Source organism: Paenibacillus sp. sgz302191 (assembly GCF_057749925.1).
This window is the reverse complement of the sequence record NZ_JBYLHY010000001.1, coordinates 57,554-288,239: the sequence shown is the minus strand read 5'-3', so window position 1 is coordinate 288,239 and position 230,686 is coordinate 57,554. Positions and strand designations below refer to the sequence as shown.

Sequence of the window (230,686 nt, the reverse complement as noted above, 5' to 3'; positions counted from 1 at the left end):
AGTTCCCCCGTAAGGCCGCACCCCTCCATGAAGCGCCAGACCGTTCAAAGCCGTGCCCATCGCAAATTCCCTGACGCCGAACCATACGTTGCGGCCTTCGTACCGGCCGGGCCCGAAAGAAGCTTCGCCCTTGAGCATCGTGTTGTTGGACGAAGCCAAATCCGCCGATCCGCCAATAAGGGCGGATACATGCCGGGCGGCGGCGTTCAGCGCCAGCCCTGACGCCTCTCTCGTCGCCATAGGCGGAGCCTCCGGCGCGAAAACAGGCAGCTCCCGATCCCAATCGGCCGGCAGCTCTCCCCGAATCGCCTGCCTCAATCGATCGGCCGGCTCGGGGTAAGACCGCTCATAGGCGGCGAGCTTCTCCGCCCATTCCTGCTCAAGCTCCGCCCCGCGGGCTTGGACGGAGCCAAAATGCTCCCTGACGTCCGTCGGAATCGCGAACGGCTCGTCTTCCCAACCGTAAAATTGCTTCGCCAGAGCAATTTCCTCCTTGCCCAGCGGCGATCCGTGCGCCGCCGACTTGCCTGCCTTATTGGGACTGCCGTAGCCGATCACAGTCCGCACTTCAATGAGCGTCGGGCGATCCGACTCCGCCTTGGCCCGGCGAATCGCTTCGCCGATTTGCCGGACATCGTTGCCGTCCTCGACGCGCAAGTACTGCCAACGGCAAGCTTCGAACCGGCCGGCGATATGTTCGCTGAACACGCTGCTCAAATCGCCGTCCAGACATATATCGTTGGAATCGTAGAGCACGATCAGCTTCCCCAGCTTCATATGGCCTGCCATGGAAATCGCCTCGGCGGCAACACCCTCCATCAAATCCCCGTCACCACAGAGCGCGTAGGTATGGTGGTTCACGATTTCAAAGCCTTCGCGGTTATAGACGGCGGCCAAATGCGCCTCGGCCATCGCCATGCCGACAGCCATGCCGATGCCTTGCCCAAGCGGGCCTGTCGTCGCCTCTACGCCGGGCGTATGCCCGAATTCGGGATGCCCGGGAGTCCTGCTCCCCCATTGGCGGAACCGCTTGAGCTCCTCGATCGGCAAATCGTACCCGGTCAGATGGAGCAAGCTGTACAGCAGCGCGGAACCGTGTCCGGCCGATAAAACAAAGCGGTCGCGATCAAACCAGCCCGGATTGCCGGGGTTATGCTTCATGTGCCGGGTCCACAGCTCATACGCCATTGGCGCCGCCCCCATGGGCAGGCCGGGATGGCCCGAATCAGCCGCCTCCACTTGGTCGATCGACAGAACGCGAACGGCTTGAACCGCTTTTTGCTCCAGGAAATCTTGCTGTCCCCTCATCATTTTAGAAACTCCTCTCAGTCAAAAATCGCGGGGCGGGATCGTCAATCGCCCATTTCCTGCAAAGCGTAATACGCCGCTCCGAGAACGCCCGCCGTCTGGATCGCCTGCACGTAGCTGATGTTCAAATTGTTAGCCGGATAAGGCTTGCGCGCATGAAGATAAATGTAGGATTCCAGTTCCCGCTTCGGAAAATTGTCCATATTGACGACTCCGCCGCCGATAATAATGAAGTCGGGGTCGAGAATGTTAATTTCCGTCGCAATCGGGATGGACAGAGCGTTCAAATACTGCTGAATCACATCCGAAGAAAGATGCATCCCGAACAAATCATGCAGCTCGCTGGCCGGGAAATGTTCCTTCTTGATCTCCTGCAGCCGGGCTCCCGATGCGTAAATTTCAATGCAGCCGGGATTTCCGCAAATGCACGTCTCCTCGCGGCCGAGGACGGGGATATGACCGAGCTCCGCTGCTGCGCCGTTTTTCCCGGCCAAAAATAGCCCGTTGACGTAAATCGAATTGCCGAATCCCGTACCGATGTAAAATCCCACGATAACGCCCGACTTGGGCAAGTTTTGCCGCACGATTTCATGCAGCAGCAAAAAATTCACGTCATTGTCGATAAAAACCCGAACCTGAAACTCGGCTGCGAGCGGGTCCACAATATTCGCCTGATTGAATCCCGGAAGGTTCGGGGACGAGAATATGATCTTTTTGTCCCTGCTGATAATACCTGGAAATCCGATGGAAATAGCCAGTAAATCGCCGTCGCACGACTTCAGGTATTCATGTATGATCCTTTTTAACTGCCCGATAGGATCCCCGGAATCCGTCAATACCGCCGTGCTTTGAATGGCAAATTGATGAAGCTCGCCGTCCCGCGTCACAGCCCCAAGCCGGATATGGGTCCCTCCGATGTCGATACCTAACACAAATGGTTTATGCTCGCCTGTCATCGCTGCTTCCTCACTTCCCGGACCCGCTCCCCACCTGCTCATGGAACTGCGACATCATGATATCCCAAGCCTTATTCAGATCGGAGTCCAGACTGAACAGCCCGGACGTGCCGACAATAAACACTTCCGTTCCGGCGCTCTCAATCGTTTTAAACGTTTTGACGTTGCAGGAACCGTCGATTTCGACCAGGTAGTTGTAGCCGAATTCCGCTTTCAATCGTTTGGCTTCCCTGATTTTGTCCAGCATTTCGGTAATGAACTTTTGCCCGGCAAAGCCCGGGTCGACGGACATAATTGTAATTTTATCTAAAAGATGGATGTACTCCTTGATGAAGCTAAGCGGCGTCGCCGGATTCAGAGCAACGCCTACTTTGCGGCCTGCGCTTTTGATTTGATCGATAATGCGAAAAGCGTCGTTGCTGATTACTTCCGCGTGCGGAGTAATGTAATCCGCTCCGGCATCGATAATCGTCTGAATAAAGTCGGCGGGCTTTTCCACCATCAAGTGAACATCTATCGGGATCGTCAAATCCGTGCGAAGCTGCTCGATGAAAAAGGGAGAAAGCGTAATATTTTTGACAAAATGGCCGTCCATAATATCGACATGCACCATGTCGGCCCGTTGGTTCAGCACGCTGACCTGATGTTTAATGTCCATCAAATTCATGCACATAAGAGAAGGCGAAAATTTGTAACTCATATCCAAAGCACTCCTATCCGATTGGTATTTATCTCTTTACTCCAAACAATTTGTCCAGCGCAACAGCCAAAATAATGAGCGAACCCATCACAATTTGCTGATAGTAGGTCGGTACGCTGAGAATGTTGAGCCCGTTGTTGATAACGCCGATGATGAGACCGCCCATCACGACGCCGATAATCTTGCCTTTCCCGCCGAAAAAGCTCGTTCCGCCGATAATTGCGGCTGCGATGGCAAAAGTTTCATACCCTGATCCGGACAAAGGCTCGGCAGCGCCCAGGCGGCCGGTCATGACAACCCCCGCAATCCCGGCGGCAATGCCGGATATCACAAAAACGACAAGCGTATGCAGCTTGATATTGATGCCCGAAAACCATGCGGCCTGGCTGTTCCCGCCCAAGGCGTAAATATTCCGGCCGAGCTTCGTTTTATCGGTCACGAACATGAAGAACAAAGCTACCGCAAGCGCGATGATGACGGGAATCGGGATCGGGCCCAGCCACCCGGCCACTCCGCTTTTGAACGTTTGCGGCAAGCCGAATACCGGCTTCGCGTCGGAAATGATCAGCGTAATCCCGCGATAGATCGACATCGTGCCCAGCGTGACAATAAAGGGATGCAGGCCCGTCTTATTGACCAAAAATCCGTTAAAACCGCCGAGCAGCGCGCCTACGACAATTCCGCCGAGCAAAATCGCAAGCGGTACGGGAACGCCGGCCACCAACAGCTTCGCCGTAATCATGCCCGTCAGCGCCATCACGGAACCGACGGACAAGTCGATCCCGGCGATGAGAATGGTGAAAAATTCGCCGCAGCCGACCAGAATGGTGATCGCGCTTTGCAGCACGACTTGCGTCAAGTTATTTGCCGTTAAAAAATATTGCGGAGACAAAATCCCCAGCATCAGCACAATCAGAATCAAAATGCCGAAGGTGCCGTACTTGCTCCAAAAGACATTAAATTTCTGCATGATCGTTTGCCCCTTGCCCTATGAAGTTGCGGCCAGCATGATGTTTTCTTCCGTAGCCTCTTCATTTGATAATGTCCCGTTAATGGAACCTTCCTTGAACACGATGATCCGGTCGCATACGGAGAGCAGTTCGGGCAGCTCCGAAGACACGACTAGAATGCCGATTCCCTGCTCCGCCAGGCTTCGCATAATTTTGTATATTTCTCCGCGGGCCCCTACGTCGATTCCTTTGGTCGGCTCGTCAAAAATAATCAATTTGGAATTCGCCGCCAGCCATTTGCCGATCAGCACCTTTTGCTGGTTGCCGCCGGATAATTCCGTAATGTTTTGTTCGACGGAGGCGCATTTGATATGGATCGACTCTTTGTACTCGGCGGCCACTTGTTTTTCCCATTTCTGGTTCACGAGCCCCCAAGTTCCCCCGAGCTTGGAATCTTTGAGCATCCGGGAAATCGAAACATTTTTCCAAATTTCAAAATTTTTCAGAAACCCGGTCTCTTTACGGTTTTCGGTCACATGCCCGATGCCGAGCTTGATCGCGTGAAACGGGTTTTTCACCTTCACTTCCCGGCCGAACAGCTCGATCCGCCCGGATTGGACAGGCTCGGCGCCGTAAAGAGCGTTCATCAGCTCCGTTCTTCCGGAACCGATCAGCCCGGCGAAGCCTAAAATTTCGCCTTTATACAGCTCGAAGCTGACATCTTTGACCTTCTTGTCTTTTCTCGTCAACCCTTCGACTTTGAGCAAAACTTCCGTCTTCCCCCGGTGCTCGCTGTCCTCCGGACGCAAATGCCGCTCATTGACCGCCCGGCCTACCATCATCGTCACGAGATCTTCCCGGGTCACGTCTTTGATGTTTCGCGTTCCGACGTATTTGCCGTCTTTCAAAACGCTGACGCGGTCGCCGATTTCGAGCAGTTCGTTCAGCTTGTGGGAAATATAAATGATGCCGACTCCGTAGCTTTTCAACTGGCGGATAATGCCGAACAGCTTCTTGGTCTCTTCCATCGTCAAAGAAGACGTCGGTTCGTCCATAATGATGACCTTCGCTCTTGCGGCGATCGATTTGACGATCTCGACCTGCTGCTTTTCAGAGATCGACAGCGCCTCGACCAGTTCCTTCGGAGAACGCTTCAGCCCGATCTTTTCCAGCATTTTTTCGGCCAGAGCCTCCATGTTGTAGTAATCGACGACCGGAATACCGAACTTTTTGATCATCGGCAGCTTGCCCAAAAAAATGTTCTCGGCGATGGACAGCTCGTTGACAAGGCTCAGCTCCTGATAAATAATGCTGATCCCTTGGTCGACCGATTCCTTGGGAGTTAATTTGCCGAACTCTTTGCCGCAAATGACGATGCTCCCCTCCGTAGGCTCATACACCCCGGATAAAATTTTCATCAGCGTCGACTTGCCCGCTCCGTTCTCACCCAGCAGCACGTGCACTTCGCCTGCGAGCAGTTGAAACGAAACATTTTGCAGCGCTTTGACCCCGGAAAAATGCTTCGAAATATGATTCATTTCCACCAGGCATTCCAAATGACTTCCTCCTTTGCTGAGAAGGTCCCTGAGAACGCCCCCGGCTGCAGCCCTTTTATCCTGCTTAAACACGGGGACGCCGCCGTTCACCTTGATTCGTTATAATGCGCTTTCATTGGCGTGCAGGGATCCCCGGTTCGTTACTTCTTAATCAAGTTGGAATCGACTGCGACAAACTCCGCTTCCATATCCTTGCTGCCTTTCGCTTTCTTTTCAATAACCCCGACGAGTTTTTGCACGCAGGTTACGCCGATCAAGGCAGGGTCTTGCGCAACGGTAGCGTACAGTTTGCCCGCTTTTACCGATTCGAGCGCCTCCGGATTGCCGTCCGTGCCTACTACGATGACCTGGCTATCTTTGCCCGCATTCGTCACAGCCTGGAGAGCGCCCAGCGCCATCGTGTCGTTCGCCGCATAAATCGCTTTCAAGTTCGGAAATCTTTGCAACATGTTCGTTGCTACGTCAAGCGCTTTCGTGCGGTCCCAGTCGGCCGGCTGGCTTGTCACCAAATTGATGCCCGGCGTGGATTTAAACAGCTTTTCAGCGCCGCTTTTTCTTGCTTCGCCGGAAATATTGCCTGCCTTGCCTTCCATAATCGCAACCTCGCCGCCTGCAGCGCCCAATTTGTCGACGATCGCCTTCGCTCCTTTTTCGCCAACTTTCACATTATCCGTCGTGGCAAAAGCGAACACATACCCTCCGGCGTTTTTCAGCTCTTTAACGTCCACCTGCTCGTCGATATTCACGACATAAATTCCTTTTTCGTTCGCCTGAACGATGCTCGGAATCAGGTTCACCGGCGAAAGCGGAGCAACGGCGATACCGGCATAGCCTTTGTTCATCGCGTCCTCGAAAATTTTCACCTGTCCTTGCAAATCGTCCTCCGAAGCGACGGCAAAAATGTCGACGTTAAGCCCTTTTTCTTTCGCTTCTTTTTCGATGCCCGCCTTCATCGTGGACCAGAACGGATTTGCAAGCGATTTCAAAATAACCGCAATTTTCGGTTTGTCTCCTTGCTTGGCACCGCTATCGGCGCTTGCTTGGGCCCCCTGCGGCTGTGTCTCTTGCTTGGAGCAGCCCGACAGTACTAGGGCAACAATCATGATGATGGCAAAAATAAAAGAACCCGCTTTTTTGTTCACCAGTAAAACCTCCCGTTTTTTGTTTGCAATGTATGTTGAGCAATCGATTACCCATTCTCCAAAAAAGAAGCACCTCCTCTCTTGGGTACCCGATTGAAAAACTATGAAAGCCCGGTGGAAGCTCTTCTCAATATTTCTACAGGGACTACAACGCTGGAAGAATGGCCCCGGTCGGCGCGCTGATTAATCATATCCAGCAAATTTTCCGCTGTTGCCGTTCCCAATCTTTGCGTATCCTGTTTCACCGTTGTGATCGACGGCGAGATGTACTGGGACACGCTGATGTTGTCAAAGCCGACCAGCTTGACATCACTTGGCACCTGAATCCCGTGCTCCTGCAGCGAAACCAAAGCCCCGACCGCCAGCCAATCCGTCGTCGCAAAAACGCCGTCAAATTCGTAGTTTTTGGCGATAAAACCGGACATCGCCTGCTTGGCGCAGTCCACATCCACCTTCGTCTTGATGACGTATTCCAGGCCCAGATTGCAGCCGTATTCGGAAAGCGCATGCAAATATCCGTTATACCGGTTGATCATCGTGGAAACGTCGCGTTCGTCTCTTAAAAACACAATTTTTCTGCAACCCTTTTCAAGCAGCTCTACGGTCGCCTGATAGCCGCCTCCGAAGTTGTCGGACTCGATCACGGCAATACTTTTGCCGCTGGCCTTATAATTCGGCTTCCGGTCGATGCAAACTACGGGAATCGGGCTTGTTACCAGCTCGACGGGAATTTCGGCGTTCCCCGACCAGTAGACGATTCCGTCTACACCTTTGGCTTCCAGGTCGGCAATGTACTTTTTCTCCGTTTCCGCGTCTTCGCTCGTGTTGCAAATAAACACCGAATAATCATGCGAGAGGCAGTACGCTTCGATCGCAAGCACGATGCTGGCAAAAAACTCATTCGTAATATCCGGGACGATTACCCCTATTGTCTTGGACTTGCTGGTTCTTAAACTTTTGGCAACGATATTGGGACGGTATTCGAACTTGCCGATAACGTCCATAACCCTTTTCCTGGTCTCTTCCGAAAATCTGCCGTTGTTGTTTAACACCCTAGAGACCGTTGCGCTGGACACGCCGGATAATCTTGCAATTTCCTTGATTGTAATATTACCCATAACCTATCTCCTTAATCCTCATGAACCGCACAATTGAGTAATCGATTCCACAATTGAGAGTATACCCGAAACGTTTATCGTTGTAAAGCAGTATTTCCCGGAACTCCCCCGGGCAGAACGCCAATAACCGGCGAACACTCCGCAGCAACCAAATTAGCAGCCAACTGTGCAGGAACCCCATCCGCGGCTCTAGAAGTCTGTCCGATGATCTACAGTAACTCCGACCGCCGGACTTCTGGACAAGCAAATTTTTCTGTCTAGTCGGGTGCGACGCTCAGAAAGCCTGCAAAAATACATCTTTTTTCGCCTTAGCATGCTTGCCTTGGGAAATTCCTGCAAATCCGCAGGCTTTTCGCTCAATCCAGGGCTTAACCCCCTTCATGGCGGATAATTCCTGCACTTTCGCAGGCTTTTCCCAAAAAAGGACCGTTTTCATCGAAAAAGCCTGCACTTTCGCAGGTTTTCCGGTCAGGAGTCTGCCCGATGATCCAAGTAGAAGGTGCACTGGTGATGCAGCGTGAGCAGCAAAAAGTAACTCCGACCGCCAGACTCCTGTGGTGGAGCGCGCTCCGGTCGAGGGAGCCTCATTGCGCGCCAAAGAAAAGAGCCCCTCCTCCCTTGCGGGCGGAACCGGGCTCTTCGCATTACTTGCCGCTCTTCACTTCTTCGAGCAAAGAGAGATCCACGAACGGGCTCAAGTCGAGCTCGTCTTTGCTCACACCCTTAATGTAACGGGCGTCGATCGACACTTTCGCCATTTCCTCCATCACTTTCACGTCCACATCCGTCGTCAGCTTCAGCCGGGAAAGCGAAGCTTTGATCAACGCTTTATCCATCCCTTTGCCGGAGTACTTTTTCAGCTCGTTGTTGATCAGATCGTACGACTGCTCAGGGTTGCTGCGCAGAAAATCGATCGCCTCCATGTTCGCCTTGATCGCGCCCTTCACCAGATCGCGCTGCTGCTGCAGGAATTTGTCGCTCGCCACCATGATGACGGTCGGATAATCGCCGTTGTGAGGCGGTATGCGGTCCCAGTCCACGATCACTTTGCCGAGCCCCGCCTTTTCCAGCTGCGTTCCCCATGGTTCGGGTACAAGAGTCGCGTCGATCTCCTTTTGGCGGAACGAAATCAGCGTATCCGAAGGGGAGCGCACGATCAGGTGCGCCATGCCCTTGTCTTTGCCGATGGGCACGCCTTCCTGGCCAAGCAGCATCCGCAGCGAGATTTCGTTCGTATTCCCTTTGGACGGAATGGCGACCGTTTTATCCGTTAAATCTTTAACGCTGTTAATTCCCGCACCGTTTCGCGCCACGAGCACGGCACCGCCATTGTTCGAGCCCGATACGACGCGGTAGTTCCGGCTTTTCAAAAAAAACGTCGTCGCCGGCCCCGGCCCGACAAAGCCGATATCGATATCTCCGGTCGCCATGGCGATGGAAAGGTCGGAGCCGTTATCGAAAGCGGAAACTTCGATCTCGACATCATCGCCCCAGGCTTGGCGGAAGTAGCCTTTTTCAAGCGCGATGTACGCGGCGGCGTGCGTCACATTTTTGAACACGCCAAGCCGCACTTTCTTGGCCTTCCCTGCGGAACCCTCGGACTCCCCGCAAGCCGTCAGCAAAGCGGAAACAAGCAGCAGCACCGACATGATCCATGCTATTTTTTTCATCTCGCCGCTCTCCCGTTATGACTTGGACCCGGCTAGGCCGTACCGTTCCAGCACCTTGTCTTCCAGCTTTTTGAAGCAAAAATGGTCGGATACCGTGCCAAGCACCGCGATCATGATGACGATGCACAGCATCAGCGAAGTATCGCCCAAATTGCGCCCGTCCTGCAAAAGCTGGCCGAGCCCGACGCCCTTGGCAATCAGCTCGCCGGCGACAAGCGCGCGCCACGCGAACGCCCAAGCCGTACGCAGTCCATTGATCATATGGGGCAGAGCCGCCGGAATCATGACTTGCACGAACATCCTGAAGCCGTTTCCCGTCCCCATCGTCTGCGCGGCGCGCAAATAGATCGGCGGAATGTTTTTGATGCCGGTGCGGCTGGACAAGGCCATGGTCCAGGTAGCGCCCAGCGTCGTGATGAAAATAACCGAGGTTTCGTTAAGACCGAACCAAATAATGGCAAAAGGCAGCCAAGCGATGCTCGGAATCGTTTGCAAAGCGACCACCACAAAACCGATCGTATCATCCAGCAGACGAAAACGCGCGAACAAAAAGCCGAGCGTTGCGCCAACCGTGGTGGCGATCACAAAAGAAATAAGCAGCCTGACCATGCTCGCTATAGTCGCTTGAAGCAGTTCGCCGTGCACAAAGCCGTCGTAAAAAGCTTGCAGCGTCTGCGTAACGGAAGGAAATTTCCAGCCCCACCCGAAAATTCTAAATCCCGCCTCCCACGCTATCAGAAGCAGTACCAGAAAAATCGTTCTTCTTGATGCTGTACTCATCGCCGGTTTCCTCCCTTACTACCTTTTCAAGCTCGTCCGCCAGCGCAGCCATGATCGAATTCTCCACATGATGCAGCACCGAATCCGCGCTGTCCCGCGGTCTTGCCGCCTTCACGGCGAACTCCTTCTTGATTTTACCTGGACGGGTGGACATGACAACGACGCGGTCCGACAAAATGACGGCCTCGCGAATGTTATGCGTAATGAAGAGAATCGTTTTGCGCGTACGCATCCAGATTTCTTCCAGTTCCTTATGCAAAATAAGCCGGGTCTGCTCGTCCAGAGCGGCAAAAGGCTCGTCCATCAGCAAAATTTCCGGGTCCATCGCCAGCGCCCGGGCAATCGCCGCCCGCTGCCGCATGCCACCCGACAGCTCATGCGGGTAGCGGTCCGCGAAGCGGCTGAGATGCACGGACTTGATCTGCTCCATCGCCAGCTCATGGCGCTCCTTTTTGCCGATTCCCCGCTGTTTGAGGCCGAAAGCCACATTGTCCAGCACCGTCAGCCACGGAAAAAGGCCGTGCTCCTGAAAGACGACGACGCGGTCCGCGCCGGGGCCCGTAACCTTTTTGCCGTTCACCTCGATCGTACCTTGCTTGTAAGGCTCCAGGCCTGCAACCAGGTTCAAAACCGTAGATTTGCCGCAGCCGGACGGCCCGAGCAAGGAAACGAACTCGCCCTTTCGTATCGTCAGGGACACATTGTCCAACGCCGTATAGCTGCCGCCGATGCGCTGCGTGAAAGTTTTGCTGACTTCCTTAATTTCAATCAAACCTGGCACCTCCATTCGGGTCGTCCCGTTATTGCAGCCAATGCCGCCATCCGCTCGCAAAAGCAGGAACCGGTTACGTCAAAAGCTTCAGGCCTGTCAAGGCGAGCCCGATAATAAAGCCGCAAATCGCTCCGTTGACGCGAATCCACTGCAGGTCCTTGCCGACCTTGTCCTCCATCATCTCGATCAGCGTGTCGTTGTCGAGCTTCTCCAGATTTTCTTTGACAAGCTGACCGATTTTGCTATGATTTTGCTCCAAATAGCCGGCGATTTGCTGCTGAATCCACTGCTCTCCCTTATCCATTCTGTCAGGATTGGCTCTCAAAGAAGCAAGCGCGCCGGACAGCATCGGCACCACATATTCGGCTGCAAAATCGGGACGCTCCACGAACGCCACCGCCTTCTCCTTAAGGCGCAGCAGCAGAGCGGACAGCTTTTCTTCCAGCGAGAACAGCTCGGGCAGACGCGTCTTGAGACGGTCCAACTCCGCGATCAGCTGCGGGTTGGAATCCAGCTTGTTCAGCTCCCGGCGGATGTAGTCGAGGAAAGCTTCCCGCCGCGGGTGGTTTTTCGCTCTCATTTGCTCGATGTAGGAAAGGATGAAGTTTTGAATAATCGCTCCGACCTTGTCCTCGCTCAGCATGCCAATAAAGGCATTTACCGCAAAAGCCATGAAGCCGTTGGACTGCAGCCCTTCAAGAGCCTTGATCGCCGCGGCGCCAAGCATATCGCGCGTTTCAAACTTGACCGCCCAGGCCTCCGCTTTGTCCAGCATAAAATCAAGCGTTTTCCCGTCATAGCCTCGTTCCGTCACGCCATCGACCAAAGACCGGATCAATCGGCCCGCATCGATATCCTGCAGCGTTTGGCGAAGCTCCTCCGCCAGCAAAGGCGCCAGCTTTTCCGTATCGACCGCCTGAACCGCCTGTTTGGCAAGAAGCGTCAGCGCGCCGTGAATCGCTTCGCTGTGCAACTGCTGCTCAGCTATCTCCAAACCGCGCTCCAAAAAACGAATCTGCTGCAGCCGCAGCCGGATCGTTTCTTTGGAGAGAAGTTCATTTTCCACCGTAGATACGAGCGCTTTCGTAATCTTCTCCCGGTTGCGGGGAAGCAGCGCCGTATGAGGGATGGGAATGCCCAGCGGATGCCGGAACAAAGCGCTGACCGCAAACCAGTCCGCCAACCCGCCGACGACGCCGGCTTCGAAACCGCCTTGCAGGAACGCAACCCATGCCGATGAAGAAAACGGCAGCGTAGCGACAAATCCGGCCCCCATCACACCCAAAGAAACTGTTGCCATATATTTCGCTTCTTTTTTCATTTAGCATCTCTTTCTGCTCAAGGTTGATTTTTTCATTTCACTTTATTTTATCACAAAATTCAACTTGCCGGATGGAACTTCCCGGCAATTCGCAGCAGGCCCGATGGAAAAGAAAAAAGAAGTCTTATTTATCGCCTTCCGGGTCGTTGAAATAGACGTATCGCGCAGCGGACCAAAGGCTGGAGCGCAGCAAAGCATTAGCGCAGCGGCGGAACGAGACGGCAGTGCGGGGGATTGGCTGCGGAAAACTTCCAAAAGCAAGCCCGCTGGGGCCGGGTCGCTCATTCGGTAACGCTGAGGGAGGAAAGCATGCTAGAGGCAGCTTGAGCCTTCACCAACGCTGAAGGCGGAAAGCTTGCCGGAGACGACTCGATCCTCTGGCAACTCTGAAAGCGGAAAGAACGCAGGAAACGACTCGATCCTTCGCCAACACTGAGGGAAGAAAGAACGCCGGAGACGACTCGATCCTTCACCAACGCTTGAGGCGGAAAGAACGCCGGAGACGACTCGATCCTTCACCAACGCTGGAGGCGGAAAGAACGCTGGGAACGGCTCGATCCTTCGCCAACACTGAGGGAAGAAAGAACGCCGGAGACGACTCGATCCTTCACCAACGCTGGAGGCGGAAAGAACGCTGGGAACGGCTCGATCCTTCGGTAACCATGGAGGCGGAAAGGATGCACATCCACTCTTCCCCAGCCCACACCTCTCCTGCGCGGGTCGCCGAGCTGAAGAAGGGGGGGACAAGACGGCTTTGGTAAGGAAAAACCTGCAAAAGTGCAGGTTTTCCCCTTAAAAACAGTCCATTTTGACGAAAAGCCTGCGATTGTGCAGGAATTTCCGATGAATTTGAATCTAGGCCCATGTTCGAGGCGAAAAGCCTGCACAATTGCAGGAATTTTTCGTGGTCAGGCATATCCATCGAGCAAAAACTGTACTTTTGCAGGTTTTCTTCGCGCAAACAGGCAAATGGTGCGACAGGCTCTGGCGTTTTTTTCGCACCGCGCGCAGCTCCCAGCGAGCGGTGTTGTGCTGCATGACAGCGGTCGTTCGACCACATTAGGTTTCCCCACAGCCTGACTTTCGCAGATTTTGCCGCGATGCCAATGACGGCCGTGGAGTTTTTTTGCCGGGCCGCTCCGTCTATCTTTGACGCGGAGACGGGGACACGGGCGCGCTCCCAGCCGGAACCGCGCGCCGGTCCGCTTATTTGTCGCCTTCCCACTCCGCGTAAAACTGCTCCAGGTACAGCTCCATGAAGCGGTGCCGCTCCTCCGCCATCCGGCGGGCGAAGTCCGTATTCATCAGCTCCTTCAGCTTCAGGAGCTTCTCATAAAAATGATTGACCGCAGTATCGTTGCCGCCGCGGTACTCCGCCTCCGTCATGTGCTCCCGCACCATGACGGAAGGATCGTGAATCGGGCGTCCCTTCCAGCCCGAATACGCGAACACGCGCGAGATGCCAATCGCGCCGATCGCATCCAGCCGGTCGGCATCCTGCACGACGCGGCCTTCCAGCGTGCGCATCGGCGGACGCGCGCCGCCCTTGAACGACATGGTGCCGATGATCTCCAGCACATGTTCGATCTCCGCCGCCGGCGTGCCGCTGGCGGCGAGCCACTCGCGCAGATCCCGTTCCGCCGCCGCGGGATCCGCGTTCAGCTTATCGTCGGCGACATCGTGGAGCAGCGCCGCCAGCTCGCAGACGAAGCCGTCGGCGCCCTCCTCGGCGGCGATCCTCCGCGCCGCTTGCACGACGCGGTAAATGTGCCACCAGTCGTGGCCGCTGCTGTCCTTTTCAAGCTTGGCCTTCACATACGTTTCGGCGGCCTGCAATATGCCGGTTTTATCCATCGCTGCCAACACTTCTCCTTTCACAAATGGCGCCGTCATTTCTTTTTGCGCCTTTTCCCCTCGATAACTTTCGCCTCGGCCGGCTTGACGGCTTCGGTATACTTTTGCACGATCTTTTTAAAGTTTTTGCCGTATTTGTCTTCCAGCTTGGCGCCCATATCCTTCATCAGCTCATGCATCACAATGTCGTGGAAAAAGTTGTTGAGCAGCAGCTCCACCATCGCCGGATGCTCCGTCAGCATCGCTTTCGCAGGCTCGCCGCCGCCTCTCGTGCCGATGACCGCGAGCTTGCGGTCGATCAGCAGCGTGAACTTGCGCCCGCCGCGTTCCTGCCATGTTTCCTCACGGCCGTGCGGAAACAGAACTATCCCGCCTGGAAGCTCCGCCTCCCCGACGCACGATACGAGCACGCGCACGCCCTGCTCCTGCGCGTGAACCAGCTCGTCCTTCAGCAGCTCCGCTTCTTCGGACCACAGGTCGAGAAGCGCCTCCTCCTTCGCTTTCCTCAGCTCGGTGCGGATGCGCTCCACGACCTTTGCGTCGCCCTCCAGGCTGAAGTACTCGGACCGCTGCGCATCCTGCTGCGGCATATGCGCCTTGACGAAGCGGATCGAAGCTTGCAGCTCCGCTTCGATTTTGTCGCCGATCTCCGCGATCGGCACGCTTTGGTAATGCGTCGGCTCGCCGTGGCTCGTCAGCACGACGCCTTTCTCCGCGAGCTTTTGCAGCGCGGAGTAGACGTTAGAGCGGGAAACGCCCAGCCGCTTGGCGATTTCGTAGCCCGTCTGCGTGCCTGATTCCGCCAGCACATGCAGGCATTTGGCTTCAAGCTCCGTGAAGCCGATATTTTTCAAATGCTGCAGGATCTCTTCCACAAGCCATTCCCCCTTTTAGCAGTCCGTCCGACGGAGCTGCTTTTGCGCATACCCAATGAATCATGACCGCATATACTGCCGCTTACGCTGCATCAACACTGTCAATTTGCATATATACCTTCTGCGTAGTACATCGGACAGACTTCTAGACAGTCCGTCCAACGGAGCTGCTTTGTGCATACCCAATGAATCATGACCGCATATACTGTCGCTCACGCTGCATCAACACTGTCATTTTGCATACATACCTTTTACGTAGTCCCCCAACATACTACTAGGTTGTGTACACTTCGGGCTCCATGCCCAAAACTCCGGTCTCGTAAGCCTGGTACGCATTTTGAATGCCATAGATCACATCTTGAATCCGGTAAAATCCGCCGCAAAAAGCCCGGGAATCTTTGAGTTCCTCCCACATGTTGTGATAGGCGACCGTATCTTCCGTCTCGCAAACGACAAAATCGCTGCACTTGCCGCTGAACGCGTCCGCATCGAAATATCGCACTTTCACCTGCGGAGCGTGACGCCCGATAATAGCATACAGTTCAGCCGCATACTCCCTGCGGGATTCGCGCGGCATCGCCAGCCAGGCGGGATCAACCTGCAGCAGAACGATAAAGCAGTGGTTCATGTGCATTCACCTCATTAGTAGTTTTGTTTAATACTACTATAATGTATTTGTCTAAATATTGCAACAAAGGTACCCTATTCTTACATCAAATTTATATTTCATTCGGGTGTTGACTCCAACCTTAGGTTAGGCTTTATCGTTGAAAATAGGAGGTGAACACAGTGTTCTACACCGTTAAAGAGGTTTGCGATCTTTCCGGCGTCACTATCAAAACGCTGTACCATTATCACAAAATCGGGCTTCTTGTGCCCAAGGGAACGACGGAAGCCGGCTATCGCTTATACGGGATGGAGGAGCTAGAAAGGCTCCAGCGCATTTTGTATTACCGCGAGCTTGATTTTTCGCTCGATACCGTCAAACAGCTGCTGGAAGAGAATGGCGGACACGAGTCGCTGCTGGTTGAGCAAAAGAAGCTGCTGACCGCCCGCAAACAGCGGCTGGAGAAGCTGATTCACACGTTGGAGCAAACGATAACAAAGCGGAAGAAGGGAGAACCTATGCATCCATCGGAGCTGTTTCAAGGTTTTCACAGCGAGGACGAATGGAAGGACGCGCTCAAGGAGCAGAACGATTATCTGAAAGAAACGTACGACTATGATCTGCTCGCGGCCGGGCCGATCGAGGCGGCGGAAATGAACGAGCACGCGAGGGGAGCCATCCGGTTCATGACCGGAATGGCGGATGCGCTGCGCTCGGGGCTCGCAATCGACAGCGCCGAAGTGCGGGCGCTGATCGGCGGCCACCTTGCGTTCCTGCGGACGCACGGGCACGAGATCGACGGCGCCGGTTATGCGGCGCAGGCGCGCTTTTTCCTCGCGGACGATTTTCACCGCGGGATGTTGGAGAGCCAGCAGGTTGGGCTGGCGTATTATTTGTGCCTCGCGGCCGAGAGCTACGCGCAGGCCGCATAACGGCAAAAAGCCGCCCGGGTCCCCACTAGCCCGGGCGGCTTTTTGCCGTTATATCCGCTTGCCTCAGGATGGAAACCGGTTCGTAGTACAGAACGTTTTGTAGTCCGGCATGCGCACCTTGTCGTTCTTGACCGCCGGCAGGTCAAACGGAGTGAACCCAACAATTTTTTAAACGCATATATTGACATTGATAATCATTATCAATTAATATGTATTTGATTTGCTTCCCCTGCCGCCGCCTTAGCGGTGGAGGGTTTACCAACCGAGCGATTTTATCGTCTGTACGAACCTGACCATTTTCAAAAAATCCAGTGGAGGGATACCGATGTCCAGTATCATTATCGTTTTTGCCAGTATGACAGGAAATACGGAAGAAATGGCCGATCTCATCGCCGACGGAATCAGGGAAGCGGGAGTCGAGCCTGTCGTCAAAAATGTCATGGACGCCAGCGGCAGCGACTTGACCGAATACGAAGGCATTCTGCTTGGCGCTTATACGTGGGGAGACGGCGACCTGCCTGACGAATTCGAAGATTTTTACGAGGAAATGGACGATCTCGATCTGTCGGGGCGCAAATCCGCCGTATTCGGCTCCGCCGATTCTTCTTACGCGCAGTTCGGCAAAGCCGTCGATACACTGGAAGAAAAGCTCGCCGATCTTGGTGCGGAAAAGGTGCTGGACGGCTTCAAAGTCGAGCTGAACCCCTCTGCCGATGAAAAACAACAGCTTAAAGAATTCGGCAAAAAATTCGCGGCTGCGGTCGCCGTCACCAGCTAAGTGGCGGCTGCTTCCCCCCCGGGGAAGTCATTGCGCATCCGCCACAATCCGCGCGATTCACGGTATGAAGTCGGAAACGGCCGTCCCGCTTGGATTCGGAACGGCCGTTTATCTCCTGGCTATAGAGGCCTTAGCTTCGTTCGTATGCACGATCCGCGAAGCGTGTAGAATCGCTTAGCAACGGCGACAGCAAAGGTATTTTTTTCGTCCGACCGCCTAAATAAACATCCAGCAGCCTCCGATTTACCCCTATGCTCCCCGTAGGATCGAGCTCCGATGCGGAAACAGGATTATATTGTTAATTTGCAGGGCATATTAACTGTAATTGAAATGAATTCGCGAGAGGAGTACATCCACATCTATGGAAACAAAAAAATCGGTCTTATACGCCAACATCATCCCGATGGCCGAGCTGGATACCGCAGAGAAACGGCTTCACCCGTTCCCTGTTTATAACCGCCTGCGCCAAACGACACCCGTGCGTTACGATGAAAGCCGCAACTGCTGGGATGTGTTTCGCTATGAGGACGTACATCGGATTTTAAAAGATCCTGCCGGCTTTTCCTCCCGCCGCTCGCTTACCGGAGCAGATAACGAATCCATCTTGACCCTTGATCCTCCGAAACATACGCAGATGAGAGCGCTGGTCAATAAAGCTTTTACTCCGAAGGTGATTTCCGAGCTGGAACCGCACATTGCGTCCATTACGAATGAATTGTTGAACGTCGTCTTGGACAAAGGCAGCATGGATACGGTACACGATCTTGCAGTTCCTCTTCCTGTTATCGTGATTGCCGAGCTTTTGGGCGTTCAGCCGCAGGATCGCGATTTGTTTAAAGAATGGTCCGATATTCTCGTGATGGGAGCCGATACAAATACGGAAGAGGCCCTCAATCGGGTAATGGCGACAAAAAAACGAGCCCTTGACGAGCTGCAAGCTTACTTTAGCCAAATTGTCGAGAAGCGGAGAACCGCGCCCAAGGAAGACCTGATTTCGCTGCTTCTTTCGGCCGAGATCGAAGGACGCAAGCTGAATGATAAAGAAATACTCGGATTTTCTATTCTCCTTTTGGCGGCCGGCAACGAAACGACTACAAATCTCATTGCCAATGCGGTCCGCTGTCTAACGGAAGAGCAGACCGTACAGCAGCAGTTGAGAGAGAATCCCGATCTCATTCCCGGTTTTATTGAGGAAGTGCTTCGTTATTATCCGCCTATTCAGGCTATCGGGAGGATTGCCGTTTCCGACACCGAGATTGGCGGCAAACAAATCAAAGCAGGCGATCAGGTAGTCTCCTGGGTTGCTTCGGCTAACCGTGACGAGAGCACGTTCAACGATCCCGACAAGTTGATTATAGACAGGAAGCCGAACGCCCATCTCTCCTTCGGTTTCGGCATTCATTTTTGCCTGGGTGCGCCTCTGGCCAGGTTGGAGGGCCACATCGCTTTACGAACCATGCTGGAACGAATGAAAGATATCCGCTTCGTGCCGGGTTCGCAGCTTGCAACCGTTCAAAGCCCGTTTGTCTACGGGGTGAAGCAATTTCCCATTACATTCCAACCGGTGAAAAGCTAGAGCGTTTCCACTTCCACGATCTCGATGAATTCCATGCTTTTCAGTTCCTCGTAGACTTCGGTGGCGTATTTTCTATCGATATATACGATGAAGTTCAGCTCCTGCTGCTCGCAGCTCAGCTCTTTGATGTGCACGCTTTTCATTTTGTAGCCGCTGGCAATGATCGATTTAATGATGTGCGTCAAATTTCCTTTGCTGGAGACAACGAGTCTGACACGCAAATCTTTCAAAAGCAGCGGCTTCGGGCCGACTCTCTTGATGAAAAAAGGAAGCGCGACGACGCTGATCATGATGAGCAGCAGCCCGGCAAAAGCTTCCCCGATAAATCCGGCCCCTACGGCGATGCCGAGTCCGCTCGTTCCCCATATCATTGCGGCTGTCGTAAGCCCGACGATTACGTCGTTATGCTTGCGGAGAATCGCGCCCGCTCCGAGGAAGCCGATTCCGCTCACCACTTGGGCCGCGAGCCGCATCGGATCCATCACATGCAGCCCTGCGACCGCGAATTTGTTGGCGGATTCGATCGAGACGATCGTCAGCAAACAGCTGCTCATGCAGATGACCAACGTCGTTTTCAGACCGAGAGGTTTATTGCGCACTTCCCGCTCCAAGCCTATAATCAAGCCGAATACGGCTGAAATGACCAATTTTAATACAATATGATAATCCACGTTCACCAACATATACGTTCCCCCTTATGCGCCGACCTTGAAGCTATAAATATATTTACAATATCTTAACAATTGATTTTTGTAAACCACTAAAATCGCCCGGGTCTCCTCGACGAAAATGATAGGCAGGCAAAAAAACAACCACTGCGAACATGGCGTTGCAATGTGCCGAAGAGGGCAAGGCGTATGTCGGGCAAGAACGGCTGCATCTAGGAGTATGGCTTGAGGCAGCTTGACGACTGACCGGGCCGATGGGAAAACCTGCGAAAGTGCAGGAATTTTCTTTGAAAATGGTTCATTTTGGCGAAAAGCCTGCAATTGTGCAGGAATTTTTGTCAAAAACGAGTGTTAGGCCCATCTGTCGGTGAAAAGCCTGCACAATTGCAGGAATTGCGCGAAGCAGGCGCGTTAAGGGGCAAAAACCTGCACTTTTGCAGGCTTTCTTCGAGCAAAGCCATACAGCTTACGCAACCGCCCCGGCGGGCGGGTTTTTTCACATAAAAAAAGAGCGTCCAAGACGGCGGCCGGCGCTCATCTCAGACACTCTATATCCGAAACCGGTATCCCGCTCCCCAGATCGTTTCAATATACTGCGGGTTCGACGGGTCCTGCTCCATCTTCTCTCTCAGCTTGCGGATGTGGACGGTGACCGTCGCGATATCCCCCATGGAATCCATCCCCCATATGTGATCGAAAAGCTGATCTTTGCTGAACACGCGGTTCGGATTCATCGCCAAATAGGCCAGCAAGTCGAATTCTTTCGTCGTAAAAATGACTTCTTTCTCATTGACGAAAACGCGGCGCGCGGTTTTATCGATCATCAGCCCGCGGATGCGGATTTCGTCGTTCCGGGACTCGCGGCGGCCCATCAGGCGTTCGTACCGGGCCAAATGGGCTTTGACCCGCGCTACGAGTTCCCCCGGGCTGAAGGGCTTGATAATATAATCGTCGGCGCCGATGCCGAGACCGCGAATTTTATCGATGTCTTCTTTTTTCGCGGATACCATAAGGATCGGAATGTCTTTTTCGGAGCGGATTTTGCGGCAAATTTCGAAGCCGTCCACTTTCGGCAGCATCAAGTCGAGAATGATCAGGTCGTAGTCCGTGCTCATCGCGCGCTGGAGCCCCTTGTCGCCGCTGTTCTCAATATCGGCTTCGTAGCCGTTGATCTCCAGATAATCCCGCTCCAATTCGGCAATGCTTTGCTCGTCTTCAATAATCAAGATGCGGCTCACTTCAATTCCCCCTCAGGCTTGCTTAACGGCAAAGCGATATATACCGTCGTTCCCCGGCCGACTGCGCTGGATGCCCATATCAGCCCGCCGTGCTCTTCCATAATTTGCTTGGCGATGGCGAGCCCCAGTCCGCTGCCTCCGGTAGACGAATTGCGCGACGGGTCAGCCCGGTAAAACCGGTCAAAAATATGCGGCAGCGCTTCCTCCGGAATGCCTTGACCGTTGTCTTCTATATGAATGACGGCTTGACCGTCAATTTCTTTCACGCCGATCCAAATTCTGCTATCCGCTTCTGCACTGTACTTGACCGCATTTTCGATAATGTTCAAAAGCACGCGCTTGAGTTTCTCGCGGTCCGCCGTCACATGGCACGGCCTGTCGGGAAGCTCCATCAGTTCAAAACGGATGCCCTTCTTCTCCATATCCATTTGCAGCTCCTGCGCGCAGTCCAGCACATATTGGCCCAGATCGACGCGTTCGAACTGAAACGGCACTTTACCCAAATCGAGTTTGGAAAACAAAAACAATTCGTCGATGAGCCGGTCCATATCCGTCGCCTTGTTATAGATCGTTCTGACATACCGGTCCAGCTTATCCGGCGAATTGGTGACGCCGTCCATAATGCCCTCGACGTAACCTTTGATCGCGGTGACCGGCGTTTTCAAATCGTGCGAAATATTCGAAATCAGCTCTTTGCGGTTTTCTTCGTATTGCAGCTGCAAATCGACGGAGTGCTTCAGCCTGCGCCGCATTTCTTCAAAAGCGATGCTGAGCTGGCCGATCTCATCGTCGGAATGAGGGACGACCTCGAAATCGAGGTTGCCTTCTTTAATTTGCACGGCAGCCTGCTTCAGCGACCGCAAAGGACGAATGATGCTCCGCGAGACCAAATAGGTCAATACGCCGTTCGTGAGAACCAATATGCCAATAAAGGCGAAAATGAACGAGTTGGAAAACTGGTGCAAATATTTTTGAAAATTGCTGCCGTCCAGAAAAACGAAAACAGACCCTTTGCTCCGGTCGGAAAAGGTAAAGTCCTGCTGCCGAGTTATCCACAGCGAGCCTTGACTTCGATGAAATTTGCCGGTGGAAGTATCGCCATAATCGGGAAGCATCGCCGGGTCTAAGGCATCCGCCTGTTTCAAATAAGGAGAAGCGTACGCAATTTCGTTATTTTTGCGGACGATCAGGCCCATGTTGATTTTGTGCAGCCGGTCTTCCAGTTCTTTGACAAACTGCGGGTTCAGAAACAGATCCGGCTGGCCTGCCGATTTTGTTTTAATGTCGGCGAATATTTCGGCCTCCTGATCGATGACGCGCTTGATCGGATTGCCCTGGCTGTAATCTACATCAAATAACGACTTTATATTGCCCAATGTCGCAATGCCGATCAAAATTACGGCTAGCCCGGAGAGTACAAGCGGCACAAGAAGCATGGCTATATAGGAAAGCACCAGCCGTAAGCGGATGGACATGCGAATCAGAGCTCCTTTTTATCAAAAAAATAATACCCTGCTGTAAAAAACAATATACTACATGCAGCCAAAAACATAAACACGCTCCATATTTTCCCTCCGGCGAGCGATGCCCCGATCCACAGCATATGCCAATCCGTGTAAGCTGTCGGCGAGTATGCAGCGATTTGCGGGAGGAAAAACGCCGCCACCTTGAAGGCGAGATACACCAGGATGCTGACCGTCAATACGCCGCTGCTGCTGGTGAAGAACTGCGCCAGGAATACCGCCGCCAGACTGAGCGCGAACAAGGGCGCGAATGCGACCGTATAGGCGATAAACCAATCAAGCAGCGCAGCCGGGCCGCCAAAATGTTGAAAAAACAACGATGCGCCGATCGACGCCAGCAGCGCCGCGGCCAAATACAAAGCGATGTAAATGCCCAAGGCGATCTGCTTGGAGGCAAACACCTTGAGCCTCGAAATCGGCCGGGTCAGCGTGATTTTCATCGTCCGGTCCCCCATCTCGCCGGAAAACGAATCGGCCGCACCCATGAATACGAAGAGCGGGAGGAAAATCCCGGTGAACAAACCGAGCATAAGGATCGGAAAATCCTGCGATGCGATTGCGCCGATGCCGATCCCGTTCTGAAAACGGGATAGAAGCAAGCCCGCCGTTACCGGCAGAAGCAAAATGACGGCCAGGAAAAAGAGCGTCTTCTTTTTCGAGGCTATTTTGATCGTCTCGTTGTAGATGCCCGCCGTTAAACTATGCATGAAGGGCCACCTTCCTGACTTCTTTGATTTCGTGCAAATACGACGCTTCCAGCGATTCGTGCTCTTCAAGCAGCTCCTCGACAAGAGCCTCCCGGATCAGCCTGCCCTGGTGAATAATCCCGATGCGGCTGCACATCAGCTCCATTTCATGAATGAGATGGCTGGAGATGAGGAACGTAATGCGCTCCTCGCGCGCCAGCCGCATAATGGTTTCCCGGATCTCCACCATGCCTTCGATATCCAGCCCGTTCGTCGGCTCATCCAGAATCATCAGCTCCGGGCCGGACAGCATTGCAGCCGCCAGGCCAAGGCGCTGTTTCATGCCGAGCGAATACCCGCCGACCTTTTCATGCTGAAAAGGCGTCAAACCGACGATCTCCAGCACTTCGTCGACCCGGTTTTTGCCGGTCTGCGGATAGAAGCGAGCCGCGAGCTCCAAATTTTTTCTGCCGCTCATATACGAGTAAGCCTCAGCGGTTTCGATGAGCACCCCCACCTTCTCCATCGCCTGCTCATATTGAGTGGAGACATCGTAACCGAACAGCTTGACCTTGCCCCGGTCCGCCCTGCACAGTCCTGCCATGATTTTCATCACGGTCGTTTTGCCGGCCCCGTTGGGCCCGAAAAAGCCGTAAATGTCGCCTTGGCGGACCGTCATCGTCACCTCGTGGATGCCGCGCGAATTGCTGTATGTTTTTGTGAGACTATCGATCTCGACTATCGGTTTCATGTCATCTGCCTGCCTTTCCGTCCGAGCGGCGGGAAAAGCCCCGAATGGACGCTCTCCCCGCTCCCGCTTCATCATTACTGTTCTTGATCAAAATGCCCTTCGCCGAGTTTCACGGTTTCCACTTGCTTGCCTGTGAGATCCACTTTGTCCGGAGTCGTGGCGTTCAGGTTGGACAGGCTCATACCCACGTTCAGCACAACATCGTGACTCGCTCCCTTGCCGTCTTTGCCGGAAATGCGGATCTGCGCCGTCTGGTTCGTGATGTGATTGTCCGCATCTACCGTCGCGTTGACTTCCACTTCATCCATCTTGATATCCTGCGTCAGCTGCGGCAAGCTGTTTTTCAGACTGGCCACATCGATGCCCAGCGTTTCCGCCGCTTTAGGCATAGGCTTGTTGGCGTTGTCCGCGGTGCTGTGCTTGATCAGCAGCGAGCCTACCGTGTTGACAACCGGAGGAATTTGACTGCCGGACAGCTTGAAGTGAATATCTTTGGCGTTACCGGCTGCGTCGTTCATCGTTACGTAGTTTTTGAGATTTCCGACGAGCGCATCCACCACGTTCTCCGCCTCTTGGATCATTTCCGGATTGGCTTCGTGCTTCGAATCCGCGAATTTGCCGTGTTTGCCGGCGAAGTTCGAATGGTCCAGCACTTTATACACATCGGATTCTCCGGTTTTTACAATTTGCTTGCCGTCCTGGTTGTATACCTGAATCGTCTGCTCGTCCGCACCGCCTTTCACCGTGATTTGGGCGCTTCCGGCCTGTCCGGCCCGGTCCTGCTTGATCGTGGAGCTGACATTTAACAAAGATTCGCCGTTATCCTGCAGCGTGACTTGAACCTGTCTGGTCACATTCGTTACAGCCGCCGTACTTTTCACGGCCGATTTGAAAGTCTCGTAGCCGGGCGCGTCCCCCACCCCTGCATATACCGAAGTGACCAGCATCATACTCCCTACCGCCACGCCTAAACCGATCATCGCCAACTTTTTCATATCTACCTGTTTCCTCCTCCTATATGCTGCCGGCTTCGGCCGGCCCGCTGGGAGTCTGCCCGACGGAATTACTTTTGCATATACACCTTCTACGTGGTTCATCGAACAGACTCCTAGTTCGAAGCGCCTTCGCTTCTATATATCCATCATATCTCCCAAGACTTAACTGCCGATAAAACAGTTCTAAAGCTGCCCTAAAACAATTCTTAATTTTTTCTAAAGTGCCGAAAAAAGGCGGGCAATTCTTATAGGTGTTTGGGCTGGAGCGCCAAGCCCCAGTTCCCGCTTGGGCAGCAGCAGCCGGCGAACGACTAAAAGAGCAGAGTCGCCACGACAAGCATAACTTCGTGCGTTCCATCGGCCGGAAACCCAAAATAGGCCCCCTTCACAACGAGGGGGCCTCGGGTTTCGCCACGGCCGTCCGCAGGGCGCGGGGCGCGGATGCGGGGCGCGGGGCGCGAGGCGCAACTGCAGGGCGCGGGGCGCGGATGCGGGGCGCGGGGCGCGAGGCGCAACTGCAGGGCGCGGGGCGCGGATGCGGGGCGCGACGGCGGGGCGCGGGGCGCGATGGCGGGGTGCGGGGCGCGGATGCGGGGCGCAACCGCGGGGCGCGGTTCGTAGCTGCATGACGGGCGGTCATGAGCCAGCTTGCGAGCCAGAACCGAAGAAAACCTGCAAAAGTGCAGTTTTTTCCCGCGGAAATGGTTCATTTTAGCGAAAAGCCTGCGAAAGTGCAGGCTTTTTCGATGAAAATGAACCCGAGCTCCTTTGCGCGGCGAAAAGCCTGCACTTTTGCAGGAATTCTCGTGATCAGCGCATACCGGGCGCAAATTCATGTATTTTTGCAGGTTTTCTTCGCACCGCAAGGCGGATTCTGGCTGTCGGCCATGGCGTGCGTTTTTTTCAATCGCACTGCGCGCAGCTCCCATCGCGCGGTATTGCGCTGCATGCTGGCAGTCGGTCGACCACAGCCTAATAGGCCCCCTTCACAACGAGGGGGCCTACGTTTGCGCCATGCCGGCCCTTTAGCCTGCCGGCACTGCAATCATCCACTGCGCGGGCACAGCCGCTATTTGATCTGCAAATTGACCAGCAGCGCTTTGTGGTCCGATAGTTCGGGCTGCGGAGACGTGGTATAAGAGAGGATCTTCACGTTCGGATTGTACAGGAAATGGTCGATCCGCCACAGGTAATGGCCGCCAACTTCCCATGTGGTCGGGAACAGGCTTCCCGAATATTTTGCGGCATCGTTCAGCTCGCTGCGGAGCGCATCTAGGCTGCCCATGAGCAGCGTCGTATTGAAGTCGCCCGTGACGAACAGCGGCTTGTCTCCTACTTCATCGATGAAGGCTTGCGCTTCTTCGAGTCCAATGGTTCGGCTCTGATGGCGTCGCTCGGCATAGTCCCAGAACGCCTTGGTCATTATGGGGTTGCCCAGATCGACGTGCGGCTCCAGATGCATGCCAACGACATTCAGCTCCTTGCCGCCGACATCCAGCGTCAGCAGCAGCGCCTGCTTGGTGGCAGAGAGCGTATGCCGCTTCACGTGGTACTTGCTGATGACGGCGAACTGATCCTCCGTCACTACCTCATAACCCGGGAAGGCGGCCTCAATCTCGGCCCGCTTGTCGATCAAATACGGCTTCCAATCCGGCGTATTGTACAGATATTCCTCCAAAATATACAGATCCCGCCTGCTCTCCTTCAGGAAGGTGTACATTTGGGAGGGCTCCTCGCCCTGATTCCAGAACTCCGTATTCCAGTCCATCACCTTCACACTGTCCCCATCGCCGCTTGCCGAAGCCCTGGAGAAGTGAAGCGCATCGAAGTTGATGTCCGCCCGCGGAATGACCACAATAAGCAGCAGCAGCGAGCAGATCAGCAGGAATGCCTTGCGTCTCGCCCGAATGAGCAGCAGGGCGCTCAGCATCGGCAGGAACAGGACGAAAAAAGGCGGGACGCTGCTGACGACATTCCACCAAGCCGCACGTCCGGCAATGAATTGCATACAGATGAATACGACCAAAACAAGTACAACTGCAGCGACCTCTCTCCAATTGCGCTTAGAAAAAATATTTCGCATATTTGATCGCTCCTTGGTTCCAAAGCGAATTATTCCCAAGCCCCGTCGAACGATCCGTCGTCTTGCGCTGATGCTCCAGATACCAGCGGTAATTGCGGACGAGGGAGTCCTGATTCGAATATTTCGGACGGTAGCCAAGCTGATTGATCGCCTTATCGAGCGAGACATAATGATTGCGGTTCAGCTTCATATATAGACGCTTGTAGAACGGCGACAGCTTCAGCTTCTCCAGCACATACAGCGCCGCGGTCATCGGCAGAGCAGGAAAGCAGATGATCCGCTTGCCGAAACCAGCTTCATCCATAACCGCCTGATAATCCTCGCGGATCGAAGCGAACTCTTTGGCCCCGATATTGAACAGATCGTTGACCTTGTCCACGTCATTGATCATCGCCATGTAGATCGCCTGGCACAGATCCTCAACATCGAGCAGCTGATAGCGGTTCGTCCCTTTGCCCAACATCGGGAAATGCCGGCCTTCGCTCGCCCACTCGTACAGAATGGCGAAGGTGCCCAGCCGATGCAGGCCAAGGAACGAGCGAGGTCGCAGAATCGTGACGCATTTGCCCTGCTCACGCCATTTCTCGCATAGCCCTTCGGCAATGATTTTCCCCTTATTATACGGGTCGTACGGCCGCACCTCATCATTCTCGGTCGTCGGCGCCTTCTCCGGAACGCCATAGACCGAGGTCGACGAAATGTAGACGAAGCGCTGCGCCCTGCCGGTTTGGAACGCCCCATCCAGAAGTGTGCGCGTGCCGTTCACGATAATGTCGAGAATCTGCTCCTCCGTGAACGTCGGTGAAGCCGATGCGCAGTGAAGGACGATGTCGATATCCTTCATCACCTCTTCCACCTGCTGCCTGTCCCGGATGTCGCAGCGGACGGTCTTGAACTTCATGACATGCTCGGGCGGATGGACCAGATCCATCAGAACCAGCTCATAATCATCCTTGGCATAAGTCTGCAGGTACTCGACCATGTTTTTGCCGAGCACGCCGTTATTGCCGGTAATCAGCACATTTTTCTTCATCGATGGTCACTCCCCGTATTTATATTTAAGACGAAACTCTTTGCTGCCGAAATATTCAAAAAAACCGCGTACGAAGCCCCAGAAGCAGACGGCCGTAATTCCCCAATGCACACCGATAAAATAGAGCGTGAACAGCAGCCCCTTCTCCTTGAGCACAAACACATACTGTCCGAAATCCGTCAAAATGAAGATCGCAAGACTTGCGATCAGCATGTAGAAGAAATAAGGATGGACGACGGATAAGGGCAGCAGCAGCGTGCTGAGTCCGACGAACAACATACCGAGCCCGCGAAGCGGGGTTTCGAATCCTTTGGTAAATTTCTTGCGGTGGAAGTAAAAAGGAATCCGCTGCCGGGCACGCTCATGCATTTTTCTCGCCAGCCGTTTGAACCGGTGCTCTTCATCGTGATAGCCCATGACCGCGCTGGTCAGGAGAAGCTTGTATTTCTCATTGATCCGATGGCCAAATTCGATATCCTCGGAATTGTTCAGCTTTTCGTCGAAGCCGCCGAGCTCGATAAATACCGATTTCTTGACCGCGCCGAGAGAGAAGAAGCCGGCCGTCACATACCCTTCCGAGCTGATCCGCCAATAATAGTTCTGAAGTGTCCGGTATTCCTCGAACAAGCTGTCGTTGAACAGAGCTTCCTTCGCATAGATGCCGCAAACCGAGCCAAGCGAAGGGTCAAGTTCGAAGGCGCGGACCGTATGCTCGATCGCATCGGGGAACAGGGCCACGTCGCTGTCGAGGAAGAACACAATCTCGCCCTTCGCGTGGGCAACGCCGGTATTGCGGGCTGCGGAGACGCCGTTGTTCTTCGTTTGAATGATGGTGCACGGATACTGCCGCGCGATCTCAACGGAATTGTCCGTACTGCCGTCGTCGACCAGGATAACCTCGATCGGCTCGTAGGTTTGATGCATCAGCGAATCCAGACATTTGGGCAACGTTTTCGAGTAGTTATAGTTCGGAATAATGATAGAAACCAAAAGATCGCGGTTCATGCCATGGCTCATACCATTCACCCCTTCCATTGTTCTGCAGCCGGCTTCTCCTGCATAATCTGCCGGTTTATACTGAGGCCGAACAGCTTGTGCTTAATGTAGAAGACCGACAGTACCCAGTACGTCAGGCTGAATTTATATTTGTTCATCATGTACTTGAGATTTTTCATCGACTGCATCGTCCGCTCCGCCACGTTGAAGCTGCTGTCATGGAGCAGATGATAGCTTCTGATGCTGCTGTCCTTGTTGAACGCCAGCCGGAGCCTGGAGAGACGGATGCCCAGATCCAGATCCTCATGCCCCCAGCCCTTGAAGTTGTCATCGAACATACCTACCTTAATCAGATGCTCCCTGCGGACCGATACATTGCCGGTATAGAACGACAGCCAGTTGAGCCTGCTGGTCGGCTTGATCGGCAGCGGCTTATGAAGCTCCTGATCGACCAGTTTCGCCTGCAAAATCGCCAGCCGCTCCTCCTGATTGCCATACTGGAACAGTTCCTCGATTTCCTTTTCCGTAAACAGCACATCCTGTCGCTCGCCAAGCAGAATGCACGGCTTCCGCTGCCCTTCGATATGCTTCTTCACGAAGTCCGCCCCCGGTACCCGGTCGTCGTCGAGGAACACAACGATCTCGCCTTTTGCCTTCTCGATCCCCAGATTGCGGGCAGCCGACCGGCCGACATTTTTCCCGCAGACGACCATGACCGGCTTATAGGCGAATTTCAGCTCCCTGAACGCCGCCACCATCGCCGGGTCGCAGCCGTCGAACACAACAATCACTTCCGCATCCCGGTCAATCTGACCCTCCAGCCCCTGCAGCGTTAACCGGAGCCGGGACAGCTTGTCCTTGGTCGGTATGACAATACTGATCTTCATACGCCCTCATCCTCCATCATCCGGGAGTGCCTTTTAGGCCTGCATCTGCTGTATGGAAGCCGTCTGTCTCGCCTGCTTGAGATACTTGAACCGAATCAGCAGGACGAACGTTCCGAGCAGTACGCATTGGGTGATAAGGTTCGCGACCATCGTTCCCCAAATCCCGTTATATTTCGTCAATACCAAATACACCGCAATCAATAAGGGCAGCGGAATGCCAAGTGCCGTCAGACACATCATGGCCCCCTTCTTCCCCTCCATGGAGAATACCGAATGGAAAATCCAGTAGATGAAATGAAACCCTGTACTCACGGATACCAATCCGACATACGTCCAGTTCAGCGGATACCCTTTGCCGTAAAAGAACAGCAGCACGACACACAGCAGCATGTTGCCGATGATCGCAACCGGAAGCAGCAGTGGGATGAACCTGACGATCAGGCTGTACACCCTGCCCTTGTCCAACTGAGCTACCGTCGGCAGAAAGACGACCGCGAACACCTCATGGAACAGAAGATTGAAGAAGTTCTTCACATTGACCTGATAGACCGAATACATGCCCACGTCATAGCTGGAGCAAAAATAATTGACAATGAACAAGTCGCTGGCAAACAGAATGTTCGAGAACAGCAGACTGATCATGGTCACGCCGCCATACCGGTACAGCTTCCCCGCCATCTCCTTGGAGAAGGTGAATTTGCTGCCCCGCAGCCCAATCAATGCGATGAGTGTGAACAGCACGAAGCTGACGATCAAAGCGATAATGAAATACGGGTACGTATCCAGCCGGGTATAGCAGGCCAGCACGATGATGAAGAACACGCATGTGCCGATTAATTTGGCCACACTGAGCAGGAAGAACTTCTGCTTCGCCCTCAGCACCGATTCGGACACCATCGAGAAATTAAGCGCCACTGCGAACACAATGCTGAGCGTCCACTCCGTCGCCGATATATGCCCGAACACATTCATCGCCTGGGTCACACTGAGATACAACGCCGTCCATAGAATGACCAGTATCGTATTGCAGACCACAATCGTCCCTATGATCTGCTGCTCCTGCAGCTTGTCCTGCTCGGAGGGCTGGTCGGAATGGGCCGGGTAGTACTTGATGGTCGAAAGATGAATGCCGAATACCATTGGAATGATGAGGAAATACGCGATATTTTGCACCAGAGTGATATCCCCGAGGGCAACGACACCCAGATGCCGGGCAGCCAAAATGAGGCCGGCAATATTCAGAACAGCCGCTACCATGCGGAAAATAAACACGGTGCCCAAATTGCTGAAAAAGCTTGCGATCGCCCGATTGCTCAACAATCCGGAGGCGAGCCTGCCTGCGCGTTCCCGGGACAATGCCTTCATACTCATATTCATCTACCCTATTTCCACTTGGATTGGTTGTACTGCCGCCGCTTGCGGCTACACGATCACATTGCTCTGCAGAGATACGTATACGACAAGCCACAGCAGCAGGATCAAGCGCATCGGCTTGTCCCTGAGCAGCACAAGCTCCGGACTTTCCCCGTATTCGGTTTTATTAGTCAGGTACTGATATCTTAGAATGCCGTACAGAACAAGGGGGATGGTGACAATCAAATACTTGGATTGTGTCTCGTTGATGATGAAGTAGGAGTAGGTGAGAATGGAGCAAGCGGTAAGCATCGGGATAATTTCATTGAGCAAGCCGATCGAGTATTCGCTTAAGCTTTTGCGTGTGTGCGTGGAGTGGTCTGCCAGCGTCAAAATTTCTTTGCGCCGTTTATTGAAGCCGAGGAACAAGGTGAGGAAGGCGATGCTGAGCAGGAACCAGATGGATACTTTGCCGCTCGTAACGAGACATCCGGCCAATGCCCGCAGGACGAAACCGATTGAGATAATGATGACGTCGATCAGTACATACCGCTTGAGCTTGAAGGAGTAGAATAGGTTGAGGATAAAATAACTGAGAATGACTGCCCCGAAATAGATGTTCAACAGAAAGGACAGCAGCAGCGTGCATGGCCCCAGAATAAACAGGATCACAAGCGCTTGATGAATCTTGATATGTCCTGCCGGCAGCGGCCTCATCTTCTTGACGGGATGAAGCCGGTCAGCCTCAATATCGACAATATCGTTGATGATATAGACGCAGCTTGAGATGCCGCAGAACAGCAGTAAGGCCAGTATGGTGTTCTCGACCATGCCGATAGTCATCTGGTGGAACGAAATCAGAACGCCGGCGAAAATAAAGCCGTTCTTCGTCCACTGCTTGTACCGCAGCAGCTTCATGATGTGCCCGAACAACGGCATTCGGTGCTTAACGTTTACCCAGATCTTGGGAATCGTTGCAATGGTTTCATCGCTATCCATATAGGGTTACACCCCTTTTCTATTAAATTTCATTGTGTTATATCGCAGCAGCCGTATTCAATCGATGGAGCTGCTCAGGGCTGAGAACAACCTCAAGCGCATCCAGATTCTCCTGAAGCTGCTCTACAGTGCTCGCTGCAATAACCGGAACAACCGGCGGCTTGCTTTGGAGCATCCATGCCAGAATGACCTGGTTTTTCGTAGCCCCCGTCTCTTCGGCAATCTCCCTCAATACCCGAATACGCGCCTCGGCGTCCGCTCCGGTGTACTGATGGGGAAGCTCGCGGTCCGAACGGGTGTATGATCCGTTAAGCAGCGGGGAATACGACAACAGCGTCACATCGTCATGCGATGAGCAGTACTGCAGCATTTCGTCGGATACACTGATCTGCACGTCGAAATCCGCTCCCGGCTTCGGACGCAGGTACGTATACCGCTGCTGGATGCAACTATACGGTGTCCAGCCATTGGCATGCGCAATCGCTTTGGCACGTTCCAGCCGGTAGGTATAGTGGTTGCTGCAGCCCAGCGTCCGGACCTTGCCTGCCTTGACCAGCCGGTCGAACGCTTCAATCGTCTCCTCAAGCGGCGTGCTCATATCGTCGATATGCGCATAATACAGATCAATGTAGTCAGTTTGCAAACGGGTCAGACTTTCGTCGACAGCCTTCATAATCGCAGCAGCGGACAGTCCTTCCTTGGCATCGAAGCCGCCTCCCTTGAAGGTCGGGTTCGCGCCGACTTTCGTCGCGAGGAAGATTCGGTCGCGGTTGCCGCGCTCCTTCATCCACTCCCCAAGCAGGGTTTCACTCTGGCCGCCTACGCCCGCTTCGCTCCAGAATGCGTAGTTGTTGGACGTATCCAGAAAGCTGCCTCCTGCATCCAAATAGCGATCCAGCAATCCGTACGATACCTCTGTGTTGTTGCGTGTGCCGAAATTCAAGCAGCCCAAACAGATTTGGCTTACATTGGAGCCGCTTTTGCCCAGTTGTACCTTTCTCATCAATAACCCTCCCTTTATTGGCGCAGAGCAGTTGTCCTTGCTCTCTCGCCTTCTTTCCTTGCAGTTCCTGTCTGGCCCGCATCTGTGAGTATAACCTCATTCGAGGCCGTTACCGGTACCGGTACTCACCTCCCTCATAAAATAAAAAATAGAGATGCATTTGCAATAGAATCGTTTGCATTGCCGTTGCAGTACTGTATGAAATTTTGTCAACATTTAAGTTGCAAACGATTCTCACTTGTAGTGTGACGCTAGGATGTTCCATTTTTCAACACTTTTGGCGGATTTCATTGATCTGATGCCCTGGGCACATGACCAAGTAATAAACGGGAATGTTCCGCGAACGGATACTATCGAGCATACAATGGAAATAATTGTATTTTTCATGTAGGATAACACAGATTGAATGCTTCCGCTTGTGTCCAAGGAAGCAATTACGGCTGCGCTCCCGGGCGAAACGACTGACCTAAGTCTTGGGACACGCATCTCTGTTTGTAGCTATTTGTCGAAAAAAAACGTTGTTAGAAAAACCTCTACTCTATCAAGGTCTTTCGAAGATGAGCGACAGCGTTTACATGCTCTTCATCTCCGATCCGCATTGCGGGCCGCTTTTCAACAAATCGCGCCGCCGGAGCCTTGGCTTTTCTGCTGCGAGTTGAGCATCATGACTGCATATAGGCTGCTAACGCTGCATAGCACCCGTCATTTCGCATACACATACCTTCTACTTAGGTTCACCGGACAGACTTCTAGCGGCATACCTGTCAACGCTCCGGAAAACCTGCAAAAGTGCATCTTTTTGCGCCTTAGTACGCTTGCTGCGAGGAATTCCTGCAAATGTGCAGGCTTTTCATCGAACATGCGGGCTCGGGGCCGCTTTTACCGAGAATTCCTGCACTTTCGCAGGCTTTTCGCCAAAACGAGCCGCTTTCGCGGAGAAAGCCTGCACTTTCGCAGGTTTTGCAGACGAGGGCCGCTCCCACCACGCAGCTTCGCAAAAACGGCACAGCGAACAAGCTGTGGGCGGAAGCGTCCCTTTTCAGCGGTGGGATACTCTGCGCAGTGTAATTTTTATCAAAAAAAGGCCCGATGAGCAATCTCATCAGGCCCTGCCCGGCTTGGACCGGCAGACCAAACCAAACCGAAACCGTTGTCGCTCCCCCGTCATGATCCCGCCCGGAATTAGAACGTGCGCAGGATGATAACCAACAGGATGAAAAGCACGAGAATAACAGCCGTGTTCGTGTGGAATCCGAAATGTGACATGGTTATTCCTCCCTTCCGCGCATGGAACTTTACCGTTCCCGCTTGATACATATCGTATGAGGCACAGGGCGGATGGGTATGGACTGCCGTCTATATTTCCGAAAGAAAAGGGGTAAGCGCCCCTCTGTAAAACAGATCCAGATGATGCTGCGCCCGGGTGCAAGCCGTGTAGAACAGCTTGCGCTCCTTCGGCTCCGCGTAGACATCGGCCCCGGCGTCGTAGAGGATCACCGCGTCGAACTCGAGCCCTTTGGCGAGGTACGCGGGCACGACCATGACGCCAGCCTCGTAGTGCTGCGTCTGCTTGCTGATCCGCTGCAGCTCCGGCAGCAGCGGGAGCAATAGCCCGTGAGCGCGGACGGCCTCGCTCTCGGTCTTGCAAATGACCGCGACGGACCCGGCTCCGCCGCCCAAGCGCTTGCGGACAGCCGCCGCCACCTTGCGGCTGAGGTCGGCTTCGTCCGCCGCGCGTTCGACCCGCGGCGGCTCGCCGCTCCGGCTGAACGGCTCGACGGGCTCGCCGTGCGGCAAAATCCGGCTGGCGAAATCGGTGATTTCGCGGGTTGAGCGATAGCTTTTGACCAGCCGGACGGTTTCCGTCTCCTGCTCTTTCATCAGCTCGCTGATGGAGGCGAACTCCCCGCCCTGATCCGCGTGCGTAAAGATGCCCTGGTTCCAGTCCCCCAGCAGGGTAAAGCGCGCGCGGGGGAACAGTTTTTTCAAATACGCGTAATGAAAAGGCGAGTAATCCTGCGCCTCGTCAACAACGACGTAGCGGATCGTGTTGACCGTCTGCTGGCCTTCGATCAAGCCTTTCAGGTACACGAGCGGCGTGGCGTCTTCGTACAAAATCCGCTCCTGCCCGAGCCGGGCGGCGGCGAATGCGCGAATCGTCTCCCAGGCCGCAGGGACCGCTTGCCCGGCGGCCCCAGTCAACTGCGCGTGGAGCGCAGCATTTTCGTACAACTCGCGGTACATGCCGAGCACATCGATGTACGCCAGACTGCGGGCCCGCTCCTTGAGCGGCTCGATCGCCCGGTGCGCCTTGGCGCGGCTCATTCGCTTCATTTCCTGCTCGGTGCCCAGGTAAGTCGGCTCTTTGGTCATTTTGCGGTAAAACCGCTTTTCCGCGTCGGCCTGAATGCCGTTCAGTCTCTCCACAATCCACTCCGTGAGGTGCTCCATCCGGTCGCCGAGCGACTGATTCGAAGCTTTGCCGTAAAAGCGGCTGCCAAGCTCCTCTGCGGAGAGCAAAACTTTGCGGCCGACCGCGAAGTCGCGGAAGCGGATGCCGGCGGTTTTCAACTTTTCGCCGTACGCTTCGATAACTCCGAGAAAAGCCGCCGACGTTTTGTAGCGAATGCTTTCCAGCCGGGCCGCATAGTCCGGGTCCCGCTCGCTCCCGGTCAGCAAATATTCAAGCTGGTCGTACGGGTCTTCAGCCGACAGGCCTATCCCTTCAAGCTTGTGCGTCAAATAGTCCTGAAAAGTCGTCTGCTGCATGTTCGTTTCGCCGAGCTCCGGCAGGACGTTGGACACGTAATCGCTGAACAGCGAGTTCGGAGAAAACAAAATCATATTATCGGCGCTGAGCGTCGTCCGGTATTTGTACAGCAAGTACGCGATGCGCTGCAGCGCGACGGACGTCTTGCCGCTGCCCGCGGCGCCCTGCACGACGAGCACTTTGTGCCGGTCGTCGCGGATGATCCGGTTCTGCTCGCGCTGGATCGTCGTGACGATGCTGTGCATCTTCTCGTCGGCGCTGCGGCTGAGCATCTGCTTCAGCATGTCGTCGCCGATGCTGATCCCGGTGTCGAACAGATCCTGCAGTTCGCCGCCTTTGATGATGTACTGCCGCTTCAGCAGCAGTTCGCCGCTTACGTCCATCTCCGGCGTCCGATAACCGGCCGGCCCCGGCGGAAAATCGTAAAACAGACCGGATATCGGGGCGCGCCAGTCATAAATCAAAATCTCATCGGTTTGCGGATCGACGAAGGAGGCTAGCCCGATATAAATTCGTTCCGGGCGGCTCCCCCCTTCCTCTGCAAAGTCGATGCGGCAAAAATAAGGCGCGTCCACTACGCGCGTCAGCTTGCGGAGTGCGTCTGCCGCCAGCCTGTAGCTGCGCTCCTGGCGAGATAGCGCAATGCTTTGCTGCGTAATGCTGGCCGCCGTTTCAATAACATCGTCGTCGTTATCGGCGTTCACCGAAATATCGTCCCAGAAGTTGCGGCGGATCGCCGATACGTCCGACTGGCGGGTATCCACGGTTTGGGCAAGCTCTGCGATGCGCGTTACCATCCGTTCCCGGACTCCGGCCAGCCGGCTTGCTTCCTGCTGCCGCTCCTGTTTGTCTATAGCCATGCGATAATGTTCCTTTCCTCAAAGCTTGATCGTTTTATGAAGATATGCTTACTTTACTTATACACCCCATGGATCAATTCTTCAAATTCGGGCTCTTCCATATGCACGTCGTCGATCTCGCCCCACTCGCTGACCGTGTTCAGCACCTCCATCGCTTTCAGCTCCCGGCGGTTGCAGGCCAGCGTAAGCGTGCGGTCTCCCTGCACCTCGATGCGGAACGGAAGCTCGCGGCCGGCCGGAACCCTATAGCCGCCGCGAAACGTAATCTTTATCATCGTCGGCAGGCCGATCCTCTCCCGCAGCTCGCCGATCGAGCCGTCGTAGCCGATCTGGCCGTGGTTGATGACGATAACCCGCTTACAAAGCTGCTCGATATCGTCCATATCGTGCGTCGTGAGCAGGATCGTTTTGCCGAAATCACGGTTCAGCGCCTCCAAAAAGCCGCGTATGCTGCGCTTGGCCACGACATCAAGGCCGATAGTAGGCTCATCCAGAAACAAAATATCCGGATCGTGCAGCATCGCCGCGGCCAAATCGGCCCGCATCCGCTGACCGAGCGAGAGCTTGCGCACGGGCGTGTGCAGGAACTCGCCAAGCCCGAGCAGTTCCTCCAGCTCTCCGAGCCTGCGGCGGGCGTCCGCTTCCTCGACCCGGTACATCGCCGTCAATATTTCGTAGGAATCTTTGACAGGCAAATCCCACCACAGCTGGCTGCGCTGCCCGAAAACGACGCCCAGGCGGCGGACGACGCGCCTTCGGTGCTTTTGCGGGCTCAGCCCGTGAATCAGCACCTCCCCCGATGTCGGGTGAAGGATGCCGGAGAGCATTTTGATCGTCGTCGATTTGCCCGCTCCGTTCGGGCCGATGTACCCGACGAATTCCCCGGATTCCACGGTAAAGCTCACGTCGCGCACCGCTTCTTTTTCCCGGTACTTTCTAGAGAACAAGCTCCGCAGCCCGGCAAATTTTCCTTCTTGGACGAGCGGGGTTTTGAATGTTTTGCGCAGATTCGTTACGGTAATCAAAGAGATCGCTCCTTTTATCGTTTCCTCACCGCACAGCGTTACCCGCGAACGGCTTCCGGTCCGCTGCGTCAGCTTCCGGTGCTTTGGTAGCGGGACATGCCTATTTTCCACACTCGTAGCGCTATCAGCAGCGCAGCGCATGCTGCGGCCGCCGTGACGGCGATAAGCCACATCCCGCCCTGCTGCCGCAAAATATACAGTGAAGGGATGTAGTTGACAAAACCGACCGGAATGAGTACGAGCAGCATGCCTTGCAGCCATTTCGGATATAAAGCGAGCGGATAGCGCGAGGCGGTCTGGGCCGCGTCCTCCGTCATGTTTTGCAGCGCTTCGATGCGCGTCAGCCAAAAACCGGCCGCCGCCGTGGCAAGCCCGATGGCGAATAATAGAACCGCGCCGGTCAGAATGATCAGCGCAGTGAGCGGAACGGAGGCCCAGCCGATCTGCCCGGAGGCCATCAGCGCCCGCATGGATATCGCGAGCAGCAGCAGCCCTTGCCCCGTTTCGGCAAGCAAAAGCTTTACGTTCTGCGTCATGAGCGCAAGCAGCACCGGAACGGGCCGGGTCAAAAGCGCGTCAAGATCTCCGCTGACGAGATATTTTTCCAGATGGTGCACGTCCGAGGCAAAAGAGCGGTAAATCGCTTTGGACATCATCATTACGCCGTACAAGTAGCACACTTCATAGAGGCTCCAGCCTTTGACATTGCCGAACCGCATCATGACCAGCGCGACCATCAAAAATTCGGAAATATGTACCATGGAAGCCATGAGCATTGAAAAAATAAAGTTGAATTTGTACTGCATCTGCCCTCGAAAGCTGGAGCGGACGAGCAGCAAATATAGCTTCAAAGCGTTCATCCTCCCTGCACCTCCAGCTTTTTGCGGGCCCAGCGGGTAAGCGCCAGACAGGCACAAGTAAACCCGATGCACCATAAGAGGGCGCCGAGTGCGTCAGTTCCTTGCTCAAGCTGCATATAGATTCGGGTCGGAACGTAGATCAAATAGGGATAGGGCGACAGCGAGCTGACCGTGCGCAGCCATGCCGGAAGCCACTCCAAAGGGATAAAAAAACCGGATAACAACATGCTCAGCGCATAATTGACCCAGTACAGCCAGCGGGATTCGGTTGTCCAGAGAGCGGCGACGCCGATCAAGTAATTGATGCAAATGGAGATGTAAGCTGCAAAAACGAGTGCTGCCGCGGTCCAAACATAGACGGAGCCGCGATCCGGAAGCTTCAGGGAGAAGATGAAGAAGTAGAGGATGTAGATCGGTAAAAATTTGTACAAAAACTGGTAGACTATCTGTCCCCATTCCCGGCTCATTGCCTGATAAAACAAATGAACGGGGCGCATGAGATCGAGCGCAATTTGACCGGTTCGCACCGATTGTTCGAGGCCGAGCCCATTGGTAAGAAACAGGGTGAGCCATAGTATGGACTGGTTAAAAGCGATGTAACCGACCATTCCTTGCCGGCCGTAAGCGCCGAGCGATGCATCTTGGCCCAGTCCGGTCCAGATGCTCACGTAAATGAAGCCGAAAGCCATGCTGACCAAATTGTGCAGCAAGTGCGAGCCGCGATACTGCAAATTTCTCGCGTACGCCTTGCGTGCCAGCACCGTGAAGAGCATGTAACACCTCCTGGTAACAATTGGTATTCATTGCAGCCGCCGCGTAGAGAGAGCGTTTTCTATATTATCAAAATTACCCTGGAAATGGCAAGCAAAAAAACATCCCCTCACTTTAATGTGACGAGGATGTTTCTCTTGATTACTGCGATTTACCTGCGGCCGCCGGAGTATGTGCGGCTTCCTCCGCCAAAACCGTTTCTTTGTCAGGATCGGTACTGTAGCTCGGGATTGCGGCTTTGGTCAAATAATCATGGTCGATATAATCGGCTAAATATTGCTTGCCGAACAGCAAATCGTACTGCATGTTCCGATAATCGTCAATCATCTGTTTGGCCGAATCGGGAGCTTTCGCATGCAGCTGCTGGTTGCTGTCGACAACCAGATTGCTCAGCATGCCCGGGATTTGCGCGGAAAGCTGGGCATCCATCGAGAAGTTGGCCGGTTTTTCCATATTCAGCCGGTCGAGTACGTGGGCGCCCAGGAAAGAGTTGCTGAGCACCGGAATTTGTTCTTTCGGCATATCGAAATTCGACCACATGACCATTGGGACGCTGTGCATTTTTTTCAACTCTTCCAGCGACCACTGCGAATCGTTGCCTGACTGGATGAAGCCGGACTCGTGATACACTTGATAGTCGTAGCCCAGCATCGGAAGGTGGTCGCCATAGAACACAATCAAAGTCGGTTTATCCGATTTCTGAAAATGGTCGATCAAAAGCTGCAAGCTCTGATCGGCATCGTGGGCGCCGTGCGCGTACGTTTCCAGAATCGATTTGGCCGAATCGGACAAAGGTCCCTGCACCTTGATCGGATTGTCTCCGTAGCGGTTCTCGTCGTAAGGACCGTGATTTTGCATCGTTACCGCATAAATGAACATCGGCCGGTCCGACTTATCGACTTCCTGCATGATGGAGCGGGATACTTCGTCATCGGAGATGTAATAGCCTTTAACCTCGGGATTGACAAAGTTCTCGCTGCTTTTGAAGCCTTCGAAGCCAAATTGCTTATAGACGTTGTTGCGGTCCCAGAACCAGCCTTCGTAGGAATGGATGGCCAGGCTTTTGTAGCCTTTGCCTTCGAAGTAGCTGGCCAGGCTCGGCACCGGTTTCGTGACGTATTGCTGGTACGGAATGGAGCCGCCCGGCAAAAAGCTCATGGAATTCCCCGTAAGCACCTCGAACTCCACGTTGCTCGTGCCGCCGCCGAATTGCGGGGACAGCAAAAAGCCGGAGGACGATTCCTTTTGCAGACGGTGGATGGTCGGAACGGGATCTTCGCTGAAATTGACGTTCGTCAGCAGCGTCGGGTCCCAAAACGCTTCATTCATGACAAAAATGACGTTCGGCTGTTTGCCGTTAATGAGCCCGTCACCGGTCGAAGACTTCAGCGAGGCGTTCTGAATATGGCCGGCTACAGTCGCCATGGCTTCGCTGCTGTAGGTCGGCGGCTTTTGCACGATCGAGTTTTTGACATTCATCGTAAAAGCGAGCGCCAGCCCGTTATCGGTATAGTTTTCGCTCTGGTTCCAGGTGATCTCATTGACGCCTGCGCGATCGAGAATGTTCCCGGCCAGCGTTGTTTTCACGCCGAACGCGTATAAAGCATAGAGGGAAAACAGACCTAAGGCGATACGCCCGAAGATGGGCAGCGACAAACGCGGTACGATAAAGCGCAGCAGCAAAATGACGACGAACAGCAGCGCGACGGATACGATCCGGATCAAAGCGGCTTTGCCTGTCACAAGTGAGGCGATGCTCATGCTTTCTTTATTCAGCAGGATGTCCCACGGAAAAAAGGGCTCGCCGATCAATCTTGTTTTCATATAACTGATTAACGATACGGTACCCAGCAGCAGCGTGCTTATTCCCATGGATACGATCAGCGAACCGAGAATGGCATAAATCAAACTGTACACGCAAAATGCCAAAAACACATTCAGCGCAAAATACACTTTATTGGCCATGACCCAATCCAGCGTTTGATGGATCGAACCGCGCACCAAATACTCGATTCCCAGTATGGACAACAACGGCGCAACTATCAGCATACAAATAATAAGGCTGTAAGCGCTAATACGGTTTTGCTTCAGCGTCGTGTATACGAAGTTTTGGGGCCGAAAGGTCAAGCGCATTTTCATCACTCTCCTTCAGCCCCCTATTGTAAATGATATTTATGAAGAAATTGTGAAGGCTTTGTGAAAGTTACTTCATCGCTGCCAGCCAGGCCGCGAGCGCTTTTACATCTTCATCCGTCATGCTTACCTGAAAAGGAGGCATACCGCCCCCGCCCTTTTGGATGCGGAGAATCAAATCTTCTTCATCCAGTCTGTCTCCGATCTTTTGCAAGCTTGGCCCCTTGGCGCCCTGCAGATTGCCGCCGTGACAGGACATGCAGTAATTTTTGTACAAAGTCGGTGCATCCGCCTTGACGGACTCCGCCGCGGGGGCCTGTCCCCCTTGCTGGCCGCAGGCGGAAAGAAATACCGTCAGCCCGATCAAGCAAATCGGCAAAAATTTCATAAGCGATAACTCCCTGTCTTTTTTCCACCATGATACCAAACCACGCGGTGTAAAATAAAGGGATCGCCCGGCAAGAGCTGCCTAAGCCCCGCACAAGTTTATGGTGCATCGAAATTCCAATTTTTATACTTGGCGATTGAGAGAGCAGAATTGTTGAGAGTCTTTCGAAGATGAGCGGGGGCGCTCGGAGGTTGGCGGCTTGGGTGGCCGACCGCCGTCATGCAGCTCGCACCGCGCACTGGGAGCCGCGCGCGGTATGAGGCTCCGCCGCTCATAGGCAGGGCTGGAGAAACCCGCACGGTGGGGGCCGGTAGAACAATGCTGCCTAGCTTTGCGCAGAGGAAGCCTGCAAGAAAGACACCCGCACGTCGGGGCCGATAACCTATGCTGCCTGGCTTTGCGCGAAGAAGCTTACGAGAAAGACACCTGCACGTCAGGGTCTATAGCACAATGTTGCCTGGTTTTGTGCGGAGAAAGTTTGCAAAAAGAATCCCGCACGCCGGGGCCGATAGCACAATGCTGCCTGGCTTTGCGCAGAGGAAGCCTGCAAGAAAGACACCCGCACGTCGGGGCCGATAGCCTATGCTGCCTGGCTTTGCGTGAAGAAAGCATGCGAGAAAGACTCCCGCACGCCGGGGCCTCAGTAGCACAACGCTGCCTAGCTTTGCGCGGAAAAAGCCTGCAAAAAGAATCCCGCGCGACGGGGCCGATAGCACAATGCTGCCTGGCTTTGTGCGGAGAAAGTTTGCGAGAAAGACACCCGCACGCCGGGGCCTCGGTAGCACAACGCTGCCTAGCTTTGTGCGGAGAAAGCCTGCAAAAAGAATCCCGCACGTCAGGGCCGATAGCCTATGCTGCCTGGTTTTGTGCGGAGAAAGTTTGCGAGAAAGACACCCGCACGTCGGGGCCTCAGTAGCACAACGCTGCCTAGCTTTGCGCGGAAAAAGCCTGCAAAAAGAATCCCGCGCGACGGGGACGATAGCACAATGCTGCCTGGCTTTGCACGGAAAAAGCCTGCAAAAAGAATCCCGCGCGACGGGACCGATAGCACAATGCTGCCTGGCTTTGCACGGAAAAAGCCTGCAAAAAGAATCCCGCGCGACGGGACCGATAGCACAATGCTGCCTGGCTTTGCACGGAAAAAGCCTGCAAAAAGAATCCCGCACGTCAGGGCCGATAGCCTATGCTGCCTGGCTTTGCACGGAAAAAGCCTGCAAAAAGAATCCCGCGCGACGGGACCGATAGCACAATGCTGCCTGGCTTTGCACGGAAAAAGCCTGCAAAAGTGCAGTTTTTTGCTTGTCGATACGCCGAGAGCGAAAAATTCCTGCAATTGTGCAGGCTTTTCACCCGCGCATGGGCTCAAGGCTCATTTTCGGCGAAAATTCCTGTACTTTCGCAGGCTTTTCGCCAAAACGGGCCATTTCCTCAGAAAATTCCTGCACTTTTGCAGGTTTTCCACTGGCCCGGTGCCCGCCAAGCCGCCTCACGCCTATCCGCTATGCAACCGTTCCATCCACGCTGCGCCTCGACCGGCGGCGCGCTTTGCGGCGCCACACGGCGTAGGTCCAGACCCCACGCCCGGCATAAAAGCCGGTGCATTTTCGCCGGATTTCGGCGCCCCCCCATCCGCATGGTTACCTGGCTTTGCGTGAAGAAAGCCTGCAAAAGCGCAGTTTTTTGTTTGTCGATACACCGGGAGCGAAAAATTCCTGCAATTGTGCAGGCTTTTCTTCCGCGCATGGGCTCAAGGTTCATTTTCGGCGAAAATTCCTGTACTTTCGCAGGCTTTTCGCCAAAACGGGCCATTTCCACGGAAAATTCCTGCACTTTTGCAGGTTTTCCACTGGCCCGGTGGCCGCCAAGCCGCCTCATGCGGCTCCGCTGTGCAGCCGTTCCATCCACGCTGCGCCTCAACCGGCGCTTTGCGGCGCCACACGGCGCAGGGCAAGACCCCATGCCCGGCATAAAAGCCGGTGCATTTTCGCCGGATTTCGGCGCTCCCCCATCCGCATGGTTACCTGGCTTTGCGCGAAGAAGCTTGCGAGAAAGACACCCGCACGTCAGGCCTATAGCACAATGCTGCCTGGTTTTGCGTGAAGAAAGCCTGCAAAAGTGCAGTTTTTTGCTTGCCGATACACCGGGAGCGAAAAATCCCTGCAATTGTGCAGGCTTTTCACCCGCGCATGGGCTCAAGGCTCATTTTCGGCGAAAATTCCTGTACTTTCGCAGGCTTTTCGCCGAAACGGGCCATTTCCACGGAAAATTCCTGCACTTTTGCAGGTTTTCCACTGGCCCGGTGCCCGCCAAGCCGCCTCACGCCTCTCCGCTGTGCTGCCGTTCCATCCACGCTGCGCCTCGACCGGCGGCTCGCTTTGCGGCGCCACACGGCGCAGGGCAAGACCCCAGCACGCCCGGCATAAAAGCCGGTGCATTTTCGCCGGATTTCGGCGCGCCCCCCCATCCGCACGAATGCCCGGCGGACTCCCTCCCCGGCTCCCGCCAAAGCAAAACAGCCCTCATCCTCGTCAGAGGATAAGGGCTGCCTAAAACCGACCGCCTGTTACGCCAATTTCAGGCGGATGACGTTCCAGGACGCTTTGGCCAGCGTCGCCTGCACTTGGCCGCCGCCCGCGACGGCGGCGTCGCCTCCGCCATGCGGCTTCACGCGGTCCGGCGCGTCTTGGGTATTGGCCGCTTTAATGTCGTCGTGCTCAAGCACGATATGCTCGATCACTTGGCTGGAGCCAAAGCTGCGCAAATCCAGCTCCAGCGGCAGCGCCTCCTGCAGATGGCGGTTGACTGCGAATACCGTCACTTCGGAGCGCTCTTCGTTATGCACCGCAACCGCCTCCAGGTACGGCACATCGGTATAGTCCTTCGCGTCGTACTTCGGCGATTGAATCAATGGAACGAGCGCCGTTCCGCGGCCGAATACGCTCGCATGCATGTACGGGTAGTAAATGGTCTGCTTCCACGCCGGCCCGCCGTTAGCCGTCATAATCGGCGCAATGACGTTGACCAGTTGGGCCATGCAGGCCATTTTCACACGGTCCGCGCGTTTGAGCATGCTGATCAGCATGCAGCCTACGAGCAGGGCGTCTTCGTGGTTGTAAACATCTTCAAGCTGCGGCGGCGCGATGCTCCAGGGCTCGATTTTGCGGTCCGCATCATGGGAATGATACCAGACGTTCCACTCGTCGAAGGAAAGGTTGATTTTCTTTTTGCCGCGCTTTTTCGCCTGCACATAATCGCATGTGGCGATGACCGTATGAATAAATTTATCCATGCCGAGCGATTGGGCGAGGAAGTTCGCCGTATCGTTGTCGTGGTTGCCGTAATACTGGTGCAGGGAAATGTAGTCGACATGATCGTAAGTATGGTCCAGAACGGTCGATTCCCATTCCGGGAAAGTCGGCATCTTCAGCGAAGAGCTGCCACAGGCGACGAGCTCGATCGTCGGATCGACCCACTTCATCACCTTGGCCGTTTCATTCGCGATGCGGCCGTATTCTACAGCTGTCTTACTCCCGATTTGCCAAGGTCCGTCCATTTCGTTGCCCAGACACCACGTTTTGATGTTATGCGGGTCTTTGTAGCCGTGCTCGATGCGCAGATCGCTCCAGTAGCTTCCCGACTTATGGTTCGAGTATTCCATGATCTCCCGCGCTTGATCCGGTCCGCGAGTGCCCAGATTGACGGCCATCATCGCCTGCGTGTTCGCTTTGCGGCACCAATCCATAAACTCGTTCAAGCCGAACAGGTTCGGCTCAACGGTCCGCCAGGCCAACTCCAGGCGCTTTTTGCGCTGTGCGACCGGTCCCACGCCGTCCTCCCAGTTGTAGCCGGAGACAAAGTTGCCGCCCGGATAACGGACAATCGGCACGTCCAGGCCTTTCACCAATTCCAGTACGTCCGCGCGAAAACCCTGCTCATCCGCCTGCGGGTGCCCCGGCTCGTAAATGCCGCCATAGACAGCCCGGCCCAAATGTTCGATAAACGATCCATAAATGCGCGAATCGACTTCCCCGATCGTAAAATCTTTGTCTACAATCATTTTCGCTTTCTGGGACATCAAGAACACCTCTTCATTTAGTTAATAAAAACATAAATTGATTAATAAAAATATGATATAAATGTATTAAACAACAATTTGTTATCGTTTTCAAGCTTTTTCTTTATACGGCAAACCGAACTAAACAAACAATAAAAAAGCGGCCTAAGTCTTCAATAAGACTTAAGAACCGCTCTTTTTACAGCTGAGGCCAATTGAACGCATCAAGGACCATCGGGGCATGAGCCCCCTAATATTTGCCGTCAGCTGGAACTATTGGCGTAACGCAAGCCTTCCATCAAAATCAAAAGCGTTAGCGCTTGACCGTAAGTCATGGGAGAAATCGGAATGTCCTTGTAAAATTGGGCGTCATTGCCGACCGGCGTGCCGTAGGAAACCTCCTGAACTACCCCGTTCGCGTCGATTCGATCCAGCACAGCCTGCAGCGCCTTAAGTCCGGCCGGCAAATCATCCTGCTGCAAATAGCCTTTGCGGACAGCCTTCAAAATCCCGTAGCCGAAAGCGGCCGTGCACGACGTTTCCACATAGGACGACGGATCGTCCAGAACCGTATGCCACATGCCGCCCTTTTCCTGAAGCGCGCCCAAAGCTTGAACCTGACTGCGCAGCGTGTCGAGCAAATACTGCTTGATTCCGTCCTCCAGCTCCGCCATGTCCAGGAAATCTACGATGCCGCAAGTATACCAACCGTTGCCGCGCCCCCAGCGCACAGCCCCGTAATTGTGCCTTCCATTGAAGTCCCAGCCGTGAAAAAACAGTCCGGAATGGCGGTCGTACAAATATTTGATGTGGACGAGGAGCTGTTTTTTCGCTTCTTCGACATATTCCGGGCGCTTAAAATATACGCCGGCCTTCGTTAGGAAAAGCACGGTCATGAACAAGGTATCGATGAGAATTTGCCCATCGTTCGGGTCCCCGCTGATCATATGCTGGAACGCGCCGTCCCCGGTCCTGATCAATCCGTTATCGCGGTCCATAATCCAGCCGCTCCACTCTTCGCATACCCGGATATATTCGTCTTTGCCCGTAATCTCGCATAAAGCAATAAGCGTTAAAAGCGGCGAGCAAGTGTTCACGTTTTTCTCGGGCAAGCCTTCGCGCAGGCGGGCGTCGAACCACTCCTGCAAAAACTGAAGAGTGTCCGCATCCTTCGTCTCTTCGTAATATTGATACATGCCGTAAAGGCCGACGCCTTGAGGCCATTCCCACAGATGAATATCAATAAGCCCGATGGGATATATCTCGTCCATTCCTTCGTTTTTCATGAATTTCATCGCATTGGAGACGCGTTGTATCGCGCTGATCATCATGTCTTGATTCAATTGCATGAAGCCACCCTTCCTTTTCGCACCAATCGGCCTTGTACTCCGCAGTCCTTGATTTGCACGGCCTCACCGTTCACAACCAGTGGCTCCCGCCAACCGAAACAGGCTTCACCGTAAACGGCATCGTCCCAGCGAATTTGCAGCAGCTCTATCGACGCTTCTACTGGCGTCTTGATCATGCTGTCGACGAACTGCTCGAAAGATCCGAATTCCCCGCGATCCGCCGCCCTTACCAGCCAAATATTGCGCCGCCCTTTGGAAATGAGCTCGCGTCCCCGGTTCGTGCCCTCCTGCGTAAGCTCAAGACCGCCTGTTGCATACACGGCGCAATAGGCGCCATCGGTCTCGCCGAAAAACCAGGAGCCTCGGCGCTCTGTGCGGGCAAACGCATAAGTCGGGAAGTAGGCATGCGTATAATCCGCGTCGTGCTCCTCGCCGATATCGAACAGCAGAATTCCCAGTCCCTTGTACTGCCCGACTTTCGGCAAGTAGCCGTTCCCTGCCCAGAAGCATGGCCGGCCTGAGCCGTGAGGATAGATCTCTCCGGGATGGTTCACCCAAACCTGAACCACTGGGGAAAATGCCAGATTCAGCACGTGTTCCTGATATCCTTTCAAGCCGGGACGAAAATCGGAAATGCTCGACATCGCGAACGAGTTTGTCCGATAGTGGCTGAGCTTGGCGTAGCCGTCTTTACCTTGTTCGAGCTGAAACTCCAGCTCCTCCTCCGGCTTCAGCAAAGTCAGACCGGCAAATTCCTGCGGCGGCGTATAATCCGACAAGTACACCGACACATTAAAGGTCGTGCTGTTCACATTGCCTATGCCGTAGCCGACCCAAATGAGCGAGGTCGTACCGGCGGCATGGTTGCCGAACAGCTCCTTCTCGTAGCTGCGGCCGAACGTCGAGGTCAAATAACCTTGGTGGGCTTCGGCAGCCATGTAGTAATATAGGAGATCCATCGCCTGCTTGGCCTTCTCCCGCAGTACCGGCAGCTCGGCCAGATCATAGAGCTGAATCAGTCCGAGGAAATCGATTGGAATGTAGGCGTTAGAATTCCACTCGGCTAACCCTTCGTCGAAGAAGCGCTCGAACCAGCCCTGCAGCTGCTGTTCCGCTTTCTTCTGCCTTTGACGGCCCGTCTCGCCACTGCTGGCAAACTTGTCGTCAGGGAACAGCTGGCCTGCCAACAGCTGGCAGCTGTGGAACAGCAGCGCGTGGTTTTCGCTGAAAAACCACATGACATCGTCGCCCGGCTCATCGATCCAGTACCGGAAGCCGAGAATCGTTTCCTTAATCTGCGACCAGAAACGGTCGTCGAACAACCCGCTTTCGCGGTAGTCCCGCCAAAACCGGAACAAGGCGATTAAATAAAAGTCGGCGCAATCCCGCCTCTCCTGAATGCCGACGAGTCCTTGAAGAATCATCTCCCGGGATTGTTCGGGAGCGCCGCCGGTTTTCAGCTTGGCAATGGCGGAATGGATGTTGGGGATACCAAGCTCGGCCACACACGCCAGCGCCGCCCGTTTGCGTTCTTCCACAGTCATGTCCTGGCTAAGCAGGGGCTGGAACCGGTTGTTGTGCAGCTCGATGCCGAACAGCTTGCGTACCGCAGCTTTGCCGACATGAGCGACCAGTTCAAAGTACTTGTAGTCGATTCCGAAATCGTCCGTATGGCCGAGAACCAGATTCCGCTCCCCGGGCTCCAGATCCCGCTGCATCGAATGCCGGCCGTCAAAGAAGCTGACGTAATTCACGTCAAAAGTAAACTTTTGGCTGAACGGCTGTTCGAAAACAATCCGAATCTCCTCATCCGTAACGTTGTCTTTCGGGAAATAAGCCCGGCCTAACGCATCCTCGATGCCCTGCACAGCCTCCGCCGTTTCCGAATCCGCAAGCGGGATTCGAAGCTCAAGCGAAGCGTCTCCCGTATATTCCAGCGTAAAATGGTACAGCGTATCCCGCTCCGCCAGATCCTCATGGCAGACGAAAAACGTGTTCTCCCCGGCTTCAAGCTCCACTTCCACCTGCGTCTTTTGTTCGATATTTCTTGTGAAAGGCGTGAAATCGCAGACCAGACGTCCGTTCACCCATAACGCAACTCCGCCGCACGTTTTCAAGTTGAACACGGCTTTATGCGCAGAGGGACTGACAACTACCGTATAGCCATATCTCAGCATATGGGTCGGCACGTAATAAAAGCCGGACTCTTCTACACGCGAGTTCCCCCACGGGAAATAAACGCTCCACTGCGCTTCCGAATTCCAAAGGGCAAAATGTTCTCCCAGCGCAGGCGGGGCGGCGAACGGAAGCTTCGGCTCGGACGCCCGTCTCTCGTTTACAAATTCCTTGCGGCAAGGATTTTCATGGATGGAAAAGCCTTTAATCAGCCAATCGTTGATATCCCCTTCCATCGTCATCGGTTCGAACCGCACGTTGCGGGTTAAAATGCCGGTGATCAGCCAGCGGTTGATAACGCGGTGCTGCAGCTGCAGCGGGGCATAAGCCAAATAGTTACTGCCGGTTGTCATTTATGAAATCATCCTTTCATGCCAGATGTGGCGATGCCTTGTACAAATTGCCGCTGGAAAATCAGGAAAACCGCAAGCACGGGAATCATCGTGATCGTGGACATGGCCAGCAAGCTTCCCCAGTCGACGTTGTATTCTCCGATAAAGTTCGATATGGCGAGTTGGATCGTATATTTGGCAGGATCGCTAATCACGATGAGAGGCCACAAGAAGTCATCCCAACGCCACATGAACGAGAATATCGCCAGAACCGCAATAATCGGCTTGGCCATCGGCAGTATGATGCGCCAAAATATTTTCCATTCCCCCGCGCCGTCAATGCGCGCAGCCTCCAGCAGTTCATCCGGGACGGACAGCAAGTACTGGCGAACGAGGAATACCCCGGTGGGCGTAGCGGCGGGCGGAATGATGATGCCGAGCAGATTGTTGTACAGCCCCAGAAAAGAAATGACTTTAAAGATCGGAATCATGATAACCTCAAGCGGTATCATTAACGTGGAAATAAATCCGACCAGTAGGATCGTATCGCCTTTAAAGCGATATTTGGCCAGCGCGAATCCCGCCATCGTATTGATCAACAGCAGCAGCAGCGTAGACGCAATTGTCACAATCGTGCTGTTGAGAAAATACGTTCCGAAATGCCCTTTATCGAAAGCGCTGACAAAGTGCTCCAACGAAAAAGTCGGAGGAATTAAAGCCGGCGGCCAGCTGTACAAATCGGTTTTCGTTTTGAAGGAAGACAACACGGTCCAAAGGACGGGAAATATCCAAAACAAAGCTAATGCGATTAAAATCGCATAAGTTCCAATGCCGGCTTTTCTCACTAGTTGACCCCTCCTTTGGAAAGACGGAATTGCAGCGCCGAGAAAATCCCGATAATGGCAAAAAGAACGACCGACATGGCGCTCGCCATCCCCAGCTCCTGCTTCGTAAAACCGATTTCATAAATGTACTGCACGATAAATGTCGTTGACTTGCCGGGGCCCCCGCCCGTAAGAGCATACATGAGCGGATACGACTTGAAGGCGTCGATGAGCGAGATCATCAACACAAGTACGCTCGTCGGCTTGAGCAGCGGCAAAGTAATATTCCGGAATACTCTCCATCTGGAAGCTCCGTCCAGGTTGGCGGCCTCATACATATCCACGGGAATCGCTTGAAGTCCGGCAATAAAAATAACCATGAAAAACCCGACCCTGGACCATAATGTGGCGATGATGACCGACAAATTCGCATACAGCGGAGAAGTCAGCCACGATACCGGGTCGAATCCCATTGCAGTCAGCAGGTAATTCAAAATCCCGAACGAATCTCCAAAAATCCATTTCCACGTCAAACCGACAATAATAAACGAAATCATCGTCGGCCAATAAATGCTTGCGCGAAAAAATCCCATCATCTTTACTTTGCGAATAAGAAGCACGGCAATCCCAAGGGCTGCGACATAGATTCCGGGAACGACAATCGCCGCATAAAGCCCGGTGCGGCCAAGCGCCGCCCAAAATTCGCTGTCGGCAAGAACCTCCGCATAATTTTCAAAGCCCAAAAATTTCATTTCATTTAATCCGTCATACTTATGAAAGGAATAAATAAAGCCTACGATAGCCGGAATCACAATAAACGTTAAGAAAATAACGAAATTGGGCAAAATGAAAAAATACGGGGCAAGCAGCCTTTTCAACTTTTCCTTTTTCCACGAGGAGCGCGGATTGTTCCTTTGCTTGGTCAATGCCGGAGACACCCTATCCTCTCCTTTCCCTAATCGGCTTGATGTTGAATTAGTCTTGGTGCGTCTTGCGGTACGTCTGCGGGGATACGCCCGCATACTGCTTGAACATACGGCTGAAATGGATGGGATTGTTGAAACCGAGAAACTCCGACATAATCCCGACCGGTTCATCCGATAATCGCAGCCGCTTCTTGGCCTCGTCAATCCGCTTGCGCGTGATGTAGTTGTTGATGGAGATCCCCGTCACTTCTTTAAAACAGTGGCACATATAATACTTGTTCAGATGCATCGCTCCGGCTAGGTCTTCCAAAGTGACAGTCTTTTTGTAATTCTGGTTAAGATACATTAAAATCCGCCGTACATTCGTCTCTTTCTGCGATTGCGCCGGGGCCGTGAGGAGCGAGTATACGTCTTTCGATTTGCGGTAAATTTTGAGCAAAAGCTGCACCATCAGGCTCTGCATCATAAATTGATGCCCGATCGCTTCCTTCTCCCTCTCGCTCAAAATCATCGAAAAGAGGCCGTCCACTTCTTCCACGCCGCGTTCGTCCCACCGGATCAGCAAGCCGTTCGGGTGAGCGAACAAATTCAAAAGCTTCGCCTGCAAATCGTCCCCGGCCAATTCCTGAATGTAGTCCGCCGTAAAATTAATATAGCTCCTGATATACGGAGTATCCTTCGAAGGATTCGGACGATGGAGCACGTCGCCGCTAATTAGCAGCATATCGCCGGGCTGAAGCTGATAAACCTCGTTCCCGATAATGAAATGGGCGTTGCCTTGAAGGAAAAAATAAATTTCATAGCCGTCATGCGTATGAAGCGGCCAACTGTTCTGCCACTCCGTGACATGGTGGCGAATGTATATACGCTCCTGCTTCAATGCCTTATTGGTGGGAAAATGGGCGTGATGTGCCATGGATTGCTGCCACCTCCGGTCCAATGATTTTGTTGTGAATCAGCATTTCCCCCTAAAAGGGAGGAGCTACCCCCAGGTAGCCCCACTGTATGAACATATGGCTGCTGCTTTATTTTCCCTGCTCGCTAATGGCTTTGTCGATCAGTTTAGCGGTTTTGTCCAGCGCGTCTTTGGCCGTTGTTTTGCCGGAAATCGTGTCAACGATGTTATTTTTCAAATCGGTGCTGAATTTGGGCACAATCTCTTGTCTGGACCAGTCGTTAGCCGCAAGCGGAGTCGTATTGGCCAATTCGTTCGCGAACACTTCGAACATTTCCTTGCCGAAAGAGTAGTCCAGCTTGGCGCTGTCCTTGCGCGGGCTCATAAAGAGCGAATCTTTGGTGTACTTCGAATTGACTTCCTTGGATGACAAATATTTGATAAACTCGGCGGCCTCTTTCTCTACTCCCGATCCTTTGAATGCCATGACGTATTTGCCGCCCGGAACGGAAGAACGGATTTTTTGCTTAGGCATGTAAGTGACGCCCCACTCAAAGTTGTTAATGTCTTTATAGTTGCTGAGCATCCAGTTGCCTGCCATATGAACGGCTACCGTACCCGAGCGGAACAGGTTGTTCGGATTTTCCGAACCTAACCAGACGGATTGCGGAATGATGCCGTCTTTATGAAGCTTGGCGAAGTATTCCAGCGCTTGCACGCCTTCCGGGCTGTTGATAGCCGCTTTTTTGCCGTCCGCGCTGATCATATTGCCGCCGAACTGATACAGCAGGGTAGACCATCTGTGGGGCGAAAAGTCCCAGACAAGGCCGTACTTGGCTCCGCCTTTATCCATGACCTGCTTAACGGCTGCGGCGAACTCGTCCCATGTCCATACCTGATCCGGGGAGGAAGGCACCTTCACGCCGGCTTTTTGGAACAACGTTTTGTTGTAAATCATGCCGTTGGCCGTAACATCCATCGGAGCGGCAATAATTTTATTGTCCACCACATAATAAGGTTTGATGGAATCGATAAACTGTGAAGTAAAGCTGTCCCCGCTGCCGACGTATGGAGTCAAATCCAGCGCCTGATTGGCGAAAGCGCCGGTATCGGTCATGCGGGCTAATGCGGGCGGTTTGCCGCCGGAGATCATCGTTTTCAGCTTCGTCTGCAAATCTTTAAAGGCAACCTCAACCAGATTGATCTTCACATGAGGATTTTGCTTCTGATAATCGGCGACAATTCCTTTCATCACATCGCCTTCGATTCCGTCGGTAAACCACAGATAATCGAGGGTAACGTCCTTTGCCGCGGCGGCGTCTTGACCGCCCGATTTCGGGCTTCCTCCGGAACATGCGGCCAAGCTGAAAATAAATACTGCTGCAAGCAGAAGCAGCATAATCGATTTTAAAGTTCTCTTCATTTTGACACTCCCTTTTCTGATTGTCAGCGCTTTCATGATTATCATACCATAGAAAACGATTTGCTTAATATCGATTATTGCTTGCTATTTAACGGATATTGCTGTTTGCGCGGCCGTTACAAAGCTGCAAGCAGTACAGCCACGATCTCCAATCGGACTGCACCGGGCGGATGCTGTAACTGCTTGCCATGAGACGGCCTAATGCAGTCCCTATTGCACTTTTCTGTTCGATTTTTCGCATACAAAAGCCATTTTTTCCGCTGTAGGCACGATTCTGTTCGATTTTTCATACTTATTTTTCGATTTTACGAAATCAGTACAATTTCTGTATGAAATTTCGTGCTGATTTCCACGATGCGCAAGTGGTAGCGGTTGCCAGACCGGTTTTCATCCTGTCATTAAGCTTTCCTGTACCCCACGTATACCAAAAAAAGACCGCCACAACAAACGTGGCGGTCGAACCGGTGCGAGTTTATTTTTTCAGTTGGAGCGCTCTTAAAATGAATGCCGCCGCTTCGGCGCGCGTCGTGTTCGTTTTGGGCTTCACGGTGCCGTCTTCGTAACCGTTCAGGAGACCCTTGTCAACCGCTGTTCCCAGAGCGGCGCGAGCCCAATCCGAAACTTCGCCGCTGTCGGAAAATGTCAAGCCGGTGTCCGCGGATTGAATTTTCGCCGCGCGAATGACGATTGCCGCCATCTGCTCGCGGGTGATCAGATCGTCGGGACCGAACGATTGCTCGCTATACCCTGAGACCACTCCGAGCGCTGCGGCTGTACCGATCGCATTTTTTGCCCAATGGCTAGCCGTATCGGCAAAGCTGCTGCCGCCCTGCGATTTAAGCTGGAGCGCTTGAACGATGATCGTCACGAACTCCGCTCTTGTGATGCTGCCGTTCGGTTTAAACGTATTGTCCGGGTATCCGCTAATGGCGCCGAGCTTCACCAGCTCCCGCACGCTTGCTTCTGCCCAGTGACCTTTCAAATCGCCGAGATTCGCCTCGTTTGCCGGAGGTTTGACGGTCTCTGTTTTTGCAGATGCCTGTACAGCGAATTTGGCAAAATGCCGCACCGTTCCCGACACCGCTGCTCCGGTTTGGTCCACCTTGGAATCGTCCAGTTTTTCCCATTTTCCGGACTGTTCGTTCAACCCGTACAAGGCCAACGTGAACTTATTCAGGTCTGCTTTTGTCCGGTCATAAGGCAGTGTAATTACGACGGCTTGCTGAAGTCGCCGTCCTTGTCTTTTTTAATCTCATACACGTCGCTGACCAATGTCAACGCCTTGTCTGCGGGCAATTTGGAAGTGTCGGCGATTTTATCGACGTTAACTTGAATATTGCTGCTTACCGCTCCTGACGGCACTTCGATTTTGACGCCGTTCAGCGTCAATGTTCCTCCGTCCGCCGCTTGAATCGTTCCCGAGCTCGCTGGAGCGCTGCTGCCGCTGCCACCGCCGGAGCTGCTGCTGCCGCTGCCGCCTCCCGATGATGCTCTGGTCACAACAACGGAATAAGTTGCCGTCGTTTTTCCGTCTTGGGCGGTTACATGAACCGTTATCGTGTTAGACCCGACCGTCAACGCCTTGACGCCCAAATCAGCCGCCGAAATTACAGCCGCCGGGTCAGCCGCCACAGCGGTAACCGTCGTGCTCGTCACGTCCGCAGCCACGGAAGCCGTATACGTGAAAGTCCCGCCGGAAAATGCCGGACTCAACGTCACGCCGCTCAACGAAAGCCCGCTGAGTGCAGCAACGTCGATCATTTTGCCCGAAGCCATGTCGTCTTTGACCAGATTGTAGTCTGCCACGGCCTGGTGAGCGTAATCTTCGCCCGCATTGAGAATGAGCTTGGAGAGCGTATCCCACTGTCCTGCAATGCCCGCCGCAAATTCATCGTCAAAACTGTTCGTCAACCCGCCGATAGCCGAGTCCCGGTCGGACCGCGCATGCGCATAAGCGTATGCTTTGGCCGAATCGATCACGTATTGGCTGAAATCATTCGCGTTCGCAAAAGTTTTTTTCGTATAGTCGCCTTTGTACGGAGAAATTTCCCGAACCAGGTACTGCTTGTCCACGCCCGCCAGCACGCCCAGGTGAGCATCCGTATCTATCGACATCGCCTTGTAGGCTTGCATCGACAAGCTCGCCGGCTGGCGCTGTTCCTTCACATCCAGCACAATATCGTCATCGCCGCTGGAAGAAGGCCCCTCAATCAGCACGTTATACCGCATAACGCCAATGCTGCCCAGACCTTGATTAATGCGGCGAACGATAAGTTTGGAAGAATTGGAATCGGACTTAATCGTAAAATAGCTGTCAAACTGTTCATCCGTCAGAGAAGGAAAAGCGCTGCGCAAACTTTGCTTATAGCTGCCCCAGCCCACTTCAATCACGGCTTTTTCCGCATCCGTCGCCGTCTGATATTTCGATGTATCCGAGAGGATGTCATCGCGCCATTTATTGGCCTGTTTCTTCCGGGCTGCCAAATAACCGCTGGTGCCAACGATTTTATTCATAACAGCCGCCGTATAGGTTTGAAGCCGATCAGACGTAAGCTTGGTTGTCGTTTCCGTATCGTTGCCGCTTACTTGCGGCAAAGTATCTTTGTATGTGTTAAGGAACGATTGGGCGACAGGTCGGATCTCTTCGTCGGTCATCGTTCTGATTCCGGTGCTGTCGGCATCATATTTAATGACGTACAGACTGGTTACAAAACGTACCAAATCATTGTAAAAAGTATCGACGTGCGCGCTGTCCACATCATTCAGGTCAAAAACAGCGGTACCCGTCTTATCGTTAAAAATGCCGACATTCTGTATGTGCGCATCGCCTTGGCTGTACGTTTTCACATTGGCAAATTGGGTAAGACCCGCAGGCACCGGCAGGGCCGCCTTGCCGAAATCCTGCAGGAACACGGCGTTCGTACCTCTAAAAAACGTGAACGGATCGTGCCCGAGCGCCTTGCTGCTGTATTTGTATATTTTCGTAACCGGGTCCTGAAAAAAGCTGTTGTCGGCTACGATTTGCTGCTCGACATAAGCTTTGCGGCTTTCGCTAATATCGACTGCCGTCCGGTAACGCTGCAGCGCTATGCCTGCGATCGCATCCGAATCAATAGCTCCGGCTTCCTGAACAGCGTTCCCTTTGATGACAACGGACAGCTTGGCATCTTCCAAAACGGAAACGGCATGCGGATTGGCAACGGTGAACACGATGCGGTTTTGAGCGGTGTCCGCCGCAGCGCTAACGGTCAGCCCGCTCGGGAGCCCGGTCACGGTGAAGTCCGTATTTTCAGCCAAAGGAACTGTCCCGGTGTTGGTCCGAATATGAGCCGTGTCCTGCAATTGGATGGCAAACGAAGCTTGTCCGATCGCCATCGCGCTCGTCATAACCACTTTGTCCGCCCCTGTAACGGGAGTTCCCGCCGGTTTTGGAACGGAAGAAACGTATACGAGCTTGATCCCGCCAATAGCCAAGGAATCGGGATAAGCGTCCGGTTGGGCCAGGGCGGAGCCTTTGACGGTGACTTGCAGATTGGCATCTGCCGTGATGGCCGTGCCAGCGGTCCCGTTCACCTTGAAGGTGATGGAGTTATCCGCGGTCGAACCTGCCGCTGTTGTCGTAAAGCTTCCGGAAGGAAGTCCGGCAATCGTGAAATCCGTGCCTTCCGTCAGCGCTCCGCTGCGGACAGCGCCGATGGTCAGCGAAATTTTGAACTGGTTTTTGGCCGGATTGATCGTCATATTGTCGTCATTCATATAGACGGCGTTGGAGACGGCAGCCGAACCTTTAATCCGCGGTTCCCGCACACTGCTGTTGCGAGGTGAAAAATTGCCGTTGTCCAGCTGCTGGAAATCGCCGGTATTGGTTCCTACGGCCAGATCGTTATTATCGGAGTCCGAGCCGTTGCCAAAACCGGTGCTCGCCGATCCCGCAGGCGCGACAACAGTCCCGGTTTCCGGATTGGCCCCTTTGCGGACGATCGCTTTCTTATAGGAGCCGTCCAACGCATAGGCGGCCCCTTCATAAGCTTTTGGCGTTTTGGACGATGTGCCGTAGCCTACAAAATCCACCGTGCTCGCCCCGCTCGGATTCGCCGTCGTGATCGGCGCCGTGCTGCCCTGCACCAGAGCGACCACGCCGCCGTCCTTGCTCATGTGAGGGAAGGCGCTGCCTGCTACAGTATCGGCAAAAGCGTCGTCAATCGGCGCAGATCCTGCCCCGAAAACGAAATTGCCGTGATTGCCTTTGATCAAATAATATCCGTGTGCCTTGATGCCTGCAGGCTTGCCCGCATCTGCACCGAGCGCCACCACATTCCAGCTGTTTCCAGCCGTATAGTTATAAGGAACATATTGAATAGACCACCCTGCGAGCGATACATCGCTATCTGTCGGGTTATAAAGCTCTATGTAATCGTTCGTATACGTGGAGTCGCCTTTCGTCGGATTGTCCGTGCCCCCCGCATAAATCTGGCTGATCACCACATGATTCGCATTTTGCGCCACACCTGCAGCCATAGCTTGTCCGATCCCCAAACCCGTCCCCTTGCCGGGATCCAAATAACCGAGACTGCCGCCGCAAGCCAGTGCAGCCGTCATCGTCCATACTAACGCTTTTTTAATTCTCCTCTTACTGAACACGCCGCATTCCCCCCATGTTTGTAAATTATTCAAATACCATTACTCTAATGTTGAATTGTTATCTGAGTGTTCGGCATATGTAAGATGCATATTAAATTAAAATAATGGGACGAAAAAAGGAGGGACGCTTCGTTGAACTTGCCTCCGATCGGAGAGCGGTATATCAGTCGGGGAAGAAGCGCTTCATTGCGGGGAAAACGAGGGCTGAGGGAAACGAACGCGCCTCCGGGGAGCGCTGACGGCACCACACGCAAGGAAGCTGCGGGCGGTGCTGCGCTGCAAGACAACAGTGCTTGCAGCTCCCTACACGCGGTGCTGTGCTGCATGACGGCAGCGCTTGCAGCTCCCTACACGCGGTGTTGCGCTGCATGACGGCAGCGCTTGCAGCTCCCTACACGCGGTGCTGCGCTGCAAGACAGCGGTCGGCCGACCACATATGCTGCGACGTTTGGGACACCGCCGAAAAGCTCCGCAACAGCACAATCTTCGCGCCCCCAGACGCCTCCGACGCCTGTAAAATCTGCGATTGTGCGGGAATTTCCGAGCATGGCAGGGCTGAGGAACCGGAGGGACCCAGCCGCTCTTCCCCAGCTCGTCCCCCTCGTCTCTCCTGCACGGTTTGCGGTGCTGAGACTGGGGGTAAGACGGCTGGCAAGGAAAAAACCTGCGAAAGTGCAGGCTTTTTCTGTAAAAGTAGTTCATTTTGGCGAAAAGCCTGCGATTGTGCAGGAATTTTCGCTGAAAATGCATCTGAGTCCATGTTCGCGGCGAAAAGCCTGCACTTTTGCAGGAATATTTCGTGGCCGGCGCATCCATCGAGAAAAAACTGCACTTTTGCAGGTTTTTTTCGTGCAACCAGGTTTGTGCGGCCAGTTCTGGCGTGTAGAGGTTTCCGGACAGCCTGGGATTTGTCGCGGCGAGCGAGCGTTCGAAGGATCAAAAAGCTGCTCTACCCTGAAAATAACTAGCGATGCATTATTTTCATCTTTATGGGTGCTGCCTAGCGGCATGGCTCATTGCCAAGCAGCCCCGCCAGTTCCGGCGAGCGAGTCTTCCGACGGGCTTCATCCCCGCCGCTCCCTACCGGGCCTGTGCCCGCCACCGGCCCGCCAGCCTTGCGCCCACGCCGCGCCGAGGGCTCCGCCACCCGCTCCCTACCGGGCCTGCGCCCGCCACCGGCCCGCCAGCCTTGCACCCACGCCGCGCCGAGGGCTCCGCCACCCGCTCCCTACCGGGCCTGCGCCCGCCACCGGCCCGCCAGCCTTGCACCCACGCCGCGCCGAGGGCTCCGCCACCCGCTCCCCGCCGGGCCTGCGCCCGCCACCGGCCCGCCAGCCGCACCCGCCACCGCCGCTAGCCTTGCGCTGCTGCGCCGGCCGCCTGCGCCTGGACGGCGGCGTGCTGCCGCTCCGCCTGGCGCAAATATTTTTGCCTGCGCCACCTTCGCAAAACGAGAGCGCCGCGCAAATACTCGTCGCAGATCATCGCCGCATAAATGCCCGCCAGGCCCCAGCCCAAGCTGATGCCCAGCAGGTAGGAAAGGCCTGCTGCGACGAGCCACATGGAGCCCAGCGATACGAACATGCTGTACCGGGTGTCGCCTACCGCATTCAGGGCGCTGCCCATGCCCATATTCAGCATTTTGCCCGGCTGCAAAATCAGATTCAGCGCGATGCAGGAAAGACCGAGAGCCAAAATTTCGGGATCGGCCGTAAAAAGACCGAGAAACGGCTTTCCGACGATCAGCAAGATCACCGAGTTGAAGCTCACGAGCGCCAGCCCGATCCAGAGTCCCCGATATGAGCTTCGATAAGCCTCGCGGGTTCTCCCCGCGCCGTACAGGTGCGCAATCTGAATCTGCATCGCCAGCGCAATCGCGTATCCGAGCATCGAGCAGGTGGATTCCAACGTATTCATATAGGTTCTGGCGGCAAGCTCTTTTGCCCCCATCATCGCCAGGAACGTATACATCGCCAATTGTGTGAATACGTAAGAGGACATGTTCACGCCGAGCGGCCAGCCGATCCGCAGCACTTCGCCGAACAGCTTGCGGTGAAAAAGCAGCCAGTCCCTGAGCTGGATTCTGCGTTCAAACGCCGGGACGAACATAAACAGGAGCAGGAAAGTCGCCAACAGACGGCTAACAAGTGTAGAAATAGCAACCCCGGTTAAACCCAACTGCGGGAATCCGTAAGCTCCGAATATGAAGCCGTAATTGAAAAAGACGTGAATCACGTTCATGCCCAGCGCCGTAATCATCGGCCCCTTGGTGTTGCCCGTGTTCCTGATGACCGTGCTGAGCGAAGCCATCAACGCCGTCAAAACCATTCCGCCGCCGACGATCGAAATATATGTGTCCGCCATGGGAAGCAGCCGTTCCTCCAATTGGAACAGCTTCGCCAAAGGGCGTGCTTCGAGGTACAGCACAACGCTCAGCACAAGGCCGATCGCCGCGCTGACCATCACGGCCATGATCGCGACCGTCCGCGCGTCTTCGTTTTTGCGCGCTCCCAGCTTTTGGGCGATGACGATTCCCGCTCCGCTGGCAACGGTCATAAATAACGTCGTCAAAGCTTGAAACAGCTGGTTCGCCAGACCGACCACCGCGACCGCATCGTCGGAAATCCGGCTGACCATCAACGTATCCACCGTTCCAAGCAGCAGTTGCAGCATCAATTCGATAAAAATGGGCCAGGCGAGAACCCACAGTGTAAATTTGTTTTTCTCTACAGTCACGCATCTCCACCACCGTTATATAGTCTGCTCAAATTATAGTTCTTCCGCTGTGAGCCATGTTCCATTTTCGCAACTCAAATTATCAATATTCCAACCTCAAAAGAAGACCGCCGCCTGCGTACAAAGCTGCGTTCCGGCTTATTTTGTCATAACCTCCTACAATTCCTAATACATTTATCACTGGGGTTGAAGCCTGATGCAGTCGGTCGGCCATCAACCTATTTTGTGCGATGAATACTACAGACAAGTTAAAGGAGCTGAGCATGTTGGAATTTCCAAACCCGATCGAGCAACCGAACCCCGTCATTAGCGTGAAAGAGTGGATGCTGACCATCCTGCTGCTGGCCATTCCGGTCGTTAACATCATCATGCTGTTCGTATGGGCGTTTAGCAGCGGAACGAATCAGACGAAAGCCAATTATGCAAAAGCCAGCCTGATCTGGTTGGCGATTGGCATCGTGCTGTACATCATTTTCGGAGTCATCATATTCGGCGCGACGATTTCCTCCTTGAAATGACATAACACAAAGAGTTACCCCCGGGCGCTTCATCCCGCTCAAGGGTAACTCTTTTTCTCTGCCATACGGCCGCCTGGCTTGTGTCCAGCAGTTCCAGGCCCTCGGCCAGGCTATCATCCGAAAAAATGTATAAGTGAATATTCATGAATTAAACTTCTTGGTAATGAACGGTGTTCAATTATTCCACAACCTATTCGGCAAAATGAGCGAATTGAACATCGAACTAATCATCAGATAATTCTTTATTGACCATCCTAGAAATATATGGTAAATTCCTTTTGTATTATGGTTTAAATTTGAAATGATAGTAATTAATGCAAAGGGGATTTTTCTATGCTGGAGGATGCAAAAGGTGACCTTGACTCCTGTTTGGATGACGCTGAAACTCCATCTATCTTATTTGACCTGGCCGAAACGTTATTTAAACAAGGCAGAAGAAAAGAGTCTATTCATTATTATAAATATTTCTGCGATCATGAACAGATTCGATTGTCAGAAAAAGTGAGCATTGCCCAATATCGAATCTTTCTTGCGTCCCTGGGAAATGGTTCTGAAGAAGATTGGAAAGCAATTCAACGATTCAGTCCTTTCATAAAAAATTTGCCTGACAATATCCAGCTAGATGCCCTTCTGAAGATATCGCAAACGTGCTACTATTTGCAAAAATGGAATGAGGTTGGCCAATATGCAGATGAATTAAGAACATGCGCGATGTATGTCTACAGCATGTCAACAGGAATGAGCGGATCAAGAATATCATTGGAAACAGAAAGACCTTTGGTCGTTTATTACGGGCAAGGGTTTTTATTAAAAGGGCTGTCTCTAAGTTTAACCGGGAAATATGAAGAAGCTAAAAAGTATGTACAATCATACGCCGATTTAAGCTGGTTCGAAATTTTAGATGATGAAGGAAGAAAAGAAGTCGAAAAGTTTAGTGTTTTTGCGAAAGGAAACACTTATTCGATCGATTTACTTCTTGGCAAAGACGTATGCAACGAATATGCAGAGTTCATTGCCTCAAATTCTTCTTCCATATTGATCACAGGCATGAGAACAATTGCTGAAGCAGCTAACTTACACCATTATGATATTGACCACATTTTGGATAAATTTTCGAAAGAGATTGACCAATATAAAGACTCCGAAAATCCTGTTTGGAAAAGCCACTACATACAATTTAACTATCAAAAAGCTATTTATTTTTGTAGAAAAGGTTATGTCAGCGTAGGAATAGACTTAATTCTTCTTTGTCTCTCTTATGCTGTTTCTCATAACAATGATGTTGATTTTAAAAATTGTGCCTCATTGTTTTGGATGCACAGACACCATGCATCCAAAGAGCAGGAAGAAAAATTCTCACAAATCATGGGAGGGATTCACAATGAAGAAGTTGCTGTTGATTCTAGTAGCAGTGATAGGAATAACTAATACTGTATCCGCTCACGCGGACAAACCGAATAACAAAGAAATTTCAAAGAACCCTCCAATATATCAGCCTCTTGTGCATGACGGTTCCGGTGGCTAAAAGGATTACTGATTGACAGAGGACGATTTAATCATAGCCAATCAAATCCACTCTTATAGTAGTGCGGATTTGATTGGCTATTTTTTATCAGCTTCTTTTTTTTGCTTCTTCTTTTCTTTTAATCTCGTATAGAGTGACAACCTAAAAAAGAATTGCATGATTAGCCGCGGCTAATTACAATCCTTCTTCCATTTGGTAAAATATTGCTTGAGAGGGTCAACCCCAATCACAACGAGGTTCTGACGGTTTTTTTTTCCTACTTGATGTTGAACGATTAAAGATACTTATCAATGCAGAAGACTCTTCTTTCGACAAGGGTAGTTCAGCCATGGAGATACCTTCGTTTCTGTTCACCTCAACTCTTTTCAACATATGTACGACTCGGTGCAAATTGGGGTTTAACTGGATTGTAAGCATAGATATCACCCCCTCCCAGGACAATTGTACTACACAAATATAATAACAAAAAATAAAGCATGGAGGATGATTAAGATGAAAAAAAAGTATTTTTTATGGCTGGGTGTGTCGATTTTTGTCGTCTTGCAAATTTGGTTCTCATTCATTATGTTCCATTACCCTTATACCGGGGTTTATCTTGGGCTAACACCTCAAGAGCAATGGGTAATAAAAGAGTTGGCTCCAGAAGGTGCAGGTGCAAAGCTGAATCTTCAAGTTGGGGATGTAATCAAGCAAGTAGATGGAAAGATTCCCAACGATGTTCCTTTCGTTTATAAATGGCGAACGATTGAACAAGCTCATACGTTATTGATACTCAGGGACGGGCGTGAGTACATAATCGAAATAAACACCAATAGCGATACTTCTTACAATATTGTCCAGGTCGCCGAGGAATCAGTGTGCCTCTTTATGGCGGTTTTGGTTTTTGTAAAAATACGACAATCTCCGTCGGCTAGGTTACTTTCAGCTGTTTTTCTAACCATGGCGATCATTTACATGAGTCAAGGCGCATCTATTCGAGGAGATGCTATTGGAAAATTTACTATCACCAACTTTATGATCTTGTTACCGATAGTGTTCTATCATTTTTTAGTAGTATTTTTCAAAGAAAAAGGCGATATAGAATTACCGAGGCGGACTTTGAAATATATGTATTCAATTGCTGCTATATTTTTCGGTGTAAGATGCTTGTACTTCTACCCCCCAATGGCCTATGCGATTCATCGCTATCATGATTCCGCTACCTTGAGCATGTTCATAGTTGGGTTTTTATTCAATATGTATTTATTAACAGTACTTTATGTTAAACTCCGGAAACAACCGTCCTATATGTCCAGCATTATCAAGAGTGTATGGCTTTCATGGATGGTCTCATTTTTACCGATCATCTGTCTCTCTTTTCTCCCTAAAATACTTATTGGATATCGAATTCTAAATGCAGTGTACACAAGCTGGATCATATTATTTTTCCCAATCTCTTTTGTATACTTGATTGCTTCCAACCAGTTATATGATATTGGCCGTATAATCCGGCGGATTTTGTTCGCTGGTTTGTTGGCTATCGTTCCGGTCAGCTTGTTTACGGGAGCATATGCTTTCTTATTTAGCCAAGTTGTGGATGAAAAGCAAATTCTGTTCGTTTTCATCGGTTCGCTGATTCTTGTTACATCGGTACTCTACGCGGCGGAATATTGGACAACACGGTTTGAACCGTTTTTGTTCCCAAGAAAATACGTTTTGCAAACAGCTTTGAAGAAGATTTCCAAAAACCTTGGCACCATTTCCAGTTTCCGCGAATTGAAAGATAGCATACTTGTCGATATCGTGGATACGCTTCAGGTGATGGGGGGAGCCATTGTGTTCCGGTATAAGGACGATACTGAAATCATTAGCGAGGGTGATATAAATACTGCGGAGATTCGGCTGCTTGTCAACTCGTCATCCCCGCTCGATCATCCGCTCTATACTTGCATTGAGATGAATGATCATGAAGAGTATACGAGTTATTTGGTAATGACACGCAAAAAGGCGAATACGCTGCTTGGAAAGGAAGAAATCCAATGGCTGCGCTTGATTACCTCCTATTTGGAGGTTAGCTTGGAGAATGTCCACTTGGTCCGCAAGCTGACCGCGAGGCTGCAGCAATTGGCTTCCCAACTTCCACAGGAGGAAACGGCGCAAGACATTCAATGGTTTCGTAAGATCATGTTCGAATTGCAGGAGGAGGAGCGGATTCGGATTGCTGCCGATCTTCATGATACGACGATGCAGGACCTTTTCTTTCTGAAAAGAAAGTTAACCATCCTGTCGGAAAAGTATACTACGCCCGAAGAAGATCGGGAACAGCTCGACAATATGATTAATTTCGTGGAATTGATCAATGCCAGTTTGCGCCAAAGCTGTTTTGAGTTAAATCCCCATTTGCTTAAAGAGATTGGTTTGATTCAAACGCTGACGATGTACATGAAGAAGGAAGCTTTTACCGCTCCTTTTCAACTTGAATTCATTGCTGAGCAGGCTGCTGCCATTGAAGCCAAAGATTTGCCGACGAAACGACATATTTTTCGAATTGCTCAGGAGCTGCTCAACAATGCGAAAAAGCATTCCCAGGCTTCCAAAGTCACTTTTCTGATAACGGAAGCGCACAATAGCTTTTATTTGATCTATGAGGATGACGGCGTGGGGTTTGAAGACAACAAAGTGCGTCGGAAGGAGATCGATTCATCGGGACTGGGAATCGAACAAATGAGGAGCAGAATCTTACATGCGGGCGGACAATTGGAGGTCACCACGCAAAAAGGGTTCGGAACGAAATTCGTCATTACGATACCAAATGAGGAGGCTATTTCTGCGTGAATCAAAGATCAAGCAGCATCGGCGATTTCCTCCTTGACCTGACATAACACAAAGAGTTACCCCCGGGCGCTTCATCCCGCTCAAGGGTAACTCTTTTCTCTGCCATACGGCCGCCTGGCTTGCCTAACTCATTCTTTCCCTTACTTTCCGCAGAGCGTTCAGCTTTAGCTGCCCGGCTTTGTCCAGCAGTTCCAGGCCCTCGGCGCGGTAAACCTGCGCAAGCCCGGTTTGCATGCTGCCCAGATTGATTTCTACCGTAATCCAGGCGGATTGAATGGCCGCTTCCAGCATAATGAGGGCAATGCCGAGGTCGGATATGACATTTTTGTTAGCCAGATGAATGATTTCGTCCAAAGCAACCATCATGTCATAGCTCCGACTCAAAAGAGCGAGCGGCACGGCGGCGGCCTGAGCGGCGGCATCCTGCACGGCAAGCGAGCGTGCTTCCTTCTCGGCGCCGGTCCCTTTGGGCAGCGCGAGTGCCGCCATGAATCCGTGAAATGCGTCCATGTCTTGTTCCAGCAGCGTTTCGAACTCGGCTATCGCCGATTTCATCCGCTCCACGGCCGCCGTCATCGATTCCCGGACCGCTTCATATTTGGGTCCTGCCGTAAGATTGGCTACCATGGACCCCATGGAAGCGCCCAAAGCCGCGGACAGCGCCGCAACGCTGCCTCCGCCCGGCACAGGCGAGCTTGAGCCCGCTTCCTCCAGAAATTGGCGAATCTTCCGGTCAAAAACTTTCATTTGCATCCCCCCGCCCGATGGACTGCAGTTCCATTGCTTTTAATAAATTTTCGAACAAAATGACGGTCGTCAGCGTGCCTACTCCGCCCGGAACCGGTGTCGCGGCTTTCACCGCTTCCCAAATGCCGGGGCTGGCGTCGCCTGCAATTCCAACCTCCGTTTCATTGATTCCCGCATCGATGACGACCAATTCGTCATGCACCATGCCCGGGGTCACCAGGCCTGCTTTGCCTGCGGCCGTAATCAAAATGTCGGCTTGAGCGATATGGCCGGATAAATTCGCGGTATAGGAATGACAGACGGTTACGGTGGCATTTTCGCGCAGCAGCTGCTGCATCAGCGGCCGCCCTACCGTTTCTCCCCGCCCGATCAGAACGACATGCGCCCCCTGAAGCCGGTATCCGTAATGTTTCAAAATGCGGATGCACGACTGGGGCGTCGCCGGGTACAACCCGCTTTCTCCCGTCATGCACGCCAATTTGTTCGCCGAAGATATGCCGTCGACATCTTTGGCCGGAGCGATAGCATCGGACAGCTTTTGCACGCGGATGTGCCCGGGAACGGGGAGCTCGAGCATGATTCCGTGCACGGCCGGGTCCCCGTTTAACCGCTCGATCTCCTCAAGAAGGCGCTGTTCGCTCACTTGCGCCTCAAATTCCATCAAATGAAAGGCAACCCCGAGTTTGGCAGCCAGCTTTTCCTTTGCTTTGGCGTAGTACGCGGAAGCCGGATCGCCCTGCACCAAAATGGCGGCTATCGCCGGTTGAACGCCCCGCTCCTTCCATTTGCCGACTTCGGCGGCGATAGAGTGCGAGATTTGATCGGCTAACGGCTTCGATTTAAGCAGCAAACCCATTTACGTTCGTTCCCCTCTCCATAATCGGATGAAAATGCAAAAAAAGTACTTGGTCGCATGCTTGCTTACCAAATACTTTGCCCAGGCGTACGGCTATAAGCCATGTGCTCCCTCGTGGTTGCCCACGTTACGCCAGTCACACATAACGATTACTGCTGCGTACAGTTTATCACATAGATTCGCGTTCCGCATAGACGGCCGGGCGAGAATGTTTCACGCCCGCCTTGCAGCGCCCTCTCCGCTCTCCGTCGGGTCCCAGCCGTCATGGCCGGCCAGAACGGTTTTGGCATCAAGCCGCAGCGCTTCCGCTTCCGTTAAAACCCTCGCCCAGCCGGCGCGGACGGCGGCATCGCGCGCACCGGGGCCCGTGCTGCCGTACTCCGTATAGCGGGCCGTGCTTTCATTGCCGGGATTGTCCCAATTGTCCCAACCCGCCGAATAGATGTGCGGCCCCATCCAGGTGTTGATAAACGCGGTATGCGCCCACGCTCTCCATGGCCTGCCGAGATAGACCGACTCCTCCTCCTGCGCTCCGGTCAGACGGCAGTTCAAAAAGACGTAGCCGAACTCCGCGCCCCGTGGCGTCGAAGCGGCCGTGATATAGCCTCCGCGCAAACTGCGGATTTCACACGATTCGAAGCATGCCGCAGCCGATCCGAAAATAAAGTCGACATGCCCTTCGATATAGCAACCGGCAAAATAATGCCGCCCCCGGCTCGTATACAAAGTGTCCTGATTGCCGAGCAGCCTGACGCTGCGGTAAACCTGACGGTCGCCGGAAGCGTACAAAGCAACGGCCTGCGCGATTTCCGGGCCATAGCCCGCGATGTTTTGCACCGTCAAATTTTCCATGCGAAAATCGTCGGCCTCCACCTTCAAAACGGCGGTGCGGAACGTTCCTATTTCTTTGCCGTCCGGCCCCGTCATCCTGGCGTAATCGCCGTAAGCGATAATCGTCCCTTCGCGGCTCTCGCCGATCAGTGCGATGTCCGGCTTATTGTCGGGAATGAGCAATTTTTCGCGATAAGTTCCATTTTTGACATAGATCGTAACAGGCTCCAGAGGAAGCACGCGGACGGCGTCTATCGCCTCCTGAATGCCGGTGAAGTCCCCGCTGCCGTCTTGCGAAACCGTGATATGTCTCATAAAAAAGGTTTGTCTCCTCTCCGCTCAGGAAAGCTGCGCCTTCAGCCAGTCGAATGATGTTCTTCCGGAAATTTCATGCTTGCCCGGGAATATGTCGGCAGCGAGCCGGTCCTCCGCTCCAAGACTGCGGTAAATCCGGGTCAGCCGCACGATGGCTTCTTCCGTCGTTCCAACCGGAAATACCCGGTCCTGATCCCCGGACTCGATAAACAAAGGCCTCGGAGCGATCAACCCGAGCAATTCCGGCTGCTCGGCAATCCGCAGGATGCCGGGAATATAGTTGTCGATGCAGTGCGGCCGATCCAAAATGCTCCCCAGGTACGTATTCGCATATCCGCAAATGACGGCGGCGCGGATGCGCTCATCCAAAGCAGCGGTCAAAGATGCGACCAGGCCGCCGCCGGAAAAACCGATGACCCCGATCCGCTCCGGATCGACTTCCCCGCGCGCGGCCAAATAGTCAAGCGCGCGCGTCGCTTCGTATGTGCGGAATCCGGCGATGGTCATCCCGCACATGAGCAGCTGCAGCGCAATCGGCAGGCAGCTGGAATCTTTGGCCGACGGATCGGCCTCCACGCCGGCCTGCAATCTCCGGTCCCCGAAGCCGATGATTTCGGGGACGAGCACGAACAGCCCCCGGCGGGCCAGCCGGACGGCGAATTTGTTGTGAATCCCGGGATCGTCAGCGAAGCTGCCGTCGGGATTCATGCCGAGCGCGGCCCGATGGCCCGGGCCGTGTCCGTGGCAGGCAAGCACCGCCGGCAGCTTGCCGCCCCCGCCTGACGGATACAGCGCATACGCCGGTATCCGCAGCCCTTCGTACGTCGAGTAAGCGAGCTTCTCGACGGTAAGTCCTTCATGCTCGAACGTGTCGAGCAATTCGGGCTCCAGCGCCGGCCTGCGCTCGGGCCAGGCCCCCAGCGCATCGGCGAGCCGGCGCCTGAGCTCCTCGCGCCCGGCCCCGTCGGGCATAGTCCCGGCGGCGCGGTCCAGGCTGTTTTCCACCGTTTGGGCATAAAGCTTTGCCAAAAAATCGTCAGGGCTCCACATTCCGCAGCCATCTCCTTTATCCAAGGCCGGATTCGGCCTTCCGCTTTTCGATTTCGCGCCTTCCGCTTTCAAAATATGCTAAAATTTGCATATACGCTTCCTGCAAAGAGAGGGACTTCCATGAGCAGCCGGACCGAACCGAAATACCATATCGGCGATTCATCCTTTGCCATTCAGCAGCTGCAGCGCAAAGGCTATTTCGCCATGCCCCGCCCTCATGCTCATCCGTTTTACGAATTATATTACTTGTTGGACGGCCAGCGCGTCTATTTTATAAACGGCAAAGTATACACCGTGCAAAAAGGGGACTTGATCGTTGTCGTGCCGAACGACCTTCACGCTACGTCAAGCTCAAGCGTCGAAAAATTCGAGAGGGTGCTGATCGAATTCGCGCCCGATTTCATAGCTCCGACCGAACCTCCGCTGCTCGAACTGCCGCCTTTTTGCGAGTCCGCTTTAATCCGCTTGCCGCTCAAAGAGCAGCAGGCCGTCGAGCGCTTGCTCCAGCAAATGTTGACCGAATGCAGGGAGCGGCCGGCGCTTTACGTTTCCTGTGTGCGGCAGCTGCTGACCGAGCTGCTGATCCGGATTCACCGCTCCTGCGGGTCGGGCAGCGAGCCTCCGGGCGGCGGCCATCCGATGCACCAGAAGGTGACGGAGATCGCCTCCTACATCAATACCCATTACAAAGAGCCGATTACCCTGGAGCTTGCCGCAAAACAATTTTATATTAGCCCCGCCTATTTAAGCCGCATTTTTCTGAAACTGACGGGCTTCCATTTTAGCGAATACGTCCGGGTTGTGCGCATCCGCGAAGCGCAAAAGCTGCTGCAGACGACCCGGAGCAAAGTCCAGACGATTGCGGAGCAGGTCGGGTTTGAGCACATTTCCCATTTTAACAAAACGTTCAAATCCATTGCGGGCATGCCGCCCCTGCGCTACCGCGAGCTTGCGGGGAAATAACGGCCATCCCCGGTGAATGTCCCTATTATAGAGCATGCAATTGCCAGATTTCTTGCATGCTCTTGTCTATTTTGGCTAAAATTGAATATACTTGTCCTTCGTGTTTGTTTCGGCTGAGCGTGAGCATTTTAACTGTCTGTGATTGCGATCACATACCTTTTTCCGCAGACCTGTTAATCTGTGTATGAAAACCGGACAATGAAACGGAGGGATTCATCTATGTTTTGTTACCAATGCGAGCAAACCCCGACAGGCGGCTGCAAAGTAGTCGGCGTCTGCGGAAAAGATGAAAATATCGCCAGCCTGCAGGACACGATGATTTTTGCGTTAAAAGGTATCGCCGCTTATGCCACGCACGCACGCCAATTGGGCTACAGCGACCCCGAGGTAGACCGCATCACACATGAAGCGCTCTACATGACTTTGACCAACTCCAATTTCAACCTCCAGGAGCATATCGACATGGCGATGAAAGTCGGTTCCGCGGCCGTAAGGATCATGGACGTTCTGGATCGCGCGCATACGACGCATTTTGGAATTCCCCAGCCCGTCACGGTGTCCCAGAACAAAATCGAGGGCCATGCGATCGTCGTAACCGGGCACAACCTTTACGCGCTGGAGGAACTGCTCAAACAGACCGAGGGCAAAGGAATCAACATCTACACACATTCCGAAATGCTCCCGGCCCACGGCTACCCGAAATTGAAGCAATACGCGCATCTGAAAGGAAATATCGGCAAAGCGTGGTATGACCAGCGGCGGCTTTTCGAAAAATTCCCGGGAGCCATCCTGGCGACGACCAACTGCGTCATGCCTATTAAAGGCACGTATGCCGACCGCTTTTTCTCCTACGATATCGCCGGTCTGGAAGGTGTCACCAAAATCATCGGCGATGATTTCACCCCTCTGATCGACAAAGCTTTGTCGCTGCCCGCCGTCAGCATTGATTCCGAGCAGCAGCTTACGACCGGATACCATCACGAAACGGTGATCGGGCTCGCTCCCGAAATCATTCAAGCCGTCAAAGCAGGCAAAATAAAACGTTTCTTCGTCATCGCCGGCTGCGATGCGCCCGGCCCTGGCGGCGAGTATTACCGCGAGCTCGCTACATCGCTTCCTAACGATACCGTCATTCTCACGACGTCCTGCGGCAAATTCCGCTTCAACGACGTGGAATACGGAACTGTCGCCGATACCGGCATCCCGCGGTACATCGACCTTGGGCAGTGCAACAATTCCGGCTCCACCGTCAAAATCGCGCTCGCTTTGGCCGACGCTTTCGGCTGCAGTGTCAACGATTTGCCGGTCAGCATCGTCCTCTCCTGGTTCGAGCAAAAAGCCGTCGCCATCCTGCTCGGCTTGTTCAGCCTCGGCATTCAAGATATTCGCATCGGTCCCAAACCGCCGGAATTCATTACCCCGGGCGTTCTGGACGTACTGGTGCAAACTTTCGGACTTAAACTGATCGGGAATGCTCAAGAGGACATGGCAACGATGCTTGCACTTGCTTAAGCTCCTCCGCCATGGCTTTGCGTACGCATCGGACGATCTCGTCGATGTCCTGCGGCGTCGCTTGATCGATAACAGGGTAAAGAGCCGGGTCCACCGGCGCATAACAGAATCGGGCTACCCAAGCGGGTAGCCTTTTCACATGCGTTCGTTTTTCCCACATCAAGCTTTTTGATGCCTATTTGATTAACCGTTGATTGCGTTGATAAATAGTGGTATATATTTACAGAGCCCATTTATAAATAACGAAAATGTTGGCCAATCAGGATCGTCTGCCACAGCATACATCGTTACATCGGTTTACGCTGTAATGTGAATCATTTTCCAAGAGGAGTGGGACCGAGTGAATAGAATTATTGTGCTGCTTTGTATATTGGCTTCCGTTTCATTGTTATTTGCGGTTGGCGGCAAAAGTTTAACGAATTACGCACCGACGATAGGATGGTTGTTAGCGATTTTATTATTCACAACCGCTATTATGTTCATTTTTATTCGAAGAAACAAAAAGAATAGTAACTAGAATGCCTCCTCGTTCATCAATAATGAGGCTTTAGCTAATTATGCCATGCTTGCACTCGCTTAAGCTCCTCCGCCATGGCTTCGCGTACGCATCGGACGATCTCGTCGATGTCCTGCTTCGTCGCTTGATCGATATGGATGCCCATAATAACCGTTACGGCCTGATTGAGCTGTGAGGCTGCCAGCCTTGCGAGCTCTGCCGCTAGCGGTTTTTCTCTATGTCCCGGCAGTGTGACGGCTTCTTCGCAGATCCGATGCCCGTCGGGATACGCGACCGCCACAGCCCCGATATGAGCCTGGCCGCCGCCGATCAGAAATACTTTGTCTTTTCCCAGTGAATACGTATGAATATGGATGTTATAGGGTACGGGTTCACTTTTCATGCCGCCCAAACGCCTCCATTCCTGATTTTCCATTGCGAAACCGCTTCATTATACGAAAATGCCCGGCCAACTGCATGTGATGAAGATCACGATGCAGTTTTTGCCGTGTCCAAAAGTGCTGAAAGTGATCTATCTCATATCCGGCGATTTCGGCCTATGATACATTATGGGAAAAATGAGTCAGGAGTGGCGGCCATGAAAATCAAACATATAGCGGTAATCGGCGGGGGCATTACGGGGCTGACCGCAGCCTACGAGCTGCACAAACAGTTCGAATCTTCGGGGCAGCCGGTTCAAATCACGCTCCTGGAAAAAAGCGACAGGCTCGGCGGCGTCATTCAAACGCTGCATCGGGACGGCTTTATTATCGAACAAGGCCCGGATGCCTTTTTGTCCCGCAAGACTGCCGTGCTGCATTTGTCCGATGAACTCGGCTTGACCGGCGACTTGACCGGACTGGCCCCGACCGCTTCCAAAAGCTTTATCTGCCTGAAAGGAAAGCTTCACCCCGTGCCTGCAGGCTTGTCCATGGGCATCCCCACGCGAGTGAAGCCGTTCATAGGTACCCGTTTGCTTTCTTTTCCCGGCAAAGTCCGGGCGTCATTGGATTTTCTTTTGCCCAGAAAAAGCACCCCCGGTGACGAATCCATCGGGAGCTTGATTGAACGAAGGCTGGGCGCGGAGGTCGCCGACCGATTGGTCGGACCTATTTTGGGCGGCATCTATGCGGGAGATTTGCACATGCTGAGCACCGCCGCAACTTTTCCGCAGCTGCTTCATATGGAAAAAGAACACCGCAGCCTCATTCTCGGCATGCTTTCCTCCCGCAGCAAAAAGCCGTCACCGGCTCCGGACGCTGCCGTTAGCCAGCTGCCTCCCCATCTTCGCAGCAGCATGTTCCTGACCTACAAAAGCGGACTACGCACGCTGGTCGACCGGCTGGCGGCCGTCCTGACGAAAAGCGGAACCTTCATCAGCATGAACAGTCCCGTTCAGAGCATCTTGCGCCAGCAGGAAAACTATAAAATTGTATTTTCCGGCCATTCGGCGCTGAAAGTCGACGGCATCGTCCTGGCTGCGCCGGCCGAACAAGCGGCCAAACTCATTCAAGGCGCGCCGCAGCCGCTGACGGAACGGTTGGGGCAAATCCCCAGCACGTCCGTTGCCAACATCGTTATGGCTTTCGATCAAGCTGCGCTCGATCGGTCTCTGCAGGGATCGGGGTTTGTCGTTCCCAGGCAAGAGGGGCTGCTCATCACGGCCTGCACCTGGACTTCGTCGAAATGGACCCACACCGCCCCGCCTGGAAAAGTGCTGATCCGGGCTTATACAGGCCATTGGGGGGATCAGTCTCATGAGGAATTGGACGACTCCGAGCTGGAAAAACGAGTGAAGAAAGAATTAGGCGCCATCCTCGGACTGGCGGCAGCGCCCCTGTTCACGGAAATTACAAGACATCCCGGGGCCATGTCCCAATATTCGGTAGGCCATATGGATCGGCTCCAACATATCGAGCGGCAGCTTCAGGAGCAATTTCCGCATCTGGTCGTGGCCGGGAGATCGTATCGCGGCGTCGGAATTCCGGACTGCATTGCGCAGGGCCGGCAAGCGGCCGAACGATTGTTTCAACAACTGCTCACAAATTCTTAAAATGTGCGGCTTTATACTATGATTTTTGTTACAGTGGGCGGTCCGTCCGCTTTGCTACAATGAAGCCACATATGAAGGAGGTAGGATGTTTATGGCTAAAATTCAAGTTTGGAATCCTGAAGACCCGCAATTTTGGAAAAGCGAAGGCAAGCGGCACGCTACCCGAAATTTGTGGATTTCCGTTCCTTCTCTCATGCTGGCCTTTATCGTATGGCAGATCTGGTCTGTTGTCGCTGTCCGGTTGAACGACATCGGATTTCATTTTACACAGGACCAACTGTTCACGCTGGCTGCTATTCCCGGACTGGTAGGCGCAACTTTACGCTTTGTGTACACCTTTGCGGTCGGAACGTTTGGCGGACGCAACTGGACCGTGCTGTCCACGGGCATTCTCGCTATCCCTGCCGTTGGCATCGGAATGGCCGTGCAAAACCCGGACACGCCTTATTCGGTCATGCTCCTTTTGGCAGCGCTTTGCGGCCTGGGCGGCGGAAATTTTTCCTCGTCTTTGTCCAACATCAGCTTCTTTTATCCTAAAAAGGAAAAAGGCACAGCCCTCGGCATCAATGGTGGTCTCGGCAATATGGGCGTATCCGTCGTGCAGTTCGTGACGCCTCTGATTATTACAACCGGAACTTTCGCATTGGTCGGCGGAGAAGGCCAGTTGCTTAAGAACGGGCAGCATGTCTGGCTGCAAAATGCCGCCTTTATTTGGGTCGTGCCTATTCTGATCATGACCGTCATCGCATTTTTCGGCATGAACAATTTGCCCGGAACCAAGCAATCGGTATCCGAACAATTCGTCATCGTCAAGCGCAAGCACACCTGGATTATGACCTGGCTCTACGTGGCCACCTTCGGCTCATTTATCGGATATTCCGCTGCGTTTCCGCTGCTGCTGAAAGCCCAGTTCCCCGAGCATGTGTCGCTGGCATTCCTTGGAGCTTTCGTCGCAGCGGCAGCCCGGCCTGTAGGCGGATGGCTGGCGGATAAGCTCGGCGGTTCCAACGTTACGGCTGTTGTGCTCGTATTGATGGGGATCGGAGCGATCGGAGTTATTTACTATATTGATGCGCATCAGTTCGGCGGATTTTTGGCATCATTCCTCCTCCTGTTCCTGGCGGCGGGCACCGGTTCCGGATCTACGTTCCAAATGATTCCTTTCATCTTCCCGCCAAAAGAAGCCGCTCCCGTATTAGGTTTCACGGCAGCTTTCGCGGCATATGGCTCTTTCTTTATACCGAAGCTTTTCGGATGGGCTACGAATACGACAGGCAGCCCAGTTGCAGCGTTCTATTTTTTCATCGCGTTCTACATCATTTCGATTATTTTGAACTGGCATTTCTATCAAAGCAAAAAAGCCGAAGTCACCTCGTTCGTCATATCCAAAACGAAAAAGGCGTGAGACGGCTGCTTGCGGGAGCGGCTCGCAGGAGCAAGAAACTCGCGAACAGACTTCGGATGCGAATGCACATTTTTGCACGCTTTATCTTTTATTGCCAACAGTTCCTCCACAGCGGCCCTGCCTGCCGCAAAACAACGAAAAGAGCTTCGGAATCGCGCGAATGGCGCCGTTCCGAAGCTCTTTCTTTTACGATAAGCTAACGATTCCGGGACAGGGCTTATGAAAGTCGTTTGCACTTTTTTGCATAATAATCAAGTCAATTTGAGTCCAATAAATCAAAAAAATCCAATTGTTTGAAATAAAATGAAATGGTATCATCCGAAACGATAGCGCTTACATTTCGTTATCAATCCTATAGCAAAGCAGGTGATTATCCGAAAGACCGATTACCAACCCGTCATGCAGGAGGTGCTGCCGCTCCCCCATCCTTTAGACGGAAGACAGGAGTCTCGCCCTTGTCACCGTAAATGTTGCAAGAGAAGGACATGATGAATTATTCTCAGTGTTAAGAATAGGAGTTGAAAAGATGAAGCTGATGGCCAACATGATGAAACCTTTTGTAATGTTTGCAGCATTATTCTGTTTAACGCTTTCTTTCATTCAAATGCCCGTCGCACATATGGCCGGCGGAGTGACTTTGACTGCTGATACAACCGCAATGACTGCCACGATATCCAATGAATATTTGACCGTCAAGTTTAACAACACGGGCAAGGGATACTCACTTGTCTATGGCAGCCAGGAGCTGATTGGGACAGCTAAAGGCTTTTATTGGGACAATACCAATAACAGCGGAACAAATAGCGGTCTCAGCCCGACCCAACTCAAAATCGTAAGCAATACCGGCACCATGGCGGACATCGCCTATATCGGCGGCGCCGGCGAGCTGCACTATGTCGTCCGCAGCGGCGTTAGCGGCATTTATTCCTATTTTGTTGCCGCGAATGTCGGAACGGTCCAAGAAATGCGGACGGTTTATCGCGTTGACGGATCGATCTTCCGCAACGGTTATAACGCTGAAAGGCAAGGGGCACTCCCCGCTGTCTCCGATATTCAAAACGGAACGCTCGTTCAGAACGAAACCTGGAAGCTGCCAAACGGCTCGTACTACTCCAAGTACGATTGGGCAAGCTATATGGCACAAGATCATATACACGGTGTATATGGAACAGCTTCGAATGGAAACAACTACGGTGTCTGGATGATCCCTGTAAGCCATGAAGCCGACAACGGCGGACCGCTGAATCAGGAACTGATGGTTCACGTCGAGAGCTCGACGGGCGACGGCACCGTGCTTAATATGATGCAAGGAACTCATTTAGGGAAAACTTCCACAACGATCCCTTCAGGAAAAATGTATGGACCGTGGTTGGTATATGTCAATAATGGCGATATCAGCGACGCAAAAACAAGAGCCGCTGCCGAGGAAGCGTCCTGGCCTTACTCTTGGCTGTCAAACCAAAATTACCCTTTAAATCGTTCCACAGTTACCGGCACGTTGAAGGTTGCCGATGGGCGTTCGGCCGCAGGTTCGACGATTGTTCTTGCTCAGCCCGGCGGTGAATTTCTGTACCAGGGCACGAACTATATGTATTGGGCTCAAACGGATTCCTCCGGCAAGTTCAACATTCCAAACGTGCGGCCAGGCACCTATTCGCTGTATGCCTATCAGACCGGCGGCAGTATGACGGATCAGCTCCAGAAGGATAATATTGCAATTAGCGGCACTGCCGCCAACTTGGGTACTATTACCTGGACGCCGCCTAATTATCCGAATAAGCTTTGGCAGATCGGAACTGCCGACCGGAAATCAGGGGAATTCAACTTAGGCAATTTCCCAAGGCAGTTCGGTATCTACAATAACGTGCCGGCCAACCTGACCTATACGATTGGCACAAGCTCGCCTTCAACCAACTGGTATTACGCACAGACGCAGGCGGGACAATGGAATGTCAATTTTAATCTGGCTAAAACGTACAGCGGAAATGCCCATCTCACCGTTGCCATGGCTGCGATCTCCCGCTTTCCGATCGTAGAAGTGGATGTAAACGGAGTAGCCGTAACAACGCTGGATTACTCGGGATTGAACGATCAAACCATCTACCGGGATGCATTGCAAAGCGGAAGATACAAAATGGTTCAAATCGATTTTCCTGCATCACAGCTTGCGGCAGGCTCCAATACAATCACCTTCAAAATGACAAGCGTCACCAGCGGCGGCGGCATTATGTACGATACGATCAAATTGGAGACAGATTGAATCGCATCAGGAACTGAAAAAAGGGACATCCTCCCTGGATGAGAAATGGTTGATCACGACAACCATTTCCAACAAAGGGGATGTCCCTCTTTCGTGGCATAGCCACAAACTGAGTCACGTACTCATCTGACCGTGAGGCTTGTATTCACGTGTTTTTGAATCGTTCTATCAGGCGACCGCACGCTCCCGGCGATAAATCCAAACAGCCAGCGGAAATAAAACGATGTTGACCGCCGCGTAGACAAGCACGGAACGATAGTGCTCGAAAAAGTAAGCATTTACGGCTTTTTGCGTGCAAAGGATGTTCAGAAACAGGATGATACACAGCAAGACGATCCCGCGATAGCTACGTTTCATAGCGTTTTACCCCCGTCGCATAAATGGCGCCCTGCTCCTGCTTCAGCAGGATTTCCGGCAGCGGTCTTCGCGGAGGCCCGGCCACCGGCGAGCCCGTTCGAACGTCAAACAGCCCGTGATGGCAAGGGCATACCATCTCTTCCTTCTCCTTGCTCCAGAAGACGGGGCATTTCAGATGGGTGCATGCGTTTTGATACGCTTTGTACTCATTCTCGCCGAGGCGGATCAGCAGCGCGGAATCGTGCTCGCTCGGATAGGCGAATTCGACGGCATCCCCGATTTTCAGCGCGTGAATATCGGCAATTTTTTGCTGCGGATGGCTTTTCTTTTGCATTCCCGCAAGCTCCTTCGCCGCCAGCGCCCCCCAAGGCAGCGTGGATATCGCGAACACGCCGGCTGCGCCGGCCAGTGTTTTCATGAAGTTCCGGCGATCGAGCTTTCTTTCGTTGTCCTTGCTGATATTGTGCGTATAGTTATCCTCATTCAAAGGAAAATGATCATTATCACGTTTGCCGTTCTGTTCCATACGGGCTCACCCCAGTACAAGTTAGTTAAAACAGCTTGGCCTTACCTTGCAAAATGCCCGGAAGACTGATCTTCACATTCGTCTCCCCTTCAAGGGGATCGAACGGCTGATGGCTTGCCGTCCAATTGCCCAGCCTGTGCTGCTCTTTTTTCGCCGCGATCTCCTCTGCGGTAAGCCATTGCAGCGTTTGGGTCGGACAAACCGAGGCGCACATCGGCGGTATTCCCTCTTTGGTCCGATCGTAGCAAAGGTCGCATTTATACATCAGGTTCTGCGCTTCATCGAACTTGGGAATCCCGTACGGGCAGGCAATCGTGCAGTTTTGACAGCCGATGCATTTCTCCACCAATGCCGACAGGACGGCCCCCTCTTGCGTGATCTGAATGGCCTGGGCCGGACAGCTTCGGGCACAGGCCGGATTTACACAGTGCAGGCACATTAACGGGATCGTTTGACGGCTGACAAACGGGTCTACCTCGTAGACGTAGTTGCGGTTTCTTTCATCGTGTCCACCGCACTGCGTACAGGCGGCAAGGCAGCTCCGGCAGCCGATGCAGTTATCCATTTCAATGTAAAGATGCTGTTTCATCGATGCTCACCCTCTCGGTCTGCTTGGCAATCTGTGCGGCGCAAGCTTTAAACTCCGGCATTTTCGACATCGGGTCAAGCGCCGGAATCGTCAGCAAATTAATCGACTGCTCGTGGCCGAAATGATACGGAACGAACACGGTATCCTTGCGGATCGCCTCGATGACTTTCACCTTGTAAAAGGCTTCGCCGCGGCGAGTGTATAAGCGGACCACTTCATCGTGGACGATTCCGTACCGCTCGGCCGTCTCCGGATGCACCTCCACGAAGGGCTCCGGGCACATGGCCCGCAGGAACGGAATGCGCCGGGTCTGGTTGCCCGACAGGTAGTGGTACACAACCCGGCCTGTCGTAAGCCGCAGCGGGTACTGCTCGCACGGCTCCTCCGCCGGCGGCCTGTACGGGAGCGCGCACAGCTTGGCTTTGCCGTCGGGATGATAAAACTGATGGTCCAAAAACATATGCGGCGTGCCCGGGTCGTCTTCATCGCGGCAAGGCCAGAAGACGCCGTCGTTTTCGTTGATTTTTTCCCAGGTGGCGCCGTAATAATCGGCATACCCGCCTTTGGAGGCGAGGCGGAATTCGTCATTGACGTCTCTGGCCGTTTTCAGATGGCGGAAATATTGCCCTCTGCCCAGCCGTTCCGCAAGCTCGACCTGGATCAGCCAATCCGGCTTGGACTCGCCTACGGGCTCCTGGGCTTTATTTATTTTGATGATACGCCCTTCCAGGTTCGTGACCGTCCCCTCGTCCTCCGACCAGGTTACGGACGGCAGCACGACATCGGCGAATTCGGCGGATTCCGATAAATACATGTCCGCGCAAACCATAAAATCGAGCCCCTTCAGCGCCTCGCGCACATAATTCAAGTTCGGCGCCGAGACGGCGGGATTGGAGCAGAGCAGGTACAACCCCCGAATCGTTTTGTTTTGCATAAGCTCAAACATTTCGTAAGCCGATACGCCTGGCTGCGGCATCTCTTCCGGCTTGATTCCCCAGACGCTGCAAACCTCTGCCACATGCTTCGGGTTTGTAATTTTGCGGTAGCCCGGCAGCGCATCGGCTTTTTGGCCGTGCTCCCTTCCGCCCTGGCCGTTGCCTTGTCCCGTAAAGGTCGCTACGCCCGATTTGGGCCGGCCGATTTTGCCTGTGATCAGACACATGTTCGTGTAGGCCGAGACATTGTCGGTGCCCTTATGCTGCTGTTCGATGCCGCGAGCGAACATGACGACGGCGTTGGGCGCCCTGCCGTATATGTCGGCGGCGCGGATCAACTTGTCGGGAGCGACTCCCGTGATCTCGCTCGTATATTCAGGCGTGAACGGTTCGACAACCGCCTGCAGCTCTTCAAATCCGTTCGTATGCTTGCTGACGAATTCAGTGTCTACATGGCCATTCCGTATAAGCAGATGGATCATGCAATTGGCGAGCGCCAGATCCGTCCCCGGGCGCAAATCCAGATGAACGTCCGCGCGCCGGGCGATCGGCGTTTCCCGGGGGTCCGCTACGATCAAATAGCCGCCGCGGTTCTGCACTTCCCAGACGCGGAACATCGACGTCGGGTGGCATTCCGCCGTATTGCTTCCCGCAATGAACAAGCAATCCGTTTCATGCAGATCGGTCCACGGCAGCGTCGATCCCCGGTCCACGCCAAAGCTGCGCAAGAAACCCGCCGCTGCGCTCGACATGCAAAAGCGCCCGTTATAGTCGATATAGCGCGTCTGAAGCCCAACCCGGGCAAACTTGCCGGTCAAGTAGCATTTCTCATTCGTCATCGATACGCCGCTGAATACGGAAAGCGAATCTTTGCCGTACTGGTCCTGCATTTCCCGGAATCGCCTTGCGATCAGATCGTAAGCCTCGTCCCAGCTCGCTTCGCGGAAGCCTTCTTTCGTTCCCTTTAAAGAAGCGTCATCGCGGATCAGCGGAAGCAGCAGCCGGTCATCATGATTCGTCTGCTGGTAGGCGGTCACGCCTTTGGGACACATTTTGCCAAGCGTTACCGGCCAATCGTAGCGGGGCTCGACGCCGATAATTTTGTTTGTGGACGTATTGACTCTCAAGTTCATGCCGCACTGCATCCCGCAGTAGGAGCAATGGGTTGCCACCAGCTTTTCGTTCGGATGCGTTTTATTGGCGATTTGTTTAAAAAACTTATCCTTTGGCATTCTGATTCGCCTCCTTAAACTTGATCCGATGGGTCGGAATGCCGGCAAACCGGGACATCCGGTATTTGCGGCGGCAGGGCAGGCAAAGCTCGGCCAGGTGATAGCCTTCCTCCGTCTTGAATTCGATGCCGCTTGTCTGCAGCACGGCGATCACGTCGCCGGATTGCTCCTCGGACACAAAGCCGGTCCCGCAAACCCGGCAGCTTTTCATCGCCTGCCCGGCGTAATGCTCCCGGTAATTTCGGGCGAAGACGCTCATCGGACGGAACGGAATATGCGCCAGCTTGCCGAACGGAATATAAATGAGCGTGACGATGACCGACCATTGATGCACCAAAGATACGACCGGCTGCCCGTACCCGTGCAAAAACATATTGCAGAAAGTGAGCGTCAGCCCTGTCAAACTGACGAACAGCAGCATGTACAGCGGGAGAAAATCATAGACAAAAGATTGCTCTGCGACAGCCTGCATGTTTTTCAATCTGCGGTATAAAGCCATGCAGCCTCCGCCGATGACCATGAAAGCCGTAATATTCAACGCATTATAAAAAAGGTATCCGATAATTCCGTCCGCCTTAATGCGCATAATATCGATGCCGAAACCAACGACGGTGTACGTCCCGTTCTCTCCCATCGTGAAGTACATCCAGCCGAACACCAGGGGAAACGTGACGAAAGCCGAAATGATGCAGCCCCAACCCAAAAGAATGTGCTGCGTCCAGCGGTACCAGCCGCGATTCCAGACAAACCGGTACGTGGCCAGATGGTCCACCGCCGTCGCCGGCGTGCTTTTGCGGAACAACAGTTTGATTCCTTTCTTTAAAATCACCTTCGTAGGCGGCCGCTCCCCCCATGACAGAAACCGGTAAAAGAAACCGCAGACGAATACGACCGTCCCGACCATATAACCGTACAAGGCCAAGTCAATATGGGTAAAAAATCTCGAACCGAACCACATGAGGACGATTAGTCCACATACAACGAAAAAAACGTATTTGGCAAATTTGGACGCGAACGCTCGATCCATGTCTTATCATGCTCCTTCGCTGTAAACTCCTAATTCATTAAAACACATTCTTTCTGCCGACACTGTGAGGGATATCACTTCGCGCCAAAAAACCTCCGATTCCGTTATACAAACGGTTCCGGAGGCTATCGGCCGCCTGATATTCCAATAATCCTATCTAGCTTATACCGATATAAACCGTATTCCCCTTGAGCTGAACGGGATACGTCTTGACTTGTCCCGTGTCGGGCAGCTGCACTTCTCCGGTGAGGAGACTGATCTTGCAATCGCGCAAGGGACAGTAGACGTACTGCCCGCTTACGATGCCTTCGGCCAGCGGACCGCCTTTCTTATGGGCGGTTTTGTTTTCAAGCGCATGCAAAGTGCCGGCGGAGACGTGAAACACTGCGATTTCAACATCCCCTATCCGCACAACCTTGCCGAGGTGCAGGGGGAACTCCTCCAGTTCCCCGACCGGATGATAGACGGCAGCCTCTATATCAGATGTGGCTTTCATATCGGTTCCTCCCTTATTTCGCCAAAATTTGTTCGTACAGCTGGTGCCTGAGCTCTTCCCTGTCGATAACTTCCTTCCACGGATCTTGCAGCCCGGCCAGCGCCAGTTCGATGCGGTCCACAAGCTTCCGGCGGTTTTCCTTGTTCTCGACAATTTCCCGGACAACCGTATCCAGGCCGATCCGTTCGATCCAATCGGACGTGCGCTCCCCGTAATTTCCCGTTTCCCGGTAATATTGAATGAAAGCTCCCGCAAGCTCAATCAGCTCTTCGTCCCTCTTCACCTTGCAGAGCAGGTCCGCGCCCCTTAATTTCACGCCGCCGTTGCCGCCGACATAAATCTCCCAACCGCCGTCATTCCCGATAATGCCGAAATCTTTAATTTCCGGCTCGGCACAATTGCGGGGACAGCCGTTGACGGCCATTTTGAATTTGGCCGGCATCCACAGCCGCTCGAATTTTTTCTCCAGCAAAATCCCCATGCCGAGGGAATCCTGGGTGCCAAAGCGGCAAAACGTCGAGCCTACGCATGTTTTTACGGTTCGAATCGACTTGGCGTAAGCGTACCCGGACGGCATATCCAGCTCTCCCCATATGAGCGGGAGATCCTCTTTCTTCACGCCCAGCAGATCGAGGCGTTGGCCGCCGGTCACCTTGACCATTTTCACGGCATATTTGTCCGCGACTTCAGCTATTTTGCGCAGCTGATCCGGCGTCGTGACGCCCCCGTACATTCTGGGGACAACGGAGTAGGTGCCGTCTTTTTGGATATTGGCATGCAGCCTTTCGTTCACGAATCGCGAATCCCGCTCGTCCTCGAAAGCTTCGGGCCATACCATGCCGATGTAATAGTTGATCGCAGGGCGGCATTTCGGGCATCCTTCCGGATTGCTCCAGTCCAGTACGCTCATCACTTCTCTGACGTGGGTCAGCCCTTTATCCCTGATCGCCGCGACAACCTCGTCACGGGTATGGGTCGTGCAAGGACATATCGTTTCCTTGGCAGTGCTGCCTTCATAGCCATCCCCCAGCGTCAGAGCGAGGATGTTTTCCACCATCGGCTTGCAGCCCCCGCAGGACCGGCTGGCTCCGGTGCACGCCTTGATTTCCTCCACCGTGCTTAGTCCTTGCTCCACGATAGCCTGCACGATCATGCCTTTGGTAACCCCGTTGCACCCGCATACGATCTCGTCCGCAGGCATCGCGGCTGCAAAAGCGAGCGGGTCCGCGCTGGCAGCAGCCGAAGTGCCCAGCAAAAGCGCATGAATGTCCTGCGTCATAGGCTCCTGGTCTTTTACCCATTTCAACAGCTGAGCGGACAGGCTGACATCGCCGAACAATACGCCGCCAACGATCCGGTTGTCCCGAAGCAGCACTTTCTTATACGTTTTCTTCCAATGATCCTGCGAACGAATGATGTCCAGTCCGGGACCGTCTTGAAATTCCCCCGCGGAAAATACGTCCACTCCGGAAATTTTCAGCTTGGTCGATACGGTCGATCCGTTGTAAGGCTCTACCGGTACCCCGCACAAATGTTTAGCCAGGACAGCGCCCTGCTCAAACAACGGCGCCACCAGACCGTAGCAGATGCCGCGATGCTCATTGCATTCGCCGACAGCGTACACATCCGCGACATTTGTCCGCATGTAATCGTCGACCACAATGCCCCGTCCGACCTGGATGCCGCCATTACGGGCCAGCACCGTATTGGGCACGATTCCCGCGGCCATGACCAAGAATTCGGCTTCCAGTATCGAGCCGTCGTCGAACATAAGCCCTTCTATGCGGGCGTCGCCCAAAATCTCCGCGGTCTTTTTCTTCATCATAAAATGAAGCCCTTGCTCTTCGAGCTCCGCTTTGAGCATAGCCGCCGCCGCGGCATCCAGCTGTCTCTCCATCAAATCCTCGAACAAATGAACGACCGTCACGTGCATGCCCAGTTTAAGCAGCCCTTTGGCCGCTTCGAGACCGAGCAGACCGCCGCCGATGACCGCCGCCTTTTTGAACATTTGCGCCGCTTCCATCATCCTGTTGCAATCCTGGACGTCGCGGAAACCGACAATCCCTTGCTTTTCAATGCCAGGCAGCGGGAGCATCACCGGATTCGATCCGGTGGCCAGGATGAGCTTGTCGTAGGGCTTAATATGCCCGTCGCTCGTATAGAGATATTTGGCCGACGTATTGATTCCCGTCACCTCAACTCCCGTGTACAGTTGAATATGGTTTTGTTCATACCACTCGTAATCGTTAAGAATCATGTCGTCGAATGTTTTGCTTCCCTCCAGCAGGTAAGAAAGCTGTATCCGGTTATAGTTGGGGTGCGGTTCCTTGCCAATGACCGTGATGTCATACATGTCCGGCGCTAATTTGACGATTTGCTCAATCGTGTTAATGCCTGCCATCCCGTTTCCTACAAGCACCAGTTTCAGCCGATTTGTTACACCGTCCATCGTATCTGCCTCCTCGCGATTTACTCCCTTTCTGTTCAAAACATAGCCGTTTCTATGGACCAATCATAGAACACCGGACGGCCGGAGCGATGTGAAATTTATCACATACATCGGAGAAACAACAAAAAGCCCTGACAAATCAAGGCTTTGATTGTCCGGGCTTCTCAAATTTTGGAGAGCGACCGATAACGCGGGTGCTCTGAAAGAACCGACTGAAACAATTGCGTCACGCCGGGGTGCGGCGACTGCAAGAACTGCGCTTTATCCTCGCTGTGTTCAACAAGCGCCCCTTTATCCATAACGGCAATGGCATCGGAAATGAAGAACGCGGCTTTAACGTCATGCGTGATAAATAGATAAGAAAGGCCGAACGTCGACTTTAAATCGCTCAAAAGTGCCAGTATGCGCGATTGAGTCACCTTATCCAAGCTGCTTATCGCTTCGTCAAATACGATCAGCTTCGGTTTTAAGGCAATCGCTCTGGCAATATTGATTCTCTGCAGTTGGCCTCCGCTAAATTGATGAGGGCGTTTCTGCATATCGTTCGGGCTTAGCCCGACTCTTTCGAGCAATTCTCCAATGGTTCGTTTGTACTCCTTTGGCGATAAGGCTTCATAATTATCAAGCGGTTCGCCGATAATTTGTTCCGCAGTCATCCGCGGATTTACGGAAGAATAGCAGTCTTGAAACACTGCTTGAAGATCACGGCGAAGCCGTCTGCGGGTAGCTGCGTCCGTGTTATAGAGATCGATTCCTTGAAACAGAACCTGCCCCTTCTGCGGCTTTTCCAGCCCCAGAATCACTTTGCCCAGCGTACTTTTCCCCGCCCCGCTCGTTCCAAGAAGCCCCAGACAATTCCCTTCTTCGATTGCAAGGGAGATGCCGGAAAGAACCGGCGCCTGCCGCTTGCTCCACCGGAACAGCTTGGATTCGGCATAAGTATGAGTAATGTCCTTCACTTGCAGCAAACTCACTTCGTCACCCCTTCCCTTGCAAATGATCTTAAGTCCCCGCTTCCGCATTCATGACAAGACAAACTCCTTGTTATTCTCGTTGATTGGCAGCGTCAGTCTGGCATCAAGCAGCAGTTTCGTATAATCATTCTTCGGGTGATCGAACAGTTCGAACACGTCCGCCTTTTCTACGATCCGTCCTTGCCGCATAACGGCTACCTCGTCGGCCATTTCCGATATAACCCCCAGATCGTGGGAGATCAAAAGAATGGCCGTGCCGTATTCCGCGCGGATGCGATCCAATTGGCGCAGCACCTGCATTTGATTGACTGTATCCAGCGCAGTAGTCGGCTCGTCGGCTATAAGCACGGATGGCCGCAAGCACATCGCGACGGCAATCATAACACGCTGCAGCATGCCTCCGCTCAATTGAAAGGGATACCGCCTCATAAGCAGGGCAGGGTCCGGCAAATTCACGTCCTGCAAGGAGGAGACAGCCAGATCGAACGCTTGCTTTTTGCTGAAATCGGTGTGGGTGCGGATCGTTTGCACAAATTGGTCGCCGATCGTAAACACGGGTGAAAAGGCGTTCATCGGATTCTGCATAATAAGAGCAATCTCGCTCCCGCGGATACGCCGCATCTCTTCCTCTTTGAGCCCGTTCAACTCACGGCCGTTTAATTGAATACTGCCTTCCACAATCGTTGTTTTCCGGTCCAGCAGCTGCAAAACAGACAAACTGGTAAGCGATTTGCCGCTTCCGCTTTCTCCGACAAGCCCGAGGACGCGGCCCGGCCGCAGCTCGAATTCAATGTTGCGGACAAGGGGAAGCGTCCCTTGCGCCGTCGCAATTTTTACATGCAGGCCGCTTACCTGCAATACATGGTCCGATGCTTTCAATGATCTCATTCCTTTTCAAAACGTCGCTTGACACCAAACCGATCCGACAGAGCTTCGCCCAACAAATTGAACGAAACGACGACAAGCAGAATCATGATCCCCGGGTACAGCATTAATTCCGGATTGCTGCGTATAAACGATTTTCCTTCATGAATCATCGCTCCCCACTCCGGTGCAGGCGGCTGAATACCAAGCCCCAGGAAGGAGAGTGCCGAAATATCCATGATCGCCCACCCCATTTCGAGCGTTCCCACAACGACAATAGGGGGAAGTATGTTGGGGATAATGTGCCGTCTTATAATTTTCCATTGCGAGGACCCGCTTATTTGGGCCGCAGTGATGAAATTCCGCTCCTTCAAGCTGAGCACCATGCCCCGGAACATTCGCGCGTAATACACCCACTGCACCAGCATCATCGCCAAAACGACCTGCGGAAGCCCGGGCCCGAAAATTCCGACCAGCCCCAGAATGAGCACGAGATTCGGAAACGCCATCACCCCTTCGCAGAACCGCATCAGCACATAATCGACCAAACCGCCTTTATAGCCGGCGATCGCTCCGATGAACAGGCCGATTCCCAGCGATGCGATAAAGATCAATGACGCAAAGCCCAGCGAGATGCGGGCGCCGTATAGAAGGCGAGACAGAATGCAGCGGCCCAATTGGTCAGTGCCCAAGGGATAGTCAAGCGAAGGCGGCTTGAGCTTGAGCGCCAAATTGACCTGAACCGGATCATGCGGAGAGATCCATGGAGCCAGAATGGTAACAATAGCGAGAACAAGCAAGAGACCCAGGCATACCAGAGCGGTCTTCTGATTTCTAAGGCCGTTGCGTATACTTGCAATCATAGGCCGGTTCTCCCTTTCTGTGAAATTCGCGGGTCCATCATCATCTGCAGAATGTCCACAATCAGGTTGCATACGATGAACAGACAAGCGCTAAGCAGCACGTAGCATTGAATGACCGGTATATCCCTGTTTAAAATCGAGTCGACAAAATAACGGCCGAAGCCGGGCCAGGAAAAAACGACCTCTACAATAATAGTGCCGGAAAGCAGTTTGCCTATGTTCATGCCCAGACCCGTTATCATCGGCGAAATCGCGATTTTCAGCGCGTATTTGCCCATGATGATTTTTTCTTTGATGCCTCTGGTTCTGGCGTATAACACGTACGGCTCCTGCATCTGCTCCAGCATGCTGCTGCGCAGCAGCCGGGTATAAATAGCAACCAGTCCCAAAGCCAGCGTTAACGAAGGCAGAATCAGGTGCGCCCATGTCCCTTTTCCCTGCACAGGCAGCAAATCCAGCTTGACGGATAAGAAAAAAACCAATAAGTACCCGAGCCAAAACTGCGGGATGGAGGCGCCGAAGAAAGCAAGCAGCCGGCTGAAATGGTCGATCACACTGTTCTTGTAAACGGCCGATAAAAAGCCGATTGGCACGCTGATGAGCACGGCCAGACAAATGCTGCTGAAAGCAAGCTGGAGCGTAGCGGGCATCCGGTGCGCGACCTCCTGCCAAACCGGCTCCTTCGTAACATAAGATGTGCCGAAATCAAGTCGGCACATCTTCATAAGGGAATCCGCATATTGAACAAGCAGCGGCCGGTCCAGACCGAAATCATGTCTGACCTGGGCCAGCAGCTCTTCCGTCGGGTGAATGTGGGCTACAGTGAGATAAACTTCAGCCGGATCGACGGGTGAAAGATGGATCAGCACAAAAGAAAGAAGCGTGGCAAAGAGAAAAATGGGAATGACACCAAGGAGCCGCTTCCCGATATAGCTTCGCAAATCATAACCTCCCTGCCGTTTATTTGTTCGCGATGTCGAGCCCGAGGAACGGATTGTCATCCCGATTGGCCGGGAAAGCGAAGCCCTTCACGTCTTTTTGATAAACAGCCGTTTGCTTGAGATAAGAGATCGGCAGAAATGATGCCTGCTCCTGCAGCGTCTTCAAAATAGAACTGTACAGCTGTTGGCGCTTGCTCTCATCGGTCGAGAGGAAAGCTTCGCTAATTTGCTGATCCAGCTCTTTTTTCATCGGCAAGCTCGAGAGCGACTCCGAGATGCCGAAGCCATTTGTAGCTGCGATATTAATGAAAGAGTGAGGATCATACGGCGCGCCGTAGTTACTCCAGAAGTACAGATCAAAATCCGCCGCCCGCAGGCGCTTTATTTGTTCAGTGAGCTCCAGGCTCTTAATGTTCAGCTTGACTCCGATGGCTCCCCATTCGGCTTGCAGCGTTTCCGCCATCGGCTTTTGGATCTGATCCGATTTTTCATACAGCAATTCCAGCTCAAGCGGTTTTCCGTCTTTCTCGCGGACGGTTTTCCCGGAAGGCAGCTTCCAGCCCGCTTCATCCAGATAAGCTTTCGCTTTCTCCACATCGTATTCGAACGGCTTAACGTCGATATTGGTATACGGCAAGTTTTTGGCTAAAATATTGTCCGCCTTCTCCTCCAAGCCGGCCGTAATCCCGTCCACCATCGCCTGCTTGTTAAAGCCGTGCTGCAGAGCAAGACGCACGCGCAAATCCGAAAGTATATCCTTGCTTGTATTCATAACCAGCTCTCTTGTTGCGATAGGTTCGGAAATACTTGTGTCATACTTGCCGGAAGCTTTAAGCTGCTTGAATGCATCCAGGCTGATAGCGCCCTCTCCGTAGATCAGGTCGAGCTCTTTTTTCTCAAAAGCAAGCACGCGGGTTTCTCCGTCAGGAATAACCTTGATGACCAATTTATTGATTTTCGGCTTGTCTCCCCAGTAATTCGGATTGGGGATAAATTCCGCATATTCGTCTTTTTTATAGTCCGACAGCATCCATGGTCCGGTGCCGACCGGCTTTTTCACACCCTTGGAAGTATCCCCGTCGTCCGGAAAACCGGCTTCACCGAGAAAACGCACCGGGCGAACGACCGACAGCTCCTGAATGGTCGGATAGTAGGGCTGCTTCAGCGTCATTTTGAATGTGAATTCATCTGCCGCCTCGGTCTTGTCGAGTACGTTCATAAAACCGAGCCAGTTATGATTTTTAATGTTTTTCACGATCGCATCGAAATTTTTCTTGACAATAGCGGCATTAAACGGTGTTCCGTCTGAAAACTTGACATTTTTGCGAAGCTTGAAGGTATATTCTTTCCCATCCTTCGATATATCCCACGATTCCGCCAGTTGAGGCTCTAGTTTGCCTCCTTCTTTGTAGCTGACCAGCGGCTCGTAAATCATCGATTGCGCGATTAATTGCGAAGGATTGTACACATGGGGATTCATCGTGCCTATATCTCTTGGCCATGATACCGATATCGTTTTGTCGGCCCGGACCTCTCCCGCTTCGGAGTTCGGCGCGGAATTCTGTTTGGAGCAGCCAAGAAGCGCAGTTGTTAATATAAGCATCATAAGAAGTAGAGTCCTGCTCTTAGAAGCAAACATATGAAAAAATGGTTCCCCTCTCGATGTAAATTGGTGATAATGATTATCACTATCGATAGTATGTTACAGGAAAAATTTTCTCGTGTCAAGATGGTTTACTTTAGCGGGATCATCTATAATGCAAAAAAAGGGCTGTTTGTTAGAAGCTGCAGACAAACGGCTCGATAGCCGTTAAGGGGAAGGAAGACAATAATCAATGGGGACACTGCGTCCGTTATCGGCAGGTTTTGTTCGAATCTACATACTTGCTTGTCTTTTCTTTACGGCCAATGCCGTTCTTACCGTCATTCTCCCGCTTAAAAGCGAAAAGGAGGGGATCGGACAGGCGGAAATCGGCGTTATGATGGGCGCATACATGCTTTTCTGCCTGTTCCTTCGCCCATGGGCCGGCCAGACCGTTGCCAGATTCGGATCGCTGCGGACCATGCGCGTACTTCTGATTGTACATGCCTGCGGACTTGTACTGTTTACGGTTTTCGGCGTGGAAAGCTATCTTCCGCTTCGGGCGCTGCAAGGAGCCGTTACGGCTTTCTTTTCAATGGCGATGCAAATGGGCATCGTTGAAGCGCTTTCGGACCGGGACCGGGCTCAGGGGGTATCGCTCTATGCTTTGTCCACCATGCTGCCCCAGTTATTCGGTCCGATAGCAGCTTTATACTTATGGGAACACGATCAGATGTCCATGATAAGCATCGCCCTGGTTGCGATCGGCCTTCTGACGTGGCTTTGCGGCGCGTTCATCCCCCTTCCCGCCTCACCGGCGAAAGGTGCTGCGCTAACTTTTACGGATATGGTGAAGTCGGCTTCCCAACTGTGGAGCAATCGTGCTCTGCTCGTTTGCTCCGTCGTCATGCTCGCCGGTTCCATCACCTATGGCGCAACTATGACTTTTTTGCCGCTCTATATGCAAACCATCGGAACAGGCGACGCCGGAGTTTATTTAATGATTCAAGCCGCCGTAGTAGTCGCTTGCCGGTTCGCCCTTCGCAAAAAAATTCCGTCCGACGGCCGCTGGAATACCGGGCTGATAGCCGGGTTGCTGTTATCCGCCGCAGCGGGTTCACAAATACTGGCTATTCTTCAAACAGCAAGCCCTCTCTTATACATATCGGCCATTTGCAACGGTATTGCCGTTGCCTTGATTTATCCGACGCTGTTGACTTATCTCACTTTCGTACTGCCGGCGCAGTCCCGCCATGTATTGATCGGTCTTTTCATTTCATCATACGATCTTGGCTTTTCGCTGGGGGGACTCATGATGGGGCCGCTCGTAGAACGGTTCTCCTATTCCCAAATGTATACTTGCTGTGCCTGGCTAAGTGTTGTCGCTCTTCTAATCGTTATCGGCAACAGGAATAGGATGATCGGACCGAACCACAGCAAACCGGGACTGGCCGAAACAGATCGACAATAAATAGTTTCCCAAATGATTGGGGCCATACCGATCGGCCCCTCTTTTAGCTGTTTTTCACCAAAGCGTCAATGATCATTTTGAAAATAATCAGGTCGTTTTTATAGTCTTCCGGCGTCGTTTTTGGCGTTAAATTTTGTGTGATGACATCGTAAAAATAGTTAAGCTCTAACGTATACGGATCGGTGTAAGTCGGGCGAATGACGGATTCCTTGTACGCTTCGCCTTCCGTTTCGCGCACATGCAGCGTCGTCGGCAGATGGCGGATGTACGGCGTATCGTATTGGACTCTCACCGTTTTGTTGCCCCCATACACTTCCACATGCGCATCGAAGCGGCCCTGCTGGTCGACCCCGGTTTCAAAAGTGACGGAAAATTGATCGTAGTCGAAAATAACGCTCAGAAACATGCTGCCGTTGTTCGTCAGCTTCGCTCCTGAGACGCCTTTCGGCATGCCGATCGCTTCCCGCATGGCCGACAGATCATGGCTGGACAAGCCGCACAGAAAGCGGTAGAACCCGAAGTAAGGGGATTCCGGCTCCAGTCCGGTAGCTTCCTTGACGAGCTGCAGCGCCCTCGCTTTTTTATCGTCCGCCGCTCCCTGCGGAAAATCATCGAATGCGGCGACATGGTGCGCCTGCTTGACGAAATAGCTGTTCGGCCCGATAATGTCGCGAACCCGTGCGTACTGGATTTTGTCCAGGCCGCCGATTTCTTTGACAGCCTCTACGAAAGACGCCGCATAGCGTCTCATATAGCCTACGAGAATTTTCACGTTGTTTCTCTGTTGAGCGGCGATGATCGCGTCGGCCTCCGTTTCGGTGAGGCACATCGGCTTTTCGATCAGCACATGCTTCTTATGATCGGCCGCAGCAATGGCGCATTCGGCATGGTATTCATCGCTGTTTAATACGAACACGACATCAAGATCTTCTTGTTTGACAAGCTCTGAGGAGTCCGTGTACAAGCTTTGCACTCTATATTTTTCGCCGGCATATTTAGCGAGCTTGGGGGAAATATCGCAAAGCGCGGCAATGCGGAACTTCTGCGGCAGCGCCTCCAGCACGGGAAGATGAACCGTCTGCGCAACCTCCCCAAGCCCGATAATCCCAACATTTAAAATTTTTTGTTCCATGTCCGTTTCTCTCCTTTTTATTTTTGTATGTTCTGAAGGGGCCGTTAGCCTTTGACCGAGCCTGCGGCCGAACCGTAAGCCATATATTTCTGCACGAAAAATAAGAAAATGAGCACCGGCAGCGCCGACAGCGTAGCGGATGCGGTCAGACCGCCCCAATCCGTCGAATTTTGCTGCATGAACGTCTGCAGCCCAAGCGGCACGGTCATGAGGCTTTCTTTTTTAATAAACACGCTCGCAATCAAGTAATCGTTCCAGGTGAACAGCAGGGAGAAAATCGACACCGCCGCAATGCCCGCTCCCGAAATCGGCGCGACAATCCGGGTGAAGGTGCTTAACCGGCTGCAGCCGTCAATCCAGGCGGCCTCCTCGATTTCTTTCGGAATCGTGTCGAAGAAGCCTTTGAACATCAACGTCGAGAACGGGAGCTGCGCCGCTGTATTGATGATCACGAGCGCCGTCAGCGTATTGATCAGATGCAACGACCGGAAAGTTAGAAACAGCGGCAGCAGCACCAAAATGATCGGAAACATCTGCAGCAGCAGAAGCACCGTGGAAAAACCGCCCGACAGCTTCGTTTGGAATCTGGAAATCGCATACCCGGCCAAGGAACCGACGACAATCGTGAACAGCAGCGAGATGCCGGATACGGTCACACTGTTGCCGAATTGGCTCCAAAATTGGGATTTCTCATTGACGAAAATATAGTTTTCCATCGTAAAATGCTGGGGAAACAACTGCTGCGAAGCCATAATCTCCGTGTTGGACTTGAACGAATTCAACATCATGACAAGGATCGGGAGATTGACCAGCAGAGCGGCAACAAGCAGGAACAGGAACACGATGCTGCGAACCACTTTATTCACGCGGACGTCAACCCCCTTTATTGGCCTTTCTTTTCTACGCGCATCAGCAGCCATGCAAGACCCATCAAGACGATCAAACTGAAAATGGCCAAGCTGGAGCCGATGCCTAACGAATCTTTAACGAACGCATATTTGTAGCTGATAATCATTAAATTTTGCGTTGCGTTCAGCGGCCCGCCTCCGGTCAACAGCCACAGCACATCGAAGTCGTTAAAGCTCCAAATGCTCATCAGAATCCAGCAGACAAACGTTACGGTTTTGAGCTGGGGCAGCGTAATGTTGAAAAACATGCGCCATTTGCCTGCGCCATCGATGCTTGCGGCTTCGTACAGATCTTTGTTGATCGTCTGCAAAGTGGCGAGCAGCGAAACCATCATGAAAGGGAAGCTGCGCCAAATTTTCACGATAATGACGGAGAAAATCGCCCACTTTTCGGTGCTTAAGAACAGAATCGGCTCAAATCCGAGCGATTTCAGAAATAGATTGACGATCCCGGTCTGGTCCCCGATCATCCAGCGCCAGCCGACCATCGATACGACGGAGGACAGCACCCACGGAACGATCAATGCGACCCGGAAAACGCCTCTCCCCGGTATGTCCATATTCAGCAGCAGCGCCAAGACGAGTCCAACAACATAACTTCCGAGCACGCAAAATACGGTAAAATAGGCGCTAAACACGAAAGCCTGCCAAAACTCGCTCATCTGCAAAATTTTGATGTAGTTGTCAAACCCGATGAACGTACCCGCTTTCAGCAGCGAGCCGTTCTTGAAGCTGTACATAATTCCGGATAGAAACGGGTAAATGTTAACTAGCAAAATAAATAAAATCGCCGGGAACAAGAATCGAACTTGCAGCCATCTTACTCCTTGTTCATTGTTCATGAAACCGCCCCTTATTTCATGATTTCCCGCAGCTTCTGATCCGCTTCTTTGAGCGAATCCCGCACCGGTTTGCCGGTTAAAATCTTTTGAACCAACTGCGTCATCGAGCCGTCGCCTTCAATTTGATTCAACTCCGGGAAGCCGCTGGGGTAGAGATTGCCCGTTGTTTTCACGATCGGCAGGTAGCTGTTGGCGATGACCTTCAGGATCGGGTCGTTCTGGAAGTACGGATCTTGGGCAAAAGATTTGCGCGCCGGCAATCCTGCGAATCCTTCGGTGAACAGCGCTTTATTGTTGTCCGACCACCATTTCAGGAACTCCTTGGCTTCGTTCGGATGCTTGCTTTGCTTGTAGATCATGATGTTGTTGACCCAGCCCAGCGCCTGCTTATCGCCGTGAGGGCCGGCAATAGGCTCGAGAACGCCGATTTTGTCGGCTATTTCCGGCACCGAACCTTTTAAATTCAGGGAATTATAAGTAAATGCGGTCGTTCCGTTAGCAAAATCTTTTGTGATGTTGTCTTTGTTAAATCCGGTGGATGCAGGATTGATGACGCCGTCTTTGACCAAATCGGCCAAATATTGAACCGCTTCGACGTTGCGGTCGCTCAGCAGATTGACTTTTTTGTCCGCCGTGAACAAGCCGCCGCCATTATTCAAAATCACATTAATCAACGTATGAATACCAAGGGTATCGTTGCCGGCGACATCCATGCCGTATTTGCCGTCGCCCGTCAGCTTCTTCAGGTCGGCTCTTAATTCATCCCAGTTTTTCGGCTGAGCGGTGATGCCCGCTTTTTCAAACAGATCTTTGCGGTAAAAAGGCACCCGCACGTCGATCATCCAGGGAAGCGCTACATAGTGGCCGTTATATTTAAGCGCTTCCACGCTGCCCGAAGTAAAATCATCCAGCTTGCCGGATTTTTTCAAATCTTCGATCACGTCGTCGATCGGGAGAATTTGATCGGTATCGGAAAATTGGAAAGCTTGATAGCCCGCTCCCGTGCTGATATCCGGCGGAGACCCCGATGCAATCGCATTGGCAAACGTCTGGTACCAGCTCGCGTTCCAGGGAATCGACTGATAACTGACTTTCATATTCGGATGCTCGGTATTGAATTGTTCGACCAGCTTCTTGGCCGTATCCACATACTTCGCCGGTCCCCAACCCATATCCCAGAACGTGATTTCTACCGGCTTGGAAGAGCCGCCGGATTGCTGCGCCGTCGCGCCCGGACTCGCTGTCGAAGTTCCTTTATTACCGCCGCAAGCGGCAAGCGATACACTTAGTGCGGCTATCATTGCAATGTTCAAGCTTTGTTTCATCATGCATGTTCACCCCTTCTGATTTTTAAACACACCGATTCCATTCCGCTATCCCTAACATAAAGCGCCTGAGCGATACTCGCCTCACCTCCCCAATTATTAAAACCCATAATCAACCTCTTTCTTCAAACCTAAATTGTAAACGTTTAGATTTTTAGTGCCATCTTGCCCTTTAAATCCGAAGCTTTTAGTTCTCCTTTCACGATAATAACAGCCCTAATTGTGCTGCCTCCAGCTGAAAGTAACCGTTTTCATTTCATTGTTTAGAAAAAATTTAATCTTTAAAAATAACAAAATCATTAATATGATTAAAAATAAACTGCAAAAACCAAATTACAAACACTTAAAATCCAAAATTTAATGTAAACGTTTAGATTTTATAAAGAGAGAATACCCCGAGTTCTCTCTCTTTGTCAAGATGGAATTTTTGAACCGCAGCTTTGACGGACGATCACCTGCATAGGAAATGTGACTTTCCTTGTTGAAAAGTTTTTTTCCGGGCCTTCTATTTGTTCCAGCAGCATCTGCACAGCGGCATCCACCATCTCGTCGACAGGCTGTTTGACGGTAGTTAATGTCGGCCGGTACAAACTTGCCATACTAATATCGTCAAACCCGACGACTGCAACATGCCGGGGGACTTCCAGGCCGAATTCCTCCATAGCTTTAATTGCCCCGATCGCAATCAAATCGTTTCCGCAAAATAGCGCGGTAAAATCTTTTTTGCTTTCCAGCAGTTGTTTGGCGCATTGATATCCGTACTGGCTAAAATGATGAATGAGGCTCCCTCTGCCTCCCAGAATAATGCTTTCATCCACCGCAATGCGGCTCAGCATTAACGCATTTCGGCAGCCGAGTTCCCGATCGATGCCGTTTGACTCAGCGCCGATATATGCAATTTTAGTATGGCCCAGCCCAATGAGATGCTCAATGGCGTCCATCGCTCCTTTTAGATGGTCGCCGCATACAGCGGTCACGCCGGGCAAAAAAGAATCAAACGAAACTAAAGGAATCCCCTGATCCGTGAATTGCTTCAACAAATGATGCTCTTCGCGCAAATGAAAAAAACCGCCGACAATCAAGCCGTCCACCCGACGCTCAAGAAACGTCCCGAGCATCTGCCCAATAGCATGTTGTCCGCTAAAACTTGTGCCGATAATGAGGGTATACCCCTTTTTCAGCAGTTCTCCTTGAATCAATTCGGCCAAATTGGCCCAATATTCATTGGAAAGCAGCGGTATGATCATACCGACTGTTTTTGTTTTTTTATTGATCATCGTCCTGGCTGCTTGATCGGGCGTGAAGTTCAACTTTTCAACGGCGCGTTGAATCTTTTCTCTCGTTTCCTTTTTGACCTTATCCTTCCCGTTAATGACCCGGGAAACCGTTGCAATCGAGACATTTGCTTCTCTGGCCACATCTTTGATCGTAATTGTCATTTACCTTACACTCCAGTGAAAACGTTTAAATTCAATTTTACATGAAACATTCTTGATGTCAATTCCATTTATGAGACCCGGTGACCGAACCGGCATTCAAAGCGAATAACGATTTTCAAACATCGTATAACGTTATATAAGCTTCGGCTTGAAAGCATATCATTCACTGTTATAATATGGTAAAAACATGATCACAAGCGGTCATGACATTCAAGCGAAGGAGGCTCTAACTGCGCCAATCTTTCATCACTTATCACTAAAGGAGGAATGATTTGATGAAAAGCTTTAGCCCATCCATTGTTATTCATGATGTCTCAAAGCTGCGCACTCCTGAGCAATTGTGGGATCCATACCCCTGGTATCAGGAAATGCTGATGTCCCATCCCGTTTACTTTGACGAGAAGCAGAACGTTTGGAACGTGTTTCGCTATGATGATGTGAACAGAGTCTTGTCAGACTGGTCTGTTTTTTCCAACCGAAGAGACCGCAGCACCAGCCCGATCCCCCCTATCGATACGCGCGTAAATATTAACTCAACCGACCCTCCCGTTCATCGCGATATTCGCGGATTAGTCTCCAAAGCGTTCACGCCGAAGAGCCTGCAGGATTGGAAACCGCGAATCGCAGCGATCGTAAAGGAGTTGATTCAAAACTTCGAGACCAAAGATCAGGTCGATATTGTTAACGAATTCGCCATTCCCCTTCCGGTTACGGTCATCGCAGACCTGCTGGGGGTTCCTTATCAAGACCGGCACTATATCAAAGAATGGTCCGATATTCTCTTTATCCCTAACTCGGAAGAAGAAAAAATGGATCAGCAGAAACAAAAATACGAAGCGATGCAGGCCTTCCACGCGTACTTACACCCTATCGTTCAGGAAAAGCGCAAGCATCCCGCCAATGATATCATCTCCGATTTAACCCTTGCCGAATATGAGGGAGACAGACTTTCGGACGAGGAGATTGTCGTCTTCAGCCTCGGGCTGCTGGCTGCCGGCAACGAAACGACAACCAATCTTATCGCCAACTGCTTCTACAGCTTTTTGTACGATCGGCCAGGGACTTATCGGGAGCTGCGGGAAACCCCCTCCCTTATTCCGAATGCCATAGAGGAAGCGCTGCGTTACCGCTTTCCTATAACTATCGACCGCCAGGTCGTCGCGGATACGGATGTGCTGGGCGTGCCTATGAAAGCCGGGGATATCGTGCTGATCTGGATAGGCGCCGCGAATGTCGATCCCTTGCGCTTCCCCGATCCGTTGACATTTGATATCCACCGGCCGGATAGCAGCAAGCATTTGGCCTTTGGCAAAGGACCGCATTTTTGCCTGGGAGCGCCACTGGCGCGTATGGAAGCTGAGATCGCCTTGACCTTATTTGCGCAAAGTTTCGCCGACATCGGCAAAACGGGCGAGTTTGATGCGCAGCGCGATTTGGTAAAAGGAACGCAGAATCTGGGAAAGCTCATGATCCGGATCGAGCGAGATCCAGCCTTGTAGGCAAACAGCCGGCAGCTCCCAAAAAAGCAATCAGGGGTGCCCCTTACCTGGGCACCCCTGGTTCGCTTATGAATTATAACGTCAATCCGCCATCGACGACTACGATCGAGCCGGTCATATAACTGGAACTGTCGGAAGCCATGAAAGCGACAACCTCTGCCAGTTCCTCCGGTTTGGCGTAACGCCCGATTCTCATGTTCGGGAATTCCTCCGGCACATATCCGCTTTCTTGAAGCTGTGCCGGCACCGAATCCGTCAAAGTTGTCGCAACTCCGCCCGGACAGATTGCATTTACCCGTATTCCTTTCCGCACGTATTCGATGGCGGCGGCTTTGGTTAAGCCGGCCACTCCGTGCTTGCTTGCCGTGTAGGAGGCAAGACTATGCTCCGCGCGTATGGCTGTCGTCGAAGCCGTGTTGATAATATTGCCGTACCCTTGTTGATCCATGACCTGAAGAGCGTACTTCATGCCAAGGAAAACCCCTTTCAGGTTGACATCCAGCACCCGGCTGAATTCCTCTTCGGAGATATCCTGGAACCGGCCGAATTTCTGCAGCATACCGGCATTGTTGAACAGAACGTCGATTTTGCCATACGTATCTACGGTTGTTCGCACATAGTTCTGGACGTCCGAACTTTTGGATACATCCGCCTGTACGAAGATGCCTTCTCCACCCATGCGTTTGACGAGCTCAAGCGTTTCCAGTCCGGTGTTCTCATTATAATCGACGAGAACTACCTTGGCGCCGCCTGCGGCAAGCTTCAAGCTGCTCGCCCGTCCGATCCCGCTCCCGGCTCCGGTCACAATGATAACCTTGCCTTCAAGGTTGGGAGCGGCAGACAGGGCCGGCACTTCGGTTTTCGGCGCCGCTTCGGAAGACGGGCGGTCAAAGGAGAGCTTCGACAAGTCGTCTTTCAGCGCTTGCAGCACTTCTGCCGGAATGTTGACTTGAGGCAATGCCGCCAGTTGATCGAGAGTGAAGGAAGAAGCCATTTGAAAGGCAGGCTCCTTGACAAACTCAGGCAAATGTCTGGTTAATACCGCTACCGCTTCCTCATGATTCAGCAGTTCTCCGATTTTGATGTTCGCGTTGTACGTCATAATACTCTACCTCCTGTATGATGATCTTGCTGTTATCGTTAAAGTTAGAACAAGACAGGAATCTCCTTAAGGCCTCGTATAATCATTCCGGGACGCCATTCCAGTTCATCGCCGGCCGTCTTCAAACGCAGTCCGGGCATCCGGCGAAGCAGCGTGCCGATGGCGATTTCGCCTTCCAACCGGGCCAGAGGAGCGCCGAGGCAGTAATGAATCCCTTTGCCGAAGGCGATATGGTTGTTCGCCTCCCGGGTAATGTCGAAGGTATCCGGCTCCGGGAACTGCTCGGCGTCGCGGTCGGCCGATGCGAAAGAAATAAACAGCATCTCGCCCTTGCGAATATGTTTGCCTCTGAGCTCCACGTCCTCCGTCGCCCATCGGATGTTGCTGACCTCGGCGGGCCCGTTGAAGCGTAAAATTTCTTCGATCGCCGAATGAATAAGCTCAGGCTTGCTTTGCAGCTTCTCCTTCTGTTCCGGATGCTCCAATAAAGCAAGCACGCCGTTCCCGATCAAGTTCACCGTCGTCTCATGACCGGCAATAATAAGCACGAATACGAGCGCATACATCTCATGCTCGGACAGAACATCCCCATCGTCCTCGACGCGAATCAGATCGCTGATCAAATCATTTTGCAGATGGCCGCGTCTTTTGGCAATCAAGTCCTGCAAGTACTCGACGAATGCGAGCATCACGGCATCGCTTTCCTCTTCGAATCGGGAATTGTTAACCCCTTCCATAATCACGTTCGACCAGTCGCGAAATTTATCCTGGTCTTCGATCGGCACGCCCAGCATTTCGCAGATGACAATAATAGGCAGCGGGAATGCGAAATCTTCGATCAGATTCATTTCCCTCTTGGCCTGCACCTTATCGAGAAGCTCATTGCCGATCTCCTCGATACGCCCTCTGAGCCGTTCGATCATCTGCGGCGTAAACGCCTTCTGAATCAGACGCCGCAAGCGGCGATGATCGGAAGGATTCACGCTTATCAGGTTGCGGGAAATAATCTCCTTGTGCGGCGGAACAGCCGCTCCGCCGTTTTCGGCCGCCATATATGGAGAATTCGTCACGAAACGCGCATCATTCAACACTTCCACGGCGTCATCGTATCGGGTGACAATCCATGCGTGATGTCCGTTCGGCATGAGAAAGCGGTACACCGGATCTTGAGCGCGAACTTCGCTGTAGGCAGGATACGGATTGCGAATAAATGGTTCATTCAGAAAATCAATTTTCGACATCAGAGTTTCCCTCCTCTATCCGATCTGTATTAACCGTTTTTTACCGCTCCATTAAATTGTTCCAAAAGCAGGCCTAGCGTTTCCTCCGTCATCGCTCCGCCGGACCAAGGAAGCAGCCCGCGCAGCGGCATGTAACGCATCACCGCCATCATCATATCCGAGGAAACGGCGTCGGAAGGCTCTGTCGATTGAGAGAACATCCCTTGCATCTGTTCCAAGACGGGGCGCGTCTTCGGATTCTCCATAAGTTCGCCCATTGTTGTGTTGCGATGGAACGCCGGCACGAGCTCAATCGTGGACTGTACGTTCAAGGTTGACCTAAGCACGATATCGCGGGAAGAGCTGCCGATCAAGACTTCATATTGGCCCGATTCAACATGCCAATCGTCCAGTTCGGTGTTGTAATAGGCAAAACTTCGCTTATCCAGCGTGAACGAAACCTGTTTCTCTTCACCCGGCTCCAGCGCAACCTTGGCGAAGCCTTTCAGCTCCTTCTCCGGACGGATCACGCTTGAAGCTCCGCAGCGGACGTACAGCTGAACGATTTCTTGACCCGGCCGTCTGCCCGTATTTTTCACATTCACGCTTACGTGAACGGTTTCCTGGTCGGTGATATCACTCTTGTCCAGCAAAAGGCCGGAATAAGCGAACGTAGTGTAACTTAGTCCGTAGCCGAATGGAAAGAGCGGTTCGATATCCTTTGCTTCGTAATACCGGTACCCGACGAATATCCCCTCGCGGTATTCCACCCGGTCGCCTTCGCCGGGGAAATACGGGTGCGACGGATTCTGCTTCAAGCTCCGGGGGAACGTCTCCGCCAGCTTGCCGCTCGGATTGGCGTCACCGAACAATAAATCGGCCACGGCTCCCCCGACCGCCTGGCCGCCCAAATACGCCTCCAGCACAGCTTTGACCCTGCCGAGCCAAGGCATGACAACCGGCGCGCCGTTGCTCAGCACCACGACGGTATTCGGTTGGACCGACGCGATTTGTTCGATCAGGCGCACCTGGTTCGGCGGCAAATCGAGGTGCGTCCGGTCATAGCCTTCCGATTCGTAGCGGTCGGGCAGACCGACGACCAGGACGGCTGTGTCACAATCTGCAGCCAACCTTTTGGCCTCCTCCAGTATGGCGTCGACGGTATCATCGATGTCCGGATCGTAGCCTTGCGCATAGCGGATTTCCGCCCCATTGCCGGCCGATTTCCCGATTTCATCGTAAATGTTATCCAGCTTCGTCGGCTTAATATGGGAGCTGCCGCCGCCCTGATAACGAACCTGCTCCGCCATACCGCCGATAACCGCGATCTTGCCGGCTTTCGACAGAGGAAGCAGGCTGCCGTCATTCTTCAGAAGCACAATCGTCTCCCTGGCGGTTTCGCGCGCCAGCCGGTGATGAGCCTCTTGGTCGTAGACGGCATCGGTTTTCTTATTGTCTGCGGCTTTGAAAATAACATTCAACAGCCGCGCCACCGCTCTATCGAGCGCCTCCACGGACAATTGCCCGCTCTTCACCGCCGCCACGATCTTCTCTTGACCGACGCCGTTGCTGCTCGGCATCTCCAGCTCCATGCCGGCCGCTACACTGTCCGCCGCCTCATTCACGCCGCCCCAGTCGGAAACGACGAACCCTTCATGCCCCCATTCTTCTTTCAGAATGTTCGTGAGCAGTCTCTCGTTCTCGGAGCAGTACGTCCCGTTCAGGCGGTTGTATGAAGACATGACTGTCCAAGGCTGTGCTTTTTTGACGGCAATTTCGAAGCCGGTTAGGTAAATTTCGCGCAGCGTGCGCTCATCCACTACGGCATCGACAGTCATCCGCCGATGCTCCTGGTTATTCACGGCAAAATGCTTAAGCGATGTCCCCACACCCTGGCTTTGCACGCCCGCGATATGAGCGGCGGCCAGTTCTCCCGTCAGAAACGGGTCTTCCGAGAAATATTCGAAGTTCCGGCCGCACAGCGGCGAACGTTTGATGTTCGCGCCCGGACCGAGCAAAATAGCGACGTCCTCCGCCTGGCCTTCTTTGCCCAGCGCTTCGCCGACGCGGCCGATCAGCTCGCGGTTCCATGAGCTTGCAAGTCCCGCCGCCGTCGGAAAGCAGGTCGACGGGACGCTCTCGTGCAAGCCCAGATGATCCTCTTGCCCGTTTTGCTTGCGCAGGCCGTGCGGTCCGTCCACCATCATGACGGACGGAATCCCGAGGCGGTCAATCGCCTTCGTCTTCCAGAAAGATGCGCCCGAGCAGAGGCCCGCTTTCTCCTCCAGCGTCATGGCGGCTATCAATTCATGAATGTTTCTTTCCATTTGGCACTCTCCTCAGCTAACAATCTGATCGACCGGTATCGCCCGGAGTTCCCGATTCAACCGGTCTATACCCTCTTCCGACAGCAGCCCGCCGCCGAATTCGATGATGGTTCGCAGCGGCACGCCCATTGCATCCTGCAATTGCGGACTTTCCGCAAGGATAGGCAGCGCGGTCTGTATGACTTGTCTGCAAGCCGGATTGTTCCATAATGCCCCCAGACGGACGTCCACATTGTATTCATGGACTGTCTCGTTCCACAACACCTCTTGATCCGCCGCAAAGCCGCCGAATACGTTCTCGATCCAAGCCGTGCACAGACCGAACCATCGGGCCGCGTCGGCATCGGCCATGGACCGCAGACCGCCTGAGGTGACCGGCTTCGCAAGGGATAGGCCATGCACGCCATTGCGAAAAATATGCAGCTCGAACGGCACCTTCGCGCGATCCAGCGCCGCCGCGAAAGCGATCGCATTGCTAACGGGCACGAGCGTATCCGCGAACGTATGAAAAATAAACGCCGGCGGCGTGGAAGCATCGACGGCTTCGTCCACGCCCGGCACAGGCGCTGGGAAGATGGCGCCCATCGACGCCAAGATGCAAGGATAACCGAGTATCATGGCATTAGGCCTTACTCTTCCCATAGTGCCTAAAGCGGCGGCCAAATGCCCTCCTGCCGAGAAGCCGCACACCGCAACCTTGTCCGGGTCGATTCCCCACTCCCCGCTGTGTTCCCGAATCAGCGTGAGCGCTTCTTCCGCATCATGGAGCGGTTTCGGGAACGCTGCGTTCTGATTGACAGAGTATCTCAGCACGAACGCCTGATATCCTTCCGCCAGGAACGCCATCGCGACCGGCTCTGCTTCTCTGTCCGAACATCCCCGATACCCGCCGCCGGGAAAAATAAGAATGGCCGGCCGGATGCGGGTGTTCGGCATCTCATGCGACTGATCCAGGAGATAGGCCGTTAACGTAACATTTTCATTGGCAAGCTGCCGGGTAAAAGTCCTCATCATGTTTTCCCCTCGCAAACGTAATAGGCTTTATCAGACTGGCACCGCCATCAGCCGTTCGTCCAACTGGTCCAGCACACCGGCTTCCATCGGATAATAGGCGGACAGATCCCTAAGCGATGCGTCCCCGACCGAAACGCTAAGCGTATCGGGATTGAGCGACTCCATGCCGGGGGGAAGAATGCTTTGAATAACCGCTTTGGCACCTTCATGACGAAGCAGCTCGACCAGCGGTGTCTTGGTGTTAAACTGCCTGATATAACTCTTAGTCGGCGTATAGTGAATGATATAGCTGCCGCTGGACAGTTCCAGCAGCGTGTCTTCGCCTTGCTGAACGCCGGTGATCCCGCTCTCGCTTACGAGCTGGCCGTTTACCTTGAAAGCCTTCACATCCGCATAGGGCAACCGGACGGAAGCCGACGCGTTGAACGGAATGACGAAATGGAACGTAAGCTGCCCTTCATCGCTGAATGCCCACTCGCTTTTATAGGTTCCGGCCGACGAATCCACTTGCGCCTTGGCCCATTTGAGGCGGAAATCCGGCTGCGGCGCCAGTTCTACGCGGCGGAAGCCCGGCGCCTCTTCGAGCGGATTGATTCCCGCAACCGTTCGGTACATCCATTCTGCAATCGCCCCGTACGCATAGTGGTTGAGCGAGTTCATGCCCGTGCTGCTCATGCTGCCGTCCGGCATAATCGAATTCCAGCGCTCCCATATGGTCGTCGCCCCCATCTTGACAGCATAGAGCCAGCTCGGATAATCATCGTTGAGCAGCAGCGTATAGGCAAGATCGCTGCATCCGTTATCCGAAAGCACCCGATTCAAGTAAGGGGTGCCGACGAAGCCGGTCTTCAGATGGTTGCGGTCGATCTTCAGCCGCTTGCGAAGTCCCTCTACCGCTCTTTCCTTGTAAGCATCCGGCACCAAATCCATGAACAAAGCCACCGCGTAGGCAGTTTGCGTATCGATCGCAATCCGGCCGTTCTTCGAGAAAAATTCATCCTCGATTGCGGCCTTCACCTCGTCCGATATTCGTCCGTAATAGGCGGCCAAATCTTCCTTCCCGAGCACCCTCGCGGCCTTCGCCAGCAGCTGTGCAGAATACCGGTAATACGCCGATGCGATAAAATCCGTGTCCGTTCCGCCCATCGGGGAATCGGGGTTGCTGCCGTCAAGCGCCAGCCAGTCGCCGAAGTGGAAGCCGACCGTCCACAGCCGCCGTCCGCCCGATTCCTCATCCGTACGGATGATAAAATCGACCCAGCTCTTCATACTCTCGAACTGCTGCTCCAAGATAGCTTTATCGCCGTAATGGAGATACACGTTCCATGGAATAATCGTCGCCGCATCCGCCCAGGCGCTGGAGCCGCCGCCCTGCACATTGGCGGCGGGAACGACCATCGGCACCATACCGCCGCGCTCTTCCTGTTCCTTGCCCATGTCATATCCGTACTTGCCGAAGAATGCGTACGAATCCATGTTAAAGCAAGCGGCGCCGGAGAATACCTGCGCATCGCCCGTCCAGCCCATGCGTTCGTCCCGCTGCGGGCAGTCTGTCGGAACATCGAGGAAGTTGCCCTTCTGTCCCCACACGGCATTGAGGAACAGCCGGTTTACGAGCGGGTTGCTCGTCTCGAAACTGCCGGTTTCCTCAAGGTCGGAGTAGAGGACGCAGCCGGTGAAATCATCCGGGTTCAGCTCGCCCGGCCAGCCTTCGACCTTCACATACCGGAAGCCGTAGAACGTGAAATACGGACGCACGATCGCCTCCGAACCGTCAGCTGTATAACGATATTCCGCCTTCGCCGTACGCAGGTTGTCCCGATAGAAGCTGCCGTCCTGAAGCACTTCGCCATGATACAGCGAAATGACGGTTCCCTTGGGAGCATTCGTCCGGAATCGCATCCAACCGACCATGTTCTGCCCCATATCGAGCACCGTCTCGCCCGCCGGCGTATGAATAACCTCTACCGGCTTGCGCTCCTCCTTTACCACGACAGGCAAGCTGAGCCGCGCTTTCAGCCGGTCATAGCCGAGTTCGCCTTCGCGAACCGCGAACGTCCCGGGCGTCTCAAAGGTCGCGTCGTACACTTCTCCGTCATACAGATTACCGTCCATAATCTTACTTCTGGAAGCTGTCCAGTCCGTGTCGGACGCAATAACGGCCGTCGTGCCGTCGGCGTACGTTACGGCAATTTCACACAAGAGAGCGAACTCCTTGCCGTATATCTCGGCCGTATGTCCTTCGAAGCCGAACCGCCCTTTATACAGCCCGTTGCCGAGACTGACTTCAACCCGGTTCTCCCCTTGCCCGAGCAGCTCTGTCACATCGTAGGTCTGGTACTGCAGCCACTTCTGATACGCGTTAAAATGCGGCGCAAAGTACTCGTCGCCGGCTTTCACGCCATTGACTTCCAGCTCATACAATCCCAAACCGCAAACATAAGCGCGTGCCGACGCGATCGGCCTGTCCAACTCGAACGTCCTCTTCAGGACCGGGTGAAAGTCCTTGTCCATGTCAGGAACGATCCATTTGCCGGCCCACGGCTCGTCCAGCTTTGCGGTCTCGAACCAGGCGGGCTCGCTCACCGCATGGTCGCCGTTGTCCGCCCACACCTCCATGCGCCAATAGTAGCGGGTTCGCGGCTTCAGCTCGATCGGAAGCTCGAAGGCGAGGCTATCGATATCTTCCCTCCTGCCGCTGTCGTAAACAACGCCGGTAAATGTATCATCCAAGGCGACCTCGTAACGGGCGGCGGTCTGTTTTTTCGCGTCCGTCTCCGTCACGACGTAGGATAACCTCGGCTTATCCAGCGCGAATCCCAACGGATTGACGATACGGTTTGTTTTTAAACGAATGATCCTCACAGTCATCTCCCTCTCATGCAGTCACGTTTTTCCCCTCTAAAGATAACAGAGCCTCAGTCCGAAAAACTATGTGGAATCGCGCCATTTTTCAGAAGGCTCCCATGCGGTTGTAAAGCAGCCGGAACGCTGCCGGCGTCGTACCGTAATGCTCACGGAACAAGCGGTAAAAATAATTCATATCGCATATGCCGACCTTCTCCGCTATCGCCTGAACGCTCCAATTCGTATATTGAAGCATCCCACAGCTGTGGCGCATGCGAATTTCTTGCAGCATCTGCACATAGGAACGTCCGGTAAGAGACTTAAACAAACGTTGAAAATGCCGGGTGCTCATGAACACGAACCGGCTGATTTCCGATATAGGAAGCGGGTTCACAAACCGGAAGCCCATATGTTGAACCGCCTGGTGAATCGGCGCTTCATCGTTTTCGACGTATTGTACATCTGTCTTCTCAGGTTTGGATTGAAGCAGCATCACCAGTTGCTTCCATAAAGATAAGAGTCCCGCGGGGGCTTCAGTCGGTTTCTGCTGTTCGACTAATATACGGTCCAGAAGCCGCCTGAATTCGCCGTCATGTTCGCGGTATACCCGCGGGTGCTTTTGGGATTCCGCCGCTTCCAGCATGTCCGAGCGGAACAAGCAATTGATGATCCTGAGCGGCTGTTCGCCCGTCAGCTCCTGCGGCTGGAATACGTGCGAGACGTATGCCGGGATTAGAAACAAATCGCCTTCGGACACGCGCAGGATGCTTTCTCCGATATAATGCAGTCCCTCTCCCTCTTGTACATAAGCGATTTCGATGCAATCATGCTGATGCCTCATCAAATAAGGGGACTCTTCGGTCAATGCCGCATGGATCGGCACATCATCCTTGAAGAAATAATTTCCGGGAAATACCGGGTAATCCCAATCCATTCCGGCACCGGCCTCCTTTCAATCGGCAAGTCATAAGCGCGGACTCTGCTAAACGATGATATCCTTGCGGCGTTCCAGGTCGTCCAAAATACGCGTGTATTGTTTTTCCAGAGAATAAAAGAACATCAGTATGGCAATACCCGCATAAATAGCCAGCGGAATATAAATATTAAATATGATGATCATATGCTTGGCCGACTCCGCCTGAACCGCCGCTCCTTCCTGGTAATGACCCCAGGCCAGCAGCCAGCCGACTAAGGCTGTCCCTAATGCGGTGCCGATTTTGCCGAAGAAGCCGCTCACGCTGTTCGTTAGTCCTACGATGCGCTGTCCGTGTTTCCACTCCCCGTATTCGATCGTATCGGCCATGAGCGGCGAGAGCACAATCATAAGCGGAATCATCCCGAATGTCTGAATCAGCGAACCGATGAGGCCGAGCGTTATACTCGCCGGATCGATAATGCGCAAAAGCAAACCAAAGATCCCTATTATAAGCCCAAGGATCGCCATATTTCGTCTGCCGATTCGCTTGATGGCCGGTCCGGAGAGCAAGAAAACGACAATGACCGGAATAAGACCGATGCCGCCCATGATGCTGACCAGGTTGACATCGTTCCAAACATATTTGGCATAATACATCCCTGCCGTGCCGGCCATTGCAAACAAGATGCTGGATAACATGCCGGCAACAGCAATGATCACCCAGAATTTGTTCGTGAACAACAACCTGATGCCTGCCCATAAGGACAACGATTTCTTGACTTCGCCCAGTTCCTTCAGTTGTTCCGTATTGTACTTTTCCTTTGTCGCACGGAAAGCGATATAAATGCCGATGGAGGCAGCCGCTCCGAATATCGCAGCCAGCAGCGTCCAATCCTGCCTTGCGCCTCCCATCGCGTTTACGATCGGAATGAATCCGATAGCCACTATCATCCCCGCCAAATATCCGAATCCCGAGCGATAGATGCCCATTAGAGAGCGGTCCGCCGGGCTTCTTGTGGTTAATACCATCAGGCTCCCATAAGGAATGGAAATCGGCGTAAATACGCCAATGAAAAACAGGAGATTGGTTGCAACGGCAAAAGCAACCTTCACTCCGGGAGCCACGTCAGGCACCGAGAACAGAAGCAGAATCGATACGAACAACGGAACGATCATCCACAGCAGCCAGGGGCGCGCCTGTCCATGTCTGGACCGGGTTCGATCCACGAGAACACCCATTCCGATATCGGCCAAGGCGTCCGCCGCTTTGGTGAACAGCATGATCGTCCCGACCAGCCCTGCGGAAACCCCGACGACATCCGTATAGTAATAGGTGATCATCCCTAGCAAGCCGGTTGCGATATTAAGCGAGAATTGCCCCAATGCATCTCCCGCCAAAGCCTTATTTGATAGCTCTCTCTCCATAATTCCAGCCCTCCATAGTAGCCATCTCAGTTGTACAATCCTTAGTGTACAAAACTCCGATGCTGCGTTATATAACTCGATCTAAAGGTCGAATAATGGAATCTTAACTTCCTATTCCTTAACGGCTCCAATGACGATCCCCGCAGTAAAGAACCGCTGCAGCACCGGATAAATGACAAGAATGGGGAGCGCTCCGATCACAATTTGTGCGGACATGAGCGCTTGGAAATTGGTCTGCGCCAGTTCCTTGGCATTGCTGGAATTCACATCAGGCATGGCGATGATAGACTTCAGATACGTAGCCAGCGGCACATGGTTGGATTTCATATAAATGCTGCCGTCCAGCCAGGCGTTCCAGTCGTTCACGATCATGAACAATCCGACTGTTGCCAATACGGGAAGCGATAAAGGCAAGAAAAGCTTACTGAATACGATCCAATGATTGGCCCCGTCCATGAACGCCGCTTCTTCCAGCTCTTTGGGCAAGGCTTTAAAAAAGTTCATGATGAGAATCAGGTTGAAAATGTTGACGGCTCCCGGGAGCACCAGAGCCCAGATGGAGTTGTAGAGCCCGATCTTCGTCACTACCAGATAAGTCGGAATCAAGCCGCCGTTAAACAGCATCGCTGCGACAAAGAAGCCGACAAAAAAGCGATACCCTCCGATTCCGTCGCGGCCTCCGCCCTTGGACATCACATAAGCGGCCGAGCAAGTAACGCTCAAGCCGATCACAAAACTGAAGATTACCCGCTCCACTGAGACGATTAAGGATTGGTACAACTCCGGGTTGCCCAACGCCTTCTTGTAGGAAAACAAAGTGGGCCCGATGGGCCAGAAAGTTACATCATGTGCGGCAACCGCCGGCGCGGAACTGAAGGAAACGGAAACGACATGCACCATCGGGATGAGACAAAGTAAGGCAAGCACACTTAAACATACATAGTTGACGCCTAGAAACATGCGGTAGCCTTTGCTTATTGCCTGCAAGGCGGACCCTCCTCGCTCTTAAAAAATTTTGTAGCCCGCAAATTTCCCGGCCAGCCTGTACGAAGTTACAATCAGCGCCAATCCGACTACGGATTTGAACAGACCCATCGCTGTTGAAATACTAAAGTTCCCGCTGATCAGACCCATTCGGTATACGAACGTATCTATGATATCGCCGGTTTGGTAAACGAGCGGATTGTACAAATTGAAGATTTGATCAAAGCCGGCATTCAAGACTTGGCTGAGCGACAACGTAACGACCACGACGAGCGTCGGTACGAGCGATGGGATCGTAACGTACAGCGTCTGCTTCCACCGTCCCGCGCCATCGATTTCCGCCGCCTCGTATAACGCAGGATTAATGCCCGCAAGCGCTGCTAAAAACAGAATCGAACCGTATCCGAATTCCTTCCAAATTTCAGTAACTACCATCGTCGCCCGAAAATATTGGTTATCGCCGAGGAAGAAAATCGGCTTGATTCCGAATACATGCTGGAGAAATTGATTCACTATACCGCCGTTCGGGGCCAAAATCTCCATAAACACGCCGCCCAAAACAACCCACGATAAAAAGTGCGGAAGAAAAACGACCGTCTGAATCGTATTTCTCATGAATTTATGACGAGCCTCATTCAACAAAAGCGCGAAGGAGAATGTTGCAATTGTACCGAAGACGATTTTCAGTACGGCAATAATGAAAGTGTTCCAAATGACCTGCGTGCTGTCCGGGTAGGTAAACAAGAACTTGAAATTGTCCATCCCGACCCACCTGGAATGCAGTATCCCCGAATAAGGCTTATAGTCCTGAAAGGCCATGACGATCCCGCCCATCGGAACGTAAACAAAAATCAGCGTCAAGATGACGGCCGGCAGCAGCATCAGATATAATTGCCATCTGTCCCTTCGCCTTGTCCCCTTTTGTATGACTTCCATATCTTTCACTCCTGCCTGCTTAATGAGGAAGGACAGGCATGAGCCTGTCCCGCCCTTGAACTAACCGAATTGTATCCGTTTTACTCAGGGAGCTTTGAGCCGATGCCTTCCGGTAAACTCGTTGAGGATATCGGAATCAGGGCGTCCAGTAAGCCCTTGTGCCAATCATTGGCCTCACGGTTATATACACTGAACCCGGCTTCAAACGCCCAGCAGGCCCAAGAAATGTCCAGCCGCTCGGCTTCTTGGCGAACAAACGCCGCCCATCTTGCCCGAGATTCCATATCTGCCAGCGCTATAGCGCCAAACTCTCCCATCCAAAGCGGACGATTATTCTGTTTGCTCCAGGCCGCCGCCTCTTCCAATTCTTTCGCGATTTGATGCGGGCCCGCCGGGTTTGCGGCCGACGGTTCGCTATTGTACGATTCGAAGAATTGTACGGCAAAGTCGTATGCCTTCACAGCTTCCGACAAGACTACGGGAGATTCAGGAGGGCCCGGCCAGCTGACCCCCAGTGTCTGGAATGCGCCGTTCACTTCCGGCGGCATCCAGGTAGCCCCTTGATGCGTGAAAAATGCAGGATTGTAATAATGAAATGTAGCGATCAGATTTTGTTCGCCCGCCGGTAATTGCAGCTTTTGGAGGCCGGAAATCATATTCCAGTCGACACCGCCGACGATCAGGGTGTGCACGGGGTCAATCTTTCTGATTTCTGTAATTGCCTCGGCAAGAAGCTGGTTCCACTTCTCTGCGGTGACGGATCCGAACGGTTCGTTCAGCAATTCAAAATAAAGCGAGCTTGGCCGATCCTTATATCGCTCAGCGATCTGTTTCCATAAGGCGATGAAGCGGTCATGATGTCCGTCAGCGTCTTGCATGATTTCATCATAGTGATGAATGTTAATGACGGTATTTAGACCATAAGAAAGAGCGGAGTCGACGACTTCGTCCACCCGTCCGAAAAACGAAGAACTGACCGGGAAAGGGGCTGCGGTTTCGGCTTTGTTCGACCATTTGACCGGAATCCTGACGGAATCGAAACCGGCTTCTTTGATCATTTTGAAATACCTGTCTTCGATCCGGCTCCCGCTCACCCCCTCTTGGGGCGCATCAAGCGCATCGCCCAGATTGATGCCGCGTCCAAGTTTTCTATTTTGCTCAAAGGCATGCAGAACTGTCATAGCAAATTCCCCCATTTTATTTTACCGAATTGAACCAATCGTTAACTTCTTTCGTGACCTGGTCGCCGCCGGAAGCTTTCCACTGTTTGACAAAGTTATCGAATTCATCGACCGGAGCTTTTCCGTAAATAATTTGCGTGAACGTATCAAGCTCCAATTTCCTCAAGAATTCCCCTCGGGTGCTTTGCGTGGATGTCGTCGGACCGGTAAACAGATCGGGCATATCCGAACCTTTTTGATCGATGGCAATCAATTTTGCTTTCCCTTGTCTGGCTGTAAGCGGATTAGGATCGGCGGCGTCTTTCTTGGCATCTCCGTCAACTTTAGACAGCGGATACGGCAGCCAGCTTAAGAGCGTATATTTTTCAGTATTAAAAGCTTTATCATCGACGTTATTCACTTGTTGACCGTCTTGAATCTCGTAATCATAGTGCTCTTGGAATCCTTTCAACGCGAGCGGATCGCCCGATGCGACGGCATCCCATAATGTATTCATATAGTGGAAGAATGCCTCTAACGCCTCCTGGGAAATATCTTTGTTGATTACAACGCCGCCAAGGAAAGGCTCGTTTACCACATTCCCTTTTTTACCGTCAGGTCCGGGCGGGAGAGCATACGGTTCATAATCGGCTTTCGGATCCTTCGCGTATGCCATGGAACCCGGATATGACGGGAACCAGTATTGCCCGGCTACAATTCCCACCTTGCCGGAGGCGACGTCCTCCACGACTTTATTCCAATCGTGAAGTCCGATATCTTCGGCGATATACCCTTTGTCCTTCCATTCCTTGAGCTTGGCAAGAGCGGGCTTGATACCGGGCTGAACGGAGCCGAACGCAAGCTTCCCGTCGGCATCTTTGTTCCATTGACCCGGGATGCTGCCGTAAGCTCCGAACAGCCAGGAAATATCCCCGACCGCATAACCGATCATTTGATCCTTCATGCCAAAATCAAGCGGTATCGTATCTTTTTTCCCATTGCCGTCCGGATCCCGATTCGCAAAAGCGTCCATAATCGTCTCCAGATCGGCCAGCGATTTCGGGGCCTGCAGACCAAGCTTGTCCATCCAATCCTTGCGGATCCAAAGAACCGGCTCGGATGACAGCGTCGGTTGGAGCCTTGGGATCGCCATCTTCTGCTTCCCGCGCCCGAACGGCAGCCATGCGTCCGGCTGTTCCCCCGCTCCGGCTTTCCACGCTTTCCCGGCGTATTTGTCAAAGACGCTATCGATCGGCATGACTTTGCCCGAATCAATAAACATATTTAGGGTATCTTTATTTGTAGTGTAAATAATATCCGGGAGCTTATCTCCGGAAGAGAGCATCAATTTCAGCTTTGTATCGTAAGAACCATCAGCCTGCGGGGCAGACCAAAGCGTTTTCATATCCACCCCGAGCGCTTCCTTCGCCCATTTGGTGTGGACGTTGTTTTCATAAGTCTCTCCGCTTTTGAACCTTGCCGTCGGATCGGTACCTCTTACTGTGGTAATCGTGACCGGCGGATCAATCTTTCCGTTCACAATATGAAGTTTGGAGCCGGACGCGCTCGCCGGTGCAGAAGCGGACGGCGACGGTTCGGAAGACTGGGAGCTGCAGGCCGTAATCGATCCCAGGCTGACGAGAACCGCAAGTGAAGATGCCGCGAATCTAAATGTTTTCGCCATTCATGTAACCCCTCTCATGCTCTTTACTTTTTCACCTTATTATAGAATGGCGCTATACGCCCCGATATATCTCTAAACAAACCTGTGATAACGCATTCCAAACATACGTGCAATATGCGGCATTTCCAAGTTGTAATTGCCACCAGCCAAGACTACAATGGGGCTATCCCGACCGAAAGGAGCAAGCGGATGCTCAACAACTATAAAACATTCATGATGATCAATGTGCTGCTCTTATGTTCCACTTTATGTATTCTGGGTATGTATACCTATTCCATAAATACAAGTCTACAGGTCGTCCAATCCGATATCCAAAGCAGCAATTTGAGCCAGGTTCAATTTGCCGTAAATAACCTTGACCGCAGTGTAGAGCAATTGGATATGCTTGCGGTTTCCATTGATCAAGACAAACTTGTCGCTTTGCTGCCGTCGCTGGATATCATGGATTCCTACGGTCGGGTTCAGCTTATCAGGGATCTGTCGTCCAAACTTAGCTATCAAAGCCTATCGCTCGGCTGGACCAACAAAATCGCCATCTGGTCTCCCATCATTCATAGCTGGATCGGCACATCGTTAACCGCTTTGAAGACGCCCCCTGCCGGAACTGACCGGAAGTGGAATCTGGACCCTGCCTCCTACATTTTTGTCAAAGAAATGGCTGGAAAGGGCTTCACTATACAAGTTACGTTCCCGACAGACAATTTGACGAAAATTTTGGATGGCGCCAAGCATGTGGGCAAAAACGATCCCTTTTTCTATCAAGCGGGAATGCCGCTGCTGTTGAATTCAACCTCCGACGGCACTAGATCCGAGCAATTGATGCAGGCTCTATCCGAACGCCTTAAAGCCGATTCCGGCACGGAAATCGTCGTTCTGAACGACAACAAATATCTCGTGAATTATATGAAATCGCAAAATCTCGGCATGTATATGATCGATTACACGCCGCTTGATGTGGCCCTGAAGCCTATAATCACAACCAAAAACCGGTTCTATCTCGCATGCGCCGTCCTCTTCGTCGCCGGCATCGCAATAGCATTTTCCTTATACCGAAAAGTTCAAATCCCGATTCTTGAATTGCTGAAAGGAGTACGCCTTCTCAAAAACGGCGAATTCTCCGCAAGAATCCGGCGCCGCAGCAATAACGAATTCGACAGTCTATACGCCAACTTCAATGAAATGGCTGCGCAAATAGAAGAGCTGATCGAAAAGGTATACAAAGAGAAAATCGTATCCAGGGAAGCATTGCTGAAGCAGCTGCAAGCCCAAATCAATCCTCATTTCTTATATAATTGCCTGTTTTTCATCAACAACTCGGTTCGCCTCGGCAACGAAGAAGCTGTTACGGCGATGACCCAGAATTTGGCCGAATATTTCCGTTATACGACCCGGCTGGAAGAACCCATGACAACGGTTCAAAAAGAAATGTCCGTCGTTGACAAATATCTCGCTATCCAAAAGCTGCGGATGGACAGGCTTCGCTACGAAATCCGCATTCCTGACTCCATGAACCGGTTGACGATTCCGAAACTGTTGATTCAGCCGTTAGTCGAGAATGCGGTCATCCACGGGATCGAGAAGAAACAGTCGGCCGGCAGGATCATCATCACCGGTGCCGAGACCCACACGGATTACAGGATCAACGTGGAAGACGACGGACAGGGTATGACGGAGGAACAGATAAGAACCATCAAGCTGAAAATGAAACAACCGCTTGACGATGCGATGGGATGTGCGCTGTGGAATATTCAGCAGCGTTTGAGCATTCATTTTCATACATGTTCGGGCATGGAGTTTAGCCAAAGCCCGCTCGGGGGATTGTGCGTCACTTTATTTTGGAGCAAATCTGAGACGAAAGAGGGATAGCAGATGTATCAGTTATTAATCGTGGATGATGAAAGAACCGTTGTAGACAGCCTGGCTCTGACCATTCCTTGGTCCGATTACGGCATTGAGACCGTACACCAAGCCTATTCCGCTGCGGAGGCGCTGAAAATTGCAGGAGAGCATGTGATTGACGTTCTGATTACCGACATACGGATGCCGGAAATGGACGGACTCGAATTGCTGGCGAACATAAACCAGTTGTCCCGCAAGATCAAATGTATTATTTTATCGGGGTACGACGATTTTCAATATGCCCAAACAGCGATGCAGCAGAACGCATTCAATTATTTGCTAAAGCCTGTCGTCATCGAAGAACTGGTAGCCTCCGTCCAAAAAGCATTAGAGGCCCTTCAGGCGGAATGGCAAGAAGTCAGCTCCTACCAGCGTATTCAATATACCCTTCAGTCCAACTTGCCCTTGCTCAAGGATCAACTGCTCGGCGACCTGCTCAAGAAGAAGCCGATGCCTGCTTCCGTATTTCAGGAACGTCTTTTTCTTTTAGGGTTATCCTTCCATCACGGCGACCCTTTTATTCTCATGCTTGTACGTTTGGAAGAGGACTTCTCGGGGTATGATCTTCACTCGCTTTCCCTGCTTGAGTATGCCGTAACAAACATTGCCGAAGAAGTATTTCAGGACGTATTTGAATTATGGCACTGCATTTCCGAGCAGGGATATCTGGTCTTTCTCGTTAAAGCCAAGAAACGGGCGGAAGCGATGAAGCTCGCGGATTCTTTCGCGGTCAAACTGCAAAGTCATGTCCAGACCTTCCTGAAGGGGAATATTTCCATTTGTCTCAGTCCCGTTCATTCGTTCCCCGATAGTATCGCTGAACTGTATCAGCGCTCCGTGGCATGGATTAACCGTCATGTAGGAACGAATAAAAGTTATTTCATTACGCTCCCCGATGAAGATACGAACGGTCAATCGGAGTCTTCGCCGATCAACTTGTTCGAGCCCCCGCTTCTTCCTCAGTTGCTCGAATCCGGCAGTTGGGACGAAGCCCTGATGAAATTGGAACGTACCCTTCATCTGTCCGATCATGAGTTCGAATTCACCTATGATCAGTTGTACAGCATCTTCCTGTACCTGTCTTCTTCTCTTGCGATCGGTATTCTCAAGAACGGCGGCGAGCTGAAGGAGCAGCTCAGCGATGATTTCGAATGGTTTCTGAGGAAAACCAATTTCCTGTCCAAGCAGCGTTTGTATGATTGGGCAGCCCGAGTGATCGGCATACTAAAAGACAGCTCAAGCACCCATATGGAAAGCGCTCAGAATCTCATCACGGCCAAAGTACGCGCTTATATTCAAGAGCATCTTTCCGAAGGTGTTTCCCTGCAGTTGGTTGCCGATCACATCGGTCTCCACCCTGTGTACCTGTCCAAAGTGTATAAAACCGTTACCGGAGAAACGATCGGCGATTATTTATACGCTCTGCGCATGGAAAAAGCAGCCTATTTGCTCAAAAGCACTGATCTCAAAATTTCCGACATCAGCTCCAAGCTGGGCTTCCTGGCTCCGCCTCATTTCATCAAGATCTTTAAAAAGCATTATGGATGCACGCCGCAAGAATATCGATTCGATTCGTGAAACTAAAGCATCCGCCTCCTGGCGGATGCTTTTCTTCACATATTCCCAAGCCGCCAAGCTTCGCCTGCACCTATTCGCCGATCATTGTATTCCCATCTTCGTTCAAATCATTGAAATACACGACCACCTGATCCAGCAGATAGGTCAACCGGTAGCTCTGCTCTTCCCCCAGAAAATCAACTAACCCTCTTATTTGGTCTGCAAAAGCAATTTCAACATGATCGGCTTCATCATCTCCTTGTTCCCACTTTATTTTCCTGGTCAATTGTATCGTTCGAATAAGCTCCGTGATAAGCGACTGTTTCATACTATCCATACTTACCCTCGCTTCTTTAAATTGAAGTTAGTCCGCCATGCCGATTCTTATTTAAAAGTTTTCAGCAACCGTTTGGCGCTTCCGCTCTCCGTGTCGAGCGCCAAAGCAATGAATCCGGTTTGCCAAAATTTTTGCTGCATAGAAGTACATCTGCGACCTGTTCGATTGGAGCGCTGATGGTTTGCCTCGCAATCACATCCGTTTTAACCGCCCTTGGCGCCAATTGCACGGTTGCCGCCCCGGTTCCTCCCGAAACTGAGCAGCCAACGGCCATGACCGAAGCGGCGGCGAGTAAAACGATAATAGCTAACGATCGGTTTCTGAATATCATCTTCGGGTCTCCTTATACGCAATCTTAAATTTCCAAAGCATTAGACTCGTTGCGCGGTTTCCGCCGGAATCTTTTGCTCAAACGTTCTTTCGCATTCTAAAGCATTTCGTACACAATCGGAACAACAACAAGCGTCAAGACCGTCGAGGTAATGAGACCTCCTATAACGACTACCCCGAGTCCTTTGCCGATCAAAAGACCTTCGCCGGACATTCCCAATGCAAGGGGAAGCAAAGCCGCAATCGTTGCTCCGGCTGTCATAATAATCGGACGCAAGCGTACTTTCCCTGCTTCAATTAAGGCATGGCGGACAGATTTTCCTTCTTCTCTCAACTGCTGCGCACGGTCTACCAAAACGATGGCATTCGTAACGACAATACCGATAAGCATAAGGAAGCCGATCATTGAAGTTGCATTTAAAGCTTCTTTTGTTAAAAACAATCCAAGCAATCCTCCGATTACGGCGAGCGGCAGCGAGAAAAGGATGGCAAACGGCGCGCTTGCGTTGCCGAAGGCCAGAACCATAATCAAGTAGACAATGAGTATCGCAGCGGCCATGGCTACAAATAATTGAGAGAAGCTGTCGTTGATATCGTCCGTCACCCCTCCGGCTTTCGTAGTGACGCCATCAGGCAGCTCGATGCTTTTAAGCGCGGCGGCGACCTTGGCGCTAACGCCGCTTTTATCGTTCCCGATGATCTTGGCGGTTACCTTGACAAGCTGCTGCTGGTCTTCGCGCGTAAGCGAAGCTGCGCTCTTGATTTCATTGATTTTGGCAACCTCTTTCAATAAAACTGACGAACCGTTTGAACTTGCTAAAGGGATATTTCCAAGCTTCTCAAGCGTATCTTTAGCCGATTTATTCATGGAAATCGTTGTCGTGTAAGTGACGTTGTCGAATTTCATATCCCCCAATTCCTCTTTTTGAACCCAGACACGCGCCGTATCCCGAACCGAAGAAGGGGTTAATCCGAAAGCCCTGGCTTTTTTCTGATCAACGGTAATTTCAATTCCGGTCTTGGCGTCGCTGAGATTATCTTCAATTTCAGTGAGTTCAGGGAATGTATTTAACTTGGCTTTCACAAGGGCTGCCGCTTTCTCCAATTGACTTTGGTCATCTCCTTTCAAGGAGTACGCAAAATCGGTGGATAATGCCGCCATGTCTTCGCCGATTGACTTTGGCTCTACCGTTGACCCGGGGGGCAGCTCGGAGAGAATAAATGTTTTCGCTTGTTCTTTCACTGTCCTCACATCGACATTGCCGTTAACTTCAACGATGATTTGCGATGCATAGGGAGCCCGTTCTTTATCGTCGCCTGCATAACCTGCCAAAGCCTCCACGAATTTAAAAACAGGTTCACCCTTGGAATCCTTTTCGTTCAAAAAGATGGTTTCAATTTCTTTCGTCTTGGCGTCCGTCGATTCGAAGGAAGTCTCATAAGGCAGCTTTAGTTGAAAAGACATCGTTTGCGAATTTTTGGGACTGGGCAATAGCGAAACGGATAACGTAGGAAGCGTAACCGCTATAGTGACGACCAAGAGCAGGGCGGATACAAGCAATGTTTTTATGCGGTTGTTTAAACTCCATGACAATACCCGCTCATACATCGATGTCAATTTGGTCGGCTCGGAATCGTCATGATGTTTTTTCCCTTGTTTGCCGCGCAAGACCAATAGTTTAGCGAGCATAGGAATGACGGTCAAAGCTACAAGTAATGAGGCTAACAACGCACATGATATCGTTATAGCAAACGGTTTGATAAACTCTCCTATGAACCCGGATACCAGAGCCAGGGGAGCAAACACACCGGCTGTCGCCAAAGTTGACGAAGTGATCGCCGACGAAACTTGACTTGTAGCTAGCGCAATGACCGATTCTTTCCGTTCCTGCGCTTTCTCCAGGGAAGCGTAAATGTTCTCGATGACGACAATGGAATCGTCGACTACGCGCCCGATCGCCATAAATATGCCGCCGAGCGACATCGCGTTAAGCGTAATCCCCAATTTGTACATGAGCATGAGCGTAATGAGAATGGAGAGCGGCAGCGATACAAGCACAATAAGTGTCATTCGAACATTGCGTAAAAAGATCATAATCATCAGCGCAGCGAGCAGTGCGCCAACGACGCCTTCGCGTACCAGGCCGGTAATCGAATGCTTAATTTCTTCCGAGCTGTCAAACGTGTTTTTAAACGTAATGTTCGGCAGTGCGGTTTGCCATTCATGAATCTTTTTTTCGAGAGCGTTTGAAAATTCTACCGCATTGGCGCTGCCGGCCTTGTATAAAACCAACCCGATCGCAGGCTTGCCATCGAGTCTGCCGTTAAATTTGGATTCCGATATCGCCTTTACCTTCGCTACTTGATTGAGATTAACAATGTCCCCTTTGGAGGTTGTCATTTCAACATGCTCCAAATCGTAAAGGCTCTGAATATTCCCTGTTACATGGGCCATCTTATCGTTGCCGTTAATCTCGACGCTGCCGATCGGACTTTGGGCCGTAGCCGCTTTAATCGCATTGCTTACTTGCGATGGATTAAGGCCATATACACTGAGAGCATCCGCATCCAGCTCGATATCGAGCGACGTATCGCGGGCGCCGATAACATCCATGTGATCAATGCCGCTGATCCCTTCAAGTCCGGGTTTAATCGTGTCTTTGAAATGTTTGTCCAGCTCCGTCTGGCTCATGGCGTTGTCCGCATATGCGACCAAATAGTTGGACGGCGACGATGCCGCGCCAAAAGTAGAGGCTTTGGGCGTACCTGCTGTTTGCGGCAGCGAAACTTCAGCGAGCAGATCCTGGACATCCACCTTTTTCTTGTCCATGTCTACACCCTGTTTGAACTTAAGAATAATCGTGGAATAATTGTCGTTCGATGTCGAGGACATGGAATCCAGATCTTCCAAATTGGCCAGCTTCTTTTCGATCGGATCCGTAATTTCATCCATAACATCTTTAGGCGATCCTGTGTAGGTCGTAGTAACAGCCAAAACAGGAAATGAAACATTCGGCATGTTCTCCACCTGCAGCTTTGACGTTGAATAAAATCCGACTGCAAAAAGCATAATCATAATGATGAATAACGCTGAGACGTTTTTCATGGAAAAATGGGTTAATCGATTCATTCTGCACACCCTTCTCGATGTTTCTTTATCTTTTTGTTCTGTATGTACAATTTTAGTATGCCGGACAAATAAAAAAATCGTACATAAGGGCATGTACCTCATGTACGATAGGGCAATACATATATACGACTTTATATGCTGCATAGTTCAGAGATGGAGAATCCCCCGCTCTACCGATACGGCCACCGCTTCCGATCTGGAATCCACGCCAAGCTTGTTGTAAATATTCGTCAGATGCGCCTTTACCGTCCTTTCCGAGATTCCCATATCGAAAGCTATTTCTTTACTTCGAAAACCGCGTGCGATCGCCTGTAAAATCATCAGCTCTTTTTCGGTCATGACCGGTTTCTCCTGCCGGTTCTCCGGAACGGGGACATGTTCTTTATAGGAGAACACTCTTGCCGTTATTTCAGGCTGGAGCAGCGTCTCCCCTCTTATGGCCGATTCAATTGTCCGAAACAAATGCTCGCGGCCCGTATCTTTTAATAGATACCCCTTCGCTCCCAATGCCAAACCTTTAATCATCAAATCATCTTCATTATAAGTTGTAAGAATAATGACAGGCGTTTCAATCCGCCTCTCTTTCATGAGCTTCATGGTTTCCATCCCGCTCATAACAGGCATATTCAAGTCCATCAAAATGACATCAGGCTTAAGCTCTTCTAGCAAAGTCAAAGCAACCTTTCCATTCTCCGCTTCGCCAATGACTTGAAATTTATCGTTGGTTTCAAGAATAAGCTTCAGACCTTCTCTGACAACTAAATGATCGTCTACAATCAACACTTTATGACTCATACCGAATCTCCTTTGAATAAAGGCGCCTCAATGTCAATACTCGTTCCTTCCTGAGCGCCGCTTTGAATATGGACCTTTCCCCCAATTAAACGTACCCGCTCATAAATGCCGAGCAAACCGTAATGGCCTGATTGTTTGCCGATCATATTCGTATGAAAACCCTTCCCGTCATCCTTAATCCGAATGTGCAGATTATCCGCGTCTTCCCTTACAGTTAATGAAACATGCTCGGCCTGAGCATGACGGGCCACATTTGTCAAACATTCGCTAATGATGTGCAGCCCATGTTCCATTAATAATCCGGATAACGGAGTTCTAATCCCCATATCAAAAGAAACTTGAATGCCTGTAGCATTCGTAAAACGCAAGGTTTCACCGCGGACCGCATCGGCAAAATCGATCCCTGACGCCGATTTCGCTCTTAGATCGTCAATGGCATGCCGCGCAGCTGACAGCGTTTTTCTCGCTCCAACCATGGACTGCAGAACAATTTCTTGCGCCCTGTTCGTATTTCCATTTGATAAATGGGCATCCACTGCTTCCAACTGCATAATAAGCCCGGCAAGCCCTTGCGCCAACGTATCGTGCAAATCGCGCGCCATCCGTTGGCGTTCGTTCACCAGCGTCAACTCCTCCACTTGGCGATGGGCCTGTTCCAGTTCGCTAAGAAACATTTGCGTGCGAATCCTGGCATGTATTTGCTTGAAAAAAAGCATCGCATAAGCGACAACCGCAATGGTAAATAAGATCAATAACGGCACAAATAGCAGTAATTCTTTTGTAACGTTTAAAAGCACAAAGGCCATATCGTGCAAGCCGAACAGAAAGAGTGAAACGAATCCCACTTTTAAATAATGATAATACACGCCGACGCTTTGCCCGATCAGAATTGGAAATAAGCCGGTTAGAGCAGCAGAAAAGCCGTTGGGCATCACAAACGCGCTGACAAAGATCAGCAGCCCCTGCGCGATAAAATAAATCCATGGCCTGAAGGCTACAATGGAACTTGAGAACCAATGCAAGACAATATGAATGAAAATGATGACAGTAAAAAGAAGAAGTTTGAGCGGAATAAATGCTGCAGTCGTTTGCAATATGACGGTTGTAATATAAACTAAAGCTACCCATATGACGATTGGAACCCTGGAAACCAGCAACCCGTTACTCTCATCTTGATGATTGAAACTGCTTGGTATATAACGAGTATATCTATCGCGATCCATTATGCACCCCTTTCTGCATATTATTATAACAAGAAATTGGCCGTTTCAATTGTACTTTCGTGCATACCCGTTCGTACATCATAAGCCGCTTATGTCGCTTTTGCCTTTTCTCTTTTCGCTTTTCTTACGAACCAGATCACTAAAGCGGATGCAATCAGAACAACTAGTCCAATTACTAAATATCGATGTATCGTTTCGGTAACGATGCGCCAATGCTCGCCTAAATACGTACCTAAAGTGATAAATGTAACGGCCCAGAGCGCGGCTCCAGGCGCTGCATAAAGACTAAAGCTTCGATACGACCATTTGCTGATTCCAGCGCTGTACGCCGTTAAATGACGGACTCCTGGAATGAAGTACCCGATGGTGAGGGCAAACTTTCCAAAACGCTTGAACCAGTGCTGTGTTTTATCTAACTTCTCTTTTGTGATATGAATTTTACGCCCATATTTCTCCAAAAGCGGATACCCGAATTTATATCCAATCAAATAGCTGACGGACATGCCGGTAAAGCTGCCTAGTACCGAAGCAATCAATGTCGGAACATAATGAAGCTTGCCTTTCGAAATTAAAAATCCCGAAAACGTCATTAAAATCTCGTCCGGCACCGGCAAGCCAATAATACCAAGCACCAAGGCACCGAAAATGCCTATATAGCCATAGTGGGCAATGAACCATAAAAGCTTATGCTGAAACATGGAAGTGTTTCTCCTTCTTAGGTTGTGGCTTTTCTTTTTAGTTTTTCCAAAACCCGCAATGTCATAACCCCGAATATATAGCTCGATACCGGGCGTGTTGATACTTCTCAGTATTTTCATTATGATGGAACTAAAAAATTCGCTAATGGGAGGATTTCAATGAGCAAACGTTATCGGATTACAAGAGAATTTAAGGAAAATGGAACTCCGGAGCAAGGCATCTCTTTGGAAGAGTGCAAACGGTATTTTTCGTCCAAACCCGACTTTGCCTATACTTCGGTATTTACGGTGACAGGGTCTACCACCATGTCTATTGAGGGGGATTTTTTCATGTGGAACTGCGGCGAAAGCAAGATCCCTTTCCGGCATTATCAGGGGGATATTTATGTGTCCGGCGGAAATGAAGCGGTCATCCCCAAAATGATGGAGATTGCAGGTGAATTGGACGCGGATGTGCTGGAAGGATAATCCGGCGGAAACGATAGCATGAGGCCATCCCCGCGATTGGGGATGGCCTCAAAAAAGCTTATACGAGGCCTGCCGGTATGCCTCAAATATGCGATCTATTTCCTCAACATGTCCATAAGATGGCCCCCTCACACTAATCGAAATATCTTATTATGTTATCTCGCGTGATCCCGCGGCACTCTCACGTTTTGATATTTAACAGCTACTACCTCTACACTTTCGTAATTTTATGTTACCCATTCTCCCTGTTTCATTAGCTTCACCCATCCGCCCGAGGGCAATTCGGCACTCACGTCCATCTCCGAAGAGCCAAACATAAAATCAACGTGAACGATACTCTGATTTATGCCGCGCTCCGATAATTGCTCCTTTGTCATTTTCTCCCCGCCCTTTAGATTAAAAGGATAGGCGGAACCAAATGCGATGTGACAAGATGAGTTTTCATCGTAAAGTGTGTTGAAAAAGTTAATTCCTTCCTTAGCTAGCAGCGTACTATTGGGTACAAGCGCGACCTCTCCCAAATATTGCGAACCCTCATCCGTTTGAAAGAGATATTGAAGGGTATCCTCTCCATAATTGGCGCGAAAATCGCATACTTTACCTTGCTTAAACGTTATCTCGAAATCCTTGATAAGTTTGCCGCCATGATACAGCGTTTTCGTGCCCCGCACTTTACCATTCACTCCTGTACGTAAAGGCGCTGTGAAGCATTCCTCCGTCGGAACGTTAGGCATAAAGTAATTCCCCTTCTCTGTCGTACTTCCTCCACCGATCCACATATGATCCATCGGCAGTTCAATTGTAAGATCAGTCCCGGGTGAGGTAAAATGCAACTGGCGGTATTTTGCATTATTCAATTGCAGTAATTTCCCCTGGATCTCCTTAATCCGCGCATTCCAAGCCCCTATGGGATCAATTTGATCCGCACGGGTAACTCGGAAGACGATTTCCCATAGCTTCGACAAGCCTAACTCCTCAGGTAAAGCGGGAAATACCTGCTTCGCCCATTCTTGGGTCGGCAAAGCAACCACAACCCAACTTACTTTATTGGTCATGCGATAGTGCCGATATTCCTGAAGAGCGCGACCGCTCGTGCGTTGAAATAAAGCGACGCGCTCAGTAGGTACGTTCTTCATCATTCCGGGTTGTGGCGCTTGAACCGTGATAAAGGCCGCCCCCTGTCTTGCCCTATCCGTATAACCTTGTGATTTCCAAATTGGATAGTCTTCCAATGATGCAGTAGAGGAACGCAACAATTTGGTACGGTGGACCACGCTATCGCTCCACTCAACATCGACCGATTCGGCACCGAAATCATATGCGCATTCAACCAGGAGACGGACAAATTCAGCCGCCACTATTGGCGCATCTATTACTACCTTTTGGCCATATTGAACATTTATCCCTAGACGTATAACGATTTCCGCATACGATTTTAATTTATTGTAAAAAGCAGACATATACACCCAACCTTCTATGAGATAAACCTCTATCGAGGCCTTTCGAAGATGAGCGACCGCGTTTAGAGGTAGGTTTATTCGCCAATAAGAAGGCTGTTCTTCACGCTTTAGTGCTGTAAAGAACTTAAACATTCTTATGTGGTAAAAAATTGTTTAACTCAATGATTTTTGATTTAAATGTTTAATACATCCGACCTGAAGCTCCCTTTCACGTTTCTCCTTATTTTCGTCTCAAGCTTATGATCTTTTAACTTCCCGGCAATAAAATCCGCATCTTCTTTGTTGCCTGAATACACCGTCACCCCACCGGTTCGATCGACCTCCAGGACAGTGACGATCGCCTTCTCGGGAGGCAATTCCGGAAAAACCTCACAGAGACAAGATGTAACGTAATCGATACCATTGCAGTCATCGTCTACTAGCATCACATTAAACTCACCATTGCTTGGTACAGCTATTTCCGCCCAACGCTTTGTTGAAATCGTTTTCCATACACTCAAGACTACTCGTTCGAATTCACTTTCGCCTAACTTTGTCATACGCCCCCAGAGACCAGGTAGGATTTCTTGTTTGGGAGGATCGAAGATTAGGATGTCCGAGGCCAGCTCCAAGCTTACGTTTGGTTTTTGCGCGATGAACGTTAGTTGAAATTTAAGTTCTTCCAGATCCGCGGGGGTATGGATGCAATTTGCAAAGGCACCAAGCGAAAACTTTTTTCTGATAATATCTTTAATCTTCTTGGTTTTTTGGATTGCATCAGCACCAATAAGGATTCTCATGGTTAGCAGCTTCTCGGCCAGGTACTTATGCAATAACTGCATTGTTATTGGATAATTTGCATAGTTAGGCCAAAGCATATCTAAATCGCCTCTCGTGAACTTGACATCGAATTTTCGAATTGCTTCTAGTTCAGCATCTTTAATTTGCAGCTCCAATTCTTCAAGTAATAGAGGGTTGTCTAATCCGTCAGGCTTAATCAAAATAAATGACACGCTATCAAGAAGGGGAATTCTATCGGATTGGTCCCCATTATTCTCGTTCACTGCCATTATCTTCACCCCACATAATTATGGTTATTTGTAAAAAGTTATCACGCCGGACAAGACACCTTTATGTATGGATCCCCGCGAGATGGATGAACGGGCGCAACGAAGTTTCGGTTAATTCCTTTTTATCGGGGAATTCTACCAATCGCGACGCTTCGAGTCGAATCGCTCGCCCCTTGGCCACTTCAACACACGGCTCCCCGTCCAGGCCTAGCTGTCTCCAAACTTGGCTTGAGATGGTTGGAATAATGGGGGCTCCTAATAGCGGTAAGCCAAGAAGCCATTCGCGTCGGTCCATGCTTCCGTCTTGCATCCAGTTATCCAGAATCACAGTTGCTGCTTTTAAATCAAATTTGCCGGGAAAAAGTGATTCGGATTGCTCGGCCACTGCATTCGCAATCCGGTCGCTATACATAAATGATTCAGAATGACGGACAGTTTCAAGCGCAGCATCGAGACGGTGAACGCACCACTGTCGGAATAACATTACCGAATCGATAAAATCGGTAATTTTAATATCGGCCGCGCCAGTATCGAGCGAAGTATGCGACAAAAAATATCGAATTTCATCGGAAGAAATCTCCGTTTCAGGATCAAGAATTTCCTTAATCCAAATACCGTGGCGTTTACTCGTCGAACATTTCTCCCCTTCAAGAAAGAGCATTCCATTTACAAGCGTATAATCGAAAGGTTTATACAAACCTTCTGTTCCTTGGGAAATCACGTGCGGGGCGATAAGGCCCGGAGTAGAGTTATCGTTACCGAAAACGCCGATCGTAGTCACGTTGCTATTGGACATGAACGGGTTTACCTCCGTTCCTTCGAGCAATTTGTAAACTTCCCCGCAGTATACACTGTATAAATAATACGGATTGGACAGAACGAAACCTTCGGGAACTAAATTGCTGCGAATTCCCCATGTTCCGGGGCCGGTTAGTCTGATACGCCCCTTCCTGAGGGAAAGATAACGTTCGGCGGCTTGCATCCAAATCGGTCGAACGCCGGAACGCTTCAGCGATTCAATGATATTTGTTTGCTCATTTGGCGTTACGAACCAACTTTCTATCGTTCTCCATTCCAATGTACTATTGTCTAACCTAGATCTTGGTTGAACGATCTCTTCAGGTTGGAAGTGTGCGCCACAGTACACGCATGAACTTCCTCCACAAGGCTTGTTGCAATAAGGACAACTCCCTGCAATCCATGTCCCGATGATCGCGTCTCCCGTTTCTGCCGAGTATGGCACTCGTTCGCTTACGAGAGTGGCATTGCCCGTGTTCTGCAATGTAAGAAGCGTCTTCTCGTGCGTGTCCAAATAGCCGGCAAAGTGCGACTCCGCGCGAGGATCGATCCAAGTATCTAACCGAATATTCAAGAGCTTAAGATCTTGCTGAATTCCTTTATGATATAGATCACAAACCGTATCCGGATCTTTCCCGTCTCGAAGGGTTTCAGCCAGCACCCAATTTTCGAAAACGTCGCTTCCGGTAATGACCCGCACGCTATACCCTTGCAATCGAAGTGAACGAGCAAGGGTATCCGCACGTAAATACGTTCCCGCTCCATGACCAATATGCAGCCGCCCGTTTGGGGTCGGCTGCATGGGGACAATTAATACGTTACGATTCACTTATTTCCCCTCCTGTCTTTCACATAATTTAACTCTAGCAAGTTTGTATATGAAAGGACTCACTTATTTTCTTTATGACCAGATCAAGATCTTGCTGAACGGATATCTGAGCAAACACTAATCCGCATATGGCAGAAGAATCTATTAAACCGGTTACCACATCACCCGGTTTTACTTTCATGTCGACCTCGATTAATCCGGGTACGGATGCAAAGTCTTCCGGCGTACTGATTGATGCTATAGTCCCCAATTGGGTCGGCAGCAGCAGTTCGGCAATTTGCTTTCCGGCATATCGAAGATCGTTTGACTCCCACGTGTACTTCTCGCCGAGAGAAGCAGCGATATGTGCCGCCCATGAGTCAAATCCGCTATGGAGCTGAAGCATTCTACGAATTCCGGCGCCGCCGGGACGACATGCAATTTCCCCGGCAAATACCCCATCTGCCGCTTTGAGTACTTCAAAATGTGTCACTCCGTCCGTCAACCCCACCGCAGCAACTGCACGTGCATGCATGTCTTGGAGAAAAGAAAACATCGGATCACTGCTCTCAATCGTGTAGGAACCGTGAATTTCGGAAGCGTAATCAAGAACCGGTCGAACATAACGCGATATTTGGACGTATACTACGCAGCCATCCTCAACATATCCATCGCAATGATACTCTTCCTCAAGCTGCAAAAAACGTTCAACGATTACAGGAAACCTCTTAGCTGAAGTCGATGAGGGAGCATGTAGCCGATTGAGATACTCTTGTCCGGATGAAGATAACAGCTCTTCTTCTGTTGCAAAAACGAACGTCTGATCGGCTCCTCCCCCGATTACCGGTTTAACTATAATCGGCCAACCAATCTTCTTGCCGGCTTCGGCCACACCACTAGGAGTGCTTGCAAGGAAGTAATCCGCCGTAGGCAATCCGGCCGCAGCAAATCGGCGCTTCATTGTATATTTGTTCGTACAGTTGAGAACCGTTTCAAATGATGGTCCTGCCAACCCAAGATAAGTTCGCATATATGCTCCGGCGGGCGCTGCACGTTCAGAAAGAGAAACTACGGCAGAATATTGAGAACACTCCCTCTGCTTCATGAGAGCTTCCATGGTTCCGGAGGGGTTGTTTAGATCCTCTACAACAACAACATCAATACCCGAAGGGTACATATCAACAAAGCGCCCTTCCGTCACGAATGTCACTTGTAGGTCCGGTCGAGCAAGAAGTACCTCCGATTGGACTTTATTACTGGTGTTAGTAACCAAAATCGATTTCATTGGACATCACCTCATAATTTTCTTAGTTGCTCGTTCTGACTCCATCAACAATCTCAAGTACCGATAATAAAGATGTAATTCGATCACCGTCCCATTGATTCCCGTCGTTCCTGTCCAGCAATATTGGATGCATCCCTGCCCGAGCAGCTCCTTCAAGCTCTTTATCGTGCCCATCGCCTATATACAAGCAATGGGCATTTTCTACTCCGAGCCGGTTGGCTGCATACGAGAAAATTTTAACATCAGGCTTCATAATCCCGATTTCAGCGGACAATACCACTTGATGAAGTAACGGGGCCAACTTCGAATCGGCTAATAATTCTTTGACATCACTGCTGCAGTTGGACACAACAGCCGTTTTTACGCCCTGCGAACGCAATGTGCTTAGAACCGTGAACGCGTCGACATCCGGTGTTTGAAACGATAAACCGTGGACTTGTTTTCGTACGCGAATGGCCTCCATGATCTTATCTTTACTCCACTTTGCCCCCATTTGTTCATTGAGCCAATGAAGATACTCGAGCAGATCCCCCGTCTCGCGCCGATTTCGGGTTTCCTCCCAATTTTTGCTGAATACATCGGGAGCGATGCCAAGAACTCGCGAAGTCTCTAAGAAAGCATAGGTTTTAATTGGTTCGGGGAGCGGAATTAAGGTTTTCCATAAGTCAAACACAACGGCATGAATACGTCTGTTTTGCATATTAGCCCCCTAATCGTCAATTCTTAACCGGAGCTTGAATCGTGGATTTCTCCAATCCGAATTATCGACAACCACATCAGCATTTTCGTAAGGACGATATTTATTTATATAGCAACGTTGAGCCGGAAAGTATTTACTGTCATACTTCCGAAGAACTTCCTCTCCCTGTACCGGTACATCCCGTAACCGTGCCCTCTTCATTACGACATCCTCAGGGATGTCCAGGTATACAAAAAAATCAATATACGATCTGGTTTCCGGACGGAAGAGGAATACCCCTTCCAAGAGTACGATGGTATCAGGGGACACCGAGTACTTACATTGCAACGTCCATGTATCCGTGGGGAGATCCAAATGGATTAAAGTCGTTTCCAACCTTCCTAACCTACGGATTGGATCTAACACTTCTTGAGCCAAACGTTTAAAGTCAATACTGTTTCTAAAATATTGTTCCGGTTCCGATAAAGTGGGGTTGTAACGAACGGACTTTTCATTATGGAAATTGTCTACGTGTACAACTTGTACTTTATGTCCCTTCCCCAATACCTCCGCCAGTTCTTTCACTAGTTGAGTTTTCCCAGCTGTATCAACGCCCGTAATTCCAACAATCAATGGTTTCCCAGGCATCCGATTCTTACGAATGATATCACTCAGCTCTCCAAGGAATCTCCTTCGGCTGTCGGTAATCACCCAAGACTCCCCCCGTCATGAATGGCTAGCTCTAAACGATTGGCCAATCGACTGTACAATCCGTTGCCGTATGCGGCATTGTCGCGACGGTTGCGGGGCGTGGGTTCAACTCTCAACACAGATAGGTTGCCAAACTTCCTTTGTCCAATTACGGCTGCCCCCTCTTCATCGGCTTCCAGCCGTTTGACTGAATCCGTAGAACGTACCAATTCGTTTGAAACATAAATATCAGGTGCCGTACCATGATAACCAAGCGCTTGAACAATGATCCCAGCTCCGTCCAGTACGTCGGATGCATCGCTTAATTTATTAATTTGCTGGATTCTTGCCCCCGGAATATTGTCGTTCCACAAATCGCAATACAGTTCCTTCGACCCGTGACGTAATCCGGAGTCCCTGAAGACGATTCCGGTAACTGGACATACATCACTGGACGAATTAAAAAGGTATTCGCGCCCTGACACCTGTTCTTTGATCGCTTCTTCCACGGATTGGTACATAAGTCGAGCTAAACTCCGTTGCAGGACAACAATCGGAGGGCGGCGATACTCCTTGTGCTCATTTTCCAGCTTCATGGCGAGATCTAGTAACACCCGTGTCGCAGACATTGCGCTGTGAGAACTTCCCGCAATAACAATCGGTTCGTCGCGCAGACGCAGCAGTACCTTACTTAGGTTCTCTTGATATGCAGCGCTAATCACTATGCTTGAGGACCAAACTTTATGACGCCACGTTTCTAGTTCTGCATGGGGCCGCTCCATTCTACCCGTCGCCAATAGCACATGCGAGGCTTCAAGTATTTCCCCACTGTCTGTGTGTAATCTTACGGGGCCATCGAGCTGATCCATTTCGATTTTTTTCACAAGCGTCCCTAGTCGAACAGCGGGTGAACCTCCTAAGCTATCGTTAATCACTCGTCCGATCTCATGAAGTGCAGCAGCCAACACATCCGTATTGACGGGTTTCGTAGCTTGAGCAACAGACCTGACTTGTAAATTATCGGAGAGTACTTTAAAGGGTCCCCGGTAACTTAATTCTTTAAAAAGGCTTGCGCCAATTGAAGAAGTTGTAACCATATAATTACCGAATGCACCTGGTCCAAGGGAGCGCTCCTTCTCTACTATAGAAATACGGTAATTCAATAATTCTGGGGCGGATGCGAGAAATGTCGATGTCCGAAATCCCCCTCCAACGATGGCTAGATCGAAATTTGGAATTGTCGAATTCATATTCTTCTCCTTTTCGGCTACTAAGTGCCCAGAACCTCGTATAAGCAGCTTTCAAACCGATCGCACAACTCTTCCGCTTCTTGCATGGTAATTGTTAACGGCGGGCGAATTTTCAATACGTTTCCGAAACCATACCTAGACGTTCTCATGATTAATCCATGATGAAAAGCTTTTTTCTTAAGGTAATTTGTAAGCTTCTCATCAGGAATGCCATCGTCGCCGACGATTTCGATCCCGATCATGAGCCCGACACCACGAACATCGCCAATAGCGGAATATCTCTCTTTTAACCTCATGAGGCGTCCCATAATATATTCACCGGTCTTGGTGACGTTCCGGAGGAACTCGGCATTATCGATAATTTCTAAAGTTTTTAGCGCAGCAGTCGCCGATATCAAGTTTGAACCATAAGTGAAGGAATGATGGTGTCCTTCCATTGTAGAGTACTCTGGTTTCGAGATAATCGCGGCTACCTGAAAGCCTGTCCCGCCAAGACCTTTCGCTACAGTAATAATATCCGGGACTACACCATAGTATTGGGCTGCAAACATATACCCCGTTCTCCCGATTCCCGTTTGAATCTCGTCAAAGATTAAAGTAATTCCTCTTTCATCGCACAGCTTGCGCAACGCTGGGAAATATTCCGGCGGCGGTGTAATATTGTCTCCATTCCCTAAAATCGGTTCAACGATGATGGAAGATACCTGCCCTGAACTCGCATAATCAATAAAGTCATTAATTCTCTCAACGCACAACATTCCACAAGTTTCCGGTCTTTGGTTATAAAAGCAACGATAACAATAGGCCGGCGGAACATGTACGATACCGGGTTGACCCAGCCTAAAAGGCTCTTTCCGGAATGAGTTCCCAGATGCATACATGGTATAAATGGTTTGCCCTACATGAGAGCGAAACAAGGAGATCACATCTGTTTTTCCAGAATAGTGTTGAGCCATCTTGATCGCGCCCTCATTGGCGGTGGACCCTCCCGACACCTTTAAATGTACCTTCGTCAATCCCTCCGGACTAACATCGATTAATTTTTTTACTAACTCACCGACAGGTTTCGTCATGTAACTGGATGTCACATGAATCAACTTATCAGCCTGATTCTTTACCGCTTCAATGACTTCAGGGTGGCTGTACCCGAGGCTTAAGTTAAATGTCGCGGACGCGCAGTCGATATACGATTTACCGTTATTGTCCGTTAAATAAATTCCACGACCTTCCACCATAATTACATCATCGGTTGGAGTAAAGAAATACTCGTTTAACTCCAACAAACCATTCTCTGCCGCTTCTCCGTTAGATTCCAACAGTTCCATTGTATGGGTATCCATTATTGGTTTCCTCCCTTTGCATGAATTGGATATGGTGCCGCTCGCTCACAAAGCACACCTCCTTCCGCTAATGAGAGCAAGATTCGATTTTATAATTAGTTTTCTTTGGCTGCTGCAGCATAGAGGAATTTTACCGCCTCCTCAATGTCCGGTTCTTTCAGTTGCATATCCTTAATTTCGTAACTGCTCGAGATAATCGAGATCGCCTGGGCAACCGACAATTCATTTTTACTGAACAAGAAACTTTTCCTTAATCCCTCATCTTGGAGCAGCTTTAGTCTATCGTCGTTCAACTTATTGCGTTGATCGTCCAGGTCGACCGTAAGCACATGGCCCGGGTTAAAATTATTCTTGAATCCGGTGACAGTCCCGTCGAATATGACTTCGCCTTTATTGATCGTAATGATTCGGTTGCATACTTCTTCGATATCCTTCATATCGTGTGTGGTTAGAATAACCGTCGTTTTCTTTGTTTTGTTGATTTGCCTAATAAAGGTTCTAATTTTAGCCTTAACAGCTACATCCAAACCGATCGTAGGTTCATCTAAATAAAGTACTTTGGGTTCGTGCAATAAGGCCACCGCTAGCTCGGCACGCATTCTTTGACCAAGACTCAATTGTCGCACCGGCGTTCTTAAGAATTCTTCCATCTCCAGTAAATCCACATAATACGCAATATTGTTCCGGAACACTTTCGGATTGATTTTGTATATTTTCGCAAACAGATCGAATGTTTCTTCCATTGGGAGATTCCAGTATAATTGCGATCGTTGGCCAAAAACGACCCCGATGTTCATTGCGTTTTCCTTCCGGTTCTGGTGCGGCTCCTTGCCATTGACTTTGACCAAACCCGAAGTAGGAACGAGAATTCCAGCAAGCATTTTAATCGTAGTCGATTTTCCCGCACCGTTTGCTCCGATATATCCAACCAGCTCGCCCTCTTGGATATTAAAGCTAATATTGTTTACAGCCTTCTTCACTTCATAATTCCTGGATATGATAGATCTTATGGATGAAACAAACCCCTTATCACGTTTGAATACTCTGAATTCCCTTGTCACATTGCTGACTTCTATCATGATTTTCCCCCTAAGAACCTGTACTTTTATAATGATTGACCCCAATAAACCAAAATTTATAAGCCAGCACGAAACATACAATCCCTACTATAGGTGATAAATATTGGATGTATGGATTAAAAAAAAGATAATCGCCTTTAGAAATAAAGTATTGCGCCGGATAAAAATTAATAAATGCGTAAGGCAGGATAAAGGTTAGAATCACCTGAACTGTCTTGTTGTAAATGGTGATAGGATAGCGAATAAAATTCTTTAATTGAAAGAAAAGAACTTCTCGCAAACCTTGCGTCTCGACAATCCAAAACGATGGCACCGAAGTTACAATTAACCCGGCTCCTTGAATCAAAGCACCGCTCAAAATAACAACGGTTAAGAAGAGTAAATCTCCTCCCGTTAATGTACGCTCCATATTATTGAAACAGATGATGATCACACCGACGGAGAGTATAAAGTGACTAACATATGCACTATTGAACTCCCGACACACCAGATATACGAAACTATTCAGCGGCTTTGTTAACACTTCATCGAACGAACCGTTTTTTACCATATTGCTTAACTGGGTTGTAGGATTGAAGAAGAAAAAACCGGCTAGCGAGTATGAACATAAATTTAAGGAAAACAATAACAAAACTTCGTATGCCCCCCAACCATTGATGGATTGGAATTTGTCGACCAAGATCCAAATGATCAGAAATTCCGCCCCATATGATGCAAATTGGGCAAGTCCCCCCATAATAAATGCCTTTCGGTATTCGGCTACCCCCATTACCCTTAATTTAATGTATTCAAGATATAAATGGGCATAATGCATATGTCATCCCCCGTGAATTACCAATTTTTTTTGCACCTTGAACCACACATATTTCTCGATGAGAGTAGTGACCGCTATCACCCCCAATTGCATAAGAAGAATGGTAAACGTTTGATGTATCCCGTACTTCCCTAAAAAAATCGATATTGGTTCAAAAAAAATGAACCGAAATGGCAGCACCTGGCAAATGTTGAATAACCACTCCGGATAAAACCACAACGGCACAATCGATCCTGAGAACAACTCGAACAAAGCGCCTATAAAAAATGGAATGTACCAAGAAGTTTCAAGCCAAAAAGCAAACAGGCCAAAGATGTAATGAATATGAAATGCTATAACTATCCCTAACATGAGGCTGACTAGGAACAATATCGTATTCTCGATAATCCCGGATAGAGAAATATCAAAAAATAACCACGTAACCACTATAGCCGGTACTGTAACGAAAACTGTCTGGAAAACATTCGTCCCCAAATCCTCAGAGAATAAGTATCTCTTGAAGTTAACAGGTTTCATTAAATCCAGTATTATGCTACCGTTCTCGACTCTCTCCGCTATTTTCTTCCCTGCGCCCGATCTCGTTAATGTTACAACGATTGCTGCAATAATGATGTAACTAACCATTTCACCAAAGTTTATATTGTTTATATTTTCCTTATCGTCATACAATGCAGTCCATACGTTAATTTGAATTACCATTAGCAAAATGCTTGCGAAAATTGTGATGTAAAAATTAAAACGAAAAGCATACCGTTCTTGAAAAGCCTTCTTGAAAAATTCAATATACAGTGCCATCTCAATACCTCACTCTATAAATTTCAAAACCGAGTTTTAACTTTCCCCAATCCAGTTAAAACCCAAATGACAGCGGTATCATAAATAATCATTATTCACTCTTGAAGTATTACCATCATTTGGAAACGCTTTAATTGTATTAAAAATGGTTATCAATTAAAACCCACAATACTATAGAATTATCCCTAAAAATTATATATTCTTACTTAAATGAAATCGCATTTAAATCCATGTAAATCAAATATTGACATTTCATTCAGGGTAATTGTATTGTAAAACGTAATAAATCCATTTAAATAAGGAGTCAACAACTAAGCACTTTTACGAATTTCATAAATAGATAGGAGGAGAATTAACATGTTAGAATTTGGGCGTAAGTTCCTTGCAAAGAAAGAACATGTCTTACTTTTGGACATCATTTGTAATGTTCGGAACGAGGCTTTTTTTAAAAAAGCGGATCCTTTCAGCGGAATTGATTGGGCGCTTCTTTTACAAGAATCTAAGGACCAGAAGGTATTCCCGCTAGTTTACAATCTTGTGTGCCAAGTAGCTCCTGAAGAGTGGCAGGTAGAATACAGTAAACATCAAGAGGAGATAGACATTTATCTTAAAGAGTTATCTTTGATCACGCAAGTGGCTAAAGCAGAGAACTTAACAATAGTGCTCCAGAAAGGGTTTGCAGTATCGAAGTTGGTTTATAATGATCTATACGCTAGGCAGGTTGGAGATTTAGATTTCATTATTCGTGAAACCGATGTTGAAAAAGCAGACGCACTCTTAAGAAATTTAGGTTATCTGCCTGCATGCGGACTGAAAAATTACTGGGAAATAGTTGACGATAACGACTACCGCTATTTACCTTTTCCTTTATTAAAGGACGATAACCATCACGAATTTTACGGTTATTTTAAGAACATCTCTTCAGGTAATCTGACGAAAACACTTGAAGTTGAATTAGGAAGGTATCTCCACAAAACCGTGCGTTCCCCTCATATCATGAGTTTTATTGAAAGCTCTCGAAACATAGTTCTTGATAATTTTGAGTGTGCAACCTTTGATCTGGAACATACTTTTCTTGGCCTTTGTGAAAATCTCTACGACGATGCCGAAGAGTGGTATTCCGATAAACCGTCTTTAAAAAATTGCGTCGACGTGTTCTTGTTTATAGAGAAGTATCCTCAACTCGACTGGGAACATGTTAAACAATCGGCAATCCATTACGACATGTTTGTTGAAGTTCAAACTATATTAAAATACCTGTCTGCCATCTTTGAAAGCAAAACACTTGCTCAGGTTGCCGGCTTATTTTCGGATGAATTTGCCTCCGCCAAGAGATATAGAATTGATTGGCTAACCGACTTCAAAACGAGACTTTTCCTCGATTACAATTCACGAGTGAAAGAACTTGTTTCTATAACGCGGAGCCGCTGTTTCAGCACTAAGAACATAAACTTTACCGATCCGTATCGAGTAAAATACGGACAATTTGGTTCGCCATCGCCTGTACCCAACAATAAGAACTATGATTTAAGCTACAATATTGCACACGCTTCAGATCAGTTAATTTTTAAAATCCGTATCGGAGAAGATTTGTATTCTCAACTCGACAATCATGAAGTTGCATTATTCTTAGTAGATAATGATGCTAACAACAATGAGCAATTAGTTAAATATTATGTTGCATTTAAAAGCATTGACGGGATCTTAGCCGTCCAGGAAGACAGCGGGATGTCCATCAGGGTATTTCATAAAACGAACGAAGTCGAAGTAGCTTTTCCGTTCCACATGTTGCCAACTGAGGTTTGCAGTAACGGGACACGTATGGTTGGCTACGGCATTGCTATTAAACATGAGATTCTCGATTCTGTATATCATTGGGTCACATTAAATCCGTACGAAAAAGAGTTTTGGAATCATCCTCCGATCCTCGAAATCGTTTAAAAGGCATATATCCATGGTACCGCGCTAAACCATACGTGGACAGCGAAAAACCTGGACAAATCAAGACTTTGATTTATCCAGGCTGCTTCATTTAGTCAGTCGCGATTTTGATAAACGGCCTCGGCATTTCTGCGCGAGCACGGCCCTTGGTTTTTATACGACATATTGAACTGCCTCGCCGCTTTCCCCAGTGAATTCAATAATTGTCCTATAGGTCTTCAGATCGATCGAAAGCCGGCAATTTTGATTATCCTTTTCCCAGGCAAGCCGAATTTCGTTTATCGCCGAGGGTAAAACGGTGAATTGTCCATTGAAAGCAGCATATTCGTTTCTAAATCTAATGAGTTTAATCAGTCTTTGAACTACATCTTTTTGAAGAGACTGCTCGATTTCCTCCAGGCTGAAGTTATGGCGGTTGATTTCCCTGCCTTCACCGGTTCTTTTTACACTCTCCAAATCGTTTTCTCCCGCCAGCAGGCCGACATAGTAGACTTGGGGGATTCCCGGCACGAAAAATTGAATGGCTCTTGCCGCTAAATAGGCGTCGTCGTTACAACCGAGCACAGAATAATAAGAGCATCTGATTTGATGGACATCGAAGCCGTCCGCGGCCTTATGTTTTTCCGATACGATGAGACTAAGATTCGAGCCTCTTTCCACGCACAGTTCAACCAATTTTCTAGCTTCTTTCGTATCGATCAAATCGTCCAGGTCAGGCTTAACAGGTATACCATCATGACAATCCAGCATAGTAAACTGCTTCTCAGGCCGAGTCTTCAGATAGCTGTAAAGATGCACATTTGATTTATTGATCAAAGCATCAAGCACGGTGTACGGCAGTATAAAATCGTAAATCCAGCAGCCATGTTCTGCAAGCTTGTACTGAATGGAATAATGTGCGTGAACCTCAGGCAGCAATTCGATTTCCATCGATTTCGCAACATCCATAATCCAATCCAGGAATTCGTAGATGTCCGGCTCGACAAAAAAACAGCTTGTTCCCAGTTTCTTTATGATGTATCCGACTGCATCCAAACGTACGATCTTGACATTCTGCTGCTTGAAATTATTAAAAATATCGCTCAGCAATTGCTTTACTTGATCCGAACGGATATCCAGATCAATCTGTTCGGATGGATCCTGCTTGCCGAACGTCGTCCATACCTTCTCTTCCTCGCCGGATTCTTCAATAGTAAAAGTCGAATAAGGAACCGGTCTGCGCAGAAACAGGCCGGCAATGTCTTCTTGAACCGGCTTGCCGTCCGCCCATATTTTATCCAAAGTTAGAAAGAAGTCGGCATATGCCGATTGACGACCCTTTTTGAGGAAATCCCGGAAATATTCGGACTGCCTCGAAATATGGTTGACCATCACATCGACCAATATATCAAAGTGTTCTCCAATAGCTCTAATATCATCCCATGTGCCGAAGCTCGGTTCAATTTCCAGATAGGTAAGCGGGGCAAATCCTCTGTCTCCGGAAGATGGGAAAGGAGGCAAAATATGAACGCCCCCCTTAAATACATCGGAAAAATGTTGAAAGAGCACCTGTTTCAGCGCATTTAGATCGCCCCCCAAAGAATCGGGATACGTGATTAGCTGCACTTGGTTTTTTACTGGCATACAATAGTCCCCTATAATCCGTATTTTTCTTTGATAACCTCGAGATGCGGTAAATCCACGATGGCTCCGGTATACTCCAATTTATAGGCACTGACGGCAAATCCCAGGAAAAGAGCTTGTTTCAACGGATAACCTTTGACGAGCGCCGCATAAAATCCTGACCAGAATGCATCGCCAGCTCCCGTAGTATCCACAACCTGAGTAGCCAAAGAGTCGAATGCAATCGTCTCTTTTCCGTTAGAAACGATGGCGCCTTCCTTCCCTAATGTCAAAATAACCAGCTTAGCACCCAGCTCTAAGAAATGTTCGAGATAACGCTCAGGAGACGCTTTCCCAAACAATCTCTCTGCATCATCCTCCGAAGGCTTGACAATATCAACTTTACCGATCATTGATTTTACATAGTCGATTCCATTCTCGCCCTTTTGCCATATCATCGGATGATAGTTAGGGTCGAAACCGATCAAAATACCGTGCTTTCTTACCGTATCCATCACGCTTTCGATCGTATAACGGGACGGCACTCTCGATAAGGGCCAACAGGAGAAGTGGACGATTTTGGAGTTGATCACGATATCCTCCAGCCCTGATGTATAAGCTAATTGATAATCCGCACCTCGATAAAATATCGGAATCGGCGTAGATACACTCTTAGTTAAGACGACCATACTCGTTGAATCATCGACCCGCTGGATCAGATCCGTATCGATATCCGCTTGCTGCAGCTGTTTAACGAGAAACCTGCCCAATCCGTCATCTCCGACTGCAGAAGCTACAAGCGGGCGGATTCCCAATTTTTTCACATTCAATGCTATATTGGAAGGAGAGCCTCCAAACAACTTGCGGTACGTGTCACATTCATCGCTATCGTCATATTCCGTTGTCATCATATCGATAAGAAGCTCGCCAACAGTCAAAATATCATGCTTTTTATCTCTTAACGGTATGCTATCCCCGAATTCAAACACATCTGTCATCCCCTGTACTTTATTCCATCGCCCATAAAAAAGCTTTTTCGATATATTCATTCCAAAAATCCCAGGTATGCCCCCCAGGACTTTCGATATACGTGTTCTCAACCTGTGCCAAAACTAAAAAATCTCGAAATTGCCGATTGACGTCCAACAAAAAATCTTCGGAACCGCAAGCCATATAGATCTCCGGAACCGCCGCTCCTTTCCCCTTCAAGCTTAGGACCAAGGCTTCCGGATCTTTATCGCTCCCTTGAAGCTGATCCAAGTCACCGAATACCCTCGTAAAATATTTATAATCCGCCACACCGTCGGTATAATCGCTGCCCACGCCGGCAATCTTGTAAGTAATGAGGGCTGAAGACAAGGCGATGATCCGGCTAAAATGCTCGGCATATTTGAAGCCGTTTCGAATGGCTCCATAACCCCCCATCGATAAACCACCGATGAAGGTATCTTCTCTTCGATGGGATATCGGGAACATTTCGCGGGTGTAAGCAACCAGTTCATTTCCGACGTATTCCCCGTACAATGCTCCTTTGTCGACATCATCCACATAAAAATGGTTTTCCCCGGCCGGCATAAAAACCGCGATACGGTGCTCGTCGGATAACTCCCGTATTCTTGTGAAGCTGATCCAATCCGTATAGCTGCCTGTGTATCCGTTCAATAGATACAAGGTTCTCATCGGTTTCTTTTCCGATTTGGCTTGCCCGGGGAATTCGATCATGTCCAACGGGATCAGTGCATTGAACGTGACTTCTCTCCGTAAAGCTTTGGAATAATAATTCACTTGCAGCATTGCCATCGTTCTATTCTCCTTTTTTGAAATTACAAGTACACGAACGGCTCCTTCGCATCGACGAACGAAACCGGTATGCCGTTCACCAAAGGCTTCAGCCATTCGGCCATATATTTCATGCCCCATTCCTCGCTGCGTTCATGGCCTACGACGATCATCGCTTTGTTCAGTCCGAGCATACGGGCATCATTGACATAAGCGCAAAGTGTCCATTCCACGATTTCGCCGCATACGATCACATCCAGGTTCTTATCGCGCATTAGTTCCATCGGCATTTGTTCCCGGCCCAGACCTAAGCTGCCTCCGCCTACCAAAATTCCCGCCCTGGAACACCTCATCCCGGGATCGCCTACGATTTGTATGACATTCATGCCCAATTTTTCTTTAAAGAAGCCGGCCAGTTCCGCCAAAGTGACCTCTTCGAACCGGTATGCATGGGGTGAATCCTTGTCCAACAAATGGTCTTCCCAGCCGATCTCCTTGAGAAGCCCGTCGTAAATTCGGTCTGTCTTTGCCATGTGCATGTAATCATGGTACCGCCAGACAGCAATCCGGTGATCCTCCAATAATGCTCGTTTGGCCTGATAGACAGGATCGTCCTGCAGCCAGACCGTTTCGTCAATTCCGGTATAGAAGGTAGGTTCGTGTGTGATAATCATATTGGCTCCGCAAGCAATCGCCTGATGAATCACATCGACAGTTGCCATAAACGTCGTTACAATACCCGTTACTTCCATATCGGGACTGCCGCTAACCAATCTATCGCCCGTGTTCTCCAGCCTGAAGGTGCCGCAAGAATCCGTCAAAACCGCTTCGATGACTTGCCCAACATTCATTTCATGACCTTCTTTCAATGGTGAAGTGTTATCCTTTTACAGCGCCGACAACGACGCCCTTCGTCAAATATTTTTGCAGGAATGGCAGTATGACCAAGATCGGCAAAATTCCGATAATGCCCATGGCCATCCGTACCGCCGTGGTCGGAAGATCGGCTGCGCCGGCCCCCAGCATGCTGCTTGCCTGGCTGGATTTTAAGAATTGGATGTTATTCATCAGACGGATCAACAAATTTTGAATCCCGTAATATTGCGGTTTGGTAACAAAGTAAAGCGCATTAATCCAATCGTTCCAGTAGGCAAGTCCCGTAAACAACCCGACCGTTGCCATAACCGGAACCGAAAGCGGCAGCATAATGCTGTAGAACGTTCTTATTTCGCTGGCTCCGTCGATTTGGGCCGATTCGATAAGCGCGGCAGGCACATTATGCTTATAGAAATTTCTTACCAGCAGAACGTTAAATCCGTTCATCAGCAAATTCGGTATAATCAGTGCGGCTAACGTATCTTTGATCGAAAAAACTTTAGTCCACATCATATAAGAAGGTACGATACCGCCATTAAACAGCAAGGTGAAAAATACGATAAATGCAAGGGCATTATGATATTTGAAGTCCTTCCTTGACATCGGGTACGCAAGCATTGCCGTGATCGCGAGGCTGACGACGGTTCCGATGACAGTCACACAAATGGAAACCCCATACGCCCTCACAAAGGTCGACATATTGCCGAATAAATATACGTACGCTTCCATGCTCATTTTAGCCGGAAAATAGCTGTATCCGTCTCTAATCAGCGTCTTTTCGTCGGTAAACGATGCCACCAGCATCAAGATAAAAGGCAGAAAAGCGCATACGGTGATCAAGGTCATGGCTGCTGCGGAGAATATGGCAAATGCCCGTTCTCCTCTGGATTGCAAGCTCGTCATTATACATTTCCTCCTAGAAAAGCGCGTTGTCGGAATTTATTCTCCTCACAATGGCATTTGCCAGGATAACAAGAATAAAGCCTACGAGTGACTGATATAGACCGGCCGCCGCCGACATGCCGATATCGTTAACCTGCATGAGAGCCCGATATACATAGGTATCGATGGTTTGCGTCGTACTGTACAAGGCTCCCGCATTCAACGGCACTTGATAAAAGAGTCCGAAATCGGAATTGAATATGCGGCCGACCGACATTAATCCAAGTATGATTATGGTTGGCGTCAGCAATGGAAGAGTGATCATGCTTATTTGCTTGAGTTTGCCTGCGCCGTCAATCTTGGCCGCTTCATAAATGCTTCTATCGATTCCCGCGATAAAACCGAAGTAGACGATAGAACCGTATCCCGCCGTTTTCCATAGCTGGATGATAACCAGGATGTAAGGCCAGTATTTAGGCTCCGAATACCAGTTTACGGCCGATATGCCGAGCGGCTGCAGTATCGAATGGTTCATAAACCCGCTATCGGCGTTCAAGTAAGCAAATACAAGAAAAGATACGATTACCATAGATACCAGGTTAGGAAGAACTAGGCCTGATTGAAAAAACTTTGAGTAAACCTTGTTTAACAGCTCCGACATCAGAATTGCGATAAATATGGAAGCGATCGTACCCAGAATAATAAACGCAACATTGTAAAGAAGTGTGTTCCTGGTCATCATCCACGCATCGGAGGTCCGGAATAAAAACTCGAAGTTTTTGAGCCCTACCCAATCGCTTCCGAATATTCCTTTTGTAAAATCCATTTCCTTAAAGGCGATAAATACCCCGAACATCGGAATGTAATTGTTGATCAGCAAGTATAACAAACCGGGAGCCGCAATCAGCAGCAGCGGCACAGTATTGCTGGCTTTCTTCCTGTTTTTCTTTACCGGCTTTTCCATATTACTTCACCTTTTGCTCAGCAAGCCATTTGTCCAATTGCTCCTGCTTCTTCTGAACGATGGTTTGCGCTCCGGCATCATTAAGTGCTTTCACAAACTTGGGCAGGGTCGTTTCCGGATCCAATGCCCCGCAAATCAATCCGGGAATGTATTGGTTGACCACATTATTTACCGCGCTCAGCTCGGTTTTTACGGAAGACGGATCGAAGATGAATCCGAAGTACGGCGACCTCTTCGTTTCTTTGTTCTCTTTAAGTTTAAGATCGATATCCTTCCAATCCGTACCTTCAAGTTGATATTGGAGCGATTCGGAGCCGAGAATGCCGGAGGATAGTTGGGCGGTATAAGGTACGGTTGCCGCATCTTTTCCATCCGGATATTTCACATGATGATCGTCCACTTTTACATAATCCCGGCCTTCGATTCCATAAAGCATCGTATTTAACAGGTCCTCATCCGTAAAAGTCAAGTTCAAGAGCTTCATGGCAGCCTCAGGCACTTTCGTCGTGCTTGACATCATCCACACAACAAAGTCAACAGCTTGCGTATCGAAATAAAAAGGAGCAATTCGTTTCATGGCGACATTCTTGCCGGTCTGCGCGCTTAATGCTTTACCGGCTTCCATGCCGCTATAACCGCCCAGAGTGGAGAAGCCGCGTCCTGACGAAACTAAATCGGCATAATTGGTCGAGGTCGTAGCCGCATCTTTTTGCAAATAACCTTTATTGTACCAATCCCTCATCATGGCAACGCCGGTTTTAAACGCATCCGTTTCATAAAGATTGACCACTTTGCCGCTATTTCCGACAACGACGCCAACCCCGGACTCATCGGTTAGAAGATCGATATCATTCATTCCTCTTAACAGTCTGACCAGATTGGTATCGCTTGGATTTACATTAATGGGAGCAAAAGGAACGACATCGGGATGCTTTTTCATAACAGCGTCGAATATTTTCGGCAAATCGCCTACTGACTTGATATCGTCCGCTGTAAAACCGGTCTCTTTCAGCAGATCGGCGTTATATACAAAGTTCAGCGGGACCGACATCCCTTTATTGGCCGGAATTCCATACATATGCCCGTTCATCGTTGTCGCTTTCAGCAATCCTTCGCCGAAGTCTTTGTCCAGAATTGCCTTTGTTTCCTGGCCGTATTTATTGATTAAATCGTCCAGAGGGTAGAGCTGCTTTTTGGCGGCATACGTAGGGAATTGGCCCGGGCTGGTGAATAAATCCAACTGCTCTCCGCTTTGAAGCGCCAAATTTACTTTTTGTGCGTAGTCTGCCGGTCCGTACACTTTAAAGTCTACTTGCACATGAATCTTCTTGGTTGTAATTTTGTTGATCGCGTCGTTAATACTGCTCATATCGTCGGGAATTTTATTAAATGACGGCAGGGCTATAACAACCTTGTCAACCTTGCCGCTGCTCCCATCCGCCGGCGTGCCGGTGGATTCGGAGGATTGGCCGGTTCCGCCGGAGCATGCAGTCAACACGGTACCGAGAAGCGCTACAGACATCGCTGATGCTAAGATACTTTTTGTCTTTATCATATTTTGCAGCCTCCAGAAGTAATTTGTGAATACGATTACAGTTTAATCCTTATCCGTAGGTTTATCTTTCAAAAATCAGCGCTGTTTTTGCGAAAATCAGTGGTTTCACAAAAAGAAGAAGACCCTTTCGGCCTTCTTTGCATTACGGTTTATACTTGGTTCTAAAAGCATTCGGAGTTTCGCCGGTTATTTTTTTGAAAACCGTGGAGAAATAAGAGATACTGTCAAAACCAATTTCGACGGCAATCGTTCCGATGCTCTCGCCGCCTTGAATAAGCCGTTCTTTTGCAACAAGGATACGATACTCATTCAGGTATTCTTTGATCGATAATCCTGTCTCGGCTTTAAAAATTTTCGCGAGATAATCGGGCGACAAAAAGACGCTTGCCGCGACATCCTCGCGATTCAGCTCCTGATGATAATGATTGTGTATAAAAGCTTTCGCCTTCTCCACAACACTTTCGGACTGTTTCACTTCTCTTATATAATCGATTGTTTTATTCGTTGCGAATGCAGCCCATTTCATCATGTCCATGACACTATGTTCGGATTTCTGCAGCAATATTCCGGAGACGTTATCGGAAAACAGCTTATGCGCAAGTATTTTATTTTTATACAATAGTGAGTATACAAGCTGCATAAAATCCTGTTTGATGGAATGCAGGATGCCGGCATCAAGCTTATTACCCTCCGCCAACATTTCGAGATCTTTTTTTAGCTTGTTGACGATTTGTACCTTTTCGCCTTCGATAAATAATTGCTCAAATACGTTCACATCCAGCGTATAAGACTCATTCGTTTCATAGTCGAAGCGGTCTTCCTGGTAATGGACATCGCCTTTATAAATGATGTTATTTCTGTCCAAGACCTCCAATGCGGCTCTCGTTGCATGCAAGAAGTCAATCGATACTTTCTTGCTGATATAACAGGTCGCTGTGCAATGAAAATATTCCCGGCAATATCGGATTTGCCTGCGGCATCTCGCAGCAATCTCTTCCGGCGCACTGCTTCCGCTAATGATTGTCGCCATATAGTAACGGTCCTCTTGCTGATAATTGATCACTTGGCTAACATGCAAATTGTCCAGCATCGTTTCCGAGGTCAGATTGGCGAACGCATAGATGAAGGTGCTTTCATCCCAGCTTTCCTCAATATCCGATTTGCCGATGCTCGTCAGCACCAGAAAGTAACCGTATTCCAATTCCGGAGACAGGTCTCTCTTCCGAATTTCACCTTGAATCAAATCCAAGCGGGGGGAAATTTGGGCAAAAACAACATCCCTCCAAAAGCTTTGCTCGACAATTGATTTATTTTTTAGCCAACTGGCACCGAATTGGCTGTATTCTTGCAGCCGATTCTTCGCCCTCAGCGTGTTTACAGTTTTGGCGAGAGCCGATTCGACCTTGTTTTTGTCAAAAGGCTTGATTAAGTAAGCATCCGTATTGTAGGCAATTGCCGTCGATGCGAATTCAAAACTTTCATGACAAGTGAAGAAAATAAAGGCACAGTCATGACGGCTCTCCCTTACCCATTTAATCATGTCAAGTCCCGAACCCTTTGGCATTTCGATATCGCAAATAATGATATCCGGTTTATTGGCTTCAATGAGAACTTTGGCATCCGTAATATTATGCGCAGCAAATATGGCAGCAATTCCAAATGAACTCCAATCAATAAAGTCGCGCATGACCTCTACGGTCGGAATATCATCATCAATCAAAAGACACTTCAATGTTTTCCCTCCTGGACCTGAACCGCGGATGCCTGAGAAGGAAGCCATATTTCCACCCTCGCTCCCGACGGTTCGTTATTGGAAAGTTTTAATAATCCATCCCTTTTATACAGCAAACGCAGCGTTCTTTTAATATTGGAAATGCCGATTCTCTGCCCCGTATCATTGTCGCTCGTACCGGCGGCATTCACTTCATCTATGATCTCCACAGGAAACCCTTCCCCGTTATCTTCTATCGTAATTTTAATAAAATCCTCTTGGTGATAAGAATATGTTTCCACTTTAATAAATATCGACAAAATATCCCCGTAAACTAACGCATGCTTAAACGTATTCTCAATAAAGGTTTGTATAAGAAATTGCGGCAGCACACGCTGCTCCAAGTTTGGTTCGATATCGATCATGTGAAAGATGTGATTGGGAACCTTGATCTCTTGCATGCGAATGTAATTGGTCACGTGATCGATTTCTTCCCTTATGGTTACGTTCACCAAGCCTCCTTTGAACATATATCTTAAATAGTCCGACAAATAGTCGATCAGCCTGCGAATTTCTTCGCTTTTATTTTGATACGTAAGGCTGGAAACGGTCGTGATGACATTCAAGAAAAAATGGGGTTTTATTTGCATTTGAAGATACTTGAGCTCGGCTTTGTTCCGTTCCAGCTTCTCTTCATATGAATGGATCTTTAACTGCTTTATTTCTTGGATCATCGATGTGAACGAATGAAACAATTTGGCGAACTCGACGGACGTTTGATGCAGCGGCAGCCGGTAATCCCAGTTCCCCTTTTCCAGTTCCTTCGTTGCTTTGACAAGTTCAAGAACGGGCTTAATAATCTCGCGCGAAAGTGAAAATAATACAGCGGGAACAATAACTAAGGCAACAACCCCAAGAGAAACAATCACCCATTGGATAAAATCCAAACCGGACAATACGCTCTTGCGTTCTATCATATTCGAAAGCTTTCCGATCTCCGGCACATCCTCTGAAATGACGAAATATTTGCCGTCAAGCTTGTACGAAGTTTCACGGACATCCGGCAGCGAGCTCACATGAGAAAGGAATGGATCGGATAAGGCAAGCATGCTTCCGTTTTTATCGGTTAATACATAATGGTTTTGGGAATCTGAAGTCTTTCTCACGACATTCATGAGAGAGTCGGCTTTTACCGCCGCGCCGATCATAATGCCCGATACCTTGAAGCTGATGATTTCATAACTGATTCCGTTCAGCTGAACCGGGGACCACTCTCTCCCGATCGCCGTATTTCCCGCGAAGGTTTCACTTTTTAAGTAATCGGATACAGTTTGATTTTCATTGGAAAGTATGCTTTTACCGAACTGCACCAAAAAGAGGCGCTCACTAGGCTCCAAAATAAATAAAGCATCGATGCTTTCGTTATTTGACACTTTCGAGACCAATATATTTTTTAATCGCAAGGCGTCGAAGTATTTGCCGCTCTCATCTTTTTTCGAGTAGAGCATGACGTCGTCTATATGATTTTCGAACACTTCGTTTACATCTTTGGAAACGCTGTCCAAGCGATTTTGGATATTGTTCATGTGAATCCCCATCGTATATTTGGAGCTGTTCACTATATTCGTTTCCACTACATTGAAGGAATATATGTTGCTGATGATCAGAACCGCTACAAGTATCGCCAATATCAACGTAATTTGGAGTGAAAATTTGTAAACTAACGAAATCGGCTTTGTCCTCTTAAACATGGCAACCTTCCTTTTTAAAAGAACATTTTCAATTCTACAAATAAGTGAAGAGAGGCTTAAGCCTCCCTCCGCCAATAAAACTTAACGTTTAAAAGCTCTTGCCAGAGCATTCACATATCCGTGCCGGGCGCGTTGACTGATTTCCGCCTCCGGAACGACGTGCTCAAAGGCATGATAACACCCTGGATAAAGCTGAAATTCCACGTCGACGCCGGCTTGGGCAAGCCGCGTGACATACTCGATCGTCTCGTCGCGAAACGAATCAAGCTGGCCTACGCAAGTATACGCCGGAGGAAGACCGGCCAGGTTCGTCGCGCGGCTCGGCGCCGCATACGGGGAAATATCGCCATCGGCATGCTCGCCAAGATACATCTTCCAAGCCACCTGATTGTTAGCTCTGTTCCAAACAGCAGGATCTGTAATCTCGTAGCTGGAAGGCGTTATATTCCGATCGTCGATCATCGGGTATAACGGCATTTGGAAACAGATCGAAGGTCCTCCTTCATCACGGGCCAGCAGGGCCAATGCAGCGGTCAGCCCTCCGCCCGCGCTTCCTCCGCCAATCGCAATCCGCGACAAATCGATATTGAGCTCAGCCGCGGCGTTCGTCATCCACGTCAAAGCAGCGTAGCAGTCTTCAATCGCTGCCGGAAACGGGTGTTCGGGAGCAAGCCGATAATCAGGGGAAACGACAACACAGTTGGCGGTTGTTGCGAAGCATTCGCAGAGACTTTGTTCACCGTTAGGGTGGCCTAGCACATATCCTCCGCCATGAATCCATAGTAAAGCGGGCAGCTTCGTCCCATCTCTCTGGACGGGTTCGAAAATTTTGATCAGCATCTCTTGCCCGGCTGCGCCGGAAATCATACGGTCGGCGATTCGAACAAATTCGGACTTCAATGATTGCGGCAATGGGCTTTGCCTTACCTCCGCCAAATCATCGGGAAGCTGAAAATGAGGGAGTGACGTTAAAGACTGCCTGATTTCCGGCAGCACTTTGCTTTTGAAATCCATTCTTGCAAACCTCCATGATTTCTCTATTCCATAAAACTTACGTAGTGCTTCGTTCAATTAATGTGACGGGTAAAGAATTTACCATCGGCACCTTCTCGCCTTCGATTTGTTTGACAATCAAGTCGATCGTCAATTCGCTCATCTCTTGAATAGGCTGCCTGATGGTTGTAAGGCGCGGCGCCAATAAAGAAGCGACCCTCACGTCGTCATATCCGATAATTTTCATCTCTTTCGGAATTCTTTTATCTAATCGGCGACATGCTTGAATAACTATGGATGCGATCATATCGCTGCTGGCGAAGACCCCGTCTATTTCCGAATGCTCCTGCAGAAAACGGACAATTCGCTCCTCGCTTGGCCTATTGTCCAAGTCGTGTCCTTCCAAATTCAAAGCAAAGTGTTCGATCCCGGTATTCTGCAGTTCGTCGATAAATCCTTGATATCTCCCTCCGGCAAGTAAATCATTATGATGCTGGCCGCCAATTCCGCCTTGCATATAAGCCAGCTTTCGGCAGCCTTTGCCGATGAGCAGCCGCGATGCAAGCTTTCCGCCCAGCAAATTATCGGAGGTCACAACAGGAATATTGTCGTCGACAACCCGATCGAAAGCTACGATAGGAAGGTTCAGATTACGATAATGTTCGACATCCAAAACCATGCTGCCCATAACAATTGCATCCACTTGATTTTTTTTCAGCATGTCGATATACTTGCGTTCTTTCGACACATCGCGATTCGAATTGCACAGAATCATTTTATACCCGCGTTGGTCGGCATAAGATTCAAGGTAATGAGCCAATTCACCAAAAAAAGGATGAGCAACCGTAGGAATAATGAGGCCAATCATATTCGACTTTTTTCTGAACAAAGAACGAGCCATTTCATTCGGATGATAATTCAGCTCCTTCATCGCCTCATGTACTTTATCCAACGTCGCCTGACTGATATATCCCCGGTTATTAAGCACACGGGAAACCGTAGTCACGGAAACCCCCGCTTTTTCCGCTACATCATCGATTTTGGGCATAGCTTGTGACCACCTGACTTTTTTAAGACCATTATACGCTTAATCTACAATTATTTCAGCCGCTGCAAGTCAGCGTCCCCTGTACTGCGGCCTTTATTTCAAGGCTCCTTCCGTAATCCCTTTGATGATTTGATTTTGCACAAAAAGATATAAAACCAGCACGGGAATAATCGTCATCATTAATCCCGCCATCAAAGGCGCGTAATCAACCGAATAAGAAGAGAAGAAAGTAAACGTAGACAGAGGCAATGTCCTTTGATCCGGCGATAGCAAAACCAGGCTGGGCAGCAAATAATCATTCCAGATCCAGAGCACATCCAGGACAATGAGCGTCACGAAAACCGGCTTCAACAAAGGCAGCACAATCTGGAAAAAAGTTCGCAGCCTCGAGCTCCCCTCGATAAAAGCCGATTCTTCCAATTCGTAAGGAATCCCTTTGATAAACCCATGAAAGGTAAATACGCCGAAGGGAACCCCGAACCCCAAATACAAAAACAGCAGCGTTGCCTTCATATTTAGCAGATCCAGCTTTCCGTACAGCATGACCAGAGGAATCATGATCACCTGGAACGGAAGCGCCATGGAGCCGAGCATAATGAAAAATAGGACGGCATTCAGTTTCCACTTATAACGAACAAACAAATATCCGGTCATGGACGAGAAAATAACAATAATGAAAACAGCAACGATCGTAATGAACAGCGAGTTAGAGAGCCCTTGCATGAATTTCATGTTGTTAAATGCATGGGTGTAGTTCTCAAAATGAATACTGCCGGGAATCGATAACGGATCTTCGATAAACTGCTGCGTTTTTTTGAAAGAGTTCATGACGACCAGCAAAAAGGGAATTAAAAATACAAATAAACACACATACAGAATGACGGATTTGATCATTGTTGCGGACTGTCGAACAGCCATTACGATTCGACCTCCAATTTCTTGAGCAGGTAAGATTGAGTAAGCGCAACCAGGGCTACGACGGCAAACAAGACAACCGCTTCCGCCTGTCCGATTCCGTATTGATTGGACAAGAAAGCTTTTTGCACGATATGATAAGAGGCTAATTCGGTCGAATTAAACGGCCCGCCTTTCGTTAAGGCAAGGTTGATATCGTAAGTTAAAAATGAGCGGGAGATGGAAATAAAAATACATATGACGATAGCCGGGATCGAAAGCGGCAATATGATTCTGCGAAGTCTTGAGTAACCGTTCGCCCCATCTATGCTGGCAGCTTCCAACACATCGTTGGGCACGCCCGAGAATCCGGCAATATAAATGATCATGAGATAACCGATTAATTGCCAAGCCGTTGCGATGACGAGCGCCCAAAATGCGGTATCCGTATCCGTTAACCACGACGATTTAAACAATGCCCATCCGTACTTATTCCCTATATATGGCATGATCTGCGAGAATAGAGTCTGCCATAAATATCCCAGTACGATTCCGCCAATTAAGTTCGGAGTGAAAAAGCCCGTTCGAAGCCATTGTTCTCCTTTCACCCCGCTGGTCAACATCAATGCTATAAAGAAAGCTGCCACATTGGAGATGAGTACCGTAAGCAATACATATTTAATGGTAAACCACAATTGGGCGAGAAAAACTTTATCATGAACAACTTTTGAGTAATTAGACAAGCCAACGAATGAAATGTTAGCCGTTCGAACATCCCAATTCGTAAACGTCAGGTATACTCCAACCAGGAACGGGATCAAGACAACTGCAGCAAATGCCAATACGGCGGGGGCCCCGAACAGCATAAAAGTCCCCGCATTCCTAATATAAATTTTGCTTCTCATATCGCCGCACCCTTTACTTCCCTGCATTGGACTTCCAATAATCCTGAACCTCTGATGCGAGACCTTTTCGGTCTATCTTTCCTGCCAAATATTTTTGCATGGAAGCCCCGGTTTTGGACCACCAGTCTTGCGGCAAATAATTGATGACTCCGATATTAAGCACTTTCCCTTGATCGACGTATTTGGCTACTGCATCGGAAATTACGTTTGTGCTTTTCACCTTTACATCCTTATAAGGCATGGATAAGCCCATTTTGGCCACAATCGCACTTTGTCCCTGCTCACTTGTAAGCATCCATTCGATAAATGCTTTGGCCGCTGCCTGCTGCTCCGGAGTGGATCCGGATTTATCAATGGCGAACAGCTTCGGTTCCGTATATGCGACCTGAGTGTTGCCGTAGTCGGCCGGATTGTTGCTAACCGGTACCGGAAGGATGCCGAATTCTTTATCCCTTCCTTCAAGAGTGCCAATTACAGCCCAAGTCCAATCTCCCATAAAATAAAATGCCGCGTTGCCTTTGGCGAAATCTGTGCTGTCTTTACTGTAATCTGCGACAAGCGGGTCATTTTTTCTGGCATTGTATTTCTTTAATAAGTCGAATGTGTCCATCAGGCCGGTGAATTGCTGATTGTCCGCCAAATTGGCTTTGCCATTTTTCAAATCTTCTACAAACTTGCGATTCTCCTCCACTTTCGGCGATTGCAAAGAATAGGCCAGTCCCAAATAATGCGCGCCTAAGGACCAATCCGCCCCGTGAATCATCACAGGCGCTTTGCCGGCAGCTTCAATTTTCCTGAACAGCGCCTCCAGATCGTTACGGGTTTTGATGGATGCCGGATCGAAGGCCCCCCCGATTGATTCCTCAACTACCCGTTTGTTATACAATAAGCCATAGCCTTGAGCTGTCCATGGAATGCCCAAGAATTTGCCGTCCAGCAAAGCGCCGTCAACCGCCCCGGGCTTCGTCAGTTTCTCATATTTCGCTTTCTCCGTCTCTAGATCCATGAACTTGTCCTTATACTGGAGAATCGTTCCCGGGTCAAGATTGGCTATTGTGGCCGGATTGCCGGATGCCAGCAGGGATTGGAATTTCTCCAACTGCGCGCCTCCAATTGGCGTTGGAATCAATTCAACGGTTACATTAGGGTTCTGCTCGTGATAAATTTTAAAAAGGTCCTCGAACACGTTGTTTACTTCTGCTGAAGTATTAAAAAAAGTAAGCTTGACGCCTTTTGCCTGTTGACCGGCTCCCGGCGAGGAGCTTGAGGCATTGTTCTGGGAACATGCCGCTAATGTGGAAAGCAACAAGATCGAACCCATTCCCGCAGCAACACTCTTCATAATTTTCAAATCCGTTTCCCCCTCAAGTGTAATTGAATGCGCTATCATTTTTATGATAATCGGTTGACATATCGTGTGTCAACCGGTTGTCACAAACTTTTCCGATCTATGTATCTTGGGGAGATAATGACCATTTTTTATTTGAATCTAATTACAAAAATCAAAAATGTTGGTATAAATATAAATAAACCCTACGCTCATTTTAGCCGCAGGGCTTATTTTTATAACATTTTTATCCTAGAAGACTTGTTGAGCTGCTTGAAGATTGAAGGGATCGTTCTTACTGTGACGGAGTAAATTTGATCCAATCATAGACTGCTTTTGCCCTATTTCCGTTGTAGTGACCTGCCCATTCGTCAACCCCATTCGTATTCCAGAGGTTTGTCATGATCTTGCCCGGATGGGATGGAATATTGTTCGTCGCAGTTGCTTTAAGGACGCCGTCCACATACCACTTAATATAGCCTGGTTGCCAGTCGAAAGCGTATGTGTGGAAACCTTGGGAGGCATCGAATCCCAAGTCTGCCAAGATCTCATGATGACCGACACCATTCGTATAATAGTTAAACTGCACTTTATTGGTTTTATTCCCCAAAAATTCAATATCAATCTCATCCCACGGCGCATTGAAAGACGGTCCGGTATAAGTGAAGAAAGAAGAAATCACACCGGAGACTGCAGCCGGTTTCATCGAAACTTCATACAGACCATAGCCATAATAGCTATTCGACTTGTACTCCCCGCATGCATATGGAGGATTTGCCCCCTGAACATCATTTGTGATCGATAGTTCCATCTTACCAGCGGAAAAATTCACATTGCCTGCCCGCCAATTGCAATTGAAAACAGAATCTCCATTTTTGTATCCGTTCGACTTCGTCCAAATAGACTGGTTATAACCGTCAAGAGGTTCCCATAAGACTTGACCGGCATCAGCCTTTACAGCCGGAATGAGGATTAAAACCGGAACAACTGAAAGTGCAAATCGGGTTAGAAACTTTTTCCACATACAAAAAAACACCACCTTAATTTAGATTTAATATGAATCGGGAACACTAAGAGCTTCATTCCCCCTTCTAGTAGTAAGACACTCCAATAAAAGCGCTTACATTCAACTTTATTGTTACTATAGCATGAATGAAATTGCCCCGAAATAACATTAAACCAATATTCATACCAATATATTAACCTATATATGCAAAACATTTCCTTATTGAATTAATTATTCCAAAATGCAAAAATAAGGAGACCGCTGCGTAAGCGGCCCTTCTTATTCCATTTATTTTGCTCTTTGACCGCGATACCAATCGTTAACTTCTTGAGAAATCTTATCTCCCCCGTAAGCGAACCACTTGTTTACAAATAAATCAAAGTCGCTTTCAGGAGCATCGTTGAACAGGATTTCTTGGAAAGTCCGCTGTTCAAGCTTTTGAAGAAGTTCCCATTTTGTTTTCATAGTTGGAGTAGGCGGCCCTGTAAACGCTTCTTTCTTGGAAGCTTCTGCCGGAGAGAACAATACGGGCGCGATTTCCTTTGGAATGGCATCCATGACTTTGGACGGAATACGCGCTCCATCAAAGGTCAACGTATAGGATGCCACTCTAACGGCTCCTCCCGGGATTAATGCGTGCTCCATTGCCGAAGGGACTCCATCAACTATCGTCCAATCGTAGTCCTGCGCAAGCCCATGTGCAAATTCGCCTGTTGAAGTGGCATAATAATCAAACAAGTAGTTTTGGTACTTGAAGAAAATTTCGGGATCTTTCATCTTTTTATTAATAAGCACGGCCCCGTTAACGGGCAGCGTCCCTCTTCTCCCAACAAAACCTTTCGGACCGCTGGGAATGGGTATCGCTTTAATCACAGCTTTGGAGTCGTTCTTCAGCAGATCGGATAACGGCCATCCCGACATCCAATAAGGACCTGCGATAATGCCCGCCTTGCCGGCAATGAATAAATCCGCCGCTTTCGTCTCGTTGTACCATTCGCTTTCTTTTGAAACATAACCTTGTTGGATCCATCTTTTCAACAACTGCAATGCATCCTTGGCGCCGGGCTGGACTGATCCATACTTTAGATTACCGTCTTCCGCCCGATTCCATTGCTTGGGTATTGTCCCAAATGCGCCGAAAATCCAGCTGGAATCAGCCATCCACGTGCTGGGGCCGTTTCTTAATCCAATCGATAGGCCGAATGTATCATCCTTTCCGTTTCCGTCGGGGTCCTTATACGTGAACGCTCCCATCACACTTTCAAGCTCTTCTATCGTTCCAGGAACCGGCAGGTGCAGCTTATCTAACCAATCCTGACGAATCCAGAATACCGGATCTGTCGTATACCGATAGTCAAGGATTGGAATCGCATATTTTTTCCCATCGCGCATAAAGAAATCCCATACCGAAGGGTCCTCCTGCATGGCGCTTTTCCAGACAGGTGAGGCGTATTTGTCGAATAAATCACCGGTTTCCATGAATTGTCCCGAGTCGATTAATTCTTGTATCACATCCCGATCCCTTGTGGCAACAATATCCGGCATATTGCCTTTAGCCAGCTCTATTCGCAGTTTGTTGGCGTAAGCCCCGTTGGAATCGGGAATCGTCCAGAGATACCGGATTCGGATACCCAAACGTTCTTCAGCCCATTTGGTATGTACATTTTTCTCCAAATTCTCGCCATTTTTAAATTTCATGTCGGGGTTTATCGAGCCAACCGTGTACATGGTTACCGGGGGGACATATTTTCCCAGTATCGCGTCGTAATGTGCCGTCTCTTGCGTAAGAGAGGAACCGGCGTGTTCTTTATGGTTTGTTTCCATGCATCCGGAGCAAATGATCAGCACCATTACCATCAGTATTTTTCCCCATATCTTTCCCATCAGGAGGCCTGCCTTTCCGAACAGCTTCGTACTAAATGTATCTTATCACAAATTTTAAAGTCAACTATGGTATAATTTCACTAAGAAAAACAATTGGGAAGTAAAGGATGGGTCCGTTGCGAGTGCGCGCTAATCTTTTCGTCAAAATAACTGGATTCCTATTCGCGATCATATCGGTAACATTATTGCTATATGGATTATCCTACCAAAAGGATGTTGACGTCATCACCGAACAAATCAAAACTTCGGATTTGAATCATTTAGACTTTTTCACCAAACAAATGGACAATAACATCAATCAGTTAGCCGGTTTGGTTTATACCTTGCAACGCGATCCGACCATTCGCGAATATGAACATATCCAAGATCTCAATCATCTTATTGACCCTAACAAAACCACGCTGACAGTTCTGGAAAAGTTGGCTCTGCAAACCAGTTCAAGCACGTGGGAGAATCAGATTACAATTTACAATATACAAAAACGCGAGGCCCTGTCTTCAGATGCTTCGGCTGTTTTCGAAGAGTCTCTGCTTAAGAAGCCACTGCTCAAAGGCTGGAATTATGAGATGAAAAATGCGGATGGCGGATTTCACTTGCTGCTCGCGGATCCTGTCGACTTTGCAGAAACGCCGGAATTGTCGAATATGATCATTGAAGTCCGTTTTCCAGTATCCAATTTGCAAAAAATGATCGGGGAATATCAGTATTTCGGCGATACTTTCCTGTACCATCCAAAATTCGGGCTTATACGAAATCAGAATTTGGACACAAAGCTGGCAACCGGGATTATTGACAATCTGCAGAACATTTATGCTGAGCAGCAGTTTTCAACCATCGTCTATCTGGAAGGCAAGCAATATCTGGTCAGTATGATTCGTTCATCGTCGTTAGGATGGCATATGGTTCATTATTCGCCGCTTGAACAAATTTTACATCCAATTAGAACCAGCAGGCTTTCATTTATTACCGCTTCTTTCGTATTGCTTGCCCTCAGCACTTTGTTCTCTCTAAACTTGTTCCGTCAGGTACAGCGCCCAATTGGCATTCTGCTCAGAGCGGTAAACAAGATGAAGGAAGGTTATTGGTCCACGCGAATCCGGACGAAAGCAAATAACGAATTCTCCATGTTGAATCAAGGGTTTAACGAAATGGCCCAGAAGGTTCAGGAACTGATCGAACGTGTCTATCTCGAACAACTACGGGCCAAGGATGCTTATCTGAAGCAATTGCAAGCACAAATTAATCCGCATTTTCTCTATAACTGCCTTTTTTTCATGAAAAGCAAGGCAAGAGTAGGCGATACGGACTCCGTTGAAGCGATGGCGCTTAACCTTGGCGAGTATTATCGCTACATAACGCGAATGGATCATTCATTGACAACGATCGGACAAGAAATGAAGCTGGTGGAAAGCTATTTATCGATTCAAAATCTGCGCAAACAACGTATCGATTATTCCATAAGCATCACGGACGTTTTGCTTGCGGAGCCCATTCCCAAATTGTTAATCCAGCCCATCGTTGAGAACAGCATTATCCATGGGATCGAAAAGAAATTGGGTGGCGGCCGGATCATCATCTATGGAGAAACGAAAGATGACACACTGATCATTTCAGTCGAAGACAATGGAGCGGGAATGGATCCCCGCCAAATGGATGAGCTCTACGCCGTACTAGACACGCCAATCCGCGAGGATGGCGGATGCGGGCTTTGGAACGTTCAGCAGCGTTTGAAACACCAGTATGGCGACTTGTCCGGTTTGCACATTGAACCTTCCCAGCTTGGGGGAGTCAAAGTCACACTTCGCATCCAGAAGAAAGGACTCAATCATGTTACAAATACTACTCGTTGACGATGAACCTTATGTTGTAGATGACTTGTCTGTCACAATCCCTTGGGGGGAGTTGCAGTTTGAACAAGTCCACAAAGCCTACTCAGGACAAGAAGCGTTAGAAATCCTTAGACACAATCCTATCGATATCGTTATCACGGATATCAGCATGCCCGAGATGTCCGGCCTGCAGCTGATCGAAGAAATTCGCAGCGGGTGGAAACATATCAAATGCGTGCTGCTTACCGGTTATGCGGAATTTGAATATGCCAAGAAAGCTATCCAGCACCAAGCAAGCGCTTATTTGCTAAAGCCGATCGGGGATGAGCAATTGATCGAAGTGCTTCGGCAGCTGCATCTTGAGATTCAACGTGAATGGGAGACATTAGCTTCCTTCCAGAATACGATGCAGACGTTTCGAGAGCATCTTCCTTTGCTGCGAGACCGGCTGCTTAATGAACTTCTACAAGGACGACGGTTCTCGAACGACCAACTTGCCGAACAAATTCAGAAGTATCAGCTCCCCCCACTGATCGATGAACGCGTCGCGCTTATGATCGTGCGGCTTGAAGATTATTTTCAAAAGCAGGACATGAATAGCATCCATCTGTTCGAGTATGCCATTGTCAACATTGCAAATGAATTGTTCCATGAACAGTTCGACATCTGGTCATGTAAAGATGTACATGAGTATTTGGTCTTTTTGCTCAAGCCGAAATCACCGGATGTCCATACCCATTCCATCACTCAAACCGCCTTTCAATTGCAAAAGAACATTAATTTATATCTTAAAGGCGCCGTTTCCATCACGACAACGGACTGGGGGAAATTCCCATACGAAATGCGCGGGCTTTACCAATCTGCGGTCTCCTTAATCAGGCGGAGAATCGGACAAGATACCGGGGTTTTCCTGACCGTGGATCAGCAATCCGGCAATAGGGACATCCAAATTATGCAATCGCTATATGAACCTCCGACCTTCTTTCATTTGTTCGAAGCGAACCGCTGGGATGCCATTGAAGAAAAGCTTCACACTGTTTTTCATGAGTTAAAAAACAGCGGAACGCAGTCTCAGGAGCACATCGAAGAGACCAGACATTATCTGAAAACGGCATTTTATTATATTGCCCATAAAAACAACAAGTTGCTGGGGGATATCATCGGCTCCATCATGGATGAGGCCAGAAAGTTCCACTCGCCCGATATGCTGAAGAATTGGGCTATGAATGCCGTAGGACAATTAAGAGCCTATTTTGATCTGGAGCACCAGGATCAGCGTGCCATTCTTATTAACGGAGTACATGACTTTGTAGATCAGAATATCGGTTATGTTTCCCTTCAGTCCATTGCAGACCATGTACACTTACATCCTGTCTATCTCTCTAAAATTTATAAATCCGAAACCGGAAAAAGCATCAGTGATTATTTGTTTCAGGTTAAAATGGAAAAAGCAGCACATTTATTAACCAATAGCCAGCTTAAAATTTATGAGATTTCATCCATGCTCGGTTACTCGACTGCACACTATTTTATAAAGCTGTTCAAAGAATACAGTCAAATGACTCCCCAGGAGTTCAGGGACCGGTCAAACTGAGCGATTTTGAAAATTCAAAGAACGGAGCATCGTTAAGACGCTCCGCGTTTTTTTGTAACGACAAACTCCATCATTTGATAGAAGACCTTAATCTACAAATCAAAGCCGTTTTGACGAATAACTTCCTTATACCAGTAAAAACTGTTCTTTGGCGTGCGGGTTAACGTTTGAAAATCGACATGTACGAGTCCAAATCGTTTGCCGTATCCTTCCGCCCATTCAAAATTATCCAGCAATGACCAGGTAAGATAACCGATCAGATTCACGCCGCTCTCCAAACAACGATTTACCTGGATCAAATGCTGCTTTAAATATTCAATTCTCCTCGTATCGTTTACGTGCCCTTCCTCTACCTCATCGTTATAACAAGCGCCATTTTCTGTAATCAGCAGCGGGATATTCCCATACCTTTGCGTAATATAACACAGCACACTGTAAAACCCATCGGGATAAATAAACCAGTCAAAATCCGTCTTGGCATACCCGGTATCGATATCCTCATAGTCGAATAAACCTTCGTCCTGCTTATATCGGCCTACGTTCCCCGTATAATAATTAATGCCTATAAAATCTATCGGATAGCGGATAACTTGCATATCGTCATCCTCGATCTCCAATTTGACTCCCTTTGCCGCAAACCAATCGAGCATAAATTGCGGATACGTTCCTAATAAAACAGGGTCCATGAACCATTCCAGAAAGTAGGCAACGCCTCTTCGGCATGCATCCGCATCTTCCTTGCGGTTGGAATATGGCTCCAACCACGTCACATTAGGGGCATAACCTATTTGGCCTTCGATTCCCAGTTCTCTGAAACGTTTCACGGTTCGGCCATGAGCGATCAGGAGATGATGTGAAATCGTAACGGCGAGCTGCAAGTCCCGATTCCCCGGCGCGTGAATACCCACATAGTTGGAGAGAAATGAAATGCACCATGGTTCGTTTACAGTTATCCAGTACTTGATTCTCCCTGCAAATTTGCGGAAAATGATTTCCGAATAGGCAACAAACGCATCAATTGTACCTCTGTTCTCCCATCCGCCACGATCCTGCAACGTTTGCGGCAAATCCCAATGATATAACGTACAAACGGGCTCGATTCCGGCCGCTAAAAGTTCATCAACCAGATTTGAATAATATTCGAGACCTTTCAAATTGAGCTCTCCGGTGCCATCAGGCAATATCCTGGGCCAAGCAATAGAGAACCGATACATCGTAATTCCCAAGTCTTTCATAATTGCGATATCTTCTTTGTAACGATTGTAGCTATCGCATGCGACATCGCCATTATCGCCATTCTTTACATTTCCGGCCGTGTGTGAAAATGTGTCCCATATAGAAGCCCCTCGCCCGTCATCCTTCCAGGTTCCTTCTATTTGATAAGCGGCAGTCGCCGCTCCCCAATGGAAATTTTGCGGGAATCGTATTTGTGCCATTGATCATTCTCCTTTCTTTATATCGATCATGATTTATTAGTTGAAATTCTAAATTGTTGCAATACATCTTTCAGCGTTCCGGACAGCAATTCCATTTGGCTCGAATAAACAACTAATTTTTCACTTATCTGGAATTGCTCGCGTGAAAGATATGTTACCTGCAAATCAAGCTTTTGAGCCGCTTGAATAACCGTTTGATGGGCAGCCGTGGCCACTTTGTCTTTGATAATATTTTCAGAAACTTTGTAGGAAAGCGTTCCAAGCACACTGACCAAAATGACGATACTAAAGAAAATGATAGCTGCCAATTTCCAGCCGACACGTTTCTTGATAAATCCGGGAATCAAGTGAACGAAGGGTACAACGAAGCGCTTTTTCATCGGGACTACCGTCCTTCTTCAATCAAGGTTTGACCGTCAAGATTTAACTGCTCCCGTCATGGCGCCTTCAATAATGTACCGCTGCAAGAAAATATACAGGATGATCATCGGACTTGCCACGATGACGAGGGCCGCGGCCAATAAAGTCCATTGGTTGCTGAATTGGCCATAGAACTTGAATAAGCCCAGTACAATTGGAAATAGCTTCTTATCGGAAAGATATATGGTCGCCCCAATCACGTTGTTCCAAACCCCTATTGCCTGCAAAATCGCGCTTGTCGCCAATACAGGTTTTATTAGAGGCATAATTATCGTCATCACATATCTGGAATAGCTGCAGCCATCGATGCTGGCCGCTTCATCCAATTCTCTTGGGACCGCTTTTATGTAGCCCGTCATGAGCATAAATCCAAGACCGATCCCTGTGTTCACCAAAATATATCCGATTCTAGTATTATACAAGCCTAACCAATGGATCAAATTCCACTGCGGAATCATATTGTTCGGCAAAAAAATCGCGATCATAAAAAATACGTACACAAAGCTGCTCCATTTGATATAACTGCGGGATACGGGAAAAGCAGCCAGAGCGGAAATCAGAACTGACGCCCCGACCGATACCCCGGTATAAAGTAAACTGTTCCAAATGTACGTGCTAAAATTGCCCTGTTTCCATGCATTCACATAGTTTTCAGGTTGGAACTGCTTGACGATGCCTACCGGGTCCACAATGAATTCGACGTCCGGCTTAAAGGAAACATTAAACAGATATAAAAGGGGATACAGGTAAAGTATCACCATGATCAGCATGATGAGATAGCCGAGAGGTCTAGGCACCAAATACATCTTCATTACAACTGCACCTCTCTTCGCCGTAAATAATATTGAGCAATTACTGCTATGACCAGGACAATGCCGAATTGAATAACAGCAACCGCCGAAGCAAATCCTTGTCGAAGTCCTAAAGCACCCGGCGTACCTCCGAATGCGGCACGATATATTTCATAACCAAGTACACTTGTGTTGAAGTTGCCTTGAGTCAGAACAAAAACTACGTCATAGGTTTGCAGCGATCCAATAATGGCCAAAAGTAAATTGACTGTGGCCGTCGAAGCCAGCATTGGCCAAGTGATATGAACAAACGATTGCCATGCTCTGGCGCCATCAATATGACCCGCTTCATAAAGATCGCCCGGGATTGCCTGCAAGCCGGCAAGAAAGATGACCACCGTATATCCCAACGAGCCCCAAATTTGTATAAAGATAACGATGTAGAACGCCAAATCGTAGGAGCCCAAAAAAGTTGAAGAGCCACCGAATATCCCCAACAGCTTCTGAACCGGGCCATCCATCGGATTAAACATGAGCGACCAAATCAATCCGAAGACGGTTACGCCCAACACGACCGGCATAAAAATCAGCGATCTGTAAAACAAATGGCCTTTCAATTTCGAATTAATGATGATAGCGAGAAGAAGCCCGATAGCTGTCTGCACGATCGTGACAGCCAAAGAAAAAATGACAGTTCTCTTGACCGAAGCCAAATAAGCCGCCGTTCTGCCTGAATGAAAAAACTCTTTATAATTATCAAAACCAATAAAGTGCCACTTCACTCCTGCAACCCCTGAAATATCGGTAAATGAATATAAAATGCTAACCATTGAGGGTCCGAAAGAAAATGCAATGTAAATGATTAATGCCGGCAACAGGAATCCGTAAGGAGTCCATCTATGCCACTTTTTACCGAATGGATACATCTCCAGCAACTCCTGTCCAGTGAAAAATGGGGGTAGGCGCATAAGCAGGACTACCCCCAAGTCTTTGTCTTCAATTATTTAGCGTTTTTCATTTCGACTTCCCACTCTTTTTGCATCTTCTGCATAACTTCTTCAGGAGTTTCCTTGCCTGCCGGCTTCAGAAACTGAACAGGCGTCGGGCTGCCCGTGTAATCGCCGGCTCCTTGCGGCGCTTGCCAGATAACATCCATGGCCAGCTTCAAACCGCTTGCAAGCGGAGCAACTTCCTGCATAAACGAATTCGTGAATTTGACATTTGGCTGAGTAGGCAAGAAACCAACTGTATTAATAAATTCGTTATAGATATCCGGTTGAGAGATAAATTCGAGATACTTTAATGCGGCTTCTTTATTGGCCGATTTTGCAGCGACTAATAGAGACATGTCATATTTACCGAAGAAATTTTTATTATTCTCCGCTTTATCGCTGGCAGGCATCGGGAAGTATCCAAATTTCAGATTCGGATTCGCTTTCTCGATGGCGCCCGAATTCCAGATCCCATCAGGCATCATAGCCGCTTTACCGGTTGCAAACCGTCCGACGACCGAAGCATAATCGATGCCCATAAAGTCTTTCTCGGTGTTGTCCAACATTTGTTGATATTTGGTGAATACTTCCGAGAATACCGGATCGGTAAACTTAGCTTCCCCAGACCATAACTTCTTGTCCAATTGCTCGACATTAGGCTCAATAGCCTGAATGAATCCGTTAGCCACCATTCCGAGCGGCCATACATCTTTGCCGGCAAGGGTAAACGGAGCAACTCCGCTGTCTTTCAGCTTCTTAGAGACGTCCATCATCTCCGGCCAAGTCGTCGGTACCTTCAAACCGTTTTTCTCAAACAATTCCTTGTTGTAAAATACGCCTGTGTAAGTAACGGTCCCAATATCAATGCCCCAAACTTTATCCTTATAAGTGGTTGCATTCTTTAGCGCTTCCGGGAAATAATTATTCAAATACGGTTTGCCCGTCAAATCCTCAATCAAACCGGCATCGATGTATTGCTGCAGCGGAGGAACGGCTGCGCCTTTATGCCAATCTTTTTTCGGGTTGATCGCGAAACTCGTAATGATATCCGCATCATTGGCATTTAAGCGGGTTTGCAGTAATGTCTGATAGGCAGCGTCCGGTTTGGATGTATCTAAAGTGATCGTAATATTCGGATATTTCGCATGAAACTTTTCGTTGACTTTCGTCAAAGCCGCAATGTTTGTCGGCTGTTCCCACGTAGCCAGTTTCAACGTGATCGGTTTTTCCCCTTTTCCTTCAGAGGTGGAACTTTGATTTGATTTACTGTCAGTTGTTGCCGTATTACCACCGCAAGCTGTGAAAACAAGTGCCATAGAACAGGTAGTCAATACTGTTAATCCTTTTTTACCAAGCAGACGCATGGAAATCCCCCTAAATAAGTGAGTAGTAAGTAACCGGTACCGTTGTTACATCTTTATTATAGATTTGAAAGAACAGGCCTTAAATAACAAATCGACAGCATCGATAACAAAAAAACAACATCCGACTATTTTCTAACAAAAACGGAGAGAGCCTCCGGATTGGCAATGAACAAGCATTTGCGCAACCTTCCGACTCTCTCGCGTTTCTTTCGAAGTTAAGGGGCAATCGTACCATCGTTGGCTAAGAAAATGTCGTCGATATATACGCTCAAGTTACCGGCATTGCCTCCGGCAATATCGCCAAGCTCGAAGCTTACCCGTCCTTTGTCCGTAGTATCCTTGTCATCAACAAAAGTAAACGTATAGGTCTGATCGGCCGTGCCCAAATCAATAATTTTACTGCCATAGCCATGCCATTCGTAGTTGTGTGCAGCATCAGACCAACCGATACTAATGTTCATCTTGCGCGGTATTGTCGAATGCGCCTTGAACGTCAGCGTGTATTGGTTGCCTTTCTTATAGCCGATTCCCTCGTAGTAAACCTGGCGATGCCATGATTCTGTTCCGGCAGTACCGACATCTACCTTAAGTGCCCCATTGTCATTCGAGATGGCAAGCTGACCGCTATCTTGCGAGAATGTTGTCCAGCCCGGTATACCGGAGGAGAAATCGCCATTCGGGATCAAATTCGCTTTTTGAGACATAATCTGTACCAGAGAAACATTGTCCAGGTAAACGGAATGAGAGACAGAAATATCGCCGAGCTTGCCTAAACTGAACTGAAACACAGAATCCGGATCATCGGCTGTCATTGTGAATACTTTCTCGAAATGCCGTTTATAGGTGGCCAGACTAACGGTTTGTTCCATATAATTCGTATACGGCGCTCCGTTAAGCTGCGCCACTCCCTTAATATCCCGCGGAACTGAGGCTGAAGCGTCGAAGCTTAAGCGATATGTTTTTCCGTTCATAAGCGCTTTGTTAACGGCTTGTTTGACCTGGACATCCCAATCGTTCGCGCCCGGTCCGCCGATGTTCACGCTTAATTCCCCGTTGGCCGCGGACATTGTGGAAGCTTGCACGCCCGGGTCTGCAGAATTTTTCAGCAGTGTCCATCCATTTGTATCCTTACTGCCGAAATCCCCGTTTTGGATCATTTCCCGGGATAAGTCGATCCATACGGTGTCATAATCCTGCCCGGTCAAACGCAAGTAATAGGTTCCTGCTTGCAGATCAAACGGTTCGATATAAATCGTTTTATACGCTTGTCCGCCTTCAGCATGGCCAACGGCAACCGTAGCTGTTTTCACTGCTTGCAGGGACTCGTCCAGAACCGTAAAATTCAATACGGAGTCGTCTTTGGCGCTTGAGACCCTCACCGAAGGCACGTAACGTCCTGGCTGCGCGATGCTGATTTTGTAATCCGCATAATTGCCCGGGGACATCCCTGTAACTTCTTTGCCGCCCTCCCCGCTTGCAATCAACGTTGTCCCTTGCATTTCCCAATACTGGTCTGCCGGGATATGAGCATAATCATTCACTGTAGAAGGATTGTTACGTTTAATCAAACGTACATTATCCAATACAAATGTTCCCTTGTCGCCGCCTAACAGAAATTTCAAGGTAGAATCAGCGTTTGTATCATTGACTGTAAAATGCTTGGTATAAGTAGTTATGGTATTCGTCAGATTCACGGCCGGCTCGCCCGTGAAGGTTACACCGCCGCTCGCTCCCGTATCGAGTCCGATCCCAATCGAACGGTTGTGATCTGCCTTAGCATCAAACGTTAACGTATACGCAGCTCCTTTGGACAGCACAAGTCCCGCTTGCGACAGTACTACACTATCCGGAGAAGTGCCGCCATTTGCCGTAATGACCGATAGCTTGCGATCCATCATGTAGGTTGAAGCCACAATATCGTTGCTGACTGAAGCCGCTGCACTTGCTCCCGAAGAGTTTGCAAGATTCCAGAACGCCATTCTGCCCATGCCTTGATCGAATCCGCCGTTAAATATCAGATTGCCGTCGTTAAGAGGCTTCCTTTCCTCTTGCGGTTCCGGTATCCACGGAATCTCGACCACCTTTACGTTTGTAAAATAAACGCTCGCTGTAGATGTCTTGCCGAGATTGAATTCAAAACGGGCGTTATTATCGGTCTTACCCTTCATATTGAAGGAGTAACGGTAGGTATCCCATTGATCGGTGAGCTGTTTGGTAACCTCCCCCGAATAAGCCGTCCAACTTCCCTGATATTGCGTCAGCTTGGACATGACCGAACGAGGCGCATCGGCCTTGGCGTCAAACGTCACCTCATATGCTTTCCCTTTTTCCAGCATGAGAGGCATTTGCGTAAGTTGAATCGAATAAAGCTGGTCGCCTGCATTCGTGACTTCGACTTTTGCTGCTTTCCCCTTTACAGGATCTTCGACGATACTGACATTTCCGTCTCCATTGACGTTCTTAAGCAGCTGCCACATAAGCGGAACGCCGCTTTTATCAGTACCCCCATCGAATTTATTGTTCCAAATTTGATTTCCGTCCGGCATAGGAGCGCGCTGAGGCGTATGGTTGCCGGAGGAATCAGGACGCTTGCCGGTCACGTCGGGCAATTTGTCCAAATCATTGTATTTATAAACGCGGACGTAATCGACATACATTTTATCAGATGCAAAATCGTCCTTCGGATTTCCCGGCATATCGCCGCCGACGGCCAGATTCAAAATCATATAAAAAGGCCGGTCAAACGGCGCAGGATACGTATAATATTCCGGCTGCCCGTCCCCTTTCGTACCCCAATCGTTCGTTTCAAAATACTTATGACCATCGACAAAGTAACTTATTTCCCCAGGCAGCCATTCCAATGAAAACACATGATAATCGTCGGCAAATGTCTGTCCTTGCGGCAGCAAGTAGTGGTCCGCTTGCTGCGCATGCGGAATATCGTAGTGAATGGTGCCCTGGACCCTCCGCGGGTACACATCCGCATTAGCGGGATCGGTCGCAACCGGCCCTGTAAGCTCCATGATGTCCATTTCGCCGGAGCCTGGCCATGGTCCATATTGATTATGTTCGTCCGTAGGCATCATCCAGATGGCTGGCCACATGCCTTGCTGAACAGGCAATTTGGCGCGCACTTCGAACTTTCCATACGTCCAATCGCCTTTCATTTGAGAGGTCAGCTTGCCCGACGTGTAGTTGCGACCTGAATGAGATTCTTTTTTTGCCTCTAGTACAAGTACGTTTTTGTCGCCGTCTTTCCCGATACTTACGTTGTTAGGACTGTAATATTCCAACTCATTATTGTAAACTGTGCCTGTGTCCTGAACGTTCCATTTACTCGTATCGACCGTACTGCCGCTAAATTCGTCGTTCCATACTAATTGCCAAGGATCGTTTTGCGAAGAATTGCCAGAGCTGGATGAGCTGGATGTGCCGGATGCGCCAGATGACGAACCGAGCATCGCTCCAGGGTTTTCGGGCAATTTAAGATCATCGCCCTTGCTCACCGGTTGACCGTTAACCGTAACGCCGTCAGCACCTACTTTCAGATCCTCAATCGTACCTTTGTTCACGATCTTGGAGCCGCGCGCCGCTTCCCCGATTCGCACTTCCTTCACCTTGGAACCTGAAGCCAATTCCACAATAGCTGGATGATTGACCTCGATGATGTTAGCCGAAGAGCTGTCGTTTAAAGCCACCCTGACGAGGTTATTCTTCTTGCTCAGTACCATTCGGGACAGCTGTGACTTATTAAAAATGACGGAATGCGTTCCGCCCCCCTTAATAACGGTGTCGCCGGCAACCGTAATGCCGCTGAATGCAGCCTCTCCTTCGCCTACTCCTTCCGTAACATAAAGATTGCCGCCAATTTTCACATCCTGCAGCGTCGTTCCGGGCCTATTGACAATTGCATTCCCGCCAATTTCCCCCGTCTTGGCATCGCCAAAATCCGGGCTCATCCAGCCAATTATGCGACCCAGCAGTTCTACGGTTTCAGCACGTGTAACGGCACGTTTGGGCTGCAAATTTTGCCCGTCATCCCCTGCCAGATATCCCGCCGAGATTAGACTGGCCATTGCTGATTTTGCATAATCATCAATTTTCGCAGCATCGTGGAACCGGGATGTCGAATCATTGGCATGGCTGCCGATTTGAAAAGCCCGAGCTAGCAAAAGTGCGGCATCTTGACGCAAAATTCGCTCATTCGGAAGAAATCTCCCATCCGGGTACCCTTCGATTAATCCGGCCTGTGCAGCTTTGGATACGGAATCCATATACCAATCGGAAGGTTTAACATCCGTAAACGATGACGGTCCATTACCCTCATACCGGAACACACGGTTAAGGAATGTGACGAATTCAGCGCGTGTTACCGGCTCATCCGGATGAAACTCCTGATTGTCGTAACCGGTTACAACACCTGCCTTTGCAAATTTCGCAACAGCAAGATTCGCCCAGTGGCCATTCATGTCCACGAAGCTAACATCCGCAGACGATGGCTTTGCTTCTGCAGAAGCGGCCAAAGCCGGCGCTGTCGGCGAGAAGAAAGGGACAACAAGACTGATGCTTAAAAGTGTAGAGTATACTTTCCGATACACGTTGACTCCTCCTAATAACGATAGTTGGTAAAACTGGCTGCGGCGGACTGTTTCCATTATAGGCTTGCCCCTTGATGCCAGAAATACCAAATCATTAATCTGAATAACAAATATTCAATGTGGAGCCGCAAAATATCATGGAAAAGACATGAAGACGAATTCTTCTGTCTCAGCGTGAATTTTTCAACAAATTCCGAAAGGTATTCATTTACAAAATATATCAAATATGGTATTATTCATTTGTATGCGCTTACAATAATGACTGCACACTGCTTTGCTTCGTGAGCGAGGGTGCTGCAAGCCGGGAGGGGGGATGCTACTCAGCGTTGAAAGGGGTTTCAATTCGGCATCAAGGAGGATCGCTGCTGAGCGAGTAACAGAACAGAGTGAATCAGGGTTCACTCCAAGCTGGCAAAGCCAACAAAATTCACAAATCCAAGGAGGAGAAGATGAAATGAAGAAAGGTTTAACTCGTATTTTAAGTCTGGCATTGGCCACTGCGCTGCTGGTGCCGACGATGTCCACTGCCGCGTCCCAGACACAGGAGCAGAGCAGCTCTGCAGTCGCGGCTGCAAACGGCCCCGTTATCCCGGCTCCGAAGGGGTATGATGCTTACCGCAATAATATTCCGCACGGGAACGTTCAGCAGATTAGCTATTATTCCAAAACAGTAGGCAAGTCGCGGAACGCAATGGTGTATACGCCTCCGGGCTATACGCCTTCGAAAACCTATAACGTCCTCTACTTGCTGCACGGTATTGGCGGGGATCAGTATGAATGGCTCAATAATATGAATCCGCGGAATATTCTCGACAACCTGTACTCCGAGAACAAACTGGAGCCGATGATTGTGGTATTCCCGAACGGCCGCGCCATGTGGGATGATCGTCCGGTAGGCGATATTTATGCTCCGGACAAGGTAGCCGCCTTTGAAAAGTTTGAGTTCGATCTGATCAATGACCTCGTTCCTTACATCGACTCTAATTTTCCGGTGTACAAGGATAAGCAGCATCGCGCGCTCGCCGGCTTGTCGATGGGCGGCGGACAAACGCTGAACTTCGGGTTGACCCATCTGGACAAGTTCTCTTGGATCGGCGCGTTCTCGTCCGCTCCGAATACGAAGTCGGCATCGCAGCTCATCTCCAACCCGTCTCAGGTCGCCAGCCAACTGAAACTGCTGTGGCTGTCCGTCGGCGCTTCGGACGGTCTGCTGTGGGTCAGCCAAAATTTCCATAATAGCTTGAACGGCATGAACATCCCGCACATGTGGTATCTGGATGTGGGCGGACACGAAGGGAAAGTCTGGAGCAGCGGGCTGTACCAATTCTCGCAGCGCATCTTTAAGTAAATAATAATGAAAGCTGGACGAAAAAACGCGATGTTCTCCGTCCAGCTTTTTTTTGAGCATCTGCTGACCTGCAATTGGCCGCTTTTAAACTTTGCAGATCCGCTTATTTCCTCAAGCCTTCCCGATATTCCAGCGGTGTAAAGCCGAATGACTTTTTGAAAAATCGGGTAAATGAATGAGGAGTTTCATACCCTATCCGAACACCCACCTCGGCTATTTTTATCTCGTCCTGTTTCAGCAATTCTTTCGCTTTTTCTATTCTAACTTCATCTATGTACTCAGATAGATTGATTCCGCTTTCCTGTTTAAAAAGCCGCGACAAATAAGATGGATTGAAATGAATGACATTGGCTAAACGCGCAAGCGACAAGTCCTCGCCGATATGTTCATCAATGTACAAACGGACCTTTTCGATCGCTGCAGCCGCCCTGCTGCGTTCTCCGCTCAATCGAAGATCGAACAAAGACTCCGCAATCTTTTTCAAATAAACGAAACTGTCCTGCCAGGATGCATGCATTTCTCTCTGCATAAGACTGCTTGCTTCAACCTTGTCATGCAGCTCCCAACGATTGATGTAGGATAACAAAAGCAGTGCTATCGTGTAATAGAGCTCCAAGACAAAGGTGCCCCCGATTCTGCCCTCAACGAAAGCCGTTTCGGTCAACTCTTGCAGCAGTAGCAGAAACCCCTCTCTGCTGCCTCCTTCGAGATGAATCGCCAACGCTTCCTCCTTTTCCCTCAAAGATCGCGAAGAAGCCGCAGTCTCGATCGTTTCCATGTAAATGGTTTGTATCATCTGGGCGCCGTCGCCTGCTCTCCTGTGCTGTTGGTTTCTGATTCGTTCATACGCCATGGAAAGCTGCTTCCATTCACACGGTTCAGCACAGAGCGTAATGGCAAAAGTGAGTCCCAGCGAATCCATACAGGCTTGCTGCAGAAGCTCAAATTGGCCTTCTAAAAACCTGACCGTGCGGACATAGGCTTCGCCCGGCTCTATTCGCTTGCCGCGTTCCGGCTGGATAAGCCATACGAGGTCGCCGTATCGGTCAATGATTCCAAGACTGTCGGTTCGCTCCGCAAGGAAGGTTTCAGCCAAAAATTTAACGGCTAATGCAGCCTCCTGGCTTTCGGCAAACGACTGGTGCAGGTTCGTACGCTGCAGGTCACCAAGCACCACGAGCACCGGGAGGTAGGGATCGAGGACAATGCCCAATTTGCGGAAATCAACCCCCAGCTCCTCCGCAGCTCTCGCCCCCTGAAGCAGATACCTGAAATAATTGCCTTGGGCAAGCGTTTCAAGCATGGTTAGCTTCTCGCTTGACTGCTTGATCAGATCATGGAACTTCAGACTGTTCTCCAATTCCTTAATGGCATCGGTTACCGCCTTGATGATCTTGTCATATCCTTCGCTTTTAAGGAGATAGCTCACCCCCGATGTTTGGATCGCCTGGTATATATAATCAAAGTCATTATATCCGGTCAAAAAAATGATTTTGCAATGCGGCCATTGACTCCGTATGTTTTTCATGAGCTCCAGGCCATCCATGCCGGGCATCCGAATATCGGATAACACAATATCCACTCTCGTTCTATTCATCAAATCCAGCGCTTCTTCTCCGGCATAAGCTTTGTACATATCAAGCCCAAGATTCAATTGCTTAAGTACCTCAAATAGTCCTTCCGTAATAATTTCTTCATCATCGACGATAAGCAATCTAATCATGAGCTTCATCCCTTCTAAAGGAAAAACAAATGATGACTCTCAGTCCCCCGAGCTCGCTTCTGCTCACCCGCAAACCATACGCATCACCAAACGTAATCTTTACACGGCGGTGAATATTCACAAGACCTGTCGTCTCCGTATGTTCATTATCGTCAGCCAAAGAATTTGCAATGCGTTCTAACGCATGGTCCGACAAGCTTTGGCCGTTATCTTCGACTTTGATGCGGATTTCCCTTTCTTCCACTTCGAACCGGATGACAATCAATCCGCTATGCCTCATTCGTTCCAAACTATGTTCGAATGCGTTTTCAATGATAGGCTGGATAATCAACCGGGGAACCGGCACCTGTTCGGCTTCCCGCGGGAGCGAGTCGAATTGCACCCGAATGCGCCGTGAAAAGCGAAGCTCCTGGATCTCCGTGTACATTCTGGCATGGTGAATTTCTTGTTTCAACGATACTTCATCCGAAGCATTACGGGTCACAAATTGGAAGTACTCCCCAAGCTGAGTCGTGAACTGCTCGATTCGCTCGACGTCGCCCGTCTTTGCCATCGTATTCAGGATAAAAAAGCTGTTGTATAGGAAATGCGGATTAATTTGAGATTGAAGTTGTTTCAGTTCGGCACGCTGAGTCATAATTTTTTGTTTGTAGACCTGATCTATCAGCGAACGCAGATTCGCGATCATTTGGTTGAATCGGCCGTACAAATATCCGAACTCGTCCTTGGATTCATGTGCGATAACAAACTGAAGATCGCCGCTTTCCACGCGCCGAAAGCTCTTAACAAGCGATAGCAGCGGTTTATGTATAAATTTATAGGTGGAGAACGCATACACGGCAATAATCACAATGGCAACGAAAATAAACAGCCATGCCCATGCATAGAACTTACCCAGCGGCTTCTTGATGATTTGTTCAGGAATGAATCGGATGATGGACATATTCAGATAATCGGAACTTGCAAACGCAGTGTAATAACGGCTGCCTAACATATTATAGGTTCCCTTTTGAGCAAATGTCGATATGTCGATTTGGGAAACGAGAGCATCCATATCTTGTTGCAATTGATTTTCAGAAACGCTTACAAGGATGTTCCCGGTTTTCTTGGAGAACAGCAGTGTGCCGCTGCCGGCGTATGTATTGAGTTGACTTAGCGCCTCCCGAAGCTTCGCGGTGTCAAGTTCGATTTCGATAATAAATAGGGGATGATCCCCTTTGGTGGCGCTCTGTTTGGCTGCGCTTAAGTATAAGCTCCCTTTCCACTCGATGACCTGGTTGTTCCTGACGTCAAATTTCGAGCGATTCTCGTAGTAGGATAGCGGGTCCAAATCCCGAGTCCCATTTGCGGATGAAACGGATTTTGAAATCGGAAAGATGTCAGCACTCACATTTTTGATGTACATACTGCTGTTTTGAATGGCATTAAGCCGTTTCCACAACGTGTTGATTTTTTCCGTGCGCTTGAAGGCGTCCATGGAATTCCAGGTTAGCGTCAATTCATTGAGGTCCTCGTCTTCCAGGATACTGAACTGCTGCAATTTCATTCGTTCCAGCTCGTTCTCAAGATCGGTCAAATAGAAAGTAATCTGGGAGACAGCAGTCTTTGAGATGTCTTCGCTTGCCGTCTGTACAATCCAGTGATACAAATAGACGCCAAGCGAAAGAATTGGCAGCATGATCAGTAAAAATGTAGCGAGCAGCCGCAGGAAAATCGTATTTCTCAGAGAGAACGGTTGACGGTTGAGCAAGGAGAGGGAACCTCCAAACGTTTTCCTTCATTATAACTTGAAACCATGTTTGCATAAAGATTGCAAATCGCCCTCCGGGATACCTTTCGGCTGTCACCCCTTCACGCTTCCCAAAACAATCCCTTTTACAAAGTACTTTTGCAGAAATGGGTACGCCATAATAATCGGAAGTGAACCCAGGAAAATTTGCGAGGATTTCAGCGTCCTGTCCGATATCAGAGCCAAATTCAACGCTTCGTCGCGGGACATATTCGATAAATTTTGTTGAATAACAATCGTCTGGATGTAGCTTTGCAGCGGGTAATGGTTCGGGTCCCCCATCAGCAGCAGGCCGTCAAACCAACTGTTCCAATGCTCCACCATCGAAAACAAGGCGAGTGTTGCGAGCGCGGGCATGGATATCGGCACATAAATTTTCCATAGCGTTATCCAGTGGCCTGCTCCGTCAATGGTAGCAGCCTCCGCAAGCTCTTTGGGCACTTCGCGAAAAAAATTAAGCAGCAGCACGATACTGAATACAGGAACCGCGCCCGGCAGAACAAGCGCCCAGATCGTGTCAAGCAGATTGTACTGCTTGATTGTCGTATACCAAGGGATCAAGCCTCCGTAAAAAAGCATGGGAATAAAGAAGATCCATGCATAGATGTTGCGAAAACGAAACGAGCCCGATTCTTTGGCTAAAGGGTAAGCGACCAGTATAGTTAATAATAGGTTTAACGGCGTTCCGATCGCAATACGTTCCAACGAAACCAGCATGGATTGCCAGAATGCTTCCCGGCTCGCCGTATATGCATAGGAAGCCAAGGTGAAATCAACCGGCCACAGCTTCACATAGCCTGCCGACGCCGCAGTGCTTGAGCTGAACGAAACGGCGATAATATGGATTAACGGAAGCACACATATTAAGGATATCAAAATGAGAAAGGAAGTGTTCACAACAGAAAACCAATCGATACGCTTGCGGGATACCCTGATCCCCTCATCCGAAACAAGTTTAGCTGATAGATGTGCCACAGGTTTCCCTCCTTCTAGAAAATTCTATAATTCGCAAATCGATAGGCGGCAAAGTACGAGCCGGATATCAGTATGAGCGATACGACCGATTTGAAAAGTCCGACAGCAGTTGCCACGCCGTATTGAGCATCTAACAAACCGATCCGATAAACAAACGTATCCAGAATATCGCCGCTTTGATATACTTGAGGACTATACAAATTGAATACTTGATCAAACCCCGCATTGAACAGTTGTCCCAGGCTTAGAACGGATAAGAGAACGATGACCATGCGCATGCCGGGAAGGGTGATATGCCATATTTTGTTCCAGCGATTGGCGCCGTCTATGGTTGCAGATTCATAGAGTCCCGGATCGATGCCGATAATGGCCGCCAAATAAACGATTGTCCCGTACCCAAAATTCTTCCATACATCGGAAAATATCAGAGTAAACGGAAACCAATGATTGTCCCCAAGAAAAAATATTTTTTTCATGCCTAGAGCGCCCAACACCCCGTTCACGATACCGTTTGACGGAGACAGGATATCGATCAGGATCCCGCTAAGAACGACCCAGGAGAGAAAATAGGGCAAATAAATCGTTGTCTGAACGCTTCTTTTTATTGCTTCATTCTTCAATTCATTGAGAAGAACAGCGCAGACAATCGGTACGATCAGTCCGAGAATAAGCTTAAGACCCGAAATAAAGAGGGTATTCCAAAGAACCTGTTTAAAACTCGGCAAATTCCATACGTACCTGAAATTGTCCAACCCAACCCACCGCTGATCGCCAAAGAGGCCCTTCGCCGGGATAAACTTTTGAAAGGCAATGATAATCCCGCCCATGGGGACATATGAGAATAAGACAATAAGCAGCAATCCCGGCAATATCATCAGATGCAGGGGAAGCTCATTTAACCGTTTCCTTGTTATCATATCCATCCTCCGTCATATGAAGCAAAATAAGCAGAGGAAGGAAGGCACTTCCAACCCCTGCCTGTTACTACTTCTTCTTTGAAGCATACCAATCGTTTACTTCTTTTGTTATTTGTTCTCCGCCCAGCTTGGTCCAATCTTGCACGAACTTATCGAATTCATCAACGGATGCGCCCATAATGATTTTCGTATACGTCTCATTCTGCAACTTTTCCAGAGTAGATTTGCGCTCCACCATAGTAGGAGTAGGCGCGCCAACGAACTTATCCATGAGGAACTGGTCGTTTTTATCGTACTGGTCAACAACTCCCTCGGAACCTTCCGGACCGTAAATTCGCTCCCAGCCCCACAGCGCAAACCCGTCCTTAGACCCTGAATTATAAGCATCTAATTTCCCCTGTATCGTTTTGGGCTCCCCCTTCAACGTCGAGAAGTCGCCGGCTTTACGGGCTGCGTCAATGGCTCTAAACGCCTCCACGTTTTTCTTTAGCGGCGAAGGCGTCACAGGGGATAACTGCCATACGCTTTCCGCTTCAGGCGGTGCATAATATTTGTCAAACTCCCCTGTCTTGCCAAAGTTCTTCTCCAGATGAAGATTGAACATTTTGATAACCGCTTCAGGATGCTTAACTCCCTTTTTAACTGCAAAAAACCTTGTCGTACTGAATTTTAAAGGCACTTTAGGCGTTTCGCCGGATTCCGAAACAATTGGAAATGCACGCCACTGCGCATTCGGGTCATTGTTCCGGTTCAACTGAAGCGGCCAGATGGAATTCCATTGTTCGCCATATTCCATTCCGATCTTTCCGGCAGTGATCTGCTCGGATACCTTGCCCCCGTCTTTAATGCCGAATTCCTGATCCAGTTCCCCGTTCTTAAACATACTCTGCAAATCTTGAAGCGCTTTCTTTACTTCGGGCTGAATACCGCCAAAAACTAATTTGCCGGAAGCGTCTGTCTTCCACAAATTCGGATAAGCTTTATAGCCGGCCATAAACCCTTCCAACCCCATGGCCCCTCCCCACAAATCTTTGGTCAAGCCAAGGCCGTATGTATCCTTTTTACCGTTGCCGTCCGGATCCTTTTCTGCGAATGCTTTGGAAATCGCCCGCACATCAGCCAGCGTTTTTGGAGGCTGAAGTTCCAGCTTCTTTAACCAATCCGTACGAATCCAGATAAACATGGCGCGTTCGATCGAAGATTCAACCTGCGGGACCGCCATCAGTTTGCCGTCAATCGTAGCGGCGTCGAACGGACTTGAACCCTCCTGTGACGAGACCTCTTTGAGTAACGGAGAGGCGTATTTCTGATATAAGGCCGTCATATCTTCAATCTGGCCGGAGTCGGCCAATTGCTTCAATTGAGTCGCATTCACTGCAATAACGTCAGGCAAATCGCCTGAAGCCAGAGTTACATTCAATTTCTGCAAATATTGCTCTGAAGTATCGCTTCCTTTGACAATCCATTTATTTTTGATTTTGATGCCCAGTTGATCGTTGTATAAGCGGGTCCAGCGGTTGTCTTCGAACGTTTCGCCCTTCAGCACGCCCAGCACGTTGTTTTCTACAACGTCGTTGAGATTCCGGATGAAAGACACTTCAATCGGCGGATCGTATTTCCCTAACGGATCTTCATTTGCTCCCTTCGCCTCATTCCCCGCTGCACTCCCCGACTCAACGTTAGAACCCTTGCCCTGCCCAGTACCTGTTGAATTGTTCTGCCCGCTACACGCGGTTAATAAAGCGGCAATCGATATGATGGATACTAGCAATGCCTTCGATTTGTGTTTTTTCGCTTCCATGTCCTTCCCCCGTTCATCGAATTTATTTATTGTGACCTCTACACAATGACGTTGTGTATGCATTTATTATAGGATTGGACCAGCAGGCAAACAATGTACATCTCTTTACTTTGCTTACCCATCGTTGACAAAATGAAAGCGTTATCCTTTTTCGAAATCCTTAAGACAAAAAACACAGTTCATTCACATATGCGAATGGACTGTGCTTCCGTCTTAAAGCGTATTTGATTAAAGTACTGTCGCGGCGACTCGCAGAATCGCACCATCCATCCTCAACTGCTACTCAATTCTCTACCGTTGCGGCGGCATATGCCTGAAGAATAGCGAGAAATGTATAAGCCTGCGTCTCATCGAAAAGAAGCCGAACAATTTCCTGAAGTATCCTTTGTTTATTCCAGTTCAAAAGCCCCGGTATATAATTGATAATAGATTCCTCCGTGCATGATAAGCTGCTCATGATCTCCGCGTTCAATAATTTGCCCTTTATCCAACACCATAATCGCATTTGAATGTTGCACTGTGGATAGGCGGTGAGCTATTATAAACACAGTTCGTCCTTTCATCAGATTATCCATACCCATCTGGACAATTCCTTCTGTTCTCGTATCTATGGAGGAGGTTGCTTCATCTAGAATCATAACCGGAGGATTGGCAATTGCAGCGCGGGCAATGGCAAGCAACTGGGTCTGTCCCTGCGAAAGATCGCCTCCATTTCCTTCGATCCAGGTGTTATAGCCGTCTGGCAAACGCTCAATAAAGCTGTCTGCATAAGACAGTCTGGCCGCCTCCCTGACTTCTTCATCGGTGGCGTCGAGACGTCCGTATCGGATATTGTCAGCAACTGTTCCTGTGAACAGATGTGTATCCTGCAGAACAATACCTAACGAACGGCGTAGATCAGCCTTGCGAATCCGCTTGATATTAATGCCGTCATAAATAATTTCTCCCTCTTCAATATCATAAAAGCGGTTCAGCAGGTTGGCTATCGTTGTTTTCCCTGCTCCTGTGGCTCCGACGAACGCAAGCTTCTGTCCCGGATTGGCGTAAAGTGTAACGTCATGCAAAACCTGCTTCTTGCCATCGTAGGAAAAGGACACCTGTTTTAATTCAACCTTTCCTTTTAAAGGCAGGTGTGAGCCATCCTCCAGCTTCCAATACCAGCCGCTTTCATCCTTATGCTTTTCCAACGTAACGCTGCCTTCGTCGACTTCAGGCATTTCATCCATCAAGTTGAAAATTCGCTGGGCTCCTGCCAGTGAGACGACAAACATACTGATTTGAGAGGACATTTCTGAAATGGGCATGGTAAAGTTTCTGGAAAGACCAAGAAATGCCGCAATGCTGCCTAAAGTCAGGCCGGGATCCCAGCCAGAAATGGCCAAAGCCCCGCCTAAAATTGCAACGAGTACATAAATCAAGGTGGCAATATTGGCCGTGATCGGCATCAAAATATTGGAATATGTGTTGGCGGTTGAAGCGTGATTGAACAGCTCATTATTTATTTTTGAGAAGTGCTCAATGGCCTTTTCTTCGCGGCAAAATACTTGAACCACCTTCTGACCATTAATAATCTCCTCAATATAGCCTTCTACTTTTCCTATCGATTCCTGCTGCTGGAAGAAATATCCGGTCGCTTTCTTGCCTACGATCTTCGTTATCCATAGCATGAGCGCAACGCCAAGTAAAACGAGAAGCGTAAGCGGAATATCCATATAGAGCATGGAGAAGAACACGACTATAATTGTAACCGTTGAAGATAGCAGCTGCGGCAATGCGTCTGCAAGCATCATGCTCAGCGTATCGACATCGTTGGAATAATGACTCATAATATCGCCATGCGCTTTCCGATCAAAATATTTCAACGGAAGCTTCTGCATTTGGCTAAACAGATCGTCCCGAATATTCCTCATTATTTTTTGCGAGATTGTTATCATTATCCGCTTATAGACAAAGGTGCTTATTACGCCGACCATGTAGATGACGCCGAGCAAGATTAATGCGTGCAGCAGGCTGTTAAAGAGCGGATTTTGGTCTGCGAGCAGCGGCACAATAAAATCATCAATCAGCACGCGCAAAAAAACAGCAGTTACGACAGATACGGCAGAGCCCAGCAGCACAAAGAGCAAGATCAGCCCGGACAATAGTTTGTAATGTTTAAAGTAAGCCAGCAGGCGTATACTGGTTTTCCAATAGTTGTTAGTACTCGGCATGCTGCTTTCCTCCTTTCGTTTGCAAGTGCCAGACTTCCTGATAAATGGTGCTTCTGACCAGCAGATCATCATGTGAGCCAATGTCTGTAATTTTACCGCCGTCCATGACAATAATCTGGTCTGCTTCCTCCACGGAAGATATACGCTGTGCAATAATGATTTTTGTCGTATTCGGGATGTTTTCCTTAAACATTCTGCGGATTAATGCATCCGTTTTGGTATCCACAGCGCTTGTTGAATCATCCAGAATCAGAATTTGGGGCTTCTTGAGCAATGCTCTTGCTATACACAAGCGCTGCTTTTGACCGCCGGAAACATTGGTTCCCCCCTGATCGATCCGGGTATCGTATCCGTCGGGGAAAGCGGAGATAAAGTCATGGGCCTGTGCTGCTTTACAAGCTTCTATAAGCTCCTCATCACTGGCGTTTTCATTGCCCCAGCGCAAATTTTCTTTAATGGTGCCTTCAAACAGAACATTTTTTTGCAGAACCATCGCCACCTGATTGCGCAAAGCATAAATATCAAAGCTTTTGACGTTGGTTCCTCCTACGAGCACTTCTCCCTCGCTTACATCGTAAAGGCGTGGAATTAGTTGCACAAGCGATGTTTTGGCGCTGCCAGTCCCGCCAATGATGCCTATGGTCTGTCCGGAACGAATATGAAGATTGACGCCAGATAAGGCAAATTTCTCGGCATTGCTGGAATAGCGGAAGGAAACATTGCGGAATTCAACTTCTCCGGAAGCAACATCCATAACTGGGGAGTCCGGGCTTTTAATTTCCGGTTCCTCCTGCAGCAATGCATCAATTCTCACCGCTGAAGCGCGAGCAATGGCAATGACAACCAATATAATGCCCAAGGTCATAAGACTCATCAAAATTTGCAGCGAGTAGGCCAAAACGCTCGTCAATTCGCCCGTCGTCATTGTTCCGCCTACCACCAGCTTGGCGCCAATCCATGAAACCAGAAGCATAACGCTGTAGAGAACGATTTGCATCAAGGGCATTTCAAGAGCCAGTATCCGTTCGGCTTTAACCATTTCCGTGAAAATTCGTTCTGAAACCTTTCTGAATTTGGAAACTTCCTTCTCTTCTCGAACATACGACTTGACGACACGAATGCCTCTTACGTTTTCCTGTACCACCTTGTTCATTTCATCATATTGGTCAAACGCCCGTTCAAAAACAGGAAATGAATATCGCATAATCAGATACATGCCAATAGCCAAGAGTGGTACTGCAACCAAAAACAGCATCGCAATGGAAGGGCTGATCTGGAAGGTCATCACCGTTGCAAAAATCATCATGACCGGGCTGTGGAAAGCCATCCGAATAATCATCATAAACGCATTCTGAACATGCGTAATATCCGTCGTAAGACGTGTCACAATGCTGGCGGTGGAAAATTTATCGAGGCTGGAGTAGGACAATCGCTGAACATTCCGAAACAGATCAAAACGCAGGTTTTTGCCAAACCCGGCCATTGCAATTGCAGAATATCTGCCTGCAAGCGCCCCGAACAAAAGGGATGTAAGAGCAAACAGCACTAGGATCAGGCCATATTTCCCGATCATGCTCATGTTCCCGCCGCTAATTCCTTGATCGATCAGCCGAGCCATGAATAACGGAATCAATACTTCCATCACCACCTCTCCCAGCAAAAACAACGGGGTAAGCAGCGTCTCTTTTTTATATTCTCTGACGCTTTTCAACAATCGTTTTAACATAAGTGATCTCCTTTTATAGATTTGGGGCTAATTAGCGCGCATATTCGTTGAATACTCGGAGTAACAAATGGTATTATATACTGTATAGTAACTATACAGTCAATCCGATCCGGAGGGAAATATGCATCCATCAGAATTTCTTTCGATCAGCTCATTTGCGAGCCTATCCGAAGTTGCTCGGAAAACGCTCATTTTTTATGATCGCATCGGTCTATTTAAGCCTGCTCTTGTTGCCGACAAGCGCTTAAAGAGCTTGGCATTCCTCTGGATAAAATCAAAACACATCTAGAAAATCGAACTGCCTCCAGCACGCTCGAATTGCTTCGCCAGAAAAAGGAGGAAATCAAATACCAGATTATGGAATTGGTGTGCTATGCCAGAGCGAATTATGGGGAAACGGACAAAATTTACCCGCAAATATTTGAGTATATCGAGAGCAATCAGCTGATTATAGAAGGGAACGCTTACGAGGATTGTATCCTTGACGAGGTGGTGTTATCTGAACCCGAGCATTATCTGGTTCGGGTTCAGATCCAAATTCAGGAGCCGGAACAAGGCATCAGCCTTATTGAAGAAACTGAATCAAACGGCAGCGCTAACCGTTCTTGGCGATGCCTACCGCAATTCTAGAATGACAAAGTTGTCGAGATTTTGCTCGGTCAAATAACTTCAAGCCCCTTTGGTAAATGATAACATATCATGTATTTGAAGGATTCTCCGGCTTGATCATACGTGCAATACGGTGTTGCTAAAGCGTCCCAGCAATTCGTTCATAAGAACAACACTGCCAGCATCATCACATTTTTTTACGGAATTCAGGAACTTCAGAAAATGCTGTTTTCCTGTCCGAATTTACAAGACCAAAAACTCCAAACATCTCAAAAGACCTTTTTTGTTCAATTCGGTAATTCATTTCGATACCTCCTTCTATTGAAATATGAAAGGACATTCGTGGATAGGCTTTTTAGAGAAACGCCTTTATCACGCGCAGATATCGGCATTATCCCATGAAGATTCTTAAACGCCCGTGCAAACGCTTCCGGCGAGTCTTCTCGATGATCGCCTCCGAGTAGATAACCTTGGAGGTGTAGCCCAGAATGAGGAGAGGGACTAGAATCAAGGGAATGTATACCGCGAATATTTTCGTTCGAATGCGCTGGTTGCGGAACCATCGCGACAAACTGATTCGCTGAATGATGCTCATGACGATTCACCGGCTCTTCATTAGACTTTCGATTTATTCATTATACATCTTGTCGCGGACGGAACAACTCCGTTGTTGCTGTAAGCGGCGTCAATCAACAGCATTATGGCCTGCGCATTTGTACAATCTATATGTCGATCAATAGAATTTTTCGAATGATGACATGTGATGAATCGGGATGCATTCTGGCACAATGATATTACACAAAAAAGAGGCATTCCCTCTGTCATCGATGACTTTTGGGACTGCCCCGTATTGATTATATGTTGGTATCCGGAAATCCGCTCTGTTACATGTACTTATGACCAGATTCCCATCCCGCATAATCATTTCCTTCAAACGGTCGATAGGACGTAACGCTTTCCGCTTTCCGATGAACTGTAGGAAGGGCCTAGTTTAAGTCTGGTACCTCGGTTATCAGACCTCCCCCTTAGCACATCTGCCCCAATGAACTCGGGAAGCAGATCCGCCGGACGGCGAGCTCCTCTGCATGCGGATATCTATACACCTAGATCCATGACGGCGAAAAAAGGTTCGCGAGGGGGAGGGACTATTAATTATCTGTGCCGCTGACTTTTCTGCGTTTTTTCATGAACTAAGACGACGTATAACCGATCGTATTCATCCCTTTACAGCCCCGCTGCTTAGCCCGCCTATCACTTTTTCCTGCATCAGCAAGTAGACTGCGATCATCGGCAAGATGGCAATGACAATGGCGGCAAAAATCGGGCCCATTTCGACACTTCTCTCACCCACAAAAGAAAGCATGGAGAGCGAGATGGTATACATTTCTTTTTTGGTTAAGAACAAGACAGCGAAAATCAATTCATTGTAAGTGAATAAAAACGTCAGAATCGCAGTGGTGGAAATAATCGGCATGCAAATCGGGATTACGAAAGAAAATAGATAACGCACCGGACCACATCCGTCCACCAAAGCGGATTCATCGATTTCCTTGTTCAAGCCTCTGATATACCCGGTAATCAGAAAAACCGCAAACGGGATATGAAATGTCGAATATATGACAATAATCGTCAAGTAACTGTTGTACCCGTTCACCAACGCCACCAATTTAACCAAAGGTATTAGTGTCGAATGGAAGGGCACCATAATGCCTACGATCAAATACATGTAAAGTAAGCCGGGCAGCTTTCCATTCCCTTTGGCCAAGTAAAAGGATGCCATCGATGCCAGCAGGACGACCAAAAAGGTGCTCATAGATGAAATAAAGAATGAATTGAAGAGCGCTTTGCCTAAACCTGCTTCGACAAAAACACGGACGTAATACTCGAAATGGTATTCGGTCGGCAGCTTGAAAGCGGACATGCCGAAGATTTCATTATTCGTCTTCACAGAGGAAATCAGCGTAAAATATAAGGGATATAGCGTAATTGCGGCCCATACAACTGCGAATAGATAAATTGCGATATTTTTCGTTCTCATCGTTTCCTCGTTTCCTACGCATCTTGTTTGGCGAAGCGATTCAGGATAAGGCTGATCGTCAGACCAGCTACCAGAATAAACGTCCCGATGCTGTTTCCTAAGCCAAAATTGTTGTATCTGAAGGCTTCGTTGAAGAGAAGCGATGCAGGCACTTCGGTCTTCTGATTCGGGCCCCCGCCCGTCATGACATAGACGATGTCGAACACCTTGAGAGAGCCGGTAATCGCAAGAATCGAAAAAATTTTAAACGTTTCCTTCATCATCGGAATTGTGATCAGCGCAATCTGTTGAGAACGGCTTGCACCATCGATTTCGGCCGCTTGGTAAATGTCCTTGGGGATGGAAACGAGACCTGCTGCAAAGATAACCATATTTAACCCGGCGAACACCCACGCGTTTACGAGGACAACTGTAAAAATGGAACGATCCGGATCGCCAAGCCAATCGTGTGCCAACCAGCCCAAGCCCATGCTTTCGAGCAAAGCGTTCAATGCACCAAAGTTAGGGTTCAAAATAAAAGTCCACATCAACCCAACTGCAGTAATCGGAAGAACGACCGGCATAAAAAATGCCGTCTTGAAAAACCGCTTGAATTTCCGATCACCCGTCACAACCAAGGCCAGAGCGAACGCGATTGGCATGAGGACTAGAAATGAGCCTAGAATGAACCAGCAAGCGTTTGTCAATGATCTCCAGAATGTGGCATCTTCCAGCATCTGCATATAGTGATGGAACCCGACAAACTCCATGGTTGATTCTGCAATGAGATTCCAATTGAAAAACGACATGTAAACAGCAAAGAAGGCGGGATAAATTAGGAGTAAGGTATACAGAATCAATGCCGGGAAAACGAAGCCGATTCCGATCCATTTTGCTCGATGTGCAAACATGTGAAGTCCTCCATTGAGGGGTTCAACCGACAAGGTTGCCGGTTGAACTCCCTTCGTTAATTGCTTTTCTTAATTTCATCGGCAATTTCTTTGGCCACTTTCTCCGGCGGATTCTTAACGAACAAGCCTTGAATTGAATTTCTCACGCGATCGAGCAACTGCGGCAGTTTATCATAGGAAGGAACGTCATTTTTGTAAACCTTTGCGTTCTTGATTGCGTTCACGAAATCCGAGGAGATCGGATTGTTCACATTCGGATTCGGCGACATTTTAACTGGGTAAACGCCGCCTTGATTTACTTCCTCCTGTTTCCGGAAATAGTCGACGGATGTCAGGTACTTCAACAGTTTGATGGCCGCTCCCTTCTCTTTGTCCTTAAGCTTGCCGTAAACGGAGAAACCGCCGCCGGCGCCGCCCATCCAATTGTCTTTATTCTCCGGCTTATCCTTAAAATAAGGAAACGGAACAAAGCCGATCTTATCCTTGATTTCACTGCTAGAAGCCTCGCCGATGAACCAACTGCCGTCCATATGCATCGCCGAACGGCCGCTTAGGAACAACGCTTTCTCCTGATTCATATCCACGCTCACCGCGTTGTCGCCGAAAACCCCTGCCTGATTAAAGTCCGAGATGAGTTTGAATAAGGAAACCATGTCAGGGTCATCATAATGTGCTTTGCGTGTGGCCAAATCATCGATTTTTTGCGGACCGAACTGCTTCATCACCAAGTTGTTAAAGAAGTGTCCTCCCCGCCATGTATCTTTGGCTCCCAACGCCATTGGGATGTATCCAGCCGCTTGCAGCTTTGGCGCCTGTTCCAACAGCTCCTCCAGCGTCTGCGGCGGCTGTAAATTGAGTTTCTTAAAAATCTCTTTGTTATAGAAGATGCCTACAGCGAAAAATTCAGCCGGAATGCCATAGACGCCTTCTTTGCCCTTAAACTGCCAGTTCTCGAACAATGGCAGAAGCTGATCCGACCATCCCTTGTCATCATTCATTGCACCGGATAAGTCGAGAAATGTTCCGTTATCCGCATAAATCTTGAAGGCTTCACCGCCCCATGTCTGGCTGATGGCCGGAAGATCCCCGGAAGCGATACCCGTTTTGAATTTAGTCATATAAGCGGATTCGTCGGTTATCGACTCATCCAGGACTTCGATATTCGGGTTTTCCTTCTGAAACTGCTTGATGCGGTCTCTGAATGCGACGGGACCCGGCGTATTATCCGCCCATCTGGTCATAATGCGAATGGATACCTTGTCCGGTTTGCCGTCTTGTTGATCCGATTTGTTACCGCCAGTGCTGTTGCTGCAAGCGGAAAGCGCTACCATGGATCCTGCGAGAATGACCGATATCAGCACATTTGCCAACGTTCTCATCTTCTGTACCAACCCTTCTGTATTTGGATAGATTACTCCTAAATTATAAAATGGACTGAACCTTTTCCGAAACGTGAACAAACATACTTTTCTTGGATTAAAACGACAAAAAACGACCCTTCTCCGTTTCTCGAAAAAGGGCCTTACGCCGTTATGACTTGTCGAAGTTGCGGTATTCATTCGGCGTCATTGCATGCAATGCTTTGAATAATCTGCTGAAATACGCGTTGTCTTCGTATCCGACCTCATGCGCGATCTCGTATATTTTCAGCGTAGTTTGCTTAAGCAGTCGCTTCGCTTGGTCCATTCTGATGCGCACCAAATAATCGGTGAAATTCATGTCGATTTCTTTCTTGAACAACCGGCCCAAATAATTCGGATTGACGTGAAGCTGCTCTCCAAGCGTCAGAAGCGAAATGTCCTCTGCATAATGCTGCTGGATGAGTTCAATCGCTTTCTTGACCAAATAATGGCTCGCCTCCACAATCGGACAATCGGACAACGATTCGGCTCCTAAAGTCACCATACTTTGCTGATACAGCCGGGGGATTGCAGCCAAATCGGCGATGATGCCTCCCCAACCCATGGACAGATTTTGCCGGATGAGCCGCTCGACCGTCTGCTGACTTTCCCTGATTTTGAACAGTAACGACTCTTCGGGGACATTTTGGGAGAAGAACACTAACGTGACTTGACGAATTTCGTCAACAAACACCGGAATACCAATCTCCGACAACATTTCTTCGAAAATATTTTTCAAGAAAAACCGTATCCGGTGGTCCATTTCTACAAGGTTTGAAGCATATATATGAAACAAAGCGATCTCGCTGTAATCCGGCAGGAGCATTTCGTCGTAATAGGGGATAGGGATGTTGTGGCACCAATCGCGTATCCGCTTCTCGAGCATATTTTTGTCGCGCAACCGGTTCAGCATGTTTTTCGATTTCCTCTCCACGAGCCTATCCTCCACCTTGCGGAGCAACTCCGTCACTTGCTGCTTGCTTACAGGCTTCGTAACGTATTCAAATATGCGCAAGCGGATACCGGTTATAGCGTATTCAAAATCGGCATACCCGGATAGCAGCACGACATTCGCCTCTTCGTTCATCTCCCTGATCTCTTTGACCAAATCCAATCCGCCTCTGCCCGGCATCCGAATGTCCGAGATCACGAGATCAATGGGATGAAGGGTGAACAATTCCAAAGCTTCGTTCGTGTTCTCGGCTTCCATTACAACATGCTTCGGATCGATGGATCTGATCATCCCGGCCAGTGAGGTTCTGGGTAACCGCTCGTCGTCAACCACCAAAATCATCATCTTCGTTCGCCCGCTTCCATAACAGGAATTCGCACAGTGACTTTTAACCCGCCCAATTCGCTTTTGGACAGTTCAATACCCCTGTCCAACCTATAAATCAGCTTTATTCTTTGATTTAAATTGATCAAGCCCAAACGTGTGTGGGAATCATTGGGGGAACCCCGATGCCCCAGCAAGTCTCTGTATTGGTTCTCGCTCACACCGACCCCGTTATCCTCGACAGATAACACAAGATCTCCGCCATCGCGAAACACCAGGATACGAATCAGTCCTGGACTTCGATCCATTGGTTCCAGCCCATGGATAATCGCATTTTCTACCAGAGGCTGAAAGAGCAGACGTATGACGCGGACATCCAAAATCTCATCTTCCACTTGCAAATCGACTTGAAGCTTATCTTCGAAACGATAAGTCTGCAGGGTAATATAACGCTGCAGCTGCTTCAAATCTTCCTTTAACGGAACTAAATCCGAACCGGGTTGTATCGTATATCGTAGCATTTCGCTTAACGAATGCACCATCTCCGCCGTCTGTTCCTCGCCCTTGTTATACAGCATCCAGAAGATCGTATTCAGCGTGTTGTACATAAAATGCGGCTGAAACTGCGCCCTCAGTGCAATTAACTGCGCCTGTTCCTCGCTGATCTGTTTGTCGGCCAAATCTTTTACCGCCTTGTTTAAGTCGCCGACCATTTTGTTAAAACCATGAATCAGTGTGATTACTTCCCGATTTGCATACTGACCGTGAATCGGTAGCAGGATACCTCGTCTGATTTTCTGAAAGCTCTGCGTTAATAATCTTAGTGGCCGGGATAAAGACCAGGAGAAAAGCAATACAAAAAGTATCGCCCCCGCCAAAGCGATCAATCCAATCGTAATGATGCGGTATTGCATCTGCTTCATTTCACGTTCCAACGTATGCTTGTTGACGTAGGATAGTATGGTAAACTGGCTGTACGACGAGTTGGCTTTGATAATAAATCGGTCTTCTTCCTCAATCGTTTCCGTCATGATCGACGCGTCTTGAAGTCGGAGAAGTCTCTGTTCCCCGGCGGCTATCGTTTGACCTATCTCCGACTTCTGTTTGGAATAAACGATACGATGGTAGCGGTCGACAATCCGAATATTTTCAATCTCCGCCAGTTGCTTGTCCTGACTGATGTTTTCAATGACGGTAGCAGGGATAATAACGAGAATTTGCCCAATAGGCTTCAAATCGGTCCAACTATTAACGATACGACTGCCAATTACGGCCGGAACAAGAATCGTATTTTTCATCTCGCCTCCCGCCCAAACTACGCTTCCCTCCGCTTGAGCGACGTGGGGATACCAGGCCATACTTTTCAGTTCGTTTATATTCTTCCACGCCAAGTCGAACCCATTGAAAGCCGTATAAGCATTCTCGTTCTCATCCAAAATTTGAACGATGATGCCACGGGCAAATGTCTGGCTCTGCCGCGCGATCTCTTTCTCCAACTCGTATTTCGGAATCTTGGGGGGTATTTTCATGTGGATCTGGGTCAAGTAGTCCAAAACCGCCGGACTATAAGCAAGTTGTTTGGAAAATTCATCGTATTCTTCTAATGTATTGTCCATACGCTCTTTCATTTGATTGATGGAATATAGCAAAAACTGGGTGGATTTCTGATAGAGAATTTCCGAAGACTTTTGATAGGAAAAAAAGCTGACAACCATGGTTAAAGCGAGCATAATCACACTGAATGCGAAAATTAATTGCGTCAAAATGGACATGTTTTTCAAGCTGCGCCACTCCCGAACCGATATAATCACTCCTGCTTGAACGATGTCAGAACATTCTACGATTTCTATGCGATTATAGGCGGCTTGCTGCCCTCATCTCAGCATTATTGTACCATGGGAGGGGAAATGTTTGAAGAAATTGTTCGTTGGAGCGTAAAAAGGCGCCCTTACCCCCAAAAACTTCGCGAGCGGTTGAAAGAGGATATTCGTCTTGCGGGGAGCCGACTTCTTTCGAGATCATACCGATTCGGAGCACAAAAAAAAGAAAGGGCTTTTGCCCCCTCCATATCTTCGTTCATATTGTCGAATTAGACGGATTCGGATGATGAGTCAATCGATACGCAGTCGGAGATAAACCTGTGGATGATTTGAATAATTTGGATAGATAGGAGATGTCGGGAATGCCAACTTTAGCGCCGATTTCCGCCAGCATGAGGTCCGTGGAGGTCAATAGCCACTTCGCTTCTTCTATCCTTTTTCTGTTAACGTATTGAATCGGAGATGTGCCGAAACGCCTTTTGAACACGCGGATAAAATAGTTGGGATGCAGATGAGCGCGTTCCGCCAACTCGTCGATCGTCAAGTTTCGATGATAATTTAGTTGGATATGCTCGATGACACCTTGAAGGGGTTCGGACACTGCAGCGAGTTCGACGCCTGCCACGTCGGAAGCTGCATGCTCAACATAATATGCAATCAACTTCAGCATGGCCGCTTTAATCAGCAGGGGAGCGGATAGGGACGTACCGGATTCGCAGGAAAGCAGCTCTCGGAACAGCTGCTTCGGTTCGCCGTCTTTCCCCGGTTCGAGAAATACGGGTATTTTTAGCAGATTGAACAGGTTGTTTTCCCCGACCTTGGCCGTAAAATGGCACCAATATTTCGTAAAGCGCGGGCCGTCCGTATAGGAGTAAGATTGCTTCACTCCTTGCGGCATCAGGTACCACTGCCCCGGTTTAGGCGTATACTCCGTATCGCCGATTTTCAACCAGCCTTCGCCATCGCAAATCAAATAAAATTTGTTATAGTCCGGCGTGTAATCGAGATCCCGCCAGTCGGACCAAACCTGGTTATGTCCCATTGCGGTTACGTGAACCTGAAGGTTATCGAGATAAAGCCGGATCAGTTGTTGTTGGGCATTGTCCATGGGTAATCACCGATTATGGAAAGATAGATAATTTTATACAACAAGAAGTTAGGATTCTATATTCATGAGTATACCACAATACTGCTAGGATAAGGCTGTAACAAAAAAATAGGAGGCCTGATCCGCATGGTTAAGGCGCACATCGCCAAGGGTCCTTTCGAACCCACATTTGAATCGCTCAGGAAATTCGAGTGCCCGGAATGGTTCCGGGATGCTAAGCTCGGCATATGGTCGCACTGGGGCGCACAATCGGTGCCAATGTACGGGGACTGGTACGCCAGGAACATGTATTACGAAGGTTCCGAGCAATACCGGTACCATATCCGCCATTACGGACATCCGTCAACATTCGGCTACAAAGATATCGTACAGCTGTGGAAAGCGGAGAAATTCGATCCGGAATCGCTGATGGACTTGTACGTAGCTGCCGGTGCCAAATATTTCGTCGCACAGGCGATGCACCACGACAACTTTTTCAACTACGACTCGAAAATCCACCGCTTTAATTCGGTCAACATGGGACCGAAGAAAGATATCGTTGCGCTGTGGAAAGCCGCTGCTTCCCGCCGGGGACTGCCTTTCGGGCTGACCGAGCATCTGGGAGCGACGTTCAGCTGGTTTCATTTCAATAAAGGACAGGATAAGGAGGGCCCTTATGCGGGCATCCCTTATGACGGAAACGATCCCAAGTACGAGGATTTGTATTTGCCGAACCGCGAGCATTATCAACCGGACAACCTGCAAATGGAACCGACGCCATGGTATACAATCAATCCTTGGTGGCATCAGCGCTGGTTCGACATCATCAAGGAAGTCATCGATCTGTACCAGCCGGATCTGCTGTACTCCGATGGCGGACTGCCGTTCGCTAGCGCCTGGGATCAAAGGGACGCCTCCTTGGATGACCCGTCGTTCGCAGCCGGACTGAATGCGGTCGCGCATCTGTACAATACGAGCGCTGCGGCCTATGGCGGCGTGAATCGCGCAGTCTATAACCAGAAGGACCGCAGGCAGGACGTTTACCGCATCGGCATCCTCGACATTGAACGCAGCCAGTCGCCGGACATCAGGCCTGACCCGTGGCAGACCGATACGTGTATCGGGGATTGGTTCTATAATGTGAAAACGGTCTATAAGAAACCAGGGCATGTCATTGAAATTCTGGTCGACATCATCGCCAAGAACGGCAATCTGCTCCTCAATATTCCGCAGAAGCCGGACGGTACGATTGATGACGAGTGCACGTATATCCTGCAGGAGATGGCCAAATGGATCCGGATATGCGGGGAAGGCGTGTACGGCACCCGGCCGTTCCGCGTATCGGGCGAAGGACATTCCCGCGTCGTCATTGATCATTTCAAGGAGGACAGGGTGGAATGGAACTCCGGCGACTTCCGTTTCACCCAAAAGGGAAATACGCTTTACGCATTCCAGATGCGGTGGCCGGAAGATCATCGTGCCGTCATTCGTGCGTTGACGCCGGCAGACAAAGTGGAATCGGTCCGGCTGCTTGGCGTGGGCGAAGTACCGTTCGAACAGCCGTACGGAGCGCTCATCGTTTCGCTGCCGGACCGGCAGCCGACGCCGTACGTCAACTGCCTGGCGATCGAACTCAAGCCGTAAGTGTTCGACAATCGGTAAGAGGCTACCCATTAATCGGGTAGCCAACTCCGGGTAGAAAGACCACTCGCTTCATATCACCTGTGATTTTGCTTCTTCAAACTTAGATGACAAAAGAGGGCAACCCTCACTCCGAGAAAAATAAACCGCTCTTCGGAGCGGTTTATTTTTCTCGGCTTTCATTCATGACCTATGCACTTCAAGTTAGATTCTGGTAAAAACTCAGGAAAAGCAATAAATAGCCGAGTTCTTCAAAGGTAGATTGGATCCCCCTTTGATCCATCGGCGTGACGTTTACTACTCCGTCTTACTTAATTCCAAAAGCCGGCTAACAGTCACGAGCTCGCAGCTCTGCTCCAGCAGCTCAGGCACAAACGTGATTAAGCCCCGATGAGGCTCCAAAACGCTGGCTTCGGCATCAGCGTACTAACGGCGGCGCCGATTCTGAATAATCCTTTGAAAGCCTCGTGCAAGGCCGGTATTTCCTTGTTCATAGTTTGGCAAGCCTCCTTTAGATGTCCCGTTCTTACAGGCCGTCTCCCTCATTATGATAAGGTTCTCCCCCTCCCCATTCTTTAGGATTTACCCGTCTGCCTGTACACGATCGGCTTCTCGGAAACCCGCTTCTCGAACTCTCTCAGAAAATGATGATAATGCACGTATCCGACCTCCTCCGCGATGGAACGGATCGTAGCGTCTGATTCCGTAAGCATTTTCTTGGACTCTTCAATACGCAGGTCATGTATATATTCAGTGATGCCCACGCCGTTTTTCTTCATGAATGCCTGACCCAGGTACACAGGATTCATATAAAACCGTTCCCCGATCTCCTTGATCGTAAGCGGCTTCTTGTAATTCTCCTGAATGTAACGTTCAATCCCATGAAGGGGGTGTCCAGAGTTGAATTCCTTCTGCTTCCTCAACCGGTTCATATATTCGTCCAGATAACCCCGCATGGAGTGTTCCAAGCCCGTCAGCGATTTCGGCCCATTTTGGAGCAGATCGCGGAACCTCGGCCACATGTCAGCTGTCGACGCCCCCAGCTCCCGCAGCACCTCCGTGCTCTTCAAAACCACATCCATGCTAAGCATCCGCACCACTTCCGGCGCAGTCTTATGCTGTTGGAATGAGGCGAATAAACGCTTCATGATGTCTGCCGCCTCCTGCTCCTGAAGCCGCTCCGCTGCGGCAAACAGCTCCTCCGCTGTCGCCATGGCCTGAAGATCGTAGCTGACCTCGAAACGGGCTGCGGATTCATAAACGACGAGACCTTCATCATCATGGAAAAAGTGGTGGACAGACACCTCCTTCGCCCCCGAATAGGATACCGTCAAATCCAGAAGTGAAGGCACGGACGGCCCGACCGAAACGCAAATTTCCATTCCTTGCTGCCTTAGCCCGTCAGAGACCTTTCGGGCCAAAGCAATGACATCCAGGGCATCGTCTGCCACCAAACCGGCCTGGCCGGGCATAAGGTCGATAAACATCACTCGGGGCGGGCTGGAGTATGCCGCGCAGCATTCCAGATTCTCTCCCTTCAACCCCTCGATCAGAATGTATCTCCATGCTTTGGCTTGTCGGTCCAGCTCTCCGATTTGTCCGGATACGCTCTCATCCGGCTCCTGCATCTCTCCTCGGAGAATGGGGGCAAGCACCGCCGGCAGGAGTCTGTACGACTCCAGCTCCTGCCTGCTATGCTCCTGTGCACGAACCGCAAGCTCCTGCATGATATCTTTCAAGATCATTTCCCATTCTTTATCCATGACCGGCTTGAGCAAATAATGGCGCACTCCGTACCGCAATGCGGATCTGGCATATTCGAAGTCGCCGTACCCGCTCATGATGATGAAGATCGGGTAGTAGTTTTCCGACAGCCCCCGAATCCGGTCGATCAGTTCCAAGCCGTCGATCACCGGCATCCGGATATCCGTAATGATGAGATCGGGCTTACAGTCCTCTGCAACCGCCAAAGCTTCTTCCCCGTTGGCGCACATGCCGCATATCTCGAACCCCAGCTCCTCCCATTCGGCCATTAGCCGGATGCCTTCCAATGCGATCGGCTCGTCATCGGCAAACAGCACTTTATACATTCTCTTCCAGCTCCTCCTGAGGCAGAATCAGATTCAGAGGAACACGGATCGTAACGGTTGTCTGTTCATTTTCCTTACTGTCTATTGTAAACAAGGATCTGTCGTTGTAATAAAGATTCAGCCGTTTGTATACGTTCCGCAGTCCAATATTTTTCTCTGTTGTTTCCTCTATATATAAATTTTGGAATATCCCATTCAGCTTGGCGGTGTCCATACCGATTCCGTTATCCTTGACCTTCATGACCAGATGGCGCTCATCCAACCCGGCCGAGATGCAGATTCTCCGGTCCCCTTTCACCGATTGAAGCCCGTGCTTGCAGGAGTTCTCCACCAAGAATTGGATACTCATCTTGGGAATCCGGCAGGAGAGGACCCCCGGATCGATGTCCATTTCATATTCAAAACGGTCTTGAAACCGAAACTTTTCAATCTGCAGATACATCTCGATAAAGGTGATTTCCTCTTCGATCGTCACTAGGTCATCCTTCCAGCTAAGCAGCCTTCTTAATATTTGGGACAGGTTGCGGATAGTTTCCGTCACATGCTCATACCGGTGCTTCTTGCATACGACCAGAATGGCGTTGAGCGTGTTGAACAGGAAGTGCGGATCCACTTGGCTTTGCAGCATATTAAGCTCCGCCCGCACCCGTTCCAGCTCCAAGTCCTTCTTCTGGAGTTCTAGCTTGTAGACGTCGTTGATCAGATTCCGGATTTTTTCCGTCATAAGATTGAAGCTTCGAAGAAGACCTCCAATCTCGTCCCGGCCTTCGTACATGTTGATGGGTTCGAAGCGCTCGTTTTTAACCATCTGCATATGTTTGGAGAGCCGTCTGACCCGCAGGTTGTAGGAATGCAGAATAATAAAGACGAGCACCGTCGGAATCACCGTGCTGATCAAGGCCAACGCGATGCCGAACTTCAATACCGCATTCTGTTCCTTGAGCACTCGGGATCTTTCCGGAATCCCTATCAATTCCCAGCCGCTCAAATAGCTGGCCGTTCCCAATGGACTGATGAAGTTACCTGCCGCATTGCCGCCCGACGAATCAAGAGGGTCTGCCGTGATAGGAGACAGAAGGTTATCCTCGGCAATGTAGGAACGGTTCGAATCGAGAACGATCCGTTTATCTGCATCCAACAGCTTGAACTGCAAGTAGCTCCGCTCCTTGTTGAATAGCTCCTGCAACTTGTCGAGCTGCAGGTCAATCCGCATATACTTGGTGTAATTCATTAGATCCGGGAAATTATTCAATTTGCGGATGACGCTGACATACACCATCTTCTGTTGCGGATTCATCGGGTTGATATCCAGATACGAGGTAACGATCACCTTATCCTTCGTAGCGGTCAGCTTCCGGTACCACTCACTTTGTTTATCGCTGTCCTTCAGGATAAAATAGCTCCCCCCGCTATCAATCGTCGGGTTCGAGGTGTACACGCCCAGCCTGGAGATGTACGGGTACTGGTTCGTATATTGGCGGAGCCTATCGCGCAGGTAGCTGTCATATTTTTCGTAATATGCCGACAAGTCGGCATAGGAGGTTTCCAATGGTTCGTTGAAGGCCCGGTCAGCCGCTACAGTGTTGCTTATCGAGATGCATTCGTTCACCATCTGCACCAGCTCGTAGCCTGCCCGGTCCAAAGATATTTGCAGATTCTCCCGCTCACGGGCTTCCGTGTTCCGGCTGTTCTGAATGTAAAACAGCGAATTGATACACATGATGGGAAGCAGGACGCACAAAAGATAGATGAACAGAAACTTGTATCTTAACGGAATGTCGTTGACGATATGGCTGAAAGGCTTCCATTTCCGCTTCATAGTCGGTCTCCTGTCGGGTATGTCTTAGCCTTTCTTGTATGAGGAAGGTATCATACCGGTCAAGGCTTTGAATTTCGCAACAAACTGGTCCGAATCCGAATACCCCACCCTCAAGGCGATATCGGCTATTTTGAATTCAGCCCGGCGAAGCAGCTTTTTTGCCTCTTCGATGCGGACCGTGTGCAGGTATTCGTTGAACGCCATACCAAACTGCTTCTTGAACCGTTGGCCCAGGTAAGCCGGATTCATATGAAGTTGCTCGGCTACATATTGGAGCTGCAGCTTCTCGTGATAATGCTGCTTGATGAATCCCGCGGCTGTGGATACGACACCATCGACGCGCGGGCCCTTCTCACTTGCCACCCATTCGGCCGCATCCAGGAAATCCTTCAGTACCCGGATTTCCATTCCTCCCGGGTCCAGCCGCAGCGGGGCCGCGAACCATCTCCGGGTCCAACTCTCCGAATCGGCTCCCTGTTGGATCAGCGCTTGAAGAATGTCCAGCTTGATCGCCGACAGGCTTGCCTCCACCCAAGCTTCCAATGCTTTCCGCGCCGTTAAGCTTGAAAAAAGATCACGAGCGTGAGCCCGCACGGCATCCGGGTTGCCGCAAACAATGGCCTGAAGCAACGAATCCTTGATTTCCTCCGGGATCCGGAAACTCTCCTCCTGCGTTCTATCCTGATAATAATAAACGCCCGTCAGATCGGAGGGAAATTTGCACAGCTCCGCTACAAGCGTCTCCCTGTACGCCTTATTCAGGGATGCGGCCCCCCGGACCTCACTGCTGACAGAAAAGGAATACTGCTCCCCGCATGTATGACGGATGTACCGGATGAACCGGTTCACCAGCGAGGGCAGCAGGGCCGGTCCCTTCCGGTCCGCCGCCAGAACAAAGCCGAACCGGTCTTTGCCCAGTTTAAATGGATGCACGGCAATCTCTTCAATGGCCGCCAATTCCGCCGCTTCAAGCAGATGCTGGAACAGGTTGAGCCGTTTCTGCTCTCCGGCTTCTGCTTCGATGCCGATCAGTTGGATGCACCGGATTCTCGATTCGTCATGAAGCCTAAGGAGGCTCCTGGCTTGTTCTAACCACTCCTGCCTGCCATCTCCTAAGAGAAGCTGCGAAACCGTTTCCGACCGGATGTGTTCCATAGCGGATCGGCGCAATTGATATCGAGCATCCTCCATCCGGATGTTCTCCGCTGCTTCAAGCACAGCGTTTTCCAGCTCCGTCTCGTTCAAGGGCTTCGTTAAATAATTGGAAACGCCGAATTTCATTGCCTTCTTGGCATACTCGAAATCCGCATAGCCGCTTAATACGATGAATCTTGTACGGGGGAAGCTAGCGTAAGCCCTTTCTATCAGTTCCAGACCGTCAATGACAGGCATCCGGATATCGGTAATCACCAGGTGGGGGCGGCACTCTTCCATGAGCTGCAGGGCATCCTCCCCGTCCAGGGCTTCTCCGCACACTTCGAATCCCAGTTTGTTCCAGTCCATCAGAAAACGCAGCCCCTCTAACATGATCGGCTCATCATCGGCAAATAGCACTTTTAGCATACGATTTCACCTGATTTCCTTTATTCCTAATAGATATTATAAGATGCAGCCCGCGCTCCCAGCAATGGAAAAACCGTCTCAGCCGGATGCTGAAACGGTCATCTCCGGAAACTTGCAGTCCCTTATTCTTTTACGCTGCCCAGATTCAAACCTGCCACAAAGTAGCGCTGCAGGAACGGATAAACGAACAGGATCGGCACAGCAGTTACAATCGTGATGGCCGCCCGAATCGAAGCAGGGGTAACCATAGCCTTAGACTGACCCGTATCAACCCCGTTTAAGAGAGCCGGGTCGGTATTAGAGTTCATGGTAGAGCCCAAGAGCTTCATCATTTCATATTGCAGCGTACTCAGCTTGATATCGGAAGAAGCGTACAAGAAGGTATCAAACCAGGAGTTCCATGCGCCGACCGCGATGAACAACGCAATGGTTGCGAGGGCGGGCATGCAGAGCGGGAAGATGATCCGCAGGAAAATTGTGAAATCGCCTGCTCCGTCGATCTTGGCGGATTCGACCAAACTGCCTGGGAGAGACTTGATATAGGTCCGGATCACAATCAGATTGAACGCGCTGACCATCGCCGGAAGAATGTACACCCAGAAGCTGTTCAGCAAGCCAAGTTGCTTGATCAGGAAATAATTCGGGATCAGGCCAGCGTTGAAATACATGGTCAACACGAAGAACACGCCGATGATTTTACGAAACAAATAGTGAGGTTGAGCCAAGGTATAGGCCAGCATCGTAGTGAGAAACACGCCTAGCACTGTCAATGTTACGGTTCTGGCAACCGAGATCCAGGCAGCATGATAGATCGTTCCCGAGATAAATATGGCCCGGTAATTTTGCATGCTCCAAATCCTTGGCCATAAGTAGAGGCCTCCCCGCAGCGTATCATTGCCTTCGTTAAAAGATACCGTCAGCGTGTGAAGAAAAGGGTACAGGGTGACGATGACCAGGAAGAGCATGAAGAACCCGTTCAGCGTGTTGAATAAGATCGGTTCCAAACGATTTTTCTGGATAGTAGTCATTTTCATATTCAACCCCTTATAACAGCCGCTCTTCGCCTAGGCGCTTCGCGATATGATTTGCACTCAGAACCAGGGCAATGCTGACGACCGTCTTGAAGATGCCCGCCGCTGTCGCCAGTGAATAGTTGCCAAGGGTGATCCCGTATTTCAGCACGAAAATATCAATCGTTTGCGACCAGTCTACAACCAAGCCGTTCCCCAACAGATACTGCACTTCAAATCCTGCATCCAGAATGTGGCCGACATTCATGATCAAGAGGATAATGAACGTCGCTTTAATGCCTGGCAAGGTAACATAGCGCATCTTCTGGTATCGGTTGGCTCCATCCATGGAAGCGGCTTCATATAGCGATGGATCGATGGAGGTAATCGCGGCCAGGTAGATGATGGTGTTCCAACCGACTTCCTTCCACACGTTCGCGGCGCCGACTATACCCCAGAAATATTTGCCGATGCTGAGCCACATAATGGGCTCCTTGATGAGATGAAGCTTCATTAATATGACGTTGACGATGCCGTCCTCCACGGATAGTGAGGTAGCCACAATTCCAGCCGCAATGACCCAGGACAGGAAGTGAGGCAAGTACGAAATGGTCTGAACCGTGCGTTTGAAAAATTTCACTCTGATTTCATTAAGAAGCAGCGCCAGCACGATCGCCGTCACAAAACCCAGTACCAAATTGATCAGGCTCATGCCTAATGTATTGCGGAGTACCTGAAGGAAGACGTCGTCACCCAGCAGAAATTTGAACTGATCAAAGCCCACCCATTTCTGCTTGAGAAACGGCAGAGCCGGGCGATAATTTTGGAAAGCCGTTAACCAGCCCCAAATCGGGACGTAATTGAAAATAACCAGGTAGATCAGAATCGGTACCGACATGAAGATCAACTGCTTCTGACTTTTTATCGTTTTCCAGCTGAATTCCACGCCGATTTCCGGATCGATCCATTTCTTTTTCTTAACAACTGCTGCTTTCACTTCTTGTTTCAGTATGGTTTCGGCCATTGTCCGTCCCTCCCGAACCGGAATTTGTCGTTTGTAGCGGCATTGGAAAACGGAGAAGACCTGAGACTCCTCCGCTCCACGGCAAGTGAACTATGAATTATTTGCTGCTCCAGTTCTTGATCCGCCACTGAATCTGATCGTTGATGCGATCTTCGTAGGCTTTAACATTAGCTTTAGCAATTTGGTCCGTGTATTCTTTCCAGACATTATCGAAGTCAGCCGGTTTAGCCAAAATCGCCTTCGGCAAATATTTCACTTGCAAATCGTTCAGCTTGGTTTGGGCCACTTTCGCCGGGGAACCGTCAATCAGGTCGATAGTCCAGGCTGGATAGTAGACCGGATTTTCTGGAGGCGACTTGAGGAACTCCGCCCATGTCTTGTGATTGTAAGCTTTCATCACTTCCTTATCCTCAGGCTTCAAACTGTCGTAAAATTCCTGCGGCTGCGTACGCGGATCGGTCGCGTTGCCGTCGCTGTATGAACCCTGCATCTTCGGCAGGTTCTGTAAGAAGGCCTCCGCCCTGTTAGCCAGCTTCCAGGTGTTGTCGTCCTGCTGGGTCCGCTGTTCAGGCGTACGATAAAATTTACCATCCTTGACAAGATAGTCCTTGCCTTCTTCCCCCCATTGCAGCGTCTTCTGCCATTCTTCGGACATCAGGGTATCCAGGAACTTGATGATGGCAACCGGATCCTTGGCCTTGACGGAAATGCCATAACCGCGGTTGATGTTCAGAGCAGGACGATCCCGATAGTGCTCCGTCGCACCAGGATAGACTAGCGGGAAAGGTACGTAGGTGTTGCCGAACTTACCTTGGGAGATCAGGGAATTTTCACCGTCCAGGAAATTCCATTGCTGATCGAACATGCCGATAACGCGGCCGCTGGCGATCTTGGCCAGATATTGGTCATAGTTCTGTACAAGAGCCTCTTTATCCATCAGTCCCTTATCGTTGATTTCGTTCAGCTTCTTGTAATAGTTCTTGGCGATATCCTTGTCAGCGAAGATAGAAGCCTTGGCGTTCTCCACGATAACGCCGCCGTCGTTCGCATATCCCGCCAAGTGCTCCGGCGGGTTCTGCAGCGGGAACACTCTCCAGTCGAAGTTCAGCGTCTCGAAGCCGATCCTGTCCGGATGCTGCTGCTTGGCCTTCTCTATAATAGCGAAGTAATCGTCCAAGGTCTTGGGAGTCGGGTAGCCCTGCTCCTTCAGAATATCCTTCTGCAGCCAGAAGCCAGGACCCCTGTAATCCGTCTCGTTGAACGTGCCGGAGAACACGCCGAAAGCCGGTAATGCATAGAGATGGCCGCTTGCCGGATCCTTGATTTGGTTCCAGACATTCGCGTAATGCTTCTTCAGGTTCGGCGCATACTTCTCAATCAAGTCCTCCAGAGGTATGAATGCGCCTGCGGCGATCAGCTTGTCATCGCCTGTCATGACGTCCGGATAATCGCCGCCGGCAATCATGACGCCCATCTTCTGGAGAAGGTCGCCGACCAGAAATTCCATCTTCAGGCTGACGCCGGTTTTATCCTTGATCATCTTGTAGATTCGGTTGTCCGCAGTAGGCTGCTGGTAAGAACCTCCGATGAACATGGAAATCGTCATGGGCTTGATCGCTTCCGCTCCTTGGGAAGCCGCAGGGCTTCCTGAAGCATCGCTTGGTGCCGCGCTGGATGTGTCCGAACCGCCGCTCGAGCCGCTGCAGCCTGCCAGTAAGACACCGAGTGTCAATACAGGGATGATCACTTGAAAAGCGGATCGTTTAGTTTGCAATGCCATTTTTTCTTTTCCTCCCTTTTTGTATCCTGCTGTTAGCGCTTACTTGGTGATATATCTAATTATACCCATCAAGAATGCGCTTCCAATTCACAAAATAAAGGTCTTACCCCTATAAATTAATGGTGAGCAATTTGCTTGTGATTGTCCGCTTCTGCGTATTCGTCCTTTCTGCCCGGAAAGACAACCGGATAAAATTATATGCACCGTTGTTCCATACATTAAAATCATGAACACCATTTTTTAGAAGGACCTGGTAATAATCACCGAGAAACTCTCCCGCGGTGTCCGTGAGCCCTTCAACCGATTTGGAATAGTTGTCTACTGCAACTCCATCCATGTCGCCGCAGGTCATATAAAGCAAATGAAGCCTGTGGCTGCATGAAGCGATACTGGCGCCCAGAACCTTGCCGTCGCTCGACGTGGGAGCATTTGAAAAGGCACCGATATAAGCGAATAGATCCTCCATACCTGGCGCGAGCACAGTCGTATCAAGCCCATTTTTCCAACTGCTCTTTGTTCCGGTATATGCTACCGCATCGCATCTGTAACCGCCGAGGACCATATTCAAGGATTGCATACCACCCATCGAAAGGCCTGCAATTGCCCTGTGCATGCGATTATATTCGATTCTCTCTGGAGACGCGTTTTTTATAACGGCGAATGTATGGAATTCAGATTCAATAAAGGGGATCAGATCATATCTCAGCTCATAATCGAAATAATAGAACCCAAGCATGTTGGTTCCTAAGGAATTGAACGTACAGTCCGTCCAGTCGAACGCGCTTCTGCCGTTGGGAAAAACGACGATAAGCGGATGGATATCGCCGTTAGCGATGAGATTATCAAAGATATTGCATATGATATAATTCCCGTCAGCTTTGCCGTTGCTACGTAACCATTCGTAATGATCTCCGCCTACTCCGTGGAGCAGATACAATACTTTGTATTTGGTATCCGTATCCTGTTCATTATAACCTGCAGGCAAATAGATGTTGCATTTTTTAATGATTTCGCTTCCCTTAACGGTTTCTCTTCCCGCTTCTCTGGCGTCGATGTTCTGATCTGTAACAAGCTGCCGCGACTGGTTAATATAGTTCCTGACCGTGTATGAAACCTCATGAACGGTACCTTGAAGTTCCTTTTTAACTGCCCGTTTATATCCGGCAGGCACAGCCGTCACATCCATGTTTTTCATGGTTCATCCAAACCCTTTCGTTTCAATCAATAAGGATCGATCGTCCGAATCGTTCCATCTTCGTTATAGTGTAACTCCGTGTATTTGACGCAACGCTTGTGGTTAACGCCTTCGGACAAAGAACTGTCATGGTAAAATAAGTACCATTTGTCTTCGAACTGGACAATGGAGTGATGAGTTGTCCAGCCGATAACCGGAGTTAAGATCGTGCCCTTGAAGGTATACGGTCCCAACGGATTCCGGCTGACGGCGTATACTAATTTATGGGTGGTGCCCGTGGAGTAGGACAAGTAGTACCAGCCGTTATATTTGTGTACCCATGGTCCTTCAAAATAGCGCCTATCCTCGTCTCCAGCGAGAATCGGGCCGCCGTTTTCGTCAACGATCGAAATTTCTAGTGGAGCGGTTTGAAATGAAAGCATGTCCTCGCTCAGCAGAGCGACCCGAGGACCAATCGCAGGCTCCTCCGCCGCCGGCCCCACCGCTTCCGGCTCGAAAGTACCGGTCTGCCATTTTTCCAATTGACCGCCCCAAAGACCGCCGAAATATATGTATGCCCTATTGTCGTCATCAACAAGCACGGCTGGGTCGATACTAAAGCTTCCCTCGATATAAGACGGTTGAGGAAGAAAAGGACCGGCCGGTGACTTGCTGGTCGCTGCACCGATTCGAAAAACCCCATTAAGATCCCGGGCAGGAAAGTACAAGTAATAGGTGCCGGCCTTAAAAGCAGCATCAGGAGCCCAGAGTTGTTTGGAAGCCCAGGGAATATCTTTCAAATGAAGGACTTGGCCATGATCGATAACGGGGGACTCGAAGCCATCCATGGATAGAACATGATAGTCTTCCATTGCATATTGATCCCCATTGTCATTATCAGCGCCGTCATGATCGAGATCGTGTGACGGGTAGATGAAAATTTTCCCCTCAAATACGTGCGCCGAAGGATCGGCAGTGAAGATATGGGTGACAAGCGGGTGATGAGGTTTCGGTAGATTGTACATACTTGCTCTCCTCTATTTTATTTATTATGGTTATTCATTTACTTTTCATTGCGGCTAATGCAATCGGCATGGATACCCATAACTTCTTTTTCGTAAGCCTCCCCCCATTTTGCTTCTCCTTATGGATTTGATTTTATCTTGCTCCTTTATTATGAGACTTTGTATGCGATTACAAAATAAACAGATTAAAGATCTATCCCCCCTTTAATAAAGATACGGGATAACATATTTAGAACACTTGCATAAAATAGCACCTTAATTTGGCATGCGTTTGCATTTCCAGACAAGCAGGACCATGAGGCCGTAGTACGGGAACCAAATCGATCGGAATGAGTGCTTTGCGCGATATGTTGATGAATTCGCTCCCTAAATATCGACATAATCCGTCTTCAGCCTGCGCAGACTTTCTTCCAAACTGGATTCAATTCTCGAGCTTGAAAAGTCGAACGTTCCACACCATATCTGCCGGCTTTTGAAGATAAATAGAAGTTCTCGCGAGACGCTTGACTGATCGCTTTGCCTAATACCGTTTCGACTTTAGTGGCGCCATAATAAGGCGAAACATCAATATAATTAATACCGGCGTCAATAGCCGCATGTACTATTCGAATGGCTTCCGCGTCATCCGTTTGGCGAAATACGGAACCAAGGGAGGAAGCGCCGAAGCTAAGCTTTGAGACTTCCAATCCTGTTTTTCCTAATGGGCGATACTTCATAAAATCACTCCGTCCTTGAAAATAGCAATTTCCTTACTCGTTTTTCGGATACTAAATGTTTGTGTTTCGAGCTTAATCGCTCCTTCATCATAGCTTGTAAAATTCTCTTGCATTTTCTCCAAATAATCTTGCTCTTTCTTGTTTTCCCCACGACTTCGGTATGGCACTTTCGATAATTTCCAGAACTTCGTCATAGGTAGCTGCAAGCAAGCAAACCGGCCAATCCGTTCCGAAAATGACCCGTTCAGGTCCGAAAACTTCCAAAACATGTTCGATATATCGTTTAAAATGCTGCGGTTCCCATGCTTGATGATCGGCTTCCGTCACCATGCCGGAAACTTTGCAATATATACTCTGATGTTTAGATGATGCACGTTCGATTTGCACAGCCCATGGCTCAAACACCTGCTCCGCGATACGCGGTTTGCCGATGTGGTCAATTACACCTCTCAATCCTGGAACGGCGTCGAGCAATTCATTAAGCTCGTTTAACTGATTCGATGTCACGAGCAGATCCACGGGAAAACCCATTTTCGCATAATATTTAAGCGCTTCCACGAACATGGGCTCGAGCAGTTTGCTTGCATCGGACATTTCTTGGATCATAATGCGAAAACCAACGAATTTCGGATGTTCCCGCCAACGTTCGAAATACTCCCGGTGAGATGGATCAAATAAATCCAGCCATCCGACAACGCCTAGAATCGAGTCCGAACGATCAGCAAGTGTAAACAAATACTCTGTTTCCTGATACGTAGAGGCTGCCTGAACGACGATGGTGCCGTCTATGTTGTGTTTCTTCAAATGAATTTCGAGATCTTCAGGCAGATAGTCTCTGTACAACACCGGTAGTTCAGGTGTAATCCATCCATAATCTGTTCGAGACATCGACCAATAATGTTGGTGAGCATCAATACGCATGGGAAAGTCCTCTCCTCTCGTCATGATTTTATTTTACGATATTAATAAGAATTTAAAATATCAGTTAATTGCAAATTTATATCCGATTTTGATATATTTGAACCAAACATAACTTACTGGAGGTCATCTGGGTGCAACCGATTCGCAAACCATTTTTTCTGGATCCGATCTTTCCATTCGAAATGGTTTATAAAGGTCTTTTTATCGATGATGCCATCTGCGAAAAAGAACAGGGTGATTTATTCCTCATCCCCGGCAACACCATCCACCGCGCATTTCCCTCCGCCATCGAACCTATTGTTTGCAAGCAGTCTCGCTTGGTGATGGATATGAATCACTTGCGTGCTTTGAGATTGTCCGAAAAAGCGTGTGTCAGCGCCAGCCACCTCGCTTAACTCATATTTAACAAATAATCCCTATTCATATTAATTATTCCAAAATATAAAATAAGGAGACCGCTGCGTGAGCGGCCCTTTTTATTCCACTTATTTTGCTCTTTGACTGCGATACCAATCGTTAACTTCTTGAGAAATCTTATCTCCCCCGTAAGCGAACCACTTGTTCACAAATAAATCAAAGTCGCTTTCAGGAGCATTGTTGAACATGATTTCTTGGAAAGTCCGCTGTTCAAGTTTTTGAAGAAGCTCCCATTTTGTTTTCATAATTGGAGTAGGCGGCTTTGCAGCAGCGCCTCTGCAATCCCTGCCGATCCGCTCCATCTTCATTCTGCTATGAATTACCGTGGAAAGCTTCGTTTACAGTTCTACAACCGCTTTAATCACGCCGGTCTCCTTCGAGCCGAACCGATCAACCCTTCACTCCGCCCACGGTCATCCCTTGTACGAAGTGCTTCTGCAGGAAAGGATAGACGAGCAGAATCGGAACGCTGGCGATGATGGTCATTGTAGCCCGGATGGAGGTCGGAGTAACCGTGGTCACGTTTCCGCTTTGCGCATAGACGTCGCCGGACGATTGAGAAGTTGCAGTATTGGAAGTTTGCAAAATCTTCATAAGCTCATACTGCAGCGTGCTCAGCTTCAAATTGGATGAATTGTAAAGGAATACATCGAACCAGGAGTTCCACTGCCCTACCGCCACAAACAGAGATACGGTAGCCAGCGCCGGAATGGTCAGCGGTAGTACGACCCGCATAAAGGTAGTAAATTCGCCCGCACCATCGATACGGGCTGATTCCAAAATCCCTTCGGGCAGCCCCTCTATGAAGGAGCGAATCACAATCATATTGAACACGCCGATAACGCCGGGAACAATATACACCCAAAACGAATCGATCAGACCAAGATTCTTGATGAGCAAATAGCCGGGAATCAGGCCACCGCTAAAATACATCGTAAATACGAAGAACATGGTTACGAACTTGCGCAGCACGTAATCCTGACGGCTGATGGTATAAGCCAGCATAGCCGTACTCAACACGGAAACCGCCGTTCCGATGACGGTCCGCAGCACGGAAATGAACGTGGAATGGTAGATAGAGGATTCTCCGAATATATATGTGTAGTTCTCCAGCGTCCACAGTCTTGGCCACACGTAGACGCCGCCCTTGATGGCATCGTTTGCGTCATTGAAAGAAACGGCAAGCATATTGACGAAAGGATATAAGGTGACGATCATCAGACAGATCATGAAGACGATGTTGCAGGTATCAAATATTTTATCGCTTAAGTTGGAATTACGTAAACGGGACGATTTCATATTTCGCATGATGGCGAGCCTCCTTTAGAACAATCTGCTTTCGCCCATTTTCTTGGCGATAAAGTTGGCGGAAAAGAGGAAGATGAAGCTGACGACGGTCTTGAACATGCCTGCAGCCGTTCCCAGCGAAAAATTGCTCATCGCCATACCGTACTTCAGCACGAATATATCAAGGTTTTCGGAATAGTCCGCATTCATTCCGTTGCCTAGCAGATACTGCGGCTCAAATCCCGATTCAAGAATATTCCCCAGACTCATAATCAACAAAATAATGATAACCGGCTTCAGACCCGGAAGCGTAATGTGCCGAATCCGCTGGAACCGGCTTGCGCCATCGATTTCGGCTGCCTCATATTGGGCCGGGTCGATGGTGGTAATGGCCGCCAAGTAGACGATGGTATTCCAGCCCACGTCTTTCCACACCTCGGAGACTCCGAGAATGCCCCAGAAATATTCCCCTTTAGCCAGCCACAGCACCGGATGGTCAATGAGATTAAATTGGGTCAAAATCTGATTGACAATCCCCTCTGTCGATAAAACCGTCAATACAATGCTTGACGCTACCACCCAGGAGATAAAATGGGGCAGATAGCTTACGGTTTGAACGACCCGCTTGAACAAAATATGTTTCAATTCATTCAAAAGAATGGCAAGCGTAATGGCGGTCACGAACCCTAACACCAGCTTAATGGAGCTCATGACCAAGGTGTTCCTTAGTACCCGGTAGAAGGTATTGTCCTGGAAGAGAAAGTTAAAATTGTTCCAACCGATCCATTCCTGAGCAAACAACCCCTTTGCCGGCCGGTATTTTTGGAAGGCCATTGTCCAGCCCCACAGGGGGACGTATTTAAAAACAAAAGCCCAAATCACAAAAGGGATGGACATAAATACAAGGGACCGCTGATAAATCAGGCGTTTAAAAAACGAAGACTGATTTAATTGTTTACCCAAAGCAGCGCCTGCTGACGAAATCGCAGGTTCTATCGGTTTCTCCACCTGGCAAAACTCCTTTCCGCAATCCAGAAAAATTCGATCTTACCACTTGCCGGCTATCCGATCCTTCACGGCCTTGGTGATGGTATCCTCATAGACCTTCTTGTCCAGCTTGTTCAGCTCGTTAATATATTCGTTCCATGTCGATTCGAATTTATCGGGAGATTCCAGAATCAGCCTCGACATATATTTCTTTTGAAGATCATCGGATTTGGTTGTGAAGATTTGTTCCGGCGAGCCTTGAGGAATGCTGATGGACCAGGCAGGGAACCATTTGCGCTCATCAGGCTTATTGAAATAATCGCTGAAGGTCTTTGCACCGTACGCTTCAAGAATCTTCTTGTCTCCATCGGTGTACAATTTAGTTGCTACTTCCGGCTGGTTGCCCGGCGAAAAAGCGTTGCCGTCCTTCAGAACGGAGTTGCTGCCGTATTTGGGCCAGTCGCTGGCGAAATAGGTGAACCCGAAGGTGCGGCTCAGCTCCGGATCTTCATGGTATTTGCTCTGGTCATCCTTGTAGTAAAAGCGGCCCTTTTCATCCACACTGTACGTTTGATCCTTAATTCCCCATGAAAGCAGAATCTGATTTTCTTCTTTCAGCATATTATCGAAGTACTTGATAATGCGAACCGGATCTTTGGCCTTCACCGTAATACCGATGGCATAGTTGCCGACAAATCCGGGCGGATCGATGTATTGATCTTTAATTCCCTTATCGAATACGATCGGAAGCGGCGCATAGCGCTTCTCGTCAATGCCTGCCGCCTTCAGGTTTTTGTTCGCGTCCCCTACCTGCCAGGCATAGTTAAAGTAACCGAGCACCCGACCGGAGGTCAGCTTCGCCAAATATTGGTCCTTGTTCATGGTGAAAGACTCCGGATCGAACAGACCAACGGCACTCATTTCATTCAGCTTCTTGATCCATCGCTTCTGATATTCGGTTCCCGCTACGATCTTTGCTTCATTCGTTTTCATATCCACGATGACGCCGCCGTCGTTAGGGTAACCTGCCAAGTGCATGGCCGGGTTTTGCAGGGTGAAGAAATTGTTGTTTACACCTGCCGACACAGTAAAGCCAACAGTATCCTTGCCATCCACTTTCGGATATTTTTCCTTGTACTTTTTGATCAGATCAAAGTATTCGTCAAGGGTCGTGATTTTCGGATAACCGAATTCTTTCAGTACAGAACGCTGAATCCAGAAAGCGCCTCCGCCGATATCCGGCCCTGCCATATATCCTTGGTCAGCCGTGAAGGGAAGCGTATAAACTTTGCCATCCTTTGCCTTCATTTTATTGAAATAAGGACCGTACACGCGCTTGATATTCGGTCCGTACTTCTCAATCAGATCATCCAGCGGAATGTAAGCTCCCGCATCCATCAACTTGGCCATCTCGCCGCTGGAACTGATGACATCTGGATAATCTCCGCTTGCGATCATGACCCCCGCTTTGGTAGCGCTGTCACCGACAAGGTATTGCAGCTTGAAATCCACACCGGTTTGCTTTTGCAATTCCTTGCCGATCGTTGTTTCACTTGCCAGTACATCCTTTTTGCCCTGCGAAAAGAGATAATACGAGTATGTAACAGAGGTTTTATTCTCGGATTCCGCTGTTGCTGATGCTCCCCCTGTCGGAGCGGATGAGGCGCTATCCTTGCTACCGCTGCACCCTGCCACTGCAGACGTTATCAGCATAGCCGCCAGCCCCGAAGTCAACACTTTTTTTACAACCATTTGACTTATTGCCCCTTTCGAATTGGATGATGCCTTGTAGACGCTTTCATTATATCAGCAAACCCAATTGATAATTAGACAAGAAAGTTTAGTTCATAGTATGAAAAGTATATGGAAATGCCGCATCCCTATAGTTTCTCCGTGAGCAGAGGCAGTACAATCTCAATGCGCGTACCTTTCCCTTCCTTGCTGTGGATGTTGAAAGCAAATCGCTCTTGATAGATGAGCCTAAGTCGGTAGAATGTGTTTTTGATTCCGACCCGTTCTCCCATGACATCGTCCTTAGCCAGATATCGGTGGATTTCTTCCAGCTTGGACGGGGACATGCCGATTCCGTTATCCTCCAGTGTAAATTTTAATTCGTTGGACTGAACGCCGATACGGATATGAATGATCCCCTTCTCCGGAACGGATTCAACCCCATGAATACTGGCATTCTCCACGAAGGGCAGGAAAATCATATTCGGAACCATACAATCGACTGCATGTTCATCTATCTGAACGTCGTATTCCAACTCGTCATCGAATCGGTATTTCTGAATTTCAAGGAAGCTTTTAATTACCTCCAGCTCCTCGCCTACGGTGATCCAATCCCGACTCCAGGATATCGATTTGCGGAACATTTTGGCCATGTTATGGATAATATCCGCCGTCTCGTCTTCACCTTTGATCACGCTTCTCATACGTATGGATTCCAGGGCGTTAAACAGGAAGTGGGGATTAATCTGACTGTGCAAGGCATGGAGTTGGGCCTGCTGCTGCTTTAGTTCCAGATCCTTCTTCTGGATATCCGCAAGGTAAACGTCGGTAATTAAACTGTCGATTCGTTCTGTCATCCGGTTGAATTCGTTCGTTAGCTGGCCGATTTCGTCCCTCCCCTCCTCGTGCGGGATGGTCTGGAAGTTTTGGTTTTTTACCTTCTTCATATGCTTTAGAATCCGCACAAGACGGACATGCAAAGACCGGGACATGGCGGCAATGATCATGGAGGGAACGACGAAATTAATGCACGCGAGCAAAATGACGAAAGAACGCGACTTCCGGACTTCATTTAAGACGATCTCTTTGTTCATAACACCGTGCAGCGCCCAACCTTCCAAATAATTGATCCCCGTATACGAGGCCTCGAAGCTCTCGGACTTTGACGGCAGAGGAATATCTTGGTACAGAACCGTCTGCAGGGCCCAATCGACATCTGAATCATTGCTGAACCGTACCCGCCCCTGGGGGTCGACGAGATACACCTTACCGTCAAAGCCGTTGTTGTGAAAATATTGGCTGATGGTCTTCATGTTCAGATCGATCTTGAGAATTTGATTGAAGCCGTTCGTGTAGTAGTTGTCCAGCCTCTGAATCAGGCTGAAAGACCGATCCGAGCATATGAGGGTAGGGAAAGGCGCGGAAAAAGACTTAAACTGGGTATACCAATCGGAGCTCTTCATCTCGTCGGTCAACGGCTCTATATAGCCGGACAGGATGGTGGGATTATCCGTGTATACTTTATACTGCATGGCACTTTGAAGATTTTTGTCGGAATTGGAAAATGTCCCCTTAAGATAAGAATTATAAGCTTCCACATAGTCAATCGCGCGTGGATAGCGGTGGGCAAGATTTTCGTTAAAGGTACGGTCGGCATAAAATGAATAGGATAAACCCGCTGCTTGGTCAACGACTGCTTTCAGCGATCCTTTGATATTTTCCAAGGCCAAATTGGCATCGCGGATTTTCTGGTTGCGGATATTCGTAGTGGTCGCATTATAGAATACGACATTTGTCATCACAATGGGAATGAATACAGACAGCACATACATGAGCAGCAATTTGTCACGCAGCTTCATATTATTCAAATGAATTTTTCTCACGTAAACACCACCTGTCTATTCTTTTTTTACCAGTTTGTTTCGATACTCCATTGGTGATAATTTTTCCAACTTTTCAAACTGGGTTACGAAATAGTTTGCATTCTGGATGCCCACCATTGCCGCAATCTCATACATCCGCAGGTCTGTTTGACGAAGCAATTTTTTGGCTTCCTCCACTCGCAGTTCAAGGAGGTAATCATTGAAATAGACGCCGTAGTGCTTGCGAAAGAGCTGCCCTAGATAGACGGAATTCAGATAGAATTGAGCGGCAATGCTTTTCAGGTTAATACTTTCTCTATAATGCGTGTCGATATATTTCTTAATCCTCGCGATATCCCCTTTGGACTTCTCTTTGCGCAGTTGGGCAATATGCTCGGCCGCTTCTGTAACCATTAGCATAAAGTGCTCCTTCAGCTGCCGTAAACTCCAGGTGCAGTACTCCCTTTCCATCATTTCCAGCAACCGCCGTTGCCCCTCATCATTACCATCCATTTGCTTTATTATCCTCATAACTCTGGTAATGAAACGGGAAAGCGAGCCGACAACGGCCGGTGGAGTAAATCGCCGGTCATGAAAAATCTGAAACATGCTGTCTATCATTTGTCCAAAAGCTTCTTTATTGTTTTCTTCTAACTCCACCATTAACTGGTTGCACATGCCTGAGTCCATTTCGAAAATGTGAAAAACCTCCAGTACAGCAGCGACCGAATATTCCTCTTCTGTAAGCGCTACCAATCTTTTTCTGTCGATCGCTGCTGCCAGTTTCTGAAGTGAGGCCCCCAGTTCCTTCACATCAATGGGCTTCAGGATATAATCTTGAACCCCATAACGGATCGCCTGCTGGGCATAATTAAAATCGTTGTAGCCGCTGATAATAATGAATTCAGGGTCAATTCGCCCTGCTTCCTTTATGCTGCGGATTAGATCCAGCCCGTCCAACACCGGCATCATAATGTCGGTAATGACCAGATCAGGCTCCAGGCGGTTGATCATGTCTAGAGCTTCCCCGCCGTTTTTCGCCTCGCCGACGAGGGTAAACTTGTACTGCTCCCATCGGATCAGCTTTTGCAGCCCTTTACGAACAAATACTTCATCGTCCACTAACAACACCTTGAACATGAGTTTGCCTCCTTCTGAAATCCTGTTCAGATTGGAAATTATTCTATCATATATAATTGATTCCAAAAAGAAGCCAATACCAACGAGAAATGGAAATCCTTTGTGACTTTATTGCCGGCGATTCTCGTATGAATTGGGTAAAAAAATAGAGGCCCAGGGATTCATAAGATAGAATCCGCCGAAGCCTCTTTTGTGACAGCCCAATATCATTTATAAAACTACGGCGTTGTACCCGTCTCCGCTTCATAAGTGGTGCCGCTGACGGTGTTGCCACCCAATTGCCCTACAAAAGTGGTAACACTTTGGGCAGGAAGCTGGGCTGTAAAGGAACCGCCCGACACATTGATGGCCGATCCGGCTGCCATATTTCTGCTGCTGTCCGTTACCCATGGAGATATCCTCGAGGTCGTCCCATTCTGCAGGACAAAGTTTTGGCTTATTGCTGATGTGCCTCTGTTAATTGCAACAATAACCACCTTGTTGTTCCCTTTGTATGCAGATGTGTAAACATTTGTATTGGGATTCTTCGTTGCATCAACCCTTACATATCCGGGACGAACAAATTTCGAGAAATGAGCCATATTATAACCACGCTTGCTTATCGTACCGTCCTCTTTCATAGGCCCGTATTGCCTGCGGATGTACCACCATACATATGCCTGAAAATCTGCCTCTACCATCGCATTGTGTATATGATAGGAAACATCCAATGCCTCGGGCCAGCGATCCGCCGAGTTGTTATCACTATTTGGATAGTAAACTTCCGTCATCCAGAGATCTTTTCCCGCTCCTTTTTGTTTGAAAAGAGGATAAGCAAAATCACTGAACTTGGTACCATAAGTATGAGCGCCAAGAATATCCATATTAGCAAGAGCCTGCGGATCGTTCAAAATAGGGTCCGACATATTTTTCAGGTAAGAAAATGACTCCGGCGCGATTACCCTGCAATTAATGGATCCGGCATTTTCTTTCATAAAGCGAAGCATTTCTTGTGGAGTCCACCATGTCCAAGTATGTGCATAATCAGGCTCATTTTGGACAGAAATAGCATACAGATCCACACCATTATTCTTCATGTATGTAACGAAATCATTAAGATGCTGAGCATACGCAGCGTACTTGTCGTATTTTAGCCGCTTTGCATTTGTATCCCCATTACGATTGAAGGTTTCGACCATATCGCTGGGAGGATTCCATGGCGAAGCAAAAACGATGGCTCCCTGTTCGATCGCACGTTTGGCAGTTGGCAATTCCCGATACCAATTATTCCGATTATCGTCGACATAGATTCTTAAAACAGAAAAGCCTAACTGATTATCCCCATTACCAAAAGCTGTTTCTCTTTGGGCTGCTGTCAAATCTCCAATCCAGGCCGGGTGATTGATGCCTCCAAAACCGCGAATCACTTGTTTTTCCGCCGATAAATTAACTTGTACATCACTTGCTGCCGAGACTTTGGCAGGCGCCGGCACGGTTAACATGAGCGGCAGCGTAATTGCACATGCCAATAATACATGAATTGATTTTTTAACACCTGAAATCATTACTTTCATCTCCTCACAAACTGATATTTTGGCAACTTCCGTTTTACGGCTGTTAAATAACCTGTCTGACCACCTCCATGCCTTGTAGGCGCTTTCATTCATTATATCAGCAAACCAATTTCATGATTAGACAAGAAAGTTTAGTTCGTAGTATAAAAAGTATATGAGAATCTGCAAAGGGGGATTGGCCAAGTGGAGCTCCCAAAAGTGAATGTTGAAAATATGAACATCAAGATTTCGTTAGGCGGTTTATTATTAAACGTTTTGTATGTTAAATTCGGGGTCTTTTATCAATCCTTTCTCGAACACAGCCATAGCATGAAAAGCTACGAACTACATTATATTCCTCGGGGACACGGAATCTTGATAACAAATGGCCGCAAATATGCGATTCATCCTGGCACGCTTTACATGACGGGCCCGGATATTGTGCACGAGCAAATTACGGACCTCTCCGACCCTATGGCGGAATACTGCATATGCTTTGAAGTGTTGGCCCATCATTGTAACGATGATCCGGATCTTTCCTTTATTGCCGAACAATTCGTTCAAACAACCTTTTGGTTTGGTCAGGACAAGCAGAATTTGATGCCATTATTCGAGCAGCTCTCCTATGAAACAGCCAACCATTATATCGGCTACTACCTGACGGTTCAACATATAATCGAGCAGATCGTCATCAAACTGGTCAGAAACTACACCGACAATTATCCGACCACCTCAGCTATGCCGCTTAAAACCTTGGACGACGAGAGAGTCGTTATCATTGAAAACAGTTTTCTGTCAAACTTTCATGATTTAACCATACAGAAGCTCGCTCAAAAACTGGGGCTAAGCGTCAGACAGACGGAGAGAACCATTCAACAGTATTATGGCATATCGTTTACGCAAAAAAAGACCCAGGCAAGAATGACGGCTGCCGTCCGCTTTCTTTCTACGACCTCAATGTCCATTAGCGAAATAGCGCAGCATGTCGGTTTTTCTTCATTGGAATCTTTTTGTACCGCCTTTAAGAAATACTACAACGTCTCGGCAGGGGAATTTCGCTCTTTGCGAACCCCCCTCGAGACATAGCAACGAAAAAACGTTACAAATCGCGGTTATCCCCACACGCCTCAAGCATCGCATCTTTCAGCCAAAATAAACGCAACTGTAACGTCCATACCTGAATTCAGCGTTAAGCGAATATACTTGCCAAATCCATCGTCAAGCGTCTTTGTTTCTTGGCCGTTAACCATTGCTTTCGTCCAAGGAAGGCCCGCTTTTACATGGATGTCATTATGGTCTGCACCTGATTTTAATGTAACGCGTACAACGTTGGTGTCCCAAAATAACTCTATGACCTCCACCCGGGTCCTTGTCATCAGTCCGTTTATGGACCCCGATTTCCAGTCGGAAGGCAGAGCCGGAAGAACTTCAATTTCAGATGTATTGGAAAATAGCAGCGCTTCATTTACTGCTCCCACAGTACCAAATAATGTATCCGTGCAGTAGCAGTCGTTTCTTCTGTTGGTGTCATGGTCTGTCATCAAGGAAGTGTAGTATCCGGAATCCGTCATCATCGGCAGAAGGGAAGAGATGACACCGTCGCCGTTTTTTAACCTGGCGTAAACAAGAGCCTTGTGCATCCAGCCGTGTCCGGCTGTCGCGTCTCCTGTATTATATTCATTTCTGTTCTCTACAGCCGTCTTGGCTGCTTTAGTCAACTCCATATTGTTCTGCGTTTCATACGCTGGCCATGCCGGGTAGAGATGGCTCAAATGGCGGTGATTGTTGTTTTCGGTGTATTCATTCATCGCCCATTCGCGTAAAGCGCCGTCCTTGTCAACCTTATAATCCGGCAGCAGTTCCAGCAACGTTTCCCATTTGGCGGCTGCGGCTTCATATCCGTCGCGCTTTACCGCCTTTTCCATGGTGATGACCATATGCAAACCGTCCCGCGCCGCGGAAATATCCATTGTAGCATTTGCCGTTATCGTACTGTTGTAACCGATCGGGTTATTCTCCGGCGAGTAGGTTGGGATCAACATATATTTCTCCCCCGGGTGTAACGCCGTCTTGTCTTTCTCATAGCACGCATTACCGTTTATATCCGTATAGTATTCCGGCGTACATAGCTGCTCCCAGAAATTAGCCTGCTTTGTCAGCAGCGGAAGCAAAATATCCTTTTCCAAGTCCAAATATCCTTTTTCGATTAATTGGTCGAATTCTTCGTCCGTCAGCCCTCCGTCCTCTACACTGAGAAGCGGTTTCAGATCATGGATTCTCATATTAGTGTGGATTGCAATCTGCCGGTTACCGTAACACTGCCAATATTCGAAGATGGGAAGCAGACACCAGCTCGCCCCTGCATTCCAATACTCAAATGGATAATCATTGTCGTATTCCACATGCATTCCGCGATCGCCATCCGAATTTACCGACACCTGCAGGGCATCATGCATCCCGTAGGCCATTCGCGCATTGTATTCGAAGTCGGGGGCATTTCTCAAGAAGAACGTGATATACCCAAGCTGCGCTTGCGAGAAATGGCCTGTATTCATGGGAGAAACCTGCAAATTCACGTTGGCGTCAAGGGTATAGATGCCACGCCAGCCGGGATTCCACTCCCCGGTCCACATTCCATACAACCTCGGCGCGCTTGAACCGCTGCAGCAAATTAAGGCATATCGTCCCTGGCTGTACACCTGCTCCATAAAAGCGTGATTGATTCTAGCTTTGGATATCTTTTGCTCATTGATTAGCGTTAAGTTGTCTGCACGCTTGAAGTCCTCGTCGCCTTGAAGCGTAAAACATACTGCGTTAAATTCTGCGGACTGTTTCAGGGCATGCGGCGCAAGGGCGGCATTGTAATCGAAATTACCGAAGGAATCCTTATACTTTTCCGCAACGGCGTTCGTGTTTCTAAAAAGACTATCAACTATAGCGTATTGCGTCATTCCGGCAAAATCTTCGATTTTGCCAATCTCCAATGTCCTGTTCGATTGTGTGATTAAATAAACGGCATCGGCATCGATGACTTGAATCGCAGGATTCTGTTCTGTTCCAACATTCATCGGTTCATTCGTCTCAGCGAGCTGCACAAGTTTCTTGGTTCCGTTAACAACGATAACCTGCGTCACGCCGGCGTACCCTCCATGGATCAGCTCGCTGCCCGGGTAGGACGGGTAATGGACAACCTGTGCGATATATTCCGCATTCGGTTCCACCAGCTTTTTATATTGGAGCGCCGTTACTTCGGACATACCATCCCGCGCTTTGTACATACTTGAAATGTCATCAATGGCAATGATCATGTTGATCTTTTTGCCGGCAGAGGATTGTTCGATCTTCGTAATCGAAACATTGTCCTCTCTGGATGTAAATGAGGTTCGGATCCACTCGCCAAATTCATCGACGTAACGAACTCCGGTTTCGGCCGTTTCATAATTCGTCCATCTTTCATAACCGGACACGCTTCCCTTATAAGTCATGCTTAATCTGAGCTGGTGGCCCGGATGATAGCTGTAAAAAAATGTTCTTCCCCTTGTTTTACCGTCCGCATGGGTAATCTTCCATTCATCATTTAGGTTGAAAACATTCCATCTGGCATCAGCAAGCTGCCCCGGTAATTCTTCCGGAATCACTCTAGGATCTCGAGACGGATAGTTGAACCACATGTATTGGAAAATAAAGGTATCCGAATACGGGGATCCTGACGTGATATACCCGTTTTCGCCGTTTCCGCTAATCATGCCTTCCCGCCACACGGATCCGGGGTTTGTTCCTGGTACCTCTTTATAGGTGTTAGCGTAATTTCCTTTTTCGTACATTCGTGTAGTTTCCGATACTTTAGTCATGCTATTACTCCTCCTGATCTGCTCGTTTTGGTATTTATTATACCGAGCAGAAGAAGGTTCATGAATCGTTCAGAGCGACAAAATAGAACACAAAGATGTCGTAATTGCGCAGGCAGCTTCTACACCCTGTAAGCCCGCATCGCTTTGCGGAGCTCTTTCCATGATGGGCGCTTGCCGTACATCAGCACGCCGGTGCGGTAAATTTTGGCGGCCAGCCAAGCCAGGCCGAGAATCGCGGCAAGCTGGATGGCGATCGACAGCCATATTTCCCAGACGGCCGGGCTGCTCATGCCAATGCGCAGGAACATAATCAACGGCGAGAAGAACGGCACGTAGGACATCGCCACGACAAAACCGGCGTTCGGATTGCTCAGCCCGAACATGGCGATCATAAAAGCGGCGACGATGAGAAAAGTGACCGGCATGATCGCCTGCCCGACCTCTTCAGTGCGGCTGACGAGCGAACCTATGGCCGCGAATACGGTCGCGTAAATGAAAAACCCAAGCAGGTAAAAAATCAAGAAATAGACAAGCATGGAAATTTGAATGTCCGACCAGTTGAGATGCAGTTCCCGGATCAGCTTGCTGTTGCCGGACAATCCCAGATTGACCGCCGCGGCCGCCAGGATCAGCGCAATTTGCAGCAGCGCCAGCAGGCAGATGCCGATGATTTTGCCGAACATTTGCTTAAGCGGCGAAACGCTGGTGATCAGCACCTCCATCACGCGCGAGCTTTTTTCCGACGTGATTTCCATAGCTACCATGTTGCCGAAGCCGATGACGCCCATATACAGCATGAACAGGAGCACATAGACGAGCGCATAGGCCATGACCATTTGCGATTCCGTTTTGCCTGCCGCCGCCTGATCCGATGCTGAAATTTGCACCGTTTCCAGACTTACCGGCGCTTGCATGCTGCTCATTTGCGCTGCGCTCAATCCGGCGTTCTGAAGAACGACATCCGTCTTGATCAGCTGCAGCGCCGATAGCAGCTTGCTTTTGAGGCTGAATTCCATCGTGCCTTCCGATTTATAGACGGCTTTCGGAAATCCCGCCTCCATCGCATCCGTGAACTCCAGATAGCCTTTAATCTTCTTGTCGGCGATTTGCTGCATGCCCAGAGCTTCGTTCCCCGCCGCACTCCCTGTATCTTGCAGCATGACGATAGCGATATCCGAGCTGCCCTGCTTGCTGTAGTAGTCCGCCAGTTTGCCGGCTATTTCGCTTTGCTTCCCGGCGAACACGCCGATTTTATCCGCTTCATGCGAGGACAGCTTATCGATCATCGTCGGAAGATGAATCATGACGGACAATAACAGCACGATAATCAAACACATCGCTCGAAACGACTTGGAACGAAACCGCGACATGAACGTAAATTTGACGACTGCCCACATGCTATTCATGCGTTTTCCCCACCTTTTTGATGAAAATTTCGTTCAGCGTCGGCTCCATGATCTGGAAGCGGTTCACGGGCGATTGGCTGAGAGCAAGCTGGAGGATTTGCTGACCGGCCGAAGGATCGCTCATGCGCAGCTCGCAGCCGTTCACATGTTCCGTGACGGAGACGACGCCCGGAATGTGTTCCAGCCCTTTGACCGGCCGCTCCGTTTCCAGAATCACCCTTTCTTTCGGAAAGGTCTCTTTAATCTGTTTCAGGCTGCCTTGAAGGACCGTATTGGATTTATGCAAAATGCAAATATGTTCGCAAAGCTCCTCGACATGATCCATCCGATGGCTGGAAAAAAGAATCGTTTTGCCTTCGTCGCGCAAGCTTTTTACAGTCGTCTTGAGCAGTTCCACGTTCACGGGATCCAGCCCGCTGAACGCTTCGTCCAGAATCAAAATCTCGGGATTGTGGATGACGGCGGCGATAAACTGGATTTTTTGCTGGTTCCCTTTGGATAGCTCTTCCACCCTCTTATTGTAATACTCCGGCACTTCGAACCGCTCCAGCCACGCCTTCAGGCTCGCCTCCGCCTGCTTGCGCGGCATACCGCGCAGCTCCGCCAAATATACGATCTGCTCGCTTACCTTGATCTTCGGGTACAGGCCGCGTTCTTCGGGCAAATAGCCGAGCAGCTTTCTTAATTCCTCACGGTAACCCTGCCCTTTCCAAACGATTCGCCCTGCATCCGGGTATATAAGTCCGAGCACCATCCGCATCGTCGTCGTTTTTCCCGCGCCGTTTGCGCCCAGCAAACCGTAGATTTCTCCCTGCTTGACGTTAAGATTAATGCCGTTAACAGCCGTTTTTTCGCCATACTGCTTCGTCACCTGCTCCACCTGCAGTGGATATGTCATTCTGCTCCCCGCCCTTCGTCTCTCATTTGCCGATCCATCAAAAATCCGAGAATCTCATCCAGCTCCACCGCCTGGGTTTGCAAAATTTTCACGCCGATCCGCTTCAATGCCGCCTCCGTCTCGCCAGGCGCATTGCTGACGATCTTCACCGTGGCGGAACCGCCGCGCTCCTCAAGCGATACGACGCCGGCGAGCTGTGAAAGCGGCTGTTCGGACCGCTCCACCCAAAACCTTTTCCAGCCGTCCAGCAGCACGTCTTTCTCGTACATGCCAAGCAGCTTTCCTTGATGTATAAAAGCCACGTAATCGGCCATGCGCTTCACTTCGTCCAGAATGTGCGTGGCGAATAGCACCGTCTTCTGTCCGCGATCCATAAAGCTTGCGATCTCGTCCATCATCATCCGCCAGGCGAACGGGTCCAGCCCCGCCGTAGGTTCGTCCAGCAGCAGAACGTCGGGATCGTAGGCCATCGCATAAATAAAAGCCAGCTTGCGCTTCATCCCTTTCGATAAATGGGCCAGTTTCTGCCCGTTGTCCAAACCGAACCGCACAAATAAATCGCGAACCAGCGACTCGTTCCAATTCGGATACCAATAAGCGACGAACTCGGTCAGTTCCTTTACCGTTTTGAAACCCGACTCGCTCCATTCCTCGGACTCCGACACGTAGCCCACCCGCCGCTTGAGCGCGATTTCATCCTGCTCGTACTGCCGGCCCAGCAGCCTGATTTCTCCGGCTTCGGGCTTTGTGACATTCATCAGCAGGCGGAACAATGAGCTTTTGCCCGAGCCGTTCGGACCTACTATCGCAACGATGTAGCCGGGCTCTACCTCCAAATCCATCGGGCCTATATTTATTTTATCAAGCGTCTTGCGCAAGCCCTTAATCGATACGGCCAACGTTTGACCAGATCCGTTCATCATACGTCGCTCTCCTCCTTGCCATTCATCTCTTGCCGAAGGGCTTCCTCAAACAAACCTCTGAGCTCTTCTGCCGTGCAGTTGACTGTAAGTCCCGTACGAATCGCCGCCCTCATCGCTTCCGCCACCGCATCCCTGCGGTAGCGCTCTCTCATTGATGCCCCGACCTGAGCTACGAAAGTGCCTGTTCCCTGCCTCGTCCGGAGAATCCCTTCGTTCTCCAAATCCTGGTACACCCTGCGGATCGTAATGACGCTGCACGACAGATCGCCGGCAAACTCGCGGATCGAAGGAAGCAGCGTTCCTTCCGCCAACTGCCCGCTCAAGATGAGCGCCCTGAGCTGAACTTCAATCTGATGGTACATCGGCTCCGCGCTATCTGCGGATATTTGTATCGGTATATGATGCATCGCTTTATCCATGCAGATCACGCTGATTCAGCCTTTTGGCCAGCATATTCCCGCTAACGTACACAGCAGCAGCCGCAAGAAGCAGCGAAACCGCAGGAATCAACAGCCCGTAATGCCGCACCCACTCCATAGTAACGATCCAAATCGGCTGCCCGGCAGCCGCAATCCACAACAAATATGCACTGATCGCATAGACAGGCAGCAGTATGAGACTGCGTAACAAATAGGCTCTGCCATGAACCCCTAATTCCCAGTACACGCACAGGCTCCCCATCATAATCGAATACCCCATCCAAGTCAGTGCCAGACTCACAAAATCGCCCAAGTCCGGGACTGTCCTGCCGAATATAGCCAGCATCGCGTAATTGCAGGAATAAAATACAGCCGACATGGCGATGACCATAATTAAAATTTGTAAAAAACGGCTGTAAATAATGACCCGATTCGACACTGCCATTGTTTTCAAGAAAAACAGTCTTTTCGTGAACGCATCCGTTTTCCAGTAGCTCATATACTCTTTAGTAAGCGAAAATCCCAGACTCGAAACGACCGTCAGTATCAAAAAATTGCTTGCAAGCGCCAAAAATACCGATGCAGCTCTGGAGTCCAACGCTCCTGTCAATGGCCCAACCATCATGTTTAAAGCCAAACCGCAGTACCCGTAAAGCAAAATACTTCCCAAATGCACCAGCCACTTATTCTTAAGTTCATGCGAAGCCAAGTACCAAGCGTCCTTCATAATACGGTCTCCAAACATCCTCTCACCTCAGTGTATCTACTGTGTATATTGATATGTACAGTATATACACGAAAAAACCGAAAAGCAAGCACATATACAAAAAAAGGCAAAGCCCGCGAGCGGATCTCCCGCCATTGGCTTCGCCTTATTGCGTTTTTTACTGTTCGGATTATTTGTACAATATATCGTCCTTCAACGTCGCTACCTTAGCCAGTACCTGTGCGATATCCGCTTCGCCGACTCCAAAATGCGCCAATGCATCGTGCAAATGTGTCGCAATCGCTTGAAAATGCGCCGGTTGAAGATTCATGCCGGCATGCGCTTTAGCCATCGACGTTCCCGTATACTGATTCGGACCGCCTAATGCAAAGCTGATAAATTTCGTCTGATGCTTCCTCTGCTTGTCCATATCGGTATCTTTGAAAAAGCCGTTCACGGTTTCATCCGCCAAAACCAATTCATAGAAGTAATCAACTACTTTACGAATTGTATCTTCACCGCCAAATTTTTCGTACAATGCTGTAGTTTCCATCGCTTCTCACACTCCTGATCTGAATTTGCTCACTTAGTATGCCACAAAAAAAGGCCGAGCTATGTGATTCAAATCACACAATCGACCTTTTTTACCGATTACTAACGTCCCAAAATGACATCCAGCACTGGCTTCGTCTCCCCGCCCGGATATAACACATACAGCAGCACATAGACGAGTACTCCGGTCGGCGCTGTGAGCAGCCAAATGATTGCCGCCCATCTGCCAATCCGCTTATGCTTCATAAAACGCTGCTTGTAGGCAAGCCACAAAGTGACCAAGCCCAGCACACCGCCTACCGTTGCCAGCGTAATGTGGAAAGAGAGAAACAAGTGATACGGAAGTTTCAAGCTTTCCGGACCGCCGAACGCCGTATTTCCTACAAACAGCGTTCTGGACGCATAGATCAAGAAAAAAGCCAGAGCAAAAATAGCGCCGAACACCATCAGTCTCTGATGAGTCTGCCGGTTTCCTTTGACGATATGATACCATCCAAAACCGACCAGTATTGCGCTTATAACGATGAATAGAGTACTGATAGTTGGCAGAATGTGCATCTTACCAATCCTTTCTTTCTACGCTCGATTCCAGTTGGGATTGCGAGATTCCGCCCCCTCCTGAAGGGTAAAGGAGTCAGAATCGTCTTCCTCTTTCCTTTCTCTACGATACCATTTAAAAAATACATACGCCAGTACGGAACCATAGACAATTTCTTGAACAATTTTCATTATGACCCCGCCAAGCTGCTGATCGTCCAGCGGCGACAGATGAGGAAATGGAACCACGACATCCCGATACATATCGTAAATGACCGTTTCCGCGAAAATGATGAGCGCACAAGCCGGTGTCAGAAGCACGCCATTGCCGAAAATGTAAGCGATCTTCTTCAGCTCGCTGAGCCGGTTAAGCTCCGGAATCGGGCAAAATACCGGGAACCACATGATGAACGCAGATACTAGCAGCACCGTATGATAGCCCAGCAAAAGCAGTTCGTTCTTCATGAGCCCGTCCATAATGAAAGGCATATGGTAAATCGAGAACAGCATATTGAATAAGAAAAGCGCAATGAGCGGTCTCGTAATGAACGAGAACAGCACTCTTACCGCTGTAATTTTCAAAAGGGGGCGAATGAGCGAGGCCGGCAAGCCGGACCAGATGAAAATCGGCACGATCAAATACACGATCGTTTGCTGCAGCATATGCATGCTGAACAAATAGTGATGTCCGATATAATTGATCGGGCTTCCTTGTCCGATGTAGAACAGAGCCAGCCCTGTGTAAAATGAGCTTTTTTGGCCTAACGTAACTTCCTCCGCATCAGCAGACGGTTTATTCCCTTTAGCGACCAAGCGGCTGTAAACATAGCCGATAATAATAAGCACTAACAGCAAAACCGGACTCCACAGATCAAAAAATCCGCCTATTTGGCTCATCATTTCCATTTGTCTCCTTTCAGTACAGCTCAGCATCCCGGCCTCATGGGAAAGGCCGCTTAAAAAAAGAGGAGGCACTTTGTTGAAAAACAAAGTTGCCTCTTCCAATTCGTTACCACCACATCCAGTAAACCGCCGCGATCACGCCTGTCAGAGCGACGATAGCGCCCCCTCCGATAAACATCAGCGGAAACAGATGGCCTCTTTCCTTCGCATGCATCCAGAACAACAGTTGGATCAACGCCTGAACGATCGCCAAGGTAACAATAAAGATGAAGATAAAGGAACGATCCAATCCTCCGTACAGTACAATTGCAAATGCCAGCATCGTAAGGATGATCGAAATAATGTAAGACAAATAGTGATTCAACGGCGACTCGTGCTTTTGCCGCTTGTTCGATGCGGGCGCTTCATGCAGATTGCTGCTCATCTTAATGACCCACCTTCCCCATCAGATAAACTACTGTGAAGATGAATACCCATACCAAGTCGATAAAGTGCCAATACAGCGAGGCAACATAAAACTTAGGCGCGGTTACAACGGTCAGTCCTTTTTTCAAGCCTTGCAAAATCAGCAGCGTAATCCAGCAAATCCCGAACGCTACGTGCGCTCCGTGGAAACCGACGAGCGTATAGAATGATGTAGCGAATGCGCTCGTTGTGAATTTATGTCCTTCATGCACGTACTCAACAAACTCGTAAATCTCCAGACCAAGGAACGAAAGACCGAACAATACGGTGATCAAAAGCCAGAACAGCAGTTGGCCCAGCTTTTGGCGATGCATGGCAATGATAGCGAACACGCTCGTCAAGCTGCTCGTCAACAAGATAAAGGTCGACCAGCCGACGGTTGTAAGCTTGAAAATTTCCTGGGCCGTAGGGCCGTCAGGCACTTGATTGCGAAGCGCGATGTATGTTGCAAACAGACAACCGAATAATACGACCTCTGCGCCGAGAAATAGCCAGAAACCAAGAACTTTATTTTTCCCTTCAAGAGTAGCCGTTTCCGGGTTGGCAGGCAAAACGCCAGTATGATGAGTACTCATGCCTTAACCCCCTTGTCTTCAAGCTCTTCCGGTTCGATATGCCAGCCGTGGTCGTCGTATACGGAACGCAGGAACATGGCGATTAATGTAACGGCGATGCCTGCTCCGGCAACATAGAAGTCTTTATACATAAATCCGAAACCTGCAATGAACAAACCGAGCGACATAACCAAAGGCAGGATCGATGGCGACGGCATATGAATCGAACCTACGGGCTCTGCCGGGATCATCTCTTTGTTGCCGGCCATTTTTTCTTTCCACAATGCATCCTGACCGCGAACAAGCGGAGTTTGCTTGAAGTTGTACTCAGGTGCAGGGGATGAAATCGTCCACTCCAGAGAACGTCCGTCCCACGGATCGGCAGGAGCCGTCTTAGGCTTGACGGATGTAACGATGATGTTGATCAGGAAAACCAAAGTTCCGATACCCATCAGGAACGCGCCGATGGTACTGACCAAGTTGCCCACCTCTAGATCATGCCCAGGTTGGTAAGTAAATACGCGTCGAGGCATACCCATCAAACCAAGGAAATGCTGCGGGAAGAACGTCAGATGGAAACCGATAAAGAACGTCCAGAAATGAACTTTGCCCAAAGCTTCGTTCAGCATGCGGCCGAACATTTTCGGCCACCAGTAGTACAGACCTGCAAACAAGCCAAGCACCAGACCGCCTACGATAACGTAGTGGAAGTGAGCTACGACGAAATATGTATCGTGGTACTGGAAGTCCGCCGCAGGAACCGCGAGCATAACCCCGGTAGTTCCGCCCATGACGAATGTCGGGATAAAAGCAGTTGCAAAAATGTTTGCAGTTGTAAAGCGGATTTGCCCGCCCCACAGCGTGAATAGCCAGTTAAAGATTTTCACGCCCGTTGGTACTGCGATCGCCATAGTAGCGATTGAGAAGATCGAGTTGGCTACAGGACCCAATCCTGTCGTAAACATATGGTGAACCCAAACCATGAAGCCCAAAAATCCGATCAAAACGGTTGCAAAAACCATGGAGCTGTATCCGAAAAGACGCTTTCTGGAGAACGTGGATACGATCTCGGAAATAATACCGAAAGCCGGAAGAATCAGAATGTAAACTTCGGGGTGTCCGAAAATCCAGAACAAATGCTCCCAAAGCACGTTGTTGCCGCCTCTTGCCGCATCGAAGAACGCTCCTCCGAATACGCGGTCGAACATCAGCTCGACAAGTCCTACCGTAATCGCCGGGAATGCAAGCACGATCAGACCCGAAGTAATAAATGCCGTCCATGTAAACATCGGCAGACGCATGTAAGTCATGCCCGGCGCACGCATATTGATAATCGTAACGAGGAAGTTAATCCCCCCGATCAGCGTACCGATACCGGCAATTTGCAGACCAAGGACGTAGAAGTCGGTACCCTGAATATTTTTTTCCAAAGTCTGCGCCCAATCGGCAGTGGTGATCGTGGATAACGGAGCGTAACCCGTCCATCCGGCGCTAGGCGCTCCGCCCAAAAACCAGCTTGTGTTCATGAGCACGCCGCCCAGGAAGAACAACCAAAATCCAAGCGAGTTCACGAACGGGAACGCAACGTCGCGTGCTCCGATCTGCAAAGGGACGATGGCGTTCATGAAAGCAAAGATGACCGGCATCGCCGCAAAGAAGATCATCGTCGTTCCATGCATCGTTGTCAATTGGTTAAAAGTGTCCCCGATGAAAATATGCTGAGACGGGTACGCAAGCTGGATCCGAATGAGAATCGCTTCAAGTCCTCCGACGAGGAAGAAGAATCCGCCCGCGATCAAGTACAGGATACCGATTTTCTTATGGTCGACAGTCGT

At 49.8% G+C, this 230,686-nt stretch carries 185 protein-coding genes, 2 pseudogenes and 1 riboswitch (2 of these 188 cut by a window edge); of the genes and pseudogenes, 24 read left to right on the top strand and 163 right to left on the bottom strand.

Annotation, left to right across the window (positions count from 1 at the left end):
* From tkt to AC3G2T_RS01135, 12 genes are all read right to left on the bottom strand, one after another.
* A protein-coding gene (gene tkt / locus AC3G2T_RS01190) for a transketolase (RefSeq protein WP_488434421.1) crosses the window boundary here: on the bottom strand, window positions 1-1,308 show its 5' portion. Its footprint begins 735 nt before the window's first position; 1,308 of the gene's 2,043 nt are visible here — the first part of the coding sequence; the start codon lies at window positions 1,306-1,308; its stop codon lies beyond the left edge, outside the window.
* 44 nt (window positions 1,309-1,352) lie between these two features.
* The gene (gene alsK / locus AC3G2T_RS01185) at window positions 1,353-2,306 is read right to left on the bottom strand and encodes an allose kinase (protein ID WP_488434240.1); all 954 of its coding nucleotides are present in this window, start codon (window positions 2,304-2,306) and stop codon (window positions 1,353-1,355) included.
* Entirely contained in the window at window positions 2,275-2,964 is a 690-nt protein-coding gene (alsE, locus tag AC3G2T_RS01180; protein ID WP_488434239.1) for a D-allulose 6-phosphate 3-epimerase, read from the bottom strand. The genes alsK and alsE overlap by 32 nt, the downstream gene beginning before the upstream one ends.
* A 28-nt stretch (window positions 2,965-2,992) precedes the next feature.
* The gene (gene alsC, locus AC3G2T_RS01175; protein ID WP_474682210.1) at window positions 2,993-3,934 is read right to left on the bottom strand and encodes a D-allose ABC transporter permease; all 942 of its coding nucleotides are present in this window, start codon (window positions 3,932-3,934) and stop codon (window positions 2,993-2,995) included.
* Between the two features lie 18 nt (window positions 3,935-3,952).
* Window positions 3,953-5,470 (bottom strand): sugar ABC transporter ATP-binding protein, encoded by a 1,518-nt coding sequence (locus tag AC3G2T_RS01170; protein ID WP_488434238.1) that lies wholly within the window; start codon window positions 5,468-5,470, stop codon window positions 3,953-3,955.
* Between the two features lie 140 nt (window positions 5,471-5,610).
* Window positions 5,611-6,612, bottom strand: a complete 1,002-nt coding sequence (alsB, locus tag AC3G2T_RS01165) for a D-allose transporter substrate-binding protein (protein ID WP_474682208.1) — start codon at window positions 6,610-6,612, stop codon at window positions 5,611-5,613.
* Between the two features lie 101 nt (window positions 6,613-6,713).
* On the bottom strand, window positions 6,714-7,730 hold the full coding sequence (locus AC3G2T_RS01160; RefSeq protein WP_488434237.1) for a LacI family DNA-binding transcriptional regulator: 1,017 nt from the start codon (window positions 7,728-7,730) through the stop codon (window positions 6,714-6,716).
* A gap of 274 nt (window positions 7,731-8,004) precedes the next feature.
* The gene (locus tag AC3G2T_RS01155) at window positions 8,005-8,328 is read right to left on the bottom strand and encodes a hypothetical protein (protein ID WP_474682206.1); all 324 of its coding nucleotides are present in this window, start codon (window positions 8,326-8,328) and stop codon (window positions 8,005-8,007) included.
* A 46-nt stretch (window positions 8,329-8,374) separates the two neighbouring features.
* Entirely contained in the window at window positions 8,375-9,400 is a 1,026-nt protein-coding gene (locus AC3G2T_RS01150; RefSeq protein WP_474682205.1) for an ABC transporter substrate-binding protein, read from the bottom strand.
* A 15-nt stretch (window positions 9,401-9,415) separates the two neighbouring features.
* On the bottom strand, window positions 9,416-10,180 hold the full coding sequence (locus AC3G2T_RS01145) for an ABC transporter permease (protein ID WP_474682204.1): 765 nt from the start codon (window positions 10,178-10,180) through the stop codon (window positions 9,416-9,418).
* Window positions 10,113-10,952: an ABC transporter ATP-binding protein gene (locus AC3G2T_RS01140; protein ID WP_474682203.1), complete on the bottom strand. Its 840-nt coding sequence runs from the start codon at window positions 10,950-10,952 to the stop codon at window positions 10,113-10,115. The genes AC3G2T_RS01145 and AC3G2T_RS01140 overlap by 68 nt, the downstream gene beginning before the upstream one ends.
* 73 nt (window positions 10,953-11,025) lie before the next feature.
* Window positions 11,026-12,273 carry a DUF445 domain-containing protein gene (locus AC3G2T_RS01135; protein WP_488434236.1) on the bottom strand — a complete coding sequence of 416 codons (1,248 nt, stop codon included), beginning with the start codon at window positions 12,271-12,273 and terminating at the stop codon, window positions 11,026-11,028.
* A gap of 103 nt (window positions 12,274-12,376) precedes the next feature.
* On the opposite strand from AC3G2T_RS01135, the gene AC3G2T_RS01130 reads away from it, so the two are divergent.
* Entirely contained in the window at window positions 12,377-12,565 is a 189-nt protein-coding gene (locus tag AC3G2T_RS01130) for a hypothetical protein (RefSeq protein WP_488434235.1), read from the top strand.
* Between the two features lie 315 nt (window positions 12,566-12,880).
* Here AC3G2T_RS01130 and AC3G2T_RS01125 read toward each other — a convergent pair whose 3' ends face one another.
* The 4 genes from AC3G2T_RS01125 to AC3G2T_RS01110 all read right to left on the bottom strand — a co-directional run bounded on the left by AC3G2T_RS01125 (window position 12,881) and on the right by AC3G2T_RS01110 (window position 15,630).
* Window positions 12,881-13,333 (bottom strand): hypothetical protein, encoded by a 453-nt coding sequence (locus tag AC3G2T_RS01125; RefSeq protein ID WP_488434234.1) that lies wholly within the window; start codon window positions 13,331-13,333, stop codon window positions 12,881-12,883.
* A gap of 146 nt (window positions 13,334-13,479) precedes the next feature.
* Window positions 13,480-14,166, bottom strand: coding sequence for an HD domain-containing protein (locus AC3G2T_RS01120; protein WP_474682200.1), 687 nt, complete (start codon window positions 14,164-14,166; stop codon window positions 13,480-13,482).
* On the bottom strand, window positions 14,163-15,002 hold the full coding sequence (locus AC3G2T_RS01115; protein WP_488434233.1) for a TrmB family transcriptional regulator: 840 nt from the start codon (window positions 15,000-15,002) through the stop codon (window positions 14,163-14,165). Before AC3G2T_RS01115 ends, AC3G2T_RS01120 begins: the two co-directional genes overlap by 4 nt.
* A 274-nt stretch (window positions 15,003-15,276) precedes the next feature.
* A complete protein-coding gene (locus tag AC3G2T_RS01110; protein ID WP_488434232.1) occupies window positions 15,277-15,630 on the bottom strand; it encodes a darcynin family protein in 354 nt (117 codons plus the stop codon).
* Between the two features lie 161 nt (window positions 15,631-15,791).
* Here AC3G2T_RS01110 and AC3G2T_RS01105 point away from each other — a divergent pair, with 161 nt between their 5' ends.
* From AC3G2T_RS01105 to AC3G2T_RS01095, 3 genes are all read left to right on the top strand, one after another.
* Window positions 15,792-16,541, top strand: a complete 750-nt coding sequence (locus AC3G2T_RS01105) for a MerR family transcriptional regulator (RefSeq protein ID WP_488434231.1) — start codon at window positions 15,792-15,794, stop codon at window positions 16,539-16,541.
* Window positions 16,542-16,866: 325 nt separating this feature from the next.
* A complete protein-coding gene (locus AC3G2T_RS01100; RefSeq protein WP_488434230.1) occupies window positions 16,867-17,319 on the top strand; it encodes a flavodoxin in 453 nt (150 codons plus the stop codon).
* Between the two features lie 361 nt (window positions 17,320-17,680).
* Window positions 17,681-18,895, top strand: coding sequence for a cytochrome P450 (locus AC3G2T_RS01095; RefSeq protein WP_488434229.1), 1,215 nt, complete (start codon window positions 17,681-17,683; stop codon window positions 18,893-18,895).
* Here the strand turns inward: AC3G2T_RS01095 and AC3G2T_RS01090 are convergent.
* The 31 genes from AC3G2T_RS01090 to AC3G2T_RS00940 form a co-directional block, all read right to left on the bottom strand.
* Window positions 18,892-19,578 carry an MgtC/SapB family protein gene (locus tag AC3G2T_RS01090; protein ID WP_488434228.1) on the bottom strand — a complete coding sequence of 229 codons (687 nt, stop codon included), beginning with the start codon at window positions 19,576-19,578 and terminating at the stop codon, window positions 18,892-18,894. The genes AC3G2T_RS01095 and AC3G2T_RS01090 overlap by 4 nt on opposite strands.
* A gap of 533 nt (window positions 19,579-20,111) precedes the next feature.
* A complete protein-coding gene (locus tag AC3G2T_RS01085) occupies window positions 20,112-20,807 on the bottom strand; it encodes a response regulator transcription factor (RefSeq protein WP_474682277.1) in 696 nt (231 codons plus the stop codon).
* The gene (locus tag AC3G2T_RS01080) at window positions 20,798-22,276 is read right to left on the bottom strand and encodes a sensor histidine kinase (protein ID WP_488434227.1); all 1,479 of its coding nucleotides are present in this window, start codon (window positions 22,274-22,276) and stop codon (window positions 20,798-20,800) included. Before AC3G2T_RS01080 ends, AC3G2T_RS01085 begins: the two co-directional genes overlap by 10 nt.
* Window positions 22,277-22,281: 5 nt before the next feature.
* The gene (locus AC3G2T_RS01075; RefSeq protein ID WP_488434226.1) at window positions 22,282-23,031 is read right to left on the bottom strand and encodes a DUF2705 family protein; all 750 of its coding nucleotides are present in this window, start codon (window positions 23,029-23,031) and stop codon (window positions 22,282-22,284) included.
* Window positions 23,024-23,761, bottom strand: coding sequence for an ABC transporter ATP-binding protein (locus tag AC3G2T_RS01070; protein ID WP_488434225.1), 738 nt, complete (start codon window positions 23,759-23,761; stop codon window positions 23,024-23,026). The genes AC3G2T_RS01075 and AC3G2T_RS01070 overlap by 8 nt, the downstream gene beginning before the upstream one ends.
* Before the next feature lie 74 nt (window positions 23,762-23,835).
* Window positions 23,836-24,756: a hypothetical protein gene (locus AC3G2T_RS01065; RefSeq protein WP_474682189.1), complete on the bottom strand. Its 921-nt coding sequence runs from the start codon at window positions 24,754-24,756 to the stop codon at window positions 23,836-23,838.
* A 1,069-nt stretch (window positions 24,757-25,825) separates the two neighbouring features.
* Window positions 25,826-26,839, bottom strand: a complete 1,014-nt coding sequence (locus AC3G2T_RS01060; protein ID WP_488434224.1) for an endonuclease/exonuclease/phosphatase family protein — start codon at window positions 26,837-26,839, stop codon at window positions 25,826-25,828.
* Window positions 26,820-27,872: an NAD-dependent epimerase/dehydratase family protein gene (locus tag AC3G2T_RS01055; RefSeq protein ID WP_488434223.1), complete on the bottom strand. Its 1,053-nt coding sequence runs from the start codon at window positions 27,870-27,872 to the stop codon at window positions 26,820-26,822. Before AC3G2T_RS01055 ends, AC3G2T_RS01060 begins: the two co-directional genes overlap by 20 nt.
* Before the next feature lie 6 nt (window positions 27,873-27,878).
* Window positions 27,879-28,889, bottom strand: coding sequence for a glycosyltransferase family 2 protein (locus tag AC3G2T_RS01050; protein ID WP_488434222.1), 1,011 nt, complete (start codon window positions 28,887-28,889; stop codon window positions 27,879-27,881).
* Window positions 28,890-28,894: 5 nt separating this feature from the next.
* A complete protein-coding gene (locus AC3G2T_RS01045; RefSeq protein ID WP_474682185.1) occupies window positions 28,895-29,755 on the bottom strand; it encodes a glycosyltransferase family 2 protein in 861 nt (286 codons plus the stop codon).
* Between the two features lie 33 nt (window positions 29,756-29,788).
* Window positions 29,789-31,132, bottom strand: coding sequence for an oligosaccharide flippase family protein (locus AC3G2T_RS01040; RefSeq protein WP_488434221.1), 1,344 nt, complete (start codon window positions 31,130-31,132; stop codon window positions 29,789-29,791).
* 45 nt (window positions 31,133-31,177) lie between these two features.
* Window positions 31,178-32,107, bottom strand: a complete 930-nt coding sequence (locus AC3G2T_RS01035; RefSeq protein ID WP_488434220.1) for a decaprenyl-phosphate phosphoribosyltransferase — start codon at window positions 32,105-32,107, stop codon at window positions 31,178-31,180.
* Between the two features lie 37 nt (window positions 32,108-32,144).
* Window positions 32,145-33,110: an aldo/keto reductase gene (locus tag AC3G2T_RS01030; RefSeq protein WP_474682182.1), complete on the bottom strand. Its 966-nt coding sequence runs from the start codon at window positions 33,108-33,110 to the stop codon at window positions 32,145-32,147.
* A gap of 1,182 nt (window positions 33,111-34,292) precedes the next feature.
* Window positions 34,293-34,376, bottom strand: a complete 84-nt coding sequence (locus AC3G2T_RS01025) for a YjcZ family sporulation protein (RefSeq protein ID WP_474682276.1) — start codon at window positions 34,374-34,376, stop codon at window positions 34,293-34,295.
* Between the two features lie 90 nt (window positions 34,377-34,466).
* Entirely contained in the window at window positions 34,467-36,740 is a 2,274-nt protein-coding gene (helD, locus tag AC3G2T_RS01020) for an RNA polymerase recycling motor HelD (RefSeq protein ID WP_488434219.1), read from the bottom strand.
* A gap of 53 nt (window positions 36,741-36,793) precedes the next feature.
* Window positions 36,794-37,765: an ABC transporter ATP-binding protein gene (locus AC3G2T_RS01015; protein WP_488434218.1), complete on the bottom strand. Its 972-nt coding sequence runs from the start codon at window positions 37,763-37,765 to the stop codon at window positions 36,794-36,796.
* Window positions 37,766-37,833: 68 nt separating this feature from the next.
* Window positions 37,834-38,625, bottom strand: coding sequence for an ABC transporter permease (locus AC3G2T_RS01010; protein ID WP_488434217.1), 792 nt, complete (start codon window positions 38,623-38,625; stop codon window positions 37,834-37,836).
* Window positions 38,622-39,398 (bottom strand): ABC transporter permease, encoded by a 777-nt coding sequence (locus AC3G2T_RS01005; RefSeq protein ID WP_488434216.1) that lies wholly within the window; start codon window positions 39,396-39,398, stop codon window positions 38,622-38,624. Before AC3G2T_RS01005 ends, AC3G2T_RS01010 begins: the two co-directional genes overlap by 4 nt.
* A 139-nt stretch (window positions 39,399-39,537) precedes the next feature.
* Window positions 39,538-41,535, bottom strand: a complete 1,998-nt coding sequence (locus AC3G2T_RS01000; protein ID WP_488434420.1) for an LTA synthase family protein — start codon at window positions 41,533-41,535, stop codon at window positions 39,538-39,540.
* A 64-nt stretch (window positions 41,536-41,599) separates the two neighbouring features.
* Window positions 41,600-41,917, bottom strand: coding sequence for a c-type cytochrome (locus tag AC3G2T_RS00995; RefSeq protein WP_488434215.1), 318 nt, complete (start codon window positions 41,915-41,917; stop codon window positions 41,600-41,602).
* A gap of 1,428 nt (window positions 41,918-43,345) precedes the next feature.
* Window positions 43,346-43,822 carry a hypothetical protein gene (locus AC3G2T_RS00990; RefSeq protein WP_488434214.1) on the bottom strand — a complete coding sequence of 159 codons (477 nt, stop codon included), beginning with the start codon at window positions 43,820-43,822 and terminating at the stop codon, window positions 43,346-43,348.
* A gap of 658 nt (window positions 43,823-44,480) precedes the next feature.
* Window positions 44,481-45,992 (bottom strand): arabinosylfuranosidase ArfA, encoded by a 1,512-nt coding sequence (gene arfA, locus AC3G2T_RS00985; RefSeq protein WP_474682175.1) that lies wholly within the window; start codon window positions 45,990-45,992, stop codon window positions 44,481-44,483.
* A gap of 242 nt (window positions 45,993-46,234) precedes the next feature.
* A complete protein-coding gene (gene bglB / locus AC3G2T_RS00980) occupies window positions 46,235-47,320 on the bottom strand; it encodes a beta-galactosidase BglB (protein WP_488434213.1) in 1,086 nt (361 codons plus the stop codon).
* Window positions 47,311-49,848: a hypothetical protein gene (locus tag AC3G2T_RS00975; protein WP_488434212.1), complete on the bottom strand. Its 2,538-nt coding sequence runs from the start codon at window positions 49,846-49,848 to the stop codon at window positions 47,311-47,313. The genes bglB and AC3G2T_RS00975 overlap by 10 nt, the downstream gene beginning before the upstream one ends.
* Window positions 49,849-49,856: 8 nt before the next feature.
* Window positions 49,857-50,672 carry a carbohydrate ABC transporter permease gene (locus tag AC3G2T_RS00970; protein WP_488434211.1) on the bottom strand — a complete coding sequence of 272 codons (816 nt, stop codon included), beginning with the start codon at window positions 50,670-50,672 and terminating at the stop codon, window positions 49,857-49,859.
* Window positions 50,672-51,589 carry a carbohydrate ABC transporter permease gene (locus AC3G2T_RS00965; RefSeq protein WP_488434210.1) on the bottom strand — a complete coding sequence of 306 codons (918 nt, stop codon included), beginning with the start codon at window positions 51,587-51,589 and terminating at the stop codon, window positions 50,672-50,674. The genes AC3G2T_RS00970 and AC3G2T_RS00965 overlap by 1 nt, the downstream gene beginning before the upstream one ends.
* A 37-nt stretch (window positions 51,590-51,626) precedes the next feature.
* Window positions 51,627-52,493, bottom strand: coding sequence for a helix-turn-helix transcriptional regulator (locus tag AC3G2T_RS00960; protein WP_488434209.1), 867 nt, complete (start codon window positions 52,491-52,493; stop codon window positions 51,627-51,629).
* A gap of 109 nt (window positions 52,494-52,602) precedes the next feature.
* Window positions 52,603-53,895 (bottom strand): ABC transporter substrate-binding protein, encoded by a 1,293-nt coding sequence (locus AC3G2T_RS00955; RefSeq protein ID WP_474682169.1) that lies wholly within the window; start codon window positions 53,893-53,895, stop codon window positions 52,603-52,605.
* Window positions 53,896-54,367: 472 nt separating this feature from the next.
* Complete coding sequence (locus tag AC3G2T_RS00950) at window positions 54,368-55,057, bottom strand: S-layer homology domain-containing protein (RefSeq protein WP_488434208.1); 690 nt, start codon at window positions 55,055-55,057, stop codon at window positions 54,368-54,370.
* Between the two features lie 47 nt (window positions 55,058-55,104).
* Window positions 55,105-58,536: a DUF2252 family protein gene (locus AC3G2T_RS00945; RefSeq protein ID WP_488434207.1), complete on the bottom strand. Its 3,432-nt coding sequence runs from the start codon at window positions 58,534-58,536 to the stop codon at window positions 55,105-55,107.
* Between the two features lie 1,353 nt (window positions 58,537-59,889).
* Window positions 59,890-61,272, bottom strand: a complete 1,383-nt coding sequence (locus tag AC3G2T_RS00940; protein ID WP_488434206.1) for an MATE family efflux transporter — start codon at window positions 61,270-61,272, stop codon at window positions 59,890-59,892.
* A gap of 263 nt (window positions 61,273-61,535) precedes the next feature.
* Between AC3G2T_RS00940 and AC3G2T_RS00935 the strand changes: the two genes are divergently transcribed.
* The 3 genes from AC3G2T_RS00935 (at window position 61,536) to AC3G2T_RS00925 (ending at window position 66,129) form a co-directional block, all read left to right on the top strand.
* Window positions 61,536-61,790, top strand: coding sequence for a hypothetical protein (locus AC3G2T_RS00935; RefSeq protein ID WP_474682165.1), 255 nt, complete (start codon window positions 61,536-61,538; stop codon window positions 61,788-61,790).
* A gap of 333 nt (window positions 61,791-62,123) precedes the next feature.
* Complete coding sequence (locus AC3G2T_RS00930) at window positions 62,124-63,218, top strand: DNA-binding protein (protein ID WP_488434205.1); 1,095 nt, start codon at window positions 62,124-62,126, stop codon at window positions 63,216-63,218.
* 589 nt (window positions 63,219-63,807) lie between these two features.
* Window positions 63,808-66,129 carry an ATP-binding protein gene (locus AC3G2T_RS00925; RefSeq protein WP_488434204.1) on the top strand — a complete coding sequence of 774 codons (2,322 nt, stop codon included), beginning with the start codon at window positions 63,808-63,810 and terminating at the stop codon, window positions 66,127-66,129.
* A gap of 123 nt (window positions 66,130-66,252) precedes the next feature.
* Here AC3G2T_RS00925 and AC3G2T_RS00920 read toward each other — a convergent pair whose 3' ends face one another.
* The 4 genes from AC3G2T_RS00920 to AC3G2T_RS00905 all read right to left on the bottom strand — a co-directional run bounded on the left by AC3G2T_RS00920 (window position 66,253) and on the right by AC3G2T_RS00905 (window position 69,928).
* Window positions 66,253-66,876, bottom strand: coding sequence for a cyclodeaminase/cyclohydrolase family protein (locus AC3G2T_RS00920; protein WP_488434203.1), 624 nt, complete (start codon window positions 66,874-66,876; stop codon window positions 66,253-66,255).
* The gene (locus tag AC3G2T_RS00915) at window positions 66,863-67,732 is read right to left on the bottom strand and encodes a bifunctional 5,10-methylenetetrahydrofolate dehydrogenase/5,10-methenyltetrahydrofolate cyclohydrolase (RefSeq protein ID WP_488434202.1); all 870 of its coding nucleotides are present in this window, start codon (window positions 67,730-67,732) and stop codon (window positions 66,863-66,865) included. The genes AC3G2T_RS00920 and AC3G2T_RS00915 overlap by 14 nt, the downstream gene beginning before the upstream one ends.
* A 72-nt stretch (window positions 67,733-67,804) precedes the next feature.
* Window positions 67,805-67,882: riboswitch (ZMP/ZTP riboswitch) on the bottom strand.
* 63 nt (window positions 67,883-67,945) lie between these two features.
* Window positions 67,946-68,878, bottom strand: a complete 933-nt coding sequence (locus AC3G2T_RS00910) for a pectinesterase family protein (protein ID WP_488434201.1) — start codon at window positions 68,876-68,878, stop codon at window positions 67,946-67,948.
* A gap of 24 nt (window positions 68,879-68,902) precedes the next feature.
* Window positions 68,903-69,928, bottom strand: coding sequence for an alpha/beta hydrolase family protein (locus AC3G2T_RS00905; RefSeq protein WP_474682155.1), 1,026 nt, complete (start codon window positions 69,926-69,928; stop codon window positions 68,903-68,905).
* A gap of 120 nt (window positions 69,929-70,048) precedes the next feature.
* Here AC3G2T_RS00905 and AC3G2T_RS00900 point away from each other — a divergent pair, with 120 nt between their 5' ends.
* Together AC3G2T_RS00900 and hcp are read left to right on the top strand one after the other, a co-directional pair.
* The gene (locus tag AC3G2T_RS00900; protein WP_474682154.1) at window positions 70,049-70,891 is read left to right on the top strand and encodes a helix-turn-helix transcriptional regulator; all 843 of its coding nucleotides are present in this window, start codon (window positions 70,049-70,051) and stop codon (window positions 70,889-70,891) included.
* Between the two features lie 219 nt (window positions 70,892-71,110).
* Window positions 71,111-72,403, top strand: a complete 1,293-nt coding sequence (hcp, locus tag AC3G2T_RS00895) for a hydroxylamine reductase (protein ID WP_488434200.1) — start codon at window positions 71,111-71,113, stop codon at window positions 72,401-72,403.
* A gap of 551 nt (window positions 72,404-72,954) precedes the next feature.
* Here hcp and lpdD read toward each other — a convergent pair.
* On the bottom strand, window positions 72,955-73,302 hold the full coding sequence (gene lpdD / locus AC3G2T_RS00890) for a prenylated flavin chaperone LpdD (protein WP_488434199.1): 348 nt from the start codon (window positions 73,300-73,302) through the stop codon (window positions 72,955-72,957).
* Between the two features lie 195 nt (window positions 73,303-73,497).
* Here lpdD and hemG point away from each other — a divergent pair, with 195 nt between their 5' ends.
* The 3 genes from hemG to AC3G2T_RS00875 all read left to right on the top strand — a co-directional run bounded on the left by hemG (window position 73,498) and on the right by AC3G2T_RS00875 (window position 78,617).
* Window positions 73,498-74,952, top strand: coding sequence for a protoporphyrinogen oxidase (gene hemG / locus AC3G2T_RS00885; RefSeq protein WP_488434198.1), 1,455 nt, complete (start codon window positions 73,498-73,500; stop codon window positions 74,950-74,952).
* 91 nt (window positions 74,953-75,043) lie between these two features.
* Window positions 75,044-76,357, top strand: a complete 1,314-nt coding sequence (locus AC3G2T_RS00880) for a NarK family nitrate/nitrite MFS transporter (protein WP_474682150.1) — start codon at window positions 75,044-75,046, stop codon at window positions 76,355-76,357.
* A 526-nt stretch (window positions 76,358-76,883) separates the two neighbouring features.
* Window positions 76,884-78,617 carry a polysaccharide lyase family protein gene (locus AC3G2T_RS00875; protein ID WP_488434197.1) on the top strand — a complete coding sequence of 578 codons (1,734 nt, stop codon included), beginning with the start codon at window positions 76,884-76,886 and terminating at the stop codon, window positions 78,615-78,617.
* Between the two features lie 168 nt (window positions 78,618-78,785).
* On the opposite strand, the gene AC3G2T_RS00870 is transcribed toward AC3G2T_RS00875, so the two are convergent.
* From AC3G2T_RS00870 to nikA, 12 genes are all read right to left on the bottom strand, one after another.
* Window positions 78,786-78,974, bottom strand: a complete 189-nt coding sequence (locus AC3G2T_RS00870) for a hypothetical protein (protein ID WP_488434196.1) — start codon at window positions 78,972-78,974, stop codon at window positions 78,786-78,788.
* Window positions 78,964-79,500: a Rieske 2Fe-2S domain-containing protein gene (locus tag AC3G2T_RS00865; RefSeq protein WP_488434195.1), complete on the bottom strand. Its 537-nt coding sequence runs from the start codon at window positions 79,498-79,500 to the stop codon at window positions 78,964-78,966. The genes AC3G2T_RS00870 and AC3G2T_RS00865 overlap by 11 nt, the downstream gene beginning before the upstream one ends.
* Before the next feature lie 25 nt (window positions 79,501-79,525).
* Window positions 79,526-80,089, bottom strand: coding sequence for a 4Fe-4S dicluster domain-containing protein (locus AC3G2T_RS00860; RefSeq protein WP_488434194.1), 564 nt, complete (start codon window positions 80,087-80,089; stop codon window positions 79,526-79,528).
* Window positions 80,067-82,256, bottom strand: coding sequence for a molybdopterin oxidoreductase family protein (locus AC3G2T_RS00855; protein WP_474682145.1), 2,190 nt, complete (start codon window positions 82,254-82,256; stop codon window positions 80,067-80,069). Before AC3G2T_RS00855 ends, AC3G2T_RS00860 begins: the two co-directional genes overlap by 23 nt.
* Window positions 82,243-83,283 (bottom strand): hypothetical protein, encoded by a 1,041-nt coding sequence (locus tag AC3G2T_RS00850; protein ID WP_474682144.1) that lies wholly within the window; start codon window positions 83,281-83,283, stop codon window positions 82,243-82,245. The genes AC3G2T_RS00855 and AC3G2T_RS00850 overlap by 14 nt, the downstream gene beginning before the upstream one ends.
* A 157-nt stretch (window positions 83,284-83,440) precedes the next feature.
* Window positions 83,441-83,779 carry a nitrite reductase small subunit NirD gene (gene nirD, locus AC3G2T_RS00845; RefSeq protein ID WP_488434193.1) on the bottom strand — a complete coding sequence of 113 codons (339 nt, stop codon included), beginning with the start codon at window positions 83,777-83,779 and terminating at the stop codon, window positions 83,441-83,443.
* A gap of 13 nt (window positions 83,780-83,792) precedes the next feature.
* Window positions 83,793-86,228, bottom strand: a complete 2,436-nt coding sequence (nirB, locus tag AC3G2T_RS00840) for a nitrite reductase large subunit NirB (protein ID WP_488434192.1) — start codon at window positions 86,226-86,228, stop codon at window positions 83,793-83,795.
* Window positions 86,229-86,392: 164 nt separating this feature from the next.
* The gene (nikE, locus tag AC3G2T_RS00835; protein ID WP_488434191.1) at window positions 86,393-87,202 is read right to left on the bottom strand and encodes a nickel import ATP-binding protein NikE; all 810 of its coding nucleotides are present in this window, start codon (window positions 87,200-87,202) and stop codon (window positions 86,393-86,395) included.
* A 48-nt stretch (window positions 87,203-87,250) separates the two neighbouring features.
* Complete coding sequence (locus AC3G2T_RS00830; protein WP_488434190.1) at window positions 87,251-88,081, bottom strand: ABC transporter ATP-binding protein; 831 nt, start codon at window positions 88,079-88,081, stop codon at window positions 87,251-87,253.
* A 5-nt stretch (window positions 88,082-88,086) separates the two neighbouring features.
* Window positions 88,087-88,929: a nickel ABC transporter permease subunit NikC gene (gene nikC, locus AC3G2T_RS00825; RefSeq protein WP_488434189.1), complete on the bottom strand. Its 843-nt coding sequence runs from the start codon at window positions 88,927-88,929 to the stop codon at window positions 88,087-88,089.
* The gene (nikB, locus tag AC3G2T_RS00820; protein WP_474682138.1) at window positions 88,926-89,870 is read right to left on the bottom strand and encodes a nickel ABC transporter permease subunit NikB; all 945 of its coding nucleotides are present in this window, start codon (window positions 89,868-89,870) and stop codon (window positions 88,926-88,928) included. The genes nikC and nikB overlap by 4 nt, the downstream gene beginning before the upstream one ends.
* A gap of 19 nt (window positions 89,871-89,889) precedes the next feature.
* Window positions 89,890-91,509 (bottom strand): nickel ABC transporter substrate-binding protein, encoded by a 1,620-nt coding sequence (nikA, locus tag AC3G2T_RS00815; protein ID WP_488434188.1) that lies wholly within the window; start codon window positions 91,507-91,509, stop codon window positions 89,890-89,892.
* A 196-nt stretch (window positions 91,510-91,705) separates the two neighbouring features.
* Here nikA and cntE point away from each other — a divergent pair, with 196 nt between their 5' ends.
* Window positions 91,706-92,923: a staphylopine family metallophore export MFS transporter CntE gene (gene cntE, locus AC3G2T_RS00810; RefSeq protein WP_488434187.1), complete on the top strand. Its 1,218-nt coding sequence runs from the start codon at window positions 91,706-91,708 to the stop codon at window positions 92,921-92,923.
* Between the two features lie 43 nt (window positions 92,924-92,966).
* Here cntE and AC3G2T_RS00805 read toward each other — a convergent pair whose 3' ends face one another.
* The 5 genes from AC3G2T_RS00805 to AC3G2T_RS00785 form a co-directional block, all read right to left on the bottom strand.
* A complete protein-coding gene (locus AC3G2T_RS00805) occupies window positions 92,967-94,055 on the bottom strand; it encodes a Gfo/Idh/MocA family protein (protein ID WP_488434186.1) in 1,089 nt (362 codons plus the stop codon).
* 44 nt (window positions 94,056-94,099) lie between these two features.
* The gene (locus AC3G2T_RS00800) at window positions 94,100-94,921 is read right to left on the bottom strand and encodes a carbohydrate ABC transporter permease (RefSeq protein ID WP_474682134.1); all 822 of its coding nucleotides are present in this window, start codon (window positions 94,919-94,921) and stop codon (window positions 94,100-94,102) included.
* Window positions 94,922-94,938: 17 nt separating this feature from the next.
* Window positions 94,939-95,805, bottom strand: a complete 867-nt coding sequence (locus tag AC3G2T_RS00795; RefSeq protein ID WP_488434185.1) for a carbohydrate ABC transporter permease — start codon at window positions 95,803-95,805, stop codon at window positions 94,939-94,941.
* Window positions 95,806-95,816: 11 nt separating this feature from the next.
* Window positions 95,817-97,133 carry an ABC transporter substrate-binding protein gene (locus tag AC3G2T_RS00790; RefSeq protein ID WP_488434184.1) on the bottom strand — a complete coding sequence of 439 codons (1,317 nt, stop codon included), beginning with the start codon at window positions 97,131-97,133 and terminating at the stop codon, window positions 95,817-95,819.
* 410 nt (window positions 97,134-97,543) lie between these two features.
* Window positions 97,544-98,569: a LacI family DNA-binding transcriptional regulator gene (locus AC3G2T_RS00785; protein ID WP_474682131.1), complete on the bottom strand. Its 1,026-nt coding sequence runs from the start codon at window positions 98,567-98,569 to the stop codon at window positions 97,544-97,546.
* Window positions 98,570-98,844: 275 nt separating this feature from the next.
* Between AC3G2T_RS00785 and AC3G2T_RS00780 the strand changes: the two genes are divergently transcribed.
* Window positions 98,845-100,068 carry a cytochrome P450 gene (locus AC3G2T_RS00780; protein ID WP_488434183.1) on the top strand — a complete coding sequence of 408 codons (1,224 nt, stop codon included), beginning with the start codon at window positions 98,845-98,847 and terminating at the stop codon, window positions 100,066-100,068.
* Between the two features lie 73 nt (window positions 100,069-100,141).
* Here the strand turns inward: AC3G2T_RS00780 and AC3G2T_RS00775 are convergent, their stop codons facing one another.
* From AC3G2T_RS00775 to AC3G2T_RS00725, 11 genes are all read right to left on the bottom strand, one after another.
* A complete protein-coding gene (locus tag AC3G2T_RS00775) occupies window positions 100,142-100,912 on the bottom strand; it encodes an SDR family NAD(P)-dependent oxidoreductase (protein WP_474682274.1) in 771 nt (256 codons plus the stop codon).
* 302 nt (window positions 100,913-101,214) lie between these two features.
* The gene (locus AC3G2T_RS00770; RefSeq protein ID WP_474682129.1) at window positions 101,215-102,411 is read right to left on the bottom strand and encodes a cytochrome P450 family protein; all 1,197 of its coding nucleotides are present in this window, start codon (window positions 102,409-102,411) and stop codon (window positions 101,215-101,217) included.
* A 29-nt stretch (window positions 102,412-102,440) separates the two neighbouring features.
* Window positions 102,441-104,717 carry a glycoside hydrolase family 3 C-terminal domain-containing protein gene (locus AC3G2T_RS00765; RefSeq protein WP_474682128.1) on the bottom strand — a complete coding sequence of 759 codons (2,277 nt, stop codon included), beginning with the start codon at window positions 104,715-104,717 and terminating at the stop codon, window positions 102,441-102,443.
* A 12-nt stretch (window positions 104,718-104,729) separates the two neighbouring features.
* Complete coding sequence (locus tag AC3G2T_RS00760; RefSeq protein WP_474682127.1) at window positions 104,730-105,731, bottom strand: alpha/beta hydrolase; 1,002 nt, start codon at window positions 105,729-105,731, stop codon at window positions 104,730-104,732.
* A 30-nt stretch (window positions 105,732-105,761) separates the two neighbouring features.
* Window positions 105,762-108,596: an alpha-L-rhamnosidase gene (locus tag AC3G2T_RS00755; protein WP_474682126.1), complete on the bottom strand. Its 2,835-nt coding sequence runs from the start codon at window positions 108,594-108,596 to the stop codon at window positions 105,762-105,764.
* A gap of 88 nt (window positions 108,597-108,684) precedes the next feature.
* Entirely contained in the window at window positions 108,685-109,512 is an 828-nt protein-coding gene (locus tag AC3G2T_RS00750; protein WP_474682125.1) for a helix-turn-helix transcriptional regulator, read from the bottom strand.
* 48 nt (window positions 109,513-109,560) lie between these two features.
* Window positions 109,561-110,919 carry an MFS transporter gene (locus AC3G2T_RS00745; RefSeq protein WP_474682124.1) on the bottom strand — a complete coding sequence of 453 codons (1,359 nt, stop codon included), beginning with the start codon at window positions 110,917-110,919 and terminating at the stop codon, window positions 109,561-109,563.
* Between the two features lie 111 nt (window positions 110,920-111,030).
* The gene (locus AC3G2T_RS00740) at window positions 111,031-111,906 is read right to left on the bottom strand and encodes a carbohydrate ABC transporter permease (RefSeq protein WP_488434182.1); all 876 of its coding nucleotides are present in this window, start codon (window positions 111,904-111,906) and stop codon (window positions 111,031-111,033) included.
* A gap of 18 nt (window positions 111,907-111,924) precedes the next feature.
* A complete protein-coding gene (locus AC3G2T_RS00735) occupies window positions 111,925-112,839 on the bottom strand; it encodes an ABC transporter permease (protein WP_488434181.1) in 915 nt (304 codons plus the stop codon).
* Window positions 112,840-112,919: 80 nt separating this feature from the next.
* Entirely contained in the window at window positions 112,920-114,020 is a 1,101-nt protein-coding gene (locus AC3G2T_RS00730; RefSeq protein ID WP_488434180.1) for a glycoside hydrolase family 5 protein, read from the bottom strand.
* A gap of 16 nt (window positions 114,021-114,036) precedes the next feature.
* Window positions 114,037-115,683 (bottom strand): extracellular solute-binding protein, encoded by a 1,647-nt coding sequence (locus AC3G2T_RS00725; protein ID WP_488434179.1) that lies wholly within the window; start codon window positions 115,681-115,683, stop codon window positions 114,037-114,039.
* Window positions 115,684-115,872: 189 nt separating this feature from the next.
* Here AC3G2T_RS00725 and AC3G2T_RS00720 point away from each other — a divergent pair, with 189 nt between their 5' ends.
* A complete protein-coding gene (locus tag AC3G2T_RS00720; protein ID WP_488434178.1) occupies window positions 115,873-117,549 on the top strand; it encodes a sensor histidine kinase in 1,677 nt (558 codons plus the stop codon).
* 3 nt (window positions 117,550-117,552) lie between these two features.
* Window positions 117,553-119,160, top strand: coding sequence for a response regulator transcription factor (locus tag AC3G2T_RS00715; RefSeq protein ID WP_488434177.1), 1,608 nt, complete (start codon window positions 117,553-117,555; stop codon window positions 119,158-119,160).
* Between the two features lie 70 nt (window positions 119,161-119,230).
* Here AC3G2T_RS00715 and AC3G2T_RS00710 read toward each other — a convergent pair whose 3' ends face one another.
* The 6 genes from AC3G2T_RS00710 to AC3G2T_RS00685 form a co-directional block, all read right to left on the bottom strand.
* Complete coding sequence (locus AC3G2T_RS00710) at window positions 119,231-119,476, bottom strand: hypothetical protein (RefSeq protein WP_488434176.1); 246 nt, start codon at window positions 119,474-119,476, stop codon at window positions 119,231-119,233.
* A 61-nt stretch (window positions 119,477-119,537) separates the two neighbouring features.
* Entirely contained in the window at window positions 119,538-119,807 is a 270-nt protein-coding gene (locus AC3G2T_RS00705) for a hypothetical protein (protein ID WP_474682116.1), read from the bottom strand.
* 96 nt (window positions 119,808-119,903) lie between these two features.
* The gene (locus AC3G2T_RS00700) at window positions 119,904-122,936 is read right to left on the bottom strand and encodes an efflux RND transporter permease subunit (protein ID WP_488434175.1); all 3,033 of its coding nucleotides are present in this window, start codon (window positions 122,934-122,936) and stop codon (window positions 119,904-119,906) included.
* Window positions 122,937-123,083: 147 nt separating this feature from the next.
* Complete coding sequence (locus AC3G2T_RS00695) at window positions 123,084-123,731, bottom strand: response regulator (RefSeq protein WP_488434174.1); 648 nt, start codon at window positions 123,729-123,731, stop codon at window positions 123,084-123,086.
* Complete coding sequence (locus AC3G2T_RS00690) at window positions 123,728-124,954, bottom strand: sensor histidine kinase (protein WP_488434173.1); 1,227 nt, start codon at window positions 124,952-124,954, stop codon at window positions 123,728-123,730. The genes AC3G2T_RS00695 and AC3G2T_RS00690 overlap by 4 nt, the downstream gene beginning before the upstream one ends.
* A gap of 89 nt (window positions 124,955-125,043) precedes the next feature.
* The gene (locus AC3G2T_RS00685; RefSeq protein WP_488434172.1) at window positions 125,044-125,652 is read right to left on the bottom strand and encodes a DedA family protein; all 609 of its coding nucleotides are present in this window, start codon (window positions 125,650-125,652) and stop codon (window positions 125,044-125,046) included.
* A 159-nt stretch (window positions 125,653-125,811) separates the two neighbouring features.
* Between AC3G2T_RS00685 and AC3G2T_RS00680 the strand changes: the two genes are divergently transcribed.
* The gene (locus AC3G2T_RS00680) at window positions 125,812-126,120 is read left to right on the top strand and encodes a hypothetical protein (protein WP_488434171.1); all 309 of its coding nucleotides are present in this window, start codon (window positions 125,812-125,814) and stop codon (window positions 126,118-126,120) included.
* A 227-nt stretch (window positions 126,121-126,347) separates the two neighbouring features.
* Here the strand turns inward: AC3G2T_RS00680 and AC3G2T_RS00675 are convergent, their stop codons facing one another.
* The 11 genes from AC3G2T_RS00675 to AC3G2T_RS00625 all read right to left on the bottom strand — a co-directional run bounded on the left by AC3G2T_RS00675 (window position 126,348) and on the right by AC3G2T_RS00625 (window position 138,167).
* Window positions 126,348-127,580, bottom strand: coding sequence for an aminopeptidase (locus tag AC3G2T_RS00675; protein WP_488434170.1), 1,233 nt, complete (start codon window positions 127,578-127,580; stop codon window positions 126,348-126,350).
* A gap of 173 nt (window positions 127,581-127,753) precedes the next feature.
* The gene (locus AC3G2T_RS00670; protein ID WP_474682109.1) at window positions 127,754-128,629 is read right to left on the bottom strand and encodes an ATP-dependent Clp protease adaptor ClpS; all 876 of its coding nucleotides are present in this window, start codon (window positions 128,627-128,629) and stop codon (window positions 127,754-127,756) included.
* A gap of 61 nt (window positions 128,630-128,690) precedes the next feature.
* Window positions 128,691-130,256, bottom strand: coding sequence for a class I tRNA ligase family protein (locus AC3G2T_RS00665; protein ID WP_488434169.1), 1,566 nt, complete (start codon window positions 130,254-130,256; stop codon window positions 128,691-128,693).
* Window positions 130,257-130,290: 34 nt separating this feature from the next.
* A complete protein-coding gene (locus tag AC3G2T_RS00660) occupies window positions 130,291-131,520 on the bottom strand; it encodes an ATP-grasp domain-containing protein (protein WP_488434168.1) in 1,230 nt (409 codons plus the stop codon).
* 22 nt (window positions 131,521-131,542) lie between these two features.
* Complete coding sequence (locus AC3G2T_RS00655; RefSeq protein WP_488434167.1) at window positions 131,543-132,220, bottom strand: HAD family hydrolase; 678 nt, start codon at window positions 132,218-132,220, stop codon at window positions 131,543-131,545.
* A 9-nt stretch (window positions 132,221-132,229) separates the two neighbouring features.
* Window positions 132,230-132,910: a nucleoside/nucleotide kinase family protein gene (locus AC3G2T_RS00650; protein WP_474682105.1), complete on the bottom strand. Its 681-nt coding sequence runs from the start codon at window positions 132,908-132,910 to the stop codon at window positions 132,230-132,232.
* A complete protein-coding gene (locus AC3G2T_RS00645) occupies window positions 132,907-134,139 on the bottom strand; it encodes an FAD/NAD(P)-binding protein (RefSeq protein WP_488434166.1) in 1,233 nt (410 codons plus the stop codon). Before AC3G2T_RS00645 ends, AC3G2T_RS00650 begins: the two co-directional genes overlap by 4 nt.
* A 20-nt stretch (window positions 134,140-134,159) precedes the next feature.
* The gene (locus AC3G2T_RS00640) at window positions 134,160-135,374 is read right to left on the bottom strand and encodes an aspartate aminotransferase family protein (protein WP_474682273.1); all 1,215 of its coding nucleotides are present in this window, start codon (window positions 135,372-135,374) and stop codon (window positions 134,160-134,162) included.
* Window positions 135,375-135,574: 200 nt separating this feature from the next.
* A complete protein-coding gene (locus AC3G2T_RS00635) occupies window positions 135,575-136,558 on the bottom strand; it encodes an ABC transporter ATP-binding protein (RefSeq protein WP_474682103.1) in 984 nt (327 codons plus the stop codon).
* 10 nt (window positions 136,559-136,568) lie between these two features.
* A complete protein-coding gene (locus AC3G2T_RS00630) occupies window positions 136,569-137,372 on the bottom strand; it encodes an ABC transporter permease (protein WP_488434165.1) in 804 nt (267 codons plus the stop codon).
* Window positions 137,373-137,375: 3 nt separating this feature from the next.
* Window positions 137,376-138,167 carry an ABC transporter permease gene (locus AC3G2T_RS00625; RefSeq protein WP_488434164.1) on the bottom strand — a complete coding sequence of 264 codons (792 nt, stop codon included), beginning with the start codon at window positions 138,165-138,167 and terminating at the stop codon, window positions 137,376-137,378.
* A 357-nt stretch (window positions 138,168-138,524) separates the two neighbouring features.
* On the opposite strand from AC3G2T_RS00625, the gene AC3G2T_RS00620 reads away from it, so the two are divergent.
* Window positions 138,525-140,108 (top strand): nucleotidyltransferase family protein, encoded by a 1,584-nt coding sequence (locus tag AC3G2T_RS00620; RefSeq protein ID WP_488434163.1) that lies wholly within the window; start codon window positions 138,525-138,527, stop codon window positions 140,106-140,108.
* Window positions 140,109-140,261: 153 nt separating this feature from the next.
* Here the strand turns inward: AC3G2T_RS00620 and gtfA are convergent, their stop codons facing one another.
* The 16 genes from gtfA to AC3G2T_RS00540 all read right to left on the bottom strand — a co-directional run bounded on the left by gtfA (window position 140,262) and on the right by AC3G2T_RS00540 (window position 159,252).
* Window positions 140,262-141,731, bottom strand: coding sequence for a sucrose phosphorylase (gene gtfA, locus AC3G2T_RS00615; protein WP_488434162.1), 1,470 nt, complete (start codon window positions 141,729-141,731; stop codon window positions 140,262-140,264).
* Between the two features lie 11 nt (window positions 141,732-141,742).
* Window positions 141,743-142,699 (bottom strand): carbohydrate kinase family protein, encoded by a 957-nt coding sequence (locus AC3G2T_RS00610; protein WP_474682272.1) that lies wholly within the window; start codon window positions 142,697-142,699, stop codon window positions 141,743-141,745.
* Between the two features lie 19 nt (window positions 142,700-142,718).
* Window positions 142,719-143,510 (bottom strand): alpha/beta hydrolase, encoded by a 792-nt coding sequence (locus tag AC3G2T_RS00605; RefSeq protein ID WP_488434161.1) that lies wholly within the window; start codon window positions 143,508-143,510, stop codon window positions 142,719-142,721.
* Window positions 143,511-143,533: 23 nt separating this feature from the next.
* The gene (locus tag AC3G2T_RS00600; RefSeq protein ID WP_488434160.1) at window positions 143,534-144,340 is read right to left on the bottom strand and encodes a Nif3-like dinuclear metal center hexameric protein; all 807 of its coding nucleotides are present in this window, start codon (window positions 144,338-144,340) and stop codon (window positions 143,534-143,536) included.
* 28 nt (window positions 144,341-144,368) lie between these two features.
* Window positions 144,369-145,268, bottom strand: coding sequence for a carbohydrate ABC transporter permease (locus AC3G2T_RS00595; protein ID WP_474682096.1), 900 nt, complete (start codon window positions 145,266-145,268; stop codon window positions 144,369-144,371).
* A gap of 13 nt (window positions 145,269-145,281) precedes the next feature.
* Window positions 145,282-146,211 (bottom strand): ABC transporter permease, encoded by a 930-nt coding sequence (locus AC3G2T_RS00590; RefSeq protein WP_488434159.1) that lies wholly within the window; start codon window positions 146,209-146,211, stop codon window positions 145,282-145,284.
* Window position 146,212: 1 nt separating this feature from the next.
* On the bottom strand, window positions 146,213-147,766 hold the full coding sequence (locus tag AC3G2T_RS00585) for an ABC transporter substrate-binding protein (RefSeq protein WP_488434158.1): 1,554 nt from the start codon (window positions 147,764-147,766) through the stop codon (window positions 146,213-146,215).
* Between the two features lie 142 nt (window positions 147,767-147,908).
* The gene (locus AC3G2T_RS00580; RefSeq protein ID WP_488434157.1) at window positions 147,909-149,498 is read right to left on the bottom strand and encodes a response regulator transcription factor; all 1,590 of its coding nucleotides are present in this window, start codon (window positions 149,496-149,498) and stop codon (window positions 147,909-147,911) included.
* A complete protein-coding gene (locus AC3G2T_RS00575) occupies window positions 149,495-151,228 on the bottom strand; it encodes a sensor histidine kinase (RefSeq protein WP_488434156.1) in 1,734 nt (577 codons plus the stop codon). Before AC3G2T_RS00575 ends, AC3G2T_RS00580 begins: the two co-directional genes overlap by 4 nt.
* An 81-nt stretch (window positions 151,229-151,309) precedes the next feature.
* The gene (locus tag AC3G2T_RS00570) at window positions 151,310-152,242 is read right to left on the bottom strand and encodes an alpha/beta hydrolase (RefSeq protein WP_488434155.1); all 933 of its coding nucleotides are present in this window, start codon (window positions 152,240-152,242) and stop codon (window positions 151,310-151,312) included.
* A gap of 37 nt (window positions 152,243-152,279) precedes the next feature.
* A complete protein-coding gene (locus AC3G2T_RS00565; RefSeq protein ID WP_488434154.1) occupies window positions 152,280-153,269 on the bottom strand; it encodes a LacI family DNA-binding transcriptional regulator in 990 nt (329 codons plus the stop codon).
* A 93-nt stretch (window positions 153,270-153,362) separates the two neighbouring features.
* On the bottom strand, window positions 153,363-154,187 hold the full coding sequence (locus AC3G2T_RS00560) for a carbohydrate ABC transporter permease (protein WP_488434153.1): 825 nt from the start codon (window positions 154,185-154,187) through the stop codon (window positions 153,363-153,365).
* Window positions 154,187-155,068, bottom strand: coding sequence for a carbohydrate ABC transporter permease (locus AC3G2T_RS00555; RefSeq protein WP_488434152.1), 882 nt, complete (start codon window positions 155,066-155,068; stop codon window positions 154,187-154,189). The genes AC3G2T_RS00560 and AC3G2T_RS00555 overlap by 1 nt, the downstream gene beginning before the upstream one ends.
* 13 nt (window positions 155,069-155,081) lie before the next feature.
* Window positions 155,082-156,410 (bottom strand): ABC transporter substrate-binding protein, encoded by a 1,329-nt coding sequence (locus AC3G2T_RS00550; protein WP_474682271.1) that lies wholly within the window; start codon window positions 156,408-156,410, stop codon window positions 155,082-155,084.
* 280 nt (window positions 156,411-156,690) lie between these two features.
* Window positions 156,691-157,419 carry a beta-glucanase gene (bglS, locus tag AC3G2T_RS00545; protein ID WP_474682087.1) on the bottom strand — a complete coding sequence of 243 codons (729 nt, stop codon included), beginning with the start codon at window positions 157,417-157,419 and terminating at the stop codon, window positions 156,691-156,693.
* Window positions 157,420-157,689: 270 nt separating this feature from the next.
* Window positions 157,690-159,252: an extracellular solute-binding protein gene (locus AC3G2T_RS00540; protein ID WP_488434151.1), complete on the bottom strand. Its 1,563-nt coding sequence runs from the start codon at window positions 159,250-159,252 to the stop codon at window positions 157,690-157,692.
* A 140-nt stretch (window positions 159,253-159,392) separates the two neighbouring features.
* On the opposite strand from AC3G2T_RS00540, the gene AC3G2T_RS00535 reads away from it, so the two are divergent.
* Together AC3G2T_RS00535 and AC3G2T_RS00530 are read left to right on the top strand one after the other, a co-directional pair.
* Window positions 159,393-161,135, top strand: a complete 1,743-nt coding sequence (locus tag AC3G2T_RS00535) for a sensor histidine kinase (protein WP_488434150.1) — start codon at window positions 159,393-159,395, stop codon at window positions 161,133-161,135.
* Window positions 161,065-162,708 carry a response regulator gene (locus AC3G2T_RS00530; protein WP_488434149.1) on the top strand — a complete coding sequence of 548 codons (1,644 nt, stop codon included), beginning with the start codon at window positions 161,065-161,067 and terminating at the stop codon, window positions 162,706-162,708. Before AC3G2T_RS00535 ends, AC3G2T_RS00530 begins: the two co-directional genes overlap by 71 nt.
* 92 nt (window positions 162,709-162,800) lie before the next feature.
* Here AC3G2T_RS00530 and AC3G2T_RS00525 read toward each other — a convergent pair whose 3' ends face one another.
* The 6 genes from AC3G2T_RS00525 to AC3G2T_RS00500 form a co-directional block, all read right to left on the bottom strand.
* A complete protein-coding gene (locus AC3G2T_RS00525; RefSeq protein ID WP_488434148.1) occupies window positions 162,801-164,144 on the bottom strand; it encodes a GH1 family beta-glucosidase in 1,344 nt (447 codons plus the stop codon).
* Window positions 164,145-164,170: 26 nt separating this feature from the next.
* Window positions 164,171-164,524, bottom strand: a complete 354-nt coding sequence (locus AC3G2T_RS00520) for a hypothetical protein (protein WP_488434147.1) — start codon at window positions 164,522-164,524, stop codon at window positions 164,171-164,173.
* Between the two features lie 36 nt (window positions 164,525-164,560).
* A complete protein-coding gene (locus AC3G2T_RS00515; RefSeq protein ID WP_488434146.1) occupies window positions 164,561-165,376 on the bottom strand; it encodes a carbohydrate ABC transporter permease in 816 nt (271 codons plus the stop codon).
* On the bottom strand, window positions 165,376-166,281 hold the full coding sequence (locus AC3G2T_RS00510) for a carbohydrate ABC transporter permease (protein ID WP_488434145.1): 906 nt from the start codon (window positions 166,279-166,281) through the stop codon (window positions 165,376-165,378). Before AC3G2T_RS00510 ends, AC3G2T_RS00515 begins: the two co-directional genes overlap by 1 nt.
* A 74-nt stretch (window positions 166,282-166,355) precedes the next feature.
* Window positions 166,356-167,711 carry an ABC transporter substrate-binding protein gene (locus AC3G2T_RS00505; RefSeq protein WP_488434144.1) on the bottom strand — a complete coding sequence of 452 codons (1,356 nt, stop codon included), beginning with the start codon at window positions 167,709-167,711 and terminating at the stop codon, window positions 166,356-166,358.
* Window positions 167,712-167,926: 215 nt separating this feature from the next.
* The gene (locus tag AC3G2T_RS00500) at window positions 167,927-172,309 is read right to left on the bottom strand and encodes a carbohydrate binding domain-containing protein (protein WP_488434143.1); all 4,383 of its coding nucleotides are present in this window, start codon (window positions 172,307-172,309) and stop codon (window positions 167,927-167,929) included.
* A gap of 454 nt (window positions 172,310-172,763) precedes the next feature.
* Between AC3G2T_RS00500 and AC3G2T_RS00495 the strand changes: the two genes are divergently transcribed.
* Complete coding sequence (locus AC3G2T_RS00495; protein WP_488434142.1) at window positions 172,764-173,657, top strand: alpha/beta hydrolase; 894 nt, start codon at window positions 172,764-172,766, stop codon at window positions 173,655-173,657.
* Between the two features lie 103 nt (window positions 173,658-173,760).
* Here AC3G2T_RS00495 and AC3G2T_RS00490 read toward each other — a convergent pair whose 3' ends face one another.
* The 15 genes and pseudogenes from AC3G2T_RS00490 to AC3G2T_RS00420 all read right to left on the bottom strand — a co-directional run bounded on the left by AC3G2T_RS00490 (window position 173,761) and on the right by AC3G2T_RS00420 (window position 193,939).
* Window positions 173,761-175,380: a response regulator transcription factor gene (locus tag AC3G2T_RS00490; RefSeq protein ID WP_488434141.1), complete on the bottom strand. Its 1,620-nt coding sequence runs from the start codon at window positions 175,378-175,380 to the stop codon at window positions 173,761-173,763.
* Window positions 175,373-177,130: a sensor histidine kinase gene (locus AC3G2T_RS00485; protein ID WP_488434140.1), complete on the bottom strand. Its 1,758-nt coding sequence runs from the start codon at window positions 177,128-177,130 to the stop codon at window positions 175,373-175,375. Before AC3G2T_RS00485 ends, AC3G2T_RS00490 begins: the two co-directional genes overlap by 8 nt.
* 93 nt (window positions 177,131-177,223) lie before the next feature.
* Window positions 177,224-178,144 carry a carbohydrate ABC transporter permease gene (locus AC3G2T_RS00480; RefSeq protein WP_488434139.1) on the bottom strand — a complete coding sequence of 307 codons (921 nt, stop codon included), beginning with the start codon at window positions 178,142-178,144 and terminating at the stop codon, window positions 177,224-177,226.
* Between the two features lie 14 nt (window positions 178,145-178,158).
* Window positions 178,159-179,061, bottom strand: a complete 903-nt coding sequence (locus tag AC3G2T_RS00475) for an ABC transporter permease (RefSeq protein WP_488434138.1) — start codon at window positions 179,059-179,061, stop codon at window positions 178,159-178,161.
* 67 nt (window positions 179,062-179,128) lie between these two features.
* The gene (locus AC3G2T_RS00470) at window positions 179,129-180,862 is read right to left on the bottom strand and encodes an extracellular solute-binding protein (RefSeq protein ID WP_488434137.1); all 1,734 of its coding nucleotides are present in this window, start codon (window positions 180,860-180,862) and stop codon (window positions 179,129-179,131) included.
* Between the two features lie 389 nt (window positions 180,863-181,251).
* Window positions 181,252-183,072 carry an ABC transporter ATP-binding protein gene (locus AC3G2T_RS00465; RefSeq protein ID WP_488434136.1) on the bottom strand — a complete coding sequence of 607 codons (1,821 nt, stop codon included), beginning with the start codon at window positions 183,070-183,072 and terminating at the stop codon, window positions 181,252-181,254.
* The gene (locus AC3G2T_RS00460) at window positions 183,059-184,798 is read right to left on the bottom strand and encodes an ABC transporter ATP-binding protein (RefSeq protein WP_488434135.1); all 1,740 of its coding nucleotides are present in this window, start codon (window positions 184,796-184,798) and stop codon (window positions 183,059-183,061) included. The genes AC3G2T_RS00465 and AC3G2T_RS00460 overlap by 14 nt, the downstream gene beginning before the upstream one ends.
* A 659-nt stretch (window positions 184,799-185,457) precedes the next feature.
* Window positions 185,458-185,847, bottom strand: a pseudogene (locus tag AC3G2T_RS00455) (AraC family transcriptional regulator); the annotation flags it as partial.
* Window positions 185,799-186,002 (bottom strand): hypothetical protein, encoded by a 204-nt coding sequence (locus AC3G2T_RS00450; protein WP_488434426.1) that lies wholly within the window; start codon window positions 186,000-186,002, stop codon window positions 185,799-185,801. The pseudogene AC3G2T_RS00455 and the gene AC3G2T_RS00450, both read right to left, overlap by 49 nt.
* 621 nt (window positions 186,003-186,623) lie before the next feature.
* Complete coding sequence (locus tag AC3G2T_RS00445) at window positions 186,624-187,445, bottom strand: carbohydrate ABC transporter permease (protein ID WP_474682068.1); 822 nt, start codon at window positions 187,443-187,445, stop codon at window positions 186,624-186,626.
* A 14-nt stretch (window positions 187,446-187,459) separates the two neighbouring features.
* Window positions 187,460-188,335 (bottom strand): carbohydrate ABC transporter permease, encoded by an 876-nt coding sequence (locus AC3G2T_RS00440; protein ID WP_474682067.1) that lies wholly within the window; start codon window positions 188,333-188,335, stop codon window positions 187,460-187,462.
* Between the two features lie 56 nt (window positions 188,336-188,391).
* Window positions 188,392-189,714 carry an ABC transporter substrate-binding protein gene (locus AC3G2T_RS00435; protein ID WP_474682066.1) on the bottom strand — a complete coding sequence of 441 codons (1,323 nt, stop codon included), beginning with the start codon at window positions 189,712-189,714 and terminating at the stop codon, window positions 188,392-188,394.
* A 151-nt stretch (window positions 189,715-189,865) separates the two neighbouring features.
* A complete protein-coding gene (locus AC3G2T_RS00430) occupies window positions 189,866-191,032 on the bottom strand; it encodes a response regulator (RefSeq protein ID WP_474682065.1) in 1,167 nt (388 codons plus the stop codon).
* Window positions 191,029-192,783, bottom strand: coding sequence for a cache domain-containing sensor histidine kinase (locus AC3G2T_RS00425; RefSeq protein ID WP_488434419.1), 1,755 nt, complete (start codon window positions 192,781-192,783; stop codon window positions 191,029-191,031). Before AC3G2T_RS00425 ends, AC3G2T_RS00430 begins: the two co-directional genes overlap by 4 nt.
* 304 nt (window positions 192,784-193,087) lie before the next feature.
* Window positions 193,088-193,939: an AraC family transcriptional regulator gene (locus AC3G2T_RS00420; protein WP_488434134.1), complete on the bottom strand. Its 852-nt coding sequence runs from the start codon at window positions 193,937-193,939 to the stop codon at window positions 193,088-193,090.
* A 126-nt stretch (window positions 193,940-194,065) separates the two neighbouring features.
* Between AC3G2T_RS00420 and AC3G2T_RS00415 the strand changes: the two genes are divergently transcribed.
* Entirely contained in the window at window positions 194,066-195,562 is a 1,497-nt protein-coding gene (locus AC3G2T_RS00415) for an alpha-L-fucosidase (protein ID WP_488434133.1), read from the top strand.
* Between the two features lie 572 nt (window positions 195,563-196,134).
* Here AC3G2T_RS00415 and AC3G2T_RS00410 read toward each other — a convergent pair.
* The 10 genes and pseudogenes from AC3G2T_RS00410 to AC3G2T_RS00365 all read right to left on the bottom strand — a co-directional run bounded on the left by AC3G2T_RS00410 (window position 196,135) and on the right by AC3G2T_RS00365 (window position 208,681).
* Window positions 196,135-197,649 (bottom strand): response regulator transcription factor, encoded by a 1,515-nt coding sequence (locus AC3G2T_RS00410; protein WP_488434132.1) that lies wholly within the window; start codon window positions 197,647-197,649, stop codon window positions 196,135-196,137.
* The gene (locus tag AC3G2T_RS00405) at window positions 197,642-199,468 is read right to left on the bottom strand and encodes a sensor histidine kinase (protein WP_488434131.1); all 1,827 of its coding nucleotides are present in this window, start codon (window positions 199,466-199,468) and stop codon (window positions 197,642-197,644) included. Before AC3G2T_RS00405 ends, AC3G2T_RS00410 begins: the two co-directional genes overlap by 8 nt.
* A gap of 24 nt (window positions 199,469-199,492) precedes the next feature.
* Window positions 199,493-201,031 carry a response regulator transcription factor gene (locus tag AC3G2T_RS00400; protein WP_488434130.1) on the bottom strand — a complete coding sequence of 513 codons (1,539 nt, stop codon included), beginning with the start codon at window positions 201,029-201,031 and terminating at the stop codon, window positions 199,493-199,495.
* A gap of 122 nt (window positions 201,032-201,153) precedes the next feature.
* The gene (locus tag AC3G2T_RS00395; RefSeq protein WP_474682059.1) at window positions 201,154-202,065 is read right to left on the bottom strand and encodes a carbohydrate ABC transporter permease; all 912 of its coding nucleotides are present in this window, start codon (window positions 202,063-202,065) and stop codon (window positions 201,154-201,156) included.
* Window positions 202,066-202,075: 10 nt separating this feature from the next.
* A complete protein-coding gene (locus AC3G2T_RS00390; protein WP_488434129.1) occupies window positions 202,076-203,065 on the bottom strand; it encodes an ABC transporter permease in 990 nt (329 codons plus the stop codon).
* A gap of 97 nt (window positions 203,066-203,162) precedes the next feature.
* Window positions 203,163-204,845 (bottom strand): type 2 periplasmic-binding domain-containing protein, encoded by a 1,683-nt coding sequence (locus AC3G2T_RS00385; protein WP_488434128.1) that lies wholly within the window; start codon window positions 204,843-204,845, stop codon window positions 203,163-203,165.
* Between the two features lie 109 nt (window positions 204,846-204,954).
* Complete coding sequence (locus AC3G2T_RS00380; RefSeq protein ID WP_474682056.1) at window positions 204,955-206,040, bottom strand: alpha/beta hydrolase; 1,086 nt, start codon at window positions 206,038-206,040, stop codon at window positions 204,955-204,957.
* Window positions 206,041-206,066: 26 nt separating this feature from the next.
* Entirely contained in the window at window positions 206,067-207,044 is a 978-nt protein-coding gene (locus AC3G2T_RS00375; protein ID WP_474682055.1) for a glycoside hydrolase family 43 protein, read from the bottom strand.
* A gap of 369 nt (window positions 207,045-207,413) precedes the next feature.
* A pseudogene (locus tag AC3G2T_RS00370) lies at window positions 207,414-207,760 on the bottom strand (aldo/keto reductase); the annotation flags it as partial.
* 87 nt (window positions 207,761-207,847) lie between these two features.
* Window positions 207,848-208,681 (bottom strand): amidohydrolase family protein, encoded by an 834-nt coding sequence (locus AC3G2T_RS00365; protein WP_488434127.1) that lies wholly within the window; start codon window positions 208,679-208,681, stop codon window positions 207,848-207,850.
* A 131-nt stretch (window positions 208,682-208,812) separates the two neighbouring features.
* On the opposite strand from AC3G2T_RS00365, the gene AC3G2T_RS00360 reads away from it, so the two are divergent.
* Window positions 208,813-209,076, top strand: coding sequence for a hypothetical protein (locus tag AC3G2T_RS00360; RefSeq protein WP_488434126.1), 264 nt, complete (start codon window positions 208,813-208,815; stop codon window positions 209,074-209,076).
* A gap of 90 nt (window positions 209,077-209,166) precedes the next feature.
* Here AC3G2T_RS00360 and AC3G2T_RS00355 read toward each other — a convergent pair whose 3' ends face one another.
* The 7 genes from AC3G2T_RS00355 to xynC all read right to left on the bottom strand — a co-directional run bounded on the left by AC3G2T_RS00355 (window position 209,167) and on the right by xynC (window position 217,649).
* Window positions 209,167-209,400: a hypothetical protein gene (locus tag AC3G2T_RS00355; RefSeq protein ID WP_488434125.1), complete on the bottom strand. Its 234-nt coding sequence runs from the start codon at window positions 209,398-209,400 to the stop codon at window positions 209,167-209,169.
* A gap of 88 nt (window positions 209,401-209,488) precedes the next feature.
* Entirely contained in the window at window positions 209,489-210,406 is a 918-nt protein-coding gene (locus tag AC3G2T_RS00350) for a carbohydrate ABC transporter permease (RefSeq protein WP_474682052.1), read from the bottom strand.
* A gap of 15 nt (window positions 210,407-210,421) precedes the next feature.
* Window positions 210,422-211,381 (bottom strand): ABC transporter permease, encoded by a 960-nt coding sequence (locus AC3G2T_RS00345; RefSeq protein ID WP_474682269.1) that lies wholly within the window; start codon window positions 211,379-211,381, stop codon window positions 210,422-210,424.
* Between the two features lie 51 nt (window positions 211,382-211,432).
* Entirely contained in the window at window positions 211,433-213,124 is a 1,692-nt protein-coding gene (locus tag AC3G2T_RS00340; protein WP_488434124.1) for an ABC transporter substrate-binding protein, read from the bottom strand.
* Window positions 213,125-213,252: 128 nt separating this feature from the next.
* On the bottom strand, window positions 213,253-214,986 hold the full coding sequence (locus AC3G2T_RS00335) for a sensor histidine kinase (protein ID WP_488434123.1): 1,734 nt from the start codon (window positions 214,984-214,986) through the stop codon (window positions 213,253-213,255).
* Window positions 214,987-215,001: 15 nt separating this feature from the next.
* Complete coding sequence (locus AC3G2T_RS00330; protein WP_488434122.1) at window positions 215,002-216,105, bottom strand: response regulator transcription factor; 1,104 nt, start codon at window positions 216,103-216,105, stop codon at window positions 215,002-215,004.
* A gap of 218 nt (window positions 216,106-216,323) precedes the next feature.
* Entirely contained in the window at window positions 216,324-217,649 is a 1,326-nt protein-coding gene (gene xynC, locus AC3G2T_RS00325; protein WP_488434121.1) for a glucuronoarabinoxylan endo-1,4-beta-xylanase XynC, read from the bottom strand.
* Window positions 217,650-217,841: 192 nt separating this feature from the next.
* Here xynC and AC3G2T_RS00320 point away from each other — a divergent pair, with 192 nt between their 5' ends.
* A complete protein-coding gene (locus tag AC3G2T_RS00320; protein ID WP_488434120.1) occupies window positions 217,842-218,723 on the top strand; it encodes a helix-turn-helix transcriptional regulator in 882 nt (293 codons plus the stop codon).
* 41 nt (window positions 218,724-218,764) lie between these two features.
* Here AC3G2T_RS00320 and AC3G2T_RS00315 read toward each other — a convergent pair whose 3' ends face one another.
* The 12 genes from AC3G2T_RS00315 to ctaD form a co-directional block, all read right to left on the bottom strand.
* A complete protein-coding gene (locus AC3G2T_RS00315) occupies window positions 218,765-221,488 on the bottom strand; it encodes a glycosyl hydrolase family 95 catalytic domain-containing protein (protein ID WP_488434119.1) in 2,724 nt (907 codons plus the stop codon).
* Between the two features lie 119 nt (window positions 221,489-221,607).
* Window positions 221,608-222,894 carry an ABC transporter permease gene (locus AC3G2T_RS00310; RefSeq protein ID WP_488434118.1) on the bottom strand — a complete coding sequence of 429 codons (1,287 nt, stop codon included), beginning with the start codon at window positions 222,892-222,894 and terminating at the stop codon, window positions 221,608-221,610.
* Entirely contained in the window at window positions 222,887-223,792 is a 906-nt protein-coding gene (locus AC3G2T_RS00305) for an ABC transporter ATP-binding protein (RefSeq protein ID WP_488434117.1), read from the bottom strand. Before AC3G2T_RS00305 ends, AC3G2T_RS00310 begins: the two co-directional genes overlap by 8 nt.
* Window positions 223,789-224,715 carry an ABC transporter ATP-binding protein gene (locus AC3G2T_RS00300; protein WP_488434116.1) on the bottom strand — a complete coding sequence of 309 codons (927 nt, stop codon included), beginning with the start codon at window positions 224,713-224,715 and terminating at the stop codon, window positions 223,789-223,791. The genes AC3G2T_RS00305 and AC3G2T_RS00300 overlap by 4 nt, the downstream gene beginning before the upstream one ends.
* Entirely contained in the window at window positions 224,712-225,134 is a 423-nt protein-coding gene (locus AC3G2T_RS00295) for a GntR family transcriptional regulator (RefSeq protein ID WP_488434115.1), read from the bottom strand. Before AC3G2T_RS00295 ends, AC3G2T_RS00300 begins: the two co-directional genes overlap by 4 nt.
* Window positions 225,127-225,861: a hypothetical protein gene (locus AC3G2T_RS00290; RefSeq protein ID WP_488434114.1), complete on the bottom strand. Its 735-nt coding sequence runs from the start codon at window positions 225,859-225,861 to the stop codon at window positions 225,127-225,129. The genes AC3G2T_RS00295 and AC3G2T_RS00290 overlap by 8 nt, the downstream gene beginning before the upstream one ends.
* 169 nt (window positions 225,862-226,030) lie before the next feature.
* Complete coding sequence (locus tag AC3G2T_RS00285) at window positions 226,031-226,393, bottom strand: group I truncated hemoglobin (protein WP_488434113.1); 363 nt, start codon at window positions 226,391-226,393, stop codon at window positions 226,031-226,033.
* A gap of 101 nt (window positions 226,394-226,494) precedes the next feature.
* Window positions 226,495-226,950, bottom strand: coding sequence for a DUF420 domain-containing protein (locus AC3G2T_RS00280; RefSeq protein WP_488434112.1), 456 nt, complete (start codon window positions 226,948-226,950; stop codon window positions 226,495-226,497).
* 18 nt (window positions 226,951-226,968) lie between these two features.
* Window positions 226,969-227,829 carry a cytochrome c oxidase assembly protein gene (locus AC3G2T_RS00275; protein ID WP_488434111.1) on the bottom strand — a complete coding sequence of 287 codons (861 nt, stop codon included), beginning with the start codon at window positions 227,827-227,829 and terminating at the stop codon, window positions 226,969-226,971.
* A 109-nt stretch (window positions 227,830-227,938) separates the two neighbouring features.
* Entirely contained in the window at window positions 227,939-228,256 is a 318-nt protein-coding gene (locus AC3G2T_RS00270) for a cytochrome C oxidase subunit IV family protein (RefSeq protein ID WP_474682039.1), read from the bottom strand.
* 1 nt (window position 228,257) lies between these two features.
* Window positions 228,258-228,872 (bottom strand): cytochrome (ubi)quinol oxidase subunit III, encoded by a 615-nt coding sequence (locus AC3G2T_RS00265; RefSeq protein ID WP_474682038.1) that lies wholly within the window; start codon window positions 228,870-228,872, stop codon window positions 228,258-228,260.
* Window positions 228,869-230,686: the 3' portion of a cytochrome c oxidase subunit I gene (ctaD, locus tag AC3G2T_RS00260; protein WP_474682037.1), read on the bottom strand. 51 nt of this gene lie beyond the right edge of the window; the window shows 1,818 of its 1,869 coding nt (coding positions 52-1,869); its start codon lies off the right edge, out of view; it ends in the stop codon at window positions 228,869-228,871. Before ctaD ends, AC3G2T_RS00265 begins: the two co-directional genes overlap by 4 nt.

Bases quoted from the DNA above. Each gene is read 5' to 3' on its own strand.
- AC3G2T_RS01030 (WP_474682182.1), bottom strand. From the start codon at position 33,110: ATGAGAAAGGTACAACTGGGCAAAAGCGGCTCCAATGTAAGCCAAATC.
- AC3G2T_RS00640 (WP_474682273.1), bottom strand. From the start codon at position 135,374: ATGGTGGAAGGTCGTGGAATTTATTTAACGGACAATAACGGTAAATCG.
- AC3G2T_RS00355 (WP_488434125.1), bottom strand. From the start codon at position 209,400: ATGGAGCGGATCGGCAGGGATTGCAGAGGCGCTGCTGCAAAGCCGCCT.
- AC3G2T_RS01130 (WP_488434235.1), top strand. From the start codon at position 12,377: ATGGAAAAGAAAAAAGAAGTCTTATTTATCGCCTTCCGGGTCGTTGAA.
- AC3G2T_RS01100 (WP_488434230.1), top strand. From the start codon at position 16,867: ATGTCCAGTATCATTATCGTTTTTGCCAGTATGACAGGAAATACGGAA.
- AC3G2T_RS00450 (WP_488434426.1), bottom strand. From the start codon at position 186,002: ATGAGCATCATTCAGCGAATCAGTTTGTCGCGATGGTTCCGCAACCAG.
- AC3G2T_RS00765 (WP_474682128.1), bottom strand. From the start codon at position 104,717: ATGGAAAGAAACATTCATGAATTGATAGCCGCCATGACGCTGGAGGAG.
- AC3G2T_RS00790 (WP_488434184.1), bottom strand. From the start codon at position 97,133: ATGATGAAACAAAGCTTGAACATTGCAATGATAGCCGCACTAAGTGTA.
- AC3G2T_RS01000 (WP_488434420.1), bottom strand. From the start codon at position 41,535: ATGAAAATGCGCTTGACCTTTCGGCCCCAAAACTTCGTATACACGACG.
- AC3G2T_RS00420 (WP_488434134.1), bottom strand. From the start codon at position 193,939: ATGGACAATGCCCAACAACAACTGATCCGGCTTTATCTCGATAACCTT.
- AC3G2T_RS00390 (WP_488434129.1), bottom strand. From the start codon at position 203,065: ATGGCCGAAACCATACTGAAACAAGAAGTGAAAGCAGCAGTTGTTAAG.
- AC3G2T_RS01110 (WP_488434232.1), bottom strand. From the start codon at position 15,630: ATGAACCACTGCTTTATCGTTCTGCTGCAGGTTGATCCCGCCTGGCTG.
- AC3G2T_RS01060 (WP_488434224.1), bottom strand. From the start codon at position 26,839: ATGCGAAATATTTTTTCTAAGCGCAATTGGAGAGAGGTCGCTGCAGTT.
- AC3G2T_RS00710 (WP_488434176.1), bottom strand. From the start codon at position 119,476: ATGGATAGTATGAAACAGTCGCTTATCACGGAGCTTATTCGAACGATA.
- AC3G2T_RS01050 (WP_488434222.1), bottom strand. From the start codon at position 28,889: ATGAGCCATGGCATGAACCGCGATCTTTTGGTTTCTATCATTATTCCG.
- AC3G2T_RS00855 (WP_474682145.1), bottom strand. From the start codon at position 82,256: ATGCCAAAGGATAAGTTTTTTAAACAAATCGCCAATAAAACGCATCCG.
- alsC (WP_474682210.1), bottom strand. From the start codon at position 3,934: ATGCAGAAATTTAATGTCTTTTGGAGCAAGTACGGCACCTTCGGCATT.
- AC3G2T_RS00730 (WP_488434180.1), bottom strand. From the start codon at position 114,020: ATGACAGTTCTGCATGCCTTTGAGCAAAATAGAAAACTTGGACGCGGC.
- AC3G2T_RS00875 (WP_488434197.1), top strand. From the start codon at position 76,884: ATGAAGCTGATGGCCAACATGATGAAACCTTTTGTAATGTTTGCAGCA.
- AC3G2T_RS00955 (WP_474682169.1), bottom strand. From the start codon at position 53,895: ATGAAGAGAACTTTAAAATCGATTATGCTGCTTCTGCTTGCAGCAGTA.
- AC3G2T_RS01005 (WP_488434216.1), bottom strand. From the start codon at position 39,398: ATGCTCTTCACGGTGCTGGCACGCAAGGCGTACGCGAGAAATTTGCAG.
- AC3G2T_RS00435 (WP_474682066.1), bottom strand. From the start codon at position 189,714: ATGAGAACGTTGGCAAATGTGCTGATATCGGTCATTCTCGCAGGATCC.
- AC3G2T_RS00645 (WP_488434166.1), bottom strand. From the start codon at position 134,139: ATGAATTCGACAATTCCAAATTTCGATCTAGCCATCGTTGGAGGGGGA.
- AC3G2T_RS00920 (WP_488434203.1), bottom strand. From the start codon at position 66,876: ATGAAAGTTTTTGACCGGAAGATTCGCCAATTTCTGGAGGAAGCGGGC.
- nirD (WP_488434193.1), bottom strand. From the start codon at position 83,779: ATGAAAGCCACATCTGATATAGAGGCTGCCGTCTATCATCCGGTCGGG.
- AC3G2T_RS00705 (WP_474682116.1), bottom strand. From the start codon at position 119,807: ATGATATTCAGAAACCGATCGTTAGCTATTATCGTTTTACTCGCCGCC.
- AC3G2T_RS00625 (WP_488434164.1), bottom strand. From the start codon at position 138,167: ATGGCACTGTATATTGAATTTTTCAAGAAGGCTTTTCAAGAACGGTAT.
- AC3G2T_RS00865 (WP_488434195.1), bottom strand. From the start codon at position 79,500: ATGGAACAGAACGGCAAACGTGATAATGATCATTTTCCTTTGAATGAG.
- AC3G2T_RS00490 (WP_488434141.1), bottom strand. From the start codon at position 175,380: ATGATTAGATTGCTTATCGTCGATGATGAAGAAATTATTACGGAAGGA.
- AC3G2T_RS00670 (WP_474682109.1), bottom strand. From the start codon at position 128,629: ATGGCAGTGAACGAGAATAATGGGGACCAATCCGATAGAATTCCCCTT.
- gtfA (WP_488434162.1), bottom strand. From the start codon at position 141,731: ATGCCAGTAAAAAACCAAGTGCAGCTAATCACGTATCCCGATTCTTTG.
- bglS (WP_474682087.1), bottom strand. From the start codon at position 157,419: ATGTGGAAAAAGTTTCTAACCCGATTTGCACTTTCAGTTGTTCCGGTT.
- AC3G2T_RS00995 (WP_488434215.1), bottom strand. From the start codon at position 41,917: ATGAAATTTTTGCCGATTTGCTTGATCGGGCTGACGGTATTTCTTTCC.
- AC3G2T_RS00510 (WP_488434145.1), bottom strand. From the start codon at position 166,281: ATGTATCCATTCGGTAAAAAGTGGCATAGATGGACTCCTTACGGATTC.
- AC3G2T_RS00380 (WP_474682056.1), bottom strand. From the start codon at position 206,040: ATGAAAAACATGGATGTGACGGCTGTGCCTGCCGGATATAAACGGGCA.
- AC3G2T_RS00585 (WP_488434158.1), bottom strand. From the start codon at position 147,766: ATGATAAAGACAAAAAGTATCTTAGCATCAGCGATGTCTGTAGCGCTT.
- AC3G2T_RS01025 (WP_474682276.1), bottom strand. From the start codon at position 34,376: ATGTCACATTTCGGATTCCACACGAACACGGCTGTTATTCTCGTGCTT.
- AC3G2T_RS01150 (WP_474682205.1), bottom strand. From the start codon at position 9,400: ATGAAAAAAATAGCATGGATCATGTCGGTGCTGCTGCTTGTTTCCGCT.
- AC3G2T_RS00915 (WP_488434202.1), bottom strand. From the start codon at position 67,732: ATGGGTTTGCTGCTTAAATCGAAGCCGTTAGCCGATCAAATCTCGCAC.
- AC3G2T_RS00540 (WP_488434151.1), bottom strand. From the start codon at position 159,252: ATGGTGCTGATCATTTGCTCCGGATGCATGGAAACAAACCATAAAGAA.
- AC3G2T_RS00750 (WP_474682125.1), bottom strand. From the start codon at position 109,512: ATGGATTGGGATTACCCGGTATTTCCCGGAAATTATTTCTTCAAGGAT.
- AC3G2T_RS00395 (WP_474682059.1), bottom strand. From the start codon at position 202,065: ATGAAAATGACTACTATCCAGAAAAATCGTTTGGAACCGATCTTATTC.
- AC3G2T_RS00280 (WP_488434112.1), bottom strand. From the start codon at position 226,950: ATGCACATTCTGCCAACTATCAGTACTCTATTCATCGTTATAAGCGCA.
- AC3G2T_RS00630 (WP_488434165.1), bottom strand. From the start codon at position 137,372: ATGCATTATGCCCATTTATATCTTGAATACATTAAATTAAGGGTAATG.
- AC3G2T_RS00300 (WP_488434116.1), bottom strand. From the start codon at position 224,715: ATGATGAACGGATCTGGTCAAACGTTGGCCGTATCGATTAAGGGCTTG.
- xynC (WP_488434121.1), bottom strand. From the start codon at position 217,649: ATGATTTCAGGTGTTAAAAAATCAATTCATGTATTATTGGCATGTGCA.
- AC3G2T_RS01070 (WP_488434225.1), bottom strand. From the start codon at position 23,761: ATGAAACCGATAGTCGAGATCGATAGTCTCACAAAAACATACAGCAAT.
- hcp (WP_488434200.1), top strand. From the start codon at position 71,111: ATGTTTTGTTACCAATGCGAGCAAACCCCGACAGGCGGCTGCAAAGTA.
- AC3G2T_RS00550 (WP_474682271.1), bottom strand. From the start codon at position 156,410: ATGAAGAGTGTTGCTGCGGGAATGGGTTCGATCTTGTTGCTTTCCACA.
- AC3G2T_RS00525 (WP_488434148.1), bottom strand. From the start codon at position 164,144: ATGGCACAAATACGATTCCCGCAAAATTTCCATTGGGGAGCGGCGACT.
- AC3G2T_RS00685 (WP_488434172.1), bottom strand. From the start codon at position 125,652: ATGTTTCAGCATAAGCTTTTATGGTTCATTGCCCACTATGGCTATATA.
- AC3G2T_RS00605 (WP_488434161.1), bottom strand. From the start codon at position 143,510: ATGGCAATGCTGCAAGTGAATTATTATTCCAAAGCTTTACGGAGAGAA.
- AC3G2T_RS00850 (WP_474682144.1), bottom strand. From the start codon at position 83,283: ATGGATCGAGCGTTCGCGTCCAAATTTGCCAAATACGTTTTTTTCGTT.
- AC3G2T_RS00495 (WP_488434142.1), top strand. From the start codon at position 172,764: ATGAAGAAAGGTTTAACTCGTATTTTAAGTCTGGCATTGGCCACTGCG.
- AC3G2T_RS00400 (WP_488434130.1), bottom strand. From the start codon at position 201,031: ATGCTAAAAGTGCTATTTGCCGATGATGAGCCGATCATGTTAGAGGGG.
- AC3G2T_RS00285 (WP_488434113.1), bottom strand. From the start codon at position 226,393: ATGGAAACTACAGCATTGTACGAAAAATTTGGCGGTGAAGATACAATT.
- helD (WP_488434219.1), bottom strand. From the start codon at position 36,740: ATGGCTATAGACAAACAGGAGCGGCAGCAGGAAGCAAGCCGGCTGGCC.
- nikC (WP_488434189.1), bottom strand. From the start codon at position 88,929: ATGATTGCAAGTATACGCAACGGCCTTAGAAATCAGAAGACCGCTCTG.
- AC3G2T_RS00780 (WP_488434183.1), top strand. From the start codon at position 98,845: ATGAAAAGCTTTAGCCCATCCATTGTTATTCATGATGTCTCAAAGCTG.
- AC3G2T_RS01065 (WP_474682189.1), bottom strand. From the start codon at position 24,756: ATGAAAAAGTTGGCGATGATCGGTTTAGGCGTGGCGGTAGGGAGTATG.
- AC3G2T_RS00445 (WP_474682068.1), bottom strand. From the start codon at position 187,445: ATGAGAACGAAAAATATCGCAATTTATCTATTCGCAGTTGTATGGGCC.
- AC3G2T_RS00505 (WP_488434144.1), bottom strand. From the start codon at position 167,711: ATGCGTCTGCTTGGTAAAAAAGGATTAACAGTATTGACTACCTGTTCT.
- AC3G2T_RS01120 (WP_474682200.1), bottom strand. From the start codon at position 14,166: ATGACGGCGCCATTTGTGAAAGGAGAAGTGTTGGCAGCGATGGATAAA.
- AC3G2T_RS00425 (WP_488434419.1), bottom strand. From the start codon at position 192,783: ATGTCCATTTTGACGCAATTAATTTTCGCATTCAGTGTGATTATGCTC.
- AC3G2T_RS00565 (WP_488434154.1), bottom strand. From the start codon at position 153,269: ATGCCCAAAATCGATGATGTAGCGGAAAAAGCGGGGGTTTCCGTGACT.
- AC3G2T_RS00410 (WP_488434132.1), bottom strand. From the start codon at position 197,649: ATGTATAAAGTGCTGTTTGCCGATGACGAGCCGATCGCATTGGAAGGC.
- AC3G2T_RS00405 (WP_488434131.1), bottom strand. From the start codon at position 199,468: ATGAAGCGGAAATGGAAGCCTTTCAGCCATATCGTCAACGACATTCCG.
- cntE (WP_488434187.1), top strand. From the start codon at position 91,706: ATGGGGACACTGCGTCCGTTATCGGCAGGTTTTGTTCGAATCTACATA.
- AC3G2T_RS00785 (WP_474682131.1), bottom strand. From the start codon at position 98,569: ATGACAATTACGATCAAAGATGTGGCCAGAGAAGCAAATGTCTCGATT.
- AC3G2T_RS01135 (WP_488434236.1), bottom strand. From the start codon at position 12,273: ATGAAAAAAGAAGCGAAATATATGGCAACAGTTTCTTTGGGTGTGATG.
- AC3G2T_RS01055 (WP_488434223.1), bottom strand. From the start codon at position 27,872: ATGAAGAAAAATGTGCTGATTACCGGCAATAACGGCGTGCTCGGCAAA.
- AC3G2T_RS01145 (WP_474682204.1), bottom strand. From the start codon at position 10,180: ATGAGTACAGCATCAAGAAGAACGATTTTTCTGGTACTGCTTCTGATA.
- AC3G2T_RS00770 (WP_474682129.1), bottom strand. From the start codon at position 102,411: ATGTCGAAAATTGATTTTCTGAATGAACCATTTATTCGCAATCCGTAT.
- AC3G2T_RS00725 (WP_488434179.1), bottom strand. From the start codon at position 115,683: ATGGCGAAAACATTTAGATTCGCGGCATCTTCACTTGCGGTTCTCGTC.
- AC3G2T_RS00635 (WP_474682103.1), bottom strand. From the start codon at position 136,558: ATGATAGAAGTCAGCAATGTGACAAGGGAATTCAGAGTATTCAAACGT.
- AC3G2T_RS01045 (WP_474682185.1), bottom strand. From the start codon at position 29,755: ATGAAGATCAGTATTGTCATACCGACCAAGGACAAGCTGTCCCGGCTC.
- AC3G2T_RS00900 (WP_474682154.1), top strand. From the start codon at position 70,049: ATGAGCAGCCGGACCGAACCGAAATACCATATCGGCGATTCATCCTTT.
- AC3G2T_RS01080 (WP_488434227.1), bottom strand. From the start codon at position 22,276: ATGTCCATCCGCTTACGGCTGGTGCTTTCCTATATAGCCATGCTTCTT.
- AC3G2T_RS00795 (WP_488434185.1), bottom strand. From the start codon at position 95,805: ATGAACAATGAACAAGGAGTAAGATGGCTGCAAGTTCGATTCTTGTTC.
- AC3G2T_RS00570 (WP_488434155.1), bottom strand. From the start codon at position 152,242: ATGGATTTCAAAAGCAAAGTGCTGCCGGAAATCAGGCAGTCTTTAACG.
- AC3G2T_RS00375 (WP_474682055.1), bottom strand. From the start codon at position 207,044: ATGTACAATCTACCGAAACCTCATCACCCGCTTGTCACCCATATCTTC.
- AC3G2T_RS00290 (WP_488434114.1), bottom strand. From the start codon at position 225,861: ATGAAGGACGCTTGGTACTTGGCTTCGCATGAACTTAAGAATAAGTGG.
- AC3G2T_RS00695 (WP_488434174.1), bottom strand. From the start codon at position 123,731: ATGAGTCATAAAGTGTTGATTGTAGACGATCATTTAGTTGTCAGAGAA.
- AC3G2T_RS01040 (WP_488434221.1), bottom strand. From the start codon at position 31,132: ATGAATATGAGTATGAAGGCATTGTCCCGGGAACGCGCAGGCAGGCTC.
- nirB (WP_488434192.1), bottom strand. From the start codon at position 86,228: ATGGACGGTGTAACAAATCGGCTGAAACTGGTGCTTGTAGGAAACGGG.
- AC3G2T_RS00595 (WP_474682096.1), bottom strand. From the start codon at position 145,268: ATGACGAGCTTGCAATCCAGAGGAGAACGGGCATTTGCCATATTCTCC.
- AC3G2T_RS01090 (WP_488434228.1), bottom strand. From the start codon at position 19,578: ATGTTGGTGAACGTGGATTATCATATTGTATTAAAATTGGTCATTTCA.
- AC3G2T_RS00690 (WP_488434173.1), bottom strand. From the start codon at position 124,954: ATGGATCGCGATAGATATACTCGTTATATACCAAGCAGTTTCAATCAT.
- alsK (WP_488434240.1), bottom strand. From the start codon at position 2,306: ATGAGCAGGTGGGGAGCGGGTCCGGGAAGTGAGGAAGCAGCGATGACA.
- AC3G2T_RS00330 (WP_488434122.1), bottom strand. From the start codon at position 216,105: ATGTTCAAGGTGTTGTTAGTGGACGATGAAGTATTTGTTCGTAAAGGG.
- AC3G2T_RS00720 (WP_488434178.1), top strand. From the start codon at position 115,873: ATGCTCAACAACTATAAAACATTCATGATGATCAATGTGCTGCTCTTA.
- AC3G2T_RS00265 (WP_474682038.1), bottom strand. From the start codon at position 228,872: ATGAGTACTCATCATACTGGCGTTTTGCCTGCCAACCCGGAAACGGCT.
- AC3G2T_RS00805 (WP_488434186.1), bottom strand. From the start codon at position 94,055: ATGGAACAAAAAATTTTAAATGTTGGGATTATCGGGCTTGGGGAGGTT.
- AC3G2T_RS00460 (WP_488434135.1), bottom strand. From the start codon at position 184,798: ATGTTAAAACGATTGTTGAAAAGCGTCAGAGAATATAAAAAAGAGACG.
- AC3G2T_RS00715 (WP_488434177.1), top strand. From the start codon at position 117,553: ATGTATCAGTTATTAATCGTGGATGATGAAAGAACCGTTGTAGACAGC.
- AC3G2T_RS01160 (WP_488434237.1), bottom strand. From the start codon at position 7,730: ATGGGTAATATTACAATCAAGGAAATTGCAAGATTATCCGGCGTGTCC.
- hemG (WP_488434198.1), top strand. From the start codon at position 73,498: ATGAAAATCAAACATATAGCGGTAATCGGCGGGGGCATTACGGGGCTG.
- AC3G2T_RS00440 (WP_474682067.1), bottom strand. From the start codon at position 188,335: ATGTTTGCACATCGAGCAAAATGGATCGGAATCGGCTTCGTTTTCCCG.
- bglB (WP_488434213.1), bottom strand. From the start codon at position 47,320: ATGCAATTGAATCAAGACATGATGATCAGCGCGATACAACGCGTCTCC.
- AC3G2T_RS00465 (WP_488434136.1), bottom strand. From the start codon at position 183,072: ATGCCGAGTACTAACAACTATTGGAAAACCAGTATACGCCTGCTGGCT.
- AC3G2T_RS00925 (WP_488434204.1), top strand. From the start codon at position 63,808: ATGAAAAAAAAGTATTTTTTATGGCTGGGTGTGTCGATTTTTGTCGTC.
- AC3G2T_RS00960 (WP_488434209.1), bottom strand. From the start codon at position 52,493: ATGGCACATCACGCCCATTTTCCCACCAATAAGGCATTGAAGCAGGAG.
- AC3G2T_RS01125 (WP_488434234.1), bottom strand. From the start codon at position 13,333: ATGTGGTCGAACGACCGCTGTCATGCAGCACAACACCGCTCGCTGGGA.
- AC3G2T_RS00675 (WP_488434170.1), bottom strand. From the start codon at position 127,580: ATGTCTGCTTTTTACAATAAATTAAAATCGTATGCGGAAATCGTTATA.
- AC3G2T_RS01095 (WP_488434229.1), top strand. From the start codon at position 17,681: ATGGAAACAAAAAAATCGGTCTTATACGCCAACATCATCCCGATGGCC.
- AC3G2T_RS01075 (WP_488434226.1), bottom strand. From the start codon at position 23,031: ATGCATAGTTTAACGGCGGGCATCTACAACGAGACGATCAAAATAGCC.
- AC3G2T_RS00520 (WP_488434147.1), bottom strand. From the start codon at position 164,524: ATGAAAAAGCGCTTCGTTGTACCCTTCGTTCACTTGATTCCCGGATTT.
- AC3G2T_RS00600 (WP_488434160.1), bottom strand. From the start codon at position 144,340: ATGAATGTTGGGCAAGTCATCGAAGCGGTTTTGACGGATTCTTGCGGC.
- AC3G2T_RS00270 (WP_474682039.1), bottom strand. From the start codon at position 228,256: ATGAGCAGCAATCTGCATGAAGCGCCCGCATCGAACAAGCGGCAAAAG.
- AC3G2T_RS00935 (WP_474682165.1), top strand. From the start codon at position 61,536: ATGTTGGAATTTCCAAACCCGATCGAGCAACCGAACCCCGTCATTAGC.
- AC3G2T_RS00760 (WP_474682127.1), bottom strand. From the start codon at position 105,731: ATGATGAGGACTTTTACCCGGCAGCTTGCCAATGAAAATGTTACGTTA.
- AC3G2T_RS01010 (WP_488434217.1), bottom strand. From the start codon at position 38,625: ATGAACGCTTTGAAGCTATATTTGCTGCTCGTCCGCTCCAGCTTTCGA.
- AC3G2T_RS01035 (WP_488434220.1), bottom strand. From the start codon at position 32,107: ATGGATAGCGATGAAACCATTGCAACGATTCCCAAGATCTGGGTAAAC.
- AC3G2T_RS00555 (WP_488434152.1), bottom strand. From the start codon at position 155,068: ATGAGAAGCAAAATTTATATTAGGAATGCGGGGACTTTTATGCTGTTC.
- AC3G2T_RS00560 (WP_488434153.1), bottom strand. From the start codon at position 154,187: ATGGCTGTTCGACAGTCCGCAACAATGATCAAATCCGTCATTCTGTAT.
- AC3G2T_RS00745 (WP_474682124.1), bottom strand. From the start codon at position 110,919: ATGGAGAGAGAGCTATCAAATAAGGCTTTGGCGGGAGATGCATTGGGG.
- AC3G2T_RS00515 (WP_488434146.1), bottom strand. From the start codon at position 165,376: ATGAAGATGTATTTGGTGCCTAGACCTCTCGGCTATCTCATCATGCTG.
- AC3G2T_RS00880 (WP_474682150.1), top strand. From the start codon at position 75,044: ATGGCTAAAATTCAAGTTTGGAATCCTGAAGACCCGCAATTTTGGAAA.
- AC3G2T_RS00315 (WP_488434119.1), bottom strand. From the start codon at position 221,488: ATGACTAAAGTATCGGAAACTACACGAATGTACGAAAAAGGAAATTAC.
- AC3G2T_RS00910 (WP_488434201.1), bottom strand. From the start codon at position 68,878: ATGAGACATATCACGGTTTCGCAAGACGGCAGCGGGGACTTCACCGGC.
- AC3G2T_RS00365 (WP_488434127.1), bottom strand. From the start codon at position 208,681: ATGCGTATTGATGCTCACCAACATTATTGGTCGATGTCTCGAACAGAT.
- AC3G2T_RS00590 (WP_488434159.1), bottom strand. From the start codon at position 146,211: ATGGAAAAGCCGGTAAAGAAAAACAGGAAGAAAGCCAGCAATACTGTG.
- AC3G2T_RS00275 (WP_488434111.1), bottom strand. From the start codon at position 227,829: ATGATGAGCCAAATAGGCGGATTTTTTGATCTGTGGAGTCCGGTTTTG.
- AC3G2T_RS00870 (WP_488434196.1), bottom strand. From the start codon at position 78,974: ATGAAACGTAGCTATCGCGGGATCGTCTTGCTGTGTATCATCCTGTTT.
- nikA (WP_488434188.1), bottom strand. From the start codon at position 91,509: ATGTTTGCTTCTAAGAGCAGGACTCTACTTCTTATGATGCTTATATTA.
- AC3G2T_RS00620 (WP_488434163.1), top strand. From the start codon at position 138,525: ATGTTAGAATTTGGGCGTAAGTTCCTTGCAAAGAAAGAACATGTCTTA.
- AC3G2T_RS00660 (WP_488434168.1), bottom strand. From the start codon at position 131,520: ATGAAATCGATTTTGGTTACTAACACCAGTAATAAAGTCCAATCGGAG.
- AC3G2T_RS00680 (WP_488434171.1), top strand. From the start codon at position 125,812: ATGAGCAAACGTTATCGGATTACAAGAGAATTTAAGGAAAATGGAACT.
- AC3G2T_RS00350 (WP_474682052.1), bottom strand. From the start codon at position 210,406: ATGCGAAATATGAAATCGTCCCGTTTACGTAATTCCAACTTAAGCGAT.
- AC3G2T_RS00535 (WP_488434150.1), top strand. From the start codon at position 159,393: ATGGGTCCGTTGCGAGTGCGCGCTAATCTTTTCGTCAAAATAACTGGA.
- AC3G2T_RS00415 (WP_488434133.1), top strand. From the start codon at position 194,066: ATGGTTAAGGCGCACATCGCCAAGGGTCCTTTCGAACCCACATTTGAA.
- AC3G2T_RS00860 (WP_488434194.1), bottom strand. From the start codon at position 80,089: ATGAAACAGCATCTTTACATTGAAATGGATAACTGCATCGGCTGCCGG.
- AC3G2T_RS00575 (WP_488434156.1), bottom strand. From the start codon at position 151,228: ATGTTTAAGAGGACAAAGCCGATTTCGTTAGTTTACAAATTTTCACTC.
- AC3G2T_RS00905 (WP_474682155.1), bottom strand. From the start codon at position 69,928: ATGTGGAGCCCTGACGATTTTTTGGCAAAGCTTTATGCCCAAACGGTG.
- AC3G2T_RS00975 (WP_488434212.1), bottom strand. From the start codon at position 49,848: ATGACAACCGGCAGTAACTATTTGGCTTATGCCCCGCTGCAGCTGCAG.
- AC3G2T_RS00385 (WP_488434128.1), bottom strand. From the start codon at position 204,845: ATGGCATTGCAAACTAAACGATCCGCTTTTCAAGTGATCATCCCTGTA.
- alsE (WP_488434239.1), bottom strand. From the start codon at position 2,964: ATGAGTTACAAATTTTCGCCTTCTCTTATGTGCATGAATTTGATGGAC.
- AC3G2T_RS00340 (WP_488434124.1), bottom strand. From the start codon at position 213,124: ATGGTTGTAAAAAAAGTGTTGACTTCGGGGCTGGCGGCTATGCTGATA.
- AC3G2T_RS00305 (WP_488434117.1), bottom strand. From the start codon at position 223,792: ATGACATATCCACTGCAGGTGGAGCAGGTGACGAAGCAGTATGGCGAA.
- AC3G2T_RS00310 (WP_488434118.1), bottom strand. From the start codon at position 222,894: ATGAATAGCATGTGGGCAGTCGTCAAATTTACGTTCATGTCGCGGTTT.
- AC3G2T_RS00930 (WP_488434205.1), top strand. From the start codon at position 62,124: ATGCTGGAGGATGCAAAAGGTGACCTTGACTCCTGTTTGGATGACGCT.
- AC3G2T_RS00475 (WP_488434138.1), bottom strand. From the start codon at position 179,061: ATGATAACAAGGAAACGGTTAAATGAGCTTCCCCTGCATCTGATGATA.
- AC3G2T_RS00295 (WP_488434115.1), bottom strand. From the start codon at position 225,134: ATGGATAAAGCGATGCATCATATACCGATACAAATATCCGCAGATAGC.
- AC3G2T_RS00735 (WP_488434181.1), bottom strand. From the start codon at position 112,839: ATGGAAGTCATACAAAAGGGGACAAGGCGAAGGGACAGATGGCAATTA.
- lpdD (WP_488434199.1), bottom strand. From the start codon at position 73,302: ATGAAAAGTGAACCCGTACCCTATAACATCCATATTCATACGTATTCA.
- arfA (WP_474682175.1), bottom strand. From the start codon at position 45,992: ATGTCCCAGAAAGCGAAAATGATTGTAGACAAAGATTTTACGATCGGG.
- AC3G2T_RS00470 (WP_488434137.1), bottom strand. From the start codon at position 180,862: ATGGAAGCGAAAAAACACAAATCGAAGGCATTGCTAGTATCCATCATA.
- AC3G2T_RS00430 (WP_474682065.1), bottom strand. From the start codon at position 191,032: ATGATGATTTTGGTGGTTGACGACGAGCGGTTACCCAGAACCTCACTG.
- AC3G2T_RS00655 (WP_488434167.1), bottom strand. From the start codon at position 132,220: ATGCAAAACAGACGTATTCATGCCGTTGTGTTTGACTTATGGAAAACC.
- AC3G2T_RS00700 (WP_488434175.1), bottom strand. From the start codon at position 122,936: ATGAATCGATTAACCCATTTTTCCATGAAAAACGTCTCAGCGTTATTC.